Genomic DNA, 223049 nt, shown 5'->3' on the forward strand with positions numbered 1-223049 from the left:
GGAGTCGGTTTTTCTCGCTCTGACCAGTGGGGAGCGTACATGACGGCTGCCTGGCGCAGCCTGCGACCAGCGCTTTTTTTGCGCGACAATTTCTACGCGCTACTTGGAACCCTGATTCTCTTTATCCTGGTCTTAAGCCTGGGGCAGAGCAAGGTGCAGGTGGACCACTGGCATCCGAGTCACGCGTGGGCCGCCGAGTTTTCGCGCACCCTCTTGGGCTTTGGCTTGCTCATGCTGAGTGCCGGGCTTTTCGTACACTACTGGCGTATCGTGAGCGAGCCCCTCGTCTTCCCGGTGCCGCGCTTTCGCCGCGACCATCGCTGGCTTTTTTCAGCCCTGGTCGTCCTCTTGGCCGTTTTTGCCGCAGCCGTGCTTTTGCGGCGGGATGCGCCACTCCCGGGGGCCTTGTTGCTTCCGCTCCCCTTCATTCTCAATGGCGTGGGTATAGCGGCATTCCTGGGATCGCCAATGGCAAAGGCCCAAGGCGCGAACCGCTGGCTCGGGCCGTTGTTACTGTTACCTTCCTACCTCATCATTTTCATCGGTCCGCTCTACTGGAGCATCGGTACCCTGGCACCCGCCCTGGCCATTCCCCTGGCGCTGCTCGCGGCGGTCATCATCGCCCTGGCCCTGGTGCATACCCCCCAAGAGCTGCGAACGCGCATCGCCGCGCGCCGTACGGCACGCTGGACGCTACCGCGCCTACCCGTGGATGGTATCCGTCGGATCCTCGCTTGGACGCCAGGGCCAGCGCGCTTTGCGCCCTGGGTATACGGTCCAAGACGCTTTGGGATTCTGGGGACCATGCTGAGCCAAGGGATAAACTTCGGAGTCTTTGCGCTCATCTTCTTCGCATTCCTGCACTGGGGGGCCCATCCGCCGCCGGGTACGGACCCGCTGCGGTTGATTATCGTCCGCGCCTTGTCCTTCGCCAGCCTCTTCGGCTTAGCGTGGGGAAGTTGGATAGTGCGCCATTTCGAGTGGCAAAGCCTCTTGCTCACGGGCGCCTGGGGAGACCGGCGTGGGGAGATGGTGGATCGCTGGTTGGGCGACTATGCCCGGCATCTTTCCGTGCTCGTCGCCGCGAGTCTGCTCGTGCCCCTCATCCTGATGGCGCTTTTGCCGATTCCCATGTCAACGCTGTTGGCAACGCTCTGCATCTTTGCCGCCGCCCTGGTCGTCAATGCCTATCTGCCCTTGACGGCGGTGGCCCTGGGTGCCTTCCGCGGATTGGGCTATGGCCTCGTCGTCAGCCTCGGCGCCTTGGGCAACTTCCTCCTACTGAGCCTTTTGCTGGGCTTTTGTCTGCTCGCTCCAGCGGGCGTGCGGAGTTTCTCACCCGCGTGGGATTTCAGTTTGAGTCTCGTTGCGCTGGTCTTCATCCTGCTCGTTCACCAGCGGGCCAAGGCCCGATTGCAGGGCGCGGACTGGCTTTTGACGGGCTTGGCCAAGGGACCGGCGCCCACCTTGGCGTCGGCGCGGGGACGGGAACGACCCTGGACCGCCTTCGCTGGCCTGCTGCTCATGCTGGCTTTATTTTTGGGTCAGCTGGGCGTGACCATTCTCGCCCTTTTCGTGCGCGGCTTTTGGATTGGCGTGGAGCTCGGGATGCGCTATGCCGCGGAACATGTGCCCGTGCCCGTCAGACTCATCCACTCGACCATAGCGCAGGTGAGCCTCGACTTTCGGATTTGGACGGGGCTCCTCGCCTATATCGTCACGGCCTTGGCATTGCTGGGTTTCCTTTATTGGTACCTGAGCCGCGAACAATGGCGCAGCCCAGCGCAGGTGGCGTGGTGCCCACCGAGCACGACCCGCGCTTACCCAGTCGCTTTTGTATTGGGCGTGCTGCTCGCGGCCCTGAGCGCCCTGCTCTTCATCGCCTTTCCACCGCCCGAACACCTGAGCCCACAGAGCTTGGGGATATTCGATGCCTTTCACCTGCCGGGCTGGCCCAACTACGTGATGATCCTGCTCACCGTGATCCTGGCACCGGTGACCGAGGAGATCGTCTTTCGCGGGGCGGGGCTCGCGGGTCTGCGGCGGCGTCTGTCGCCCTGGGTAGCGGGAAGCATCGTGACCCTGCTCTTCGTCCTCGCCCACGTGCCCTCCAAGATCGACGACTTCCACTATCCCGAGGCTCTGCTCATCATCGCCGCTCTGGGCACCGCCCTACTCTGGCTGCGCCTCAAGTACCGGTCGCTCTGGCCGCCCATTTTTCTTCACGCCCTGTGGAACGCAGCCGCCGTGGCGGCGGTCCTTCTGCACTAAGGCGTTGGGGGCTCGGGCCGGGGGGCGTAACCTTCCCGCCGACATCAACCTGTGGGGCGCATGAGCGGCGTCGTGTTCCTTGGGTCCGCCAGGTGGGTCTGTACGTGGCGCTTCAGGTGCTCGGAGCCTCGCCTCCCGGCGGCGTGGCCTGATTGGCATCGGCACCGTAGGGGGCATAGCGATAGGGTTCTGCTGGCAGACTTTGGACTATCTGCTCTAGGCTCGGGGCCTGAACATCGATGGGTGTCGGGACCGTATTGGGCTGGTGCACCAGGTCGATGACTCGCTGCCAATTGATGATGGGCTTGGTCTGGGTGCCGGCAAGGTAGCGGGTGATGGCATCCACCGCCCGCTGCTGGGGAGAGTTGGGATCCTTGTACTCCGGAAGGGGCTGGAAGGACTGGAGGTAGAGATGACCATCGCCGTCACTGCCGACGAGATACGGTGCATCGATGCTGCGCACCGGGGTTCCCACTCGAACCATCTTGAAGAGCTGCACTTCGTTCTCGGGATAGACGTGGAAACAGCCGTGGCTGACGCGCATGCCCACACCCCAGGGCTTGTTGGTACCGTGGATGTAGATCTGCGACCAGCCCGTCTCGAGCGCGAGCTCTCCCATGGGGTTGTCCGGCCCGGGCGGAAAATAGGCGGGGATGGGTTCGCCGGCCTTGGCGTGCTCTTCCTGAATGTTCTTGGGCACCGTCCAGCTGGGGTTCTTGACCTTGGCGATGATCCGAGTGCTGCCCAAAGGATCGGGCCACTTGGGCCGGAAAATACCGACGGGGTAGGTATAGACGACCTTTTGTTCCGGCGGAAAGTAGTAGAGTCGGCGCGCCGGGATGTCGATGACGATACCGACCCAGGGTTTGGGGGGGAGGATATATTCGCTGGGGATCAGCACCCGCGTACCGGCACCGGGCAGCCACGGATCCACGCCGGGGTTGGCGGCTCGGATCTCGTTGTAGCCGATGTCGTAGTGACGGGCGATATCCAGCAAGGTGTCCTGCTGACGAGCGGTCACCACCCGCAGCTTGCCGACCATGTTGGAGCCCGGCGGCGGCAACGGGAATTCCGCTGCCGCCGCGGGCAGTGCGAGGACCGTCGCCAGAACCGCAAGACCAAGCCCCGAGTACCGCCATCTACGCATCGCCATCACCCAACCGACTCCATCCATGCCAGATCCACTACCTGTTCCTTGCCATCCTCCGAGCGCAGGCGCAGGTATTCGCGCCCCTTTTCCGTCCAGACATCGGCGATGATACCACGCAACTCGCGACCATCGCGCAACTGCAGCCGTACCCGCCGCCGCTGTATGGCGGCGAGTTCCAATTCGCTGTGTAGCGCGCAGCCGATGGGAATGTAGGGCGGCTCACTGGCCACGAATGACCTCCACGCCGCCGAGATAGGGACGCAAAGCCGCCGGCACACGCAGGCTGCCATCGGCCTGCTGGTGGTTCTCCAGCAGGGCGACCAGGGTGCGACCCACGGCCAGACCGGAGCCATTGAGGGTATGGGCGAGCTCCGGACGACCGTCGTCCTTGCGGTAGCGAAGCTGCAAGCGACGTGCTTGAAAACTGCCGAAGTTGCTGCAGGAGCTGATCTCCCGATACATCCCTTGACTGGGAAGCCAGACCTCCAGGTCGTAGGTCTTGGCGGCACTGAAACCGAGGTCGCCGGCGCAGAGGGCCACCACCCGATACGGGAGCTCCAGGCGCTGCAGGATCGACTCGGCATGGGCCGTCAGTTCCTCGTGAGCGGCGGCGGAAGCGTCCGGACGGACGATCTGGACGATCTCGACCTTGTCGAACTGGTGCTGGCGGATCATGCCGCGGGTATCCCGCCCGGCGGCGCCCGCCTCTCGCCGAAAGCAGGGGGTATAGGCGCAGAATCGCTGGGGCAGCGTCTCGACAATGCTTTCCCGCAGCAAGTTGGTGAGGGGAACCTCGGCCGTGGGGATGAGGTAATAGGGGTCGTCGCGTAGGGCGAAGAGGTCTTCCTCGAACTTGGGCAACTGGCCGGTGCCGAAGAGGGAGGCGGCATTGGCAAGATAGGGGGGGGCGATCTCCAGATATCCGTGCTCTTGGGTCTGGACGTCCAGCATGAACTGGATGAGTGCGCGCTCGAGACGTGCACCGAAACCCTTGAGCACGACGAAGCGGCTGCCAGCGAGTCTGGCGCCGGCAGCAAAATCCGCCATGCCCAGTTGCTCGGCAATGTCGACGTGGTCGCGGACCGCAAAATCGAAGGTCCTGGGCTCGCCCCAGCGGCGTAACTCGACGTTGTCGTTCTCGTCGCGACCATCGGGAACTTCGGCGTCCGGGAGGTTGGGAAGGGTCTGTACAAAGGTGTCCCAGGCGGCAAGGGCGGCGCGCTGATCCTCCTCGACGGTGGCGATGCGCGCGGAAACGGCCGTGGCCTCACCCTGCAGGGCAAGGGCATCCTCGCCGCTGCGCTTGGCCATCCCGACGGCCTTGGACAGGCGGTTGCGTTCGTTGCGCAGGTTTTCCAGTTCTACCTGCAAGGCCTTGCGCCGATCATCCAGATGGCGCAGCAAGGCCAGATCCAGAGTGAAGCCACGACGGGCGAGTCCCGCGGCCACGAGCTCGGGCTGGGTACGCAACAGGTTGGGGTCGAGCATGACGGTCAGTCTCCTGGGCCCTTGCGATGGGCGGCAATCCAGCGCAGACGCTCGCCCATGCGTTGCTCGAAGCCGCGCTCGGAGGCCTGGTACCAGGGCCCAGAGAGGCCGGCGAGGGCCTCGGGAAGATAGGTCTGCGCCGGCGCGATGGCGTCGGGAAAATCGTGATCGTATTGGTAATCGCGACCGTAATCCAGATCCTTGAGCAGCTTCGTCGGCGCATTGCGCAGATGAAGAGGCACCGGATGGCTGGGCTGGCGCCGAATCGCCTCCTGCACCTTTTTCCAGGCGCTGTAGGTGCGATTGCTCTTGGGGCAGCTGGCCAGGTAGACAGCGGCCTCGGCCAGCGCCAGCTCACCTTCCGGGCTGCCCAAAGCCTGAAAGGCAGCCCGAGCGGCCAGGGCTATCTCCAGGGCGCGCGGGTCGGCAAGCCCCACATCCTCCACCGCCACACGGATCAGGCGGCGGGCGAGGTAAAGGGGATCGGCGCCGCCATCGAGCATGCGCGCCAGCCAGTAGAGGCTCGCATCCACATCGGAGCCACGCAGAGATTTGTGCAAGGCCGATATCTCGTCGTAAAAATGCTCTCCACCCTTATCGAAGTGGCGCCAAGCCTGCCCCGCCGCTGCCGCCAGCACCGGCGTGTCCAGCCGGCGCCGACCATCGTGCAGAGGGGCCAACTGCACGGCAAGGTCCAGTATGTTCAGCAATCTGCGCGCATCGCCATCGGCCTGGGCAAGCAGCTGCGCACGGGCCGAATCGGGAAGCTCCACCGCCAGGTCGCCGAGACCGCGCTCGCGGTCGTGCAGGCTGCGTTCCAGAATCGCTGCGAGCGCTTCCTGCCCAAGGGGCTCGAGTACGTAAATGCGGATCCGGGACAGGAGAGCACCAACCAGGGCGAAGCTGGGATTCTCTGTCGTTGCCCCGATGAGGGTGAGCGTACCTTCCTCCAGGTGGGGAAGCAGGGCATCCTGCTGAGTTTTGTTGAAACGGTGGATCTCGTCGATGAAGAGCACCGTCGACTCACCCCGCCCACGTCGCTCCGTGGCCACGGCCGCCGCCGCGCGCAGCTCTCGAACACCACTGTCCACGGCGGAGAGGGTGAGCACCTCGGCACCCTGCTCAGCCGCCAGGAGGTGTGCAAGGGTCGTCTTGCCGACTCCAGGCGGTCCCCAGAAGACGAGGGAGTGCAGAGACTTTTGCCGCAGCATGGCGGCGATGGGCCCAGCAGGACCCAACAACCGTTCCTGGCCGATGAACTCGGCGAGGGAGCGCGGGCGCATGCGCGCCGCCAAAGGCCGCGAATCGCTACCGGTCAATGCAGATCGCTCGCCCCAACGGTGGCAAGGGCCTCAAAAGCTGCGGGAAATGGCAGCTCCAAAGGTAAAGGCGCTGGCCTTGTAGTCGCCGGGAGCCACGGTGATGCCACTGCCGGGTAGGGTATAGGCCCCAAGCCCGGTGCTGCCGGAGAAGGCATAGGCGGCACCGATGTCGTAGTGCCAGGGGCCAAGGCCAATCCCTAAGCCAAAGCCTGCCAGATTGCTGCTGGTGGCGGGGACAGCCACGCCGACGGCATCGCCACGGCTCGGATCGCCCTCATGGGCGATGCCGGCACGCACGGCAAGGTCCTGATTGAGGTGGTAGCTCATTCCAAGGCGATAGGCGAGACTCGATTTCCAGTGCAGACTACCGTAGTACGGCAACTGCGCGTTGCTCCAATCGGTCCAGTCGACGTCCAGCTCGGTGGCAAAGGCCTTGGTCCAGCGGTAACGCAGCCCCGCCTGGACACGACCGGGCAGATCCACGTGTCCACCGCCGGCAGCGATACTGGCGGGGGAGCGGTAGCTCAGGGCAGCGTTCAGGGTCTCGGTGGTGTAGAACAGTGCGACGTTACCGCCGACACCACCGCCGTTGGCGGAGATGGGGCCAAAGTGCCCACCCAGGGTCTGATAGTAGTCCAGACCAACGCCAACGCTCAGGTCCGGCAACACGAGGTAGGCCACGCTGGGATTGATATCCAGTACCCGAAGACTGTTCTTGAGATAGGGGCTGCTGCTGCCCAAAGCTCCCGGCGCCCAGGTATCGCGGATGCTGTAGGGGGAGGTAATGGCGATGCCCGCCGACAGCGGCAGGGCCGAAAAGCGATGGCTGAAAAAGAGATTGGGAAGGATATTGGTGTTGGTCTGCGCGCCGACGCTGCCGTCGGGGCCCGCGTAGGTGTAGCTTGGCCGCTGCGCCAGCAGCTCCAGGGCAGCGCGATTGCCCGGGAAAAAGACCATGGTCGCGGGATTGTCGGCAAGGCTGCTCACGGGTTCGCCATCGGCCAGGGTTGCCCCTCCCTCGGAGAGCGCAGCCACACTGGTGGGCACGGTATAGCCTGCGGCCCAGGCAGAACCACTACCGGTCAATGCCAGCAGGGCCAGAAACAGGGGAGCAGTAGAGCGTCGCATGGATCGATCCTCCGGGATCAGGGATTACTGAGCACGTCCACCCCCTTGGGCGGGACGAACTGAAAGACGTGAGCGGCAACGGGGGCATTGACGCGTACCTTGGTGAAACGCAGCAGCGTGGTCTGGGAAAAGGCATCTTCCATGCGCATCTCGCGCAGTTGCCCACGGCCATCGAAACCCAGGCGCAGGGAGGTGAAGCCTTGCGTCTGCCCCTCCTTGGGTTCCAGCAGCACCCACTGCAGACCAGCCTTGGCCGGCAGGGCCTTGACCTTGAAGTCTTGATCCAGGGTATCGCGACCGGCGATGAGGGCGGCGGGGGTCGAACCCAGACTTTTGCCCAAGGGCTGGACCGTCACCTGCTGCAACGCGGGCTCATACAGCCAGACGCGCTCGCCATTGGAGACGATCACCTGGCCATTGGCGCCGGCATAGTCCCAGCGGAACTTTCCCGGCCGGGAGACCCACAGGCGCCCACTGGCGCGCTTGATGATCTCACCCTGGGCGTTGGCGATCTCCTGACTGAAGTCGGCGGTGACGGTGTGGGTATCCTGAAAAAAGCGGTGCAGATCCTGCACGGCACCGGCTGCCTGGGCAACACCGACGAGCAGAAGGCCCAGGGTAAAGCCCATCAACCAACGCCACAGCAGCCCGATCCCGCCGCGCCTACGCTCAGTCTTCATCCCGACCTGGTGGGGGTCCGCCATAGATTTCTCTGCTCCCGTTACTCTGCAGTGGCCCGACTACACCCGCCCGTTCCATGGCTTCGACCATGCGAGCCGCGCGATTGTATCCTACTTTGAGCTGACGCTGCACGTAGGAGATGCTGGCCTTGCGGCTGCGGGTGACGATGGCCACGGCCTGATCGTAGAGCGGGTCCGTTTCGGCGTCGTCGTCGTCACTACCACCCTCCCCGTCCTCGCCCTGACCCGCCAGGATGTCGGCATCGTAATCGGGCGCGCCGAGACTGCGCAGGGTATCCACCACACGATGTACCTCTTCGTCACTGACGTAGGCACCGTGGACGCGCTGGGGATAGCCCGTCCCAGGCGGCAGGTAAAGCATATCGCCTTGCCCCAACAAGGTTTCCGCGCCCATCTGATCGAGGATGGTGCGCGAGTCGATCCGCGAGGATACCTGAAAGGCTATCCGCGTTGGAATGTTGGCCTTGATGAGGCCGGTGATGACGTCCACCGACGGCCGCTGGGTGGCCATGATCAGGTGCAGGCCAGCCGCTCGCGCCTTCTGTGCGAGACGCGTGATCAGGGTTTCCACCTGCTTGCCCACTACCATCATCAGATCGGCAAACTCATCGATGACGACGACGATGGCCGGCATCGGTTTGAGCGGCAAGGGTTGACCATCGGCGTCGCGATCGGGTCCGAGAACGTGCTCACCGCGACGCTCTGCCTCGTGCAGCTTCTGATTGTAACCGCCCAGATTGCGGACCCCGATGTGGGCCATGAGCTTGTAGCGGCGCTCCATCTCCGCCACGCACCAGCGCAGGGCGTTGGCCGCCTCCTTCATATCCGTCACCACCGGCGCCAGCAGGTGAGGGATTCCCTCGTAGACCGAGAGCTCCAGCATCTTGGGATCCACCAGGATCAGACGCACCTCGGCGGGCGTCGCCTTGAAGAGGAGACTCAGGATCATGGCATTGACGCCCACGGATTTGCCGGCACCCGTCGTACCCGCCACCAGAAGGTGGGGCATGCGCGCGAGATCCGCCGCCACGGGCTGGCCGCCGATATCCTGACCGAGAGCAAGGGTCAAAAGGCTCTTGCTCTGAGTGAAGGCGGGACTGGAGAGGATCTCCGTCAGCCGGACGATGCGCCGGCGGGGGTTCGGAACCTCGATCCCCATGGTGGCCTTGCCCGGAATGGCTTCCACCACCCGTACCCGCGCCGCCAACACCCGCGCCAGATCCTTGCTGAGGCCGGCTACCTGACTGACTTTGACGCCGGCAGCGGGCTCGATCTCGAAGCGGGTGATGACGGGCCCCGGGTGGGCAGCCACCACGCTCGCCTGCACACCAAAGTCGGCCATTTTTTCTTCCAGGAGACGGGAACGTGCCGCCAGTTCCTCTGGACTGCCCGTCAAGCCCGGATCCAGGGGATCAGCCGGGTCGAGCAGCGCCAGAACGGGCAGACCGCGCTCGTCCAGGGCCGCCATGCTCAAGGGAAGTTGCCGCTCCGCAGCGCTGGACGGGCAGGCAGCCGTCGCGCCGGGCGAGCGCCGTGGTCCCGCAGCGGGTGGGGGCGATCCCGCGGTGAGGACGGCAGGCGGCGGCGCCGCAGGGCCAGGCGGCTGGACAGCCGAAGGCTCGGGTCGCGAGACCGAAGGCACGGGGGCAGCAGAGCCATCTTGGCCTTTCTCGCGCCGTCGCCATGGACGGGGCAAAGCGGACAGGCGCAGGTGCAGGCGAGGTCGCGGCAGACCTGGTAGGGACCATCCGCTAAAGGCGGCGCGCGCCCGCCGTGGCGATACGGCGAAAATCAGGGCCAGGCTCAGGATGAGCAGCGACAACTCCACCAAGAGGAGACCACCCACGCCGATCCTGGGCAACAGCAGCGCCAGAATGGCCTCACCCAGAAGACCGCCCGCACTTTGGCTGGGAAAGGGCCAGGAGGCCGCCGGCCAGAATTGCGCCGCCATGGTCGAGATCGTCGCCAGCAGGGGTAGCATGGCGACGGGCCGCCACCATGGAAACGGCTGCCGCCAGAAGGTTTGCCGGGCGAGACCCCAGGCCCAGTAGAGCAGGAGAACGGGGAAGATCCAGGCCGATACGCCCACCAGCTGGATCAAGGCGTCGGCAAGGTTGGCTCCCGCCGTGCCGCCAAGATTGCGCACGCCTTCACCCCTTCCGCTGTTGAACCAGTTCGGATCGAGGGGATGGAAGCTGTACACGGCCATGGCCGTAAAGGCACCCAGCAGGGTGAGCATCAGGAGCCAAAGCTCGGTCTTGCGCAGGTGCGAAAAAAGCGCGAGACGCCGCCGCGGTGCCGGGGCACCCTTGCGCGATTTGGAACGGGCGGCGTCGGAGCTGACACTGGGCATCGCTCGGACGCTAAAGGAGCTTGTCCAACCTGTCAAGCCTCGCTCAGGAAGCCTTGGCCAACCATGCGCCGGACCGTGAACCACGGGCGTCCAAAGGGGAGGATGTCGGCAGCGCCCGCGCCGCCTTGGCTTGGACTCAACCCACGAGACTGCGCTCGCAAGTGGAGCGGCCTGACACCCCAACCATGCGATGCTATCCTGTGCGCTCCGTACGTTGCGAGGCGAGCAGAGACCAGATGAGCAAACAGCAGGCAATCATCGACGAAAAGTCGTCCCGACTCTTGATCCTCGGTTCGGGTCCGGCGGGCTACACGGCGGCCATCTACGCCGCACGCGCCAACCTGCGGCCCGTGCTGGTGCAGGGTATGGAACCTGGTGGCCAGCTGATGACCACGACGGACGTCGACAACTGGCCGGGTGCCGCCGACGGGATCCTCGGCCCGGAGCTCATGGCCGAACTGGAAAAGCAGGCGCGCCGCTTCGACACCGAGATCCTTTTCGATCACGTCCATGAGGTGGACCTGAGCCAGCGCCCGTTCCGGCTCAGCGGTGATCAGCACTGCTACCGCACCGATGCCCTCATCGTCGCCACCGGCGCTTCCGCCAAGTATCTGGGCTTGCCCAGCGAGGACCACTTCCGGGGCAAGGGCGTGTCCGCCTGCGCCACCTGTGACGGCTTCTTTTACCGTAATCAGGATGTGGCGGTGGTGGGCGGCGGCAACACCGCGGTGGAGGAAGCGCTTTATCTCAGCAACATCGCGCGCCATGTGACGGTGGTCCACCGCCGCGACAAGTTCCGCGCCGAAAAAATCCTGCAGGACAAATTGCTGGCCAAGGAAAACGTCACGGTCGTCTGGGATCATGTGGTGGAAGAGGTACTTGGCGATGACAGCGGCGTCACGGGCCTGCGCATACGCGAGCGCGATGGCGACGCGACCCGTGAACTGCAGGTCATGGGCGTGTTCATCGCCATTGGCCACAAGCCCAACACGGACATCTTCCGCGGCCAGCTGGACATGGACGACAGCGGCTACCTCATCACCCGCGGTGGTCGCGACGGTCTGGCCACCATGACCAGCGTGCCCGGCGTATTTGCCGCCGGAGACGTGCAGGACCACGTCTATCGTCAGGCGGTCACCAGCGCCGGCAGCGGCTGCATGGCCGCGCTGGATGCCGAGCGCTGGCTGGAAAACCCCAGCGAGTGATGGCGTCGTGGGGCGGATACCGAGGCCCAGGCCGCGATCCGCAAGACCGGTCGCCCCAGGCGCGGGACCGACTCCGGAGGAATCTGCGCTGTTTCGGGGAAGCGTTGGTCCAATTCGCCCCTTCCCTGCTCCGGAACCTCCACCTCGACCGGCGCCACCGCCGCCGGAAGCACGTCAGCGGGAGGCCGACGAACGGGCAGTCATCGCTGCCCTGGACGACCCGTCTCCCGAAGACATGGCGTGGCTCAATGGCGACGAATGGGTATTTCTGCGACCGGGGCTGCCCCAGACGCTCCTGCGCGACCTGCGCCGAGGGCGGATACGTACCCAAAGCGACCTCGATCTCCACGGTCTCGTAGTGGAGGAGGCCCGCTTGGCCGTGGCCCAATTCCTGCAGGATGCTCGTCGCCAGCGCCTGACCTGTGTCCGCATCATCCACGGCAAGGGCCTTGGGTCGCCGGGGCAGGTGCCCGTCCTGAAACGCCTGGTGGGCTTGTGGCTGATGCGCCGTCAGGAGGTCCTGGCCTTCACCCAGGCCCACCCGGCCGAAGGCGGTGGTGGCGCCGTGCGGGTGCTGCTGGGACGCGGCGCCAAGGGACGCTGAGCAGGGACAAGCTGGCGTAGCCGCAGGCCGGATTGCACACCAATACCGCCCGGGCTATGACGGACACCCGCCACCGCCAGAGCGCCGCACGTGCCCGGCGGGTTCAGCGTACTTGCAGGGAGTCTGCCGGTTCCCACTTGCTGCGACTGGGCAGGTCGCCATCGGCGTCGGCCAAGGCCGCGAGGATGGGACAATGCTCCACGGGCCCACGGCCGGGACAGCGCTCGGCCTGTTGGGCAAGGGCGTCGCGCATGCGCCTAAGGTCGGCGATCTTGCGATCGATATCGCCGATCTTGCGCTCCGCCAAGGCCTTCACCGCCGCCATGTCGCTCTCGGGCTGATGGCTGATGTCCAGCAGTTCCTTGATTTCGCTCAGCGAGAAGCCCAGATTCTGGGCGCGACGGATGAAGCGCAGGCGCGCCTCGGCCTCGCCATCGTAGAGCCGATAGTTGGATTGTGTGCGTTGCACCGGACGAATCAGGCCGATGCGCTCATAATAGCGCAGGGTTTCCGCCGCCAGTCCCGCCTCGCGCGCCAGACGCCCAATGGTCACGTGATTGTTCATGACTCCCTTCCTGTAATTAGCTGGACAACAGCCTGTAGTCTATCGTAAAGCGTTCCTATAAAGCAAAACCCGTGGGGATCATCGAGCCTGGGTCTGCACGCCTAGGGCCTCCAGAGCCACCGTAGCAAAGCTGCCGGAGGGCAGGGAGAAACGCAGGTCGAGGCCCTCGTCGTCGACCCACTCCCAGGAGCACTCCCGCACACGACAACGCAGCGCCCGCCGTGCTGCCCGCAAGCCCTGCGCGCCGAGGCGATCGGCCCAGGATAGTCCGTTCTCGGGGAACTCCGGCGGCCCCATCCAGGCCGCCAGCGCCGCTTGCTCCACCTGCGCCGCTTCGTCCTCGGGGCCGTCGGTACCCGACCCGGGCAAAGGACCGCTGGGGTGCAGATCCCAAGCGTGCAGACGCGCCTCGAGCGCGGACCAGTCCGCGTCGCTCCGTCGGGCAAGAAAATGACTGTGCGAACCCTCGAGCTGCACACGCTCTCCCGGGAGCAGAGTCTGCCAACTGCCCGTGCGTACACGCTCGGTCAAGACGGCATTGAACAGCGCCGATCGCGCCGCCGACCACAAAAGGCCCCGCTGCCCGCGCTGCAGACGCTGGCCGGTACCGGCAAGGAGCCGGGCAGCTGCAGCAAGATTATCGTGACCGAAGCGCTGGCCCCCAAAATAATTGGGGAATCCCAGACGCTCCAGACGGTGTAGCGCTACGTCCCAGTCCCGGCGACTGCCACGCAGTACCCGAAGGGACAGGCGAAAGCGATTGCCCAGGTGCGCCCCGCGGCGCAGCTTGCGATCGTGGCGATGGCGTTCCAAAATCTTCAGGTGTTCGTTTTCCAGCACCGTCCAGTCTGGCTCGGCCCTGCCCGGCACGGGGACGGTAAAAAACTGGCGAGTCCGGGCGTGGCGATCCTTGAGGCCGGCGTAGCCGATGTCGCGCACATGGACACCGGCATGACGGGCGAGACGACGCGCCACCTCCTCGGTGTTGAGGCCACATTTTTCTATGTGCAAGAAGACATGCTCACCCACGCCGCTGGGTTGAAAGGGGAGCAGTTCCTGGACGAAGAAGGTATCCGGCCCACGCCGGAGAACTCCGCCGATGTCCTCGTCCAGCCTGGGATACTGGCGCTCCAGGCCGCTAATCATGGGCGATCAGGCAAACGGCGTGGGTAGCGATACCCTCGCCCCTGCCGGTGTAACCCAGATGCTCCGTGGTGGTGGCCTTGATGTTCAGACGATCCTCGCCAAGCTGCAGATCATCGCAGAGGTTGCGGCGCATGCTGGGGATGTGTTCCGCCAGGCGGGGACGCTGACAGACCACCGTCGCATCGACGTTGATGGGTTGCCAGCCCCGTTCGGCCAGCAGCTCGCGGCAGTGGCGCAGCAGGATGCGCGAATCGACTCCGGCGAAACGTGCATCGGAATCGGGAAAATGGCGACCGATATCGCCCAGGGCCGCAGCCCCCAGCAGCGCATCGCAGATGGCGTGGATCAAGACATCGGCGTCGGAATGGCCAGCCAGACCCAAGGCAAAGGGAATGCGCACTCCACCAAGGATGAGTGGTCGCTCCGCCACCAGGGCGTGGACATCGAAACCGTGACCGATACGCAGTTCGCTCATGCTGCTCCTCCTCCGCTCCCGTGCGCCGCGAGAATGGCCGATGCCAGCTCGAGATCGTCGGGGTAAGTGATCTTGATATTGTCGCTACGCCCGCGTACCAGGCGTGGATGCCAGCCCTCCCGCTCCATGGCAGAGGCCTCATCGGTAATGGCCAGGCCCTGCTCCTTGGCACGGGTCAGGGCCGTCAACAGCGGACCCAAGGGAAAGGCTTGGGGTGTCAGGGCACCCCAGAGGTGGTGGCGATCGACGGTACCCAGACTGTGCCCCGCCTCCTCCCGTTTCAGGGTATCGGCTACCGGCACCGCCAGCAGCGCCCCCTGGGGGCTATCGGGCAAGACATCGAGGAGGGCATGCAGGTCTCTATCGCGCAGGCATGGCCGGGCGGCGTCGTGCACCAGCACCCAATCCTGACCGAGAGCCCCCTGGGACAGCAGCGCCTCGAGCCCCAGGCGCACCGAATCGGCGCGCTCGGCACCACCGACGACGGGCGGAAGGAGTCGTTCCGCCACGGCACCCAGCAAATGGCGCCAGACGCCCGTGGCCAGATCTTCGCCCGGCAGCGCGAGCTGCACACCCGCGATCCGTTCCTCACCCAGGAAGGGGGCGATGGCGTGTGCCAACACCGGGCGGTCCATGAGGGTGAGATACTGCTTCGCCTGGGCCGAGCCAAAGCGTTGCCCCCGCCCTCCGGCCGGGATGACCACCCAGATCTTGTCCATGCACTTTCCCTTGTTACTTGCCCTGGCTGCGGCACCACGGCAGATGATAACGCGACGCCCCGCATTTTGCAGTTTTCGCGGTCCCCTTATAGACTGAGCCCCTTCGTCGTAGGGAAGCATCGGCTTGGGAGCAGAGTTTTCTTTGGGGGCCGCCCCTGGTCCGGGGGTCATCCACAGCTTCAGTCAGTGGCACGGCGCGGCGGGACCCTGGCTCGCCGCCCAGGCCGTGGGCCGCTGGCAACGACCGATACTGGCCATCGTCAACAACGCCCGGGAGCTGGATGCCTGGGTTCGGGAGTGGCGCTTCTTCGCGCCGCAGCTGGGCGAGGCCCTGGTCTTCCCCGATCGCGACATCCTTCCCTACGATCGCTTGAGTCCGCCGGCGGAAGCCACGGCAACCCGTCTGGCGACCCTGGCAGCCCTGCCCCGTTGGCGCGGAATCTGCGTGACCTCCGTGGCCGCCGCCCTGCAAAAACTGCCACCGGCGAGCTTTCTGGATCAACACGCCCTCGTCCTGCGGCGCGGCGACCAACTCGAGCCCGAGCACTTTCGCCAACGCCTGGTGGACGCCGGCTATCGCGTCGTCGCCGAAGTGTCGGAGCCGGGCGAACTGGCCTGGCGTGGGGGCATCATCGATCTGTTCCCCAGCGGCAGCGCCATGCCCTACCGTATCGAGCTCTTCGACCGCGAAGTGGAGAGCATCCGCTCCTTCGACCCCGAAAGCCAGCGGAGCCTTGCGCCGGTGGCGGAGGTTTCGACCCTGCCAGCCCGTGAGCTGCCCGTGGACGAGGGCGCTCTGCAGGCCTTCCGCGCACGCTTTCGTGCCCGCTTCAGCGGCGATCCGCAACGTGCCGAAATCTACCGGCGCGCAAGTCAGGGAGCCGTTCCCGCCGGCGCCGAGCACTATCTGCCCTTGTTCTTTGAAACGCCGGGCAAGCTTTGGGATTTCCTCCCCCGCGATGCCATCCTGCTAACGCCCCCGGGCCTGGCCGAGGCATTGGCGCAGGTCCGCACGGACTGGCAGGAGCGTTACGAGGAGCACCGCCACGACCCAAGCCATCCCCTCTTGAGCCCCGAAGAGTTGCTATGGGATCCGGCCACCTGGCAAGCCGGCCTCGCGGCGCGCGGGCGTCTGGCGGCAGATACGGGGAGCGCGGCCCAGGCCCTGCCACTGGCGCCACCGCCAAGCTTGCAGGCCGATCTGGACCAGCCCCTGGCGGGCCTCGATACCTTTCTTGCGGGTCTGCCCGGTGGCGCCCGTGCCCTCATCGCCGCCGAATCGCCGGGACGCGCCGAGGCCCTGGCCGAGCACCTCCGCCAGCACGGCCATACGCCGGAACGCTGCGCCGACTGGCCCAGTTTCCTCAGGACCGAAAGCCCCATTGCCCTGGCCGTAGCCCCCCTGGAAAGGGGTCTTCTGGAGATGCGTGGCGGTAGAATCCAGCGCGCCCTCGTCTCCGAGGCGCAGATCTTCGGTGATCGGATCTTTGCCCAGCGACGCAGCCGCAGCGCCCGCCGTCGCAGTCAGGAGCACCTGATCCGCGACCTCGGCGAGCTGCAGGCCGGCGACGCGGTGACCCACGAAGACTATGGCATCGGTCGTTTCCGCGGCCTGGAAACGCCCTTCGTAGCCGCGGGCGACGTCAACGAGTACGTGGTCCTCGAATATGCCGGCGGCGATCTGGTCTACGTTCCCGCCGACCACCTGGATCGGATCGCCCGCTATATTGGCAACGGCGTGGACGAACCGGAGCTCACCCGCCTGGGCAGTCGTTCCTGGGACAAGGCCAAGGCGCGCGCCCGGGCCAAGGCAGTGGACGCGGCCAGTGAGCTGCTGGACATCTACGCCCGGCGTGCGGCCCGCCCGGGACGCGCCTTCCCACCCCCGGACGAGCGTTACTGGGACTTTGTCTCCCGCTTCCCCTTCGAGGAAACCCCGGACCAGCAGGCGGCCATCGATGCCGTCATCGCCGACATGACACGGACGCAGCCCATGGATCGGCTGATCTGCGGCGATGTCGGTTTTGGCAAGACCGAAGTGGCACTGCGCGCCGCTTTCCTGGCGGCGGCGAGCGGTGCGCAGGTAGCCGTGCTGGTTCCCACCACCTTGCTCGCGCAGCAGCATTTCGAAAACTTCCGCGACCGTTTCGCCGGACTGCCCATCCGGGTCACCGTCCTGTCGCGCTTTCAAAATGCCCGCGAGCGCCGTGAGATCCTGGCACAGCTGGCCAGTGGTGCGATCCGCATCGTCATCGGCACCCACCGCCTGCTGAGCCGCGACGTGCGGTTCTGCGATCTGGGTCTGCTCATCCTCGATGAGGAACACCGCTTTGGCGTGCGCCAGAAAGAACAGATCAAGGCTCTGCGCTCCGAGGTGGATGTGCTGACCCTCACCGCCACCCCCATCCCCCGGACCCTCAACCTGTCCCTGGCGGGACTGCGCGATCTGTCCATCATCGCCACCCCGCCGGAGCGACGCCAACCCGTTCGCACCTTTGTCCAGGTCTTCTCCGAGGACCTGGTACGCGAAGCCTGTCAGCGCGAACTGCACCGCGGCGGCCAGATCTATTATCTGCACAACGAGGTCCGGGACATCGAGCGCAGCGCGGCCACACTGCGGCGCCTGGTGCCGGAAGCGCGCCTGCGCGTCGCTCACGGACAGATGCCGGAGGCCGAACTGGAGAGCGTGATGCTGGACTTCTACCACCAGCGCTTCGATATCCTGCTGTGCACCACCATCATCGAATCGGGCATCGACAACCCCAGCGCCAACACCATGCTCATCGACCGCGCCGACCGCTTCGGCCTTGCCCAGTTGCACCAGCTGCGCGGTCGCGTTGGGCGGTCGCACCAGCGCGCGTACTGCTATCTGTTTACCCCCGATCCCCGCGCCATGACGGAAGATGCGCGCCGGCGACTGGACGCCATCCAGTCCCTGGAGGACCTGGGCGTGGGTTTCGCCCTCGCCAGCCACGACCTCGAGATCCGCGGTGCCGGAGAACTGCTGGGCGATGCCCAGAGCGGGCACATGGAAGAGGTCGGCTTCACCCTCTTCATGGAGTGGCTCAACGAGGCGGTGGATGCCATCCGTGCCGGCCGCGATCCCCAGAGTCTCGCCGAGAGTCGCGCGGAGGGACCGCGCATCCACCTCAACATTGCCGCCCTCATACCCGCCAGTTACATCGGCGACGTCCACCTGCGTCTGCAGTTTTACAAACGCCTGGCGCGGATTCGCAAGATTGACGAGATCGGCGAACTGATGGTGGAACTCATCGATCGTTTTGGTCCGATCCCGGCAGAGCTGCGGGCCTTGCTCTGTCAGACCCACCTGCGCCTGGTGGCTCAGGAAATGGGTGTGTTGGCCATCGATGCCGGGCCCGCCGGCGCCCGCCTGGAATTTGCCAAAACGCATCGCGTCGCACCGGAAAAGGTCATCGCCCGCCTGCAGCAAAATCCCTCGGAGTTCCGTCTGGAAGGTGAGCAGATACTGCGCTGGCGCCGTGATCTGCCCGAGGGTGAGGCGCGTTGCGAGGCCACCTTGACACTCATCCAATCCTTGAGGAGAACGCCATGAGCAGTACGCGCCTTGCGATTTTGAGCCCATCGGCGGTGGGGCCCATGCCCCTGCCGGCCATCGTCGGCAGCATCGTCCAGGGGCATCTGGAGCAGCGGGAGGTCTGGGGCTGCTGGCTGCAGGATTGGGAACTGCCGGTGTCCGTGAGCGAGCTCAGCCCGGTGCTGGATGAGTTGGGGCGCCAGTGTCTCGCCCAGGGGCGAGAACTTTTCTGGACAGCCCGGGACCAGAACGAGGTCCGCTTGCGCCTCGTCCTGCAAGGAGAAGGCGCCGCCACACCCCTGCGGCGTGCCTTGACCGCCCTGAAGCTGCAGGGCTTCACCCCGGCGCGGGTGTTGGAGGCGCAGGGCCGGGTGCTGGCGCTGGAGATCTTCGGGCCGGATCTGTCCCTGCCCCTGGGCAATCATCGGCTCGCCGAAGCCATGGAAGGTCTCGCGACGGACGCTGCCCTGGCACCGTTCTGGTCCCCGGATCATTTTCGGCTGCTGGTGAGCGACATGGACTCGACCCTACTCAGTATCGAATGCATCGATGAGCTGGGGGAACACCTGGGCCTCAAGCGCCAGATCGCCGCCATCACCGAACGCTCCATGGCCGGCGAGCTGGATTTTCGCAGTTCCCTCCTGGAGCGTACCCGGCTGCTGGCCGGGACTCCTGCCAGCGCCATCGATGCGGTCATCCGCGATCGTCTGCAGCTCAATCCCGGCGCGCGCGAACTCATCGCCGCCGCCAAGCGCCACGGCGTGCAGACGGCGGTGGTTTCTGGCGGTTTCACCCAGTTCACCCGGCACCTGCAGGAGTCTCTGGACCTGGACTACCAGTTTGCCAATACCCTGGAAATCCGCGACGGCAAGCTCACGGGTGTGGTACTTGGGGACATCGTCGATGCCGAGGCCAAGGCCAATATCCTGGAACTGCTGGCCATCACCGCCGGCACCGATGCCAAGCGCTGTGTGGCCATCGGTGATGGCGCCAATGACCTACCCATGCTGCGCAAGGCCGGAGTGGGCATTGCCTACCACGCCAAGGCCACCGTGCGCGCCCAGGCAGACTTCCAGATTCGCCACGGCGGGCTGGATGCCGCCATCGCCTACCTCGGCTGGTGAGCCAACTCCTCTTGCACTTTTTTAGACAATATATAAAATAAGATCAGTTTTAATCTAACAGCACAGGAGATGGTCATGAAACTCACCAACAAGGAAGGCCAGGCGGTTCCCCAGGTCGTTTTCCGCACCCGCGAAAACAACCAATGGCGCGACATCAGCAGCAAGGAACTCTTCAGCGGGCGCACGGTAGTGGTCTTCGCCCTCCCCGGGGCCTTCACCCCCACCTGCTCCTCCAGCCATCTGCCCCGCTACAACGAGCTTGGACCTACCTTCCGCGAGAACGGTGTCGATGAGATCCTCTGTATCTCCGTCAACGATGCCTTCGTGATGGAGGCCTGGGCGAAGGAACTGGCCGTAGAGAACGTCCGCCTCATCCCCGACGGTAACGCCGAGTTCACCGCCGGCATGGGCATGCTGGTGGACAAGAGTGACCTTGGCTTCGGTCGGCGCTCCTGGCGCTATTCCATGCTGGTGCGTGACGGCATCATCGAAAAGATGTTCATCGAACCCGACAAGCCCGGCGATCCCTTCGAGGTCTCCGATGCCGACACCATGCTGCGCTATCTCAATCCCGAGGCACGCGAGCCAGAGTTCATCGCCTTGTTCACGCGCGAAGGCTGTCCGCACTGCGCCCGCGCCAAGCAGATGCTCAAGGATCGTGGTCTTGCCTTTGAGGAGATCCGCACCGGTATGGGCACCGGTGTGAGCTCCCGCAGCATCCGTGCCGTCAGCGGCCGCTCCACGGTACCGCAGGTCTTCATCGGCGGCCGCCACATCGGCGGCGCCGACGATCTGGCCCGCTACCTCAGCGCCCAGTAAAGCTCGAGGGGGTGTGCGAACACCCCCTCCTCTCCACAATCGGGGGTTCCGGAATGTCCCATCACCACGAATTTGACTATGTCGTCATCGGCGGGGGCAGCGGCGGCATCGCCAGTGCGAACCGCGCCGCAAGCCATGGCGCGCGGGTCGCACTGATAGCTGCGGGGCCCCTCGGGGGTACCTGTGTCAATGTCGGCTGCGTCCCCAAAAAACTGTTCTGGAACGCTGCCCAATTGGCCGAGGGCGCGCAACTCGCCCGCAGTTATGCGCTGTATGGGGACGCACCCGAGTTTCGCTGGCCGGAGTTCACCCAACGTCGGCAGGAATACATCGGCAGGCTCAACGATCGCTATGCCGAGGGCCTCGCCAGTAATGGGGTCACGCTCTTTCGCGGTTTTGGGCAGCTTGCGGGCGAGCATCGGGTCCGTGTCGACGGCAAGACTGTCCTCGCGGCCCCACACATCCTCATTGCGACGGGCGGCGAGCCCATCCGCCCGGATCTTCCCGGTGCCGAACTGGGCCTGGACTCCGATGGCTTCTTTGCCCTGCAGGAGCAGCCGCGTCACGTCGCCGTCGTCGGTGCCGGGTACATTGCGGTGGAGCTGGCGGGACTGTTGCAGAGTCTCGGCAGCAGAGTCTCCCTGGTGATGCGGCGCAATCACTTTCTCCATGGTTTCGATGCCATGTTGCGCGAGGGCCTGATGGAGGCCATGGCAGCAGCAGGGGTCACCCTGTTACCGAAAAGACAGGTGTCGCGCCTGGTGCGTGGCGCCCGGGGTCTGGAGCTGCATTTTGCCGATGGCGAGCGTTTGCAGGGAATCGACACGGTCTTGTGGGCCGTGGGACGACGTCCGCGCAGCCGCGACCTGAATCTCGAAGCCGTGGGCGTCTATCCCGACGACGCGGGCTACCTGCCCGTCGACCGCTATCAGAACACCCGGGTCGAAGGCATCTATGCCGTGGGCGACGTGACGCGGGCACCGGCACTCACCCCCGTCGCCATCGCCGCTGGGCGACGCCTGGCCGATCGGCTTTTCGGGGGCCAGCCGGAGCGCCACCTAGACAGCAGCCTCACCCCGACGGTCATCTTCAGCCATCCGCCCATCGCCACCGTCGGGCTGACGGAGTGCGAGGCGCAGGAACGATACGGCGCCGACAACGTGCGTGTCTACCGCAGCCGCTTCACTCCCCTGCTGCGGGCGCTGGATCGGGACCACCCCCAGGTCACCCACATGAAACTCGTCACCACCGGTGCCGAGGAGCGCATCGTCGGCCTGCATGCCCTGGGAGATGGGGTGGAAGAGATGCTGCAAGGCTTTGCCGTGGCTATCCGCATGGGCGCGCGCAAACGCGATTTCGACGACACCATCGCCATCCACCCCACGAGTGCCGAAGAGTTCGTCACCATGCGCTAGGGACTACGTCAACGCTCTTGGACGGTGGCTTGCTTGAAGAGGGAATGGTGCAAGCGTTGCAGGGCCTCGGGTCCGACGGCCAGACCACAATCGCAGTCTGGGCAATCCGCCAACAGCGGCACCGTCGCCGCCAGTACCCGACGCACGCGCTCCATACCCTCGTGCATGACCTGATCGATGGCGGCCATGGTGATGGGCTCGGCGCTTTTACCGGCGGCAGGATTCACCACCAGGGCCAGAGGGGCGTAACATAGGCCGATTTCCCGGGCGAGAACGGCCTCGGGCATGCCCGTCATCCCGACGATGTCGCCCCCATCCCGCTCGATGCGCCGGATCTCCGCCGCTGTTTCCAGACGCGGACCCTGGGTGATGGCGTAGGTACCGCCAGCGACGATGGGCTGGGCAATGCGCTCACCCGCCGCCAGCAGGCGCTGGCGGATCTGGGCACAGTAGGGCATGGAAAAATCCACGTGGATGACCGAGCTGTCGCCACCCTCATAGAAGGTATTGGGACGCCCACTGGTATAGTCGATGAGTTGGTCCGGAGCACACAGAGCGCCGGGCACCATCGTCGCCGCAATGCCGCCCACGGCACCCACGGCAATCACGTGACGCACCCCCGCGTGATGAAGGGCCCAGATGTTGGCGCGATAATTGACGCGATGGGGCGGGATGGTATGCCCGTAACCGTGCCGCGCCAGGAAAATGACCTCCTGTCCCGCTAGGCGTCCGAAAGTCAGCGGTCCCGAGGCCTCACCGTACGGCGTGCGCACCACCCGGCGCCAGAGGATCTCCAGATTCTTCAGTTGGGTCAGACCACTGCCGCCAATGATGCCAACAATGCCCAAGGCTCAATCCTCCGTAAGCGCAAAGATGCCCGGAGCGTTGCGTCCCAGACCGCGCGCATCGAGCCCATAGCCAAAGACGAAGCGATCGGGCACTTCCAGACCCACATAATCCACCTCCACCTCACGTTCCCGTGGGCGACGCTTGCGCACCATCACCGCCGAGCACACCTTTGCCGCCCCGGCGTCGCGACAGAACTCCTGCAGGGCCAGCAGGGTGAGCCCCTCGTCCAGAATATCGTCTATCAGCAAGACGGTGGCATCGCGCAGGTCGGCACGCGGTTGCAGCCCCCAGACGAGATCGCCGCCCCGGGTCTCGGCACCGTAGCGACTGAGCTGCACACAGTCGAGATAGAGGGGGAAATGCAGGTGCGGCAGGATCTGCCCTACCACCACCACGGCGCCCGAGAGCACACAGAGCACCACCACGGGCCGATGCAGGGCACCGGCTTCCAGATCCCTGGTGATGGCAACGGCCATCCGCTGGATGGCCGCTTCGACCTCCGCCGCCCCATACAGGGGTTCGGCGGGGCCCAGGTGACTGGGGTGCATGGTCTTAGTAGGTAAAGGTCACGACATCGTCGTCCATGGCCTGCTCGATGACGTAAGCGCCACCGACCACGTCCGAGATCTCGGGAATCAGACCGTCCTTGTCCACATCCCAGAGCTCCAGCGTGGGCGTGCAGACGAAGAACTTCACACCGGCTTCGTGCGCGTCCTTGATGAAGTCGTACACGCTCTTGGGGCTACCGGGCATGACGTGCATCTTTTCCGCCACACCCTTCTTGGCCAGCTCGCCCGCGCGAGCGGTCAGCACTACCTCTACCTCGAAGTCCATGGCGGCAGCCACGGTGGCCTGGAAGAAAGGCGCGCCCAGCTCCTGGGGGTTGGCGGGATCGGTATTGACCATGACCATCAACAATTTATCTGCCATTTTCTACTCCTTGCCTAAGAATCCCGCACATAGTAACGGCGACGGCGCCCGGATGCACCATGAATTGATTGATTCGCGCATAAAATGCGCCATGGAGGGCGCGATCAATCGTCCCGACCGCCATCGAGCTCCGCCATCCGTCGCTGGCGGCTGGAGCGCAACAGAATTTCTCGCTCTTCGGCAAGGGCCCGTTTGGCCACGCGGATGGCCTCCTGCAGATCCTGGCGCTTGGCCTCGACCAGGTCACCGCCAGCATCCACAAGCTGCGCGGTTTTCTCCTGGATCTCCTCCAGCAGCACGTTGATGCGCTCTTCTGCTGCTTCCTGCAGGTCTTCCAGCTGCGCCCGCCCACGCTCCAGCGCGCGCCGCAGCTCTTCCCGCGTTTGCGCACCGCTGGCCGGTGCCAGCAGAAGGGCACCCACTGCACCCACGACCACCCCCAGGATAAAGCCTTCGGCATTTCGCATGGATCTCACTCCTTCGTTGACCAAACCCGACCGAGACAGCGCGGCTTTTCAGCGACGCCGGAAGAAATAACGCAAGCCAACCCGAACGGCACGATACCACAGACCGATCTCGCGCAGCGGCAGCACCAGCGTGTCCACGCTTTCGCGCAACTCACGATCGACATAGCGCAGACTGGCATCCACCCGTTCCACCTGACGGCCACCCAGCTTGATGAGGTGCTGGACTTGATGCACCGCCGTTTTCAGCTCAAAGAGCGCCGGCGACAGATCCTGCTCCACCCGCGCCAGCACCCGCTCCAGCCGCAGAAAGGTACGCACGACCACCCCCGCCGTGACCGCCAGAATCAGCAGGATCAATAACATGCAAACAGCGATGATCGTCAGCGCAGTACTGGTGCCCATGCCTCTTTGCCTTTTCCGTCCTTTACCGCTCAGTATAGCGGCCCGAGGCCGGCGGCGTAAAACGTCGATCCCCCAAACCCACGGGGATCACCCCAGCCGCGACCACACCAGAAAGATCGTCACCAGCACGGCGGCAACACCGAGGACCAGCACCGCCGCAGCCGCAAAATCCTTGACGCGACCGATGCGCGGGTCATATTCCGGACTCACCCGATCGGCCAGATTCTCGATGGCGGTATTGAGGAGTTCAGCGGCGAAGACCACCGCGATGAGGACGGTGACCAAGGCCCACCACAGCGGCGATGCGCGCAAGGCCAGCAACAGCACGACCGCAAAGAGCGCGGCCAGGAGCTCCGTGCGCAGGCTATGCTCCTCGGAAATGGCCCGGAAAAGGCCGCGCAGGGCATTGCGCGAACGCTGCCAGAGGGAACCGCGCTTGCTCACCAACCGCCCACCTCGCGCAGGGATACGGCTTGGGTCTCACCAACGACGAAATGGTCGAGAAGGCGGATGTCCAGAAGCTCCAGAGCCTGCTCCAGCCGCTGCGTCAGCTGGCGGTCGGCCAGACTGGGCTCCGCCACCCCCGACGGGTGGTTGTGGGCGACGATGAGGGCGGCGGCATTGAGCTCCCAAGGCCCGTTTCGCCACCTCACGAACGTAGACGCTGGCGGCGTCGATGGTGCCCTGGAAGAGTTCCTCGAAGCGCAAGACCCGGTGCCGATTGTCCAGAAACAGCACGAGGAAGACCTCCCGACTGCGATCCCGCAGGATCAGACGCAGATATTCCGCCACCCGCCGCGGCGAGTCCAGGGCTTCACCGCGGTGCCAGTTTTCCGCCATGTGGCGTCGCCCCATCTCCAGCACCGCCTGCAATTGCGCGTACTTGGCCATGCCCAGGCCACGCTCGGCGCAGAACTCGGCAGCACTGGCGGTGAGCAGACCGCGCAAACCCCCGAAGCGTTGCAACAAACCCCGCGCCATCTCCACCGCACTTTGCCCCTGCACCCCAACCCGCAGAAAGATGGCCAAGAGTTCAGCGTCCGACAGACTCGCCGCCCCTTTTTCCAACAAACGCTCCCGTGGCCGCTCGGCAACGGGCCAATCGCGGATGGTCATACGCTCCCTCCTTCACGTACACTGACGCCATGTTATTGGATAGCCCATTGAACGGTATGGACCCCCTCCATGGCAAGCGCATCCTGCTGCTCATCGGCGGCAGCATCGCCGCCTACAAGAGCCCGGAAATCCTGCGTCTGCTCCAGGCTCGGGGAGCTCGCGTCCGCTGTGTCCTGAGCACCGCCGGCGCGCGCTTCGTGACTCCGCTCACCCTCCAGGCCCTGAGCGGCGAGGCACCGCGCCAGGATCTCTTCGCTGCCGAAGAAGAGGCCGCCATGGACCATATCCGCTTGGCCCGCTGGGCCGACGCCCTGCTCTACGCGCCCATCTCCGCCAACGGTCTGGCCCGACTTGCCCTGGGATTGGCGGAGGATCTAGCCGGCACCATCGCCCTGGCCAGCCGCAACCCCCGTTTTTTGGTGCCCGCCATGAACTGGGCCATGTGGGAGCACCCTGCCACCCAGCGCCACGTCGCCCAGCTGCGCGACGACGGCGCCGTCTTCATCGGTCCCGAGGCCGGTGACCTGGCCTGTGGCGAAACGGGTAGCGGGCGCATGGTTTCCCCGGCGGACATCGTCGCGCGGCTGGCGTTGGAGCTCGGACCGGGAGACTGGCGGGGACGGCGGGTTCTGGTCAGCGCCGGACCTACCTGGGAAGCCCTGGATCCCGCTCGGGGTCTCGGCAACCGCGCCAGCGGCCGCCAGGGTTTCGCCCTGGCTCAGGCCGCCGCCGAGCGGGGCGCCGAGGTCCTCCTCGTGGCCGGTCCCTGCGCCCTCCCCACCCCCGTTGGCGTCCAGCGGCGCGATGTGGAATCCGCCCGGGACATGCTTGCCGCCATCCTCGAGGCACTCGGCGATCGACCCTACGATCTTTTCCTTGCCAACGCCGCCGTGGCCGATCATCGCCCGGCTTCGGCCTCCGCCATCAAGGGCCGCAAGGGTGAAATACCGGACTCCCTGCCCCTGGTCGCCAACCCGGATATCGTGGCGAGCGTCCATGCCTGCCCGCAGCGACCACACTGCATCGTCGCCTTCGCGGCGGAAACGCGCCCAGATGTCACCACCGCCGCGCGCAAGCTGTGGCGCAAGGGGGCCGACGTGGCCGTGATCAACGATCTCGAGGCCGGAGCCATGGGCGGTACGGAGAATGCCTGCACCCTGGCATGGGGAGAGCAAAGCCTGAACCTGCCCCGACAGAGTAAATTGTCCCTGGCCCGGGCCCTGCTGCGCGCCCTCGACCCCTGTCTCTCGTGAGGAAGCCTATGGAATCCATTGCCCTGCGCATACTCGATCCCCGCCTCGGGCGGGACTGGCCCCTTCCCCACTACGGCAGCGCCGATGCCGCCGCCATGGATCTGCGGGCCTGTCTGGAGGAGCCCCTGGAACTCCAGCCCGGCGAGACCGCCCTGGTCTCGGCGGGTTTTGCCATGCACATCGGCAACCAAGGTGTAGCGGCACTGCTCCTGCCGCGTTCCGGCCTCGGCCACCGGGGTCTCGTGCTGGGCAATCTCGTCGGGCTCATCGACGCCGATTACCAGGGGCCTGTCAAGATCTCCCTGTGGAACCGCAGCCAAAGCCAGCAGCGCATCGAGGTGGGGGAACGGGTCGCCCAGATGCTCCTGGTACCGGTACTGCGTCCCCAGTGGCAGGTGGTGGAGGAGTTTGCGCCCAGCCAACGTGGCGCGGGCGGTTTCGGCAGCACCGGCAGTCATTGAACGGGAGTCGGTAACAGACCATGCTGGAACGCGTTTTTGAATGGTTGCTCTGGAACTCCCGCTTCGTCGTGCTCTCGGCGGTGGTGGCGAGCCTTCTCGTCGCCTTCGGCATCTTCATCATGACCTCCGTGGACGCCTGGGCGCTCCTGGAGCACATCGCCCACTACAGCGTGGCTGTCCTGACCCAGGAGCAGCGTGCCGACCTCCACGCGGAAATCGTCGCCCACGCCGTCAGCATCGTCGACGGCTACCTCCTCGCCACCATCCTGCTCATCTTTGCCCTGGGGCTTTACGAACTCTTCATCAGCAAGATCGATATCGCAGGGGAGAGCAAGGGCTCACGCGTCCTCTTCATTCGCAGCCTGGACGAACTGAAGGATCGTCTGGCCAAAGTCATTCTGATGATTCTGGTGGTGAGTTTCTTCGAGCGGTCCTTGGCCATGCACGTCGGCACCTTCGTGGACCTCCTCTATCTCGCCATCGGCATTGCCCTGGTCGCCCTGGCCTTGTTCTTGAGCCACCGCGCCAGTGCTGGCCACGAGGACGGCAGGGAGGAACACTGAAGGCCGGAGCACTCCCCGAGGCCTTCAGGCCCGCGGCAAGGTGACTCCGGACTGGCCCTGGTATTTGCCGCGGCGATCGGAGTAGGAGACCTCACAGACTTCGTCGGACTCCAGGAAGAGCACCTGGGCGACTCCCTCATTGGCGTAGATCTTGGCCGGCAGGGGCGTGGTATTGGAAAACTCCAGGGTAACGTAGCCTTCCCATTCGGGCTCGAAGGGCGTGACATTGACGATGATGCCGCAGCGGGCGTAGGTGGACTTGCCCAGACAGATGGTGAGGACGTTGCGAGGGATGCGAAAGTACTCGACGGTCCGCGCCAGGGCAAAGGAATTGGGGGGGATGATACAGGTATCCCCTTCGAAGTCGACGAAGGAATCCTCGCTGAAATCCTTGGGATCGACGATGACGCTGCGCACATTGGTGAAGACCTTGAACTCGTTGGCGCAACGAATATCGTAGCCGTAGGAGGACAGGCCATAGGAAATGATGGGACGACCATCCACCTCGCGCACCTGTTGCGGCGCGAAGGGTTCGATCATGCCACGTTCCATGGCCATGGTGCGGATCCAGCGGTCGGATTTGATGCTCATGGCCAATCAGCGGTTCTGGATCACGATATTCGGGAACTTGTGGCTGTGATCCACCGCCTGCAAAGCAAGACGTCCAGCGGTATGCCGAGCCAGCTCCCGGTAGATCTTGGCCAGGGGCGAGTCCGGCGCGGCCACCACCGTCGGCGCGCCGTTGTCCGCCTCGTCGCGGATGCGCCGATCCAAAGGCACGGCGCCCAACAGTTCCACCCCGTACTGCTCGGCCATGAGGGCACCGCCGCCGTGCCCGAAAATATCGTCCTCGTTACCGCACTTGGGGCAGATGTAAAAACTCATGTTCTCGATGATGCCGAGGATGGGCACCCCGACCTTCTCGAACATCTTGAGCCCCTTGCGGGCATCCAGCAGCGCAATGTCCTGGGGGGTCGTGACGATCACGGCACCGGAGACCGGCACCTTCTGCGCCAGGGTCAGCTGGGTGTCACCGGTACCCGGGGGCAGATCGATGACCAGATAATCCAGTTCGCCCCAGCGGGTATCGGACAAGAGCTGCTCCAAGGCCTGCATGACCATGGGACCGCGCCACACCATGGGGGTCTCTTCGTCGATGAGAAAACCGATGGACATGGCCTTGATGCCGTGCCCTTCCAGCGGTTCCATCTTCTTGCCGTCCTTGCTGGTGGGCTTGCCGGAGATGCCGAGCATCCGCGGCTGGCTTGGGCCGTAGATATCGGCATCGAGCATCCCCACCGCCGCACCTTCCTGGGCCAGGGCCAGGGCGAGGTTGACGGAGGTGGTGGATTTACCCACACCGCCCTTGCCCGAGGCCACGGCGATGATGTTTTTGATGCCGTCGAGGAGCTTCACACCCCGCTGCACCTGATGCGAGTGAATCCGATGGCCGACCTGCACGGCGGCCTCAACACCCGTATCCCGCTCGATCTGCGCACGTATGCGTTCGCCAAGCTCCGCCGCCACACCGGCGCTGGGATAGGGAAGCTCGATCTCGACGCGGGCGTCGGTCACGCTCTTCAGCACCTTGGCGCTGGCCAGATCCCGGTTCAGATAGGGGTCCGTGATGGCTTTCAGGGACTGCTCTACCGTTTCCTTCTGCAATGCACTCATGACTCGACTCCCCGCCCCTTGCCCATGGTCTCACGGCTTGCCGGCGCTGATGATGACCTCGTGCTGTTCGATCCCGCCGCCCTCACCGAAGGCTTCCTTGGGCAGCGGGTTCTGGTGTGCCGCCTTGAAGTCGTCGCTGCGCATCCAGTTCTGGAAGGCCTCGCGATTTTCCCAATGGGTCAATACGATGTAGACCCCATTGTCGTCCACGGGGCGGAGTATTTCCATGCGCACGAAGCCCGGTTGCTTGTCCACTTCGCCGGCGCGTCGGCGGAAGCGCTCCTCGAAATCCTGGCGATACTCGGCCCGAACCGGAACCCGATTGGCAACGACGTAATGCATGAGTTCGATCTCCCGAAGGCGTTTCAGTGACCCCTTATCTTACGCGAGGCGCGGCCCGCAGACCAAGGACATCCTGCATGTCGTAGTGGCCGGGGCTGCGCTGCCGTACCCAGGATGCCGCCCGCAGCGCCCCCTCGGCAAAATTGCGGCGGCTGCCAGCGCGATGGGTCAGCTCCAGACGCTCACCCGCTCCGGCAAGCCACACGCTGTGCTCACCCACCACGTCGGCGGCGCGCAGACTCGCAAAACCGATGGAACCGGGCTGCCGAGGCCCAGGCGCCCCATTGCGATCCCAGCAGGCGACGGCATCCAGATCCACTCCCCGGCCCGCCGCCACGGCTCTGCCAAGCTGCAGGGCCGTGCCCGAGGGCGCGTCGCGCTTCTGTCCGTGGTGCGCCTCCAGGATCTCCACGTCGTAATCCTCGCCAAGGGCCGCCACTATCTGGGGCAGGAAGGCCGTGAGGACGTTGACCCCCACACTCATGTTGGGCGCCTGAACCAGGGGGATGGAGCGTGCCAGGGCATCGATCTCGGCCTGCTGCTCGGCGCCAAAACCCGTGCTCCCCAGGACCACCGCCCGGCCACTGGCGGCCGCGGCGTGAAGGTGTTTCAGGGCGATGTCCGCGGGCGCAAACTCGATGAGCACGTCAAAATCGTCGAGGACCGCGTCCAAGCGGTCGCAGACCACAACACCCAGATCCCCCACCCCTGCCAGCCGCCCGGCGTCCTCGCCGAGGTAGTCTGCGCCGGGACGACCGATGGCGGCACCGAGGCGCAGATCCGCGTGCTCGACAAGGGCCGCAACCAGGGCACGTCCCATCCTGCCCGCCACCGCATCCACCGCAACTCGAGTCGGCGCCATCAGAAGCCCATCCGATCCACGAAATCCTTCACCTTGTTCCACCAGCTCTCCTGCTGCGGATGCTGAACCTCCTCGCCGCGCTCATTGGCGAACTCCTGCAGGAGTTCGCGTTGGCGCGCCGACAGGTGCACCGGAATCTCCACCTGCAGACGGCAATGCAAGTCGCCCGTGAGCTTGCTACGCACCCCCTGTACCCCCTTGCCGCGCAGTCGAAACACGGCTCCGGACTGGGTGCCGGGATTGACCTGTATCCGGGCGCGACCGGTCAGGGTCGGAATCTCCAGCTCTCCACCAAGAGCCAACGTGGTGAAGCTCACGGGGACTACGCAGTGGAGATCGTCGCCATCGCGCTCGAAGAGGGGATGTGGACGCACCCGAATCTCGATGAACAGATCCCCCGAGGGCGCACCCCGCTCCCCCGCTTCACCCTCACCGGCAAGGCGGATGCGATCCCCCGTATCCACCCCCGCCGGAATCTTGACTTCGATGCTGCGCGTCTTACGCACCCGCCCATGCCCGTTGCATTGCGGACAGGGCTCCTTGATGATCCGGCCCGAACCGCCACAGTCGGGACAGGGGCGGGTGACGGAAAAGAAACCCTGCACCATGCGCACCTGCCCACGTCCGCCGCAGGTTCGGCATTCCACGGTGCTGCTGCCGGCCTTGGCACCGCTGCCGCCACAGCTTTCGCAGACGCTGGAGCTGGGGATGGAAATGGTGACGGTCTTGCCCTGGGCTGCTTCCTCCAGGCTGAGTTCCAGTTCGTAGCGCAGGTCGGCCCCACGCCCCGGGTCGCGTCCGCCAAAACCGCGCCCGAAGGCCTGCTCGAAGAGATCCCCGAAGATGTCGCCAAAACCACCGCCGGCAAAGCCGCCAGCACCGAAGCCCGGCCCGCCGCCACCCTGGACGCCGGCGTGGCCAAAGCGATCGTAGGCCTGCCGCTTCTGTGGATCGGAAAGCACCTCATAGGCCTCGCTGATCTCCTTGAAGCGTTCCTCCGCCTGGCTGTCTCCGGGATTGCGGTCCGGGTGGTAGCGCATGGCAAGGCGACGGTAGGATTTCTTGATCTCACCGTCGTCCGCCGTGCGGCTGACCTCGAGTACCTCGTAGTAATCTCTGCTCGCCATGTACCTGCTTCCAGAATGGGCAAAGGGAGGCCGTGCGCCTCCCCTTCCGCTTTACCGAAGATTTACTTCTTGTCGTGGACTTCCTCGAACTCCGCTTCCACCACATCGTCGTTCTTGGCTTGCTCACCGGCACCGGACCCCGCACCGGTACCATCCCCGGCGGCACCGGCTCCGGCGTGCTGCAGGAGGGTGGACACGGCTGCCATGAGGCTGGCCACCGCACCCTTGATGGCCTCCACATCCTCGCCCTTGACCGCCGCCTCCACCGCGGCAATGGCGTCATTGACCTTGGCCTTTTCCGCCTCGGGAGCGCTGGCGTGCTCGGAGAGTGCCTTGCGCGCACCGTGCATGCTGGCGTCCGCCTCGTTACGGGCCTCGATGAGGGCGCGCGCCTTCTTGTCTTCGGCGGCGTGCGCCTCGGCCTCCCGCACCATGCGCTGGATCTCTTCTTCACTGAGACCAGAGCTTGCGGTGATCTTGATGGACTGCTCTTTGTTGGTCTGCATGTCTTTGGCGGAAACGTGCAGGATACCGTTGGCATCGATGTCGAAGGTCACCTCGATCTGCGGCACACCGCGCGGCGCCGGCGGGATGTCCGTCAGGTCGAAACGGGCCAGGGACTTGTTGTCCCGCGCCAGTTCCCGTTCACCCTGCAGGACGTGTACCGTCACCGCCGACTGATTGTCCTCCGCCGTGCTGAAAATCTGCGACTTGCGGGTCGGGATGGTGGTGTTCTTCTCGATGAGCTTGGTCATTACCCCACCCAGGGTCTCGATACCCAGGGACAGTGGGGTCACGTCCATGAGCAGCACGTCCTTCTTGGCGCCCGAAAGAACCGCACCCTGCACCGCGGCACCGATGGCCACGGCTTCGTCGGGATTGACATCCTTGCGCGGGTCCTTGCCGAAGAAGTCCTTGACCTTTTCTTGCACCTTGGGCATGCGCGTCTGACCACCCACCAGGATCACGTCGGTGATCTGACCCGTGGACAGGCTCGCGTCCTTCATGGCCACCCGGCAGGGCGCCATGCTCCGGTCGATGAGGTCCTCCACCAGGGACTCCAGCTTGGCTCGCGTCAGCTTCATGTTGAGGTGCTTCGGACCCGTCTGGTCGGCGGTGATGAAGGGCAGATTGACGTCGGTCTGCTGCGCCGAGGACAACTCGATCTTGGCCTTTTCCGCCGCCTCCTTGAGCCGCTGCATGGCCAGACGGTCGTTGCGCAGATCGATACCCGACTCGGCCTTGAAGGAATCGGCCAGGTAATTGATGACGCGATTGTCAAAGTCACCGCCGCCCAGGAAGGTGTCACCGTTGGTGGACAGCACTTCGAACTGATGCTCCCCGTCGAGCTCGGCGATCTCGATGATGGAGATGTCGAAGGTGCCACCACCCAGGTCGTAGACAGCGATTTTGCTGTCGCCCGGATTCTTGTCCTCGCCAAAGGCCAGGGCCGCCGCCGTCGGCTCGTTGATGATGCGCTTGACCTCGAGGCCGGCGATGCGCCCCGCATCCTTGGTGGCCTGACGCTGGGCGTCGTTGAAATAGGCGGGCACCGTCACCACCGCCTCCGTCACCGTCTCGCCCAGATAATCCTCAGCCGTCTTCTTCATCTTCTGCAGGATGTAGGCCGATATCTGCTGGGGCGAGTAGCGCTTGCCGCGCACCTCCACCCAGGCGTCGCCGTTGTCCGCCTTGACGATCTTGTAGGGGACGTGCTTCATGTCCTTCTGCACTTCCGGATCGTCGAACTTGCGTCCAATCAGACGCTTGACCTCGTAGATGGTGTTCTCCGGGTTGGTGACCGCCTGGCGCTTGGCCGCCTCGCCCACCAGAACCTCGCCCTCCTCAGTAAAGGCGACGATGGAGGGCGTGGTGCGCTTACCCTCGCTGTTCTCGATGACCTTGACCTTGTCCCCTTCCATGATGGCCACGCAGGAATTGGTCGTGCCCAGATCGATGCCGATGACTTTTGCCATGTGTCTGTCTCCTGATTTCTGAATGGATTCGCTTGCGAATGCTTACTGACCCTGACTGTCGGAGCCCGGATCCCGGCCCGCTTCCCCGCTGGCGGCCTTGGCCACGGTAACCATGGCTGGACGCAAGAGGCGGTCGTGGATGACATAGCCCTTCTGATGCACGGCCAACACCCGGTTCGGCTCCCCTTCCGCCTCCACCATGGCAATGGCCTGGTGACGATGGGGATCGAAACGCGCCGCCTCGGCCTCCACCGGCGCCACGCCCGCCTTGGCCAGAGCCTGAAAGAATAGACTCAGGGTGTTCTCCAGCCCCTGGCGCAACTGGGCCACGCCCTCACCGCCCGCCACCGGCGTCGACAAGGCCAACTCGAGGCTGTCCACCACCGGCAGAAGCTCTCGGGCAAAACGCTCGACGGCATAATTGCGCGCGTCCTCCATCTGCCGCTCCAGCCGTTTGCGCAGATTCTCCATATCCGCCAGCGCGCGCAGATAATCGTTGCGATACTGCTCTGCCTGCTCTTGCCAGTTGGGCTCCGGCTGCGCGGCATCCGCGTCCTTGCCGACCCCCTCTGCCGCCGCCTTTTCCGTGCCCTGCTGATCCTGCTGTTCCGCTTCTGTCATGGCCAAACCGCTCCTTCATTGCCCCGCATCAGATATGGGGCGCGCCAATCGCCATTTCAAGGGTGACCGGGCAACTCCGAGGACAGGGCCTTGCCCAAGGCCCGCGCCGTGCCGTCCACCAGGGGAATGATCTCGTGATAGGGCATGCGCATGGGACCGATGACGCCGATGACGCCCACCACCTCGCCATCGACGCTGTAGGGCGCCGCCACCACGCTGCAGTCGGCCAGAGGGGCATAACCCGACTCCTCGCCGATGAACAGACGGACATCGCTCCCGCGCACACTCTGGTCCAGGAGGTGTACCAAATCGCGTTTACGCCGCACCGCCTGCAGGAGTTCGCGCAGGCGCTCGTTATCGGCAAAGTCCGGCAGATCCAGCAGTTGCAGCTCCCCTTCGATGAGGATGCGCTCGGCGTCGGCATCGAGCATCTCCTCACCCAGCTCCATGGCGTTGCGCAGGATGCGGTCCAGTTCGTCGCGATTGTCCTGCAGGTCACGCTGCAACTGCCACAGAATGTCCTGGAGGGGTCTACCGCCGTACGTGGCATTGAAATAGTTGGCAGCCTGGGCCAGCTGACCCTGATCCAGGGCTTGCTCGACGCGGATGAGCCGGTTCTCCACATCGCCCCGGTCGGTGACGAAGATGGCGAGCACCTCGCGCTCCCGCAGCGCGAGGAAATCCACGTGTCGAAGAATCCGCGTCGCACGCCGCGGCACACGGACGAAGCCGGCCATGCGGGTAAGCTGCGACAGCACCTCGGTGGCCGCGTGCAGGACCTCGTCGGTATCGGGTATGTGCTCGCCGATGTGCCGCAACACGAGACGCCGCGCCTCCGGGGCAACCGGCAGGGTCTGCAGGAGCGAATCCACGAAAAAACGATAACCGGCCCGGGTAGGCACGCGCCCGGCGGAGGTGTGGGGGGCCATGAGCAGACCTTCGTCCTCCAGGTCCGCCAGTACGTTGCGCACCGTCGCGGCACTGATCTGCAAACCGGAATCCCGGGCAAGCTGACGGCTGCCCACGGGCACGCCGCTGGCGATGTGTTGTTCGATGAGCTGTTTGAGGAGATGCTGGGCGCGAGCATCCAAAGCCATAGAAACCTCCCCGCCGAGTCAACGCCTGGTGCGGGCTACACCCCGTGCACAGCCCTTAGCACTCAACCCTCGCGAGTGCTAACACTGTATCAGAGCCGCGCAGATCACGCAAAGCGATGGCGGCAGGGCCCCAAGGCCCGGCGGCGCCGATTACTTGATCTTGTCTTCCCGATAGGCGACGTGCTTGCGCGCCTTGGGATCGTACTTCATGAACTCCAGCTTGTCCGGAGTGGTCTTCTTGTTCTTGTTGGTGGTGTAGAAATGTCCCGTTCCCGCGGTGGACACCAGTTTGATCTTGTCACGCATGATAAGCTCCCGAGTCCGGTTGTCTTAAATCTTTTCGCCCGCGGCACGCAGCTCCGCCAACACCACGTCGATACCCTTCTTGTCGATGGTGCGCATGCCTTTGGTGCTCACCCGCATCCGCACCCAGCGCTGCTCGCTCTCTACCCAGAAGCGATGGTACTGGAGGTTAGGCAGGAAACGTCGACGCGTCTTGTTGTTGGCGTGGGAAACGTTGTTTCCGGCCATGGGCTTCTTGCCCGTGATCTTGCATACTCTGGACATGGCAACATCCCTCTGAAAAAGGGGCACTTTATATCACAGCAATCGGGCACTTGCCAGCCCCGGGGCGGCATCGCCCAGCCGCCGCGAGCCCGCGACGCTCGGCCAGTGTTCGGCCCGGGATAGCGCCCTTCACCGGGCTACATCCTTGGCCCCGCCCACAGCGCTCAGACGCCCTTCGCCCAGGTTTCCCTCAGCTTATTGGCCGCTTGCTGGATCTCGGCGCGCGTTGCCGCATCCAGAGATTCCAGGTGCTTCCACTGCAGGGCCGTGCGCGGGTGGCGGGCAAAGGGGTCGGCATGGCGTATCAGGAAATCCCAGTACAAGGTGGTGAAAGGACAGGCCTTGGCGCCGACACGCTCCTGCGGTCGATAGGGACAGCGGGCACAATGGCCGGTCATGCGCGCGATATAATGGCCACTGGCCACATAGGGTTTGGAGGCGACCCGCCCGCCATCGGCGTATTGCGACATACCCAGAACATTGGGCAATTCCACCCACTCCACGGCGTCTACATAGATGGCCAGGTACCAGGCGTGAATCGCCTTGGGTGCTACCCCCAGGAGCAAGGCAAAGAGGCCCGTGATCATGAGGCGCTCGATGTGGTGGGCATAGCCGTAATCCAGGGTCCGTTGCAGCACATCCCGCAGACAGGCCATGTCTGTCTGCGCCGACCAATAGAACTGCGGCAGGGGCTGCTCCGCGCCCAGGGCATTCTCCTCTAGATAGTCGGGCATGTAGCGCCAGTAGATACCACGCACGAATTCCCGCCAGCCGAGGATCTGGCGCACGAAACCCTCGGTGGCCGCAAGGCTTGCCTCGGCCCTGGCGTGGGCACCCAAGGCCGCCTCGATGACCCGTTGCGGATGCAGCAGCCCAAGATTCATGGCGGCGGACAGGCGCGAGTGATAGAGCCACACTGCGCCGGGCCAGGATGCATCCTGAAAACTGCCGAAGCTCGGCAGCCGCTGGGCGATGAAATCCTCCAGTGCGGCCTCGGCCTCGATCATGGTCACTGGCCAGTCGAAGTGCGCGAGGCTGCCGGGATGATCCGGGAACTCTCGCTCCACCACGGTCAATACCTCCCGGGTAATGGCGTCTGGGGCAAAGGCCAGTGGTTCCGGTAACCAGCCCGGTCCAGCCTTGCCAAAACTGTGGCGGTTCTCGCTGTCGTAATTCCAACGGCCGCCGAGGGGCTGATCGCCCTCCATGAGTATCCCGGTGCGTCGACGCGCGTGGCGGTACCAGAATTCCATGCGATGCTGACGCTGCGCTCCGGCCCAGCTCTGGAACTCCTCCCGGGTAAAGAGAAACTGGCTTGCCGGCCAGAGCTCGAACTCCGTTCCAGCGGCGTTGGCCAGGTCCCGCAGCCCCTCGGCCAATGCCCAGGTCCCCGGCTCGTGCAGGGCCAATCGCTGTGGGGCAAACCGTCGTAGGGCAGCCGCTACCGCCGTCACCAGGTCGTCGTAAGGATGTTCCGCCAGCGCCCAGTATTCCACCCGCAGACCGCGCTGGCGCAGGGCCTCGGCACCATGGCGCATGGCGCTGAGAAAGAGGGCAATTCGCGCCTTGTGCGACCACACGCGCTGCGCTTCGGCGCGCGCTTCCACCAGCAGGCACAGATCTCGCTCGGGATCTACCGTGGCGAGATGCGGGCTGTGCAGGTCCAGATGATCCCCCAAGAGCAGCACCAGACGGCGCACCGGCTTCGACATAGTTCTACCTCCCGAACAGGACAGCCCACCCATCGTTTTGGTCGGCACCGCGGCTGCCGCCACGATGGAGAGGACAGCGGGCAAGGCGCAGATCGCCCTTGCACGACGCCATCGATTTGTACTATACATAAATTCAACAGACACAGAACAGGTTCACCAGGGGGAGCTGTGGCATCCGCGTCGGCAACGCTTGCGTAATGGCAAGGAGTGGAGCGGCACACGAGCTCTCGCAGCTAAAGGAAAGTGAAGGATGCGTGTAGCAGTCATTGGAAGCGGCATAGCGGGTCTCGGGAGCGCCTGGCTTTTGCGTCAACAGCATCACGTCACCCTCTTCGAGGCAGACTCCCGTCCAGGTGGCCACACCCACACCGTCGACATTCCCTGGAATGGGCGCAATATCGCCGTGGACACGGGGTTTCTCGTATGCAACGACTGGACCTACCCGCATCTGCTCGGCCTCTTTGCCGAAATCGGTATCGAGACGGCTCCCAGCAACATGTCGTTCAGCGTCCGCATCCGCGAGTGGGACTTGGAGTGGAGCGGAACCGACCTCGCCGCGCTCTTCGCGCAACGGCGTAATCTCGCACGGCCGAAGTTCTGGAACCTGCTGCGCGATATCCTGCGTTTCAATCGCGATGCCAAGGCCTGGCTACGCTCCGCGGCGGACGATTGCACGCTCGGCGAATTCCTCCAGCGCGGCGGCTACGGGCTGTGGTTTCGAGAGGGCTACCTGCTACCCATGGCGGCGGCCATCTGGAGCTGCCCCGTGGCCCGGATGGCGGACTATCCCGCCCGCTCGCTCCTGCATTTTTACGAGAACCACGGGCTGCTCAACGTATTTCGACGACCCCAGTGGCGCACCGTGCAGGGCGGCGGCCGCGAATACGTACAGCGCATCCTCGCGCAACTGCCTGATGTCCGCCTTGGCCAGGCGGTATCCGCCCTGCGCCCCGCCCACGGCGGCGGCATCCTCGTCCACACGGCGGCAGGCGCTGAACACTTCGACCTCGTGGTCTCGGCCGTACACAGCGATCAGGCCGAGACGCTGGTGCGGGATTCGTGGCCTGCTACGGCAGACGCCCTGAGTGCCATTCCCTACCAAGAAAACCAAGCCTGGCTGCACCACGACCGCAGTTTCCTGCCGAAGCGCGAAGCCGCCTGGTCGGCCTGGAATTTCCATCAGGAACAGCAGCGGGACGGGCAGCGCGTCGTCGCCGTGAGCTACCTCATCAATCGCCTGCAGCCCCTGGATGTGGACGAGCCCATCATCGTCACCCTGAATCCCGAGCGTGAACCCGATCCCACTTTGGTGTGGCGCCGGATCCAGTATGCCCACCCCGTTTTCGACCACGCCGCGTTGTCGGCGCAGGAAGCCCTGCGTGCACGCCAGGGGATGGATGGACTGTATTTTGCCGGTGCCTGGCTGGGTCACGGTTTTCACGAGGACGGCCTGCGCAGCGCCGTCGCCGTCGCCAACGCCCTGGGTATCCTCGCGCCATGGCAGGACGCCGCTGAAACCTGCGCAGCCCCGGAGGAGGTCTTGTGTCCCCAGCCAGCCCTGTAAAAGGCGCGCTACTGTCGAGCGAGGTGGTACACCGGCGCCTGCAGCCGCGTCGGCCGGGCTTTCGCTACGGGGGCTTCCACCTGTGCTTCGACCTGGGTGACGAGTCAGCGGTGCAGCGGGTCTTGTCCGGCTTCTGTCCAGTACGTTTTCGTGTGGCGGACCACGGCGCCCGCGACGGCAGTCCGCTCTTGCCCTGGATCCAGGATATTTTTTCCCGACATGGCATCGTCGCCGAGCGCATCGTGTTGGTCTGTTATCCGCGCCTGTGGGGATACACCTTCAAACCCGTGAGTTTCTGGCTGGGTTTGGATGCGGCGGGCCACCTGCGCGGGGTGCTGGCGGAGGTCAACAATACCTTTGGCGAGCACCACAGCTACGTCCTTGCCCACGACGATCGTCGCCCCATCGCCGCCCAAGACTGGCTCGAGGCCCACAAGGTCTTCCACGTCTCACCCTTCTTCAGCGTTGCGGGCCACTATCGCTTTCGCTTTGGTCTCGATGCGCGACACTTTCGGGCCGACATCCACTACCTGGACGACTCCGGCCAGGTGCTGCTCGTCACCCAGCTGGCGGGTGAGCGTCGGGGTCTCAGTCGCGCCGCCATCTGGCGCAGTGTGGCGCGCTATCCCCTGATGACCCTGGCCGTCACCGGACGCATCCACTGGCAGGCGCTGAAGCTCTGGCGTACCCACATTCCCTTCCATCCCAAACCCCATCCCCCTTCCGAGGAGATCAGCTCATGAATACCGTTACCGCGACCCCGGCGCGGCGCAATACCCGTCTGCCCACCTCGGCGCGCTTGCTCTTCAATCTGTTGGAAAGGCTGCCGGAGGGACGTCTGACGGTGCGCGGCCCCAGTGGCGAGATCTGGACCTTCGTCGGCGAGGTCGATGGGATCGAGGCCGAATGGCTCATCCACGACTGGGCGGCGGTCAACGCCACCCTGCGCGATGGCGACATTGGTTTCGGTCGCAGCTACCGTGAAGGGAGCTGGGACAGTCCCGATGTCACGAGCCTGATCCGCCTGGCCCTGCGCAATCGCCACCTATTGGAGCAGTACATCCAGGGACACTGGGCGCGGCGCGGGCTGTACTGGCTTGCCGATCGGCTGTTGCGGCGCAATAGCCGCACGGGCAGTCGCCGCAACATCGCCCAGCACTACGACCTGGGCAACGACTTTTATCGCCTTTGGCTCGATCCCAGCATGACCTACTCCAGCGCCTACTATGGCAACCAGCGCGAGCAGAGCCTGGAGTCGGCCCAGCAGGCCAAGTATCAGGCCGCCCTGGAGGCTCTGCAGCTGCAACCCGGCGCGACGATCCTGGAGATTGGCTGTGGCTGGGGAGGCTTTGCCGAGCATGCAGCCCGTCGCGGTTATCGCGTGCGCGGCCTGACCCTGTCCCGGGAACAGCGCCAATACGCCGAAGAGCGCATTGCCCAGCGCGGACTCGCCGAGCTCGCCAGTTTTCACTACCAGGATTACCGCGACGAGGTGGGCCACTACGATGGTATCGTCTCCATCGAGATGTTCGAGGCCGTGGGCCAAAAGTGGTGGTCCACCTATTTCGGCCAGATCCGCCAACTGCTGCGGCCCGGTGGCCGGGCGCTGATCCAGACCATCAGCATTCGCGATGACCGCTTCGAGCGTTACGCCGGTGGTTCGGACTTCATTCGCCGCTACGTCTTTCCCGGCGGCTTCTTGCCTTCACCGGCGCGCTTCTCCCAGAGCCTGGTGGCGGCGGGGCTGCAGGTGCTGGGCCGTCTCGATTTTGGTCTGGACTATGCCACCACCCTGCAGCATTGGCGCGAATCCTTCGATCGTGAGACCAAGGCCCTGGGCGAGCTTGGCTTCGACGCCGCCTTCCGCAGGCTGTGGCGGTTTTACCTCAGCTACTGTGAGGCGGGCTTCGCCGAGAGAGAGCTGGACGTTGGCCAATGGACGCTCTGCCATGCGTGATCGGCGCCCACAAGGTCTCGTGGCGGTGCTGCTGCTGGTCGCGGCCCTCGGCGCGCCCGCGTATGCCGCAGCGGGCGTCGACGTCCCCCTGCCCGAACGCGCGGCGGCACAGGTGGAAGGTTTGCATCTCCTCGGCGCCGGACATCTGAACTGGTTCGTCTTTAGCGTCTACGATGCCGCGCTGTACGTCACCGGCACCAGCTACTCGCCCGAGCGCCCCTTTGCCCTGGCCATCCGCTACGAGCGCAATTTCAGCGCCGCCGAACTTGCCCGTACCTCCCTCAAGGAAATGCTCAAGCTCAACCCCGATGGCCATGCGCACAAGGCACGCTGGGCGCAGGATCTGGAACGGGCCTTTCCCAGCGTCAAGAGCGGCGATGTGCTGGTGGGCCTCTGCGTTCCCGGCCAATACACCGAGTTCTTTTTCAACGGCAAGCCCTTCAGCCGCGTCGACGATCCGAGCTTCGGTCCTGCCTTCTTCAGCATCTGGCTGAGCCCGAAAACCCCCGTCCCCGAGTTGCGCAAGGCCCTGTTGGGGGACTCGTGACGGCGCGCCCAAGGCACACTCTGGGCTGGCTCGCCGGCCGTCCGGCAGCACGTCTGCTCGCGGCCTACGCGCCCCTGGGTCTGCCTCTGGCCTTTGGAGCCCTGCCCGTCTACCTCCTCATTCCGCACCTCTACGCTACCCGTTACGGCATGTCTTTGGCGCTCCTCGGCGGGCTCTTGCTAGTGCTGCGTCTTGCCGATGCCGTGCTGGATCCCCTCATCGGCCACTGGAGCGACCTGTGGGCCGAGGTCGCCGGGAGCCGGCTGCGCCTGATCCTGGCCGGGATACCCGGGATGATCCTGGGATTTTTTCTGCTCTTTCAGCCTTGGCAGCAGGTGGGTCTGGTGCCCAGTCTGGCCCTGGCCTTGGCCATCTTCTATGTGTCGTACAGCCTCACCAGCCTCAATTATCAGGCGCTGGGCGCAGAATTGACCCAGGATTACAACGGTCGCACCTGGTTCACCACCGCTCGCGAGGCAGGGGCGCTGGTGGGTGTGCTTCTCGCCGCGGCCTTGCCCCAGTTTCTGGAAAGGCGCTTTGGCGCTGGCCCCGGTCTCGACATTTTCGTGCTGGTCTTCGCGCTGACCTTGGTCACGGCCTTCGCGCCGCTGTGGCGACCAGCGATGCGGCGGCCGGTGACCGGCAACCGCAAACCCTGGTGGACCTTCTACGAGCCCTTGCGCCGACCGCCGTTGCGCCGACTGCTGGAGGTGTACACCCTGTCGCAGATGGGTAATGCCATTGCCGCGACCCTGTTCTTTTTCTTCGTCGACGAGATCCTCCACTCCAAGGTCCTGGCGCCACTCTTTCTTTTGGTGTACTTCCTGTCCGGGGCCTTGGGCATGCCCGTCTGGCTTGCCCTGTCGACGCGCCTCGGCAAGGCCCGCACTTGGTCCTCGGCCATGCTGCTCAGCATCCTGGCCTTTACCAGCGCCGTGTTCCTGGGACCTGGCGATGCCTGGGCCTACGGGGCCATCTGTGTCCTCACGGGGCTGACGCTAGGTGCCGATCAGGCCCTACCGCCGAGCATTCTTGCCGACCACACCGATTACGACAGCGATGCACGTGCCGGTAATTATTTTGGCCTGTTCAATTGGGTTGCCAAGGCCGCCACGGCCCTGGGCGCCGGCATCATTCTACCCCTGTTGCAGTGGTCGGGTTTTCGCCCGGGCGAGCACCTGTGGTTACTCAGCATCGCCTACGCCATCGTCCCTGCCCTCATCAAGGTGGCGGCCATACTGCTCATGGAGCTTCGGGCCGTCGAAGCGCAAAGCACCGTAGTACTCAAGAAGGGAGTTGCCTCATGAAGACCACAAGCAAAGTCGTCCTCGGTGTTGCGGTTCTGGCCGCCCTGTCGGGCTGCGCCACCGTGCCCAAGGACTATGCCCATACGACACCCAAATTCAGCCTCAAGGAATTCTTCAACGGCCCCATCGTTGCCACAGGCATGTTCCAGAACCGGTCGGGCAAAGCCGTCAACCGTTTCGTGGTGCGCATGATGGGTACCTGGGAGGGCAATCAGGGAACCCTGGTGGAGCATTTCACCTACATCGATCCCGATGGCAAGAAGACCTACGCCGACCGCACCTGGCACCTCACCCAGGTCAATGACCATGAGTTCACGGGCACGGCCGAGGGCTCGGCGGGAGACGTGAAAAGCGCCGCGGGCAAGGCCTATGGCTTTGCCCTGCACTGGAGTTACGACGTCAAACAACCCGTTGGCAAGAGCTTCTACAATCTCCACGCCGACGACTGGATGTACATGATCGAGCCGGACGTCGTCATCGATCGCACCGATGTCACCTGGTATGGCATACACGCAGGGGAAATCACCCTGGAGATGCACAAGCTCCCGGACACCGCCGCCAATCGGGCCATGGTGATGGCGGCGCACTGAGGGGAGACTTCCCGAAGCACGACTCCGGCCCGCCTTGGCGGGCGGGGTTGCGGGTGCCTTCAGTTCGCCGTCACCAAGGGACGGATGGCCGTGAACCCACCATCCACCGGGAGGATCTGTCCGGTGATGTTGCCGTTTTCCGGGTCGACCAGGGTCAAGAGCATACGCGCCACCTGCTCCGCTGGAATCAGGCCACCCAAGGGATATTGCCGGGCGGCCAGTTCCCGCGACTGCGGGTTCCGCAGCAGATGTGCCGCCGCCCGACTGTCCATGAGACCCGAGGCCACGGCATTGACGCGAATGCCGTCGCGGGCGTGGGTGGCAGCCGCCGCCCGAACCATGGCCTCGAGGCCCCCTTTGGCCGCCGCTACGGCCTCATGGAAGGCCACCCCGATCGCGGCGACCACCGACGACACGAAGACAGCGGCGCCGCCGCCACCGACGCGCCGCCGTGCCGCAACGAAGGCGCGCAGAGTAAAAAAAGCGGAGTCCAGGTTGGCGGACAGACATTGGCGGTACTGCTGCTCCGAGGTCTGGCCAAGACCCGCCAGCAGGAAGGAACCCGCCAGATGTACCAGGGCATCCGGCACTGCCTGCGCTTCTTGCAGGGTCCGAAAGAGCGTGTCCGCCTCTTCCATCCGCGCGACGTCGGCACGCAACCAGCGGACTCCATCGGGCGCCGCGGTCGGCGGGGCTCCTCGACTCACGGCCAGGACTTCCCAGCCCTGAGCGATGGCCATGGGTATACAGACTTCCGCCAGTGCGCCACTTGCGCCGGTGATCAACAGTTTGCCTTTACTCATGCTCGTCTCTCTCCCGGTGTGCTGCGTCCATGGGTGCCATTCCCACAGCGGGGCTGCGGGATCTGGCCTTGCTCAAACCGTCCGACCCGCACCGGCAGCACCGCGGACGATGCCGCTCCAGTGCGCGTAGAGTTCACCGCGCTGTACCTTGCCACTGGGGCCAAGGTAGGGATCCCAGAAAGCCTCGCCCGCGATGCGCAGGGGGTAGGGTTCGTGCCAGCGCCGCCGCAGCGATGCCTCCTGCTGCGGGCCAGGATCGCCGTGCAGTCGCGCCAGGGCGAGGGGATGGCGGGCACCGGGACCACCGAGCACGAGCGTCGCAATCTCCGGGTAACTCGTCAGCAGACGCAACTCCTCCAGCTCTGGCTCGACGTTGCGGCCATCGGCCAGAACGAAGCGTGCATCGCGGCGTCCCAGCCAGTACCAGCAGCCGTCATCGCCACAGCGCACGACATCGCCGCTATCCACCCAGGCATCGCGCCGGATGGGATGCCAGTGGCCCGCCCGCCACTCCCCCAGCGCCTGGCCGGGTGAGCGGTAGTGCAGGGTACCGGCACGCTGCTCCACCTCCACCAGGGCGCGTCCGAGAAAGGCCGGACGAAAATCGCCGGGATCTCCCAAACAGACGCCCGGCCCCGCCTCGGTCTGCCCATAACCCACCCGCAACGCACTGCCGCGCAGGCGCCGGGCGAGCTCAGCCGAGATGGGCGCACCACCAACGATGCCGCCAGCCAATGCGCCGATCTGGGTGTCCTGCAACAGCGCCGCCACCCGCGGTACGACAAAGACGTGGGTAAAGGACTCCTGGCGGAAAGTGCCGAGCGCAGCGACCCGTAGGCTCGAGCCACGGGCAAGGGTGGGTAAAAGCTCCAGCACTCCGGCAAAGACGTGGGTCCAGGGCAGACAATTACGGACAAGACTGTCGCGCTCCAGGGCAAGCCGGGGCAGATGGCTCTGTACCTGCCAGAGCAGGGCCGCGTGGGTGAGCCCGAAGACGCGCGGCGCGTGCATGCTGGCGGAAGTCCACAACATCAGCGCCAGGTCCTCGGGATCCAGCGGCGCCTCACCTCGCCGTTCTTGCCGTCGCGTATGTACGCGTCCAAGGCCGTGCCAGATCAAAAGGTCCGGCCTCAGGGAATCCACGGCACTGACCGTCTGCGCGCCGCGCCACGCCGGCAGAGGACAAAAAATGCCGTCCAGCATCCAGGTCGCGAGCAGGGTGGCGATATAGATGGGGCTATTGGGTAGCTGGACGGCCACCCGCGGGCGCTGGGGCAGAGACAGGCGGCGCCAGTGACTGGCCAGACGCCGCGCCCAGGCCCAGAGCGCCGGCCCTGGCCAGATCCGGGCTCCCCCAGCGGGGTCCGGCGTCTGCCACTCCAGGGCGAAGCCGCTGTGCAGACCCGCCTCGAGGATCTGCAGCAGCGCCTCCCTAGTCGACGTGCTCATGCTCGTCCACGAAACGCAGCAGGCGTCCGATACATGCCCGTACCTCGACACGGACGCCCTCGGGCAGCTGCGCCTCCAGGGCGGCAACATGGGCGTCGATTTCCTGCAGCGTCGCGCTCTGCTCCGCCGTCAGGAAGCCCCGACCGTCGCCTTGGTAGGCGTTGTTCAGCAGATGCCAGACACCACGCAGGATCAGGTAGGACAGGAATTGCTGCTCCCCTTCCAGCCCTTGGGTGTGGAAATTCTGGGCGCGCAGGATCTCCATCCACTCCAGAAAGTCGGTGAGGGTATAGCTGGATACTTCCAGGGCTGCGTTCATCCGAGATCCTCGAACAAGGGTATGACGCGGTCGACGAAGAGGAAAACCAGGGGACTCTGTGCCGGTCGGTACAGCATGTGGATGTGGGCGGAGACGGGCCGGATTCGGTAGGTAAAGGTATAGAAGAAATGCTCGTCGAGGCTGCCCCGCTCCAGACCTGCCCGAAAACGGCCGCGGAACAATCGGCTTGCGGTACAGGGCGCGACGTCGTCAAAAAAGGAATGGTTGAGCACCTCACTGGCCGGCAAGCCACTGAGTCGCTCCTCCGCCTTGTTGAAGATTCGTACGATCGCCTGGACATCGAGGCCGATGATGCCAAAGCTCTGCTGATCCGCGAGGGCCTGATTCAGGCTGTCCAGATGCTCGCTAATAGCCTGTGGGACAAAACCTTTCCTGGGCATCTGCGAGTCACCCACGGCGTCGATCGGTAACGGTCAAGCTGCCTTGTGCCATTTTTGTCCAAGCTTGGGTAAAATGAAAAGCCTGAGCGAAGGGTAACCCGCCCGTCCGCAATGTCAAGGTACCGTCTTGGACAAAACAAATACACAGCAACCCGAACACCCCGACGACACGCCCCAGTTCCCCATCAGTGTGGTGGAACAGGAAACCGGCATATCCAAGGAGCTGCTGCGCATGTGGGAACGGCGCTATGGATTTCCGGTGCCGACCCGGGATGCCGCCGGTAACCGGCTGTACAGCCGCCGTCAGATCCTGCGCCTGCACGACATCAACCGGCTTCTGGGAGCCGGCTACCGGCCCGGCTTCGTCGTTGGCGCCGATCCGCAGCGTCTGGAGCGCCTCCTGCGCGAGATCCCCAGCCCGGCCACCGCCAACCCGCGCGCCCATCCGGCCCTGGACAAGGCCTGGAGAGCCCTTGCGGAGATCGATCTGCGCGGACTGCGCCACCTGCTGCGGCAGGAGCTGGCCCGAGAGGGTGCACAGGACTGGGTCATGGAACTGGCTGCCCCCCTCCTCCACCGCATGGCGCGCAGCCGCTTGGATGAGAGCCTGCCCACTTTTGTCGAGCGGGCGGCCCAGGAACTGTTGCTGGAAACCCTGGAATTGGCCGCCGCCCAAATTCCACCCGCACCCGAGGACAGCCTGCGGATTCTGCTCATGAGTCTTCCCGGCGAGGGGCGTCCCCTGGAACTGCAGATGACGCGCATCCTGCTCCTGGGCAAGGGTGTGGACGTGCTTTTTCTGGGCCCGGAACCGCCCCTGGAAGACGTGCTCCCCTGCCTGCAGCACTGCCCGGTCCACGTCGTGCAGCTCGCCATTTCCGCTGCCTCCGTAAACGGTGACAGTCGTCAGTGGATTAGACAGATCCAGGACAGTATCCCGCCCAGCATCAGCCTCTGGCTGAGCGGCAGCGGTGCCGCCGAATTGAAGGAGACCCACAACGGTCCCTGTTTTGCCCGACTCCAAGAGCTGTTGAGCGCCGTCGAGCACTGGAATCCGGGCAATCTCGGCTGACCACATTTTGTATAGTACAGACAGTTGACACGGCAGCGTGGGGCTCCTACACTTTCATCGTGACGACAGCGGAGGATCTCTTCATGGCACGTCACGACACGGTTTTGGTAGTAGGGGCGGGCCCGGCGGGTCTGTCGGCGGCGGCCACGGTGGCGGCCATGGGCAAGAAGGCGGTCATCGTCGAGAAGGAAGACGTGCTTGGCGGCGCCCCCATCATCTCCGGCTATTCCAAGCTGGTGCCCTCGGGCGAGTGGGCCAAGGACGCCATCGGCCGCATGGTCAGCCGTGTGGACGGCAATGGCAACGTCAGCATCCACAAGTCCACCAAGGTGACTCAGCTGGATGGCGAGGCCGGTAATTTCACGGCGCACCTGAGCAATGGCCAGCAGGTGGAAGCGGGCAGCATCGTCCTGGCCACGGGCTTTACCCATTTCGATTCCATCAACAAGCCCGAGTGGGGCTTCGGTACCTACGAAGACGTCCTCACCACCACCCAGATGGAGCAGATGGTGGGTACCGGCCAGATTCGCTGTCCGTCCGACGGGCGCGTGCCCGAGCGGGTGGCCATTCTGCTGTGCGTCGGCTCCCGCGACCGGCAGATCGGCCGCGAGTGGTGCTCCAAGATCTGCTGCACCGTCTCCACCAACCTCGCCATGGAGATCAAGGAGCTGTCGCCTTCCACGGACGTGTTCATCTACTACATGGACATCCGCACCTTCGGGCTCTACGAGGACAAGTTCTACTGGAAGAGCCAGGAAGAGTACAAGACCAAGTTCGTCAAGGCGCATATCGCCGAGGTGACCAAGTCCCCGGACGGTCGGCTCCTGGTCAAGGGTGAGGACACCTTGGTCAAGCGCCCCATCGTGATCCCCATGGACATCGTGGTGCACGCCATCGGCATGGATCCCAACGCGCTGAATCCCGAGATTGCCAAGGTCTTTGGCGTTGGTCTTGAGAAGCACGGCTTCATCGACCGCGCCGAGCAGTACACCAACAGCCAGGGCACGACGCGCAAGGGCATCTACGTTTGTGGCGCCGCCACGGGTCCCGAGACCATCGACGACTCCATCGCCCAGGGTCAATCGGCGGGCTCCCGCGCGGTGGCGGATCTCTATCAGGCGGCTGCCCTCGCCGTCAACGCCTGAGGAGGAAACCGCCGTGGATATGCGCAGAAGCTATCTCACTCAAGCGTTGGTTTGGTTCGTGGCGGCCGTGGTGTTTCTGGCCATCGGCAGCTCCGCCGAGCCCCTATGGCTGGTGAACGGTCTGATTCTGTTCATTCTCTCCCTATCCCGCGCCGCGCAATGGACGCTTGCCGAGCGTCTCGAGCCGGTGCCGGTTGGAAAAGTTTTCAAACGTTGATTCTGGTGGCCTTTGGGGAGCGCTTGCTCCCCTTTTTTTCAGGAGGACTCTATGCGATCCAACGAAAAATGGTTTGATCAGGCAACGACTTGGTTATTGTGTCATCCCCGCTTCCTGGGGATTCGGGCAGCGATTTTTCTGGCCTATGCCCTGGCGGTTGTCTTGTTCGCCCATCAGTGGCTGGTGCTGACCCTGGGCTTTTTTGCTGCATACAATCTTGGCCACGGCATTTTCTGTCTGTGGCACAATTTGCGCAGTGGGGCTTCGATTTCCGTCCTACGCGGCCTCATCTGGCGCTCCTGCGCGGATGTCGCCGTGGGTACCAGCGTCTTGGTCGGATTGTTCTCCGGAGCGGCCATGTCCGCGCTGATGCTCGTCGCCGGTATTTGGTTCTTGGGCGCGGCCATCCTCGAATTCCGCTGGCTCATGCACAACCACCGAAATTGGGAACACTTTTTTGTGAGCGCCCTCGCGCTGTATTTGCCCTTTGCCTATCTGCTCCAGATACTTTTTGTACTGGGCCGGGGATCGAGCAGCGTCGATCTCTTCAGCGTGAATGCCATGGCCATCGCCCTGGCGGCGGCTGCCCTTGCTGCCCTCGCCGCGACCAATCTCCCGGCTCGTCGACATCGGCGTCCCACTGTGCGATATAGTCTGGTAACGCAAGCCTGAGGAGCGCGCGACTTGACCGGACCCCAGAACTACTCGAGTAAAATTCGTTCCTATGGCCAATCCGTACCGGAGTTCCGCCTCGATGGGTTCTTCCGCGGACCAAGTGTCGCCACCGGGATCTTTCAGGATCGCCGCGGGCGGGTCCGCAATCGCTTCGTCATGCATCTGCTGGGCGATTGGGAGGGCGAGCGGGGTAGCTTGAGCGAGCGCTTCCTTTTCCTGGACGATCGCGGCCAGGCCACGACAGCGGAGCGCCTCTGGCAGCTGAGGCTCGAGGATGACGATCACTTCATTGGCACCGCCAGGGGCAGTGCCGGTGATATCGTCGGTGAGGCCACGGGCGAACGTCTCGGTTATGCCATGCACTGGCGTTATCGGGTGCGTCAGCCCGTGGGTGACAAGTTCTATACCCTGAGCGCCGACGACTGGATGTATCTCATCGACACCGATCACGTCATCAACCGCACCCGGATGTTCTTTCTGGGCTTTTTCATTGGCGAGGTGAGTATCGAGATCCATCGTCTGGCCGATACACCGGACAACCGTGCCGCCATGGAGCGCTGCCCAGCCCCTGGCGAGCCCATCCGATGAACACCGACTTCTGGCGTGGCAAGCGCTGCTGGCTGGTGGGCGCGAGCTCCGGCATCGGCGCCGCCTGTGCCCGGGCGCTGGCCGATGCGGGGGCTCGCGTTGCCATCAGTGCGCGCGATCAGGCCGCCCTGGATGCCCTGTTGGCAGAACTCCCACAGGGCACGGCAGAGGCGTCCAGCGCGCATCTCGCCGTGGCCGTGGATGTCCGCTCCGACACGGCTGTGGCCAGTGCCTGGGAGCGCGTCCACGGGGTCTGGGGCGGCGTCGATCTGCTCCTGTACCTGGCGGGTAACTACCTGCCCGCCAGGTCGTGGGACCTGGACGTCGGGCGCGCCCAGGACATTCTCGATATCAATTATCTGGGGGCACTGCGCGCGGTGTCTTGTGTGCTGCCCGGTTTCCTTGCGGCAGGGGCTGGCCACATCGCCCTGACCTCCAGCGTCGCCGGCCTGCGCGGTCTGCCCAAATCCCTCTACTACGGCCCCAGCAAGGCGGCGCTCACCCACCTTGCCGAGATTCTGCGCCTGGATCTGGAATCGCGGGGCGTGCGGATACAGGTCATTCACCCCGGTTTCGTGGCCACCCCCCTCACGGCACAGAACGACTTTGCCATGCCTCACCTTCTCCAGCCGGAGGAGGCGGCGCAATTGCTGCTGCGCGGGCTGGAACGCAAGGCCTTCGAGGTCCATTTTCCGAAGGCCTTTACGCGCCGCTTTCACTGGCTGCGCTGCCTGCCCTACTCCTGGTACTTCCCCCTCATTCGCCGCGCCACCGGTCTCTAGACGTCCCGGCGGCGGCAGACCTCGCAGCACTCGTCTAGACTGTAGGGGTGTGTTCGTTGCAAAGGAGATCCGCCCATGGCCGTAGAGATGAAAGTATTCAGCACCGGAATCGATCCCCAGGACTGGATTCCCGAGCGCTTCACCAAGCCTGGCGGCGGCGTGACCCCGCCCATCTTCTGGCAACATCTGCCCGAGAAGACGCGCAGTCTCGTCCTGCTCATGGAACACCGTGAGGCCAAGCCCGAAGCACGCGTCTTTTGGCTCGTCTACGATATCCCGCCCAAAGCGGAGGGCATCCACGAGGGCGGGCCTCTGCCCGCTGGAGCCAAAGTCGGTCGCAACAGTTTTGGCGAGGTGGGCTACCGGCCGCCCGAGGCCAGCGCCGACCGCTCCCTGCAGCATTACGACTTCCTGTTGCTGGCAACGGATCTGGCCAGCCTCGGCTTGCCCGAAGGCGCCGATTGGGAGGCGGTGAAGCAGGCCCTGAAGGGTCATCACGCACCCGAGGATCTGGCACCGCCGCCAGCCATCGACGTCCGCGCCCGTGAGTTGCACCCCTTAAGCCACGTGCTCGACCATGCGGAATTCTCGGGGCACTTTGCGCTGGACATCGACGCACCGGCAAAGACCTGAGCCAGCCAAAACGCAGAGCGCGGCACGCCCAGGCTTCGGGCATGCCGCATCGCGGCAGGAAGGCCCGCAGCAAGATCCCTTGGATGGAAGCCCTTGCGCCGTGAAGATTCCTCGGGTCTGGGTACCCGCCTCAATCCCAGCTCAAGGCACCGCCCGTCTGATATTCCGTTACCCGGGTCTCAAAAAAGTTCTTTTCCTTTTTGAGGTCCATCATCTCGCTCATCCAGGGGAAGGGGTTCTGGATGCCGGCCCACTGGACCGGAAGCCCTAGCTGCTGGAGGCGACGATTGCCGATATATTTGACGTAGTCCTTGAAGATCGGTGCGTTCAGACCGAGAACTCCCCGGGGCATGGTGTCGTCGGCGTAGGCGCATTCCAGTTCAACACCCTTGCGGATGAGGGAGACGATCTCTTCCTGAAAGGGCTCCGTCCACAAGTCCGGATTTTCCACCTTGATCTGGTTGATGAGGTCGATGCCGAAATTGCAGTGCATGGACTCATCGCGCAGGATGTACTGATACTGCTCCGCCGCACCCACCATCTTGTTTTGCCGACCCATGGCCAGGATTTGGCTGAATCCCACATAAAAGAAGGTCCCTTCCATGATGGCGGCGAACACGATGAGGGAACGCAGCAGTTTCTGATCGTTCTCGGGCGTACCGGTGTGGAAGGAGGGATCGGTCAGGGTGCGGATGAAGGGCAGGAGAAACTCATCCTTGGCCCGGATCGAGGGCACCTCATGGTACATATTGAAGATCTCGCCCTCGTCGAGGCCAATGGACTCGACGATGTACTGGTAGGCGTGGGTGTGGATGGCCTCTTCGAAGGCCTGCCGCAAGAGATACTGGCGGCACTCGGGCGCCGTGATGTGGCGATAGGTGCCGAGGACGATGTTGTTGGCGGCCAGGCTGTCGGCCGTGGTGAAAAAACCGAGGTTGCGCTTGACGATGCGCCGCTCGTCCTCCGTCAGGCCCTTGGGGTCTTTCCACAGGGCGATGTCCCGGGCCATCTGCACTTCCTGGGGCATCCAGTGGTTGGCACAGGCGGCCAGGTATTTGTCCCAGGCCCAGTGGTACTTGAAAGGCACGAGTTGGTTGACATCGGCGCTACCGTTGATGATGCGCTTGTCCTCGGCCCGTACCCGCTCGAAGCTCTGCGCCTCGATGCTCCCGTCCCGGCCAAGATCCGGGTGTTCCTTGTACGCAGGCAGGACGCGCACGGGATCGGGGCGGCTGGTTTCTTCGAAATTCAACATGGTTCGTGCTCCTCGTCGGATGGGTTCACTGGCAGGCTTCGCAACCGGGATCTTCGATGGCACAGGCTTTCACCTGTCCGGGCACGGCGTTGAGCACGCCCTTGCTCACCGTCGACTTTTCCGCAGCGGTCGCCCCCAGAGAGCGCAGGTAGTAGGTGGTCTTCAGACCACGTCGCCAGGCCAGGCGATAGGTCTCATCGATCTTTTTGCCCGAGGGCTGACCGAAGTAGAGGTTGAGACTCTGGGACTGATCCAGCCACTTCTGACGCCGGGCCGCCGCTTCCACCAACCACTGCGGATCGATCTCGAAGGCGTTGGCGTACAGCGGCTTGAGGGCCTCCGGAATACGGTCGATGGGCACGACGGAGCCGTCAAAATATTTGAGATCGTTGACCATGACCTCGTCCCACAGATCGGCCGCCTTGAGATCGCGCACCAGATAGGCGTTGACCACGGTGAACTCACCGGACAGGTTCGATTTCACGTACAGGTTCTGGTAGATGGGCTCGATGCCCTGGCTGACGCCGACGATGTTGGATATGGTGGCGGTGGGGGCGATGGCCAGACAGTTGCTGTTGCGCATGCCACCTTTCACCTTGGTGCGCAGGCTCTCCCAGTCCAGACGCTGGCTACGGTCCACATCGACACCCGCCACCCGACTACGGGCCAGTAACTCGATACTGTCCAGGGGCAGGATTCCCTGACTCCACAGGGATCCGGGAAAACTGCGATAGCTCCCCCGCTCCCGGGCGAGATCCGCCGAGGCATCGATGGCATGGTAACTGATGAGTTCCTGGCTGATGTCGGCAAACTCTACCGCTGCCTGGGAAGCGTAGGGAATGCGCAGGGCGAGGAGCGCATCGGAGAAACCCATGAGGCCAAGGCCCACGGGCCGATGACGCAGGTTGGAATTGCGCGCCTTGGCGACGGCGTAGTAATTCATGTCGATGACGTTGTCCAGCATGCGCATGGCCACCCGCACCGTCCGCGCCAGCTTGTCCGTATCCACCAGGGCCAGGAGTTCATCGGCGCTGGCCTCCGTGCGCAGACCCTGGCCTGGCAGGCCGGCACGGAGATGGGCGACGAGGTTCACGGAGCCGAGGTTACAGACGGCAATTTCCTTGTCGCTGGTATTCAGGGTGATCTCGGTACAGAGATTGGAGCTGTGCACCACGCCCACGTGTTGTTGTGGACTGCGCAGGTTGCAGGGATCCTTGAAGGTGATCCAGGGGTGGCCCGTCTCGAAGAGCATGGTCAGCATCTTGCGCCAGAGCTGCAGAGCCGGCAGGCGCTTGAAGAGGGTAATCTCACCGGCATCGGCGAGGCGCTCGTAGTGCTCGTAACGCTCCTTGAAGGCCTGCCCCGTCAGATCGTGCAGATCGGCCACCTCATTGGGGCTGAACAAGGTCCACTGGCCATTGGCCTCTACCCGCTCCATGAAGAGATCGGGGATCCAGTTGGCGGTGTTCATGTCGTGGGTACGGCGCCGGTCATCGCCGGTGTTCTTGCGCAGCTCCAGAAACTCCTCGATGTCCAGATGCCAGGTTTCGAGATAGGCGCAGACCGCCCCCTTGCGCTTGCCACCCTGGTTGACGGCCACGGCGGTGTCGTTGACCACCTTCAAAAAGGGCACGACCCCCTGCGACTTGCCGTTGGTGCCCTTGATATAGGAGCCCAGCGCCCGCACCGGCGTCCAGTCGTTGCCGAGGCCACCGGAATATTTGGACAACAGGGCGTTGTCCTTGATGGCCTCGTAGATGCCGTCCAGATCGTCCGCCACCGTCGTCAGGAAACAGCTGGACAGCTGCGGGCGCAGGGTGCCGGCATTGAACAGGGTCGGGGTGGAACTGACGAACTCAAAGCGCGACAGCACCTCGTAGAAGGCAATGGCCTGCTCTTCGCGATCGATTTCTTCCAGCGCCAGACCCATGGCCACCCGCATCCAGAAGGCCTGGGGCAGCTCGATGCGCCGCTCACGCACGTGCAGGAAATAGCGGTCGTAGAGGATCTGCAGGCCGAGATACTGAAAATCCAGATCCCGCTCCGGCCGCAAGGCGGCGGCGATCCGATCCAGGTCGAACTGCGCCAGACGCGGATCGAGGAGCTCGTGCTGGATACCCGTGCGCAGATAGTCCTTGAAATATTCGGGATAGCGCTGCGCCATCTCGGCATGGGTGGCTGGCTCGCCCAGCACCTCGCGGCGCACACGGTCCAGCAGCAGGCGGGCGGTGGCATGGGCATAGGCGGGATCCTGTTCGATCAATACCCGACAGGCGAGGATGGGCGCCTGGAAGAGCTCCTCCTCACTGATTCCGTCGTAGAGGTTGCGCTGCGTGGCCTGGAGAATGGCGTCCACGGACACGGCCTCACCCAGACCGCTGCAGGCCTCACCGATCACCTGGCGCAGACGCTCCAGATCCAGGGGCTGTTCCGAGCCGTCGGCGTGGCGCACCCGCAGGATCGGGGCACTGGCTGGGCTGGCCTCGCGCTTCTGCGCCCGCTCGCGCGCGCGCTCCTCGCGGTAGAGCACGTAGGCCCGCGCCACCTCGTGTTCGCCAGCACGCATCAGGGCCAGCTCCACCTGATCCTGAATGTCCTCTATGTGCAGCGTACCGCCCCCTGGCTGGCGTCGCTCGAGGGTCTCCACCACCTGTGCCGTGAGGCGGCCGACCAGATCGCGTACCCGGGCGCTGGCCGCGCCGGTACCACCGTCCACGGCCAAGAAGGCCTTGGTCATGGCCACCTGAATCTTGCTGGCGTCGAAGGGTACCACACTGCCGTTACGGCGGATCACACGATACCGACCGAGGTCGGCGCGCACTTCCAGGGCTTCGGACTGGGCACTGCGGGCAGGCGAGGACATGCTGCGATTCTCCTTGGGTTCTGGACCGGACCTTGGCGTTTCTCAACTAAATATAGTCCTCTGATCTTTTCTGTCAACTAGATATTGTGTGGATAAGCCGGTTGACGACCCCTGGAAAAGCTGTGGACGAACCCTCCGCCGTGGTCTCGCGACTTAGCTTAGTTTTATACTTGTTCTAGATTATCCGGAGGTGCATACTGTCGTAGATGCCCGCTCAGGAGAATCCCCATGTCGCAATCCGCCCTCGAAATCGCCAAGGCCACCCTGCTCGCCCCCGGGAACATCGGCGAGCCGGCACTGGAGCGGGTCTTTGCCCAGCTGTCGCGACGGGCGCTGGATGATGCCGATCTGTATTTCCAGTACAGCCGCAGCGAGGGTTTCAGCCTGGAAGAGGGAGTGGTCAAATCGGGCTCGCACCACATCGAGCAGGGTGTCGGCGTACGCGCCATTCAGGGGGAGCGCCAGGGCCTGGCCTACTCCGATGAGATCGCTGTGGACGCCCTGTTGGGCGCAGCCGAGGCCGCGCGCGCCATCGTTCACCACAGCGGTGAGCAGCGCTCCCTGGTGTGGCAGCGGCGCCAGGGTCTGGAACTCTACCCGCCCGTCGACCCCCTTGCGGATCTGGCGAGCGAGGAAAAGGTGGCAGTGCTGGAGCGGGTCGAGGCGGCGGCACGGGCGGCGGATCCGCGCGTGGTTCAGGTCATGGCAAGCCTCAGTGCCCGCTTCGAGGCGATCCTGGTGGCGCGCCTGGATGGCAGCATGGCGGCGGACGTCCGGCCTCTGGTGCGTCTCAATGTGTTGGTCATCGTCGAATCCGGAGGGCGGCGAGAACAGGGCACGGCAGGCGGCGGTGGGCGCAGCGACTACCGTAGCTTCCTCGCTGGCGGCGCCGCGGAGCACTACGCCCGCGAGGCCGTGCGCCAGGCCCTGGTGAATCTGGAAGCGCGCGACGCTCCCGCCGGTACCATGGACGTGGTGCTTGGGCCGGGCTGGCCGGGCATCCTCCTGCACGAGGCCATCGGCCACGGTCTGGAAGGGGATTTCAATCGCAAGGGGACCAGTGCCTTCAGCGGTCGCGTGGGCGAGCGGGTGGCCGCCCCCGGAGTCACCGTGGTGGACGACGGCACCCTGAGCGGGCGCCGCGGCAGCCTCAATGTCGACGACGAGGGCACTCCGACCCAATGCACGGTGCTCATCGAGGACGGATTTCTCAAGGGTTACCTGCAAGATACCCTCAATGCCCGGCTGATGGGTACGCACTCCACTGGCAACGGACGCCGGGAGTCCTATGCCCACCTGCCCATGCCGCGCATGACCAATACTTACATGCGCGCCGGGGACCGCGATCCCCGTGAAATCATCGCCAGCGTCAAGAAAGGCCTGTATGCAGTGAACTTCGGCGGCGGCCAGGTGGACATCACCAACGGTAAGTTCGTCTTCTCGGCGTCGGAGGCCTATCTCATCGAGAATGGGCGCATCACCCATCCCGTGAAAGGGGCAACCCTCATCGGCAACGGCCCCGATGTACTCACCCGGGTCGAGATGGTCGGCAACGATCTGGCCCTGGATACGGGGGTAGGCACCTGCGGCAAGGATGGTCAGAGCGTGCCCGTGGGCGTCGGTCAGCCGACCCTGAAAATTCGCGATCTTACGGTGGGCGGGACGCAGGGATGAACGGCGTCTTGACTATCCTGGATTTGCGGTTGTCAGTATCGAGTTACCGGGATACACTCCTTATTGCTCTGGGTTTTTTACCCTGTCTAAGCTCCCTTCGGGGGAGGTGAATAGATGAACAACGTTTTCAAGAATGTACTGCTTTGGGTGGCCATAGGCGTCATCTTGATGCTGGTCTTTCAAAACCTCAACACGAGTACGAAAGCGCCGGCCCAGGCCATGAACTTCTCCACCTTCGTCAGCAGCATCAAGCAGGGGCAGGTGGCGGATGTCACCATCGACGGCAACCACTACACGGGTTCGCTGAGCTCCGGGCAGAAATTCAGTGTCTACGCGCCCAAGGACGACAGCAGCCTGGTCAAAGAGTTGCTGGCGGCTGGGGTCAAGATCGACGTGAAGCCGCCGGAAGGCCAGTCGTTGTTGCTTTCCATACTCATCTCCTGGTTCCCCATGTTGCTGCTCATTGGCGTCTGGATCTTCTTCATGCGCCAGATGGGAGGCGGCGGTGCCGGTGGGCGCGGAGCCATGAGCTTCGGCCGGAGCCGGGCGCGCATGCTCACGGAGGAGAACAACAAGATCACCTTCGCGGACGTGGCCGGTGTTGAAGAGGCAAAGGAAGAGCTCGCGGAAATCGTCGACTTCCTCCGCGATCCCCAGAAATTCCAGCGGCTGGGCGGACGCATCCCCAAGGGCGTTCTGTTGATGGGCTCGCCGGGTTCCGGCAAGACCCTGCTCGCCCGGGCCATTGCCGGCGAGGCGCGGGTACCCTTCTTCTCCATCTCCGGTTCCGATTTCGTCGAGATGTTCGTCGGCGTCGGTGCCTCGCGTGTACGCGACATGTTCGAGCAGGCCAAGAAACATGCACCCTGCATCATCTTCATCGATGAGATCGATGCCGTCGGCCGGCAGCGGGGTGCGGGACTGGGCGGTGGTAACGACGAGCGTGAGCAGACCCTCAACCAGTTACTGGTGGAGATGGACGGCTTTGAGGGCACCGAGGGCATCATCGTCATCGCCGCCACCAACCGGCCGGACGTGCTCGACCCTGCCCTGCTCCGTCCCGGTCGCTTCGACCGTCAGGTGACGGTGCCTCTGCCGGACATTCGCGGTCGGGAGCAGATTCTGCAGGTGCACATGCGCAAGGTACCCATCGGTCCCGATGTCGATCCCAAGGTCATCGCGCGCGGGACGCCGGGTTTCTCCGGTGCCGACCTTGCCAACCTCGTCAACGAGGCGGCCCTCATGGCGGCTCGCAAGAGCAAACGTCTGGTGGACATGCACGATTTCGAGGACGCCAAGGACAAGGTCATGATGGGCGCCGAGCGCAAGTCGGTGGTCATGAGCGACAAGCAGCGCGAGACCACGGCCTACCACGAATCGGGCCACGCGGTGGTGGCCAAGCTCCTGCCGGGTACCGATCCCGTGCACAAGGTCACCATCATCCCGCGCGGACGCGCCCTGGGGCTCACCATGCAGTTACCGACGGAGGATCGCTTCAACTACGAGCGCCAGGAGATCCTGAACAACATCTCCATCCTCATGGGCGGGCGCATTGCCGAAGAGGTCTTTCTCAACCAGATGACCACGGGCGCCGGCAACGACATCGAGCGGGCCACGGACCTGGCTCGCAAGATGGTGACCCAGTGGGGCATGTCCCAGATCGGCCCCATGGTCATCGGCGAGAAAGAGGAGGAAGTATTCCTTGGCCGAGAGGTCACCAAACACAGCAACGTCTCGGAGCAGACCGCCCAGACGGTGGATGCGGAGGTGCGCAACATCATCCAGGAACGGTATCAGGTGGCGCGCAACCTCATCGAAGAAAACCGGGACAAGGTGGAGATGATGGCCAAGGCTCTGCTGCGCTTCGAGACCCTGGATGCCAACCAGGTGAACGATATCATGGCCGGGCGTGATCCGCGTCCGCCAGCGGATAGCTCCGGCAGCAGTCCGGCCGTCAGCAACCAGCCCAACAGTGTGGGTAGTGCGGGCGCCAATGGCGTGCCGAACCTGAATCCGGGGGGACACCCCGTTTAGGCATGGCGGCGGCGAACCCCGCCCTAGGGCGCTCCCGGTGGCTGGAGCGCCCTTCTGTTATGGGCATACTGAACGCCACCCCCGATTCCTTCTCCGACGGCGGCAAACACGTGTCGGTGGACGCCGCTGTGGCACGTGCGCGCACCTTCCTCGCCCAGGGCGCCGACATCATCGATATCGGTGCCGAATCGACCCGCCCCGGCGCGCCGGACGTGGATGAAAAAACCGAGATGGCGCGCCTGCTGCCCGTCGTCGAGGCAGTGGCAGCCAGCATCCCCCTCCCCATCTCCATCGATACCCGCCGCGCGCGGGTGATGCGGGCCGCGCACGCTCTCGGTGCACGCATGATGAACGACGTCAGCGCCCTGCGCGACGATCCCGATTCCCTGCGCACTGTGGCCGAACTCGATCTCGATGTCTGTCTCATGCATCGACGCGGCACGCCCCAGACCATGCAGCAGCAGACGGATTATGCGGACGTGGTAACGGAGATACGCGATTTTCTGGCCGAGCGTGTGCGCGCCTGTCGGGCCGCGGGCATCGCCGCCGAGCGCATCGTCCTGGACCCTGGGATCGGCTTTGCCAAGGATCTGGACGGCAACCTGCGCCTTCTGCGTGGCCTCGATGCCCTGCAGCGCTTGGGTTTTCCCCTGCTCGTCGGTGTTTCGCGCAAGGGCTTCATCGGCACCCTCACGGGCGAGGCAGAACCAGCGGCACGAGACCCGGGCAGTGTTGCCGCTGCCCTTTGGATTTCGGCACGGATCGGTCCGGCCATCTTGCGCGTGCACGATGTGGGGGCTACGGTACAGGCGCTGCGAGTGTGGGCTGCCCTCGACGCAGACGGGGATCCGGATTCAAGGAAAGGATAAGACATGGCACGACAGTTTTTTGGTACCGACGGCGTCCGCGGACGGGTGGGCGACCTGCCCATGCACCCCGAGTGGGTGTTGCGTCTGGGCTGGGCGGCGGGGCATGTGCTCACCGCCGGGGCCCAGGGACGGCCGCGGGTCGTCATCGGCAAGGACACCCGCCTGTCCGGCTATCTCCTGGAGTCCGCCCTGGAGTCGGGCCTCGCCGCCGCCGGCGTGGACGTGCTCCTCGTCGGCCCCCTGCCCACTCCCGCCATCGCCTACCTCACGCGCACCCTGCGGGCCGATGCGGGAATCGTCATCAGCGCCTCCCACAATCCCTTCCCCGACAACGGCATCAAGTTCTTTTCCGGTGATGGCCTCAAACTTGCCGACGAGATCGAAGAGGCCATCGAAGCGCGCATGAACCTGCCTCTGACCTTGCCCGAGGCGGATCGCCTGGGCAAGGCGCGGCGCGTGGACGATGCCGCCGGACGTTATGTCGAGTTCTGCAAAACGACCTTCCCCAGCCATCTCGACCTACGCGGTTTGCGCCTCGTATTGGATTGTGCCCACGGCGCCACCTACAAGGTCGCGCCCATGGTGTTTGCCGAACTCGGCGCCCAGATCGAGGCCATCGGCGTGCAGCCCGATGGCCTCAACATCAACGCCGAGGTCGGCTCCACCGCACCCGAACTCCTGCGCAGCCAGGTAGTGGCCAGCGGCGCCGACATGGGGATCGCCTTCGATGGCGACGGCGATCGTCTGCTCCTGGTGGACGGCGAGGGCGAGCTCTGGGACGGCGACAGCATCCTCTGGCTGCTGGCAGGCGCCATGCGCGAGGCCGGCACCCTGAACGGGGTGGTGGGCACGCTGATGAGTAACCTTGCCTTGGAGCAGGCTTTCGCGGATTGGGGAGTGCCCTTCGTCCGGGCGGCGGTGGGCGACCGCTACGTGCTCGAGCAGATGCGCGCCCGCGGCTACCCCCTGGGAGGCGAATCGTCCGGGCATATCATCACCCCCGCCAATACCACCGGCGACGGTATTCTCGCCGCCTTGCAGGTGCTCGCCATCGTGCAGCAGCGGCGCCAGCCGCTGCACGCCCTGCGCGGCGACTTTCGTCTCGCGCCCCAGATCCTGCGCAGTCTGCCCATAACCGACGCGCGCGCTTTCGTGCAGCGTGCCGATGTGCAGGAGGCCATCCGCCGCACCGCCGCCGAGCTTGGCGGGCGCGGCCGGCTCCTGGTGCGCCCGTCGGGGACCGAGCCCCTGCTGCGGATCATGGTGGAGGCCTCGGATCACGCGACGGCCGAGGCTGCGGCAACCGGCCTTGGTGAGCGTCTTACCCTGCTCTACCACGAACAAACCAGGGCTTGCGCCTCAAATTGACCGCCCTGGGCAGAGTCTTTACACTCGTCGCCTTGTTTAGGAAACAGCGATAAGAGGAAACCGACGCGTGCGCCCCATCATGGTAGCGGGAAATTGGAAGATGCATGGCCTCAGTGCCGATGCCCAGCATCTGACCCAGTCCATATTGGACGCGGGTCTCGAGCCCACCGTGCCGGAGGTCGTCCTCTTTCCCCCTTTCACGCTCCTGCACACCGTAAGCCAGGTGGCCAAGGGTACCGCCCTGCGCTGGGGAGGACAGAACCTGTTCTGGGAAAACCAGGGCGCCTACACCGGTGAGATCTCCGGTTCCATGCTGCGCGACATGGGCTGCCGCTACGTCCTCGTGGGGCACTCGGAACGGCGCCAGCTCTTTGGCGAAACGGATGCCGTCGTCCTGCGCAAGGCGCAGGCAGCCCTGCACACCGGCCTGATACCGGTCATCTGTGTCGGCGAGACCGGAGACGAACGCCAAGAGGGAAAGACCAATGCCGTGTTGCGGCGTCAGATCGAGGCCTTGACGCCGGTGCTGGAACACCAGGGCGGGGGACATCAACCGCACCTGGTGCTGGCCTACGAACCGGTGTGGGCCATCGGTACCGGCCTGACCGCAACGCCCGAGCAGGCCGAAGAGGCACACGCTTTCATCCGCTCCCTGGTGGCAGAACACACTCCGGCACTGGCCAAAAAGCTGCTCATTCTCTACGGCGGCAGCGTCAAGGCGAACAACGCCGCAGCACTCTTCGCCGCCGAGGATATCGACGGTGGTCTCGTGGGTGGCGCCTCCCTGCAGGCCGGCGAGTTCATCCAGATCTGTCGAGCCGCGCACAGCGTCGGTCGAGGAGTCTAAGGCGACATGTACGATTTTCTCTTGATTCTGCAGGTCATCATCTGCGTGGTATTGGTGGGTCTCGTACTGATCCAGAAAGGTCAGGGCGCGGACATCGGCGCCGTGTTTGGCGGCGGTGGTTCCCAGACCGTATTTGGTGCGCGCGGTGCCGGTAATTTCCTTAGCCACACTACGGCGGTGGTAGGAGCGCTGTTCTTTCTCAACAGCTTGGGACTGGCTTACCTTTCCGACCACGCGAGCCGCTCCGTGAGCTCCGGCATCGCCCTTCCGGCGGCGTCGGCGCCGGCTGCCGCGGCTCCCGCAGCGGCGGCTACAGGCTCCAGCACTCAGGCCGGCGCCAGCGCCCAGGCTCCAGCCTCGGCAACGACGTCCGCGTCCCAAGCCCCGTCCAAAGAGGTCACCCACAAGCCTTGACCTTGGTCTTGGAGCATGAGACATTTGTGTCATAGCCGAAGTGGTGAAATCTGGTAGACACACCGTCTTGAGGGGGCGGCGGCGCAAGCCATGCCGGTTCGAGTCCGGCCTTCGGCACCAAACACAGCCCGCGTGGCTGTTTTTTTGTCTCTGGGCTTTTCCACGGCATTGATTATACAGATAAAAATTATTTTATGACTTCCTGGTGAAGTCCGGAATTCGGCGGAGGGGTGTAGCGGATGTTGGATCACTATCTACCCGTACTCATTTTCTTGCTGGTTGCCCTGGTGGTGGGTATCGTGCCGCTGTGGCTGGGATCCAACCTCGGCCCCAAACGGCCGGACAGCGAAAAACTCTCCCCCTACGAATGCGGTTTCGAGGCCTTCGAGGATGCGCGCGTCAAATTCGACGTGCGGTATTACCTGGTCGCCATCCTTTTCATTCTGTTCGATCTGGAAATTGCCTTTCTTTTTCCCTGGGCCGTGGTCTTTGACGCCATCGGTGTGACGGGTTTCCTTGCCATGATGATTTTTCTGGCCATTCTCGTGGTCGGTTTCATCTACGAGTGGAAGAAGGGAGCGCTGGAATGGGAATAGAGGGAGTCCTCGAGAAGGGGTTTGTCACCACCAGCATCGACACGGTAGTCAACTGGAGTCGTACCGGATCCCTGTGGCCCATGACCTTTGGGCTCGCCTGTTGCGCGGTGGAAATGATGCACGCCGGCGCCGCCCGCTACGATCTGGACCGCTTCGGCATCATCTTTCGTCCGAGCCCAAGACAGTCGGACGTCATGATCGTCGCCGGTACCCTGGTCAACAAGATGGCTCCCGCCCTGCGTAAGGTCTACGATCAGATGCCCGAGCCACGCTGGGTGGTGTCCATGGGCTCCTGCGCCAACGGTGGCGGCTATTACCACTATTCCTACAGCGTGGTGCGCGGTTGCGACCGCATCGTGCCGGTGGACGTCTATGTCCCGGGCTGCCCGCCAACGGCAGAGGCTCTGCTCTTTGGACTCATCCAGCTGCAGAAGAAAATCCGCCGCACCAACACCATAGCCAGGTAAACGATGAGCGAGAGCATGAACGATACCAGCCAGATCCTTCTGGCGGAGTTGGGTCAGCTGGTGCGCCACTGTCGGGTGGATCGCGCTGAGCTCACGCTGGAGCTGGAGCGGGACGGCCTGCTGGAGAGCCTGCGCTTCCTGCGCGACGACCCCCGCTGTGACTTTCAGCAACTCATCGACCTCTGTGGCGTGGACTACGCCGAGTACGGCGACGGAAGCTGGAGCGGGCCGCGCTTTGCCGTGGTCTACCACCTGCTTTCCCTGAACCACCACCAGCGCCTGCGGGTGCGCGTGTATCTGGATGAGGAGCTGCCGATAGTCCCCTCGGCGGTGGAGATCTGGCCAGCGGCCAATTGGTTCGAGCGGGAAGCCTTTGATCTGTTCGGGTTCCTGTTCGAAGGACACCCCGACCTGCGGCGCATACTGACGGACTACGGTTTCGTGGGTCACCCGTTCCGCAAGGATTTTCCCCTCGTGGGGACGGTGGAGATGCGCTACGACGCGGACCAGCGTCGCGTCGTCTACGAGCCCACCCGCACAGAAGAACGGGTCGTGGTACCGCGGATAGTGCGGATCGGTGAGGAGGGCCGTTACGATGCCGGAAATCAATAACTTCACCATGAACTTCGGGCCGCAACATCCGTCGGCCCACGGTGTCCTGCGCCTCGTCCTGGAGCTGGATGGGGAGGTCATCGAGCGGGCCGACCCACACATCGGCCTGCTCCACCGCGCCACCGAGAAATTGGCCGAACACAAGACCTACCTGCAGAATCTCCCCTACATGGACCGTCTCGACTACGTGTCCATGATGTGCAACGAGCATGCCTACTGTCGCGCGGTCGAAAAGCTGCTGGGGGTGGAAATACCCATCCGCGCCCAATACATCCGTACCCTCTTCGATGAGATCACCCGCATCCTCAACCACCTCCTGTGGCTGGGTGCCTACGCCCTGGACGTCGGTGCCATGAGCGTCTTTCTGTACTGCTTCCGCGAGCGGGAGGACCTCATGGACGTCTACGAGGCGGTCTCCGGAGCACGCATGCACGCTGCCTACTACCGTCCGGGCGGCGTCTACCGCGACCTGCCCGAGCGCATGCCCCAGTACGAGCCCTCGCCCTACCGCGATGCCCGGCGTCTGGCGGAACTCAATGCCAACCGGCAGGGCAGCGTCCTGGATTTCATCGAGGATTTCACCCGCCGCTTTCCGGGCTACGTGGACGAGTACGAGACCCTGCTCACGGACAACCGCATCTGGAAACAGCGCACCGTCGGCATCGGTGTGGTCAGCCCCGAGCGCGCCATTGCCCTGGGCTTTACCGGTCCCATGCTGCGCGCCAGCGGTGTCGCCTGGGATCTGCGGCGCAGCGAGCCCTACGCCGCCTACGCCGACCTCGACTTCGACATTCCCGTGGGCAAGGAGGGAGACTGCTACGACCGCTACCTCGTGCGCGTTGCCGAGATGCGCCAGAGCAATCGCATCATCGCCCAGTGTGTGGATTGGCTGCGCCGTAACCCGGGGCCCGTCATAGTCGACGACTACAAGATTGCCCCGCCACCGCGGGAGACCATGAAGACCAGCATGGAAGCCCTGATCCACCACTTCAAGCTCTTCACCGAGGGTATGGCGGTACCGCCCGGCGAGGTCTACGCCGCCGTCGAAGCGCCCAAGGGGGAATTTGGCATCTATCTGGTCTCCGACGGTGCCAACAAGCCCTACCGCATGAAGATCCGGGCACCGGGATTCGCGCACCTGGCTGCCATGGACGAGATGGCCCGCGGCCACATGATCGCCGACGTCGTGGCCATTCTCGCGACCATGGACATCGTTTTTGGCGAAATCGACAGGTAAAGCCATGCTTACGGAAAACGCCCTTGCCGCCATCGCCGCCGAGCGGCGCAAGTATCCTGTCGATCAGGCCCGCTCTGCCCTGCTCGCGGCCCTGCGCATTGCCCAGGAAGAGCACGGCTGGCTGCCCACGGAGCTCATCGAGGAGGTGGCCGAGGTGCTGGGGATACCGAGTATTCAGGCCTTCGAGGTCGCCACCTTTTACACCATGTACGACCTCAAACCCGTGGGCAAGCACAAGCTCTGTGTGTGCGGCAGCGTTTCCTGCTTTCTCAATGGCTCCGACGATATTCTGGCGCACCTGCAGAAGCGTCTGGGTATCGGCATCGGCGAGACCACGGCGGACGGGCTCTTCACCCTGCAGGAAGTGGAGTGTCTGGGCGCCTGCAAGGACGCCCCGGTCCTGCATCTGGGCGACCGCTACGTTGAGCATCTGACCCCGGAGGGTGTGGACGCCCTCATCGAGCAACTGCGCGGAGGATCGAGCGATGTACGTTAACGGCGTTACCCTCAAGAATCGCGGGATCCCGGATTCCCATCGCCTGTCGGTCTATGAGTCGACGGGCGGCTACCAAGCCCTGCGCAAGATCTTTGCCGAAGGCATCACGCCTGAGCAGGTGATTGCCGAGATGAAGACCTCTGCCCTGCGCGGGCGTGGTGGCGCGGGTTTTCCCACGGGCCTCAAATGGAGTTTCATGCCCAAGGGGGTGTCGGGCACCAAGTATCTGCTCTGCAACGCCGACGAGGGGGAACCCGGCACCTGCAAGGATCGCGATATCATGCGCTACGAGCCGCATCGGCTCATCGAGGGCATGATCATCGGCGCCTATGCCATGGGCGCGCGTGCCGGTTATATCTTCATCCGCGGTGAGTTCATCGAACCCATCCGTCGGGTCGAGGCGGCCCTGGAGGAGGCCTACGCCGCGGGCTTCTTGGGAGAACGTATCCTCGGACAGGAGTTCTCCTTCGACCTGTACGTCCACCGCGGTGCCGGCGCCTACATCTGTGGAGAGGAAACGGCGCTGATGGAGGCTCTGGAAGGCAAGAAAGGCCAGCCACGCTTCAAGCCGCCCTTCCCGGCCAGCTATGGTCTGTACGGTCGCCCCACCACCATCAACAACGTCGAGACCTTTGCCTCGGTGCCCGACATCATCGTCCGCGGCGGCCAGTGGTTTCTCGATCTCGGCAAGGCCAACAACGGCGGTACCAAGATATTTTCGGTGACCGGTCAGGTGCAGCGCCCAGGCAATTATGAAGTGCCCATGGGCACCCCTTTTCCGGAACTGCTGGACATGGCCGGCGGCCTCCATCCGGGTCGGAGCCTCAAGGCGGTGATCCCCGGTGGGACCAGCACCGCCATGCTCGCCGGTGCCACCATGATGGAATGCACCATGGACTACGACTCCATCGCCAAGGCTGGCTCGGCCCTGGGGGCCGGCTCGGTCATCGTCATCGACGACAGCGTCTGTATCGTTCGCGTAGTGGAGCGTATCGCCCGCTTCTACATGCACGAGTCCTGCGGTCAGTGCACCCCCTGTCGCGAGGGTATGGGCTGGCTGTGGCGGGTCATGCACCGCATCGAAAATGGTCAGGGCCGCGCCCAGGACATCGACCTCCTTCTCAATGTCGGCGCGCGTATCGAGGGCCGTACCATCTGCGCCCTGGCCGATGGGGGGGTGGCGCCGGTGGTCAGCTCCATCAAACTCTTCCGCGATGAGTACGAGCACCACATCCGCCATGGCCAGTGTCTGGTGGGACAGCGGAGGGCCGCCTGATGCCACACATCGAGATCGATGGCCGGGAACTGGACGTCGCCGCCGGTACCACCATCCTCGAGGCGGCGCGACAGCTGGGTATCTACATCCCGGTCTTCTGCTACCACCCCAAGTTGTCCATCGCCGCCAATTGCCGCATGTGTCTGGTGGACGTGGAGAAGCAGTGGAAACCTCTGCCCGCCTGCGCTACCCCCTGCGCCGACGGCATGAAGATCCAGACCCGCTCGGCCAAGGCGAAGGCGGCGCAGCAGGGGGTCCTGGAGTTCCTGCTCATCAATCATCCCCTGGATTGTCCGGTCTGTGACCAAGGGGGCGAGTGTCCACTGCAGGACATCACCATGGGCTACGCCAATCCCCACAGCTTCTATCAGGAGGAGAAGCGGGTCGTAGCGGACAAGGACATCGGCCCACTCATCGCCACGGAGATGACCCGCTGCATCCAGTGCACCCGCTGCGTGCGCTTCGGTCAGGAGATCGGCGGCATCATGGAACTGGGGGTGGTCGGCCGCGGCGAAAAGGAAGCCATCAGCACCTACGTGGCCAAGGCCGTGTCGTCGGAGCTGTCGGGCAACATGATCGACCTCTGTCCCGTCGGCGCCCTGACCAGCAAACCCTTTCGGTACAAGGCGCGCTCCTGGGAACTGAAGCACACCCCAAGCCTCTGTCCGCACTGCTCCACGGGCTGCAACACCGACGTGCAAAGCCTGGGCAAGGACGTGCTGCGGGTGTTGCCACGCGCCAACGAGAGCGTCAACGAGGAATGGATCTGCGACAAGGGCCGCTTCGCCTACGCCGGGCTTGCGGCCAGCGACCGTGGCCAGACTCCCCTGCTGCGCGTCAACGGTAGCCTGCAACCGGCCAGCTGGGCAGAAGCCCTCGAGGTGGCTGCGGCGGGTCTGGAGCACCTCATCCAGAAACACGGTCCGCAGGCCATCGCCGCACTCATATCCCCCAATAGCAGCAACGAAGAGCTTTTTCTTTTTCAGGCGCTCTTTCGCGCGCTGGGCGTGGCGCACATCGAGCATCGGCTGCGGCAGACGGATTTCCGCGCCGACGCCGCCATGCCCCTCTACCCCGCCCTCAACATGAGTCTCGAGGACCTGGAACGGGAGCGCACCGTTCTCCTCTGCCATGCCTTCCCGCGGGAGCAGCAACCCCTGACCAACCACCGCCTGCGCAAGGCAGCCCTGGCGGGTGCCGAGATCTACGCCATCAACACCGTACTGCGGGAATTCAACTTTCCGGTGCAGGGAATCTTCTCGGAGACCGGAAACGATCTCGGCCTCTACCAGCGCCTCGAGGAGCTATTGCGCGGTGCCACGGCGCAATCCCACGAGGGAGCGCTGGCGCGCTTGGCCACGGCCCTGCGCACGGCGGAGGACCCGCTGTTGCTCATCGGTAACGACGCCCTGCAGCATCCCCGGGCCGCCGAACTGCTGCTGGCCATCCAGCGCGTTGCCGCGCTTGCCGGGGCCCGGACCGGCTGGCTTGCCAACGCCGCCAATGCCGCCGGTGCCTGGCTTTTGGGCTGCGTTCCCCAGCGCCGGCCCGGGGGCGCGAGCGTGGCGGGGGATCGCAGCCCCACCTGGTCCAACGCCCACAAGGGCTTTGTGCTCTACGGTGTGGAGCCGACGTACGATAGCCTGGATGCAGAGGCAGCGCGGCACGCCTTGGGGCAGGCAGAATTCGTGCTGGCCCTTGGCCATTTCACCGGCCACCTGCCGGATTCGGTCCAGGTCTTCCTGCCCCTGGCCAGCTGGGCTGAGAGTGCCGGCAGCTTCATCAACAACGAGGGGCGTCTGCAACACTATCGGGCCGCGGTGGCACCCGTGGGCGAGGCCCGTCCGGGCTGGAAGGTGCTGCGTGTGCTGGCCGATCATCTGGGCATCGCCGGCCTCGCCTTCAACGATCTCGAGGAGGTTCAGGCCGCCTGGCACGGCACTCTGGGGGATTTCCCCTTGGATGTGCCCGCCTTTGGCACCTTCCCAGAGCTGGCAATGGCCGCCGCCGAGCCGCTGCCCGAGGGCGATCTACGCCTACTCGGGGACTGGACCATCTACACGGCCGATCCTCTGGTCCGCCGCGCGAACCCCCTGCGCCGGCGCGCAGCCTGCCGCATGCACCCCGACGACATCGAGGCGCGGGGCTTGGGCAGCGTGGTGGAATTGCAAAGGGCGGGAGGTGCCCTGGTTGCCCTGCCACTGCTGGCGGACGCGGGGATTCCCCGGGGCTCCGTGTGGTTGCCGCTGGGAACGGCCGAGAGCGTTGCCCTGGGTGGCGTGGCAGGATCCTGTGCAGTGGGCCGCGCGGCGCGGCGACAAGCGGTCTGAAGGAGCATTCATGGTCTTTGCGGAGCTCACCTCGACCCCCTGGTGGCCAGCCCTCTGGTCCTTGCTGAAGATCGTCGCGGTTCTCGTCCCCCTGCTGGCTGCCGTCGCCTATCTCACCCTGGCCGAGCGCAAGGTCATCGGTTACATGCAGATCCGTCTTGGCCCCAACCGGGTGGGCTTTCGCGGCCTGCTGCAACCCATTGCCGATGCCCTGAAGCTGCTCTTCAAGGAAGTGGTCATCCCCACCAATGCCAACCGCTTCCTTTTTCTGACGGCGCCGGTGCTGGCCTTCGTACCGGCCATGCTGGTCTGGGCTGCGGTACCTTTCGGTCCCGATGTGGCCATCGCCAACATGAATGCGGGCCTGCTCTACGTGCTCGCCGTCGCCGGGCTGGGTGTCTACGGGATCATCGTTGCCGGCTGGGCCTCCAACTCCAAGTACGCCTTTTTGGGAGCCATGCGCGCCGCGGCCCAGCTCGTCGCCTATGAAATCGCCATGGGCTTTGCCTTGGTGGGCGTGTTGATGGTGGCGCAGAGCCTGAACCTCAGCAAGATCGTCGCGGCGCAGGCGGGCGGCGGCTTCTGGTCCTGGTACTGGTTGCCCCTCTTTCCCTTCTTCCTGGTGTACTTCATCTCGGGAGTCGCCGAGACCAACCGGGCGCCCTTCGATGTCGCCGAGGGCGAATCGGAGATCGTCGCCGGTTTTCACGTGGAATATTCGGGCATGGGCTTTGCGCTCTTTTTCCTGGCGGAATACGCCAACATGATCTTCGTCTCCCTGCTCACTTCGGTGCTTTTCCTGGGCGGTTGGTACCCGCCCTTGGCCATTGCGCCCTTCACCTGGGTTCCGGGTATCGTCTGGCTGCTGTTGAAGACGGCTTTCCTGCTGTACGTCTTTCTCTGGATTCGCGCCACTTTTCCACGGTATCGTTACGATCAGATCATGCGGCTGGGGTGGAAGGTATTCATCCCGGTGACCATCGCCTGGATCGTGGTCATCGGCATCGCCCTGGAGACGCCCTTACGCAGCCTCTTGCGCTAGAGAGAAGCCACCATGCAGATACGTCCAAAACAGTGGTTCCACAGCTTTTTCCTGACCGAGCTCCTGCGTGGCATGCAGCTGACGGGACGCTATTTCTTTGGCCGGAAGTTCACGGTGCAGTACCCGGAAGAGCGCACTCCCCAGTCGCCCCGCTTCCGCGGACTGCACGCCCTGCGGCGCTACGAGAATGGCGAGGAACGCTGCATCTCCTGCAAGCTCTGCGAGGCCGTCTGCCCGGCACTGGCCATTACCATCCGTGGCGAGGAGCGGGCCGACGGTACCCGGCGCACCACGGCCTACGATATCGATCTCAGCAAATGCATCTTCTGCGGGCTCTGCGAGGAATCCTGTCCCGTGGATTCCATCGTCGAGAGCCGGGTCTTCGATTACCATGCCGAGACGCGGGCGGAGCTCCTGTACAACAAGGAGCGGCTGCTCGCCAACGGCGACCGCCTGGAACGGCAGCTGGCCGCGGATCGGGCGGCCGACCGCCCCTACCGCTGAGGGAGTGGGCGGATGCTGGTGACGACCCTGCTTTTTTACGTATTTTCGGCCATTCTCCTGCTGTCGGCGTTGCTCGTCATCACCGCCCGCAATCCGGTCTACGCGAGCCTCTATCTGGTGTTGGCCTTCTTCAATGCCGCGGCCTTGTTCCTGCTGTTGGGTGCGGAGTTTCTGGGCCTCATCCTGATCCTCGTCTACGTGGGCGCGGTGATGGTGCTGTTTTTGTTCGTGGTGATGATGCTGGATATCAATCTGGCTCGCCTGCAGGAGGGCTTTCTGCACTATCTGCCCCTGGGGCTGGCGGTGGCGATCCTGGGGGTTCTGGAACTCGCCGCCGTCTTTTGGACGGCGCCTCTGGGGCACGTGCCTGCCCCCGCCGCCCTGCCGGCCAATGCCGACAACACCCGGGCCTTGGGCGGACTGCTCTACACACAGTATCTGTATCCCTTTGAAATTGCGGCGGTCATTCTCCTCATTGCCATCATCGCCGCCATCGCCCTGACCCTGCGGCGTCGGCCCCAGAGCAAGACTCAGGATATCGGCCGGCAGCTAGCAGTGAAGGTCAGTGAGCGCCTCAGGCTCGTGGATCTGCGGAGGCCGCGTCCATGAGCGGCCAGCCTACCCTCGCGGCCTGGCTCATCCTGGGCGCTCTACTCTTTTCCATTGGCGTCGTCGGCATCTTTCTCAATCGCAAGAACGTCATCATCCTGCTCATGGCCATCGAGATCCTGCTCCTGGCCGTGAACATCAACTTTGTGGCCTTTTCCCGCTATCTCGGTAATCTGGAAGGACAGATCTTCGTGTTCTTCATACTGACGGTGGCCGCGGCCGAAGCGGCCATCGGGCTCGCCATCCTGGTGGTGTACTTCCGCAAGCGTCACAGCATCAACGTGGACGACATCGACGAATTACGGGGCTAGTATGTGGATTTTCCAATGGCTGCATGGGCAAAGCCCGCTTTTTGTCTATCTTCTGATCCCCCTCGCCCCGTTGGCGGGCGCCCTGATTGCCGGTCTCTTCGGCTGGAAGTTGCGGGAGCAGGCGCACTGGTTTCCCATCCTGGGCGTCGCCCTGTCCTTTGTGCTTTCCCTGCACGTTCTCTGGCAAAGCGTCCACGGGATCGGCTTCTACGGCAACGTGTATACCTGGGGTGTGTTGGGGAGTCTGCCCGTTTCCATCGGTTTTGACATCGACAGTCTCACGGCGCTGATGCTGGTGGTGGTCACCTTCGTATCCCTGTGCGTGCACATCTACACCATCGGCTACATGCACGACGATCCGGGCTACGCGCGCTTTTTCAGCTACATCGCCCTGTTCACCTTCAGCATGTTGATGCTGGTGATGAGCAACAATTTCTTGCAGCTCTTTTTTGGTTGGGAGGCCGTGGGGCTCGTTTCCTACCTGCTCATCGGTTTCTGGTTCACGCGCGAGAGCGCCAACCAGGCTGCCATCAAGGCCTTCCTCGTCAACCGCGTGGGCGACTTTGGCTTTCTTTTGGGCATTGCCGCCATTTACCATTACTGCGGAAGCCTCGACTACCGCACGGTTTTTGCGGCGGTTCCCGGTCTCGTCGGGCAAACGGTGGAGATCATTCCCGGCGCGCACTGGTCCGTGCTTACCTGGATCGCCATCCTGCTCTTCATCGGCGCCATGGGTAAATCGGCTCAGGTGCCGCTGCACGTCTGGCTGCCGGAGTCCATGGAGGGCCCCACGCCCATCTCGGCCCTGATCCACGCCGCCACTATGGTCACCGCCGGCATTTTCATGGTGGCACGCATGTCGCCCATCTACGAGGAGTCCACCACGGCGCTGTCCGTCATCCTCCTCATCGGCGCCATCACGGCCCTGTCCATGGGACTCATCGGTCTCGTGCAAAACGACATCAAACGGATCATTGCCTATTCCACCCTGTCCCAGTTGGGCTACATGACGGCAGCGCTCGGGGCATCGGCTTTCTCGGCGGCCATTTTCCACCTGATGACCCATGCCTTTTTCAAGGCCCTGCTCTTCCTGGCGGCGGGCTCCGTGATCCACGCCATGGCCAACGAACAGGACATCCGCAAGATGGGCGGCCTTCGGCGCCACATGCCGGTGACCTACGTCACCTTCCTCATCGGCAGTCTCGCCCTGGCGGGTATTCCGCCCTTCTCGGGTTTTTTCAGCAAGGACCTCATCATCGAGGCTGTTGGTCTGTCCCACATTCCCGGCGCGGGTTGGGCCCATGCCTTCCTCGTCCTCGGGGTGCTGGTGACCGCACTCTACACCTTTCGCATGTTTTTTCTCGTTTTTCACGGTGCGCCGCGGATGGATGAGCACACCCGGGCACATCTGCACGAGTCCCCCTGGGTGATTACCCTACCCCTCCTTGCCCTCAGTGTGCCCGCCGTGTACGCGGGCTGGGCCTACGTGCGTCCCGTGGGTCTCGGGAGCTTTCTCGATACTTCCTTGAGCATCCGCCCAGGGCTCGATACCGTGGCCGAGATTGCCGCGCACTGGCATGGCGCCTGGGCCTTCGTACTGGAGGGCCTCATGGCCTGGCCGTTCTGGTTGGCCCTGTCGGGGATCGCCTTGGCGGCCTATTTCTATGCCTGGCACGACGGTGTCCCCGCGCGCCTTGACCGCGCCCTCGCGCCTTTTTCCTGGATCCTGCGCAAAAAATATGGCTTCGACGCCTTCAACAACGGGGTCCTGGTACCTCTTGCCCTCTGGTTCGGACGGCGCTTCTGGCATCAGGGCGATGAGCAGGTCATCGACGGCTGGCTCGTCAATGGCTCGGCCCGGGAGGTGGGTCGCGCAGCCCTATCCTGGCGCCGCCTGCAAAGCGGTTATATCTACCACTATGCCTTTGCCATGATCATCGGCCTCGTCCTGTTCATGAGCTATTTCATGATCTGGAGGGGCTGAATCGTGTGGACTGAGGCTGTACTGAGTCAATCCATCTGGGTGCCCATCGCCTTTGGTATCCTGGTGCTGGCCCTGGGCGATAAACGCGCGACCCTGGTTCGCTGGGTGGCCCTGCTGGGTTCGGTCGTGACCTTTGCCATTACCCTGGAAATCCTGGCGGGCTTCGACACCCGCACCGCCGCCATGCAGTTTGTGGAGCGGATCCCCTGGATTCCGGCCTTGAACATCGATTACCACCTGGGAGTGGATGGTATCTCCCTGTGGTTCGTGCTCCTGACCAGCTTCCTTACGATCCTCGTGGTGATCAGCTCCTGGACCAATGTGGAAAGGCGCCTGGCGCAGTTCCTGGGGGCCTTCCTCATCATGGACGGGTTGATGATCGGTGTGTTCTGCGCCCTGGATGCCATCCTCTTTTACTTTTTCTGGGAAGCCACCCTCATCCCCATGTTCCTCATCATCGGGGTCTGGGGCGGACCGCGGCGAGTCTACGCCACCATCAAGTTCTTCCTGTACACCTTCCTGGGCTCGGTGCTGATGCTGGTTGCCCTGCTCTACCTGCATTTCCACAGCGGTGGTAGCTTCAACCTCCTCACCTTCCAGAACACTCCCCTGGGCATGGTGGCGCAGATCTGGATTTTCCTGGCCTTCTTCCTGGCGTTTGCGGTGAAGATCCCCATGTGGCCGGTGCACACCTGGCTGCCGGACGCCCACGTGGAGGCACCCACAGCGGGCTCCGTGATCCTCGCCGCCGTCATGCTGAAGATGGGCGCCTACGGTTTTCTGCGCCTGAGCCTGCCCATCACCCCGGACGCAAGCCACCACCTGGCCTGGTTGATGGTCCTCCTGTCCCTCATCGCCATCGTCTACATCGCCCTGGTGGCCATCGTCCAGCAGGACATGAAAAAGCTGGTGGCCTACTCCTCCATCGCCCACATGGGTTTCGTGACCCTGGGATTCTTTGTCTTTGATGCCACAGCCATGGAGGGGGGCATCATCCAGATGCTTTCCCACGGCTTCATCAGCGCGGCCATGTTCCTGTGCATCGGGGTGCTCTACGATCGCATGCACACGCGCGACATCCACGCCTACGGTGGGGTGGCCAACGTCATGCCCATCTTCGCGAGCTTCATGATGCTTTTCGCCATGGGCAACGTGGGTCTGCCCGGCACCTCGGGCTTCGTCGGTGAGTTCATGGTGGTACTGGGTACCTACCAGGTACAGCCCTGGGCGGCCATCGTCGCGGCAACGGGTCTCATCACCGGTGCCGGCTACACCCTCTGGCTCTTCAAGCGCGTCATTTTCGGACCCGTCATCCACCCGCAGGTGGCGGCCCTGCAGGATTTGAACCTGCAGGAATTTCTCGTGCTGGGGTCCCTGGCCGTCCTCACCCTGCTCATGGGGGTGTGGCCAGCGCCCTTTCTCGACATCGTCCACGCCTCTGTGCAGCATCTGCTGACGCAGGTGGCCGTCAGCAAGATTCCCGCATGAAGGAGCTTTTGATGCCCGCCCTCTTGCACCATTGGACCTTTGCCATCCCCGAGATCTGGGTGCTGGTGATGGCTTGCGCGGTATTGCTGGCCGATCTGTTCTGGGGGCAGCGCAGCCCACACCTGGCGGCGCTGCTCAGCGCGGTGACGATCCTGGGCGCCATGCTGCTGACACTGGCGCAGTGGGGTCTCAATGGCTCGGCCTTTGCCGGCCAGCTGCTCCTGGATCCCTTCACCCTGGTGGCCGAGCTGTCGGTGGAGTTGCTCAGTCTCCTCGTGCTCCTCTACTCGCCGCGATATCTGCGCGAACGCAGCCTGTACCGTGGCGAGGTCTTCGTTCTGCTGCTCTTTGCCCTGCTCGGCAGCATGATCATGATCTCCGGAGCGAATCTCCTGATCCTGTATCTTGGGCTGGAACTCCTGGCCCTGAGTCAGTACGCCCTGGTCGCCCTGCAGCGGGACAACCTACGGGCGGTGGAAGCAGCGCTGAAATACTTCATCCTGGGTGCCCTGGCGTCGGGCTTGTTACTGTACGGCATGTCTCTGCTCTATGGCCTCACGGGAAGCCTGGACATCGCCCACATTGCCGGGGGCTTGGTCAATGCCGGTGCCGATAATTTCGTGCTGACCATGGCTCTGGTCTTCGTGGTGGCGGGCATCGCCTTCAAACTCGGTGCGGCACCCTTTCACATGTGGATTCCCGACGCCTACCAGGGGGCGCCAACGGTCATGACCCTGTTCATGGCCACGGCCCCCAAGGTCGCCGCCTTTGCTCTGGTCCTCCGCATTCTGGCACAGGGCAATGCCGGTGCGGTGGAGATCTGGCAGCAACTGTTTGTCGCTCTGGCCGTGGCGTCCCTGCTCATCGGCAATGTCGTCGCCATCGCCCAGAGCAATCTCAAACGGATGTTGGCCTACTCCACCGTCAGCAACATCGGTTTTCTGTCCCTGGGTATCGTCGCCGGCAACGCCAACGGGCTGGCCAGTGCCTTCTACTATGTGCTCGTTTATGCGCTGATGGCGGCGGCCGGTTTCGGGATGATCCTGCTGCTCAGTCGGGAAGGCTTCGAGGCGGAGGATATTGCCGACTTTGCCGGTCTTGCCCAGCGTCGGCCCTGGTACGCACTGCTCATGCTCATCGTCATGTTTTCCATGGCGGGCGTGCCGCCCACCGTCGGCTTTACGGCCAAACTCGCTGTCTTTCAAGCTCTGGTTCAGGCGGGCTACGTGCCCCTCGCCGTTTTTGCCATCCTCATGGCGGTGGTCGGTGCCTTCTACTATCTGCGGGTGGTCAAGGTCATGTATTTTGATCCCGTGCCCCAGGATGCCCCGGAACTCGCCCCGGATGCCCTGACCCGTACCGTGCTCGGTCTCAACAGTGTGGCACTCTTGTTGCTAGGGATATTGCCGGGGGCCCTGCTCGGCCTCTGCTTCCAAGCCCTTCAGGGAGTCTTGTGATGTCCTTGCAGAACTGGTCATTGATCTACATCTTCATCGCCTTTCTTGCTGCCAATCTGCCGTGGCTGAGCTCGCGCCGCTTCATCGTCGGTCCACAGGGTGAAAAGTCTCTGGCCTGGTATCTCGGGGAATGGCTTGCCATGTATTTTCTGGCGGGGTGTATCGGCATGGGGATGGAATGGAAACTGGATGGCCACCTCAGTCCCGAGGGTTGGGAGTTCTATGTCATCGCCCTGTGCATGTTCGCGGTCTTCGCCATACCCGGCTTCATCTGGCGCTTCAATGTCCTGCCTCTGCTGAGAAAATCTTGACGGGGCCAGGGCGGCTTGCTATCTTCGCGCTCTCCAGGCGCGTAGCTCAGGGGGAGAGCGCTACCTTGACACGGTAGAGGTCGGCGGTTCGAAACCGCCCGTGCCTACCAATTCGGTATCAGAAGGGCCCGCACCAGGAGGCTTTCCTCACTGGTGCTTTTTCTTTGGAGGCAGCATGCCCGACATACGCTTACCCGACGGCACGGTACGGTCGTTCCCGGCTGCCGTCACGGGAGTGGAACTGGCTGAGAGTATTGGCAAGGGTCTGGCCAAGGCAGCCTTGGCCATGCGCGTAAACGGGCAGTTGCAGGATCTTTCCCGCACCATCGCCACGGATGCCGAGGTAACCATAGTCACCAAAGACACGCCGGAGGGTCTCGAGATTCTGCGCCACTCCACGGCGCACCTGCTGGCCCAGGCGGTACAGGATCTGTTCCCTGAGGCCCAGGTGACCATCGGGCCAGTCATCGACCAGGGTTTCTACTACGATTTTGCCTTTTCGCGGGGCTTCACCCCGGAAGACCTCGAGGCCATCGAAAAGCGCATGCACGAACTGGTTCAGGCGGACCTTCCGGTCCGACGCGAGACGGTCTCGCGGGAGGAGGCCATCGCCCGCTTTGCGGACCTCGGGGAAGACTACAAGGTCCAGATCATCCGCGACATCCCGGCCGACGAGCCCCTGACCCTCTACCACCAAGGGGACTTCGTGGACCTGTGCCGCGGACCACACGTTCCGCGCACCGGAGTGCTGGGGGCCTTCAAGCTGTTGCGGGTGGCCGGCGCCTATTGGCGGGGCGATGCCCGCAATCCCATGCTGCAACGTATCTACGGTACCGCCTGGGCGACCCAGAAGGAACTGGACGCTTACCTTGCGCAGATGGCCGAGGCCGAACGCCGCGATCATCGCCGTATCGGACGGGATCTGGACCTCTTTTCCATTCAGGAAGATGCCGGTGGCGGCCTGGTCTTCTGGCATCCCCAGGGAGCGCAAATACGCAAGGTCATCGAGGATTACTGGCGGCAGGCTCACCTCAGGGGCGGCTACGAGTTGCTCTACACGCCCCACATAGCCCACGAGAAACTCTGGTTTACCTCGGGCCACAAGGATTTTTACGCCGACTCCATGTTCCAACCCATGGAAGACGAGGGCGAGCCCTACCAGCTCAAGCCCATGAACTGCCCCTTCCACATCCTCATCTACAAGAACACGCTACGTTCCTACCGGGATCTGCCCATTCGTTGGGCGGAGCTTGGGACGGTGTACCGCCACGAGATGTCCGGAGCCTTGCACGGGCTCATGCGCGTGCGCGGCTTTACCCAGGACGACGCCCACATCTTCTGCCGCCCCGACCAGATCGAGGCGGAGATCGCTGGAGTCCTCGCCCTCACCCAGAATATTCTCGGCACCTTCGGCTTCCAACGCTATGAGGTCCACCTCTCCACCCGCCCCGAGCACTCCGTCGGCAGCGACGAGATCTGGGAGACCGCGACCCGCGCCCTGGAGGGCGCCCTGGCCCGGGCCGGCCTCGAATACCGGGTCGACGCCGGTGGCGGGGCCTTCTATGGCCCCAAGATCGACCTCAAGATCGAAGACGCCATCGGTCGAAAGTGGCAGTGCAGCACCATCCAGCTCGATTTCAATCTGCCCCAGCGTTTTGCCATGGAATACGTGGATGAGGACGGTAGCCGCCGGACCCCCATCATGGTCCACAGAGCCATCTTTGGCTCCATAGAGCGTTTCTTCGGCATTCTCATCGAACACTACGAGGGGAAATTTCCCCTTTGGCTTGCGCCCACCCAGGTGGTCGTCCTGCCCATCAGTGAGCATCAGGCCGACTATGCCCAAATGGTCCAGTCCACCCTCGGCGCGGCGGGTCTAAGGGTCGAATCGGACTTGAGAAACGAGAAGATCGGCTATAAAATACGCGCCCACACTTTGCGTCGGGTCCCCTTCCTTGCCGTCGTTGGGGAACGCGAAAAGGCGGCTGGTGAGGTGGCTCTGCGCAGTCGCGACGGCGTAGATCTGGGAAGCCTGAAGCTCGCGGATGTGGCGGCAAATCTGAAGGCAATGGACGAGAGCCGTCAAAACGCCCTCGATTGGCAGGGCTAGGGGGAGGGTAGGACTATCGCGACGGAGAAAGAGGTAAACGTCAATCGGGAGATCACGGCCGCAAAGGTCCGTCTCATTGGCGTTGAAGGGGACCAGTTGGGTATCGTGTCTCTGTTCGAGGCACTGGCAGCAGCGGAATCCGCGGATCTGGATCTCGTGGAAATCGCTCCACAAGCCAACCCGCCCGTCTGCCGAATCATGGATTACGGGAAATACCGCTTTCAGGAAAGCAAGCGGCAGCATGAGGCGCGACGTAAGCAAAAGCAGAGTCAGGTCAAGGAGATCAAGTTTCGACCCCGGACCGATGACGCCGACTATCAGATCAAGTTACGCAACATCGTGCGCTTTCTGGAGGATGGAGACCGTGTCAAGATTACCCTGCGTTTTCGCGGTCGCGAGATGACCCATCCAGAATTGGGCATGGAAGTCCTCAACCGGGTGGAAAAGGATTTGCTGGAAATGGGCGTGGTGGAACAACGACCACGGATGGAAGGTCGGCAGATGGTGATGGTGATCGCGCCACGGAAGAAATAGGAGAGTATCGTGCCAAAAATGAAGACCAATCGCGGGGCTGCCAAGCGTTTCAAGCGTACCGGCTCCGGCAAGTTCAAGCACCGTCAGGCCTTCTTGAATCATATTCTGACCAAGAAGAGCACCAAGCGCAAACGTCACCTGCGGCACACCCTGGTGACCTCGGGCAGCGACCAGGCCGCTCTGCGACGGATGCTACCGTACGCCTAAGGGTTCAGGTAGCCCAGAGGTATCCATGTTGAGAGGAGTTGAGTCATGCCAAGAGTAAAACGGGGCGTCACGGCCCACGCCCGGCACAAGAAGGTATTGGATCGTGCCAAGGGTTTCCGCGGTCAACGCAAGAGCAACTATCGCATCGCCCATCAGGCGGTGATGAAGGCGCTGACCTACGAATACCGGGATCGTCGTACCAAGAAGCGCGATTTCCGCAGTCTGTGGATCGTCCGTATCAACGCCGCGGCACGAGCCGAAGGCATGAGTTACAGCCGCTTCATGAACGGCCTCCTGCGCGCCGGCGTGCAGTTGGACCGCAAGGTTCTGGCCGACATCGCCGTACGCGACAAGGAAGCTTTTTCGCGCTTGGTGGAGTTGGCCAAGGAACAGCACAGCGCCGCAGCCTAAGCGAGGACGAGGCTATGGCCGACGCGGGAAGCTCCATGGCCTCCTCCGCGGAGATCGCAGACAGCATAGCCGGGGCGCAGGACCTTCGCGCCCTGGAAGCCCTGCGCGTACAGTATCTGGGTAAAAAAGGGATGCTCACCCAGGCCATGCAGGCTCTGGCGGGGCTCGATCCCCAGGCGCGCCGGGAGGCCGGGCAAAAACTGAATGTGCTCAAGGACGACATTCAGGAGTGGCTCGAGGCGCGCCGTAGGGTGCTCGAGGAAGAGGCCATGGTGGCGCGTCTGGCCGCCGAGAGCATCGATATCACCCTGCCCGGGCGAGCCGTGCAGCACGGCAGCCTGCACCCCATTCGCCAGACGCTCCAATGGATCGAGGAATTCTTCACCCAGCTCGGATTCGAGGTGGCGGATGGCCCGGAAATCGAGGACGACTTTCACAATTTCACGGCCCTCAACATTCCCGCCGACCATCCTGCCCGGGCCATGCACGACACCTTCTATCTGGACGACAGTCACGTCCTGCGCACCCACACCTCGCCCGTACAGATACGCTACTTGGAGTCGCATGAACCGCCCCTGCGCATGATTGCCACGGGTCGCGTCTATCGGCGCGACTCGGATCTTACGCATACGCCCATGTTTCACCAGGTGGAAGGGCTTTTCCTGGACGAATCCGTCAATTTTGCCGATCTGCGCGGACTGCTTGCCGATTTTCTGCAGGCCTTCTTCCAGCGCAAGGATCTGCCGGTGCGATTTCGACCCTCCTATTTCCCCTTTACCGAGCCATCGGCGGAAGTCGATGTGGGCTGTGTCATCTGCGAAGGCAAGGGCTGTCGCGTGTGCAAGCAGACGGGCTGGCTGGAGGTTCTGGGCTGCGGCATGGTCCACCCCTCGGTACTGGAGATGGCCGGCGTAGACAATGAGCGCTTTGCCGGCTTTGCTTTTGGCCTGGGTGTGGAGCGACTGACCATGCTGCGTTATGGGGTAAACGATCTGCGGCTCTTCTTTGAAAACGATATTCGTTTTCTGCGCCAGTTTGCCTGAGGATAGCCATGCAGATCAGCATCCAATGGTTACGCGAGGCTTGGCTGGACAGCAGCTGGAGTACGCAGCGCCTCGCCGAGAGCCTCACCATGGGTGGCATCGAGGTGGAAGCCATCGACCGTGCGGCTTCCCCGTTGCCGGGCGTCGTTGTCGCTGCGGTTCGCACCGTGCGGTCGCACCCGCAAGCGGAAAAACTGCGCATAGCGGAGGTGGACGCTGGCGACGGTCGTTTGCGCCAGGTGGTCTGTGGCGCTGCTAACCTCCGTCCCGGCCAGTGCGTGCCTCTGGCTCTGCCGGGGGCTTTGTTGCCGGGCGACGTCCATATCCAGGAAACGGAGCTGCGGGGGGTGCGCTCCGAGGGCATGCTCTGCTCTGCCGCGGAACTGAACCTTGCCGATGGCAGCAGCGGCCTGCTGGAGCTGGATGCGCAGGCACCCCTGGGGCATGCCCTGTACGATTATCTGCGCCTGGACGATGAGATTCTGACCTTGGGCATCACCCCCAATCGCGGCGATGCCTTCTCCTACCTGGGGATTGCGCGGGATCTCTCGGCCCTGGGTGCCGGAATGTTGCGCGCCTGGCAGCCGCAGGCCGTATCCTGGGCGCAGCAAGCGCAGAGGGCACCCCTGGGCGAGCGTCTGCAGATCGCCGTGGAGCCTGCCGCTGCACAAGCTTGTCCACGCTACCACGCGCTGCTTCTGGAGGATTTGCCCACGCGCCTGCCCGACCACCTGCGCGAACGCTTGCGGCGCAGTGGGCAGCGCCAGGTAGCACCCGTGGTGGACTGGCTCAACCTGCAGATGCTCGCCCTGGGTCAGCCCATGCACGCCTTCGACGCCGACCAAATCCGCGGCGGTTTGACGGTACGCTGGGCCCGATCCGGAGAAATCCTGGATGCACTGGATGGGCGCGATCGGATTCTGGAATCCGACATGCTCGTCATTGCCGATGACGAGGGTCCGGTGGCCCTGGCCGGCATCATCGGCGGACGTCGCACTGCGGTCCACGACGATACCCGCCGGATCGTTCTGGAATCCGCCTACTTTCAGGCAAAGGCCGTGCAGGGCCGGGCGCGGCGCCTGGGGCTGCAGACCGAGGCAGCAATGCGCTTCGAGCGCGGCGTGGACTTTCGTCTTGGCCTGCCGGCGGCGGTGGCAACGTGGCAGAGCATGGCCCACCACGCCCGCGTCACCGTATTGGCGAGCGCCATGGTCGCCAACGCCGAACCCGATCTACCCTGGATCCCACTACGAAGCCAGCGGGTGGCGCGGATCCTGGGCTTTGCGCCACCCGCCGAGCGCATTCGGGAGATACTGTCGGCGCTGGGCTGCAGTGTGGAGGCTCAGGGTGAGGGAAGCTGGCGGGTACAGCCGCCAAGCCATCGCTACGACCTGCGGATCGAGGCCGACCTCATCGAGGAAATTGCGCGGATCAGCGGCTACGATCAGTTGCCGCAGCGCCAGCCACTCGGCCTACTGGCGCCCCACCCGCTCGCGCCGGAGCCACGTGCCGAAGCGCTGCGCGCTTTTCTGGTTGCCCGGGATTATCACGAGGTCATTACCTACAGTTTCATCTCCGCTGAGGCTCAGGCGCGCTTTTGCCCGGACGACGAACCCGTTGCCCTGCGCAATCCCTTGAGCAACGACCTGGCCGTCCTGCGCGGCAGCCTTTGGCCTGGGCTGCTACAGGCCCTGCAGTTCAACGTCAACCGGCAGCAGGAGCGGGTGCGGCTCTTTGAGATGGGACGCATCTTTACCGGTGCGCAGCAAAGGCTGCAACTAGCTGGCGTGATACACGGCCCGGCCCTGCCGGAGCATTGGTCCGGGCCGTCTCCGTGGTGCGATTTCTACGATCTGCGGGGCGATGTCGAGGGTCTGCTCCGCCATTGGCAGACGCTGGATCTGGAGTATCGACGTAGCTGCAATCCCAATCTGCACCCTGGTCAGTCTGCCGATCTCTGGCTCGATGGGTCGCTCTTGGGCAGCATCGGCGCGCTGCGCCCAAACCTGCACGAGCGTTACGAACTGGACAAGGCGGCCTTTCTCTTCTATCTAGACTTGGAAGCCTTGGCCAAGCACGGAAAATCGGTCCACTTCCAGCCCATTCCGTCACAACCTGGCCTGCGGCGGGATCTGGCCCTGATCGTGCCCGAGGGCATCAGCGCCGGCCAGGTGCTGCGGACGGTGCGGGAGGCGGCCAGCCGCGCCGTGCGGGAGCACTGGATATTCGATCGCTACCAGGGAAGCCAGGTGGCGCCGGGACATTACGGACTTGGGGTCGGGCTGCTCCTGCAGGAAGACGACAGGACGCTCACGGAATCCGAGGTACAGGGCGAATTAGAGAGGATCCTCGCCGCGCTGCGGACACTGGGATCCATTCAGCTGCGCATCCAGGGGTGAAACATGGCGGTGACCAAAGCGGAGATCGTGGATATGTTGTACGATACCATGGGCCTGAACAAACGCGAGGCCAAGGGTATCGTCGAGTCTTTTTTTGACAGTATTCGGGAGACCTTGGCGCGTGGGGAAGAGGTGAAGCTATCGGGCTTTGGCAACTTTACCCTGCGCGAGAAAAATCCCCGCCCAGGCCGGAATCCCAAGACGGGAGTGGAAATTACCATAACCGCACGGCGGGTGGTGACCTTTCACCCCAGTCAAAAGCTCAAGGCCTATGTGAATGGCAGGTCCGAGCAGCAAAGTTAAAGCGGGCAAACTGGAACCACTGCCCGACATTCCGGACAAACGCTACTTCTCCATCAGTGAGGCAGCGCAACTCTGCGGTGTCAAGGCACACGTACTGCGTTACTGGGAACAAGAGTTTCCGCAATTACGCCCACTCAAAAGACGCGGTAATCGTCGCTACTATCAAAAACACGATCTCCTTCTGGCGCGCGCCATTCGCCAACTGCTCTACGGCGAGGGCTATACCATCCACGGCGCCCGCGACCGGCTGCAGGAACCACGCCCGCGGGAGACCGTCGCCACCCACCCCGACCAGCTCAGTCTGGGTATGGAGGATCTGGTGACAGCGGGAGAGGAGACGCCTTGGCCGCAACGTCTGCGCTTTCTGCGCAGCGAGATCGGCCAGCTGCTGCGCCTGTGCCGCGGAGCAATTGACGGCGACGGCGGTTCCAAGTAGAGTGCAGGGCTCACGGGGCGTAGCGCAGCCTGGTAGCGCACCTGAATGGGGTTCAGGTGGTCGGAGGTTCAAATCCTCTCGCCCCGACCAGATACCCTCCCCTATCGGATCGGCCCGCATTCAGCCGATTCGGCGGCCCTTGCGGATCTTTGCGGCCTCCTTCGGTCTGGCAACGTCGTCATCGTGCAGACCTTGTCCCCACATAAAACGCTCACCCGGTCGTTCTAAGTCGCGGGTATTCCGCTCACCGCGTCCGTAGCCCTGGGATCAGCTACACCAGGGGAGTGCCAGAAAAATCCCGAGTCCACCAGGCACGCCGCGGGAAAAGTTTCAGCCGGGATCGTCCAGGCTGAATTCGGCGTGGTTGTCGTCGTAGGCGAAGATCTCGGCGTAGCGTCCCCAGTAGATCACCGTTTCCAGTACCGAGCGCGCCGCGTCCTCGGGCAGGCGATCCTCGAGCTCCGACAAGAAACGCGCGGCCGGTGCACGGTGGTGCGTGCGGGCGTCCAGAACGCTACGGATATGCGCGGCCAAGGGTACCCGTTGGAGCAGATGCCGGGCAAAGAGAAGCTTGCGCTCTTGCACACCGCCCTGGACGAACTGGTGTCCGGCAGTAGTGAGACGAACCCGATCTTCCTCCGTTTCGGCAAAGCCCAGTAGTTCCAGACTCTCGAGCAGTGGAAAAAGATCGTCTATGGAAAAACCCTTGGCGTGAGACAGTGCGGCCAGACGCACCCAAGCCCCCTGACCTTTCCGACCCAGTTCGTCCAGAGCCTCCAGCAACCCGGCCATGCGGTTGATGGAGACCAGCGGCAGGCGCTGGCGAATGTCGGGAAGATTGGGCTCGCCGCCCCCCCGCCCGTCCCTGGTGGTCATGAGACCGTAGATTTCCTCCACCAGGACGCGAAAATTCTCGGCACTGCGGTCCCGAGGCTGGGCTAGGGGGATGGGGATTTCTCGCCGGATCGTTCCGGGATGGCTGCCAAAAACCAGCACCCGATCGGCCATCAGGACGGCCTCCTCGATATTGTGGGAGACTAGGAGGATTCCGCGGGTAGCGGTCTTGCCCTCCAGCCACAGGTCCAGGAGATCACCACGCAAGGTCTCGGCGGTGAGCACGTCCAGTGCAGAAAAAGCCTCATCCATGAGCAAGACCTGGGGCTCGATGACCAGGGCACGGGCGAAGCCCACCCGCTGGCGCATGCCTCCCGAAAGCTCGCGAGGATAGGCCGACTCAAAGCCGTCCAGGCCAATGGCGTCGATGGCGGCCAGCGCCCGCTGCCGCCGCTCTTTGCGCGGAACGCGGCGGGCCTCCAGGCCCAATTCCACATTCTGCAAGACATTGAGCCAGGGAAAAAGGGCAAAGCTTTGAAAGACCATGGCCGCCCCCGCCACGGGTCCGTCGACGAGTTCTTCACGAAAAAGTACCTTACCCTGGCTTGCGGGGAGCAGGCCGGCAAGGATTCGCAAAAGGGTGGACTTGCCCGATCCGGAACGGCCGACGATGACGAGGATCTCACCATCCCGCAGTTCCAGGTCCACGCCTTCCAGAACGCGGATTTCGCTGCCCTCGGGGTTGGTAAAACTGCGCCCCACCCCGGTCAGGCGATACAAGGCTTGGGCGACGCGATCGACCATGGGTTTTCCTCAGTCCAAGCGCAGGCGGCGCGCGGCGAGATCGTAAAGCCGGCGCCAGAAGAGGCGGTTGACCACCACCACATAGAAGGACATGACACCGATCCCGAGGGCGACCGCATTCAAATTCCCGGCAGCGGTGGCCAAGGTGATATAGGCACCAAGGCCTGTAGCCACTAGGGTGTGATTGCCCCAGGAAACGACCTCGGCAACGATGGAGGCATTCCAGGCACCGCCACTGGCGGTGATACCGCCAGTCACGGTGCCCGGAAAGGTGCCCGGGAGGAGGAGCCGTTTCCACAGCAACCATCCCCGCAGCCCCAGATTGCGCGCCGCCTCCTTGAGATCGGCGGGCAAGGCCGCTGCTGCACCGATGACGTTGAAAAGCACGTACCACTGACTACCCAGGATCATCAGTGGACTCACCCAGATATTGACGTTCAGGTGCCAGTGTAGAATGGCGAGCACGACCATAGGAAACAGGAGATTGGCGGGAAAGGCAGCAAGGAATTGGATGGCCGCCTGAATTCTCCCGGACAGTCCAGGGCGTAGACCGACGAGGATGCCAACGGGCACCCAGATGAGCAGGGACAGGGCCACCAGCACCATGACACGCAAACCGGTGACCAGCCCGAGGAAGAGCACGTGCACCAGTGTAGTGAGATCGAAGCTCCGCGCGAGGGTCGCATACAACTGCCAAAAGCCGTATACCAGCACTCCGCCAACCAGCAGCAGGAATAGGACATCTGCCCACGGACGGCGCTTTTCCTCCCCGACCCAATGGGGACGCCCTGGCGGCAAGATCCGCAGGGAGAATTCCCAAAGCTCCGCCGGAACCATGGCCACGGCCTGTGCCAGGCGACTACGGCGCAGAAAATCGAGCACCCAGGAACGCGGCCGCTGCAGGTCCGCACCCGTTTCCAACTTGAATTTGTCGGCCCAGGCAACCACCGGACGAAAGAGCAGAAAATCGTAGAGCCCAATGACCAAGAGCATAGCCAGGATGGCCCAGAAAACGGCCGCCAGATTTTTCTGAGCGATGGCCATGGCAATGTAGGAGCCGATACCCGGCACCATCACCTCGTGACCGGCCACGGTAATAGCCTCGGCGGCGACCACGAAAAACCAGCCCCCCGACATGGACATCATGGTATTCCACAGCAGCGGCGGCACGGCAAAGGGTAACTCCAGGCGAAAAAAGCGCTGCCAGGCATTGAGGCGATAGAGGCGAGCAGCCTCGTCCAGATCCTTGGGCAGGGTGATCAAGGCTTGGTAGAAGGCAAAGGTCATATTCCAGACCTGGGAGGTGAAAACGGCAAAGACCACGGCGAGTTGCACCCCGATCAGGCTGCCCGGGAAGAGGGCAATGAAGCCGGTCACGGTGATGGAAAGATAACCCAGGATGGGTACGGACTGCAGGATATCCAGCAGCGGAATGAGGATCTTGCCGGCATAGCGATTTTTAGCGGCCAGAAGCCCATAGAATATGGTGAAAATCAGGGAGGCGGCGACGGCGGCGAGCATCCGCAGCGTCGTGTAGAGGGCGTCATCGACAAGGGCGCTGGGACGCGTGGAAATGGGCAGGGCCTCGCCCAAGGTGAAGGGCACGGACATCTGCCGGGTTGCGTGGGCCAGGACAAAAAAGCCGAGCACGAGCAGCGGAAGAAAAACGATATCCTGGCGGTTGTTGTGCAAAGCCAGGCGGATACCGAAAACCTGGGCGCGGCTCATGGGCCTTCAGGACCAATGCAGAGCACGCATCAAGGCGAATTTCTTGCGCTGATGGCCTTCCATGCGCCGCAGGATATCGTCCAGGCTGTGCACCGCTTCCAGAATGTAGGGCCCTTTGTTGAGCATGACGCATTCGCTTCGTTCCGCCATGGCCGCGTCGGTGAGTTCGGGCCGCGAGATGATCCCCTTCTTGGCCAGGCTCTCCAGGACTTGGGTTGCCCAGATGACGGGCAAATGGGCAGCGTCGGCGAGCCAGAGCATTTCTTCCTGCACCTCCGCCAGGCGTTCTGGTCCAAGCTCCATGGCCAGGTCGCCGCGGGCGATCATGATCCCCAGGGGCTGGTGACCGATGCCGCTGAAGACGATGTCGGGCAGACGGCGGAAAGCCTCGGCCGTTTCGATCTTGGCAATGACACCGAGCCCTTCAGCCCCGTATTCCAACAGCGCCCTGCGCAGGGCGAGCAGGGATTCCGGGCTCTCGACGAAAGAGAGGCCGATGATATCCACCAAGGGCGCCATGACCCGGAGGCTTTCCCGATCCTCGGTGCTGAGGGGAGGAAAATCCAGGCGCAGTCCCGGAACGTTCAATCCACGTTCGGGCCGTAAGCGCGTTCCACCAGCCTTGGCCCGGGTTACCTGCAGCAACACCCTCTGCTCACCGACACGTACCACCTGCGCTGCCATCTTGCCATCGTCGATCCAGATTTGCTGCCCCAGCTGGAGCTTGGGCAAAATTGGCGGGGACGGAACAGGGGACCGCCGCCACAGCCCCATCGGCAAGGCTCGGGACAGGGTCGACGGCATCGCCATAAAGCCAAAAACGGTCTCCCTGGCGCAAGCGTATGTCAACGGGCTCGTCCGGTATTCCCCGGATTTCGCCGCGGCAGTGCGGTCGCCGTCGGCTGTGCCACGGACAACCATTGATGAGATAAACACTCGCCTGTGCGCTCAGTTCCAGTTCTTGTCCTCGTACTCCCTCGACGGTCAGGGCGCGCCACTTACCCCGGGCATCGCGCAGGAGCAAGACCTCGCCGGGCTCCGGGAGGGCACTTGGGCTTTGGGGAAGGAAGTGGGGGGCGCCACCAGCTTCTTGGGAAGCATCCCAGTACACCCGCAGATGTGCGGCCTCCTGGACCCGCCCCAGGCGATCCCGTTGCGGCCGCAAGTGCTGCACTCCGGGGACCATGGGCAAGGCCCCGATACGAAGTTTATGGCCGGGCAGATCCGCCACGATCCGGCAGGGCAGGCCAGTGGCCGCGCTGGCCCGACGCAGATTTTCCACCATCCGCTTCCAAATGTCCGGACCGTCGTGGGCACAGTTGATCCGCGCGAGCTGCATACCCCCCTGGAGCAAGTCACGGAAAAAAGCCTCATCCGCGGCCCGCTCCCCTGGGATGGTGACCATGATACGGGTGCTGCGGCCTTCGGGCGCTGGCCCCAGCAGGTTTTCACTGTGTACCTTCAGCTCACGATGAGCACAGACACGGTCCAAGGCATGGGCTTTGGCCGGATGCTCCGCATCCGGCGCACCGGTTGCCGCCGCGAGCACGCCAATGACACGCTCCAGGGCATCGCGGACGTGGCTTTCGGCGCGTCCAAGGGAGGACAGCCCAGCATCGGCCAGAGCCTCCTGCAAGGCGCGCAGATCCTCGCGGCGCAAGGCCAGGTAGTCCAAGAGGTTCAGAGCCCCCGGGGTCCATCGGATTTCGGGATCACGCTGCTCTCGCTCGACCCGTTGTCGACCGGCCTCCTCCTGAACCCGCCGACACAGCGTCTGTAAACTCTTCAGGAGTTCCCTCCAAGATTCGTTTGTCCGCATGGGATCCGCCTCGTGCCTCTGGCCTCGGGCACCAGTATAGCGTGGGATTGTGACAATATCGTGACACTGGGGTCTTTTTTATAGATAAGGAGAAAATCCCAGCGGGCGGGCAACGATTCCGCTGCGGTAGCGGGGTTTGCCCGAGTGTTCAGGCCGTCGCGGAATCGTGCAGGATTGCGCTGGATTCAGCGGTACAATGCCACCTGCCCGGGGCGACAGCGCGTCTGGCTGGGGCGTGGGCCCTTTTGCGCAGCCTGGCGGACGAGTTCGTCCTTGTCCTCCAGCAATTGCCGACGCTGCTCCGCACTCAGCAACGCATTGCGCGCGATGGCATAACGGACATTGGGATCCTTGTCCCGACACAGGGCCGCCACCTGTTCCGGCGACAGATCTGGTCGCTTGGCCATGCACAGACGCACCACATAATCGGGATCCTTACAGAAATGCTCCACCTCAGCGGGACGGAGATCGGTTCTGCGCGCAAAGTAGCAGCGGGTCTGCACCCACTGCTCCTGAAGCAGGGCCTGCCGATACGGAGCAGGAAGCTTCGGGCTGAGGGCCCAGTCGAGGCGAGCGGCAAGCTCGAGACTGGGCCAGGGTTCTAGGAGATCGTTCGCGTTTTCCTGCAAAATGCCAAGCTTTGCTCAGTAGTTGGGGGTACAGCTGTAGCCCGGAGGACAACTGGGTGGTGGTGTGGTGGGGGTGCAGTTGTAGCCCGGAGGACAGTTGGCCGTGGACTGTTGGCTCTGACGGGAGATGGCGTATCCGGCAAGGCCACCAAGCCCCGCACCGATGGCCGCGCCCGCGAGCGGACTACCCGTTTGATTGCCCACCACCGCGCCGGCCACGGCACCCAGGGCTGCCCCCGCTGCTGTGTCCGTGGTGGGATTGTTGCTCATGCCACCATTGCCATACCCGTAGCCATAGGGGCTACCGTAGGGGTTGTTGGCACAGCCGGCGAGGCCTGCCACACACAGCACCAAAAGGATTTTTCTGAACATTGTGCCTCTCCATGGACGATTGAGCCATCGACACCGCTGTCGCGCTCTGCGCGGTTCAAGCAAAAAACAGACCAAACCCAGAGGCCGGACCGGCGGGATTCACCGCCCCGCAGACCGTCGCTTTTTGACCGCAGTATCCGGTAGCCCCAAGGATGCACTGGAACCGTTCCGTCGCCAAACGGCGACGTCTCAACTCGGGGCCAACTGCCCGTCGCGCGCCTGCGTGCTCATTTCCTTGCGATAGCGACTGAGATCCTTGGCCGTGCGGATGGGGGTCTCCAAGAGGGTCGAAAGGTTGCGCAGGATGCCATTGACCACCTTGCCTTCCCAGATGCTGTCGAAGTGGATCTGGGTGTCGAGCCAACGCTCCAGCCAGCCCGGATCGGGTAGATGACTCTGCACGCTGTCCTGGGGATACATTTCCTTGTTGACGTGCAGATTGGTGGGATGCAGGGCTTTGGCGGTCTTGGTATTGGCCATGAGGACGCCGATCTTGGCGAAGGCCAGACGGGCCTGATCGCCGATGCGGTCGATAGCCCGGCGCATGTATTTGAGGTAGATTCCGGCGTGGCGGGCTTCGTCCTTGGACAGGGTCTCGTAGATGGCCTTGATGACGGGCTCGGTGTGCCACTGGGCCGCTGCCTTGTACCAGTGCGTCAGGCGGATCTCGCCGCAGAAATGGAGCATCAGGGTCTCCATGGCTGGGGCGGGGTCGAACTCGAAGCGCACCCGGTGCAGTTCCTCTTCGGTGGGCACGTATTCGGGCGCAAAACGGCGCAAATACTCCATGAGCACCAAGGCGTGCTTCTGTTCCTCGTAGAACCAGATGGACATGAACGCGGAAAAATCCGAATCGTTGCGGTTGTCCCGCAGAAACATCTCCGTTGCCGGCAGCGCCGACCACTCGGTGATGGCGTTCATCTTGATGGTCTGCAATTGTTCATCGGTGATGAGCGCAGGATCGAAGTCATCCCAGGGGATGTCCTTTTCCATGTTCCAGCGCGCAGCCTCAAGGGATTTGAACAATTCCGGATAAAGCATAACGCACAACCTCCCGGTCGATGATTCGCGGACAGGCCGACGCTCCCGAACCTGGTCGACTGCCCTACTTCGGGCCCCACCGGCCCTTTACCGGTATATTGTACGGCAACGCACGAAAAAAGTATGCCTTCAGGCTGCGTGGCGCGTGCTCCCTTCAGCAGGAATCGGGGCGACAGAGCCAGGCGTCTTTGACCTGTCCGGCCGCGTCGAGGCGCAGATGCACCTCGCCGCTCTGGCGCAGGCGCTGAGCAGCGGCGGCACCGTAACCGACGAGTTCCTCAAAACTGACCTCACAGCGCAGGTCGAGGTCGTCTCCCACGCGCCGCGGATCGCTGCAATGGCAGTGCGCGCCCTCACGCAGGGGGAGGCCGCCGAGGCTCGTGAAGCTCGCCAGGAACTGGTGCGTATCGAGGTAATCCAGGATGCGGTCCAGCACCACCGGATCTTCCCATATCTCCATCGTCGACCTCCTTGTCGTGGACGACAACATCGGCGAACCCGGACGGGCCCGGGATCCCGTGTCCTTGCACTGAGGGGTTCGCGGACTACACTTCTTACTGTAGCGCATTTTTATGGCGACAGGAGGTCGAGCCGATGGTATGGAGCGATGCGGCGCGTGTGGGACTTTTCGCACTCCTCGTGGTCCTCATTCTCGGCGCCCTGTTGCTGCTTGCCCGGCGTCTGGGTCCGCGCCGTGTTGGTCAGAATCAGGACATCCCCTTTGAGAGTGGGCTTGGTCGTGGCAGTCGCTCCCATCCGCCCCTGCAGGTGGCCTTCTACCTGTTGGCGGTGTCCTTTCTAGTCTTCGAGTTGGAGGGCGCTTTTCTCTTCGCGTGGGCGGTGGCTTTTCACACGCTGCCCGTGCGGGCGGTCGTGGGTGGCTTGATTTTCCTGCTCATCCTTGCCCTGGGCTGGGTCTATGAGTGGCGCATGGGAGCTCTGCGATGGCACTAGAGCGGGGTCCACTGTCGCTGTTGGCGGGCAAGCTGGACGAACTCATCGCCTGGAGTCGGGCGGGATCCCTGTGGCCGCTCAACTTTGGCACCTCCTGCTGTTTCATCGAGATGGTAGCGGCCGTTACGCCGCGCCACGACATCGCCCGCTTCGGCGCCGAAGTCCTGCGCTCGTCGCCGCGGCAAGCCGACGTGCTCATCTGCTCCGGCACGGTCTTCGCCAAGATGGCTCCCATGATCGTCGAGATCTACGCCCAGATGCTCGAACCCAAATGGGTCATTTCCATGGGATCCTGCGCCAACTCCGGCGGCATGTACGATGTCTACAGCGTCATTCAGGGCCTGGACCAAATCCTGCCCGTGGATGTCTATGTGCCCGGCTGCCCTCCCCGACCCGAAGCCCTGACGGACGGTCTGCTGCTCCTGCAGCGCAAGATCCGCCAGCGACCGGCGCGGGTCGTTGCCCGTGAGGAGGCCTGATGCTGCTGGCCGAAGCGCTGCAAAAGGAGTTCTCGGCCACCCCGTTTACCGCTGCCTGCGACGATTGTCTCGACTTCAGCCTCCCGACCGCCAACCTCAAGCCCTGCCTGCGCTATCTGCGCGATGACTGGCGCAGCCCCTATCGCTGCCTGTGGGATCTCACGGCCATGGACGAGCGGCCCTCTGGCGGTGGCTTTACCTTGATCTATCACCTGTTCAACTACGCGGTGGGAGAGCTCCTGCGCCTGCGCGTGCCGCTGCCTGCGGGGCAGGAGACGGCGCCATCGCTGACGGACTTATACGCCAATGCCAACTGGTACGAGCGTGAGGTCTATGATCTTTTCGGTCTGCGCTTTGCCGGACACCCCGATCTGCGCCGCATCCTCCTGCCGCCGCAGTGGCGGGGCCACCCGCTGCGCAAGGAGGAGGCAATCCGTGCCACGGAACGACCGCCCATCGTCATCGACCGTGAACACCTTCAGGAGCGCCTGGGTGAGTACCAGCGCAGCCCCGACGGCCAGGCCCTGGACGACGGGGAGACCATGGTGCTCAATGTCGGCCCGCACCACCCCGGCACCCACGGTATCCTGCGCTACATCCTGCGCCTGCGCGGTGAGGAGATCGTCGCCGTCGATCCGGACATCGGCTATCACCACCGTGGGGTAGAGAAGATTGCCGAGGGCCACAGCTATCACAATTTCATCCCCTACACGGATCGGGTGGACTATCTGGGTGGGGTCTTGGGGGAGTGGCCATATCTGCGGGCCATCGAGAAGCTGGCGGCCATCCACGTGCCGGAGCGCGCCGAGGGTATCCGCACGCTCCTCGCCGAGCTCTGTCGGATCAGCTCGCATCTGGTGTGGTTGGGTAGCTACGGCAACGATCTCGGCACCATGGGGCCGGCCTTTTATGCCTTCCGCGACCGGGCTTGGCTACTGGAGCTCATGGAGCGCTTCACCGGTGGGCGTCTGCATCCGCAGTTCTTTCGCATTGGCGGGGTGGCGGACGACCTTCCCGAGGGCTGGCGCAGCGATCTGCTGGCACTTTTGCGGCGCATCGAGAAGGGTCTGCCGGACAGTGAGCGACTCACGGTGGAAAACCCCATCTTTCGTGCCCGCACGGAAGGCGTCGGCGTGGTCACGGCGGAGCAAGCGGAGCGTTGGTGTGCAACGAGTATCCTTTTGCGCAGCACCGGGCGCGCCTTCGATTTGCGCAAGGCCGCGCCCTACGGGCTCTACGACCGGGTGGATTTCGAGGTGCCCGTAACCACGGCGGGCGATGCCTGGAGCCGCACCTGGCTGCACATCGCGGAAATCCGCGAGAGTATCCGCATCCTGCGGCAGCTGGCCGATATCCTTCCGGAGGGGCCGACCCTGGCGTGCGATGCGCCCCTCGCCCTCATGCCCAAATCGCGAACTTTGCTGGATATCGAGACCCTCATCCACCACTTTGAGCAGATGGCCGACGCATTCGGTCCGCCGCCGGGATCGGCTCTGGGTCTTGGGGAGTCTGCGCGCGGACTGCTAGGCTACTTTGTCGTCAGCGACGGCGGCCCCAAGCCCTACCGCCTGCGGGTACGCACGGGTTCCTTCGCCCACGTGCAGATGATCACCGAGCTTGGCCGTGGGCTCAGGCTGCCCGACTTCATCGCCACCATAGGATCCCTGGACTATGTCCTCGCCGACCTCGATCGCTGAACGCCTGCCGCCGTCCGTCCGGCGGGAGCTGGAAGCGCACCTGCGCCAGTCGCCACAACGCGCTGCGGCCATCAGCGACGTATTGCGTCTCCTGCAGGAGGCTCTGGGATACATCGACGACGAAGCTCTGCATTACGCGGCGGACTGCACCGGCCTGACCCCGGTACAGGTGGAGGAGCTTTGCAGTTTTTACCCCCTGGTCCTGCGTCGTCCAGCGGGTCGCCATCTGTTACGTATCTGCGACAGCGTCGCCTGCCACCTGGCGGGCGCCCCGGAGCTCGTGCGGCGGGCCGAAGCCATCAGCGGTGTCCGCCTGGGTCAGGTAGCCGGGGCTGGTCACTACAGCATCCTGCCCCACGTCTGTCTCGGCTTGTGCGACCGGGCGCCGGCCGTCCTCGTGGACGGACGTGCCGTGGGGGGATTCAGCCCTACGGCTCTGGAGCAGTTGCTGGCCGAGTGGGAGCAGGGCTGATGCAATTGCTCAGCCGCTACTTTGGCGCAGAAGACCCGGCGGATCTGGATCGCTATCGCGACGATGGTGGCTATACGGGTCTGCAACGGGCCCTGGACATGGCGCCCGCCGAACTCATCGCCGAGGTGGAGCGCTCGGGCCTGCGTGGTTGTGGTGGCGCCGGCTTTCCGACGGGCGTCAAATGGCGTCTGCGGGGTGTCGACGCGCCCACGCCGCGCTATCTCGTCTGTAATCTGGATGAGACGGAACCTGGGAGTTTCAAGGACCGCGCTCTGCTTTTGGGTGCCCCGCACCAAATACTCGAGGGTATGCTCATCGCCGCCCACGCCCTCGGTGTGCAGTATGCCGTCGTCTTCATCCGAGGCGAGTATGCCGAGGGAGCTGCAGTACTGGAGCGCGCTCTTGCGGCGGTGCGCGCGGCCGGTCTCCTGGAACTGCCGGGCGGGGCTCTGCGCCTGGATATCCACCTATCCTTGGGTCGCTACATCTGTGGCGAAGACTCCGCCATCCTCAACGCCATCGAGGGGCGTCGGCCCAATCCGCGGAAAAAACCGCCCCACATCGCGCAGCAAGGTCTTTGGCTGCAGCCCACCACCGTCAACAATGCCGAGACCTTTGCCCAGCTGCCCGGAATTCTCCGTCTGGGCGTCGATGCCTGGCGCGCCCTGGGCGTCCACGATGGGGTGGGTACCAAGCTCTACAATGTCAGCGGCCCCGTGCGCCGCCCGGGCGTCTTTGAGTTGCCCATGGGAACCACCCTCGCCGAGATTCTGGAAACCCACGCCGGCGGTGCCCTCCCGGGACGGCGCATCCGTGGCGTGCTGCCGGGAGGGTCGTCCACACCCTTCGTCCTGCCCGATAAATTCCACACCCCCATGCACTTCGACGCCATGGCCAAAATCGGCTCACGGCTGGGCACGGGTGGCGTCATCGTCCTCGACGATGGCCACTGCCCTGTGGATTTTCTCCTGGCCACGACCCGGTTCTTTGCGCGCGAGTCCTGCGGTTTCTGTACACCCTGCCGTGAAGGTCTACCCTATATACAGTGGTTGTTGGAGCGCATCGAACAGGGGCTTGGTACCATGGCCGATATCGACAAGATTCGCAGCCTCGGGGCAGAAATCGCCCCCAACAGCTTCTGTGCCTTGGCACCCGGTGCGCTCATGCCGGTGCTGTCGGGACTCGAAAGTTTCCACGAGGACTTCCTTGCCCACGTTCGGGAACACGCCTGTCCCTATGGGAGGCGGCCATGACAGCGCATTTTTATCTCGACGGCCGGGCGATTCCTTTCGTAGCGGGGCAAAACGTCCTCGAGGCCTTGCTGGCCATGGGGCGCGACCGCGATGTTCCCTACTTTTGCTATCATCCGGCCCTGGGCAGCCTGGGCGCCTGTCGCCAATGCGCGGTCAAGTTCTATCCCCACGACGACCGGCACCCGCCGAGAGTGATGATGGCCTGTCTGCTGCCCGCCAGTCCTGGCCTGCAGCTCGTCACGGCAGAGGCCGATGTCGAGCGGGAACACGCTGCCATCAGCGAGCTGTTGATGCGCAACCACCCCCACGATTGCCCGGTCTGCGACGAGGGTGGCCAATGCCACCTGCAGGATATGACGGTGCGGGCTGGCCATCGCCTGCGCACCTACGAAAACCGCAAGCGCACCTTCCGCAGTCAGCAACTGGGACCCCTCATTCGCCAGGAGATGAATCGTTGCATCACCTGCTATCGCTGCGTACGCTTCTACCAGGACATAGCCGGGGGCGAAGATTTTGGTGTGTTCGGATCCCGCGACCGGGTTTTCTTTGGTCGCCTGCAGGACGGCGCACTGGAAAGTCCCTTCGCCGGCAACCTGGCGGAAATCTGTCCGACGGGAGTATTCACGGACAAGGTCTATCACGCCAACTACCTTCGTCCCTGGGATCTGGAGACGGCGCCCTCCGTCTGTCCGCACTGCAATCTCGGCTGTAATACCGCACCGGGAGCTGCCCGCGGACGCTTGCGGCGCGTCCGCCAGCGACCCCATCCCGACATCAACCCCCATTTTCTCTGCGACCGCGGTCGCTACGGTTTCCGCCACACCGCCCATCGCCAGCGACCATGGACCAACCAGCTGCGCGGGCGCGATGTGGACAGCGATGCCACCTTGGACCATCTGGCGGACATCCTTGCCCAAGGGCAGACGGCCTTCCTTGGCTCACCCCGCGCCGACATTCTGGCCAACCTCGCCTGGCTCGCCCTGGCCGATGCCTATGGGGCGCCTTTCGCTGCCTTTTCCGACCCCTGGCAGGAAGCTCTGGCGCGGGAGATTCTTGCCCTGCCCCAGGCACCCTCACTGGCGGAACTTGCCAAGGCCGAACGCATCCTGATCCTGGGTCAGGCTCTGGAACTCTCCCCCAGTCTGCGTCTGCCCGTGCAGGCGGCAGTGCGGGCGGGCGCGCACCTGACCCTGGCTTCGGTTTTGCCTACCGCTCTGGACAAACATGGGCAAGTGCAACGCCTGCGTCCCGATGGCTTTGTCGATGCTGCCGGTGCGTGGTGCCGGGCCCTGCCCTCGGGCAAGCGTGCCGTCATCCTGGCCAGCGCCGACGCTCTGGGGCCTGCGGGCGTACACGTCGTCCGGCGCCTGCAGGAGGATCTGCCGCCCGGGACCGGGGTCATCGTCGCCCACACCGCGCCCAATCTCGGCGGTGCCGCCTTTTTTGCCACCGATGGCCAGAGCGCGCGTCTGCGCGAAGCCGTGGCTATTGGGCGCTGTCGCCATCTTCTGGCACTGGCGGCGGATCCTCTGGGCGAGGATGGGGACGCCCCCTTCTGGCGTCAGCGCCCTCCGGAGCTACAGATCAGCCTGCTGGATCATCTTCCCACGACCACCTACGGGGAAGCGGACCTGCGCCTGCCCATGGCGGCGACGGCGGAGCGGGACGGGGTGTTTCTCAACTACGAGGGACGTTTTCAGGCCTTTGCCAAGGTCTATCAACCGGCCCGGGAGCAGCGCCAGTGGGACCCCAGTCGCAGTGCTTTCCCCCTACCCGCAGGCGGCATGCGTGAGGCGATGGCCCTGTGGGAGCCCTATACCCTGGCCGAGGCTCTGGCGCAGCGCGGGGATCGTCTGGAGCGTTTTCGCCAGCGCTTTGCCTTCTATCGGCACTACCTCTGCCCCGAGCTTCCCGCCCCTGGTGATCCCGGCGCCTTCCTCCCCGACGGTCTGCGTGCCCGTTTTCGTATCGGTATCGTTCCCGTCCCCCACAGCGGCAGCGGGCGCTGGTGGCTGAGCGCCAATCACTGGTATGGCGACGAGGCGCAGGCCCGCTTTGCTCTGGAGCTGCAGAGTTTGGCGCCGGTTCCCGGGGTGCGTTTGGCACCGGGACAGACCGAGGCGCGCGCCCTGCTCCTCACCAGCCGCGACGGGCAGGTCCGGCGTTTTCCCGTCATCGAGGTGGAGGGTATGGCAACCGACGTGCTGGCTCTGGATCCTGCCCAGCTCTCGGATCTCGGCTACCATCCCGGTGAGCGCATCGACGCGCGCGAGGAGGTGGCACCGTGAGCGTGGTCTGGACTGCCCTGGGTATGGTACTGACCATCCTCCTGCTCCTGGGATTGGCAGGCTTTCTGGTCTTTGCCGAGCGGCGGGTGCTGGCCCTCCTGCAGAATCGCTGGGGTCCCAACCGGCTGGGCCCCCTTGGTGTTGGCCAAGCGCTGGCCGATGCCCTCAAACTCCTGAGCAAGGCCGATTTTCTGCCAAGCTTTGCCGATCCCTGGCTGTACCGCCTGGCCCCCCTGGTGGTAGCCTTCAGCGCCCTGGCCGCCTTTGCCGTCGTGCCCCTCGACCCCCACCTGTCCTGGGCTGGGGACTGGCAGATTGGCCTGCTTTTCCTCCTCGCTCTGAGCTCCCTGCACGTTTACGGGGTCTTCCTGGGTGGCTGGGCCTCGGGCAACAAGTTTGCCCTGTATGGCGCCATTCGCGCCGTTGCCCAGCTGGTGAGCTATGAGCTCCCCATGGGACTCAGCCTGCTGGCCATCGTGCTTCTGAGCGGTAGCCTCTCCCTCGTTGGCATCGTCACCGCCCAGTCGCTGCCCTACATCCTGCTCCAGCCCCTGGGCTTTCTCATCTTCCTCATTGCCGGCATGGCCGAGACGGAGCGTCTGCCCTTTGATCTGCCCGAGGCCGAGAGTGAACTCGTCGCCGGCTACCACACGGAGTACGGCGGCATGCCCTTCGGCTTTTTCTTCTTGGGGGAGTATGTGAGCCTGGTACTGACGGCGATCCTGACGAGCCTCCTGTACCTGGGCGGCTGGCATGGGCCTTGGGCACCCGGCTGGCTCTGGCTGCTCGGCAAGAGTGCGTTGCTCATCTTTTTCTTCTTCTGGCTGCGCGCGACCCTGCCACGGCCGCGTTACGATCAACTCCTGCACCTGGGCTGGCAGTGGCTCCTGCCGCTGGCCCTGGTAAATCTCATGGGCACGGCAGTGGTGGCCGCCGGACTGCGCTGGGGATGGCTATGAGGCCGGTGCTGCGCTCCTGGATCGTGGGTTTCTGGACCACCCTGCGCCAGCTGGGTCGCTGGCCGGTGACCCTGTCCTATCCCGAGGAACAGCCGCAACTGCCGCCGCGCTGGCGAGGCCGCCCGGTCCTGACCCGCGATCCCGACGGCGATGAGCGCTGTGTTGCCTGTGAGCTCTGTTCTGCGGTCTGCCCCACCCAGTGCATCGAGCTCGAGGGCGACGACCGCCCCGACGGACGCCGCTATGCCCGCACCTTTCGCATCAATTTCAGTCGCTGCATCTACTGCGGACTCTGTGAGGAGGCCTGTCCCACCTTGGCCATTCAGTTGTTGGAGGAGTTCGCCTTCGGCAAGGATCGACGGGCCGATTTCGTCTATCACAAGGCGGCCCTGCTCATCGATGGACCGGGCAAGCATCCGCACTATCGCTATTACGACCACGCCGGCGTGCGTATCGAGGCGGCAGCCGAGGTATCCGCCCGCGCCGCGCCGCTGGACCCCCTGGACAATCGCCCATGATGGCTGTGGCTCTCATCCTCGTGCTTGCGCTCCTGACGGTCCTCGCGGCACTCGTCTACGCGGCAGTGCCGATGCGCGGTGCAGTCCTCTTCGGCGCCGTGTTGCTCCTGCTGGCCGTACTCTTTCTGCTGCTGGGGGCGCCCTTCGTCGCCGCCCTGGAGGTGATCCTGTACCTGGGCGCCATCTTGGTACTGTTTCTTTTTGCCATCATGTTGCTACGTCCGGATCCGGAGGAAGAAACTGGGGCGCGGCGCTTTCGCCGCGGTGCCGGACCCGCTCTTCTCCTGCTTTGCGCCCTGGCGCTGGTGCTGGGGCTTTTGTTTCTGCCCCAGACGGGTCCGCACCTGAGTGCTCATCCCCTCGGCATCGCCGAGATCGGTGCAGCCTTGTTCGGCCCCTGGCTCTGGCTCGTGGAGGCTTTGGCCGTTTTGCTCTTTGCGGTAATCGGGGCGGTGCTGGCCATCCATCAAGGAGGTGACGATGGTGAATCTCGCTGACTTTGCCTTCGTCATCGCCTTCGCTCTGGTTCTGGCGGGCTTTGCCTTGGTACTCCTGCGCCGCAGTCTGATCTTTTTCCTCCTGGGGGTGGAGCTGCTCTTCAACGCAGCCATGGTCATCGCGTTGGTGGGGGGTGCGCTTTGGAACCGTGCCGACGGTCAGATTCTCGCCCTCTTCCTGATGGCCTTGAGCGGCGCCGCGCTGGCACCGACCCTGGCTCTGCTGCTGCGCGTGCGCAAGGCCTTTGGTGGCAGCAACGTGGATGTCCTGCGGCACCTACGGGGTGGGCGTGATGGCTGACTGGCTCTGGCTCATCCCCGGCTTTCCGCTCCTAGGGGCGCTCATCAACGCCGGTTTTGGCCAGCGCCTGGGTGTACCCGTCGTGAAAAGGCTGGCAGCCCTGATGCCCCTGCTCTCCAGTGGCGTGATCCTGATCCTCTGGCTGCAGCATGCCGCCCATCCGGATCTGACGGATCGGATCTGGACCTGGATGACCGTGGGTTCCTTCGTCGCCCGGATCGGTCTACACGTCGATGCCGTCAGTCTGGTGATGATCTCCATCGCGGCCTTCGTGGGCTTCCTCATCCATCTGTATTCTCAACAGTTTCTGGCTGGGGACTACGGCGAGCGTCGCTATTATTTTTACCTGAACCTCTTCGTCGGCGGCATGCTGATCCTGACCATGGCCGACAACCTCCTGTTGCTGTATCTGGGCTGGGAAACGGTGGGTCTGTGCTCCTATGCCCTCGTCGCCCATTGGTACCGCCTGCGGAAAAACGCCTGGGCGGGACGCAAGGCCTTCGTGGTCACGCGCATTGGCGACATGACCTTCGCCATTGGTATATTCCTGCTCTTTGCCCAATACCATACCCTGGACATCCAGCGCCTGTTGCCGATGATCCAGGCGCAGCCAGCGCCCTCGGTGCTCTTGGCGGCGAGCGCGCTGGTACTCATCGGGGCTCTCGCAAAGTCCGCGCAGTTTCCCCTGCATCTGTGGCTACCCGACTCCATGGCCGGCCCCAGCACGGTATCGGCACTGATCCACGCAGCGACCATGGTGACGGCAGGGGTCTATCTCAGTATCCGCCTGCTGCCGCTTTTTGCCGCCGTGCCGGGCATGCTCTCGGTCATCGCCCTCTTGGGCGCCTGGACGGCTTTTTACGCAGCCAGCTGTGGTCTGGCGCAGGTGGACATCAAACGCGTTCTGGCCTATTCCACCATCAGTCAGCTGGGTTATATGTTCCTGGCGGTGGGTATCGGCGCGCCAGCCTTGGGGCTCTTTCACCTCTTGGTACATGCCTGCTTCAAGGCCCTGCTATTCATGGCGGCGGGTGCAGTGATCAGCATCTACGCCGAGGATCACGACATTCGCCACATGGGTGGTCTCAAGAGGCAACAGCCCTTGCTGCGCTGGACCTTTCTCGCCGGCATCTCTGCCTTGGCGGCCGTGCCGGTGATCTCGGCAGGCTTCTACAGCAAGGACGCCATCATCGATGCCAGCTGGCTTGCACCCCACGGGATCCTGCTCTACACCCTCGCCCTGGCGGGAGCGCTGTTGACCGCCGCTTATGCTTTCCGTCTGTATTTCCTGGTCTTCGAGGGTGAGCCGAGGGGCGGCGAGCCCTATCGCCTGGGCTGGGGCATGAAGATACCCCTCCTGATCCTCGCCATCGCCAGTGTCGGGATTGGCTGGCTGCAGTTTCCGCCAGGCTGGCCGGGACCACACCTCTGGTTGCCGTGGCTGCAGCGGGAACTGGGACCGACTCCCGAGCCCACGGGCAGCCTCGCGGCGATACTGGAGGCCGTTGGGGCGATGGTAACGCTGGTGGGCATCGGCCTCGGTTACCTTGCAGCCCGTTGGGAACGTCAGGGTCGCGGGCTGAGCCGCATCACCTTCCTTGCCCAGGCCTGGCATCTGGATGCCCTGGCCCTGCGGTTCCTGCCGCCGGTGCTGTATGGCGCGGCCACTTTCTTGCGCCAGGGCGTGGAGGGGCTGCTTTTTCGCAGCGCCATCCTCGGTGGCCTACGGGAGGGCCTGCAGTGGAGCGGCGTGGCCCTTGCCTGGGGTGAAAATGGCCTGATCAGCCGATACGTCGCCTTCATGCTCCTGGGCCTCTTGCTTCTCGTGCTCCTGCTCTGGGGTGGTCCATGATCCTGAGCGCCCTCGTCCTTTGGCCCTGGATCGTCGCCCTGTGGCTTGGCGGGCGGCCGCAGGACAGCCATCACTTGGCCTTACCCGCAGCCCTCCTCGAGCTCGTCCTCGCTCTATCGGCGGCCTTTGCCGGAGGCACACTGGACAACCGAGCGCTGTATCTGCCTCTGATTGGGTATCTCTGGAGCCAGCAAAACTCGAACCTCGCGGCGACCCTGGCCGTCACGGCAGCCGCCCTGCTGCCCTTTGCTCTGCGCTTTGCCTGGCGTCTGGAGGAATTCCGCGCCCTGGTCATCGCTGCCTTCGTCCTGGTGGGCGCCCTCATGGGAACCTTCTTTTCCCAGAATTTTCTGGGCTTCTATCTCTTCTACGAGATCGTCGCCCTCAGTGGTGCCTGGATGATCCTCATCAGTGGCGATCGGGACCGGGCGGCGGCACTGCGTTTCCTGCTGTATACCGTCGGCGGTTCCCTCCTGCTCCTGCTGGCGGTGCTCTACATTTACCTCGACAACGGAAGTGCCAACGGCATCTACACCTTTTCCTGGACCGGCCTTGCGGCGGTGCCAAGGCCGGAGGGGGCGGTAGCACCCTGGCTTTTTCTGGCCATGCTCGCGGGCCTCGCGGTCAAGCTTCCCGTGTTCCCGCTGCACAGCTGGGCGGGACCAGCCTATGGGCGGGCGGCACCGGCGGCGAGCATGCTGCTGTCGGGTGCGGCGGTACTTGCCGGTGCCTATGGTCTCATCCACTGGGCCATTCCGCTGCTGCCCCAGGGCGCGTTGCAGTTTGCGCCCTACGGGATTCTCACGGGTGCCGTGGGTACCCTGTATGCGGCTTTCCTTGCCCTGGATGCTCCGAATCTTCGCCGTTTCGCCGCCTGGGCCAGTGTGAGCCACATGAATCTCGTCGCCCTCGGCCTCTTTGCGCTCCAGGAACAGGCTCTACACGGCGCCCTGTTCCTGCTGGTGGCGCATGCGCTGCTGGCGGTGGGTCTTTTCGGCGTCATCGCCATTCTCGAGGCACGCGGCCTGCCGGGCCACTGGGATGGCCTGGGCGGACTGTTCCGTCAGACCCCGAGGCTCGGTGCCTGGACGCTCTTTTTCTTCCTCACCGGCATGGGTCTGCCGGGCCTTGCCAACTTTCCGGGAGAGTTCCTTTCCTTAGCCGGTGCTTTCCGCGTCTCGCCGTGGCCGGCGGCCATTGCCGCTTTCGGCATCCTGCTCAGTGTGATTGTCTTTCTGCGCGCCTATGAGCGGGTCATGCTGGGTCCTCTGAACCCTGGGATCCCGCGGGGAATAGGCGACCTGTCCGGGGGTGAGCTGACCATGATGTGGGCACTGGGAATCCTCTGCCTGTGGCTTGGTCTCGATCCCCAGCCCGTGCTTGGGCAGTTCCAGGGACTGCTGCCCGTCCACAGCGCCGTGCACTTTGCGGGAGCTTTCCATGGCCATTGAAGCGAGTCTGGAGCCCCTCGCTCTGGTGGGTGTGGCGGCGCTGCTCGCCTTCTTTTTCGATCTGGCCCCCATCCTCGCACGCTGGGCATTGCGCTTCGGCGTTCTCGTGGCCATCTGTGCGGCCTGGGTGGTTTTCCACGCTCGCCTCGAGCTGGGCGGGGGGTTCTATTGGGATAGCAGCGCCAGCGTGCTCGGGGTCTACCTCAGCCTGGCAACGGCCGCCGTGCTGGCCTTCATCGCCGGACACCCTTTGGCCCAACGCCTGCCCGGAGCCCTGACCGGGCTTTCCCTGACGGTACTTCTGGGGGCTCTGTGTCTGGTCAGCAGTCAGACCCTGCTGGGGCTCTTTGTGGGCCTTGAACTCCAGGTGCTACCGTTCTTTGCGCTGCTCGCCTGGCCCGGAAGCCGCCGCATCGCCCTGGAGGCAGCCGCCAAGTACGCATTGCTGGCCGGTCTCGCCTCGGCCCTTTTTGGCCTCGGGGTGGCGATACTCTTTCTCGGCAACGGGAGCCTTGCCCTGATTCCGCCGCAGGGCACTCTGCTGACGGGCTTTGCCAGTCATCTCGGTCTATTGCTGCTCTATGCAGCCCTTGCCTTCGAACTGGCCGTGGCTCCCTTCCATGCTTGGGTAGCGGACATCTACGAAGGCGCACCTGCTCCCATCGTCCTCCTCCTGGGCGCCGTGGCCAAGGTAGGCATCCTCGGGGCCTGGATCGATCTGGCCAGTGTCAGCGAGGCCTGGGCTACGCCCCTCTGGGTGTTGGCCGCCATCAGCATGGTGATAGGCAATCTCCTCGCCTTGCGCAGTCAGCGTATCCGTCGTCTCATGGGCTACTCGGCGGTGGCCCACGCGGGCTATTTCCTCGCCGCGCTTGGCGCTGGACCCCTTGGGATCGTTGCGGCCACCGTCTATGCCCTGGCTTACGGCCTCATGCATATGGCCAGCTTCCTGCCACTGTCGGTTCTGCCGGAGGATAGCCATGGCATACCCTGGAGCGCTTTCCGCCGGCGCCAGCCGGTACTTGCGGGCCTGCTGGCTCTGGCCCTCCTGTCCCTGGCGGGCATGCCGCCCAGCCTCGGCTTTTTTGCCAAACTCGGGGTGCTCCTGGTAACCCTCCACGGGGGACTCTGGCCGCTCGCCGTCCTCCTCGCCCTCATGAGTGCCCTGTCCTTCGCCTATTATCTTCCGGCCATCTGGCGTGTAGACCGGAGCGAACGCAGTCCGGCTCTGAAGCAGGCCGCTTGGTGGTCCTACCTGGGCGCTGTGGGAATCGTCGTCCTCCTGCTGGGCTGGCTCGGCCTGCCCGCGCTCTTGACGGTCCTCTGACTCCACCGGTCCACCCTGCGCCCCCGCGGCGCGCTGTCGAGATCCGAGGCATGCTTGACGGCACCATCGCTATCGCGGAAAAATGCAACCTTGTTGCAATTACTACCCCATTGGAGAATCACCGTGCCGCAGAACCCTCCCCGCGCTGAGGATCGCCCCCTGCGTCCCAATGTCGTCGGTTTTTGGGGCCTCATCGGCCAGAGCATAGCCGGCATGGCGCCGAGCTGCGATGTGGTGGCCTTCATGACGGCTGGCGCCGCTTTTGCCCTGGTCGCGATGCCGCTCTCTTATCTCGCAGCTTTTCTGCTCATGTTCATCGAAGTCAACACCATCTATCGACAGTTCGGCGCGCGTACTCTTCGCCATCGGTCGCGACAGCCTCATCCATCAGCATTTTGCCCACGTCAACGGACAGAAGGCTCCGGCTGCGGCAACGGCTTTCATCGGTGGCACTGCGATCCTGCTGGCCCTGGCAGGCGGTGCGATCTGGGGACCAGCCAATGCCTTCAACGTCATGACCACAGCCGTCCTGTTCGGACTGGTCACCGCTCACACCTTCATGAATGTGGCACTCATGCGTTTGCCGTGCAGCGCAGGAGAGAGGCTACTGACCCGCCGCTTTTTTCATTTCCTGCTCCCGGCCATCGCCACCGTACTGTTCTGGTGGGTTTTGTATGAGTCCATCTTCCCGATGACCTCACCTTTGGCGTATGCGCCGCTGCTGTGGCTCCTCGTGCTTGCGCCCGGCGCTTTGTACGCGCTACGCAAAAATCGCGGCCTGGATCCCCAGCGCAGTCACCGTCTGGGAATCCCGCCGGGTTAGCGTGGAAGCGGGCGCCTTGCGTCGCACCCTTTCCCCTTTTCATGGTCTAGACTTTAGGTGTGTTGAAGCCACCAGACGACAGAGTTTGTTCTCAGACCAGGAGGCCCGAGGTGAAAGACCTACGTTCTCATTTTCTCGACCATGTCAAAAAAGGCTTGGATGGTGCGCACCTGCCGCTCAAAATCCGCTTTTGGGACGGCTACACGTATAGCTTTGCCGAGCCAGCGGCGGTGGTCATGGAACTACGTTCGTCCCAGCTCGTGTCGCGTCTGCTCATGGGTAGCGCGCTGGATGTGCTGGGTGAGGCGTACGTCGAGGGCGAGGTAGGCCTGGAGGGCCGTTACCAGGATATCCTCGCCGTGGCCGAGGGCCTCAATCGGGCATTCCCCAAGAAAAAGGAAGGTAATCGACCACGCTGGTTTGGGCGCAAGGCACACAGCAAGGAAAAGGATGCCGAGTCCATCCACTACCACTACGACGTCTCCAACGATTTCTATCGCCTCTGGCTGGACCGCAACATGGTCTACTCCTGCGCCTATTTCAAGACGGGCGAGGAGGACATCGATCTGGCCCAGGAGCAGAAATTTGCCCACATCTGCCGCAAGCTGCATCTCGAACCCGGCGACAAACTGCTGGACATCGGTTGCGGCTGGGGAGGGCTCCTGGCCTGGGCCGCCCAGCATTACGCCATCGAGGGCGTCGGTGTGACCCTGAGCGAGGCCCAGTATCACTACGCTAAAGAGCGTATGGAGCGTGAAGGTCTGGCGGATCGTGTGGAGATCCGTCTGCAGGACTACCGCGACATTCCGGAACGGGATCATTTCGACAAGGTCGTTTCCGTGGGCATGTTCGAACACGTGGGACGAGCGCATCTCAGTGCGTATTTCGGGGTCATCCGCCGGGTGCTCAAGGAGGGCGGCTGGGTGCTCAACCACGGCATCACGGCGAGCCAGCAGGACGATGAGAACGGCCACCACTCGGGCAGCGACTTCATCGACAAGTACGTCTTTCCCGACGGGGAGATACCGCACCTGTGGCGGGTGGTGCACGAGATGGCGGGGCAGGATCTGGAGGTACTGGATGTGGAGAATCTCCGCCCCCACTACGCCCAGACCCTGATTCACTGGGTTCGCCGTCTGGAGGCCCACAAAGACGAGGCCATCGCCATGGTAGGCGAGAAACGCTATCGCATCTGGGCCATCTACATGGCCGGCTGTGCCTACGGTTTCTGGCGCAACTGGTCGGCTCTGCACCAGGTTCTGGCGGTAAAGCAGACGGGCGATGAGCTCACAGCGCGGCCTTGGGAGCGTCGCTATCAATACGCGGACGACAGCTTCCGTCTGGCGGAACCCGATTGGGGCGAACTTTGACCGCAGGCCTACGCAGCATCACCCTGGTGCGTCACGGCACGACGGAGTGGGCTGCTTCGGGTCGCCACACCTCCGTCACCGACATCGGGCTGACCCCCGATGGTCGGGCCGAAGCCATGGCGCTATGGCCTTTTTTCCGCGACCGTGGGCGTAACTTCGATGGGATCTACACGAGCCCTCTGAAACGCGCCCGCCACACCGCCATTCTCGCCGGTTTCACCGATGCCGATCCCCACGATGGGCTACGCGAGTGGCACTACGGCCGTTACGAGGGTAAAACCAGCGCCGAGATCCATCGGGAATGGCCGCAGTGGACCATTTTTCGCTGTGGCGCGCCCGAGGGCGAGAGCCGGGAAGCGGTACAGCGGCGTTGCCGCAGCCTCATCGAAGACTGGCAGAAACGCGGCCATGAACATGTGCTCTGCTTTGCCCACGGTCATATCCTGCGGGCTTTGGCCTGCTGCTGGTTGGAGCGGGAGCTGGAATTCGGCGATCAACTGCACCTGGATGCCGGCAGCATTTCGTGCCTCGGCTTCGAGCACCAGTCACCGGCCGTGCTGTTCTGGAATCTGCATCCCCACTTCTGCGGCGGTGGGCGTGGAGCAGAGCCCATCTTGCGTGGCACGACGCACCCGTGAGCGCCCGGCGGGGCATGGCTGCGGGATCCCCCGTACACTATGGGACGTGCTCTTTACCCGCCGTCGCAGCATCGGCGGACAGGGAGCAGGAACGGGTGGCCACACGCCGCCAATGGGTAGATCCACCGAGCCAGGAGAATCCAAGGTAGCCATAGACCTTCAGCCGGTCTTCCGACTCCAAGGTCAGGCGACCCTGAAAATGCTGGCCATTGCGCGGGTCAAAGATGCGCCCGTAACGATACAGGCCAGGGTGATCGGGAGAGGCGGCGAAGCCAGACAAAATGACGGGTTGATGATGCGCCCGCGCTGCCGCCACGGAAGCCTCGGCACTGGGTAGACTGATTCCATCAAAGAGCCCGTCGACCCGGTAGATACGAATGTAGGCCTCACCATGGCTGGTCGCCCAGACACCGCAGATGCTCTCGTCCCTTGCCCAAACCGGCTGGCTCCGGAGAGCCGCGCCGAGGACGACCAAAATGGCGAGGGCGAGGCGGTAACACATATACCGCGACCGCCACGGGAGGCTTCTGCGGGATACATAGCCAATGGCTCGGAATCCGCGCGCCAAGGGCACGTTTTTCCAGATCATTTCCAGATCAGTGCCCAGCCTTGGTTGGGGTCACGGAGCGACTGCCAGCTGGGGTATTGTAGTACACCACGGAGCCCGCGGCACTCGCGGCCATGAGGGGAAGGCAGCCGCTGAGGCTGAGACTGAGGGCGCCAAGACCGGCGATCCGGCAGGCCAACGTTGCAAATTGTCGACATTTTATGGCAATCCTGCTACACTTACCCGAGTGAGTGGGGCGAAGGCTGAGTCGCCTCCAGAGCGTCCCTTGCCCTTTGCCCAGTCCCGAACGTTTGACCTTTTTTCGGAGGCAGGTTCCATGAACGCGAAAAGTTTCTCCCTGCGCAACGTTGCTTATGCTGGCATATTCAGCCTGGGTCTCGTGGGCCTTTCGGGTTGCGCCCACATGACTCCAACACAACAACGCGTGGTCAGTGGCGGCGCCATCGGCGCTGCTGGCGGTGCCGCCCTGGGTGCCATTACGGGGGGTAGTCCGGCAGTGGGTGCTGCGGTGGGCGGCGTAGCCGGTGGCGCTGCCGGTGCCGTGATGGGTAATCACTGACCGCTCTACGGCGCCGCCCCGGGTCTGCGGCGCCCTGAGGCGCTCAGGGTGTGCGCGACCCGTCACGATTTGACCGAGCCGCCGTGATCCTCTCCCTGGGAACGGGCGCCCGCTGCGCTGTCGTCGGGCAGGGAACAGACCCCCTCTTTCTGCATGCCGACACAGGTTCCGTAGAGATAGAGGCTGTGGTCCGAGAGATGAAAGCCGCGCTCGCTGGCAATGCTTTGCTGGCGTGCCTCCAGGATCTCGTCGTAAAACTCCAGCACCCTGCCGCAGGCGGTGCAGACCATGTGATCGTGGTGGCCGCTTTCGTTCAGCTCAAAAACGGCGCGGTCGCCCTCAAAGTGGTGCCGCCGCACCAGTCCGGCCATCTCGAACTGGGTCATGACCCGGTAGACCGTGGCGAGGCCCACCTCTTCGTCGGCCTCCAGGAGCTGGCGGTAGACCTCCTCGGCGGTGAGGTGGCGGCTCTCGCTGGTCTCCAGAATCTGCAGGATCCGTAGCCGAGGGAGCGTGGCCTTGAGGCCAGCCCTTTTCAATTCATCGCTGTGCATGAAACTCATGGCCAAAGTCTGATCTATTGGTTAGCATAGAGAACCCCACTCACCAAGACAAGGACCATGCGCAGCCTTTCTCGTCTCGTCATCCTCATCGCCCTGAGCGCCCTCCTACTGGATGCCTGCAGCATCTACCGGGTGGCGGTGCAGCAAGGTAACGTCATCACCCAGAAAGAGCTGGCCAAGGTACACCCGGGCATGGACAAGCTCGAGGTGCGCACCGCCCTGGGCTCACCCATGCTCCAGGATCCCTGGCACCCCGACCAATGGACCTACGTCTACAGTTACAAGCCGGCCTATGGCCGCACCGAGGTGCGCCAAATCCAGCTGCAGTTCAAGGACGATCGCCTGCAAAGCATCAGCGGCGACGTCAAGGCGGAAGACCCCCACACCCCCCAGGGTTGAAGGACGCGCATGGCTGGGGTGACGGTGCTGGACCAGTATCGGGGGGTCAGGACCGGGACGCTGAGGAACTGACCTTGGTCAAATCGGGCTGACCATACACGGTGCGCGCCCGCTGGGCGAATCGTTGCACCATGGTCTCCGCCGCTTGCTTGAAGATGGGTTCGAGGAAGGCGCCCACCAGACGCGAGGCAAACTCGAAGCGCATGTCCAAGGTCACCCGCGTGCCACCCTCCTGTGGCTCCAACTGCCACAGGCCTTCAAGAAATCGGAATGGACCCCGGACCAGACGTACCTCGGCGAGCTTCGGCCGCTGATAGCGGTTGCGGGTGGCGAAGGATTTGCCGAAGGCGCCGTGGGAGATGCCAATTTCCGCCACGACCTCATCGTCCTTACGCTCGAGGATACGGGCGCTACCGCACCAGGGCAGAAACTGGGGATAGGCCTGGACGTCTTCGATCAGGGCAAATATCTGATGGGTAGTGTACGGCAGCACGGCCGTCTTGCGTATATGATGCATGAGCGTCCTCTTCAATAGCGGCGCGCACCCATGGCACGCGCCTGCACCCAGCCATCGATCCTGGCGAGGATGCCCTCCAGGGGACGACGCCACCAGGGCCGTCGCGCCCAGCGGTCCGCGACGATTTCGTGGGCACGGGCGAATTCCCGCAGGAACAGGGTGCGCAGCAACAGGTTGGGCACGGCGCCGCGCAATTCCATGTTGAGTTCACGATTGAACCACAGACTCAAAAAGTCGAGATTGGCAGAACCCACACTGGCCCAGCGCCCATCGACCTGGACGTATTTGCCGTGCAGGAAGCTACCCTCGTATTCGTATACGCGAATACCGTGTCTCAGCAGTTTCTGATAATACGCCTGAATACCAAAGCGCAAAAGTGGATGATCCGTGATCCTGCCCGCCAGCAGCACGCGCACGTCCACGCCGCGGCGCACCGCTCCATACAGGAGGGAGAGGACCCTGGGATCGGGGTTGAAATACGGCGTGGCGATCCAGAGACTCTGCCGTGCCCCCTTGAAGGCCGCCATGTAGCGGCGCCGCACGTTCATCCGCCGCGGCGGATTGCCGGCCAACAGGCGCGCTTCGCCCCAGGAACCCGATTTGGCTGGGGACGAGTTTTCGGCTTGGCCGAGATCGGGATGCAGACCGGTGGCAAAAAGCGCGCGTCCGCGCTCGGCTATGGCACCCATCCCGGCCAGGAGTACGTCGCGATAGGGACGACCGCCGGGATGTCCGGACAACCAGGCGTCGCTTAGGGCAAAGCCGCCAACGGCGAGGCAGTATCCATCCACCAGAACGAGACGCCGATGGGTGCGCCGCAGGCGACCCTCCAGACCGCGCAGAGAGAGACGATGGTACCAGTGCAAAACGGCGCCCGCGGCCTCCAGTTCGCGCACCCAGCGTGTTGGGAACTCGCGGCTGCCCAGAGCGTCCAGAGTGAGATGCACACGCACACCGGCCCGGGCTTGGCGCACGAGGATGCGAAAGATCCGTTCTGGCCAGACTCCGGCTTGAAAGATATAGTTTTCCAGAAGTATCTCGTGGCGTGCCCGAGCCAGGGTCTGTTCCAGCCAATTGGCGATGTGCTCCATTTCCGTGAGCAGAACCAAGTCGCTCAGGGCTAGCCAGGGCGGCAGGGGCCAAAGCCTGTGGGGTCGGGGTAGGTGCTTGGACATGGGGTCTCCGGGCCTGTACCGTGCCATGCTAACCAAAGTACCGGAGCCTGGGCAGGCCTGGCTAGCGCCGTCGTCACCGGTCGATCCCGGCGGCGGTTACCAGCACTTCGCGGGCGGATATTTTTGGTTACAATGCGCCCTTGCACGGGAGACACCCATGAGCAGCACCATCGCCCTCAACCGTGAGGCGAAACACGAGTATTTCATCGAAGAGCGTTTCGAGGCCGGCATCGCCCTGGAAGGCTGGGAGGTGAAGTCCCTGCGGGCCGGGCGTCTGAACCTCAAAGACAGCTATGTGGTGGTGAAGCAGGGTGAGCTGTGGCTCTTAGGCGCGCACATCAGCCCCTTGACCACCGCCAGCACCCACATCCATCCGGATCCGACGCGCACGCGCAAACTCCTCATGCATCGGCTGGAAATCAATCGCCTCATCGGTGCCATCGAACGCAAGGGCTACACCGTGGTGCCTCTGGCAATGTACTGGAAGGCGGGACGCGCCAAGGTCGAGATTGCACTCGTCAAGGGTAAACAGGCCCACGACAAGCGCGCCAGCATCAAAGAGCGGGAATGGCAGCGGGACAAGGCGCGGATCCTGAAAGGGGGCGGCCGTGAGCTCTGAACGTCGGCAGGGCGGATTTACGGTTCAGGCTGCCCTCGTTTTTCTTTTTGCCTTCTGGCTGCTGGCCTTTCACACGGGCGACGCGAGTCTCTGGGATATCGACGAACCCAACAATGCCCAATCCCTGAAAGAAATGATCGTACACCACGATTTCGTGGTGCCCACCTTCAATGGCCAGCTGCGTCCCGACAAGCCCATCCTCAACTATTGGCTGATGGATGTGGGCGTGCGCCTCTTGGGTATGAACTCCTGGGGACTGCGCATCGGCTCGGTGGCCCTGGGCGCGCTCTTGGTGCTCTATCTGATGTTCGCCCTGCGGCCCTTTCTGGGCGATGAGGCGGCGCTGCTCACCGGCCTTTTTACCGCCACGGCCCTGCATAGCCAGATCATTTTCCGGGCAGCGGTACCCGACCCTCTGCTCATTTTTTTCGTGACCGTGAGCCTGCTGTCCTGGCTGCACGGTTATTTGCGGTCCAAGGGACGTCTTGGCCACTATCTCCTGGCCTACGCCGCCATGGGCTTGGGCACGCTGGCCAAGGGGCCCATCGCTTTTCTCCTGCCCGGCCTCATCATCACCGTTTTTCTCCTCTTGCGTCGCGATCTCCCCCACCTGTGGCGGGAAGGTCGGCTCACCCTTGGTGTGCCGCTCTTTCTCGTCATCGCTTTGCCCTGGTATCTGGCCGTGGGCATTGCCACCCACTGGGCCTGGGACCTGCGCTTCATCGATGCGCAGAATGTGGGCCGCTACACGGCGGCCATGCAGGGACATCGCGGTCCCATCTACTACTACCTGCTGACGACCTTCCTTGGCCTTTTGCCCTGGTCGGTCTTCCTCCCCCAGACCCTGGCCGAGGGCTGGCGGCAGCGGCGGGGAATGATCGTTGCGCAACCCGTCCAGGCCTTTTTCTGGCTTTGGGCGGGGTTGTGGATCGCTTTTTTCAGCCTCGGCGCCACCAAGTTGCCCAACTACGTCTGGGAAGCCTATCCACCCCTCCTGGCCCTGCTGGCCTGGCGCATTCGCCTTGCCCTGACCGGCGAACGCCCCCTTGGACCTTGGGGATTGCGCGCCTCCTTCGCGCTGCTGGCGACGGTGGGTCTCGTTCTGGTGGGGCTGGGCGCCTGGCTCGTGCCCAAGGACATCCCGCCCCTGGGTTCGGTGGCTTACCTCGGTTTGCCCTATCTTCTGGGAGCTTTACTTGCCTTGGTCTTCGTGCAGGGACGCCGGCTCTGGGGGGTTATCGCGAGTCTCGGTGCAGCCGCCGTTGGCCTCACTCTGTGTCTCGTGCTCCTGGCCATGCCCTCCCTGGACGCCCTGAAACCCTCGGTCACCATGGGGTATCTGGTCCGCCACCTGGAGGGTTCCAGGTCCTACAGCCTGGGCACCTGGCGCTGGTGGGAACCGAGCTTTCTCTTTTATGCCGGCCGCGGCGCGATGACGGCAACCGAGCTCGATGCCCCACAGACCCAGGTACCGGAGATCCTCCAGGGCCATCCCGGACCACTTTTCCTGGTGACACCACAGGAAGATGTGTCGGCCCTGCGGCGGGAGCTACCGAAGGGCATCCAGGTGAGGGAACTCTATACGGGCTACGAACTCTATAGCCGCCGACGCATCAGCCTGCTGCGCATCGATAAGGAGAAGATCCGACCATGAAGATCCGCATCCCGAGTATACCTGCCCTATGGGCGAGCGCCCTGTTGACTCTGTGCCTGATGTCCATCTTCGCTCCATGGGTTGCAGCACAGGCAGAGCCACAAAAGGGCGCGGACGAGAGTTTCTGGCAGGCCCTGGACCACACCCACTACATTGCCGAGGGGGAGCACGGGCCGGTGGTCTATCTCTTCATGGACCCCAATTGTCCCTACTGTCACGAGCTTTTTGCCTGGCTGCAGAACCCTGTCGCGGCCGGGCAACTGCGCTTGCGCGTGGTTTTGGTGGGCTACCTCACGGCCAGCAGTGCGGCCAAGGCGGCCTCCATCCTGGCGGCGAAGGACCCGCTCCAAGCACTGAAAGCCAACGAGGACGGCTTCGCCATCCGGGATGGTAAACCCGAGGGGGGGGCGCCTTTGGCCAATGCGGCGACCCTGGCCAAAATGCGCCCCATTCTCGACCGTAACTATAATTTCCTCCAGGGCAAGGAGTCCTTGTTGCCGGAGTTGGCCTCTGCCGGGGAGGAGTCGGCGACGGTGCCGTTTCTGGTCTATCGTCAGAAGGGAGTCATCCACTATGTCATCGGTCTACCCAGTCATCGGCAATGGAAGGCCTTGACCGGATCAAACTGAGGGGCCGCGGACCCTCCGTCCTGGCCGTCGCCATTGCGGCGATGGCGGCCTTTGCTCTGGGAATCATGCTCTGGCTGCAATTTCACCAGGGTGTCCAGCCCTGCAGCCTCTGCATCTATCAACGCCTGGCGGCCATCCTCCTGATTGTCCTGCTGCTGCTCGGTCTGCCGGGATCATGGACCTGGCGTCGTGCCAGCTGGATCGGCGCTATCGTGGTGAGCCTGGGGGGCGCGGGACTGGCCGGTTGGCAGTGGCACCTGGCAGCGGCCGCCGCAAGCCGGGTTCGTGCCTGCACGGCGGTGCAGCTGCTACCCGCGTCGAGCTTTGCACCGGGAACCCTGGCGGGCTCTCTGGCCGCCGCCTTGGCGGGCAGGGGCTCCTGTGCCGTAGCCGGGCAGGCACGCTGGTTGGGCTGGCCCGTCACCCATTGGAGCCTGCTCTTCTTTCTGCTTGCGGCGCTACTCGTGCTCTGGGCGGTGTGGAGCTGTTGGCAAAAGCCCTTGGTCGGCACATTCCGGGAGGAATCCGAGGGGCGGCAGATCCGGTAGGGCAAGACTGCGGCGCAAAGCCGCAACGGTCTTGGCGATGGCATGGGAATGCTCAGGGAGGATCGTCAGATGGCCCATCTTGCGCCGCGGGCGGGCTTCCCGTTTACCGTAGAGCCAGAGCTTGGTCTGCGGATGCTCGAGAACGCTGGACCAATCCGGCTCCTGCGGGGTCCAGAGATCGCCCAGCAGATTCATCATCGCTACGGGGCTCAACAGGCGGGTGTCGCCCAGAGGTAAGCCGCAGAGACAGCGAAGCTGCTGGTCGAACTGACTGTGGATGCTGGCATCGAGACTGAAATGGCCACTGTTGTGCGGTCTGGGGGCCAGTTCGTTGACCAGTATCTCCCCGTGACCATCGACAAAGAACTCCACGGCGAGAACACCGATGTAGTCGAGGGCTTCGGCAATCCGCAGGGCCATGTGGCGCGCCTCGGACTCCATGGCGGTGGGCTCTGTGTCGCAGACCAGGGTGAGATCCAGTATGCCGTCGCGGTGATAGTTGTACGCTGCCGGGTAGAACACCACCATGCCGTCCTCGCCACGCGCCAGCAGAATGGAAAACTCGGCCGCGAGATCGACACGCGCCTCGAGGACCGCATCCACGGTGCCCAGGGCCTGCCACGCAGCGGCCAGATCCTCGCCGCAGACCACCGTCTCCTGGCCTTTACCATCGTAGCCCCAGCGCGCTGTCTTGAGGAGGGCAGGGAAGGGGAAATCGTCCGTCACGGGTGGCAGTGGAGTGCCAGCATCCAGCGCGATGAAGGGTGCCACGGGAAGATCGAGATCTCGGAGGAAGGATTTTTCCAGGCGACGATCCTGGGCGATACGCACCGCTTCGGGACCCGGGCGCATCCACGCTGCGCAGTGGGCCAGGGCCGCCGCCGGGATGTTTTCCGATTCCACGGTGACGGCAGCAACGCCGCGAGTAAACTCCTCCAGGGCCACCGGATCGTCCAGCGGGGCACAGAGGTGACGGGCGGCGGTACGGGCGGCGGGACAGTGGGGGTCGGGGTCGAGCACCCAGACGGGATAGCCGTGCCGCTGCGCCGCCAGGACGAAGAACATGCCGAGCTGCCCGCCGCCCAGCACACCCAGGGTTTGGCCGCCCCGAATCATGGCAGCGTGGGCGGCGGCACGGTGGCGGCCAGAACGGCGCTTTCCTGCTGCCGACGGAACTCCGCCAAGGCAGCGGCGATGGCGGGATACGCCGGCGCCAGCATCGCCGCAGCAAAGAGAGCGGCATTGGCGGCTCCTGCCCGGCCGATGGCGAAGGTGGCCACCGGTACACCTTTGGGCATCTGGACAATGGAGAGCAGGGAATCCAGCCCCTGCAAATGCCGCGAAGGAACGGGCACACCCAGTACCGGAACCACGGTCTTGGCGGCGAGCATGCCCGGCAGGTGCGCAGCGCCCCCAGCACCGGCGATGATGGCGGTGAGCCCTCGCTGTGCCGCCGTCTCGGCGTACTGGAAGAGCAGATCGGGAGTGCGATGCGCCGAAACCACCCGCGCTTCAAAGGGGATCTTCAGGGCCTCCAGGTGCTCGGCCGCAGCCTGCAGGGTCTCCCAGTCGCTCTGGCTACCCATGACCAAACCCAGCAGGGGGGATTGCATGCCTGCCTCCTTTAGGCCTTTTTTCCAAACTCGCTATAATGCCTTGCATGTCCATTTCTCTCAAGCCAGATGTCCCGGGGCCCGGGCAGGGTCACCGTCCGCTGCGCAGCTTCGTACTGCGCCAGGGTCGATTTACCAAGGCACAGCGACGCGCTCTGGCCGAGCTGCTGCCGCGCTGGGCCATCGCGCCGGAGCGGGCCTGGACCTGCCCCTGGGGTGACAAAAGGCCTCTGGCTTTGGAGATCGGTTTCGGCAATGGCGAGCACCTTGCCCATTTTGCCGCCCAGCATCCCGACTGGGGTTGTATCGGTGCCGAGGTGCACGCCCCCGGCGTGGGCGCCCTGCTCCAGCGTCTGGAGGCGGGGAGCATCGACAATGTGCGGGTACTCCACGGGGATGCCATGGCCTGGATCGAGACGCTGCCGCCGGCGCTTTTCTCCCTCATCGTCATTCAGTTCCCCGATCCCTGGCCGAAGAAGCGCCACCACAAGCGCCGTCTGTTACAGGAAGCATCGGCGAAACGCCTGGCAGATCTCCTCGTCCCCGGCGGCGAGTTGCAGTTTGCGACGGACTGGGAACCCTATGCCCAGCACGCGCTGACCGTGCTCGACACCACCCCATCCCTCGAGAATCTCGCGCCGGGAGGGGGGTTCAGCCCGCCTCCGGAAAATCGCATTCCGACACGCTTCGAACGTCGGGGAGCGGCGCTGGGGCACCAGGTTTTCGATCTACGCTTTCGCAGGCGCCCAGGCTGAGCGTGGTGGCCGAGGAAGGGGCAAAAAAGTCCAACTGTCTGCGCTGTGCCATGCGTGCGCGCAGCATATTCGCCGGTTTGAGCGGTGAGGAACTCTGTGCCTTGGGCATGGACGTGATCGACCTGGAGTTTGTGGGCGGAACCACCATCTATCGGGAAGGCGACAGCGCCAGCCATGCCTATACCTTGCGCGAGGGAGCCATAAAGCTCGTCAAATCCTTGGCCGATGGTCGTGCCCAGATCGTTCGCCTGCTGCATCACGGTGATCTGTTCGGCTTTGAGGGACTGCACCGGGAGCAACACCAGCACACGGCCATCGCCCTGTCGACGGTCAAGCTGTGCCGTCTCGACCTGCGCGAGCTAGACCTCTTGTCCCAGCGCTTGCCGGCCGTGCGCGAGGCCATCTTTCGCCGCTGGCAGCGCGCACTGGAAGAGGCCGAGAATCGTATCGTCGATCTGGGCACACGCCGGGCCGAGGCGCGGCTGGCTACCTTCCTGCTGCAATGGGCGCAGGCTTATCCGCAGCGGCGCAGCCTGCCCTTCCCCCTCACCCGCCAGGATCTTGGCGAATTCCTGGGACTAAGCACCGAGCACGTCAGTCGGATCATGGCGGACTTCAAGCGTCGCAACTGGCTGCGGGAATCCCGGGGCGAACTGGAGATCCTCGACCCGAAGGCCTTGGGCGCAGTCGGCGCGTCCTGAAGGGGCCGGTTCGGCAATACCCGATAAAATCGATCTACTTTGACAAATATCAATGCATGGGACCGCCTCGCCGGTTAGTCTGGACGCAAAACGGGTGGATTCCGGATACCACTGCGACGAGAGGAGCCGTCATCATGTTTTTCAAGCAGCTTTTTGACACCGAGAGCAGCACCTACACCTACATCCTGGGCGATCTGACCTGGCGCGAAGCCGTGGTCATCGACGCCGTCAAGGGGCATAGCGACGCGATTCTGCGCATCCTGCAAGAACACGACCTGACCCTGCGCTACGCTTTGGAAACCCACGTCCATGCGGACCACGTCAGCGCTGCCGGGGATCTGCGCGCCCTGAGTCGCGCCGAGGTCGTCATCTCTGCCGCCGCGGGAGCCGATTGTGCCGACCGCAAGGTGGAAGACGGAGATTTCCTGGTCCTCGGAGACGATGTCATCCGCGTACTGGCAACACCCGGCCACACGCCGGGCTGCGTGAGCTATCGCTGGCACGATCGCGTATTCACGGGCGACGCTCTGCTCATTGGCGGCTGCGGGCGTACCGACTTTCAGGGCGGCGATGCGGGTACCCTTTTTGACAGCATCACTCAGAAACTGTTCACCTTGCCCGAAGAGACCTTGGTCTATCCCGGGCACGACTATCACGGGCGCTGGGTCAGTTGTATCGCCGAAGAGAAACGCAGTAATCCGCGTCTGGCGGGAAAGTCCAGGGAAGAGTTCATTGCACTCATGGGCTCCCTGGATCTGGCCCAACCCAAACACATCCACGTAGCGGTCCCCGCCAATGTGCGCTGCGGCCGCGACGACATCGGGAGCAATCCACATGAATGAATCCGACGATACCCCCCCATTTCCGGCAGATCGTCGCCGCGGCGGGCGCGGCCTCGCTCTGGCCACGGGCGGCGAAAAACAGGCGCGGCACCAGCACGATCAGGAGGTTTTCCATCGTCTCTTGGCCCTGCACGCGGAGATCCGGCGGGAGTTGCATCGCACCGAGTCGGGCATCCGCAGTCTGACCACTTCGGAAAACCCCGAGGTGGTGGGCTTGCTGCACGACCACGTGCCCAGCATGCATCGGCGTCTGCAGGAAAACTTTGGTCTGCGTTTTTGGGATCCCGCCTTCGCCGAACTCTTCGCGCAGCACGACAAGGTACAGATGGAGGTCACCCTCCTGCCCAATGGCGTTCTGGTGGAAGAGTGCAGCGACGACCCCAATGTCGTGCGCCTCATTCAGGCGCACGGCCAGATCGTCAGTCTGTTCTCGGCGCGGGGTTTTGCCCAGGCACAGGAGGCGAGCCCCCTTCCCGAGGACTATCGACGCGTGCTGGTGTGAGCATCCCTGGCCGCGCCCGCGGCGCATTGCGCGAGCGCGGTATATACTGAGGAAGCAAGCCTGCGTCATCCGCATTGGATGCTCGGAATCTGCGCATACCGGGCGGAATCCACAGGTCACCGGAGGATGAAAAATGACCAGAATCACCATATTGGGAGCCGGTTTCGGCGGCCTCACCGCCGTCCGTCACCTGCGCCGGCAGCTGCCGGACGCCGAAATCCATCTGCTCGCCCCGCGCGCGGAATTCGTTTACTACCCGAGCCTTATCTGGGTGCCCACGGGCCTGCGCCAGGGGCCTGAACTGCGCGTCGATCTGGACGCATTCTTCCGTCGCAACCGCATCCACTTCCACGCCGGGCGCGTGACGGCCATCGAGGCGCAGGGACGAAAGGTGCGCAGTGACCAAGGCGAGGAGATCGACAACGATGTTCTGCTCATTGCCACGGGCGGGCGCTCCCTGCGCAAGCTCCCCGGGATCGAGCATGGCCTCGCCATCTGCGATGGTATCGAGGCAGCGGAACAGATTCGCGACCGCCTGGCCCTTCTGGAGGAAGGCGATATCGCCTTCGGTTTCGCCGGCAACCCGGCGGAACCCGGCGCGGTTCGCGGTGGACCCATCTTCGAACTGCTCTTTGGTATCGATACCTGGCTGCGCCGACGCGGTCGGCGTGACGCCATCCGCCTGCATTTCTTCAATCCCATGCGCGAGCCCGGTAATCGGCTGGGTTCGGCAGCGGTATCTGGCCTTTTGGCGGAGATGGAAAGGCGTGGGATTCACACCCATCTGGGCCACAAAATCCTTTCCTTCGACGCCCAAAAGGTAGAGACGGAGGGCGGCACCATTCCCGCCAACCTCATCCTCTTCATGCCGGGAATGACGGGACCAGAATTTGCCCTGCCCAGTGGCCTGCCCCTGTCTCCCGGCGGTTTTATCCAGGCCGATGGCCACTGTGCGGTGGTGGGCTTTCCCGGAGTCTATGTCGTGGGCGATGCCGGTGCCTACGAGGGCAGCCCGGACTGGTTACCCAAGCAGGGCCATGCTGCCGACCTGCAGGCGGAAACGGCGGCGCACAACATCGTCCGGTACCTGCGCGGCGAGGCGCCGGACAAGCGCTTCAAAAATGAACTGGTGTGTATCGTCGATGGCATCGACAACGCCTTCATGGTCTACCGTAGCCCGGAGCAGGCGCGGGTCATCCCGAGCCCCCTGTGGCACCTCGCCAAACGCGCCTTCGAGTGGCGTTACCTTTTGCACTACCGCGGCTAGTCTGGGGCATCGGCCATTCTTCGTCGGAGGTGATCCGAGCTGGGCTCTTGGCGCACCGAGGTCGAGCTGTCAGGAGTAGTGCCGCCCCTTCCAGGCGCCGCCCCTTCCCAGGTAATGGCGGCGTCCGGAGTCGACGGTCATGAGGGTATACAGCCAGGCGGCGGGAAAGAGGCTGGCACCCCACCACCAGGGTAAGGAGTAGAAACGCAGCATCGGCACATACATGCGCCAGGCGAGCAGAAGGGCCACGGCGGCGGGTAGCCACAACCACCAGACCTGCGTGAGTACTCCGTAGAGCAGGGCCAGAAGCGGCCAGAGATAGAGGAGGGTCATCCCCGTCACTGCCAGCAGTAGGCGGCTGGGCTTCTGCTCCAACTGCACATAGGCCGAGCGGGCGACCATGGACCAGATCTCGTCGAGCCGTGGATAAGCGCGCAGGCTGCGGCTGTCGTGGGTGAGGCCAAGCCAGATGGCTCCCATGGGCTTCAGCAGGCCCGCCAGGGTGCAATCGTCGATGAGGGCAGCGCGCATGCGCGCGAGGCCTCCGGCACGCTCCAGGGCGTCGCGGCACAGCAGCATGCAACCACCGGCTGCACCGGCGAGGCGGTGTCGCGCGTCATTGACCCAGGCAAAGGGATAGAGTTTCTGGAAAAAGAAAACGAAGGCCGGGATCAGAAGGCGCTCCCAAAAGCTCTGGCAGGACAGCTCCACCATCAGCGAGACCAATACCCGCTGCTCCCCTTCGGCCTTGGCCACCAGACGGCGGAGCACCGTCTCTCCGTGCTGGATGTCGGCATCCGTAAACCAGAGCCAGGGCACATCACCCGCTGCCGCCACTCCTTGGGACTGAGCCCAGACCTTGCCCGCCCAGCCCGGTGGTAGATCCTGACCGCGCAGCACCTGCAGGCGGTGGCTGGCCCCTACGGCTGCCGCCGCCTGTCGCGCCAGTGCGGCGGTGTCGTCGCTACTCTGATCGTCCACCACGATCAGGTGCAGACTGCCGGGGTAGTCTTGGCTCAGGATGCTGCGGACGCAGGGACCGATACCCGCGGCCTCGTTGCGTGCGGGGACCACCGCCACCACCGCTGGCCACTGGGGGGGTGGCGCGATCACCGCCGCCAGACGCTCGCTGCAACGCCAGAAGTGCCCCCGGCCAAAATAGAGCACGAGCCAGGCGAGGAGCACCGCCCAGGTCAGGAGGCCAAGTAACCGGAGCACAATGGGATCGGCTATCAGCTCTGGATACGCCACTGCCGTTCGCCATCGCTCTGCGCGCCGGGATCCTCGAGGCCACGACGCAGGCATTCCATCTTGATGGCAAGGCGCAGGTCATTCTGCGAGTCCGCCCCGCGCAGAGCGTCCTCATAATGGATCAGACCGTCCATGTAGAGCTTCAGGAGGGACTGGTCAAAGGTCTGCATGCCGACATCGTTGGTGCGTGCCATGGCGTCCTTGAGCAGGCCTACCTCGCCCTTGTAGATCAGATCGGCGTTGGTAATTCTTATGCAGGAACTCGATGGGGTCCTCGATGGTGAGGATGTGCCCGGGGGAGTTCTGGTTACGATACTGGATCATGGACGCAAGGGAGGTACTCTTGCCCGAACCGGTTGCCCCCACGAAAAGCACCAGTCCCCGCGCCGACATAGCGAGACTCTTGAGCACGTCGGGCATCTTCAGCTGCTCAAGGGTGGGGATGTCGGTCTTGATGGCGCGCAGCACGAAACCCAGCTCGCCACGCTGGAAGAAGCCATTGACGCGAAAACGGCCGATACCACTGGCCGAGATCGCCATGTTGACCTCCTTTTCCTGCTGGAACTCCTGCAGACGCTCCAGACCCAGGATCTCCTTGGCCAGGGCCAAGGTTTGGCCGGGCCGCAGGGCCTCCTGACCGATGGGAACCGCGCGACCGTCGATCTTCAGGGTGGGTGGAGCACCGACGGTGAGATACAGGTCCGAGGCGTTCTTCTGCACCATCAATTGCAGCAACTGTTCGAGGGCGGCCATCCTGCACCTCAGGCGACGGCAGCGAAGCTGTCTTTGTTCTGCACCCGCCGAAGCGCCTCCTCGCGGGTGATACGGTGGGCGCGGACGAGGTCCGCAAGACACTGATCCAGGGTCTGCATGCCCTGATTCTGACCGGTTTGAATCACCGAGTACATCTGCGCAATCTTGTTTTCGCGGATGAGGTTGCGGATGGCCGGGTTGGCAATCATGATTTCGTGGGCGGCCACTCGGCCCTTGCCATCCGCCGTTTTGAGGAGGGTCTGGGAGATGACCGCGCGCAGGGACTCCGACAGCATGGCCCGCACCATGTCCTTCTCGCCGCCGGGGAAGGAGTCGACGATACGATCGATGGTTTTCGGCGCCGAGCTCGTGTGCAGGGTCGCGAAGACGACGTGGCCGGTTTCCGCAGCGGTAAGGGCCAGGCGCATGGTCTCCAGATCGCGCAACTCGCCCACGAGAATGACGTCCGGATCCTCACGCAGGGCCGAGCGCAGGGCATTGGCAAAGGAGTGGGTATGTGGCCCCACCTCGCGCTGGTTGATGAGGCATTTTTTGGGGGTGTGGAGGAATTCGATGGGATCCTCGATGGTGATGATGTGGTCGGCACGCTGCTGGTTGATGTGATCGACCATGGCGGCCAGGGTCGTGGATTTGCCCGATCCCGTGGGCCCCGTCACCAGGACCAGACCGCGTGGAACGTTGATGATATCCTTGAAGACCTTGGGCGCATTCAGATCCTCGAGGCTCAGCACCTTGGCGGGAATGGTGCGGAAGGCCGCCGCCGGCCCACGGTCCTGATTGAAGGCATTGACACGGAAGCGCGCCACCCCGGCCAGATCGATGGCGAAGTCGATCTCGAGATTTTCTTCAAACCATTTGCGCTGGGCATCGTTCATGATGTCGTAGATCATGGCGTGTACCGTCTTGGCGTCCAGGGGCTCGACATTGAGATGGCGGATGTCGCCATGGATGCGCAACATGGGCGGCAAGCCGGCGGACATGTGGGTGTCGGAGGCATTGTTCTTGACGGCAAAAGTCAGCAGTTCGGTGATATCCACGGCGATTCTCCAGAGGGTGTGGAGCGACTAGTTGGGTTACGACGCCATGGGGACTAATATAGTCGAGCTTATGAAATCCGCCCAAGCCGTCCCAGACATTATGCTGCCGCGCCTGCGTACCCTGCAGGCGACCTTGCAGGCATACCCCACGGTGCGCCTGCTGGCGGTCAGCAAGGGGGTGGCAGCATCCCGTCTGCGTCTGGCCTACGGTCTTGGTCTGCGCCACTTTGGCGAAAACTATCTGCAAGAGGCTCTGGACAAACAGAAAGCCCTCGCCGACCTCGACGGTATCGTCTGGCATTTCATCGGCCGCATCCAACGCAACAAGACCCTCGCCATCGCCCGTCATTTTCAGTGGGTGGAAAGCATCGATCGTGCCCTCGTCGCCGAGCGACTCAACCATGCCCGGGCGGGCATGCCACCCCTCGATGTGCTCATCGAGGTCAATGCCGGAGGCGAGAGCAGCAAGGGTGGGGTCGGCTTGGACGCCCTGGAATCCCTGGCGCGCGCCATCGTCACCCTGCCGCACCTGCGGCTGCGTGGCCTCATGGCCCTGGTTCGCCCCGAACCCGAGCAGGCCGATGCCGACTTCGCCACCATGGCAGCGGCCTTTCAACTTCTGCAAGATACTTTTCCGAAGCAGGCCATCGATACCCTTTCCATGGGCACCTCGACGGACTATGCTCGGGCTCTGCCTATGGGCGCCACCCAGATCCGCGTAGGCACGGCCATTTTCGGCCCCAGATCACAGGAGACCAGGTGAGCGAACCGCGAATAATTTTCATCGGCGCCGGCAACATGGCGCGCGCCATCATTGCCGGCCTGCGCCGCCGCGGGATCGCCGGTGGCGACATCGCCGTACACGCCCCACATCTGGAGCGCCGCGAGGCCCTGGCGCGTGAATTCGGTGTCATCAGCCGGGCTGCCGAGGCCGTGCCCGTCGCCGCCGACGCCACGGTCGTCTATGCCGCCAAACCCAAGCAGATCGGGACGATCCTGCCGAGCTGGCGCGCCGCGCTGGAGGCCGGTCCAGGTATCTTCCTATCCCTTGCCGCCGGGGTGACCAGTGCCAGCCTGAAGCGGCTTTTGGGACCCAAAGTGCCGGTCCTGCGCTGCATGCCCAATACCCCGGCCCAGATCGGCGCCGGGATGACGACCCTCTATGCCGATGCCTCCGTGACGGCGGAACAGCGGGCGGCGGCCGAGGCCATCCTCGCCGCTGTCGGCCGCTGCCTGTGGCTGGAGGATGAGGGACTCATGGACGCCGCAACCGCCCTGGCCGGCAGCGGCCCAGCCTACGTCCTCCTCTTCCTGGAGGCCCTGGAGGATGCCGGCGTCTTCCAGGGTCTGCCACGCGCCACGGCCCGCATCCTGGCCCAAGAGACGGTGCTGGGCGCTGCGCGCCTGGCCAAGGAAGCGCAGATGGCACCGTCCAACCTGCGGCATCAGGTGACTAGCCCAGCCGGGACCACGGCGGCCGCGCTGGCGGTCTGGGAGGAGGGATTGCGTGCCCTGGCCCAGCGCGCCGTCCAGGCCGCCGTCGACCGCGGTCGTGCACTGGCCCAGATGACCGAGGAGCATAACCAATGGATCAGCAATCTCAGCGTCAGCATTGCGCAATTGACGAGCCTCATCCTGACCCTGCTCTCTGGGCCATTATCATCCGCGCCATCCTCTCGTGGGAGAATCCCGATCCCTACAACGCCATGGTACGCTTATTGGACAGGGTCACGGCACCCATCCTATACCCCATTCAACGGGTAGTACCGCTCTTCGGCGGCATCGATATCAGCCCCTTCATCGCCATGTTGCTCATCGAGCTTATGAAGGGCTTGCTGGTGCGTGCCATTCTCAATTTGGGTGGCTGACACCATGTGCTGCCCGGCGATGCAAACGCCCTGGCGTCCCAGCGGCTCGGCGGCGGGTACGCTCACCGTGCAGGTGCAACCGGGCGCGCGGGACGACTGCGTGGTGGGCTACCACGGTGATGCCCTCAAGATCCGCCTCCGCGCCCGCGCCGTGGACGGAGCCGCCAATGCCGCGCTGCTGTCCTTTCTCGCGCGTCGTCTCGATCTTGGACCCGGGCAGGTCGTACTGCGTCACGGCACCCACTCCCGGCGCAAGGTCCTGGTCTTGAGCGAACTTTGTTCCCACCAGCGACAACTGCTGGATCTTCTTTTGTCTCAGTCTGCCCCCGTGGAGCCCCATGACCACCGCCACCGCCCCAAACCTTGATCAGATCCTCGAATACTTCGAACTGCCCTTCAACGACCTGATCTTTCAGGCTCAGCAGGTGCACCGGCAACATTTCGATGCCAACGCCCTGCAACATTCCACCCTGCTCTCCATCAAGACGGGTAACTGTCCGGAGGACTGCGGCTACTGCGCCCAGAGCGTTCACCATCAGAGCGATACCTTGGCCATTACGGATCTGTTGTCGGTGGAGGCGGTGCGGGAAGCCGCTGCCCAGGCCAAGGCCGGAGGCGCCCAGCGCTTTTGCATGGGGGCAGCCTGGCGCAGTCCCCACCACCGCGATCTGGAGCGGGTTGCGCTCATGGTTCGCGCGGTGAAGGAGCTCGGCCTGGAAACCTGCGTGACCTTGGGCATGCTCAACGCACAGCAAGCCCAACGCTTGGCCGAGGCCGGCCTCGATTACTACAACCACAATCTCGACACCTCACCGGAATTCTACGGTGAGGTCATCCACACCCGCAGTTATCAAGAGCGCTTGGACACCCTGGAGGCGGTCCGCAACGCTGGCATCAAGGTCTGTTCCGGCGGAATCCTCGGCCTTGGTGAAAGCCGCCGCGATCGTGCCCGCCTGCTGCAGGAACTGGCCAAGCTACCGACAGCGCCCGAGAGTATCCCCATCAACGCCCTGGTACCCATCCCCGGGACACCCCTGGAGCACGCGCCGGCGGTGGATGAGATCGAGTTCGTCCGTACCATCGCCGTCGCCCGACTGCTCTTTCCGGCAAGCTACCTGCGTCTTGCTGCCGGGCGCGAGCGGATGAGCGACAGTCTCCAAGCCCTGTGCTTCCTCGCCGGGGCCAACAGCATCTTCCTGGGGGAGCGTCTGCTCACCACCCACAACGCCGAGCCGAGCCGCGATCAGCAGCTTTTCACCCGTCTGGGACTGCATCCAGCAAGCTGAGCTGCGCGGGGGAGGAACGGATTTGCCTTCCCCGGCAACAGCGCTCAGGAATGGTCGCCGAAGGACAGGGGGATGGAGTAGGTCACCAGCGCCTCGTTCTCGCCCGGGTCCTGCTGCACGATCTTGGCATTGGAAATGTGGGCAATCTTCACGCCCAAGCGCGAACCGTTGGCAAACTGATAGGCAAGACCGAGCTCCAGACGAAACTGGAAGGTACTGCCGAGATCCTTGCCGCGGCCTTTGTCGTAACCACCAAAGCCCAGCACCGGCGTCAGGATCCAGTGGTCGTTATCCCAGGCAATGTCGGAATAGAAGCCGGTATAGCCCATGATGCCGCCATCGGTATTCACCATCAGGCCGTACAGAGCGCCGATTCCAAAGAGCTTGGACGCACTCTGGTACTCCACATCGAGCTCCGGTATGCGCGGATTGGGGCCGCTTACGGGACGCACACCCACGCCGTTGAATACACCCACCCCCGCACTGAAATAGGCAGGTCCTCCCTGAATGACGTGCAAGCCTTCGGCGTAGACCGAACCGGTTCCCGCGACAGCCAGGGCAGCGACTCCAAGCAGGGCAATTTTGACAGGGTTTTTCATCACTTCTCCTTCTTTGGTGCGGACGGAACTTGCCGGGAATCCGACTTTACGCTATGGTATCGACCGAACGGTCAGTATGCGATTCTGTCGCGGCAGCTGTCAAAGCCGAACGCTCTCGGTCGATGGTCGCAGGCAGTATAGCGTATCCCGTGACAAAACTTGCAGCGAGGGCAGCCATGCGTTGGTTGAAGCGTTTCATTGTCCTGGTCATCATCGTGGTAGTCGCCTTTGGCGCCTACGCCTATTTCCAGATCGCCAATTATTATCCAAGTACCGACGACGCCTATGTGCATGCACACATGGTCAACATCGCGCCGCGGGTGACCGGCCACATCGTTGCCCTCTACGTCCACGACAACCAGGTGGTGCACGAGGGTCAACCCCTCCTGAAGATCGATCCTCGCGCCTATCTCTATGCCCTGGAGCGTGCCGAGGCCGAGCTCGCCCAGGCAGAGCGCCAGACCACGGCCATCCACGCCAACATCGCCGAGGCACGCGCCCAGATCGAGGCGGACCAGGTCAATTACCAGAACGCTACCCGCAATGCTCAGCGGGCGGCAGCCCTGGCGCAGCAAAAGTACATGTCTGCGCAACAGGCAGACAATGAGGCCACCACGGCCAAGGCGGCGGCAGCCAAGCTCAGTGCCGACCGGGCTGCGCTGGCCGCGCAGGAAGCACAACTCGCCCTGAACCAGGCGCGTATCCAAGCGGCCAAGGCCGCCGTGCGCAGCGCCAAGCTGGATCTTTCCGAAACCACCATCTACGCCCCGCTGACGGGTGTGGTCAGCAAGGTGGACAAGATTCACGTCGGCGACGTGGTCAACGTCAACCAAGACCTGTTTCCCCTCATCGGCAACCGTGAATACTGGATCGAGGCCAACTACAAGGAAACGGATCTGAATCGCGTGCATCCCGGCCAAAAGGCGGACGTACACATCGACATGTATCCCAACCACCGCTTTCGCGGTGTCGTCACCAGTCTCAGCGGTGGCGCTGGTAATGCCTTTTCCCTGCTGCCCCCCGAGAACGCCACGGGCAACTGGGTCAAGGTCACCCAACGCGTGCCGGTACGCATCACCATCCTCGATCCGGACCCGAAGAAGCCCCTACACATCGGCACCAGCGCCTCGGTAACCATCGACACCGGTGGCGCGCCGGGCTGGGTCAAGGCCCTGCAGCCGCTGCTCTGAAGCGGCTATAGCGCGATCCCGGGACGGTGCGCTTCACGCAGAGGCCCGGCTTGGGCCCGGACGGTATTTACCCGCCTTGGTGGCGCCACTGTATCGGGGTGCGCACCCGATCGGCACCTTTGCCAGGGTGACGGCGACGGCTGATATGCACCGTGTGCATACCCAGCCAGCGCGCCGTGCGCAGATTGGCCCGGCTATCGTCAAAGAAGATACAGCGCCAGCTGGGCACCCGCAGCTCCCGCAGGATACGGCGATACACCTCGGCATCGGGTTTGCCACGGTAGCTGGCAAAGTGCATGTCGAAAATCCCGACAAACTGATCTTCCACTCCCAGCTGCGCGAGGACGCGGCGGGCGTGACTCGCCACACTATTGGTGAAGACGAAGGCGGGGCCGGGTAGATGGCGCAGCCACTGCCGCAGCCCGGCGTCTTCCGGGACCGTCGCCGCCAGTGCCGGCGGATGGATGGCCTCCAGAAACTCCACAGGATCCACGTCGTGGTGGCGCATGAGACCAGCCAGGGTCGTCCCATAGCGGCGCCAATAGTGCTGACGCAAGGCGCTTGCCCCGGCCTCGTCGAGATCCAGACGCCGCATCAGGTAATCGTGGATGAACGCATGCATGCGCGGAAAGCAGTGGCAATTGGCGTCGTAGAGGGTGTTGTCCAGATCGAAGAGAAAGATGGGTATTGGACGCCGCCGCCAACCGCAGCGCGCGGAAACGCTGCGTGCCGACGCCATGCGTCCGCGTAGTCCGGGAAACCACCTTGCCTGAGGCACGGTGAGCTTCCTCAATCCAGATCGGAGATGAGGGTACCGACGCCAGCCCGCGTAAAGACTTCCAGCAGTAGGGCGTGCGGCACGCGCCCGTCGATGATATGGGTTGCCTTGACGCCGGCAGCCACCGCGTCCAGACAGCACTGGACCTTGGGAACCATACCCCCATGGATGCTGCCATCGGCGAGGCGCTGGGCAATCTCTGCCGCCCGCAGGCGGGGACAGAGCTGCCCGGAGCTGTCCAGTACCCCAGGCACATTGGTCATGAGGATGAGTTTCTCCGCTTTGAGGGTGGCCGCCAGCGCGCCCGCCACGAGGTCGGCATTGATGTTGTAGGATTCGCCTGCCGGTCCAACGCCAATGGGAGCGATCACGGGGATAATGTCCCCCCCCTCGAGAAAACGCAGAATCTCGGCGTCGATGCGCGCCACCTCTCCAACCCAGCCCAGATCGCGGCCATCGGCGCGTTCCAGACGGCGTGCCCGGATGAGGTGACCGTCCTTGCCCGTCAGCCCCAGGGCACGACCGCCGGCGCGGTTGATGGCGTGGACGATTTCCTTGTTGACCATGCCGCCAAGCACCATCTCCACCACCGCCATGGTCGCGGAGTCCGTCACGCGCATGCCGTCCACAAACTGGGTCGCCACACCCAGGCGCTCCAGCATACGCCCGATCTGGGGACCGCCGCCGTGCACGACGACGGGATTCATACCCACCTGGCGCATCAGGGTGACGTCGCGGGCAAACTGCTCTTGCAGTGCCGGCTCCGTCATGGCATTGCCGCCGTATTTGATGACCAGGGTACCCCCCTGGAAACGTTGCATGTAGGGCAGGGCTTCTACCAGGATTTCCGCCTGCAGCGCAGGGTCTACGACACCATTCATGGGCACGAATCTACCATCAAGACGGGGGATTGGGGGCGGCTATCCCGAGCAGCAAAAGCTCGACCATGGCCCTGTCGTACGCTTCGGGATCACCGACAAAGGATACCTCGGGATAATGGCGCAGGGTATCCCGATGCTGAAAGAAAAAAACATTACCGGCAATGAGCAGGATGGCGGCGACGGCGGGATCGATTTCGGCCCGCAGTTCGCCGCGCTCCTGACCGCTGCGAATGAGCCCCACCAGATTACCGAAGAGTTCACCGAAGCCCTGCTCCGCCAACTCTTTGGCACGCGGTGCCCCTTTCTCCAGAATCTCGCGCCAGACCAGGCGCACCAGGCGCGGTCGTTTCAGGAGCGCCTGCAGATGGCTGTTGGCAAAGTGGTGTAGAATGTCGCGGACGGAGCCGTGAGAATTGATGGCTTCCTGCAGCAAGGCGCGCAGATTCTCGCTCGCTGAACGCAGGACCGCGAGGTAAAGGGCGTCCTTGTTTGGGAAATAGTGATAGATGTTGGCTTTGCTTATGCCCGCCGCTTGGGCGATGGCGTGCATGGATACCGCATCGAAGCCGCGATCCGCGAATAACTCCTCCGCGGCATCGAGAATCCTCCGACTCCCGTCACCCGCGGTGGGATCCATTTCCGCATCGTGCATCCCGCTTCCTCTCAGCTTCCAGCGTGAACCGACCAAACGGTCGAAGGACATAGTTTAGCACCACAGCGGGTCGGGACGCCAAAAGGCGAGACGTGGCTCAGCGATGGCCTGGGGCGAGCGCGCGGCGCGTCCGATTTTGCTATGCTCTCTTAGCCACCATTCCCTCGGAATTCACCATGTTTGAGCACACACCCAGCCAAGGCGATCTTTCCTTTACCCTATTGCTGCGCGCCCTGCGCGGAATCACCCTGTGGCAACCCATACTCGTGTATATCCTGGCGGCGACCGTGGGATTCACCATCTGGGAAGCGCTCAGTCAGTGGTCGAACGCGGAATTTCCCGTGCTCGTGGGTGCCTTGTTTTTCCTGGCCAGCATCGGGGTCGGCTACCTCGGGGCCGGCAAGGTGCTGATCTTTGAGGCGCGCGGCGAAAAACTACCCGGTATCTTCGCGAGCCTCGGTTTCGGGTTGCGGGTATTGCCCCGCCTCTTTGGCCTGCTACTGGTGGAAGCCCTGCTGCTGTTCGGAATTTTCCTGGTGGAGACCCTTGCCTTTGCCCTGTGTACCTTACCTGGGGTCGGGCCCTACCTTTTCATCGGCATTTTCCCCGCCGCGGTGGTCGTCGATGCCGTGGTCTTCGTGCTCGCCATCATCGTTTTCAACCTGTCTGGGCCAGCCCTCTGGCATGGCGAAACGGTCGCCAAGAGCCTGAGACACACCTTGGGCATCGCCCACAGCAAACCAGGCTCGGTACTGCTGATGATGCTCCTGCTGACCGTTCTCAGCCTGGGTCTTGGTCTGATCGTCTCCGTCGTCCTCTACACCGGCTACTCCATGGCCATGAGCAGCGCCTTCCCCCTGCTCGCCAGCGTATTGCGCGACCCCGGCGACTGGGCCATGCAGCTTTTCAACATACTGCTGGGCAATGGCGACCTGCTCGGGCATCTTGCCGCGGGCACCGACGCAGCCAGTAGCTCGCTTTTTGCCCTAGGCCAGGGGCTGGGACTCGTCGTCGCGACGGCGCTGATCTTCATCCTTCCCAATGTGGTCTTCCTGCTGGGTATGGCGCACATCTACATAGAGGCCCTCGAACTGACGGCGCCGGAAGATGTATAATGCCTTCATGAAAAAGTTACTGCATCAGTGGGAACTGGAGAAAAGACGCTGCCAGAGCTGCGGCATGCCTCTGCAATACGATCCAAAAGGCGGCGGCAGCGAGGCCGACGGCACTACCAGCGGCCTGTATTGCAGCTACTGCTACGACCATGGTGAGTTTCGCGATCCCCATCTCAGTCTCGACCAAATGCAGGCTCGGGTACGCCAACTACTGCGTAAGCGCAATGCCCCGTGGTACATCCGCGCCTATATGGCACACCGCATTCCTACCCTACGACGTTGGCGCAGTAGATAAGCAATATCCGAGCAACACGCAAAAGCCCTGGGCCAGGGGCCAAGGGCTTTGCGTGCGTTTTCCGATCTGCTTTTCAGCGGTGCGGTAGCGCCCGTCGGAGCGATCCGATGGACGAACCCTCTATACCGCTTGCCATTAACCGGGACCGCTATCGAGCGCGCTTATAATGCCGCGCGCGGCTTGCGCCCACGCTTCGGCTTGAGTTCCTGCATCAGCTGCTCGCCACGTTCTTTCAAGGCTTGTAGCTGGGCCTCATTGCCCCCGCTGTGATCGCGCACTTCTGCTACCGCCGCAAGAATCTGGGTCGGCTCCCACTCCGGTACCAGTCGCGTAATACGATCGAGAAGCGCGCGCCGCTGTGCCTCACGCTCCCGCCGCAGACGCGGATTTTCCTGCAGGCTGCGCTTTTGTGCCTCGATCTTGGCCAGCTGCTCACGCAGACGCATTTCCGTCTGTTGCCGCTTTGCCTCGAGATCCGCCAGACGCTCCTCTGCCGTACGCCGATGCCGCTTTTTGACCGTTGTTTCCATGTTTTTGCTCCCGCTGTGCTGTAAGTCAATGTTGCTCACTACAACATGGCGGGAATTATGTCAGTCCTATTTGCTTTTGGCAAATACGAAGGCATCGGCAAATATATGCTCAGCGTCCAGCCCGGCCGCGCGCAAACGATCGGCCAGGGAAAAGACCATGTCCGGGTGTCCGCAGATATAGGCGTCAAATTCACTGGGATCGGGGAAGTCCTGGAGTATATGCTCGGTAATGTAGCCCCGTGCTCCTGTCCACTGTGCGTCGGGACGCGAAACGATCTTGTGCACGGTGAAATCGGAGAAGGCCTGCGTCCACTCTTGTAACAACGCTTCATAGTAAAAATCCTGGGGATGCCGCACACCCCAGTAGAGCTGTATGGGACGCTGCTGACCGTGTTCAAGCAGCCACTGGAGCATGCCCTTGATGGGCGCAAAGCCCGTGCCCGTTGCCGCCATGAGCAGCGGCCGAGTCGATTCCTCACGGATGAAAAAGGTACCCAGCGGACCCTCGAAGCGTAGGATATCCTTTTCTTTCATCTGCTCGAAGACTTGGCTCGTGAAGCGCCCTCCCGGGACCCTCTTGATGTGCAACTCCAGAATGCCGTCGGCATTGGGCGTATTGGCCAATGAAAATCCGCGTCGCGCCCCATCCTTCAGAAGAATATCGATATACTGTCCGGGCAGAAACGGAAGTGTCTCCGTTGCCGGGATCTTCAGGAAAAGCGCCCGCACATCCGGTGCAAGGTCCTCGATACGGTGTACCCGAGAAGGCAGGGTTTTTATGGTGATACCCTTGGCTGCTCCGACTTCCTTGATTTCTACAGTAACATCGGAAACGGGCATGGCCTGACAAAAAAGCGCAAGCCCGCTCTCGCGATCCGCCGGCGTCAGCACCGTCTCATCCACATCGCCGTAGTCTACCTGACCGTCCAGCAGTCGGCCTTTGCAGGTACCACAGGTACCGCTACGGCAACTGTAGGGAACGTTGAATCCTTGGCGTAATGCCGCCTCCAAAATGGTTTCATCGGCCTCGATTTCGAGGTCGTGGCCACTGGGTTCAATACGCAAACGAAAAGGCATCGGAATCATCCTCCAGGCAGACTACGGCTCGGCCAGCACGGTGACCGCCGCAGTTGCGCGTAAAAAAGGGAAAACCAGCATCCTCCACAAAGGACCTCGATTCTAGCAGAATTAGCAGATGCTGGTGGACAGCGCCGCCCCAGCGTCATCCTCGAGACGATCGTAGCGGTTGACTATCCAGCAGAAGAGTTCGGCGGTGCGCTCGGCGTCGTACAGTGCGGAGTGCGCCTCACGTCCATCCCAGGCGAGGCCTGCTTTCTGCACGGCTTTTGCCAGTACCGTCTCGGCGAGGGCGAGGGCCGCCAACGAGACCGTATCGATGACGCTGAAGGGATGAAAAGGACTGTTCTTCAAGCGCAGACGTTTTTCTGCAGCGTGCAGGAAAGACAGATCGAAATGGGCGTTGTGCCCAACCAATACGGCGCGGCGACAATGGGCCTCCTTGACGGCTTTACGCAAGGCGCGATAGAGCGTCCCAAAAACCTCGGCCTCTGGCAGGGCGCCGCGCAATGGTTGATAGGGATCGATACCGTTGAAGGCCAGTGCCGCGGGATCGAGCTCGGCTCCCGCGAAGGGCTCTACGTGAAAATGGTGCCGTGGGCCGAGCTGCCACTGTCCATCGGCATGTGTGATGACGATGGCGGCTATTTCCAGCAGGGCGTGGCGATGGGCCTCGAAGCCTGCGCTCTCGACATCGACGACCACCGGCAGAAATCCGCGGAAACGCTGATTGAGCGGAAGATTCACCCGGGCTCCCGATTGCTTTCGCCAAAACGCAGGGCCAGCGGAGCGGCCAGCAGAACGGCACTGGCCACGCTGAGGCTCACGGCAGCCGTGAGCATGATCATGACCACGAGCTGCATGGAGACGGCCGCCACAGGCGCCATGCCCGCCAGAATCATACCTGCGGTGATACCGGGAATATGGATCATGCCAACGCTTTTAAGACTGTCGATGGTGGGGATCAGCGAACTGCGCACCACCGTGGCGTAGAGGTGGCGCATGGCTTGACGCTCCGTCGCTCCCAGGGCAAGCATGGCCAGAAGCATGTCTTCGCGTTGATCCACCTCACTGCGCAGACGATTCAAGGCCAGGGACACGGCGTTCATCGCATTGCCGATGATCATCCCGCCGATGGGTACCAGCGACTGGCCTTTCCAGAAAACCAGGCCAGAAATCAGCATCCAGGCCAGCGTGAGTGTGCTGGCGATGGCGATGCTGGCGACGCCGATCCAGTAGGCGTGGGGGATGCCCGCACCGCGACGCCGATTGAAACGTCCCGCGAGAAGCATCATCAACACCAGAAAGGAGACCAGCAGGGCCGGCTGATCCTGACGAAAGAGCCAAGCCAGGATGAAGCCCATGAGACCAAGCTGCACCGTCGCCCGCAGGGCTGACCAGAGCAGATCCTTACCTACGCCAAGGCCTTGCCAGACAGACAGCGCCCAAGCCGTTCCCAGCAGACCGGCGAGGCCAGCCAGGGCCAGGGGTGAATAGAAGTTGGGAGTAGCGGACATCATGAGAGGTCGTTGGCCGGCAACACCTGCCAGGTGCCCTGCGTATAGGCTTCGAGGGGCTGAAATTGCCTTTTGTAGGCCATCTTTTTGCTGTCCGCTATCCAATAACCCAGGTAAAGATAGGGCAGTCCCAGACGCGCGGTCCAGTGCAGTTGCGCCAGTATGGACCAGGTGCCGAGACCTCGGCGCGGCAGATCCGGCTCGTAGAAGGTATAGACGGCGGAGCAGCCCGCCGCCAGAACGTCCGTCAGAGCCACCGCCACCAAGCGATCGCCCAGGAAACTCTGGAGGAGCACAGTCTCCACGCCGCCCCGCTCTTCCATCATTTCGCGATAGAGGCGTTCTCCCTGATTATCCATCCCACCCCCAGGGTGCCGATGCCGGAGGTAGCGCAGAAACAGGGCCTCAGCCTCGGCCTCCCGCTGGGCCGGTCGCAACTCCAGGCGGAGGTCGGCATTGCGGCGCAGGTTACGCTTTTGACTGCGATTGGGCCTGAAATCGCCAACGGGAACACGCACCGACAGGCAAGCCTGGCAATGACGGCAGTCGGGCCGGTAGGCGACCGCACCGTTACGACGGAAACCCTCTTGCAAGAGGAAGCTGTAGCGCTCTGCACCGATGGCTTCGGCGGGGTCGCTAAGGACAAGGGTTTCCTCGCGGCCTGGTAGATAGGGACAGGCCTGCGGCAGACTGCGATAGAAATTCATACCTCGAGTCGGCCCTCGAGCAACTCCAGGGACGGTGACCAGTGTGCGGCGGGTTCCACGGAGAGGGCCAGTCGAAGGAGGCGAAGAAATTCGAAGCGGGAAAGCTCCACGGCCCCCATCCGCTGCAGATGGGCCGTCAGGAACTGCGTGTCGATGAGGCAGAAGCCCCAAGCCTCGAGGTGCCGCGCAAGGGCATAGAGTGCCCACTTGGAGGCGTCCCGCGCCCGACTGAACATGGATTCACCAAAGAACACCCCGCCCAGGGCGACACCGTAGAGTCCACCCACCAGATCCCTTCCGGCGTAAACCTCGAAGGAATGTGCATAACCGGCCCGAAACAGCGTCTGATAGGCTAGAGCCATATCCGCGGTAATCCAGGTACCGTCCTGATCCGCGCGCGGCATGGCGCAGCCGGCCACGACTCCGGCAAAATCGCGGTCGATGGCCAACTCCCAGCCGCCACGACGGGCGCTCTTGCGCAGGCTGCGACTACCATGCACCGCCGCGGGAAAGAGTACTCCGCGCGGGTCCGGCGACCACCAGAGAATGGGATCGCCGGCGCTGAACCACGGGAAAATACCCTGGGAGTACGCCTGCAGCAGACGCTCCGCACGGAGGTCTCCACCCACGGCGACGATGTCCCCGGCCATGTGCTCGGGATCGGGAAAGGCCCGTACCTTGCGCTGCAGCAGGGCGGGCCCGAAACCGCCGGGGCGTAAGGTGGACACGGCTCAGACCCACCATCGGCGGGCAGCGCCGAATGGCAACGATGGCGAGGCCTGGGTGGTGCTGCTGGTCACACAGCCAGACCCTGGGGAGTAGCGCCCAAGGCGCGTAGGGCAGCGATGCGGTCGGCCGTGCTGGGGTGGGTAGCAAACCAGCCGTGCCAGTTTCCAAAGATGTACGACGTCGCCATGGAGTCGTGCAGGGCATCGTGCTCCAGCTGCATCCTCGCGCTGTAGTCTTCCAAACGTTGCAGGGCAGAGATCATGGCCGCCGCCCCGACCTGCTCGGCAGCAAAGCGATCGGCCGCAAACTCGCGCCGCCGCGAAAACCAGGTGATGGGAAGCAGCGCCAATATGGACAGGAAGATCTGCAGGCCCAGGGATACGGCAAAGGCCACCATGGGGCGATCGTCCAGCAGACTGCGGGCCATGCCCGCGAGCCAGAAGACGAAGGTGTTCATCAAACCCTGCAACAAGGTGGTGCTGACCATGTCGCCATTGTAGACGTGCCCCATCTCGTGCGCCAGCACCGCCCGCCACTCCTCCGGTCGCAGTACCTGGAGCAGTCCCGTGCTCACGGCAATCATGCTGTTGTTGCGACTGGGTCCTGTGGCAAAGGCATTGGGCTCCGGGTTTTCGTAGATCCACAGTTCGGGCATGGCGATGCCCAGGCGTGCGGCGAGCTGTTCCACCGTCTGGAAAAGCAGTTGCTCGCCGGAATTCTGCGGCCTCTCGATGCGGCGCATGGGGAAGGTCTGCCGCGCCATGAACTTGGACATGGCCAAGGAAAGAAAGGCGCCGCCAAAGCCGATCACGAGGGCCCAGAGGAGGATGCGCGCGTCCACACTTCCGCGCAGATCGATGCCGAAAGCCGGCAGGATCAGATTGATGAGGAGGCTGAAGGAAATGGATAGGGTAAGGAAGATGAGCAGGTTGCTCACCAGCAACAAGGCAATGCCTCTGAATGACTTCATGGGTACGCTCCGTCCGTTGACGACCGAGGCGCGCGCGGCCCACACCCCGATCAACATGCCATTTTCTTCTCGGACTGAGTCTAGCAGTTGTCTTCGTTCAGGGGAAGATGCAAATGCAGCGCAAGGGTCTGCGGATCGGGCTGTTCGACATGGGGTAGGAGGCCGAGAAGCGGGCCACGCAGACCGGCACGCAGGCCTTCCAGCGTGCCCGCCGCCGGCGCCCCCGGGACGGGCTGTGTGCCGATCCAGCCAGCGTAGGGCAAGGCATTGGCGAGGATAGCCTCCTCCGTCAAGCGGGCGTGATTGATGGCCCCAAGACGCAAGGCCACCACCAGGATCAGCGGCAGACCCAGCTCCGCCGCCCAGTCACGGTAGTCCCAATCGGACCCCAGAGGCACCAGCAAGCCTCCGGCGCCCTCCACCAGGACCCGGTCGACGCGCGCGGCTGCCTGCCGGACGAAGTCCGTCAAGCGCTGGCGGTGGATGACCTGGCCGTGCAATCGTGCCGCCCAATGGGGGGCGATGGGCTCCGGAAAGGCGTAACAATTGCACTCCGCTACCGTCAGCGGCGGATGACTGTAGCGGCGCAGCCACTCGACATCGGTAAAGTGGCCATCGTCCTCGCGCCCGGATACCACGGGCTTGAGGGCTGCGACCGTCCGACCGCGCCGGGCCAAGGCCGCCGCCAGGGTGGCCGTGGCCACGGTCTTTCCGACGCCCGTGTCGGTGCCGGTAATGAAGTAGCCCTGCATGGAGTGCCTCAGCCTGCGGCCTTGCCGCGCGGATGAAAGCGCAGCGGCGCGCGGGCAGGAGTTTCACCACGGACATCCCGCGGCTCCGGCGCCCAGGCATGGGCGTAGATCACTTCGTAGTGGGCGGGCAGGCGACCGTGGGTGCGCCAGCGCTCGTAGGCGGCGCTCAAGGCCCGCCAGCGCCGCGGCGTCCACAGGCCACGCGCTCGCCCGCTCAGGGCGTTTCCGGCCCCGATGCCGCGCAACTCGCGCAGGAGATGGGCAAGCTCGCCATATTCCAGGGAAAAATGATCCACGTCCAGGATCGGGTCCACGAAACCCCGCTGCTGCAGGCTATCGCCCACGTCGTGCATGTCCAGGAAGGGGTGGACGTGGGGCTGGGCATCGACCGCCGCGAAACTTTGGCGCAGTTCCGTGAGGGTATCGGGGCCCAGGGTGGTGAAAAGGAGCAGACCGCCGGGCCGCAGCACCCGGGCGATTTCCGCGAGGGTCTGATCCAGGGCGCTCCACTGCAGACAGAGATTGGCGTAGACGAGGTCGATACTGGCGGAACGCAGGGGCAAGGCTTCGGCGTCTCCCTGACAGAAGCTCTGGCGTTGGCGCCAACCCTTGCGCCTGCGCGCCTCCAGCAGCATGGGGTGAGCGATGTCCACGGCGACTACCCGCGCCTTGGGAAAGCGTCGATTGAGACGCCGGCTCTGCAGACCGGTACCGGCCCCGAGATCCAGTATCCACTCCGGGGTACAACGCAAAAAATCGAGACGTTCCAGGAGATTCTGGCCGACGCGATCCTGGAGTACGGCCGTACTCTCATAGGCTGCAGCAGCGCGGCCAAAGTGACGACGCAGGGCGGCCTTGTCCACCAGGGGAGCTTGCCGGTCCGATTCGCTCACGTCAGAGCCTCCAGCAGACAGCGACCACAGGTCGCCGGGTCCGAAAGAAAAGGGGCGTGGCCGGCTTCGGCCAACAGGCGGTACTCTGCCCCCAGCGCCGCGGACAGGTGCGCGCCTGCCGCCGGGGGCACGATACGATCCCGTCCACCTTGCAGGATCGTCACGGGATAATCCAGTGGTCGCAAGCTTGGACGTAGGTCCTGGGTCGCCAACAGATTCAGTCCATCCTCCAGGCAGCCGTGGTCGGGGGCTGGCCACTGCCGGGTATCCGGCAGCCGTACCCGCGCCCCAGGGTCGCCCAAGACCTGCAGCGCCACGAAGCGTTGCCGCGTGGCGTGGGCGTCGCTACGCAGGCGCGTGGCAAACTCCGCCAGGATAGCCTCGGGTAGGGCGCAGGACCAGTCCGGCCGCTGCACGAAGCAGGGTGAGGTAGCCACCAGGTGCAGGCTGGCCAGCGCGAGCGGCTGTCGCAGGGCGAGGCCCAGCGCCAGTAGGCCGCCCAGGGACCACCCCAGCAGGTGGGGACGGGGCCAGGCGGCAAGGATCTCAGCCAGATCGTCCAGACTACGATCCCAGTGGAGCCCAGCGGCGCAAGGCGAAGCGCCGTGACCCGGAAGATCCAGGCAGATGCAGGTGAAATGTTCGACCAAGTGCGCAAGCCAAGGCCGGAAGATCCGACCCTCCATGCCCCAGCCGTGCATCAGGATCAGGGGCGGCCCATCACCGACGCTGCTGCGCGCCCAGGTCACGACACTGCCAGAGCGGACTGTAGCGCCAGCGCCAGGGCGTCGACTTCCGCCGTGCCATGCCCCGCCGAGAGGGTGATTCGCAGGCGCGCACTGTGCGCCGGCACCGTCGGCGGACGCACCGCCGGGCAGTAGAATCCGGCCTCCCGCAACCTCGCGGACATGGCCAGAGCCCGCCCATTGTCGCGGAGCAACAGGGCTTGGATGGGACTTTCGCTGGGCAGCCACGGACCCTGGGGCAGGGCCTCGCGCAGACGTCGCCGCAGCGCGTGCAGATGGCGGCGCTCGGCCTCGGCCCCACGCAAAAGCGTCAGGGCTGCCAGACTCGCCGCCGCCAGGGCCGGCGGCAACGCCGTATGGTAGATGAAGCTGCGCGCCCGCTGGCGCAGCACGTCCACCAGCCACTGTGGTCCGGCGACAAAGGCGCCATAGACACCGAAGGCCTTACCCAGGGTACCCATGCGCAGCAGCGGCCCCGGCTGTTCGATGGCGAAATGCGCCAGGCTTCCCCGCCCCCCCTCGCCCAGGACCCCAAAGGCATGAGCCTCGTCCAGGATCAGTACCGCGTCGTATTGGCGCGCAAGGTCCAGGAGCTCTGGCAGGGGCGCAATATCGCCATCCATGCTGAAAACACCGTCGCTGAGGATCCAGGCACGTCCGCCGCCCCCCTGACGCAGGCGTCTGGCCAGATCTTCGGGGTCGCCGTGGCGATAGCGCTGCAGGCTCGCCCCCGATAGCCGCGCCGCATCCACCAGGGAAGCGTGATTGAGACGATCGGCGTAAAGACGATCCTTCCGCCCCACGAGGGCCTGTACGAGGCCTAGATTGGCCAGGTAACCGCTGCCGAAGAGCAGCACGGCCTCTTCCCCGAGCCAGGCCGCCAAGGCTTTGGCCAAGGCGGCGTGGACGGGGCGCTCGCCTCCCAACAGCGGTGCGGCACCCGCCCCTACACCGCTGTGGCCGAGTTCAGCCACAGCGGCGCGGCGCAGCTCCGGATGTCCCGACAGGGCCAGATAGTCGTTGCTGGCGAAGGAAAGCAGCTCGCGTCCTTCGGCATCGCGAAAGCGCAAACCCTCGCCGCCGACCCGATCGAGGCTCTCGAGGCTGCGGCTGAGGCCCTGGACGCGCCACTGCTGCTGCTCCGCCCGCCACTTGTGCGCCAAACTGTCCATCCCCGTCCTTATAGGGAGGGGAACGCTACCTTGTCAACGTGCGCCGCCATCGCCACAATCCAAACATCCTTCAGCCGAGGCTCGGTATGGATATGGCAAGAGTCGGTGCAGCATCTCGGGAGCAGGTTCGCCGCCTGTGGCACGGTAGCGCTGCGCGCCTGCTGAACTGGCTGCTGCCAGAGCGCTGCCGTTCCTGCGATGCCCCCGGGGTCCCTTTGTGCCCAGCCTGCCTCGGTGACTGGCCGCGTCTGCCCGACGAGCGTTGCGCCTATTGTGCCTTGCCCACCGCGGCCAATGGCGATTGCCCGGTCTGTGCGCTGGAGGCACCGCCTTACGACTACTGTTTTACTCCCTTTGTCTACGCGGCACCCCTGGATGCCGCCATCAGCGCGTGGAAATTTGGCGATCGGTTGGACTGGACGCGCCCCTTGGCCAGGGCCTGGATGACGGCCATGGGCTCCCAGCCACCAGCACGGCCCGATTGTCTGATCCCGGTGCCGCTGCACGCGGCACGCCTGCGTGAGCGTGGGTTCAACCAGAGCGAACTGCTGGCCAGGCACTGGGGTCGAGCCTACGGGATCCCCGTGCGTGGACTGGTGCGGCGCGTGCGCAATACGCCGCACCAGGTGGGCATGAGCAGGGCGGCCCGCCGCGAAAATCTGCGCTCTGCCTTCCGTCTGCGCGGCATTCCGCCCGCCCACGTCGCCATCGTCGACGATGTCCTGACCACGGGCAGTACCCTACGAGAGATCGCCCACGTGCTGCGTTCGGCGGGGGTAGAACGTATCGATGCCTGGATCCTCGCCCGTGCCATCTGAAGCCTATGTTGCCGAGGGCAGCACATCCTGGCTGGATGTGGTGCTCTTCGAGCCGGAGATCCCGCCGAACACCGGCAATGTCATCCGCCTATGTGCCAACACCGGGGTCGTTCTGCACCTCATCGAGCCCCTGGGCTTTGCCTGGGACGATGCACGTCTGCGTCGCGCCGGTCTGGACTACTGGGAGTTCGCCCGCGTGCGCCGCCACGAGCAGTGGCAGGACTGCCGCAAGGCCCTGGGCGAGCGACGCGTCCTGGCCTTCACCACCAAGGCAGAACCCGGCAGTTTTGCCCGGGCTCGCTTTGCACCGGGTGATGTGCTCCTCTTTGGGCCAGAGACGCGGGGCTTGCCGGCGGACCTCCTGAACCAGTTCCCCGCGGAGCAAAAACTGCGGCTGCCCATGCGTCCGGGCAGCCGCAGCATGAACCTCAGCAACAGCGTCGCCGTGGCCGTTTTCGAGGCCTGGAGGCAACAGGACTTCGTCGGCGGGTGCTGAATTTTGTCATAAAATTGTCATAAAAAGTTCATAAAAGTGTCACATTGCTCTGCTAGCATGTGGATGCAGCAATCCAAACCACCGCAAAGCAAGGAGTTACTTCATGGCATCCGCATCCAGCAGTGTGCGTGAGAGCACCGTTGCCGACGCCCTCAATACGGCAGCCTTCAGTCCGTTTCATTTGAAGGCCATGTGGGCGGCCTCCATGGGCTTTTTCACCTCGGCCTACGATCTCTTCATCATCGGTACCGCCCTCGTCCTCATCAAGGCCGAATGGCATCTGAACGCCTCCGAGGTGGGCCTCATCGGCTCCATTTCCCTCATCGCCACCTTCGTCGGCGCCTACTTCTTCGGCATCCTCGCCGACAAACTCGGGCGCAAGAAAGTGTACGGCCTCGAGGCCATCCTCATGACCATCGGCGCCCTGCTCTCCGCCGTCGCCCCCAACGTCACCGTCCTCCTCATCGCCCGCGTCATCTTGGGCCTCGGCATCGGCGGCGACTACCCCATGTCCGCCGTCCTCATGTCCGAGTACGCCAACGCCAAATCCCGCGGGCGCATGGTCTCCCTGGTCTTCTCGGCACAAGCCATCGGCCTCGTCATGGGCCCCGTCGTCGCCCTCACCCTCCTCGCCGCCGGCATGAACCACGATACCGCCTGGCGCCTGATGCTCGGCCTCGGCGCTCTGCCCGCCATGGCCGTCATCTACATCCGCCGTACCCTCCCCGAGTCCCCGCGCTGGCTCGCCCGCGTCAAGGGCGATAGCGCCACCGCCGAGCGCCAGCTGGCTTCCTTCAGCCTCGGCACCGCCGTCGCCAACAAAAACGACAAGATCGTCAAGCAGCCCCTGTCCAAGTACTGGCTGACCCTCCTCGGCACCGCCGGCTCCTGGTTCATGTTCGACTACGCCTACTACGGCAATACCATCTCCACCCCCATGGTCATGCACCACCTGGCGCCCCACGCCGACGTGATCCAGAGTACGGCCTTGAGCCTCATCGTCTTTGCCGTGGCCGCCGTGCCCGGCTACTTCCTGGCCGCCTTCACCATCGACCGCGTCGGCCACAAGACCCTGCAGATGCTGGGCTTCTTCATGATGGGCCTGATGTTCCTGCTCATCGGCGCCTTCCCCATCCTCACCCAGTCCATCGCCGTCTTCCTGGTCCTCTACGGTTTGTCCTACTTCTTCGCCGAGTATGGCCCCAACACCACCACCTTCGTGCTGGCCGGTGAGGTCTTCCCCGTCAACCTGCGTACCACCGGCCACGGTCTGTCCGCCGGTACCGCCAAGGTCGGCGCCTTCCTCGGTGCCCTGGTCTTCCCCATCCTTCTGGCCAAGTTCGGCCTCCACGGCACCCTCATGATCACCTTCTTCTTCGCCCTCGCTGGCCTCCTCCTCACCGCCTTCTGCCTCAAGGAGCCCTCCGGCCGTACCCTCGAGGATATCAGCGGCGAGGACAACGTGGTGCCCGGACCCGGCAATCGACCCGTCCACGCCTGAATCGCTCGCTCCTGAGCAGCGTGTCACCCCGCCTCGCGCGGGGTTTTTGTCGTCCACCGGGCTGTCCGACCGGACGGTATCCTGTGATATACTGTGGCGGAACCGAGAGGAGGATATTTTCATGTCTGAGTCTGTGGCCGCGCTGCGCCTGGATGGCAACGATGCCGAGCAGAAACGTGAGGAGATCCGGCGGCTTTTTCACAGCAGTTTTTCCCGTTACGAACGCCTTTTTCAACACCTCGCCGACGATCGTGCCTGGTTCGAAAAAGCCATTAGTCTGCGCCACCCACTGATCTTCTATTTCGGCCACACGGCGACCTTCTTTACCAACAAGTTTCTGGTGGCCGGCCTCATCGACGAGCACCTCGACCCAGACCTGGAGTCCATCTTCGCCGTGGGTGTCGATGAGATGTCTTGGGACGATCTGGACGAGTCCCACTACGATTGGCCCTCGGTGGAGGCCGTGAAAGCCTACCGCGCTCGGGTACGGGACATGGTGGATGGGGTCATCGACCGCCTGCCCCTGTCCTTGCCCATCACCTGGGACTCCCCCTGGTGGGCCGTGCTCATGGGGATCGAACACGAACATATCCATCTGGAGACCAGCTCCGTTCTCATGCGCCAACTGCCCCTGGAGCGGGTACGGGCCGTGGCCGAATTTGCCCCAGAGCCGGTCTCGGCACCACGGGCGGCCCCGCGCAATGGCCTCATCCCGGTCGCCGGGGGTGTGGTGGAACTGGGCAAGGACCGCGCCAGTCCCCTCTACGGCTGGGACAACGAATACGGCAGTCATCGGCAGGAACTCGTCGATTTTGCCGCCGCTCGCTACCTGGTCAGCAATGGCGAGTTTCTGGAATTCGTGGAGGCTGGCGGTTATGGTGAAGCCCGCTGGTGGAGCAGTGAAGGCGACGCCTGGCGCCGCTTTGCCGCCGCCCGTCATCCCACCTTCTGGCGGCGCGACGGCAATACCTGGCAGCTGCGCCTCATCGCTGAAGTGCGCGAGATGCCTTGGGACTGGCCCGTGGAGGTGAATTACCACGAGGCTGCCGCCTTCTGTGCCTGGAAATCGGCGCAGACCGGAGAAAAGCTGCGCTTGCCGTCGGAAGACGAGTGGCGTCGCCTGCGCGACCTGAGCGGACTACCCGATGCCGACGCCTGGCACGAGGCGCCGGGACAGATCGCCCTGGCCCGCGGCTGCTCACCATGCCCCGTGGATCGTTACCGGCACGGCGAGTTTTACGACGTCGTGGGCAATGTCTGGCAATGGACGGAAACCCCCATCTATCCCTTCCCGGGCTTCGAGGTCCACCCCTACTACGATGACTTTACGGTGCCCACCTTCGATCAGCGCCACAATCTCATCAAAGGGGGCTCCTTCATCAGTTGCGGCAACGAGACTCAGCGCGAAGCACGCTACGCCTTTCGTCGCCACTTCTTCCAGCATGCGGGCTTCCGCTACGTGCGTTCCGCCAATCCTCTGCCGGAAGTGCCCGTCTATGAAAGCGATACTCTGGTGGCGCAGTACTGCGACTTCCATTATGGTCCGACGCACTTTGGCGTCGCCAATTATCCGGCGGCCATGGCTGAGCTCGCTCTGGAGGCCTTGGGCGATGGTCCCCACCGCCGAGCTCTCGATATCGGTTGCGCCGTCGGGCGCAGCAGTCTGGAACTGGCGCGGGTCTTCTCCGAGGTGGTGGGGATCGACTTCTCGGCCCGTTTCATCCAGGTGGGAGTCCAACTGCAAAACCGCGGACGCTATCCCTACGCCGTCACCGAGGAGGGCGAACTCCAGAGTTACCACTGGGCGGATCTGGCGGAGCTGGGCCTGCAGGAATGCAGCGAACGTGTCCAATTCTTTCAAGGCGATGCCAGTAATCTGAAACCCCGCTTCCGGGATTTCGATCTCGTCCTGGCGGCCAACCTCATCGACCGTCTGCGCGAACCCCGACGCTTCCTGGAGGACATGGCTGGCCGCATCCGTCCCGGGGGCCTACTGGTGATCAGCTCACCGTACACTTGGCTTGAGGAGTTCACGCCCAAGGAACACTGGCTGGGCGGCTTCAAAAAGGATGGCGAGAGTTTCAGCACGCTGCAGGGTCTACACGCCATCCTGGATGCGCATTTTCGGCTGCGGCCCGGCTTTCCCCGCGATCTTCCCTTCGTCATCCGTGAGACCGCGCGCAAGTTCCAGCATAGCATTGCCGAAGTCACGGTCTGGGAGCGTCTGCCGGGATGAGCGTGGACGCGCTGGACGATTTCGATCGCATCTGGGATCGCCACGGGACGGGCTCGCTGAAGTGGGATGGGGCCAAAGCGCGCTTTGGAGCCGAGGTCTTGCCCATGTGGGTTGCGGACATGGACCTGCCCACGGCACCGGTGGTGCTCGAGGCCCTGCGCCGCCGTTTGCAGCACCCCATCCTCGGTTATCCTTGGCTGGATCACGAGTATCGCATGGCAGCCTGCCAGTGGATGGCGCAACGGCATGGTTGGGGGCCGGAAGTCGGACACACTCAGGTGGCCAGCGGCGTGGTGCCGGCGCTGTTCGCCGCCGTGCGCGCCCTGACTGCGCCCGGCGACACCGTCCTGACCCTGACCCCCGTCTATCCGCCCTTCTTGCAGGCCGTGCGCAGCAATGGTCGGGCGCTGCGGACCCTCACACTGGAGTGTGACGCCGAAGGCGTCTATCGCATCCCTTGGGAGCAACTCGACGATGCCCTGGCGGGAACGCGGCTGCTCCTGCTCTGTTCGCCCCACAATCCCGTCGGACGGGTATGGACCAGCGAGGAGTTGTCGCGTTTGGTGGCGCTCTGCCGCGGTCACGGCGTACGCGTAGTCAGCGACGAGATTCACGCCGACCTCAGCGAGCTGCCGCATACCCCCCTGTCCGCGCTCATGCCCGAAGCCGTGCTCCTCAGCGCCCCGGGCAAGGCCTTCAACATGGCGGGACTTGGCGGTGCCGTCATCGCTTGCGGTGACGCCGAAGCATACCGTCTCCTGCGCGAGGAGCTAGAGCGTTCCCAGTGCCAACACGCCACCACACCCGGGCTGGTAGCGGGCATTGCCGCGTGGCGCGACGGGGCCCAGTGGCTGGACCGGGTACGCGCCTACCTGCGGGGCAATGCCCTCGCCCTTGCCCAGCGCATCGCTCGGGACATGCCGGCCTTGGCCTTCCGGCCACCGGAATTTGGTTACCTAGCCTGGCTCGACCTGCGGCGCTGTGGCCAGGACGATCAACGCATCGACGCGGTGCTGCGTGAGGTGGGCCTTGGGCTCAATGCCGGCGCCGATTTTGGTCCCGGTGGTGCAGGCTTCCGACGTCTCAATTTTGGCTGTCCGCGCCCGCTTCTGGAGGCCGGTCTCGACCGTCTGCAGCGGGCATTGGCCCACCTGTCGCCGCCGGCCTGATGGCGGCCGGCACCGGCAAGACCTGCTCCCGCGCCAGCCATTCCAGGGTTGTAGCCAGCGCCCCACGCTGGCTGCGCAGCCAGCTCGCGGCTCGCTCCCCAGCCTCTGCCCGCAATTGCGGCTCGCGCAGCAAAGCAGCGATCTGGGTGCGTAGGTCCTGCGCCCCCGCAACCGGAAAGGCCGCCCGTGCCGCCACCAGAGCCTCGGCCACGGCGGCAAAATTGTCCATGTGCGGACCAAAGATCGGCGCTCGACCCAGGATCGCTGCCTCGATGGGATTGTGTCCACCTACCGCCACGAAACTGCCGCCGATGGTGACGACATCGGCTGCGGCGTAAAAATCCAGAACCTCACCCAGGGTGTCGATGAGAAAAATGGCCCGCTCCCCGACCTGTGGTGTCTCGGCGCGGGAACGGCGCCGACAGGGGCAGCCGGCAGCACGGATCTCGGCACATACGGCGTCGCCGCGTTCGGGGTGGCGGGGTATGAGGACGAGCAGCAGGTCCGGAAAGTCCGCCCATAGCTCCTTGAGTACGCCGAGGGCAAGGGCCTCCTCGCCAACGTGGGTGGAGGCGAATACCCACAGGGGACGACCGCCCAGTTGGAGGTGCCACGCCTGCCCTGCGGCCCGAGCCGCCTGTGGGTCCGGAAGGTCGGTTTTGATCTGCCCCAGGACCGCTACCCGCTCCGCCCCGAGCCTGGCGAAGGCGGCGGCGTCCCGGTCGGTCTGGGCCGCGATCGGCAGGTCGCGCAACAACGGCGCAAAAAGGCCGCGGAAGCGCCCATAACCCCGTTGCGAGGATGCCGACAGACGGGCGTTCAGCAGGGCCATGGGAATCTGCCGACGGCGGGCGACACGGTAGAGGTTGGGCCAGATTTCCGTCTCCAGGAAAATTCCGGCACAGGGGTCCTGGCGCCTGAGGAATCGTCCCACGGCTCCGGGAAGATCGTAGGGGAGGTAGAAATTGGTGACTTCCCTTCCCAGGTGGCGACGGATGGTGGCAGCACCCGTGGGCGTGGTGCTGGTGACCACCAGAGGCTGCTCCGGATATCGCTCCCGCAGGGCGCGCAGGAGGGGTAGCGCGGCCATGCTCTCGCCCACACTCACGGCGTGTACCCAGATGGGTCGCCGCCCAGATCTGCGGGGGATCCAACCGAAACGCTCGCGCCAGCGATCCCGATAGGCAGGCCGGCGCCAGAGCTTCCAGAGGGTATACAGCCACACCAGGGGCGTCAGCAAAATGGTGAGCAGCCAGTAGAGCCGGGCCATCATTCGCGCCGCAGCAGGCGATCCGTGAGCCAGTCCAGGCGATACCAGGGGCGAAAACTCGCCAGGATGGCCTCTCGGTCGTAATCCTCGGCAATCCAGCGGCGCAGATCAAAGTGCGCATCCTGCAGCGCCTGCCGCCGGGCGACCGTAAAGAACCAGTCGAGGATACCGGTATTGGCGTGGCGGATGTGTCCATAGGGCCATATACGCAGCTGAGCGCTGGCCTCTTCCAGACTTTGGCCCAGTTGCAGATGGGAGTAGAGCACACTCATGAAACCGGCTCGGTCGGCACCGGACTTGCAGTGCATGAGGAAGGGACGGGGCAGTCGCTCCAGGGTCTCGATGGCCTCCAGGAACTGCTCCCGCCGCGGTAGATCCCGGGAACCGATGCCGTGGAGGAGTACGTGCTCCATCCCCAGGGCATCGCAAACCTCCTGCTCCAACTGGAATTGCGGTTCGTGGGCGGCCGGCGCACGCAGGTTGAGAACGGCACGCAGACCGTAACGCCGATGCCAGCGGCGCAACTGGTACGGCGCGGGCTGAGCGGAACGGTAGGCGCCCATGCCCACCTCGTGGAAGTTGACATAGAGGAGTTCACGGAAGACGCCGTGATCGTTCCAGAACTGGTGCCTGCGATATTGCTGCCGTTCCTTGGCTGAAAGCAGGATGGGCGGCGGAGGCGGCATGGGATCAGTCCTCGAGAAGCGGCGTCAGCGCCGCCAACACGCTTTCCGGTGCGATGGCGCTCATGCAGGCTGCGTAGGGAGCGGGCAACGCGCATCGCAGGCGACTGCAGGACGGAGCACAGGATCGCGGGCTGTGCAAAACCAACTGCCGTGGCGCATACGGACTCTGCTCGTCGGCCGTTGGCCCGTAGAGGGTAACGCCGCGCAGGTCCACCGCCGAGGCCAGGTAGGAAAAGCCCGTATCCACCCCCACAAAGGCCCGTCCCAGGGGGAGCAGTGCCAGGATGTCCGCCACCGCCAGAGCGGGCAGCAGCCGGACATTGGCACACCGATGGGACAAGGCCGTAACGCGATCCCGCTCGGCGACATTGCCCGCCGGCATCAAAAGATTGAGGCCCCGCGATGCCAAGGACCCGGCCAAGGCTGCCCAGTGTTCCTGGGGCCAGAGCTTATTGGCCCGTGCCGAACCGTGGAAGCCCCAGACGAAGGGTCGGCAGGCCTCCACCAAGGCGCGTTCGCGGCTTGCTGGCGGCACCCGCAAGCGGGCCTCGGGTCGCCCTTGCGGCTTGGCATACCCAAGCAGATCCGCAAAGAGATACCGGTTGCGCTCCGTGGCCGGGAGATCCCAGGATACCGTGGCGGTGCGATGGTACGCTCGGCAAGCCAGAGGCTCACGGGCACTGTGGCGGTCGAGGCCAAAAACGGGTACGCCAGGCAGGCGGGCGAGCAATGCGCTTTTCACGAGACCTTGGCTGTCCAGCACGCCCGCGTACCCTTGCCTGCGCAGTTCCCTGCGTAATGCCTGGATGGCCTGCGGTGCTCGCCACCAGTGTCTTTTCAGGTCGCGCAGGGAAAAGGGCCAGACCCGGCGCACAAAAGGATGCAGAGCGGCAATGGGGGCATAGGCAGGTTCCAGCAGCCAGTGCAGTTCCCAGTCCGGATGCGCAAGGGAGAGATCCGTCACCGCCGGCAGGGTGTGCAGGACATCCCCCAAAGAACTGGTCTTCACGAGCAGCAGCTTCATGGCTGCTCCCGCTGCATCTCGTAGGCGATGGCATATTTCATGAAGGATCCCAGAGCCGTGGTCCAGGCGATGGCGGCGCCATCGACACCGTCCAGAAAGCCCAGGCGCAGCACATAGCTGCGCAGAAAGGCGGCGACGGCGTGGTTCATGGCCATCCGGGAGCCGATGGGGCGACCGCGCCGATACAATTGCTCGGCATTGAGGCGCCCATACCGCGCCAATTTGGTCAGCATGTCGGCATAGGAAGCAAAGGTGTAGTGATCCAAGTGCAGACCCGGCAAGCGTTGCCCAGGCGCGGCACACCGCCAGGACTCGTGAACGAGGTCGCCGGCGTCGTAGTGACCACGACGCCGATCCAGCAGGCGCAGCACCCAGTCCTCACCCCAGTCACCGTGGCGGATGGCCCGTCTGCCGATGTAACTGCGTCGGCGCAGGGCATAGGCAGCAGCGTCCAAAGGACGCTCGAGGAGCGCGCGAATGCGTGCGCCGCCCTCAGGACGTAGCACCTCGTCGCCATCGATGACGAGGACCCAATCGGTTTTTGCCTGCTCGACGGCGTATTGCCGCTGTGCCCCAAAGCCAGGCCAGGGGCGCTGGTAGATCCGCGCACCGGCTGCCTCGGCCAGGGTCAGGGTGTCGTCACGGGAGCCCGAGTCGACGACGACGATGTCCTCCACCAGATCGACGACACTGGCCAGGGAAGCGCGAAAATACGCGCCGGCATCCTTGGTGATATATACCGCCGAGAGTTTTACCTTGTTCATGCAGCCAACCTCGGGCACTTGTCCGGAAGACCGAGATGCGTCGGCCGACCGCGCAGGTGCCAGGCCAGGAGCCGCCCGTACACGCGAAACCGCTGTCGCGCCGAGTGCAGGGTACCGAGACTCGCCAACATGAGGATACCTTGAGCCAGCCAGTCTACGGCGGTGCGCAGGGGCAACCAGAGTCCCAGGAAGACCCAGGCCCCAAAACCCTCCACCTTGCGCGCGTAGGTGAGGCGAGAACGATGGAACTCGATCCGCGCTGCCGCCTCGAAGCGCTTGGCCGTCGCGCCCAGGTGATGACGCACCGACGCCCCGGGGCAGAACCATACCTGCCAGCCGCGTCGCCAGGCACGTTCACACCATTCGGTCTCTTCCAAATAGAAAAAAAAGTCCTCATCCAGGGGCCCGATAGCCTCCAGAGCACTGCGGCGCAGGGCCATGGCGGCACCGATGACGCTGGCAACGCTGCGATCCTCCCGCACCTGTGCCAAGCGCCCACCAAAATGCCCTGGTGCCAGACGCTTCAGCAGGGATCTCGGCAGAATCTCCCGCCACCACCGCGGCCAGGGAGCAGCGACGTTCTGGGGCTTGCCCGCGGCATCGACGAGGCGCGGCGCGATCACCGCCGCCTGGGGATGGGCGGTAAAACAGGCAGAGAGAGCCGACAGGGCTCCGGGAAGGAGTTCGGCATCGTTGTTCAGGATCAGGACGTGGCGCTCCCGAACCCGACGCAGGCCCTGATTCACGGCACGCGCAAAACCGGCATTGCACGGGTTACCCAGCCAGACCACACCCGGGAACTCCTCACGCACCAGTGCACGCGAGGCATCCCGACTACCATTGTCCACTACGACGCACGATGCCGCCGCAACACCCTGCGCCAGGCAGGATCGCAGAGCGGCCCCGAGCACGCCGGCACCGTTGTAATTGACCACGATGACGCCAAAATCGCCGCCTGCCGCCGTCATCTCGGTGCCGCCGACCAGGATCGATGCAGGGGTAATCCGGCAAATATGGCAATGCCAAGGGCATCGGCATAACCCCAAATCAGCGTGTTATAGAGTCCGCCGATCCAAAAAATACCGAGATAGGTCAGTACAAACCAGCCCTGTGGATTGGACCGCCCTCGCCAGGCCTCCCCACTCAGGCGCAGCAGGAACCACAGCAGCAGCAGAAGACCAGGCAGTCCCAGAACCGCAGCCTCGCTCAGGTAACTGTTGGCCGCAGAGTCGTTGCGCGTTCCCGGGGTAGCCGTGACTTCCCGCGCGCGCTGCAGCGCTTCCATGGCCGGCGCAAAATCGCCCGTTCCCACACCGAACAGCGGATGCTGCCAGAACATCTCGGCCCCGGCCCACATCGTGGCGAGGTGAATGCCCCAGCTGGTATCGGTGCTGGCTGGGTGCGCGGCGAACTGCTGCAGATTCTGATAACCAAGTTCCAGACGCGCCTGAATGAAGGGCGACAGCGTCATGAGCGCCAGCACCGCGGCAATACCACCCATGGCCCAGTAGCGCCAGGCACCGCGGTAAAGCAAAAAGACGGCCACGGGGGTGAGGAGGATGAAGAGCAACTGACCACTGCGCCCCGGCGACAGCGCCAGCTCTCCGGCAAAGATGAGCAACAGCGGCAGATTGACGATGCGAGGAAGATTCCAGACCGCCTTGATATCCCACAAAAGCCAGAGAATGGCGTGGGTGAGCGCCATGGACCACCAGATGTGGTCGGACAAACCCACAAAAGGCATGCTCGGATCGTAGTGCCAGTGCAGAATGTGCTCGGTGATGAGGATGGCCAATAGGGCATTGACCGTCATACCGGCCAAAAAGAGGCGCAGGAATATCCGAAGATCGCGTTCTTCCCAGGCCAGGCTTGCGCCCATGAAGGCATAGATACCGTAAGCCGCCGTCGTTGCCACCTTGAAGCCGTCGTGCAGGTCCGAGGTCCACAGCAGCCCGGCGAAAGTCCACAGCATCATCAGCAGCAATGGCAGCCACCAGGGACGCTCACGCACTCGCCGCCAGTGACGCCAGCCGCCACTGAAAAGGTAGAACAGCAGGAAAAGCCCCGCCGCTATCCCGGCGCCCGCCGTGCTGAGCGGAAAAAAGAATACCGGAAGCCCGTAGAGCCAGATCAGCGAACGCTCAAGAGTGGTTTTTGGTGGCACGATGGTTCTGCTCCCATAGCTGACAGAGCTCTGTAAACACCTCGGAAGACGACGCCCCGACCAGGATGCGCACGTGCTTATGGTGATGGTAATGCTCGGGATTGGCAAAATTGAAATAGACGAGCGTCGGCCGTCCCAGGGCGACGGCCATATGGTAAGGACCGGAGTCGCTGGAGAGCACCAGATCGGCGCGCTGCAAGACTCCCGTGAGTTCCGTCAGCGTCGTTTTACCGGCAAGGTCTTGGATGTGCTCCGTGCTCCCGGACTGCGCCGCAAAAAGGCGGACGAAATCGGCATTGATGGGCGCTTCCTCGGCGGCGCCCAACAAGAGTAGCAGGTGCGGCTGCCGTTGGTGGAATTCCCCGAGTGCCGTCGCCAAGATCTCCAGCGCCGGTCTTTTCTGTGCCGCCCCGGCAGTGCCACAACCGATATTGAGGGCGATCACGCTGCCCGCCCGCGGGTTGTCGCGGTTCCATTGGATCCTCCAGGCGCGGCCCGCCGGCGTTTCCTGCAGGACGATACCCTGCCCGCGGCGCGCCAGGCCAATGGCCGCCAGAGCCGCGAAATCCCGTTCCGTATAGTCCATGGGCCAGGCAAGGGAACGCTCGCGAGCGTAGCGGCGTAGAGACGGGCCAGCGTAGTCGTAGAGCCAGCCGCGGCCCGGTACTTCCGCAACTCCTACCGCCGGTGCACCACAGTGCCTTCGCCACCAGCGGGCAACGATGCTGGTCTCAATACCGTGGGGCTCATGATCGATGATGAGATCCGGCCGTATCTTCAACGATAACGCATGCAGTTGGCGGAAGATCTGCCGCCAGGCACGGGGACCCACGCCACGCAAGGATCCCCAGCGCCCCTCCCGCAGGGGTATGAAGTGTGCGCTACTGAGCAGGTGGTGCGCGGCGATGAGTTCCTCGCTGGGGTAGCCAGGCCAGCGGTTGAGAAAAAGTAGGTGCAGCTCGGCCTCTGGCCAGCGCTCCTTGAGCACGGCCCAGGCAGCGGAACTGCGCAGGATATCACCGATTCCGGCACTGTGCGCCTTTATGAGCAGGATGTGCTGCGGCCGTTGCGGAAGGGGGCGTGCCACCTCAGTACCACCGCAGCTGTTCCAAGAAACCCGCTGCTACCCGCTCGGCCGCAAACTGCGCAGCAAAGTCGGGCCCCAGCATGCCCGTCCGGTGTCGCGCATCGGCGTCTCGGGCCCACTCGGCAATTGCCCTGCGCCAGGCCTGAAAATCGCCGGGAGGCAATATCCGCCCACTCCTGCCGACACCCACGGCTTCGGGGATGCCCCCCATGGCGGCGCCGAGGACCGGCAGCCCAGCTGCCTGGGCCTCCACCAGCACACGCCCAAAGGTGTCAGGCTCGATGGAAGGCAAGGCCAGGATATCCATGGCTGAGTACCAGGGAGCCACGGCATCCTGCCAACCCAGCGGATGCTGCCAATCCTTGCCAACCAGCCGCGCCCGGAGTTCGGCTTCATGGCTGCCACCGCCCAGCCAAAGACCATGCACGCGCTCATCCTCGGCGTGGACCGCATCCACGGCATCGGCCAGGAGAAACACCCCTTTGCCCCGGTGCCAGGCACCCACGAAACCCACGAGGACATCGCCATCGTTCACCCCAAGGCGCGCGCGCAAGCTGGCGCGTGCCACTGGATCGTGGCGGAATTGGGATAGGGGCAGAGGGTTGGGACAATATTCAACCCGTGCTGCGGGCAAGCCCTGCGCACGCAAGCGCTCCTGCAGATAGTGGGAAACGGCAAAGAGGCGTAGGGGCCAGCGGGCGAGCAGCCAGCGCGTCGAGGCACGCAGACGCAAGTCCATGTGTCGAAAAAGGGCGAGGGGTACGCCTCGGGCGCGGGCAGCGAGGGCCAACGGCCAATACTCCTTGCTGAAACTCCCCACGAGCTGGCGCGGGCGCAGATGACGCAAGGCACGCAACAAAGGCAACACGCCTTTGGGGTCGGCGCTGTTGTGAAAATATCCAAAGTGCAATACCACAGCACTATCCCGCAGAGCGGCGGCAACCTGGCCGCGGGGATGGACCAGGGCGTGCACTTCCACGCCAAGCCCTGCCAGGGCCTCCAGAAAGGTGATCATGTGCGTTTCCGTGCCGCCACCTCCGGGATTCGTACCTACCCACAGCAGCGGCCCATTCCCCCTGCCCGACGGGCTCACTGGTGGCGATCCTCATGGGCGGTGAGGATCTGCAGTGGAAAAACCTGCGGGCCGTGGTGTCCACCCACCGCCACCCGCGGCAGATTCCAAAGATCGTCGCCGGGGCGCGCCCGTGCACGGCGAACGCTGACGGCGGAGGCGAAACCGAGTTCCCGTACCAACGCGCGCTCCCGCTCTCCGGCAGCCCCGTAGGGATAGCAGAAGGAGGTCACGGCACGCCCCAGAAGGTCTTCCAGAGCGGCCCGGGAGCCCTGCACCTCGGCATACAGGGCATCCTCATCCAGTTCGGGAAGGCGGGCGTGGCTACGGCTGTGCGCTCCCACCTCCATCCCCGCTGCCACCCACTGACGCAGTTCAGCGGCACTCATCACCGCCTTGCGCGCGCCCAGCTGCTCGGCATCCCAGCGATTGTAAGCACCGATGGCGTCGGAAACGACGTGGCAGGTTGCGCGGAAGCCGCAGTCGCACAGGACGGGCAGGGCATGTTCCAAATTGTCCCGATAGCCGTCGTCAAAGGTGATGACCACCACTTTACCGCTGGCCTCACCACGCAGATAGGGCACGGCCTCGGCCTGGGAAATGCCGCGATAACCCAGCCACTTGAGCAGCTGCATCTGGCGGCGAAAGCGGCCCGGGGTGACGTAGAGGCCACGCAGCCCCACCCCCTTGGGCGCGCGCTCGACATTGTGGTACATCAGGATGGGGACGGTGTTCATATCTCCGACACGTCGATGTGGACGCTGCTGCGCACCACGTAGGTCGTCTTGTGCTGGGCCTCGTAGTAGACCCGGCTGAGCATCTCTCCCAGGATGCCGGTGTTGAGGAACTGCAGCCCTGCCAGAAAGAAGAGCACACCGGCAATGAGCATGGGTCGACCGGAGATGGAGGCACCGTCGACGAACTTGTCGACGAAGAGATACAGGAGCATCGCCGACCCCACCGCCAGCGAGGCAAGACCAATGGTGCCGAAAAAGTGCATGGGCCGCTGGCTATAACCCAGAAAGTATTTGACAAAAAAGAGGTCCACCAGCACCCGAAAGGTGCGGGAGATACCGTATTTACTTTTCCCGGCGCGGCGCGGGTGATGGCGCACCGGCACTTCGAGGATGCGATCGGTGTAGGTCAAGGTGGACAGCCAGGCCGGTATGAAGCGGTGCATCTCGCCGTAGAGGCGTACGCCCTTGAGCACCGAGGCACGATAGGCCTTGAGGGTGCAGCCATAATCGTGCAGATAGACGCCGGTGAGGCGACGAATCAAGCGATTGGCAATACGCGAGGGGATCTTCCGCAGCAAAAGCCCGTCCTTACGATCCTTGCGCCAGCCTGCCACCACATCGAGATGCTCGCGCAGCAGGCGCTGGGCCAGGGGCAGGATATCCTGGGGATCGTTCTGCAGGTCGGCATCCAGAGTGACGATGACCTCACCGCGGGCCGCATCGATGCCCGCCTGCATGGCCGCCGTCTGACCAAAGTTGCGCTGCAGATGCAGGATCTTCAGCGCCGCGCCCCAGGATTGCGCCGCGTCGTCCAAGGCCCGGGCACTGCCATCCCGGCTGCCGTCGTCGACGATGATCACCTCGGCATCGGCCCCCGCCAGGGCAGCACGCAAGGCCTCGATGAGGGCGGGAATGCTCTCGATCTCATTGTACAGGGGTATGACGACGGACAGTTGCGGCATCTAGGCGGCGTTCCAGGCATGGATCAGGGTTTGGGTGGCGGCGTGCGGATCGCTGGCCGAGAGAATTTCCGAAAGCACGGCCGCGCCCCGGGCGCCGGCCCGGCGCGCCTCGGGGATGCGGCGGGCGTCGATGCCCCCCAGGGCGATGACCGGTACGGCGACGGCGGCGGCGAGTTCGGCAAAGCGTGCCAGCCCCAGGGCGGGGGTGTGGGGGTGGGTCGCCGTGGGAAAGAGGGGCGAGAGCAAGGCATAGCTGGCGCCCAGGGCCTCGGCCCGAGCGAGCCCCGCGGCGCTGTGGCAAGACACCCCGAAGGGCGACGACGGGCTCGCGTCACAGTCCGCCAACTGTGCCTCGGTGAAGTGGCGCCCGACCACCGGCCACGACGGCAGTGGATCCGGATGGTTGAGGTATACCTGCACGCCACGCCCTTTCGCCCTTGCAAGCCAGTCCGCGAGCGTCTCGGCATCCAGACCCGCGGGCAAGGGTCCCTTGATGCGCAGAATGAGGGCCCGCAGGCCCGCCGCGGTGGACTGTTCCAGAATCTTCAGAAAGGCCCCCGCCGCTGCGCGCTGGGGATCGGCGATCAAAAAGAGCGGGGGGCACGGCAGGGCTTCGGCCGAAAGGTCGGCAAGGATACCGCGATTGGCGGGGAGCAGGTGCAAGGCCGCTGCCGCCGCCGGCGACAGCCAGCGCAATTCCTGACCCTCCCGACCGTGCACACGGCCCTCCCAGGCCGTCACCTTGTACAGATGCAGGCGCACCCGTCGCTCGGGGTAGGCGTATTCGCGCACCTGCCAGGGTGTGGCGGCGCGCACGGTGATACCCAGTTCCTCCGCCAGTTCGCGGTGCAGGGCGGCTTCCGGACTCTCGCCGGCTTCCATCTTGCCACCGGGGAATTCCCAATAGCCTGGCCAGGGCTTGTCCGCCGGCCGAAGATCCAGCAGCACGCGGCCATGGGCGTCCTGCAGGATCCCCGTGGCGACGTCCAGAACTGCCGCGCTGGCGTCAGCTACGGTAGTCGGCGTTGATACGGACATAATCGTAGGAGAGGTCACAGGTCCAGATGGTTTGCGCCGCTTCGCCCCGGCCGAGATCCACCTCGATGGGGATCTCGGCCCGCGCCATCACGGCCTTGCCCTGCTCTTCCCGGTAATCGGGATGACGCGCACCATCCCGGACGATGGCCAGATCGCCGAGCCAGACCTGCACGCGCGCCACATCCAGGTCGTCCACGCCGGCAGCACCGATGGCTGCGAGGAGCCGCCCCCAGTTGGGATCCGAGGCAAAGAAAGCGGTCTTGACCAGGGGACTGTGGGCCAGGCGGTAAGCCACCCGCAGGCATTCCTCGGGGTCGCGCCCGCCCCTGACCGTGATGGGGATGAACTTGCTGGCTCCCTCACCATCGCGCACGATGGCCTGGGCAAGGATCTGCATGACCGCCACCAAGGCCTCCAAGAAGGGACCATAGCGCGGGTCGTCGGCCGACTCCAGGGGCGGTATCGCCAGCGTGCCCGTTGCCATGAGCACACAGGCGTCGTTGGTGGAGGTGTCGCCGTCCACGGTAATCCGATTGAAACTGCGGGCAAGGGCCGCATCCAGGGCTGTGCGCAGGAGTGCGTGGGCAACGGGCGCGTCGGTGGCGATGAAAGCGAGCATGGTCGCCAAGTCCGGACGGATCATGCCCGAGCCTTTGGCCATACCGGTGATGGTCACCCTGGTGCCGCCCAGGTCCACCTGCCGCGAGACGGCTTTGGGCACGGTGTCGGTGGTCATGATGGCGGCGGCGGCGGAAAGCCAACGATCCTCGGCAAGATCCGCAAGACAGGCCGGCAAGGCCGCAGCGATCTTGCCGGCAAGATCCACCGGCTCGCCGATGACGCCCGTGGAAAAAGGCAGAACCGCCTCCGCCGCGATCCCCAGCGCCTCGGCCACAGCGGCACAACTGGCCCGCGCCGTCGCCAGACCCGCCTCTCCGGTGCCGGCATTGGCATTGCCCGTGTTGACGATGAGCGCCCGCGGCGCGCTGCGCTGCAGATGCTCCTCCGCCACCAGGACGGGGGCTGCCCGAAAACGGTTGCGGGTGAAGGCCGCCACCGTGGTCGTCCCCGGCTCCAGAACGAGCAGGGTGAGATCCCGCCGCCCGGCATAGCGAACCCCCGCCGCCGTCACCCCGAGGCGCAGGCCCGTTACGGGCAAGACATGACTGGGTGCATCGAGTCCGACTGCCATCTGCTCTCCCCGCCGCCGTCAGTCCAGTCGGCCACAACAATGCTTGTATTTCTTGCCCGAACCGCAGGGACAGGGCTGGTTGCGACCGATTTTCTCGACGTGCACGGGTAGCTGCGCTGCCCCAGTCGCCGCCGCCAATGCCATGAGGTCCTGGGCCTCGTCCGCGCCATCGGTGCTGCCGGGCACGAGATCCGGGTGCTGGAACTGCAGCCCACCCATGGTCCGCGGCGCGAAGAGCTGGGCCCAGTCCACCACCTCGGCATCGGCTGGAGCCTCGCTCACGTGTACGCGTGCCAGGGTGGCGACGATTTCCTCGCGTATGCGGGCGAGCATGGCATTGAACAGCATGAGGGATTCGCGCTTGTACTCCTGCTTCGGATTCTTTTGGGCGTAGCCGCGCAGGTGGATGCCTTCGCGCAGGTGGTCCATGCTGGCCAGGTGGTCCTTCCACTGGCTGTCGAGGACCTGCAGGACGATGCTCTTCTCGAGATGCCGGGCCATCTCGCTACCCATACGCGCTTCCTTTTCCCGCGCCGCCTCGCGCACGGCACCCAGGATACGCTCGCGCAGCTGCTGGTGGTTGAGGGCACGATCCTCGGCCAACCACTGCGCCACCGGGAAATGCTGGGCAAAGACCCGCTCCAGGGCCTGCTCGAGCCCGGGCAGGTCCCACTGTTCTTCCATGACCCCTTCGGGAGCGTAGTCCGCCAGCAGGGCATCCAGCACATCCTCGCGCAGTGTCTCGATTTCGGCACTGAGGTCGTCGCTGTCCATGAAGGCGTTGCGCTGGGCGTAGATGATCTTGCGCTGCTCGTTGGCGACGTCGTCGTACTCCAGCAGCTGTTTGCGGATGTCGAAGTTACGCGCCTCCACCTTGCGTTGGGCATTCTCGATGGATTTCGTGACCCAGGGGTGCTCGATGGCCTCACCCGGCTTCATGCCCAGTTTCTGCATGAGGCCACCGAGACGGTCGCTGCCAAAGATGCGCATCAGCGGATCTTCGAGGGAGAGGTAAAAACGTGAGCTGCCGGGATCCCCCTGACGCCCGGCGCGACCACGCAGCTGGTTGTCCACCCGCCGCGATTCGTGGCGCTCGGTGCCGATGATGTGCAAGCCGCCGGCGGCGATGACGGCATCGTGCATGGCGCGCCACTCTTGCTTTATCGCTGCGATCCGGCGTTCGCGCTCGTCCTCCGGAAGGTCCTCGGCGGCGCGCAGGCTTTCCACTTGCTGCTCCACGTTACCGCCGAGAACGATATCCGTACCGCGGCCAGCCATGTTGGTGGCCACCGTCACCGCCCCGGGTTTACCGGCCTGGGCGATGATCTCCGCCTCGCGCTCGTGCTGTTTGGCATTGAGCACCTGATGCGCGATCCCGGCCTTTTTCAGAAGGCCTGAGAGAAATTCGTTGTGCTCGATGGAGGTGGTCCCCACCAGCACCGGCTGGCCGCGTTCTCGGCAGGCGCGGATGTCGGCGATGATGGCCTCCCACTTCTCTGCCGCCGTGCGGTAGATGAGGTCGGCGTAATCCTTGCGCTGTACCGGCCGGTGTGTGGGGATGACCACGACTTCGAGACCGTAGATCTGGTTGAGCTCAAAGGCCTCGGTGTCGGCGGTGCCCGTCATGCCGGCGAGTTTGTCGTACATGCGGAAATAGTTCTGGAATGTGATGGAAGCCAGGGTCTGATTTTCGTTCTGGACCTGCACGCCTTCCTTGGCCTCCACGGCCTGGTGCAGGCCATCGGACCAGCGCCGACCCGTCATCATGCGGCCGGTGAACTCGTCGATGATGCACACCTGCCCGTCGCGCACGATGTAGTCCGTCTCGCGCTTGTAGATCACGTGTGCGCGCAAGGCCTGGTTGAGGTGGTGCACCAGAGTGACGTTCTGGATGTCGTAGAGATTCCCTTCCTTGAGCAGGCCGCTTTCCAACATCAGGCGTTCGGCCTTCTCGATGCCTTCTTCCGTGAGCAGGACCTGGCGCGCCTTTTCGTCGACGGTATAGTCCTCCTCCGCCACGAACTGCTGCGCAAGGACGTTGACCCGCTGATAGAGATCCGTGTTCTCTTCGGTGGGACCGCTGATGATCAGGGGGGTGCGGGCCTCATCGATGAGGATGGAGTCCACCTCGTCGATGATGGCGTAGTGCAATCCGCGCTGCACCCGATCGGCGGGGGAGAAGGCCATGTTGTCGCGCAGATAATCGAAGCCGAACTCGTTGTTGGTGCCGTAGGTGATGTCGGCAGCGTAGGCGGCGCGGCGCTCCTCCGTCGCCAGATCGGAGACGATCACGCCCACCGTGAGACCGAGAAAGCGGTGCACCCGACCCATCCACTCGGCGTCGCGTCGGGCCAGGTAGTCGTTGACCGTGACCACGTGCACCCCTTTGCCTTCCAGGGCATTGAGGTAGGCGGGCAGGGTGGCCACCAGGGTCTTGCCCTCACCCGTGCGCATCTCGGCAATCTTGCCCTGGTGCAGCATGTAGCCGCCGATGAGCTGGACATCGAAGTGGCGCATACCCATGACCCGTCGGCTCGCCTCCCGGACCACGGCAAAGGCCTCGGGGAGGAGTGCATCCAGGCTCTCGCCACGGCCAAGGCGCTCGCGAAAACGCTCCGTCTGCGCTGCCAGTTCCGCGTCGCTCAGGGCTCCAAAGCGCTCCTCCAGGGCATTGATCTGCAGGACGACGGCCCGCGCCTTCTTGATGAGTCGGTCGTTGCGACTGCCGACCACTTGTCGGATGATACTTCCCAGCATGCCTGTCCATCCACGGAAAAAATATGGCCGAGAGTAGCACGAAAGGGGAAGATGGATAAACGAGGACAGCCGCGTCGCCTGGGCGAGTCCTGGGCAGGTACCTCCGCACTCAGCGTGCTCCAGCGTGCTCAGGCGCTGCGGGCGAGGCAGCTGGACTGGAATGCCCTACTCCCGGTGGAACTGCAGGAGCGGGCCTGGCTGGTGGACTGGCAGTCCGGGTGCCTACGGGTGATGTGCCCCGGGGCCGCCTGGCTACGTCTGCTGAAACGCCAGCAGAAAACGATCCTGCGCCGCTGGAACCAACGCTACCCTGACTCTGCGGTCACGGACCTGCAGGCCTGGATCCACCCCTGGCCCCTCGCCGCCCAGAGACCCCCGCCACCACGCCCAGCCCCCATCCGGCTGACCCAGCCGCCCGCGGCCATCGCCACCCTCGCCCGCGACCTCGATGGCGAACTGGGTGCCGCGCTTGGCCGTCTCTATCGTACCCTGGCTTCTCAGGCCGAAACCGGTACCGCAGACTCCACAAAGGAAAAAGGCGCCTTGGCTTCCGAGGAGTAATCCACGAACTCCCAGGCATCCTCGCGCTGCAGCAGGGCACGCAGAAGCTGGTTGTTGAGGGCGTGACCCGCCTTGTAGCCGGAAAAATGGCCCAGCAGAGGGTGCCCCAGAAGGTACAGATCGCCAATGGAATCGAGCACCTTGTGGCGCACGAATTCGTTGGTGTAGCGCAAACCTTCCTCGTTGAGGACCCGGTACTCGTCCACCACGATGGCGTTGTCGAGATTGCCGCCCAAGGCAAGCCCCATGCTGCGCAGGGTTTCCACCTCGCGCATGAAACCGAAGGTGCGGGCCCGCGCCACTTCCTTGAGGTAGGAGGTGCGCGCAAAATCCACACTCACCTGCTGTCCGCCGTTGCGCACCACCGGGTGATCAAAATCGATGGTAAAGCTGATCTTGAAGCCCTCGTAAGGCTCCAGCTGCACCCAGCGGTCGCCGTCCTCGGCGCGGAGGGTCTTTTTGATGCGGATGAAGCGCTTGGCCGCATTCTGTTCCTCGATGCCGGCACACTGGATGAGGAAGACGAAGGGTGCGGCGCTGCCATCCATGATGGGCACTTCGGGACCGTCCAGATCGACATAGGCATTGTCGATACCGAGCCCGGCGAGGGCCGACATGAGGTGCTCGATGGTACCCACGCGGATCCGCCCATCGCCGATGTTGGTGGACAGACGCGTGTCCACGACGTGGAGCGGATCCGCCTGAATCCAGGCACCTCCGTCCACATCGCTGCGGTGGAAGACGATGCCGGTATTGGCGGGCGCGGGGCGCAGACCCAGGTACACCTTGCGTCCGCTGTGCAGTCCGATGCCGGTGCCCCAGATCATGTTCTTCAGAGTTCTTTGGCGAATCATCTTGGTCCTTTCGCGATCATCCAGACCGCCCTCCCGACGCAGCTTGTACACTTTACTCTACAACAACTGTTGTCTCCATACAACTTAGACGCAGTGTACGCCCCAGAACCGCTCTTGACAACGCCAATTCACATCTCCTAACACACGCTGTTCCACCCGACGCCCGCCCCCATTGCGCCGCCACGGTGTATAATGGGAGGCTGAAGTCTATGGAAATGTACCCCTGGCCAACCTCAAGGAATCGCCGATGGCAACACCCAGCAACAAAAAGACCCTCATGACCCTGTACTCGGCCCCCGACTGCGTCTTCGCCCACCGAGTGCGCTTCGTCCTGGAAGAAAAAGCGATGGAATATCAGACCATCGACGTCGACCTGACGCAAAAACCGGAGGATCTCACGGAACTGAACCCCTACGGCGAAGTGCCCACGCTGGTGGATCGAGAACTGGCCATCTACGATTCCATGCTGATCATGGAATACCTGGACGAGCGCTTCCCCCACCCACCGCTGATACCCGTAGACCCCATCTCCCGCGCCAAGGTGCGCGTGGGCATGCTGCGCTTCGAGCGCGACTGGTTCGAGGTACTCTACCGCCCGGGCCACAGCAGCAAGGAAATCCAGCAGACCAAGGAAAACCTGCGCACGGGGCTTGCCACCCTGAGCAGCCTGTTCAGCCAGCAGCGCTTTCTCTTTGGGGACGAACTGTCCATTGCCGATGCCGCCCTGGCGCCCCTACTGTGGCGCCTGCCTGCCCTGGGCGTGGAGCTGCCCAAGGGTGCCAGAGCCACCCAGGACTACATGGAGCGGATCTTCAATATGGAGAGCTTCAAGCGCAGTCTGACCGCCACCGAGAAGGCCCTGCGCTGAAGTGGCGCGCCCTCTCCACCACATCCCGAGCCTCGGCGCCGGTCTCCTGGCTCGCTGTGCGCAGGATCCCACCGGTATCATCGCCCTGGAGCGCAGTGGTGACCGGTACGTGGCCACCAAGGCCGCCGATTTCGCGGCACGGGTGCGGCGGCGTGCCAGCGGCCTGCTGCAACTGGGTCTGGGCACCGGCGATCGGGTCCTACTCATGGCGCGCAACGCCATGGACTGGGCAATCATGGACTTCGCCATCCTCAGTATTGGTGCAGTGACGGTACCGGTCTACCCAAATTTCGGCCAGCGCGAACTACACTACATCCTCGGGGACTGCGCGCCCTCCTGTCTTCTGTTGCAAGACGATTCCGTGTACGCGCGGATGGCGCCACAAGCCTGGGGGATCGCGGCCGAGCGCATCTTCCTGCGGGGGTCGGGATCCGGGGAGCATTCGGAACTGCGCAGCTGGACGGATCTGGAACACCTGGGCGAAATGCTCAACCCAGCCCGCTTTCAGGAGCGTCTTGCCGGCGTCGAACGCGCGAACCTCGCCACCATCGTTTACACCTCAGGCACGACGGGCTGGCCCAAGGGCGTCATGCTCAACCACGGCAATATTCTGAGCAACATCGAGGGGTTCCTATCCTACGTACCCCTGCGCGCGGGGCAGCGGGTGCTGTCGGTGCTGCCTCTGTCCCACGTGTTCGAGCGTGGCACGAGCCACTTTGGCGCCTATCTGCTCGGTCTGGAGGTGGCCTATGCCGAGCGGCCGGAGACCCTGCTGCGGGACATGGCCGCCGCGCATCCCGAGATCGTCATCGCCGTACCGCGCGTATTTCAACTGCTCCATCAGCGCCTGCGGCGCAATCTGATGGAACGTCGCGGCTGGACCGGACACCTGCTGCGCCGCGGTCTGGGCCTGGAAAAGGGGCGCGTACTACCCGGACAGCGCGCCCTAGCACGCCGCCTGGTCGTGGACAAGCTGCGCCGTCAGCTGGGCGGCAAGCTACGCTATTTCGTCTCCGGCGGCGCGCCACTGGAGCCAGCCATCGCCGCCTTTTTCCTGGACCTTGGTCTCCCCATCGTCGAGGGCTATGGCATGACCGAGGCGAGCCCAGTCATCGCCGCCAACCCTCTGGACGCCATCCACCCGGGCTCCGTGGGTCGCTTCTTGCCCAATCTGGAAGGCCGTGTGGCGGAGGACGGCGAAATTCTGGTCCGCGGCCCCTCCATCATGATGGGCTACTGGAACAACCCCAGCGCCACCGCCGAAGCCCTCGACGCGGGTTGGCTGCACACCGGCGATATCGGCGAACTGGATGCCGAGGGTTATCTGCACATCACCGACCGCAAGAAGGACCTCATCGTCAACGCCGGCGGCGAGAACATCCCACCGCAGAAGATCGAGATGCGGCTCATGGCCGATCCCTATATCGAACAGGCCGTGGTCTTCGGTGACCGCCTTCCCTACCTGGTGGCCCTCGTCTACCCCCAGTGGGATCTGGTACACGAAAAACTGGGGTCGGAGCCGGGGGAAAGGGATGTGCAGCGCCTGCTGCGCCAGCACATCGACGCTGCCCTGGCCGATTTGCCTGCCTTCGAGCAGGTCCGTCGCTTCGCCCTCCTGCCCGAGGCCTGCAATGAAGTCGATGGCACCCTGACACCGACGCTGAAGATTCGCCGTCGGCAGGTGGCTGAACGCTACGCCGAACTGCTGACGAGCCTCGAGCGGGACTCGGTCAGTCGCCCAGGCGACCGCGCTTATTGATGGCGCCGCGACTGCCCCATTGGTCCAGATCGTTGACCTGTACCCCTACCCACCAGTAGGGCCCGATGCTGTCCCGCGCGTGCCCGCCCACCAGTTGCTGACCCGCCGCCAGGTGCACGTGCTCCAGCAGATCCCGGGCCGCCTCCCGTGAACGAAAGACAGACCAGGCCACCACCCGCTCCATGGGCTCCACCGAAGGCAGGCTGCGCTCGTCATCCAAAAATCTGTCCGTAATCATGGCTTGCGTCTCCTCTGCTCGGGAATGGGGCGCGCCGGCAACGCGCGACCTTAAGCTCAAGTATAGTCGAAGCTGTGTGGCCATTCGGACAGTTCCGCGAAAAGGGAGTATGATCCGCCCCGGAGTGGGCCAGGCGACCGCTGCGGAGCAATCCGGGGAGGAAAGTCCGGGCTCCATAGGGCAAGACGCCGGCTAACGGCCGGGAGGCGCGAGCCTACGGAAAGTGCCACAGAAAAGATACCGCCCAAGCGCGCAAGCGCCGGTAAGGGTGAAAAGGTGCGGTAAGAGCGCACCGCGCTTCCGGCAACGGAAGTGGCAGGGTAAACCCCGTCTGGAGCAAGGCCAAATAGGCGTGCCATAGCACGGCCCGTGCTGCACGCGGGTAGGCTGCTGGAGCCAGTGCGCAAGTGCTGGCCTAGAGGAATGGTCGCCCACGACAGAACCCGGCTTATCGGCCCACTCCCCTCTCGACCCATACCCCTCTCCAAACTTCAATATCGGAATGAGTAGCTTGCAGGAATTCCCTCAAGCGACTTGATAACATCTTTATCAGGTCTCTCTAAGATGCCGTAAAACTTCGGATTTTCCCCTTGACAGGACAAGCTGCAACCACTAATCTCCGTTTTGTGGGGCAAAGTGGGTCAAAGTGGGATAATCTGGAGAGCTCAAGGCCATGTTTCGCGGAACACACCGGCACAGCCTGGATGGCAAAGGACGCCTGAGCGTCCCGGCCCGCTTCCGCGACTGGCTCGCCAGCCACTGCGACGGCCAGCTGGTGGTCACCATCGACCCCTTCAGCCAGACGCAGGAAGAGCGCTGTCTGGTGGCCTACCCCTTGCCGCACTGGGAAGCGCTGGAACAGCGCGTGGCCAGCCTGCCCGGCAATAACCCCACCGCACGGCGTTTTCAGCGGCTTTTCATTGGCCACTCGGAGGAGCTGCGCCTGGATGCCCAGGCCCGGATCCTCCTTTCCCCCGGTCTACGGCAGTTTGCCAACCTGGAAAAGGACGTCGTGCTGGTGGGGCAAATCGAAAAGTTCGAGATCTGGGATGCCGTGCGCTGGGATGCGAGCCAGGAGAACTGGCTGGCAGCCCGGGAGGATTTCTCCAGTCTGGGCGATTTGGTGCTGTGACCGATGCCCAGGACACAGATACCAGCCACCAGCCCGTCCTCCTTGCCGAGGTGCTGGCGGCCTGCACACCGCTTCTGGGCCAGCCCGGTCCGCGCCTCTGGGTGGATGCCACGGGTGGGCGGGGCGGCCACAGTGCGGCTCTGGCCCACCTCCTTGGGGCGCAGGATCGCCTGCTCGTCCTCGATCGCGACCCCGGGGCCATTGCCTTCTTGCGAACACGCTTTGCCGAGGACGAGCGCGTCAGCGTACGCCAGGCGGAGTTTTCCCGGGTGGCACAGGTGCTGGCAGAGATGGGCACGGGGCAGGCCCAGTTCATTCTGGCCGATCTCGGCGTCTCGTCGCCGCAGCTGGACCGCCCCGAAAGGGGTTTCAGCTTTTTGCGGGATGGCCCGCTGGACATGCGCATGAACCCCGAGCAAGGAATGAGTGCCGCACAATGGCTGGCAACCGCCGAAGCGGCGGAAATTGCGCAGGTCCTGCGCGACTACGGCGAGGAACGGGAGGCCCGGCGTATTGCCCGCGCCATCGTCCGGGAACGGGCGGTGAGACCCCTGACCCGCACCACCCAACTTGCGGAACTCGTTGCCGGCCTTCTGCCGCGCGCCCGCGCCCAGGCCATCCACCCGGCAACCCGTACCTTTCAGGCCATCCGCATGCACATCAACGACGAGTTGGCCGAAATCCGCGCCTTCCTGCCGGCGGCCATGGACAGCCTCGGCCCAGACGGGCGGCTGGCGGTCATCAGCTTCCACTCGCTGGAGGATCGTCTGGTCAAGCGCTTTTTTCGTGCCGATACCCGCCAGCCCGATCCCGATCTGCCCCTGCGCAACTGGGAGATCCCGGAGGCTCCCTGGTTTCCCCTGGGCCGGGCCAGCCGCGCCAGCACCGAAGAAGTCGCCCACAATCCCCGCGCCCGTTCGGCCACGCTTCGGGTCGCGCAGAAGCGAGGAGATCCACATCGTGCGTCGTAGCACCATCGCGCTCGTCCTGTTGATTACCCTGACCCTGCTCGGCATCGTTGCCGCGCGCGAGAGCTCTCGCAGCGTTTTCATCCAGCTGCAGGCGGCCCAGGCGCGGGCCTTCGCCCTGGATAACCGTTGGGGGCAGTTGCAACTGGAACAGGCAACCCTGGCCTCCAACGCCCGCGTCGGCGATATTGCCCGGCAGAAGCTCGGGCTGGTCGCCCCCAAGAACCAGCAGATCGTGATGGTCAAAGCTCCATGAGCCAAAGCCGCCAACGCACCCCGATCCGTCCCCGTTCCTTGCCCGTCTGGCGGGCGAGGGCCGTGTGGACCTTGCTCGGGCTTGGTCTTGGCGGCACCATGCTGGCTTCTTACGACGCGCAGGTCGTGCGCCATCAACAACTGCGCGATGAGGGCGCCCAGCGCTATCTGCGCCAACTGCCCATGGCGGTGCCGGCGCGCGCACCCATAGTGGACCGTCACGGCCAGGTGCTGGCGGTGTCCGTACCGACCACCACGCTCTGGGCCGACCCCCGGTTTTTCCCCGACTCCGGGGCCGATTTCCGTGCCGTGGCGGCAACCTTGCACATCTCCCCGGCGGAGCTGCAGCAACGTCTGCATCGGGGTGGCAGCCGCTTTGCCTACATTGCGCGTCAGCTGCCGCCGGATGCCGCGGCGCCAGTGCTGGCACTGAAGGTGCCGGGACTGCATCACCTGCTGGAATACCGTCGTTACTATCCCGACGCCGATGTGACCGGCCCCCTGCTGGGTTTCACCGATCTGGACGGGCACGGCATTGCCGGCCTCGAGATGAGCTACGATGGTTGGCTGCGCAGTGAGCACGGCAAAGCGACGGGGTTGCAGGACAACCGCGGTCGCACCCTGGCCTGGGCCAGCCTGCCGGCACGCGCCAAAACCGGCCAGACCCTCGTGCTCAGCATCGACCGCAACCTGCAGTACACGGCCTACACGGCGCTGGCGGCGGCCGTACAGACCGCCGATGCCAGCTCCGGCTCGGCGGTGCTCATGGATCTGCGCAGCGGTGAGATCCTGGCGCTGGCAAGCTATCCCTCCTACAACCCCAACAATCGCGCCGATTATGTGGCGAGTCTTTACGATAACCGCGCCCTCAATCACACCTTCGAGCCCGGTTCGGTGATGAAGCCCTTTGCCATTGCGGCGGCCCTGGACTCCGGGAGTATCGCGCCAACGAGCCGCTTCGACGTCGCCACTTCCTGCTACCGGGTCGGGCGCTATTGCATTCGCGACGATGTCCGTCACGGCACCCTCGACCTACGCCAGGTCTTGCAGTATTCCAGCAACATCGGTGCGGCGCAGATCGCCCTGCGCACCCCTCCCGCCGCCCTCTACGGGACCCTGCAACGGGCCGGCTTCGGGCGGATCAGCGATATCGGCTTCCCGGGAGAGGCCGCCGGCAATCTCCCCAGGTGGCAAGGTTGGGATCGGAGTCGGCAGGCTGCCATGGCCTACGGTTATGGCATCTCCGTCACCACCCTGCAGCTGGCAACGGCGTATGCGGCCATTGCCCGGAATGGCCGCTATCTTCGGCCGACGCTCATCCACGGCGCCCACGCGGTGGACGAATCCGGCCCCGAGGTCATGCGTCCCCAGACCGCGGCACTCCTGCGCCAGTGGCTGCAGGCGGTGGTGGCACCGGGCGGTACCGGCTTTCTGGCGGCGGTTCCCGGCTATTCCGTGGCGGGCAAGACGGGCACCTCGGCGCTGGCCAATGGCAAAGGTGGCTTTCACCACAGCCGTGTCAACACGAGCTTCGTTGGCTTTGCCCCGGCAGAGAACCCTCGCCTGGTGATGGCGGTGACCATCCGCGACCCCAAGCGCGGTCTGCGCTATGGCGGGGTCGTGGCGGCGCCGGTATTTCGGGTGACCATGACGGCGGCCTTGCGCGCCCTTGGTGTGGCGCCCGACCGTCCCTTTGCCGCTACGCCCGCGGGCGTCAGTGCCGTACAACAGAAACTCTGGGCCGAGGGGGCAGGCGATGTACGCCACTGAAGGGCTGGATAGCCTGCTACCGGAACTGGAAGGCGCCGGCGCTGTGCGCGTCTGCGGAATCGAGAGCGATAGCCGACGGGTGCGTCCGGGACAGCTTTTCGTCGGTCTCCACAGCCGCCACGGCGATGGCGCGCGTTTCCTGGCCCAGGCCTTGGCCGCCGGTGCCGCCGCGGCCTTGCTCCAGGGGCCGGAATTGCGGCGCGACACCGTGGACGGTCAGCCCGTCTGGGTCCATCCCGAGGCACCACGGCTCCTGGGCGAAGCCCTGCGCCGCTGGTACCACTGGCAAGGGCGGGCGCCCGGCCTGATTGGCGTCACCGGCACCAACGGTAAAAGCAGCGTCACCTGGCTCATCGCTCAGCTCGCTGGCGCCGAGGTCATCGGCACCTTGGGCGCCGGCCCCTTGACGGCGCTGCAGCCATTGGCCAATACCACGCCGGCGGCCGTTGAGCTCTGGTCCCTGCTGGGGGCAGCGCGCCAACGCCGAGCGCAGTGGCTCGCCATGGAGGTGTCCTCCCACGCCCTGGCCTTGGAACGGGTGGCTGGCGTACCTTTCACGGCCGCCGTCTTTACCAACCTGAGTCGCGATCATCTGGATTTCCACGGCAGCATGGCCGCCTACGGCGCCGCCAAGGCCAAACTCTTCACCAATCCGGCGCTGCAGCTGGCGGTGCTCAATGCCGACGATCCCTTCAGCGCCGAATTGCGCACGCACCTGCACCCGGATGTGCGGATCGTGGGCTATGGCTTCGGCGCCGGCGATTACCGGGTGCGCGAATACCATCCGGGAGCACGGGCCACCCTCCTCGTCATCGATACTCCCGCGGGGACCCGACCACTGCGGATCCCGCTCATGGGAATGGCCAACGCCCGCAATTTCCTGGCTGCCCTGGCCGCCGTCGAGGGTCTGGGCATGGACGTGGATCCGCAGGTGCTGGCGGCCCTGCGTCTACCGCCGGGGCGCTATCAACGGCTGTCGCCGCGGACGCCGCAGCAGCCCGATGTCCTCGTCGATTACGCCCACACCCCAGATGCCCTGCGCCAGGTGCTGGAGGATCTGCGGACCGTGGCCAAGGGGCGGATCACGGTGGTTTTCGGCTGCGGCGGCGACCGCGACCGGGGCAAACGGCCGGAGATGGGGGCAGTGGCCGCAGCCCTGGCCGATCGGGTCCTGCTGACGGACGACAATCCGCGCTCCGAGGATCCCGCCGCCATCGTCGCCGAGATCTTGGCGGGGATGCCGGCGGGCCGCGCCGAGGTCTGCCACGATCGCGCCGCCGCCATCGCCAGAGCCATCGGCGAAGCGGAGCACGGTGACTGGGTGCTCATCGCTGGCAAAGGCCACGAGCAGACCCAGGAAAGCGCCGGTGCAAAGCGGCCCTGCGACGACGTCGAACTGGCTACTAGGGCATTGCAGCCATGATCCGCTACACGCTCAGGGAAATTGCCCAGCGCACCGGCGGTAGCCTGCTTCAGGGAACCGACCCGGAAAAGGAAATCCACGGTGTCGGCACCGATACCCGCACGCATCTGTCGGGACGGCTCTTCGTGGCCCTGCGCGGCCCGCGTTTCGACGGCCACGACTTCGTCGAGGCGGCACGCAAGGCCGGCGCGGCCGCCGTTTTGGTACAAAGGCCGAGTCCCGGGCCCGGTGTGCTGGTGGCCGATCCGCTGGCCGCACTGCAAGTCCTCGCCGCCGCCTGGCGACGGGAACTGGGTACATCCCTGGCCGCCGTCACCGGCTCCTGCGGTAAGACCACCGTCAAAGAGATCCTCGCCGCCATGCTGCGCCAGAGCGGCCCGTGCCTCGCCACCCGCGGCAATCTCAACAACCACATCGGGGTTCCGCTGACCCTGGCGGAGCTTGGCCCTGAACATCGCCACGCCGTGGTGGAGATGGGCATGAACCACGCCGGGGAAATCGCCGTGCTGACCCGCATGGCTAGGCCCGACCTTGCCCTGATCAATAACGCCGGGCCTGCCCACATCGAAAATCTCGGCAGCATCGCCGCCATTGCCGCGGCCAAGGGTGAGATCCTGGAAGGGCTATCGGCGCACGGGATCGCGGTGATCAATGGCGACGACGAGTATGCCGATTACTGGGCCGAGCGGGCCCCGGGCGAGGTCTGGCGCTTCAGCCTCGACGACCGTCCCGCGCGGGTACGCGGTCAGTGGCGCCCACAGGGCAAAGGCGGCGTTCTGGACCTGCGCGCCCCCCAGGGCAACGTGAGCCTGCGCATCCCGCTGTCCGGTCGCCACAATGGTGCCAACGTCCTCGCCGCCACCACCGCCGCCCTTGCCCTGAACCTCGGTCTGGACCAGATCGCCCGCGCGGTGGAGGCGCTCACGCCCGCCCCCGGCCGCTTGCAGTGGCGCGAGGGCAAAGGCGGCAGCCGCATTCTGGACGACACCTACAATGCTAATCCCGCCTCGGTAGAGGCGGCACTGCGGGTCCTGGCCGAACAGCCGGGCCGGCGCTATCTGGTCCTGGGGGATATGGCAGAGCTGGGTGCCGATGCCGAACTCCATCACCAGCAGATGGGCGGCCACGCCCGCGCTCTCGGCATCGATGGCGTCTTTACCCTGGGCAGCCTGAGCCGGACCACCAGCCGCGCCTTCGGACCCGCCGGCACCCACTTCGTGGAACGCGAGGCCCTCGTCGACGCGGTGCTAAGCATGCTCGCTCCGGACGCCGTCGTGCTCGTCAAGGGCTCTCGCGCTGCCCATATGGAACGGGTAGTAGCCGCGCTCACGGAGGCATCCTGATGCTCTACTACCTTTTCATGCAATTGGGCAGCCTGTACCACGGCTTTTACGTCTTCCAGTACCTCACCCTGCGCGGCGTGATGGCTATTCTCACGGCCTTGGTCCTGTCCCTGGCGCTGGGTCCCTGGGTGATCGCGCGCCTGCGTCGCTATCGCATCGGCCAGATGGTGCGCAGCGATGGACCGGAAACCCACCTCGTCAAACAGGGTACGCCCACCATGGGCGGTGCGCTGATCCTGTTGGTGGTGCTCCTCACCACCCTGCTCTGGTCGGACCTCGGCAATCCCCTGGTCTGGGTGGCCATCGTCACGACTTCCGCCTTCGGGGCCATCGGCTTCATCGACGACTGGCGCAAGTTGCGGCGGCGTAACAGCAAGGGGCTTTCGGCGCGGGCCAAGTACGGACTGCAGTCCCTGGTCGCCCTGGCTGCCGCCGGTACCCTGTATGCCCTGGCCAGCAAGCCGGTGGAGACGAGCCTCATCATTCCTTTCGTGCCCCATGTCCTGATCCCTCTGGGGCTGGGCTTCATCGTTTTCAGCTACTTTGTCATCGTCGGCACGTCCAACGCCGTCAACCTCACCGATGGCCTGGATGGCCTCGCCATCGTCCCCACGGTGATGGTGGCGGGCGCCCTGGGCATCTTCGCCTACGTCTCGGGCAATGCCGTCTTTGCCAAATATCTGGGGGTACCCTGGGTACCGGGTGCCGGGCAGATGCTGATCTTTTGCGGCGCCCTGGTGGGGGCAGGACTGGGTTTTCTCTGGTTCAACACCTATCCCGCCGAGGTATTCATGGGCGACACCGGCGCGCTGGCCCTGGGTGCGGCTCTGGCCATCGTCGCCATCGTCGCCCGCCAGGAACTGGTGCTCTTCATCATGGGCGGTGTCTTCGTGGTGGAAACCCTTTCGGTGATGATCCAGGTGACCTCCTTCCGCCTGACGGGAAAACGCGTCTTTCGCATGGCGCCGCTGCACCACCACTACGAGAAGAAGGGCTGGCCGGAACCGCGCGTGGCGGTGCGATTCTGGATCATCACCGTCATCCTCGTCCTCATTGGCCTTTCGAGTTTGAAGATCCGCTGACATGCACGCCTTTGCACACGATCTCGACCTGCGCATCCTCGGCCTTGGCCAGACGGGTCTGTCCTGTCTGCGTTGGGCCGTGGCGGCGGGCCTGCGACCGAAGGCCTTCGACACCCGCGCCGGGCTTGCCTCGGCCCGCCCCTGGGCCGCGGAATTCCCAGGCTGTACGCTGCATTTTGGCGATCTGCGCGCCGACGCCCTCCTTGGCGCCGACCTGGTCCTGGTGAGTCCCGGCCTGGCACCCACCCTGCCTGCCCTGCGCGCAGCACGTGAGGCCGGGATTGCCTTGTGGAGCGACGTCGAGCTTTTCGGACGCCTGGCCCGGGCGCCCATCGCTGCCATCACCGGCAGCAACGGCAAAAGCACGGTCACGACCCTGCTCGGCGAGATGGCCAAGGCCGCAGGACGCCGGGTGGCGGTGGGGGGTAACCTGGGCACGCCAGCCCTGGATCTTCTGCCTGAGGCGGGCGCACCCGAGCCCGAGCTTTACGTGCTGGAGCTGTCCAGTTTCCAGCTCCACTACTGCCACGCGCTCCGTCCCCGGGTGGCGGCGATCCTCAATCTCAGCCCCGATCACCTGGATTGGCACGGCGATATGGAGGCTTACCTTGCCGCCAAGGCACGCATATTCCGGACCATGGGCGAGGGCGATACGCTGGTGCTCAATGGCGAGGATCCGGCCCTGCAAAGCCTGCCTGCCAAGGCACCAGCGGGTGTGGAGATCCGCCGTTTCGGGCACACGCCCCAGCTGGACGCTTGGGCGGACGATCTCGCCCTGCATTGGCCGTCCGCCGCACCCATGCCCTTGGCGGATATCCATCTGCCAGGCAAGCACAACGGGGAAAACGTCCTGGCGGCCGCACTCATGGCCAATGCCCTGAATCTACCGGAGACGGCCATACGTCAGGCGGCTGCCGACTTCCGCGGCCTGCCGCACCGTCTGCAGTGGGTGGCCCGGGTGGGCGGCGTGGACTATTACGACGACTCCAAGGGCACCAATCTGGGGGCCAGTCTGCGCGCCATACAAGCGCTGCCCGGACCTTTGGTCCTGATTCTGGGCGGTGATGCCAAGGGTGCGGACCTCAGTCCCCTGCGCGAAGCCCTGCGGGGACAGCGAGGTGCCGTGCTCCTGGGCAAGGATGCCGCTATCCTGGAGGCCATTCTCGCCGGTTCCCTGCCAACCCTGCGCATCGGCGAGGGCGGCATGAGCAGAGCGGTGCGTGCCGCCGCCGCCATGGCCCAGCCAGGCGATCAGGTGCTGCTGTCGCCGGCCTGTGCGAGCCTCGACATGTTCCGCGACTATCGCGACCGCGGACGTCAGTTTGCCGCTGCCGTGCAGACACTGGCAGAGGAGGTGGCGCCATGAAAAAGCCAAGCTGGTGGCTGGTGGAAGACGGACCCGCCGATCTCACATTGTGGTGGATCATCGTCGTTCTGCTCTGCTTCGGCCTGGTCATGGTGTACTCCGCCAGCGCACCCGTTGCAGAGCACGAAACCGGCAACGCTTTCTACTTTGCCGAACGGCAGGCCCTCTACGCCGTCCTGGCGGCCGCCGTTCTCTACTTTTTCAGTCGCATCGATCTGGATTTCTGGGAGCGCATGACCTTTCCCCTCATGGGGCTATCCCTGCTCACCCTGGCCATGGTCTTCCTGCCGGTGATCGGGGTGTCCGTCAACGGCTCCCACCGCTGGCTGAACCTCATCGTGGTCCGCCTGCAACCATCGGAGCTTCTGAAGTTCGCGCTGCTGCTCTTCATTTCCCGCTATGTGGTGCGCAAGGGCGAACTCCTCGGGCGGCTCAAGGAGGGCCTGTGGCCCATCTTCCTGGTGCTCGGCCTGCTCGGTGTCCTGCTGCTGCTGCAACCGGATTTTGGCTCCTATGCCATGGTCGTCCTCATCACTGGGGTGCTGCTCTTTCTCGGTGGGCTGCCCCTGCGCTATGTACTCCTGGCCGGTCTGGTGGCCGGCGGCGCCCTGGGTTTCCTGGCCATCTCCGCACCCTACCGGCTGGCGCGTATCACCGCCTTCCAAAATCCTTGGGCCGATCCTTACGGAGCTGGCTTCCAGCTGGTGCAGTCCCTCATTGCCTTTGGCCGCGGCGGGATCTTCGGGGTGGGTCTGGGTGACGGTATCATGAAGTATTTCTACCTGCCCGAGTCTTACACCGATTTCATTCTGGCGGTGATCGGCGAGGAACTGGGCCTCGTGGGCGTCTGGGCCCTGGCCATCCTTTACGCCATTGCCAGCTGGCGTATCTACCGCATCGGTCGGCGCGCGGCGGCGGCGGGCGACGCCTTCTATGCGCTTTTCTGTTATGGCGCCCTGACCTGGTTCGGGGGCGAGGCGGTGCTGTCCATGGGCGTGAATCTCGGCGCTCTGCCCACCAAAGGCTTTGCCCTGCCCCTCATCAGCTACGGCGGTAGCGCGCTGGTCTTTCTGTGCGCCACCCTGGGCGTGGTCTTGGCCGTGAGTCGTCGCTACCCGCCAAGCAAAGCCGCGAAGTCCACGCAATCGGCGGAGGTGGCCCATGGCTGAACAAGCAAGGGCCGTACACGACCACCGCGGCCGGGTGCTCATCGCCGCTGGCGGGACCGGTGGTCACATCTTCCCCGCCCTGGCGGTGGCGGACTGCCTGCGCCAGGACGGTCTGTACGTGGATTTTGCCGGCACCCCCAATGGCATGGAAAAGGAACTCGTGCCGGCGCGCAGCTATCCCCTGCATTGCCTGAACATGCGCGGTCTGCGGGGCAAGGGACTGGTGGGCTGGTTGCTCCTGCCCTGGCGTCTGGGCAGGGCCACGGTGGAGGCGCGGCGGATCCTGCGCGCCTGCCGCAGCCAGGTGGTCCTGGGCATGGGGGGTTACGTCTCGGCACCCGTGGGGCTGGCGGCCTGGTCCCTGGGTCGCCCCCTGTGCCTGCACGAGCAGAATGCCATCCCGGGTCTCAGTAACCGTCTGCTGGCACCTCTGGCGCGACGGGTCTTCCTGGGCTTTCCCCATCCCTCCTGGTCGCGGGCAGAGTGGGTGGGTAATCCGGTACGCGCGGAGATCGCCGCACTGCCAGCACCAAAGGAGCGGCTGGCGACGCACACCGGACCACGGCGTCTGCTGATTCTGGGAGGCAGCCGTGGTGCCAAGGTCCTCAACGAGATCGCCGTCGCCGCCCTGGCCGGCTTGGAGACCGATGAACGTCCGGAGATCTGGCATCAGACCGGTGCCGAACATCTCGAAAGCACGCGCAGAGCCTATGCCGAGGCCGGTGTGGTCGCGCGGGTGGAGGCCTTCATCGACGACATGGCGGCAGCCCTGGGCTGGGCCGATCTGGCCATCTGCCGGGCGGGGGCAGCCACGGTGGCGGAACTGGCGGCGGCGGGGCTCGGTGCCCTGCTGATCCCCTACCCCTATGCCGTGGACGATCACCAGGCCGCCAACGCCCAGTTCCTGGAGCGGGCTGGGGCGGGGCGTATGCTCCGCCAGGAGGGTCTGGACGGCGCCAGTCTCCGGGCCATCCTCACCCCATTGCTGGCCGATGCCGATCTCCTGCGCCGCTGGGCGGAGGCGGCCCGCGGCCAGGCGCGCACCGATGCCGCACAGCGGGTGGCCGCAGCCTGTGAGGAGCTTTGCCATGCGTAACTGGGTGCGGCAGATTCACATGGTGGGTATCGGCGGCAGCGGCATGCGCGGTATTGCCGAGGTCCTCCTCAATCTGGGTTATGCTGTGTCGGGCTCCGACCTGCGTGCCAGCGCCGCAACTCTGCGCCTGGAGGATCTCGGGGCGCGCATCTTCAGCGGGCATGAGGCCGCCAATGTGCGCGGCGCCGATGTGGTGGTCATTTCCTCCGCGGTTCCCGAAAGCAACCCCGAGGTGCAGGCGGCGCGGGAACAACGGATTCCGGTCATTCGTCGGGCCGAGATGCTGGCGGAGCTCATGCGCTTTCGCCAGGGCATTGCCGTGGCGGGCACCCACGGCAAGACGACCACCACGAGTCTCGTCGCCAGTATCCTGGCCGCAGCCGACCTCGACCCGACCTTCGTCATCGGCGGGCTGTTGAAGAGCGCCGGTACCAACGCCCGTCTTGGCGACGGCGAATATCTGGTGGCGGAGGCGGACGAGTCCGACGCCTCGTTCCTGTACCTTGCGCCGGTCATGGCCGTGGTCACCAATATCGACGCCGATCACATGGACACCTATGGCGGCAGCCTCGAGGAGTTGCGCCGCGCCTTTCTTCAGTTTCTGCAGCGCCTGCCCTTCTATGGTCTTGCGGTCCTATGCACCGACGATCCCCTGGTGCGCGGCCTCATCCCCGAACTGCGCTCACCGGTGCTGGGTTACGGCTTCTCTGCCTCTGCCGACCTGCAGGCCCGCCACTGGCACCAGGTGGGTGGGCGCTCCCGTTTCGAGGTGTGGCGCCGGGTGGATGGCGAGGCGGTCCACTGGCTGGACGCGGAACTGGCCATTCCTGGCCGTCACAACGTGCTCAACGCCCTCGCCGCCATTGGCATCGCCAGCAAGGTCGGGGTCCGCGCCGAAACCATCCAGGCGGCCCTGGCGGATTTTCGCGGGGTCGGACGCCGCTTCGAGATCCTCGGCGATTTCGCCGGGATCACCATTGTCGACGACTATGGCCATCATCCCCGGGAATTGGAGGCAACCCTGGCGGCGGCGCGGGACATGTGGCCAGATCGCCCCATCGTGCTCGCCTTCCAGCCGCACCGCTTCAGTCGCACCCGCGATCTCTTCGCCGACTTCGTCGAGGTCCTGGGGAAGGCCGATCGCAGTGTCCTCCTGGATATCTATGGCGCCGGCGAAGCAGCCATTGCTGGGGTGGACAGCGCCCGTCTCGCCGCCGCCGTGGCGGCGACGGGCAGGCCGGCAGACTACCTGCCGGCGGCCCTCGACCATCCCGAGCTCGTCCTGCCACTGCTTCCTCGTGGGGCGGTCCTCATCTGCGCTGGTGCCGGTAGCATCGCCCGTTGGGCTGGGCTCTGGCCTGCCGTCTTTGCCCGTGGAGGTGAAGCGTGAGCGGTGGGCGTCTGCGCTTGGGCGAGCCCTTGGACCGGCACACCAGCTGGCGGGTGGGTGGACCGGCCGACCGCTTCTACCTGCCCCACGATCTGGCCGATCTTCAGTATTTCCTACGCCACTTTGCCGTGCCGCCCATCCATTGGCTGGGTTTGGGCAGCAATCTGCTGGTGCGCGACGGCGGCCTGCGCGGTACCGTGGTCTGTCTTGCCCATGGTCTGCAGGGCATGGCGCTCACGGAGCCCGATCTCATCGTCGCCGAGACCGGGGTGGGTGCGGTCAAGCTGGCCCACTTCGCCGCCCGCGCCGGTTTGGCCGGTGCGGAATTCCTCGCCGGCATCCCGGGAACCCTGGGCGGTTGCCTGGCCATGAATGCCGGCGCTCACGGTGGCGAAACCTGGTCCCTGGTGGAGTGGGTGGAGCTTCTGAGTCCAGGTGGCGAGTTGCGTCGTCTACCCGCCTCGGCCTTTCGCATCGGCTATCGCGAGGTGCAGGGTCAGGGGTCGGACTGCTTTGTGCGCGCCGCCCTGCGGCTCACCGCCGATGCAGCCGATGCCGTGCAGAGGCGCCTGCGCGCCGGTCAGGAGCGCCGGGCCGCGACCCAGCCGCTGCAGTGGCCAAGCTGCGGCTCGGTCTTCCGCAATCCGCCCGGCGATTACGCGGCGCGACTCATCGAAGCGGCGGGACTCAAGGGACGGCGTATCGGCGATGCCGAAGTCAGCCCTCAGCACGCCAACTTCATCGTCAATCGCGGCGCAGCTCGGGCAGCACAGATCGAGGCCCTGGTGCAGCTGGTTCAGAACGAGGTACGGCGACGCTTTGAAGTTTTGCTGATACCGGAAATGCGGGTTGTCGGGGAGGATGACGATGTCTGAATGGCCACGGATCGCCCTGCTCTGCGGTGGCCCCTCGGGGGAGCGGGAGGTGTCCCTGGCCAGCGCCGCGGCGGTACGTCGCGCCCTGGAGGCGGCCGGCGTGCGCGTGGTCGCCATCGATATCGAGCCGCAGCGGATTCAGGAGCAGCTCGCGCAAAGTGGCGCAGAATTCGTCTTCAATGTCTGCCACGGGCAGTTTGGTGAGGATGGGGTATTACAGGCCTGTCTCGAGGCCAGCGGCCTGCCCTACACCGGTAGTGGAGTGCTGGCCAGTGCGCTCGCCATGGACAAGTGGCGGAGCAAGCGCCTGTGGCAGGCTGCTGGCCTACCCACGACCCGTGGCCAATGGCTGCAGCGCGAGCATGTCACAGGCGGTTCGCCCTGCGGCCAATCGTCCGCGGACGAGTTGCACATCGCCCGCTGGCCGGTCTTTGTCAAACCCAACCGTGCGGGCTCCAGTCTTGGCATCAGTCGGGTGGAGAACGCCGCGGGTCTGGCCGAGGCCATGGCAAAAGCCTTTGCCGTGGATTCGGAGATCCTCGTGGAGGAGGCCGTGGATGGCCTGGAAGCGACGGTGGGTATCGTCGCCGGTCGCACCCTGCCCCCCATCGTCATCCGTCCCCACCGGGCCTTCTACGATTACGAGGCAAAATATCTGGCCGACGATACCGAGTATCTTCTGCCCTCGGGTCTGCCCACCGCCACGGAACGGCGACTGCAGGAGCTTGCCTTGCAGGCTTTTCGAGAACTTGGTGGACGCGATTGGGGAAGGGTGGATTTTCTGGTGGACGCCGAAGGGGGCATCCATTTGCTGGAGTTGAATGCCGTACCGGGCATGACCGATCACAGTCTCGTACCCATGGCTGCCCGAGCCCTGGGCTGGACCATGACCAAGCTGTGTCTGGAGATCGTGAGCACCGCTCAAAGGAGACAAGATCATGGTTAGCGTGATGCGCGACATGCGCCATTGGCGCGCCGAGAACGGCGCCGTCGTGACGGAACCGGCAGCGCTGCCGCGTCGGCGTGCGCCCGGGGCCAAGGCGCCGGTGGCGTCAGCGGCGGAAGCGACGGTGCACCGCCGACCCATTCCCTGGCGTCTCTATGCTCGGGGACTGGCGCTGGGGCTTGGCCTTGGGGTCATGGTCTGGGGCGGATGGCTCGGCTGGCAGAGCCTGCGCAGCCCATCTTTCATGCCCATCGAAACCATCCACATCGAGGGGCTGTCGTCCCAAGTCCCCTTGCCCGAGGTCAACGCCGTGCTGCGGCCTTACCTACAGCAGGGTTTTCTGTGGATGGATCCGCGCGCGCTGCGGAATGCCCTGATGCAGCTGCCCTGGGTAGCCAATGCCGATGTCCGGCGGGTGTGGCCGGATCGCCTGGACGTGCAACTGACCCGTTATCGGGCGGCTGCGCGCTGGCTGGGTGGCAGTGGTCAACTGCTCTCGGACCGTGGTGCGGTCTTCACGGTTCCGGAAAAGGAGATTCCGGCCGACCTGCCAAGCCTGTTCGGGCCGGTCGACTCTGGGACGGAACTGCTCGCCACCCTGAAGGAATTCGACGGCATCGTAAGCCCCCTGGGGATACGCGTGACGGCATTGGAGCAGGTACCCAGCGGCGGCTGGCGCTGCATCCTCAGCGATGGCGTGCGCCTCGTGCTGGGCGCGAAGGATCCCCAGGGGACCCTCCGCCGCTGGGTGGCGGTGGTGCCCCAGCTCAAATCCTATCTGGTCGCCGGGGCGACCATGGATCTACGTTACGACAATGGTTTTGCGGTCGCTCTGCCGGGGGCGGCCAGGTCTGGTTCGGCACAAGGGGATGGAACATCCCAAGGAGAGAAATGACATGAAGCGCAGCAATCAGGAACTCATCGTCGGCCTCGATATCGGCACCTCCAAGGTCGCCTGCATCGTCGCCCAGGCGCGCGGCGGTCGCGAGGCAGAAATCATCGGTGTCGGCCAACACCCCTCCCGCGGACTCAAGAAGGGCGTGGTGGTGGACATAGAATCCACCGTCCAGGCCATCACCCGGGCCGTTCAGGAGGCCGAGCTCATGGCCGGGGTGCAGATCCGCGGCGCCGTCGTGGGCATCGCCGGTGGCCACATCCGCGGTTACAACAGCCACGGTATCGTCGCCATCAAGAACAAGGAGGTCAGCAACGAGGACATCGGTCGGGTCATGGATGCCGCCCGCGCCATCGTCATTCCCCAGGATCAGAACGTCATCCACATCCTGCCCCAGGAATTCATGATCGATAGCCAGGAGGGTGTGCGCGACCCCATCGGGATGTCCGGTGTCCGCCTGGAGGCACGGGTACACATCGTCACCGGGGCCGTCAGTGCCGCCCAGAATATCAGCAAATGCGTGGAGCGCTGCGGACTGCAGGTCCAGGATCTGGTCCTGGAGCAGCTGGCATCGGCCGATGCCGTGCTCACCAGCGACGAGAAGGAACTGGGTGTCTGCCTCGTGGACATCGGCGGTGGCACCACGGACATCGCCATCTTCCGCGACGGTGCCGTGCGCCATACCGCCGTCATCCCCATCGCTGGCGACCAGATCACCAACGACATCGCCCTGGGGCTGCGCACCCCGCCCGCGGAGGCGGAGCAGATCAAGAAGCTCTACGGCTGCGCCCTCGGCGATCTCATCGAGATGGACGATGAGATCCCGGTCCCCAGCGTGGGTACCCGGCCGCCCCGCACCATCTCCCGGCGTATTCTGGGGGATATCATCGAACCCCGGGTCAAGGAACTCTTCGAACTGATCCAGGCGGAACTGCGCCGCACCGGTTACGAGGATCTGGTGGCAGCGGGTGTGGTCATCACCGGTGGCTCCAGCCGCTTGGAGGGCATGGCCGAACTGGCCGAGGAAATTCTGCACCTGCCGGTGCGCGTGGGCGAGCCCATGCACCTGCCAGGCATGGAAAGCGTGGTCCGCCTCCCCAACCACGCCACCGGCGTGGGCCTGGTCATGTACGGACTGCACAACCAGCTGAGCGGCCAGGCCGAGCCCGTTCAGGCTCCCGCAGCCGCCCAGGTCACCCGCGAAAAATCTATGGACACGAGCTTTGCCGGTGTCTTCCGGAAGATGCGCTCGTGGGTAGAGACCAGCTTCGGTTAAGACCAAACATCCCCACAAACCCAGGATCAGCCAAGAGGATACCGACATGTACGAACTCAGCGAATGTGAACAGGAAGGCGCCGTCATCAAGGTCATCGGTGTCGGCGGCGGCGGCGGCAATGCCGTCAACAACATGGCCAGTGCCGGGCTCGAAGGGGTGGAGTTCATTTCTGCCAACACCGACGCCCAGGCCCTGCGCCACTCCCAGGCCAACCGTACCATCCAGCTGGGCGCCGAGTTGACGCGTGGTCTCGGGGCTGGAGCCGACCCGGAAGTCGGACGCAAGGCAGCCGAGGAGTGCCGTGAAGAAATCCGCGCCGCCCTGGAAAAGGCCGACATGGTCTTCATCACCACCGGCATGGGCGGCGGCACCGGTACGGGAGCCGCCCCAGTGGTCGCCTCCATCGCCCGCGATATGGGCATCCTCACCGTGGGTGTGGTGACCAAGCCCTTCAACTTCGAAGGAAGAAAAAGGCAGCAGCACGCCCTGGCCGGCATCGATGAGCTGTCCCAGCACGTCGACTCTCTGGTGATCATTCCCAACGAGAAACTCCTGGCGGTGTTGGGCAAGAACGTCAGCCTCAAGGATGCCTATCAGGCCGCGGACAACATCCTGTTGGGCGCAGTGCAGGGTATTTCCGAGCTGGTCACCCGTCCGGGTCTCATGAATCTGGATTTTGCCGACGTGCGCACCGTCATGTCCGGCATGGGTCTGGCCATGATGGGCGCGGCCAGTGGCCGTGGCGAAAACCGGGCCCGGGACGCCGCCAGCCGTGCCGCCAGTAGCCCCCTGCTGGACGACATCAACCTGGCGGGAGCACGCGGCATCCTGGTCAACATCACCGCCGGTACCGACCTGACCTTGGGCGAGTTCGAGGAAGTGGGTGAGCTCATCCGCAGCTATGCCGCCGACGATGCCAACGTCAAGGTGGGAACGGTTCTGGATCCCGATCTGGACGGTGAACTGCGGGTGACGGTGGTAGCGACGGGGCTGCAACGCGAGCCCGTCCGTCTGGCCACGGACAACCTACGCGCCCGCGGCGCCCTGGTCTCGCCCAGCACCCCCCAGGAGTGGCGCAATCTGGACAAACCCACGGGGCAGAGACGGGCGGCAGAGCAGCAAGCCGTTGCGGCGGGCGGTCGGCAGCACGTTCCGGACTACTCGGACCTGGATATCCCTGCCTTCCTCCGCCGTCAGGCGGACTGAGGACAAACCGCCCACTCCTGCTGGTAGCAGCGGGTGCGGGGGTGTCTTCCCCTATCCCGCAGCAGCAACGGGGGGGCTGCGAGCAGCCCTTCCCAACCCGGGTGCGGCACCCTATCATGGGCCCGACGCAGACCCCAGGAGCTTCGCATGTCCAGTCAGCCCACCCCATCGGAACGTCCCTGTCGCCTGGAACCCCTCGGGACCGACGCCGACACCCTGTGCCGCGACCTGCTGCGTTACCTGGAGCTGGGGCTCGGTCAGGATGCCGGCCAGGCCAGCCCGCTTGCGGTCTACACGGCCCTTGGCCTCACCCTGCGCGATCGTCTGGCACAAAACTGGAAACACACCAGTGAGCTGCGCCGCCAGCAAGGCGGCAAGCGCGCGTTCTATCTGTCCCTCGAATTCCTCCTCGGACGCGCCCTGGGCAACACCCTGCTGAATCTCGGTCTGGAAGAGGAAACACGCGAAGCCTTACACCGACAACGTCGGGATCTGCCGGAGCTTTTGGATGTGGAGCCGGACGCTGGTCTGGGCAATGGCGGTCTGGGGCGTCTGGCTGCCTGTTTCCTCGATAGCTGCGCCACCCTGGCGCTGCCCGTGACGGGTTACGGTATCCGCTATGCCTACGGCATGTTTCGCCAGGAGATCCATGCCGGCGAGCAGCGCGAGGAACCGGATCATTGGCTGAAGCACGGCTACCCCTGGGAGCTCAAGCGGCCTGAGCGGGTCCGACGGGTGCAGTTTGGTGGACGCAGCGAAAGCTATCGCGACGGCCAGGGCCGGGAGCACCGGCGCTGGGTGGACACCCGCGATGTCTTGGCCGTTCCCTACGATATTCCCATACCCGGCTACCGCAACGGCATCGTCAATACCTTGCGTCTGTGGCGGGCAGCGGCCACCGACATCTTCGATCTCGGTGAGTTCAACGCCGGCGCCTATCCCGAGGCCGTCGCCGCCAAGAACGAGGCCGAGCACATCAGCATGGTGCTCTACCCCAACGACAGCAGCGAAAACGGCAAGGAGCTGCGGCTGCGGCAGCAGTACTTCCTGGCCTCCGCCAGCCTCCAGGATGTGCTTGCGGACTGGACCGCCGAGCGGGGCGAAGACTTTCGGGATTTTGCCGAGCGCCACAGCTTTCAACTCAACGACACCCACCCCAGTGTCGCCGTGGCGGAGTTGATGCGCCTCTTGCTGGACGAGCACGGCCTCGGTTGGGACGAGGCCTGGTCCATCACCAGTCGGACCATGGCCTACACCAACCACACCCTGCTCCCGGAAGCCCTGGAAAAATGGCCGGTGCGCCTCTTCGGCCATCTCCTGCCCCGCGTTCTGGAAATCATCTACGAGATCAATGCCCGTTTCCTGCGCCAGGTGGCGCAGCGTGCGCCGGGCGATACCGCGCTTCTGCAACGCCTGTCCCTGATCGAGGAGGGACCGGAGCCCATGATCCGCATGGCGCACCTCGCCGTGGTCGGGAGTTTTTCCGTCAACGGCGTGGCCGCCCTGCACACGCAGCTCCTGAAAGAGGAATTGTTCCGCGACTTCTACCGTCTCTGGCCCGAGCGTTTCAACAACAAAACCAATGGGGTGACGCCCAGGCGCTGGCTCCTATGGGCCAACCCGGAACTGTCGCAGCTGATCTCCCAGCGTATCGGCGAGGGCTGGCGGGAAGATCTCGCCCAATTGTCTGCTTTGGCCCCCGCAGCGGACGACCCGCAGTTCCGGGCCCATTGGGCCGAAGTGCGGCGCAACAACAAGGCGCGCCTGGCGGCGCTCGTGCGGGCCCAGACGGGAGTGGAGCTGATTCCCGAGGCTATTTTCGATGTCCAGGTCAAGCGTATTCACGAATACAAGCGCCAACTGCTCAACGCCCTGCACGTCATCCACCTCTACGACCGCATCAAGCGCGGCGAGGCCAGCCAGATCACACCGCGCAACGTGCTCTTTGCCGGCAAGGCCGCGCCCGGCTACTTCATGGCCAAGCGGATCATCAAGTTCATCAACAATGTCGCCGCCGCCATCAACGACGATCCCGATACCGAGGGCCTCTTGCGGGTCTGCTTCCTGCCGGATTATCGCGTCTCCGTCATGGAGCGCATCTGTGCGGCCACGGATCTCTCGGAGCAAATATCGACGGCGGGCAAGGAAGCTTCCGGCACCGGCAACATGAAGTTCATGATGAATGGCGCCCTGACCATCGGTACCCTGGATGGCGCCAACATCGAGATCCGCGAGGCCGTAGGACCCGAGAACTTCTTCCTCTTTGGCCTGCGTGCCGAGGAGGTGGCCCGTCTGCGACCGCAGTACGATCCGCGCCAGGCGGTGGCGGCGGACGAGGATCTTGAACGGGTGATGGACCTCATCCAGAGCGGCTACTTCAATCCCTTCGAGCCGGGTATTTTCGACCCCATCCTGCACGCCCTGCTGGCACCTCAGGATCCCTGGATGGTGCTCGCGGACTTCAGCAGCTACAAGCACCGCCAAAGCGACGTGGCCGCACTCTGGCACGACCAGACGGAATGGCAGCGGCAGAGCGTGCTCAACACCGCCGCCAGCGGCCGCTTTTCCAGCGACCGCAGCATTGCCGAGTACAATCGCGATATCTGGAACCTGCAACCCCTGGTAGCCTCGGTCCCAGGACTTGTCTAGAATCCCGCAAGCGCAACCGAGGCCGGCCACCGCCCGAGGAGTTACGTGAACCCGCAACCCATCCGCCCCATCGCCCTGCTCATTCTGGACGGCTGGGGCTACCGTGAAGCACCCGAAGACAATGCCATCGCCCAGGCGCACACTCCCAACTGGGACGCCTGGTGGAAGAGCCAGCCCCACACCCTGCTGCAGGCTTCGGAGGCCGCGGTGGGCCTGCCGCGCGGACAGATGGGCAACAGCGAGGTCGGGCACATCAATCTGGGTGCGGGACGCGTGGTCTACCAAGAGTTCGAGCGCATCAACCAGGCCATTCGCGACGGCAGCTTCGCCCGTAATGGCGAGCTTTGTCGCGCTGTGGATGCGGCCGTGGCTGGGGGCGGCGCCGTCCACGTCGTCGGTCTGCTCTCGCCCGGCGGCGTGCACTCCCACGAAGAGCACCTCTTTGCGGCCTTGCATCTGGCCCACGCGCGCGGCGCTACCCGCATCTACCTGCACGCCTTCCTCGACGGTCGCGATACGGCCCCGCGCTCGGCGGCGGCCTCCCTTGCCCGCCTGCAGCCTGAACTGGACGCCACGGGCGCGCGGCTCGCCACCCTCATCGGCCGCTATTACGCCATGGATCGGGATCACCGCTGGGAACGCATTCGCGCCGCCTACGACCTCCTCACCCTTGGCGAGGGTCAGGTCTACGCCACGGCAGAGGAGGCACTGGCGGCAGCCTATGCCCGTGGCGAGAGCGACGAGTTCGTGACCGCCTCACGTATCGGCGAGCCAGCGCTGGTCGCAGACGGCGACAGCGTCCTGTTCATGAACTTCCGCTCGGATCGCGCCCGTCAGATTGCCCGCCCCTTCATCGAGGAGCACTTCGACGGCTTCGAGCGGCGCCGGCAGGTTCGCCTTGCCGCCTTCGTCACCCTTACGGAATACAGTGAAAACTTTGCCGTACCCGTCGCCTTCCCGCCCATGCGCCTGCACAACACCTTCGGCGAGTGGGTTGCGCGGCACGGCCGCCGGCAACTGCGCATTGCCGAGACGGAAAAATACGCCCACGTGACCTTCTTCTTCAATGGCGGTCAGGAGAAAGTCTTCGCCGGCGAAGAGCGCGTGCTCATACCCTCCCCATCCGTCGCAACCTACGACCTGCAACCGCAGATGAGCGTGGAGCTGCTGGCGGATACCCTGGTGGAACGGGTCGCGCAGCGCCGGGACGATGTCATCATCGCCAACATAGCCAATCCCGACATGGTCGGCCACACCGGCGATCTGAACGCCGCCATCGCCGCCGTGGAGGCGGTGGATGCCGCGCTGGGACGTATCGTCGCAGCGATTCGTCAGCAAGGCGGTGAGGTCCTGATCACGGCCGATCACGGCAACGTGGAGCAGATGCGCGATGACCACTCCGGTCAGGCGCACACCTCCCACACCTGCAATCCCGTGCCGCTGCTCTATCTGGGGCGGCCCGCGCGGCTGCGCTCCGGAGGCGCCCTGGAAGACATCGCCCCCACACTGCTCACCCTCATGGGGCTACCGAAGGCGCCGGAAATGGGCGGCCATAGCCTGATCGAACTGCTCTGATGGCGACTCACCTCAGGCTCCGCTGGCTCCTCGGCGTGGGTCTCGTCTGCGTCATTCCGTGGGCCGGAGCAGCCAATCTGCAGCAAAAGATCGAAAGCAGCCGCGAACGCCTGCAGTCCATTCACAGCAGCCTCGGCGCCCTGCGGGCCCACGTCGCCGCGACCCAGAAAAGCCAGGCCGAGATTCGTGCGGAAATCGCCGCCCTGGACCAGAAAATTCAGGCGAGCACGCAGAAACTGGCGCAGATCCGCAGCGAACAGCAGACCACTCGCGGCAAGATCGACGCGCTGGAAAAACGCATCTCCGAGTTGAAAAACGAGTTGGCACAGCAAAAGGACATCCTTGCCAAACAGCTGCGCGCCGCCTATACCCTCGGTAGCGTCACACCGCTTGCCGTCTGGCTACAGACCGAGAAGCCCGCACAGATCGGCCGCCTGAGTGTGTATTATCAAGCTCTGGCGCGGGCGCGTAGCGAACTCATCACCCGCACCGAGGCCACCACCGCCGCCATTGCCAAGCAGCGCAATGCTCTGAAGGGGCAAGAGCAACATCTGGCGGAACTGGCCCAGGCGGTGCGCACGCAAGAACAGACCCTGGAAAAGCAGCGGCAGCAGCACGCCAAGTTGGAGCAGCAGCTGGCCGATCGCATCGCCGCCGACAAGGCCAAGATCCAGGAACTCCAGGCCAACGCCCAGGTACTGGACGGTCTGGTAACCCGTCTGGTGAAGGAATATCGACAGCAGCAGGTCCTCGCCGAGGCGCGACGGAAAGCCGCCGCTGCGGCAGCTGCCCGGGCCGCCGCCCAGCGCAAGGCGGCGGAGGAGGCCGCAGCACGGCGCCGAGCCGAGGAAGCGGAGCGGGCACGCCAAGTGGAGCGCGAGGCGCGCAAGGCGCAGGTGCCGTCGCCCACCACCCACGTCGCCCCGCCGCAGATCGCCACGGTGCCATCGGTGCCATCGGTGCCGACACCGCCGCCATCCGCCGCTCCGGCCGTGGGTCACGGACCTTTCCCGCCTCCCGTACGGGCCCCCATCGGTGCGCGCTTCGGCACGCCGCGCATGCAGGGTGGCCCCAACTGGCAAGGCATCACTTTCAGCGCAGCACCGGGGACAGGCGTCAGCGCCATCGCTCCAGGCATGGTCCTCTACTCCGGACCGTTACGCGGGTACGGTCAGATCGTCATCGTCCAGCAGGCAGAGAAGGTGCTGGCCATATACGGCCATCTCGGCCAGACCGATGTGCACGTCGGTCAGGAGGTGCAGACCGGGACGGCCATCGGCACCGTTGGCAGCGGTGGCGAGCTGGGCCAGGATGGCCTGTACTTCGAGATCCGCAGTGGCGGACATCCGGTCGATCCGCTGCGATATATCCACAACTGAATGTATCCCCGAGGGGATACGATACGCAGGAGTTTCTCCATGGTTCTGTCCCGTTTGCTCCAGGCCTTCCCGCGCTGGCCACTCCTCCTCTCCATGCTCTTGGGGGCAGGCTGGGGCCATACCGCTATGGCTGCGGACAAAGTCGACAACAGCATCCCCCTGCGCCAGATCCAGACCTTCAGCGAAGTCTTCTCGCTGATCAAGTCGGACTATGTCGATCACGCCTCGGACAAGAAGCTGATGGAGGGCGCCATCAGCGGCATGGTGAGCGCCCTCGATCCCCACTCGGCCTACCTCTCACCCAAAGAACTGAAGGAGATGCAGAGCTTCACCGACGGTAAATTCGGTGGCGTGGGCCTGGAGGTGGCCGCTGACCACGGGGTACTGCGGGTCATTGCCCCCATCGACGGCACCCCCGCCGCCAAGGCCGGTATCCGAAGCGGTGACCTCATCGTCAAGATCGATGGCAAAGCGGTGCAGGGGCTTGGCCTCAGCGCTGCCGTGGACCGCATGCGCGGCAAAGTGGGAACGACCGTGGAGCTGACCCTGCTGCGTCCGCACGCCGCCAAACCCATGACGGTCAAACTCACCCGCGCCATCATCAAGGTCCAGAGTGTGCGGGCCAGCCTCCTTGCGCCGGGCTATGGGTATCTGCGCATCAGCCAGTTTCAGGACAACACCGGGGTCGAGACCCGGCGTGCCGTGGAGCGTCTCGAGAAGGAATCGGGCGGACGCCTGAAGGGCCTCATCCTGGATCTGCGCAACAATCCCGGTGGGGTGCTGGGGGCCGGTGTCGAGACGGCGGACACCTTCCTGGACCGCGGGCTCATCGTCTACACCAAAGGCAGGGCGGCCAACAGCGACATGCGCTTCACTGCCCACGGTCCCGACGCGCTGCACGGAGCGCCCCTCATCGTGCTCATCAATGGCGGTTCGGCCTCCGCCGCCGAGATCGTCACCGGCGCCCTCAAGGACGATGGCCGCGCGCTGGTCATGGGCAGTCGCAGCTTTGGCAAGGGCTCCGTCCAGACGATCATTCCTTTGGACGATGGCGGCGCGCTGAAACTCACCACCGCCCTCTACTACACGCCGCTGGGCTGCTCCATTCAAGGTGAGGGCATCGTGCCCAACGTCGCCATCCGTCCCGCCAATGCCGAGCAGGAAGCCCTGGATCAGGACCTGCTGCGGGAGTCGGAACTCCAGGGAGTGCTGAAGGCGCCGGCGCAGTGTCGCGCCCAGAAGCCGCAGTACACCATCCTCGAACCGACTCCGCCGGCGGCGCCCAAGAAGGACCAGACCCCGAATTTCAGCGACAAACCCGACCTACGGACGGATTTCACCCTGCGCGAGGCACTGGATGTGCTCCAGGGCAAGCCCGTGCCCGTGGACGTGGACGGCAAGACGGTGCCCATGGTCATCCCCCTGCCGGCCGTAACGGCGCGTAAGGCCGGATAAAAAACCCCGGGCACCTTGTCCAACGGCTGTGTGATTCAAGAGGTGACTGCATGAATCTACGGGTCGTGATCCCCATCGCTGAGGGTTTCGAGGAGATGGAAGCGGTGACCTGCGTGGACATCCTACGCCGGGCAGGTTTCACCGTCGTCGTGGCGGGCATCGGCCCGGCACCGGTGCGGGCCTCCCGGGGACTGCGCGTGGTACCGGATGCCGACTGGGAAGCGGTGCGCTCCGAGTCCTGGGACCTCATCGTCCTGCCTGGCGGAGCAGCGGGGGTGCAGGCGCTGTCGGCCAGTGCCTCGCTGCGGGCCTTTCTGCTGGACCGACACCAGCAGTGCCAGAGGATTGCAGCCATCTGTGCAGCGCCCGGGCTGCTCGCCGAACTGGGGATACTCGAGGGTCGGCGGGTAACGGCCTTCCCGGGCGTCCTCGACCCGCAGTGCCCGAGTTATCGGCTGGTGGATGCACCGGTAGTGGTGGACGGACCGGTGATCACCTCCCGTGGGCCGGGCACCGCCCTGGATTTCGCCCTGACCCTGGTGGAGCTCCTTGCGGGAACATCGAGGCGGCGGGATACCGAAGCGCCCTTGCAGCGACCACTGGAGTCCCCCAGATAACCTTTGCCCAAAGCCCCGCGCCTATGGATAATAGGCCGAGCTATCGCTAACCCAAGGAATGCTCATGAAACTTCGCTCCATCGTCCTCGCCGCCCTGGTCGGCACCTTTGCCGCCCCCGTTTTCGCGGCACCCGTGGCCACGGTCAACGGCCAAGCCATCGATAACAGTCAGGTACAGGCCATCCTGTCCATGAGCCCGGAACTGGCCAAGGAACCCAACGCCCGGGAGCAGGTGGTCCAGAATCTCGTCAACATGGAAGTGCTGTCCCAGTACGCCATGAAACACAATCTGGACCAGTCTGCCGACGTCAAGGAGCGGCTGGCTCTGGCCAAGCGCCAGATCCTGGCCGACGCGGCCGTGGATCAGTACATCAAGGAACATCCGGTACCTGAGTCGGAAATCCAGGCAGCCTACAACAAATTCGTCGCGGCCATGGGCAAGAAGGAATATGAGGTCCGCCACATCCTGGTAAAGACCAAGGCGGAAGCCGACAAGATCCTGGCGGAGCTGAAGGCCGGCAAGAAATTCTCGACGCTGGCGGAAAAATACTCCATCGACAAGGCCAGCGCCGCCCACGGTGGAGAGCTGGGCTGGATCGTCCCGGGCATGGTAGTACCGCCCTTTGCCGAGGCCATCGAGAAGGCTCCCATCGACAAGCCCGTAGGCCCGGTGCAGACCCAGTTCGGCTACCACATCATCGAGGTGCAGGCGACCAAGCCCTTGACCCCACCTCCTTTGAGCGCCATGAAGGATCGCATCAAGGCGCAGTTGCAGCAGGAAGAGGCGGCCAAGTTTGTCTCCGACCTGCGTAGCCAGGCAAAGATCGACATCACCAAGTAAGGCGGCGGCCCCTGCGGGCGCGCCCATCCCGAAGTACCAGCCGGGGGGTTCCCTCCCCGGTTTTTTTGCGCCCCGGGCAAGGTCCCGGATGCGGCCTGCGACCTTGCCTCACCTGGGGTCTGGGGTCACAATGGCGTCGTAGGAGATTCGATGGAGTGGGTATGCCGAGTCGCAAGGAACATCGCCAGCCCCTGCTGGAACGTGAGCCCCGGCTCAAGGAGCCGAGCCGCTACCGGGTGCTTTTGCTGAACGACGACTTCACTCCCATGGACTATGTGGTCCAGGTGCTGCAGCAGTACTTTCACAAAACCCATGAGGAGGCGGTGCAGATCATGCTGGAGGTCCACCACAGTGGACGCGGCATCTGTGGGGTCTATCCTTACGATATGGCCGAGACCAAGGTCGCCCTGGTCACCGCTGACGCGCGGCAGCACCAGCATCCGCTGCGCTGCACCATGGAAAAGGAGTAAGCCATGATCGACAAAGCGCTGGAACAATCCATCAATCAGGCTTTCCAGATGGCCCGTCAGTACGGTCATGAGTACGCCTCCGTCGAACACCTTCTCCTGGCGCTGCTGGACAATCCCAGCGGACGTGAGGTTCTGGAGGCCTGCGGCGCCAATCGCAGCCAGCTCGAGCGGGACCTGCGCAAGTTCCTGGAGGAGAAGATTCCCTCGCTGGGAACCGCCGGCACCGTCAACACCCAGCCTTCCATCGGCTTTCAGCGGGTGATTCAGCGCGCCCTCTATCATGTGCAGTCGGCGGGCAAGGACACGGTCACGGGCGCCAACGTGCTCGTGGCCATCTTCGCGGAACGGGAATCCCACGCCGTCTATTTCCTCCAGAAAGAGCATGTCTCTCGCCTGGACGTGGTCAATTTTCTCGCGCATGGGATGCGCAAGGATGAGCTCGTGGAAGAGGAAGAGGAAGTCAGCAGTGAGGAGGGACAGAAGCCGGGCAAGGACCCGCTCAGTGCCTATGCCCGCAATCTCAATGCCATGGCCCGTGCCGGGCGTCTCGACCCCCTCATCGGCCGCCAGACGGAGATGCAGCGCGCGCTGCAGATTCTCGCCCGACGGCGCAAGAACAACCCACTCTTCGTAGGCGAGCCTGGAGTGGGCAAGACCGCCATCGTCGAGGGCCTGGCCCGTGCCATCGTCCAGGGCAAGGTGCCGGAGCTTCTGGAAGATGCCACCATCTACGCCCTCGACATGGGCGCCCTCATCGCCGGGTCTCGCTACCGCGGCGATTTCGAGGAGCGTCTCAAGGGCGTGCTCAAGGCCCTGCGCAAAAAGCCCAACAGTATCCTCTTCATAGACGAGATCCACACCATCATCGGTGCCGGTGCAGCCTCGGGTGGCGCCATGGACGCCTCCAATCTCTTGAAACCCGCGCTGGCCTCGGGTGAGCTCAAGTGCATCGGTGCGACGACCTATCAGGAATATCGCCAATACTTCGAGAAGGACCGGGCACTCACCCGCCGCTTCCAGAAAATCGACGTACCGGAGCCCAGCGCCGAGGAGGCGGTGCAGATCCTGCGCGGACTCAAGGGCCAGTTCGAGCGCCATCATCGTCTGCGCTACACCGATTCGGCCCTACGCGCCGCCGTGGAGCTATCCGTCAAACACATCCACGACCGGCATCTGCCGGACAAGGCCATCGACCTCATCGACGAGGTGGGGGCGGCGCAGTCCCTGTTGCCGCCGTCGCGCCGCAAAAAATCCATCGGCGTCCACGATATCGAGGAGATGGTGGCGCGGGTGGCCCGGATCCCCGGCAAGAACGTCTCCCTGGACGACCGCACCGCTCTCAAAAACCTGGAGCGGGATCTCAGTCTCGTGATCTTCGGCCAGGATCGCGCCATCCGCGAACTCAGCGCCGCCATCAAAATGGCGCGCGCCGGCCTGCGCCACCACGAAAAGCCCGTGGGCAGCTTCCTCTTTGCCGGTCCCACCGGGGTGGGCAAGACCGAACTCAGCCGCCAGCTGGCCACGCTCCTCGGTATCCCGCTCCTACGCTTTGACATGAGCGAGTACATGGAGCGCCATACCGTATCCCGCCTCATCGGTGCACCGCCCGGATATGTGGGCTACGACCAGTCGGGCCAGCTCACCGAGGCCGTCAATCAGCATCCCCACGCGGTCCTGCTCCTGGACGAAATCGAGAAGGCCCATCCGGACATTTTCAATGTCCTGCTCCAGGTCATGGATCACGGCAAGCTGACGGATGCCAGCGGTCGCTCGGTGGATTTTCGCAACGTCATCCTCATCATGACCACCAACGCCGGCGCCGATCAGCGGGGCAAGGCCAGCGTCGGCTTCGTCGCGCCTGCAGGTGTCGAGGAAGGTCGCGAGATGGAGAGCATCCAGCGCATCTTCGCCCCGGAATTCCGCAATCGTCTGGATGCCGTCGTTCCCTTCGCCCCCTTGAGTCGAGAGCACGTTCTGCATGTGGTGGACAAGTTCCTCATGGAATTGGACGAACAGCTCCTGCAAAAGGACTACAGTCTGGAGGTCCAGCCGGAGCTGCGCCAGTGGCTCGCCGACCGCGGCTACGACCCGCAGATGGGCGCCCGGCCCATGGCACGGGTCATCCAGGAGCACCTCAAGAAGCCCCTGGCCGAGCATATCCTCTTCGGCGACCTACCCAAGGGCACGCGGATCCTGGCCGAGTTGCGCGATGGACGGGTCGAGATCCGTATCCCCGAAGCTCTGCCGTCCTCCTAAGCCGTGCTGCAGTAGCGGCCCCCGTGGGCCGCTGCCCTTGCCCGAGTTTTTCCCCACCTTTACACTGCGACGGTTCCGTTGACCAGGATGGCCATGCCCGCTGTCATTCCCACCGATTCCGTCGGTCTGGTACACCCCCAGACGGTAGATTTCCCCGAACCGCTTACCCTAGAGTGCGGCCGTAGCCTGCCCGGCTACACCCTTGCCTATGAGACCTACGGCACCCTCAATGCCGCGCGCAGCAATGCCATCCTCGTCTGCCACGCCTTGTCGGGGGATCACCACGCTGCCGGCTACCATAGCGTCGACGACCGCAAACCGGGCTGGTGGGAGACCATGATCGGACCCGGCAAGCCCATCGACAGCAATCGCTTCTTCATCGTCTGCAGCAACTTCATCGGCTCCTGCCGCGGCTCCACGGGCCCCGCCAGCATCGATCCGGCCACCGGTGAGCCTTGGGGACTCAATTTCCCCATGGTCACCGTGCGCGATTGGGTTCGCACCCAGGCGGCACTGGCCGATCGTCTCGGCATCGCCCAATGGGCAGCCGTCGTCGGCGGCAGCCTCGGCGGCATGCAGGTCCTGGAATGGGCGATGCTTTATCCCGAACGCCTGCGTCACGCCGTCGTCATCGCCGCCGCGCCACGGCTCACCGCACAGAATATCGCCTTCAACGAGGTCTGCCGCCAGGCCATCATGACCGATCCCGATTTCCACGAGGGACGCTATTACGCCCACGGCACCAAACCACGACGCGGCCTGGCGCTGGCGCGCATGATCGGCCACATCACCTACCTATCCGATGATGCCATGCGTGCCAAGTTCGGACGCGATACCCGCAACGGCAAGGCCTTTTCCTTTGGTTTCGACGTCGACTTCGAGGTGGAGAGCTACCTGCGCTACCAGGGTTCCCGTTTCGTCGAGCAGTTCGACGCCAACAGCTATCTCTACATCACCAAGGCCCTGGATTATTTCGACCCCGCCGCCGCCTATGGCGGTGACCTGGCCGCTGCCTTCGCCCCCATCCGCGCCTCGGTACTGGTGATCTCCTTCAGCACCGACTGGCGTTTTTCGCCGGAACGCTCGCGCGAGATCGTTCAGGCGCTCTACCGCGCGGGGCGGGAGGTAGCCTACGCCGAGATCGAGGCCGCCCACGGTCACGACTCCTTCCTGTTGCCCGTACCCCAGTACCTTGCCGTCATGTCTGCCTACCTCGAGCGCATTGCCCAGGAGTCCGGGCGGTGAGCGCCCTACGCCCCGATCTCGCCATTATCGCCCAATGGATCGAGCCCGGTAGCCGGGTGCTGGACCTAGGCTGCGGCGAGGGCGAACTGCTGGACTACCTGCGCCGCGAAAAAGGCGTCACCGGCTACGGTGTGGAAATCGAGGACAGCCGCGTGGTGGCGGCCCTGCGCCGTGGACTGCCCGTCATCCAGCAGGACCTCGATGCGGGTCTGCGCCAATTTGCCGACGGCAGCGTGGATACTGTGGTATTATCCTTGACCTTGCAGGCGGTCCGCTATCCCCGGGATCTCCTGCTGGAGATGTTGCGCGTAGGTCGCGAGGGCATCGTCACCTTTCCAAACATGGGTCACTGGCAGGCTCGGTGGCAGCTTGGGGTGGCTGGACACATGCCCGTTACCCATGCCCTGCCGCACCATTGGTACGACACCCCCAATATCCATCTGTGCACCATTCGCGATTTCGACGCCCTGTGCCAGGCCAACGGCATCGAGGTCCGCCAACGGGTGGTGCTGGACGATCGGCGGCGCAGCAACTGGGCGATTCGCCTCCTGCCCAACCTTTTCGGCGAGGTGGCGCTCTACCGCTGTGCCCGGGGGACCGGCTGAAACTTATGAGGAAATCCTATGACACTGGAATTGATCAGCTTCCCTCTGTGTCCTTACGTTCAGCGCTCGGTCATCACGCTCTTGCACAAGGAAGTGCTCTTCACCCTCACCCACATCGATCTCGCCCACAAGCCCGACTGGTTCTTGCAGATCTCCCCCATGGGCAAGGTACCCTGCCTGCGCGTCGACGACGATGTCGTGCTTTTTGAGTCCCAGGTCATCAACGAATACCTGGACGAGACCACCCCCCCGCCCCTGCACCCCGCCGACCCTCTGGAGCGCGCCCGCCATCGCTCCTGGATTGCCTTTGGCGGCGACGCCCTGGCCGATCAGTTCCAGATGATGGTGGCGCAGGGTGAGGAACGCTTCACGGCAGCCCACCGTCAGCTCTTCGAAAAACTCGAACGTCTGGAGGCCGCCGCCAGCGACGGGCCTTTCTTTGCCGGCGATTCCTTCAGCCTGGTGGATGCCGCCTACGCGCCCTTGTTCATGCGCATGGAAATTCTGCACAACCTGCGCCCATTGCCACGCTGGGAATCCTTGGGCAAACTGCGGCGGTGGGCAGCACACCTTCTGGAGCTACCGGAAGTGGCCGCGTCGGTGCAGCCGGGTTTTCCCGAGCAGATTCGTAACTATCTGAGCGAAAAAGGCAGCCTGCTGCTGCGCTCAGCCTGACCGGAGACGAGAGATGACCGAAGACGATGCGAGCGAATCCCAGACGGGCAGCGAGCAGGCCCTCGTACCCCTGACGCACTTTGGTTATCAGGAGGTACCGGAGCCCGAAAAAGAAACGCGCGTCCGCCGCGTATTCAGCAGTGTGGCGGGCAGCTACGATCTCATGAACGACCTCATGTCTCTGGGCATCCATCGTCTGTGGAAGCGCTTCACCGTCGATCTGGCCCGTCCGCGACCGGGACAGGCGGTGCTGGACCTCGCTGGCGGTACCGGCGATCTGGCGGCACTGATGTATCGACGGGTACAGCCCCATGGACGCATCGTCGTCTCGGACATCAATCCCGACATGCTGGCCGTGGGCGAAAAACGGCTGGCGGACAAGGGGATGCTGGCTGGCGTCGAGTTCGTGGAGGCCAATGCCGAGGAACTCCCCTTCCCCGATCGCTCCTTCGACCTCGTCACCCTGGCCTTCGGTATCCGCAACATGACCCACCCGGAGCGCGCCCTGCGCGAGATTCACCGGGTACTGAAAACGGGCGGCCGGGTACTGGTCCTGGAGTTCTCCCACCCGCGCTGGCCGGGTCTGCAGAGCCTCTACGATCTGTATTCCTTCAACATCCTGCCGCGTCTTGGCGAGCTGATCGCCAAGGATCGGGAGAGCTATCAGTATCTCGTGGAATCCATCCGCCGCTTTCCGGATCAGGAGACCTTCCGCGCGATGATGGAGGAGGCGGGCCTTGCGCGCGTGGACGTGCACAACCTCTCCGGTGGGATCGTCGCCATCCACCGCGGCTTCCGCTTCGACTGAGTCCCTGCCCATGAATTTCCTTCATGGGCCCTCCGAATAAATTCCCCTTGAGATTGCCCTATCCTCGGGGCATCATGGCCGCAACTTTGGCATAGGAGAAGCGCATGACTCGGGTCCACAATCTGGGGTTTCCACGTATCGGGCACAAACGCGAACTCAAGAAGGCCCTGGAGTCCTTCTGGTCCGGAGAGATCGACGGCATGGAACTCGAGGCCCGCGCCGCCCAGCTGCGCGAGCGCCACTGGCGTATCCAACAGACCTGCGGCGTTGAACTCATCCCCGTCGGCGATTTCAGTCTGTACGACCAGATGCTCGACATGAGCTGCACCCTGGGCGCCGTGCCGCCGCGCTATGGCTTCGACGGCAAGGAAGTGGACCTCGCCACCTTTTTTGCCATGGCCCGCGGCTCCAGCAGTCAGCCGGCCATGGAGATGACCAAGTGGTTCGATACCAACTACCACTACATCGTCCCGGAATTTCACGAGGGCATGGACTTTGCCCTGCGCAGCGAGCGGCTCTTCCGGCAGGTTCGCGAAGCCCAGGGCCTCGGCCTTGCGCCCAAGCCCGTCATCGTCGGTCCCATCACCTATCTGTGGCTGGGCAAGGAGAAGGATCTGGCCGCTGAGGCGGTCCACGCGCCACAGCATCACCACGACGACAGCGCCTGCTGTGGTCACGGCGGCAGCAGCGCCCCCGCCGGCTTCGATCGCCTCTCGCTGCTGCCAAAGCTTCTGCCCGTCTACGGCGAAATCCTGGCCCGCCTGCGCGAGCTCGGTGTGGAGTGGGTACAGATGGACGAGCCAGCCTTGACCCAGGATCTGCCCGGGGAATGGCTGGAGGCACTGGATCGTGCCTATGCCGAACTCGGCAAGAGCGCCGCTCCCAAGATCCTCCTGGCTACCTACTTTGAATCCGTGGCCGATCACGCCCAGCGGCTGATGGCACTGCCCGTGGCAGGCCTGCATCTGGATCTGCGCCGCGCGGCACAGCAGCGGGATGCCTTCCTCCAGCATTATCCCAGCGACAAGATCCTCTCACTGGGCGTGGTGGACGGCCGCAATGTCTGGCGAACCGATCTCGATGCTGCCCTCGCCTTGGTCGAACCCGCCGCCAAGAGCCTGGGCGATCGCCTCTGGCTCGCCCCATCCTGCAGCCTGATGCACAGCCCGGTGGATCTCGAGCAGGAAACCGAGCTCGATGACGAACTGAAATCTTGGCTCGCCTTTGCGGTGCAGAAACTGGACGAACTGGCGATGCTCGCCCGTGCTCTGGATCACGGTATGGAGGCGGTGCAGGGCCCGTGGGAGAGCGCCCGGGCGGCGGTGGCCTCACGCCGCTCCTCCCAGCGGATCCACAACGCCGCCGTGGCGGCGCGCCTCGATGCCTTGGGCAGCGACGAAGGCCACCGGAAAAACCCCTACCCCGTCCGTGCCAAGGCGCAGCGGGAGCGTTTTCACCTGCCGCTTTTCCCCACCACCACCATCGGCAGCTTTCCGCAGACCCCGGAGATCCGCAAGGCGCGCCTGCAGCACCGCAAGGGTGAACTCTCGGACGCCGATTACCGCAAAGCCATGGAGGCGGAGATCGCCCACGTGGTGCGGGAGCAGGAGCGCCTGGACATCGACGTGCTGGTGCACGGTGAACCGGAGCGCAACGACATGGTGGAATACTTCGGTGAGCAGCTCGCCGGCTTTGCCTTCACCCGCCACGGCTGGGTCCAGAGCTACGGCTCCCGCTACGTGAAGCCGCCCCTCATCTTTGGCGACGTCTCCCGCCCGCGGGCCATGACCGTCGATTGGGCACGCTACGCCCAGTCCCTCAGCAGCCGTCCCATGAAGGGCATGCTCACGGGTCCCGTGACCATCCTGCAATGGTCCTTCGTACGCGACGACCAGCCGCGGGAGCGCACGGCCCTACAGATTGCCCTCGCCATCCGCGACGAGGTGAAAGACCTCATCGACGCCGGCATCGGCATCATCCAGATCGACGAGCCGGCCTATCGGGAAGGACTGCCCTTGAAGCGCAAGGACTGGGATCACTACCTGGGTTGGGCCTCGCGAGCCTTCCGCATCTCGGCGCAGGTCGCGCCCGACGACGTCCAGATCCACACCCACATGTGCTACTCGGAGTTCAACGACATCCTGCCGGCCATCGCCGCCATGGACGCCGACGTCATCACCATCGAGACCTCGCGCTCGCAGATGGAGCTCCTGGACGCCTTCGCCCACTTCCAGTATCCCAACGAGATTGGGCCGGGCGTTTACGATATCCACTCCCCGCGCGTACCGACGGAAGCCGAGATGGTTCATCTGCTGGAGAAGGCCGAGCGCGTCGTCCCCGCAGAGCGGCTCTGGGTCAATCCCGATTGCGGCCTGAAGACGCGCAAATGGCCCGAGGTCACCCCGGCCCTGGAACACATGGTCGCTGCGGCAAAGGCCATGCGCCGGCGCCACTGAAAACGGTGTGAGGGCGACACCAGGTCGTCCTCACACGCCGGGTAGCCCGCATTGAGTGCGGTTCGGCCCCCAAGGACGATGTCCTCGGGGGCCTTTGCTGTCCAGGACCACTCAGTGCGGAAGCTTGGGTGAGATGTGCAGCTTGCGCGATGCCGCCAATTCCCGCAGCTTGGCGCGATCGCCGTCCCACTCCTCCAAAGTCTGCCACAGGGGGTGTGGACCAAGATTCAGGCCAGCCTTCAGCATCCGCTCGCGGAGGGTACGCATGGTGTCTCCCAAGGCCAAAAACAGGAGGATGAGCCCATCGATGAAACCCTCCAGGTCGTGCTGGCGGTGGGTTATTCGCAAGAGTTCAGCGTACAGGGGTAAGCGCAGGGGTTCTTCGAGAATCGCTGCGTGGAGTACGGAAATGGCGTACTTCGGGTCCGGGTTGCGCGATACCAGGGCCAGGGCCTTGGCCGCCGTCATGGGCTCTTCCACCCCCTCCCCGGGTGTGGGGATGGGGATACCCAGTTTTTCCGCCAGAACCAGAAGCTCGAGATTGCCGGGATCGCGCTTGAGGCCCTCGTGGATCTTGCCACGCCACCAGGTCGGGCTCTGCACGCCGAGCTTCTCGCCAAGGCTTGCCAAAAGCTCGGTGTAGGCGTCCAGATCCTCCAGAGCAAGATACGCATCCAGGAGCTGATTGATGGCCCGGGTATCGTCCGGTCGCAGGTCCACATACCAGCGCAGCACCGTGGCCGCCTGGGAGTAGTGTCCGTACTGCATGTAGATGGCCGATTCCTTGAGCAGATCGTCAGCACTGAGACTGGCTTCCTCCATCCCCTCCGCCGTCCCTTGGCTACTGGACACAGCGGCCACGGAATCCGCCCGCGGCGGCACTGGGGCCGACGGGGGTGCCGATTGTGGGGCGGAGCTCTTGGACGGTGAAGCGGGCTCGTCCTCCTTGGCACGTTTACGACGCGCCCGCAGGCGGATGTACACCTCCGCCGCCAACAGGAGCACGACCACGATTTCCAAAACCAGCATCAATCCATCCATGCTTCCCGGTCCGTTTGGCTTGGGCCCAGTTAGATTAGTCGAAGACGGGCTTTCTCGCCGGATTGGCACCGGCCGGTCCGAAAAAAACTGACCTCTGACTCAGACAAAAGCAGCCACTGCAACGGTCTTGGGTGGACCCATCAGGCCAACTGCTGCCCCGTCTCCGCGCTCTGGACGATCTCGGTCAGGAGCAGCTTCAGGAGGTCCAGCACCTGGGTACGATCCCGCACATCCGTCGGTGCGAGCCTCAGACGCAGTTCACCATGACGCAGGTAGGGCGGCATCTGCAGAAGGTCGCGCTCTGCCGGCTCGAGCTTGTTGAGGCCGACCACCACCGCTGGCCGCTTGAGGTGGGGCAGGATCTTGTCCAGGTAGAGGTGCAGCGCGGTAATGGGCTCGGGCTGACGCACGTCCAGGAGAACGACGAGTCCATCGGTATTGCGCCCGAGGATATCCCACATGAACTGAAAGCGCTCTTGCCCCGGAATGGCATAGACGTGCACCCGCTCCGGTCGATCCGGGCAGGATAGGACACCGTAATCCATGGCCACGGTGGTCGTCTTTTTCTCCACCGAGCCGTCCGCTTCGGAGTGGCGGGCATCCGTGGTCAGCGCCTGACCCCAGAAAAGGCTCTGCAGAGCCGTCGTCTTGCCAGAGCCCACCGGACCGGCAATGATGACCTTGCGAACGGATGCCGCTTCCTGCATCAACCACCTCAGAGCATGCGGAACATAGGTTTTGGCCACACCACGGCGGCGAGCCCTCCAGTCTACCGCCGGTATTAGATTAATTAGTTCGGTCTGGCAATCGCTTCGCCCACATACTTACCCATCCAGTGCTCGATCTCCTGAACTTCCCGCAGGTGCCCGTAGAGGCCGATCTTGGCGCTGAACTTGGTCACCGCCGCACCCTCGCTGTGCAGGGTGATGAGAATGGCGTCACCGCTGCTGGTGTATCCCCGCACTTCCGTGGTACGTGCATCCACGGTCTTGACGCCCGAGAATTGCATGCCGGCAGCGGGCAGGGCCCGCTCCGCCGCCTGCGTCACCACCGCCAGGGAAGCTGGATAATACGTGTAATAGGGTATGGGGTTGATTTGCGGAGCGATAGCGGAACTGCAACCGGTGAGGGCGGCAGACAGGCACAGTGCGCCAAACATTCCCACCAAGGTTTTTTTCATGGGCTTTCCTTTCCAAAAATAAAGTCCTCGTGCATTTACCCAGCGTAATCCGGGACTCGCCGAGCGCCAACGTAAACGAGTATACTAGGTGACGGGAATTCTCTGAACCTTGGCAGATCCAACCACCGATGGTCATCTTGAAGGGAGCACTACATGAAGACTGCACGCTGGACCCTGGTCACACTCCTGCCCCTGATTCTGGCAGGGTGCGCCAATAATCCCTACGCCTCCGATCGTACCACCGCCAATACGGCTGGCGGCGCCCTGTTGGGCAGTATCGCCGGTGCCGTGATCGGTAATCAGACCGGTTCCCCGCTGGCCGGTGCGGCCATTGGCGCCGGTATCGGCGGTCTCGCCGGCTACGGCATCTCCAAGTCACAGGAACAGAGCGCGCCGCCAGCGCCGCAACCGGGGTATTACGCGCCGCCTCCAGGCAATGTACCGTGCCCGGCCGGATACGTTTGCACCCCGACGGCTCCGCAGTACCAGAGCCCGACCCCGCCACCTCCCTCCTGCCCGCCGGGCTACACCTGCACGACGCGCTGATGTCCAAAGTGCCTGGCCAGGCACCGGAGCGGGCCGCCAACTCTGTCCCGAAGGCCCACTGGGTCGATGGAAAACTGGACCACGCGCACCCCGTGGCCTGGTGGCAGGCGCCCGGCATCGTCCTGGCACCTGCCGCAGGTCGGTCCGGCGGCCATCTCTGGCAGGTACGGGCACACCGCGGCGAGGATAGCGCCGAGGCAGAGCTCTACCTTGCGCTGCAGCAGGCGCCCCGAGAAAAGGCCAGCTTCCTGGTACAAGGCGGCGACGTACTCCTCGTTGCCCAGGACAACACCACCCTCAAACCCAAACTGCTGCGTCCGGCCGCCATCCTCACGGTGTTGCGCCGGGAGTGGCTCCTGAGTCTCTTCCTGTTCGGACCCATTCTGGGCGTCTTTCTCGTCAACCTCATCTTCGGCATGCCCAGCTTTCTGTGGTGGTCCGCCCTCGCAGTGCTCGTCCTGTCCCTGGCCGTCATGGGTAGCCTCATCCGTAACGACCTCAAGGCATTGCAGAGCTGGGTGGAGCGCCAGCAAAAACTTGCCGAGACCGCCCTGCAGACGGCCGGTCGTTTACCACCCCATCACTGACCGCCACCTTCGGACCAGATCTCGGCCTGCGCCAAGGTAATGCGCGGTGCCTTGAGGGAGCAGACACGTTTGCCACACCACAGGGGCGGCACGTCCATCTCTTCCAGGGCATGTTCCATGGTCACGCGGAATACCGGAGCCGCCTCCACTCCACCAAAATTCCAGAACTTGTCGCTGTCTCTCAAGGTCACCGCCATGACGAGACGCGGATCGCGCCCTGGGGCAAAACCCACGAAGGTCGCATTGGTACGGTGGTGAAAAAAGCCGTCCTTGCCATTGGCGATATCCGCCGTGCCCGTCTTGCCCGCTACCTGATACCCCGGAATGGCCGCCAGAATACCGGTGCCGTTGGGTTCCGCCACGCTGCGCAGCCAGCGGCGCAGATCGCCGGCAACCCAGGCGGGCATGACGCGCTTGCGCTTCAGCGGTTCACCGAGAATCAGTTCCGGGCGCACGTGATAACCGCCATTGGCAATGGCAGCGTAAGCATCCGCCAGCTGCAGGGTGGTCACCGACACACCGTAACCAATGGCGATGGTGGCGTGTCGCGCCTTGCCCCAGTCCTGCCAGGGCGGCAACACGCCGCGGGTAGCGCCCGACAGCCCGAGGCCAAGATGGCGACCGAAGCCGACCGCACGATACATGCGATAGATGTCCCGCCTTGGGGTCCGCAGGGCGATCTTGGCCGTGCCAATGCAACTGGAGTACTTCAGAATATGTTCGATATTGAGGACGTGGTGCAGGACGTCGTCGGTGATGGGGTAGCCGCCGATCCACAGCGGATGCGATACATTGAACCGCGCCGTTGGCGGAACACTGCGGCTGGCAAGGGCGGCGGCGATGGCAAAGGGTTTCATGACCGAACCCGGCTCGAAGGCCTGGTGCACGGCATTGTCGGTGAAATCGGCAGAACTGCGGCAGCTGGCCAGGTTGTTGGGATTGCAGCTCGGGACACTCACCATGGCGAGAATCTGTCCGTTACGCACATTCATGACCACCGCCGAGCCGTTGGCGGCACCAAAATGTTTCTGGGCGGCGCGCAGGGCAACGTAGGCCCAGTACTGGATCTGTGGACTGATGCTGAGACGGATGGGTGAGCCCGGACGGGCCAGGCGTTCGACGCGCGCCACCTGGAGCACCTGACCTCTGGGATCCAGCAAGGCCTGTTCACGCCCGCTCTGTCCAGCCAGCCAGCCGTTGAACGCCATTTCCACACCACCGGCGCCGCGATGATCCTCATCGACGAACCCCACGAGGGGAGCCGTTATCGCCCCCATGGGAAAATAACTTCGGCTGCTGACACTGACCCCCACACCGGCCAGATGCAAAGCCCGCACCGCCCGGCCCAGGCGTGGCGCCACCTGACGCCGCAGGTACGCAAAATCAGCACCGCCCGAACGCAATCGTTGGGCGAGCTCCGCGAGGGTCAAGTGCAGGGTTCTGGCCAGGCTCTGCCAATGCCTGCGCTCCGTCCCCAAGATGCGGGGATCAGCCCAGATCGTCACCGCTGGAACGTTGACGGCAAGGGGTTCTCCGTTGCGCCCGAGAATGAGCCCGCGCTGGCTGCTGAGGGGAAGGGTCCGCAGGTAGCGCATCCGTCCCTCGGTACGCAGCCGATGATCGTCTTGAATCTGGAGAGCGAAATCGCGCCCGAGGATGGCGGCAAAGCCCAAAAGGACGATGGCGATGAACCAGCGCGCCCGCCCGGCAGGAAGGGGCCTCATCACAGCCCCCAGTGCCCGGATGGCAAGAGACGAGACGGCATATGCGGCATGAACATTTATAGTCTCCAGGGATCGCGTGTGGGACCTGGCCCGGAAACGTGCCAGCCCAGCTCGCCATCCTGGCAAAGCAATGGAAAAGTTGCGGATAAGCCTTTATCCGACTTGAATTTTATATCATGCTCACCCTACAATCCAGAAATTCCGGTGCGGGAGAGGAGAACCATGCCGACACCATCGCCCATTGCCCTATGGCGCTTCGGAGCCTTTGGTATCGTGCTCACTGGGCTTGCCGGCTGCGCCAGCCTGCCGGCGCACCACGCTACCTCCAGTACCTTCGGCTACCACGCCGCACGGGTGGGCGCGGCATATTCCAACGGCCAGGTGTGCTACGCACCGTCTCCCGACTTGCAGGCAGCCTACAATCAGCCCTATGAAATCAACGGTCACTGGTATCACCCTCTGACCACAGCCCGCAACTACGATGTGCGCGGCATTGCCTCCTGGTACGACCGTGCCTCATCCAGCAGTGTCACGGCCATGGGCACGGCCTTTCATCAGAACGCGCTCACCGCTGCCAGCCGGGTGCTCCCCCTCCCTTCCTGCGTACGGGTCACCAACCTCGTCAATGGTCGTAGCGTGCTGGTTCTGGTGGACGACCGCGGCCCTTTCGTATCCGGTCGGGTAATGGACCTGTCCCTGGGTACTGCCCACGCCCTGGGGATGGTCACACAGGGCACCACCCCCGTGCAGATTCAGGCCGTCGCCAACAGTCCAGGCATGCCGGCGGTCGACAGCCCACAACTGACCCCCGTGCGCAGCACTATGCCACCCCCCGAGCCCACAGCCGTCACGTCCACGGGAGCGCCCCCCAGTACCTATGCTTCGCCAGCCGCCCAGGCGCGCCTGCAGGCTGTGGTGGAAGACGCCTTTGCCAGCAATCCCGCGCGGCCCGTGGTGATCGCACATGAGGAGGCGCCCGAGACGGCCCGGGCGCCCGAGGTCGCGCCGACCAACACGGCCACCAGAACGCAGCGGCAGCGGCGCCAGCGCAACCCGCAGCCGAGGCAGTGGCCGAGCGCTGGCCTGCAACCGGCTTTGTACCTGATCTCCGCCGATCCCATGGATCTCGACAGAGCGCGGGAAGAGCAACGCCGCCTGCAGGAATTCGGTATCAGCACCGCCCAGCTGGTAGACGTCCACGGCCGTGGCTACGCCGTCAGGATCGGCCCCATGGCCCCCACCAGCAGTCCAACCACCTATCTGCGCAGCCTCCGTCGCCTGCGTCTTGGCGACTTTACCGTCAGCCGCGAGAACGGCTGAACGAACCACGCCCCAGGGTGCGGCTGGCGGTACTCCAAGCATTTGCCGAAAGCACTTCAGGAGAAGGGCTTGCCGTCGGCGCGAAGCTTACGCAGCCCCGAGTGCGACTCGCCGAGAATCGCCCAGATCAGCAGTACCACCCAGGCGATACCGGACCAGCCGAGGACGATGTCGAGAACGAGGATCCACAGGGTATGCTCGTGGTGGCGGGCGCCCGCAACGATCGCCGGAATGAAGTATAGGAAGAGCGCGAGCACACCGCCCAGTATCCACAGCAGCACGTGCAGAAAGATGCTGCCCACGGCAAGCCCCAGCAGGGCGAGGAAAACGATGAACAGAGCCAGAGCGGCGCTCACGCCCGAGCCTCTTCGCCGAACATGCCCGAGAGGATCTCCTCCCCGGCAAAGCTCTGGCCGCTGAGACTCTGGATCAGCACCCGTCCACCCAGCACCTGCGGTGCGATGACCAGATCGACGCCGGTCTTGCGCAAACGGGCAAGGTTGCGCACTTCATCCACTGATGCCACCGTCTTGCCGTCGATACCGAGGTCCTTGGCGGCCAGCACGATGAAGGCATTTTCGCTGTCGTCGCTGCGCAGGGCCAGCACGCCCAAGGCTTGCAGCGCGCCGGCCTGGCGCAGTACCTCGGGATCGGCGGGATCACCGATCATGAGATCGGCCTCCTCCATCCACAGGTTCTCCGGGCGATGGGGGAGCAGTACCAGCACCGGCAGGTGGCGCTCACGCAAGGCGCGATAGGTGTTCTGAGCCAAGGCATTGTCGCCCACCAGCAGGTAATGGTTGCGCCGTCTGGATTTCTTCTCTCCCAGGAGCAAACGCTGCATCCGGCCACTGACCAGAGGCACGATCACCGCCGAGATGGAGGTGGCAAAAACCGTGATACCGAGCAGGATGATGGACACCACAAAAAGCCGCGCATCCTCACTCTTGGGCACGATGTCGCCGTAGCCAACCGTGGACATGGTCACTACGGAAAAATAGAGGGCAGTCACCAGATTATTGATCTTGGGAGAGAAGCCGGCCCCTAGCACATAGGCGCCGAACACGGCATAACTCATCAAGAGCAGTACCGAAACCACGGCAAAAAGGCTGCCAGCAGCAACGCTGGAACGCGCAAAGTGGTTTCGGAAGATGAGCAAGGCCAGCAGAATGGCGACATTGAAGACCATCATCCCGTTCCAGGTCCAACCGAACTGATGCACGAGCAGGGCCAGGGTGACCGCGGCAAGCAGCAGGGTGATGACCCAGGAAAAACGGGAGCGGAACAAAAGGCCGAAGGCCATGATGAGGAGTACGATCCCGGCAACCAGTTCCGGAACGGTACCCAGAGCCGACAGCAGGGGCACCTGGGTCAGACTGGTGGTGGGGGTGATGACCTGCAATTCCGGAAACACCTTGGCGAGGCTGGGCAGGGTTTCCAGCACCGACAAGGCGCCCAGTAGGCCGACGGCCAGGGCCATGGGCACATGCGGAAACCAGTGTTCCAGACGCAATGCCGCCTGCACACGCGCACCGGTACGAGACCAGCGCTGCCACCAGGAAAACTGGATCAGTTCGGGTACTTTCAATGGAGATCCTCCCGGGTCGGGGGCGGACCGGGCTCAGTGGGGATGCTGATCTTCAGTGTCTTTACCAAAGGTGCTACGCATGGCGAAGAACACGGCACCCACCCACAGGCCGCCCAAAACGATAAAGGTCGCGTAGAACATGATGACAGGATCCTCGATAAATTTTGATGATGATGAAGCTTGCGGCTATTGGCAAGGTTTTATGACCAGATTTTCCCCTCGAGGTTCCCCTCAGCCAAAGGCCTGTGCTGGATTCACGACGATGTTGGTGAAGGTTCGGATTTTCAGATTGGGCTTGAGATAGGCGAGGAAAGCGGCGCGCGCCACGGGCAGGGCCTGCCAGGCATTGGCGCCGCCATCCTCTACCACCGCCGCCACAGCGATACGAGGATGCCGATACGGAGCCCAACCGATGAACAGCGAATCGTCGTTATAGACCGTGCGGCCATCCTTGAAGGCCACGGGAACCTCTGCGGTACCGGTCTTACCCGCCATGGAAATACCGGGGTAAGACACCGCCTTGCACGTTCCCCGGGTGACACAGGCACGCATACCACGGCGTACGGCGCGCAAGGCAAAGGCCGGTAGGTGTAATCGGGTAGGTGCGGGCACGGGCAAGCGGATGCGCCGCCCGCTCTGCGGTTCGATCAACGCCCGGGCCACGTGCAGGTAGGGCAGTTTGCCGCCATTGGCAATGGCCGCCACCGCCCGCACCAGCTGTAATGGGGTCACCAAGAGATAGCCCTGGCCGATGCCCAGAATGATGCTGTCGCCGGTATACCAGGGCGCGTGAAAGCGGCGCTCCTTCCAGGCAGGCGTCGGCACGAAGCCCGGGCTACTGCCGGGGGTGTCGATGGGGGCCTGGCGACCGAAGCCAAAGCGCCACAGCGCCTGATCCTGACGCCGGATCCCCATTTTCATGGCCAGTTTGTAAAAAAAGACGTCTACGGACCAGGCCAAGGCCTTGGTCAGGCCGGTCTCGCCAAAACCCGCCCGGTACCAGTCCCAGTAGACGTGCCCACCCACCCGCAGGAAACCCGGGCAGAAGGTGTGAAAATCGGGACCGATGACACGATCCTGCAAGGCCTGCAAGGCGTAGAAGGGTTTGATGGTGGAACCCGGCGGATACAGTCCCTGGGCCACCCGATCCACCAGGGGCCGTCCCGGTCGCTGCAACAACTCCTGCCAATGGCGGCGGCCGATGCCGTTCACAAACCAATTGGCGTTGAAGCTCGGATGGCTGACGCTGGCCAGAACCGCGCCGGTGTTGGGGTTGATGGCGACCAAGGCACCGCGATAGTGAAATCGGCGCATGACCCGGGCCACGGCCCGCTCCACGCGCAGGCGCAAGGTGGTCTGCAGGGTATCGCCCGGGGTAGGCGGAACCTCCCGCAACTGCGCTACGGGCTCACCCAGGGCATTGACCTCCAGGATACGGTAACCAAAGCGCCCACGCAGCGCTCGTTCAAAGGCGTATTCCAGACCCGTCACGCCGACGTGTCGCCGGTACAGGTACTTTTGACGGTCGAAACCCTGCAGATCCGCCGCCGTCACCGGTCCCACGTAACCCACGACACTGCTGAACAAGGGCGAGTAGGGATAGAAGCGATGCCAGCGCACGGCCAGACTGACGCCAGGGAAATCCTGCTCGCGTACGGCAAAGCGCGCCATCTCGGCCCGGCTCATGTGCGCCATCAGCAAGCGCGGCAGATAGGCGGGCTTGTCGTCCAGGGTTGCCAGGAGGTGCGCTATGCGCTGCCGCGAAATGGGGAAGCGTTTCGCGAGATCGGTCAGGGTCGCGTGCAGATGGCGCACCTCGTCGGGAATGATCTCCAAGACATAGCGGGCTCGATTCCCGGCCAATATCTGACCGTGGTAGGCCAGAATGGGCCCCCGCGCTGGCGCCAGGGGCACGATGGCGCTATGGTTGGCCTGGGCCATCTGGCGAAAGCGCCGGTAGTGCAGGATCTCCATCTCCACGATCCGACCGAGGAGCAGCACGAAAAGCACCACCAAAAAGAGCACTGCCCAAAAAAGCCGGCGACGAAAGGGATGCTGGGACAGGGGCAAGGGCGACATGCTCGCTCTGAGCGGAAAAGTCGCGACGGAGTTCCCCAGCGCACAGCACCGCCCTCGGGAACTTACGCTTGGACACCACCGTCGAAGAGTCCGTTGCCATGCACATGCCGCCGGGACCCAGGCCGTGTGCACACGAGAATACCGGATTCGGATGAGCCGCAAAAACCCATGAGTCGCATACCGAGTAACACTGTAGACATTAGACTAATACGTTGTGCATTACCGGCGGTCCTGGTGCTCGCCGCATCCGCCTGTGCCAGCGGCCCGCATCCGCATCACCACCATGCAGAGTCGGCACAGGCCATGTTCCGACCCGGAAAAGCGGCCTTGGATAGCGGGGACTACGATCGTGCGATCCGCGACTTTCAAAACCTGCAGGCGGAGTACCCCTACGGTCCCTATGCAGAGCAGGCGCAGCTGGATACGGCTTATGCCTACTACAAGCAGGGCGACTCAAAGGCGGCGGTAGCCGCCGCCGACGCCTTCATCAAGGCGCACCCGGTCAATCCCCACGTCGACTATGCCTGGTACCTCAAAGGTCTGGCTCAGTATCAAGCCATCGAAGGAGCAGAGTTCGATCCGCGTCCGGATTACCAGGCCCTGCAGACCTTCCGCTACGTGGCCAAGACCTATCCCAAGTCGGCTTATGCCCTCAGTGCACGTCTGCACATTGCCAAGATCATCGACATTCTGGGAGAGCGAAACCTGCGCATCTGCAAGTTCTATTACGTCCGCCATGCCTTTGTCGCTGCAGCCAATCGCTGCGTACGGGTCATCCGCGACTATCAGTTGAGTCCGGCACGCAACATGGCGCTCTATTACCTGGCTCGATCCTACCGCCGCCTGGATCTTCTGGGTCTGGCGCGGACCACCGCCATCATCCTGCACCACAACGCGCCCACCGCACCCGAGACGAAAAAGCTGCGCGCGCTCTGGCAGCAGACGGCAAGGGGTTGATGCCGTGCTGGTGCAGATAGCGGAGATCGTGCTCATCACCCTGGCGGTCCTTGCCTTCGTGCTGCCCGCCGCCTTTGCCCTGGATCGCCTCTGGCAGCGTTGGAACCAACGCTGATCGTCCCTTCACCTTACCCGTCAGGAGCTAGCAACCATGTCCCAGAAAACTTCGCTTCCCCGTCCGCGGTCCCTGCTGATCGCCGTCAGTGCGGCGGTGATGGGTTTTGCCCTCGGTGCTGCCGGCTGGGCGCTGGCTGAGGACCACTCTGCCTCGGCACCCGTCACGGTCCCCAGTGTCGCCCAGGCCGCGCAAGCCAAGAAACTGGTGGATCTGCCGAGTTTCACTCCGATCGTCGACCAGTACGGCAATGCCATCGTCAAGATCGACGATTCGGACACCAAGATCGTCGGCGGCCAGAATACGCAGAATCCCTTTCCGAAGAATTCTCCCTTCTACCAGTTCTTCCAGGGTTTCCCAGGGGCCCAGTCGCCTCAGAAGGAAAAGATGGAAGCTCTGGGTTCTGGGTTCATCATTTCGTCCAACGGCTACATCGTCACTGCCGGGCACGTGGTGCGCGGCATGCACCACATCATCGTCACCCTCACCAACCATCGCGCCTACCCGGCCAAGGTCGTGGGCCTGTCGGTGCGCTACGACACCGCCCTCCTGAAAATACCGGCCCACAACCTGCCCACGGTGCAACTCGGTAACTCCAACGACCTCAAGGTCGGCCAGTGGCTGCTCGCCATCGGCATGCCCTTCGGTTTCTACAACACCGTGACGCAGGGGGTCGTCAGCGCCCTGGACCGATCGCTGCCCCACGACGACGAGTATATTCCCTTCATCCAGAGCGATGTGCCCATCAATCCGGGCAACTCAGGCGGCCCCATCTTCAACATGGAGGGTCAGGTGGTAGGCATCAACGATCAGATCTACACCAACGACGGCGGTTATATGGGCCTGTCCTTCAGCATTCCCATCAACACCGCCATGCGTGCCGTGCACGCCTTCCTCGAGCACAAGAAACTCACCTTCGGCTGGCTGGGCGTGGATGTACAGGAGGTCAGCCCGCAGATGGCCAAGGCCCTGCACCTCAAGGAGCCCGTGGGGGCCCTCATCGCCTCGGTCCAGCCACACGAGGCGGCGGCCAAGGCCGGCCTGCGCAGTGGCGATGTGATCGTTACCTACAACCACATTCCCATCTACAGCGTCGGCCAACTCCCGCCGCTGGTGGGCGATACCCGCCCGGGCAAGACCGTACCGGTGGGTATCCTGCGCAATGGCAAGCCCGAAACCATCGAGGTCAAGGTCGGCGTCATGCCCCAAAAGATGCGCCACGCCGAGGCGGTGAAGACCGCGGACATCCACCGCCTGGGGATCCGCGTCACGACCCTCGGACCCCAAGAGAGCAAAACCCTGGGTATACACCATGGGGTGGTCATCGAGAGCGTCTACCCAGGTCCAGCAGCCGAGATCGGCCTGACGGCGGGAATGGCCATTCAGCAGATCGACCAACAGGAGGTGACGAGCCCCCAACAACTGGCAGAGATCGTCAAACACCTGCCCAGCAACGAGCCCATTCCCATGCTGGTGCGCCAGGGACAGGAAAGTCTCTATGTCGTCGTCCATCTGCCCCGGCACTGAGGGAGATGCGTATGCCTGGGCGTCATCCTTCTCCCCGCCGGCGCCGCGTGCTGGCAGGTCTCATCTTGGCAACGGGTCTGGCGGCAAAGGCGCTGGCCGGGACGCCGACGTCGGCGACCCCGGCGCTCGTCCCCCCACCGCCTGCCCTTCCGGGGGTAAAAAGCTACGTTCTCATGGATTTCCGCACGGGAGCGATTCTGGCGGCCAAGAACCCGCAGTTGCAATTACCGCCCGCGAGTCTCACCAAGCTCATGACGGCCTACCTCAGCTACGAGGCCCTTGCCGATGGGCGCCTGCGCTGGCACGAGCGTATCCCCGTGAGCACGGTGGCCTGGCACACCGGTGGGTCGAGCATGTTCATCCAGCCCAACCTGCCCGTCACCGTGGATCAGCTCATGCACGGCCTGATCATCGACTCCGGCAACGATGCCGCCGTCGCCCTGGCACAGGCGGTGGCCGGTAGTCGCGCCGCCTTTGTGGACGAGATGAATGCCACGGCCGCCCAACTGGGCCTCACGGGCGCCCACTACACCGACGTGGATGGTCTTCCCCATCCAGGTCTGCATCTGTCGGCCATGAACATCGCCGAGCTTTCTCGCGATCTCATCGCCCGCTACCCGCAGGTGCTGCAGATCTCCCGTATCCAGTACTACCGCTATAACCACATCACCCAACGCAGCTGGAATCCAGCCCTCTTTGGGCATCCCCACGTGGACGGCCTGAAAACCGGCCACACCCAGGCAGCGGGTCACTGTATGGATACCACCATCGACCGCCACGGCCGCCGCCTCATTGCCGTCGTCATGGGTGCCCAAAGCTGGCCTGCGGGTGTCCACGATGTCATGAGCCTCTTCGATTACGCCTATCGTTTCAGCCACGATCACGAATTGCTCAAGGCCGGCCAGATCGTTGGCACCTATAAAGACGCTGCCCTGGATCCGGATCACTTCCCGGTCGAGGCCGCCCATACCGTGTGGGTGAGCGCCTTCGAGGGCCAGGCGCACGAGATCCGGCGCGTACTGCACTACGACCAGTTGGGGGGACGGGCGGTGGCACAGGGCACGCCCGTGGGCAGCATGCGCTTCGAACTGAATGGCAAGGTGTTGGGAGAGACCGCGCTGCTGGCGGCGGCCCCGGCCAAGCCCGCCGGAACCCTGGGCACCCTCTGGAATCGTTTACGCGCGGAGCTTTGAATCGTGTCGGCCAACTCCTCTCTTCCTCGCCTCACGCCGCCACGGCGTCCCTTCCTGGCGCGCGCCGTCTTGCTGTGCGGCACGCTGGCACTGGCACCGCTGGCTCAGGCCACCTTGCTGGTGCACGTGGCCAAGGCCGTGCGCAGCAGCGATCCCGTAGCGGTCCCGGATTTTGGCGCGGGTCCGGCAGGTCAGCCATCCATTGCCCAGATCGTGCGCCAGGATCTGCGTTACAGCGGCTATTTTCACGTCATCGCGCCGGACCTCTATCCGGCGGACCCGCACGCGGTCAGGGGTCTTTCCTCCACCGCCTGGACGAAGACCGGCGCCTTGACGCTGGTCCTCGGTTCAGTGCAGAGCGCGGGGCAGGATTACCGAGTGCAGGCGTATGTCGTGAATCTCCTGGACGACAAGGTCATTGCTGCCCGCCGCTTCAGCGGCGCTGCTGCGAGCTATCACCAGATGGGCCAGGACGTCGCCAATCTCGTGTATCGTGCCGTCACCGGCCATCCCGGTCCTTTTCGCGGCCACATCGCCTTCGTCGATGCGCGGGGCGGGCAGTTTCGCTTGCAGGTGGCTGCCAGTGATGGCTGGCATCCGCGTACGGTCCTGCGTGGTCGTATCCCCGTCATCTCCCCGGCCTGGTCGCCGGGGCATGGGCATCTCGCCTATGTCAGCTACCGCCACCAACACTCCGTCATCTATATCCAGAATTTGCGCAACGGCCAGCGACGCGAGGTACCGGGGCATGGGGCGGCGCAGAGCGCGCCAGCCTATTCCCCCGGGGGCCACTACTTGGCCTTTGCCCGCGTCTGGGGCCATGGTCGTACGGAAATCGTCCGACTGAATCTCGCCGACGGCCAGGAACGGGTCCTGACTCGGGAGGGGACCGTCAACACCAGCCCCGTTTGGACCCCCAGCGGGCGGCACATCCTCTTTGTTTCCAACCGCGACGGTAGTGCCCAGATTTTCCAGATGAACCGAAATGGAGGCGGGGTGCGTCGATTGAGCTTCAACGGCGGCTACAACGTATCACCGGCGATCTCCCCCAATGGCCGCTGGATCGGCTTCATTCACGCCGACGCTGGCATTTTGAGTCTGGCCGTCATGGATCGTCAGGGCGGCGATCTGCGGGTGCTCTATGCCGGCGCCAATTGCGAACGCCCCAGCTTTGCCCCGGATGGGCGTATGCTGCTCTTCAACACGCACCAGGGCGGGCGCAAGGTTCTGGCGGAAGTCGCCATCAACGGCAAGGGCCTGCATTTCCTGCAACTACCTGGGCAGGCCAACGAGGGCAGCTGGGATTTCGTCTAAGGGTGACGGCCCACCGCCGGCGCGTCGGGAGCGGCAACCCCATGAATCTTTACCGGCGCAGGCTGGCCATGAGGTCTGGCCGCTGCCCGGGAGGCACAGTGCCCTCGGAACAGGCTGGCGCCGGCAGACCCGTCTCCTCGGAGAGGCAGGGGGCTCGGAACAGCGCGCCGGTCCACATCCCCACAAAGCTACGCTGCGTGACGACGATCCAGAACCCCGCCAGCAGCACCGTGAAAACGGCACCGAGCACGGTCAGCGGGCCAAAATCCGTCACCTCGCCAAGGCCGTAGGTGGCAGCGTCGAACACCCCCAAGGGAAAGGTGAAGCCCCACCAGCCCATGTTGAAGGGCAGACCCTCGCGCAGATAACGCAGGGTGAAGGCGACGGCCATGACCATCCACCACAGGCCAAAGCCCCAGAGCACGAGGGCAACCAGAATACCCGCCAGCTGGCCGAAGTTCGCCATGGAGGCCAGCGGAGTCCCTGCAAAAGCCAGGACATCGGCCTTGCCCAGGGTAAGCATGGCGAAGGCGCCAGTCCCCAAGGGACCCAGGGGTAGCCAGGTGGACACGGCCATGTCGCGGTGGGGAAGCTTGTGCAGGGTCAGGCGAAGCAGGAGGATGGCCAGCACCGCCAGGGCCAGGAGCACGGAGATGCTCCACAGCACGTAACTCACATAGACCACGGGTCGCGCAAGGGCGGGAGACAGGTGCTGGGCCAAAAGGCCGCCGCTGGCCGCACTCACCTCCGGCGGAACGATGGGAAGCAGCCACGCGGCGGTCATCCGCTCGATACTGTGCTCGTGGGCCGTAAACATGAAAAAGGGAATGAGCAAGGCGGAGATCAAGGCCATCAGGACATCGACCCACCACAGGCCCTGGGCAATGGCGAGGGTCTGCGGAGTGATCGGCCAAAAATCCAGCAACCCGTTGATGATGGTTGCAAATCCCATGGGAATGGCGCCGATGAAAAGCGACTGCACCGGATGCTCGAAAAGCTTCGCAAAACTGCGGGGGTAAAACAGCGCCCGCCCCGTGAACAGGGCAGCGAACAGGACGAAGAAGAAGACGTTGACGGCCCAGAGCCCGCGGGCGATCTCCAGCTGTCCCCAGTGGCCATAGGGAAAGGCCGCCAGCATCAACGCGAGGATACCCGTGCCCATGTTGGCGGCAAACCAGTTGGGGGTGAAGTGACGAACGATTTCCCGAGGATCCCGACCGGGGGCGGCGGACAGCAATCGCATGGATGCAGCACTCCCTTAGCGAAGGACTGGATGGAGCATAGACACTTGCAATACAACAGACCAATGACGAATATGGATTCATGAAATTCGTTTATTTTATTACTTGGACTGCCCCATGACGCGTCACCGTATCGATCCCGCTCTCCTGCTCCTTTGGGCCCGGGTGACGCGGGCCGGTAACCTCCACGTGGCTGCGGAGGGACTCTTTCTGACCCAACCGGCCATCTCACACCGCCTCAAACAGCTCCAGGAACAAGCTGGGGAGCCGCTCTACCGGCGCGCTCGCCACGGTATCGTTCCGACACCCTTGGGTCTCCGCCTGGCAAAACTCGGAGAAGAGATCGAACTGGCCCTGGAAGAGGCAGAGCATCTCTGCCAGTCCACGGAAGGACTGCTGCATGGCTCCGTACGCATACTGGCCAGCAACAGCAATGCGGAACTGCTGCTCCCGGGCGCGCTGGCGCGCTTTCGCAGCAACCACCCGGGTATCCACCTGCGCCTGACCACCAGCAACAGCCGTCAGGCACGTTTGCATCGGGACGAGGCGGATCTGGTCTTCGTCGAAGACGATCTGCCCGAGCCGCGGGAGGCCCGCTGGGTACAGGAATGTCTGCTCCGTACCCGTATCGTCCTGCTGCTACCGGCTCAGCACCCCCTTGCCGCCAGCGCGGCCCCGGTCCACCTCCACAGCCTCCAGGAAAGCACGCTGATCTGGCGGGAGTCCGGCTCTGGCATCCGCGAGGCGGCTCTACAGGCCTTTCGTGACCTCGGTCTGCATCCCGAAATTCGTTTCGAGCTCAGTGGCCTCGCCGCCATCCGCGATGGCGTGCGCGCCGGACTCGGACTGGCCTTCGTCAGCGCCACCCAAAACAGTGAACCTTCGCCGGGTCTCGTTACCCGCGAGCTGGTTCCCGAGATTCCGCACCGCCTGGCCGTGCTCTATCGCGATCCGCTGGATCGTGCCAGCGATACCCTGCTGCAACATATTCGCGCCGCGATCCCTAAACTCATGCCAACGGAATAGCTCCAGAACGTGTCTCCAAAACTATCTCCGTTATTCAGATATCAATAGGTATTTCATGGTTTTTTCCAATTCAGATGACGCTTGCGGATGGCCGTGGTAGCATCTTGTGGACAATAACGGAAGCCTCAGGAAAACCCATGCCCAACTCCGCTTACACACCTTCGACGGAATTGCGTCGCGCTTTTGGCACGGTGCGCATTCTGTTCGGCATCGCCTGGCTCGTGAATACCTATCTTCAGATGAATCCTGCCTACAGCGCCCATTTTCTGGATAGCCTGTCGGCGGATTGGGCAGCTGGCCAGCCCAGCTGGCTCGCGGCTTATGGTCATTGGACGGTTCACTGGGTCACGGCCATGGGCGCCGAGCGCGTGGCCGGGATTACCATTGCCCTGGACGCCTTTCTGGCGGCATCCTTGATCAGCGGTCTGGGACTGCCTTTCCTCGCCTGGGTGGGGGTCCTCTACAATCTCTGGCTGTGGAGCACCGTGGGTGGTCTGGGCGGGCCATACACCGCCGGTGCCACGGACCCCGGAACCGCCATCGTCTATGCCTTGGCCTTTCTGCTGGTCATCTGGACACGCAGCTGGGAGGGTCTCAGTCTTGCCCGGTCACGCCCCCAGGCCATTTCCCTCGGCCACATGCGCGCTGCACGGCTGCTCTTTGGCCTGCTCTGGGCCTTTGACGCCTTCTGGAAGTGGCAGCCCTACTTCCTGACGCACGCTGTCAGCTACCTGCAGCAGGCAGAGCCGGGAGAACCCGCCTGGATCGTTGCCTATATCGCCTTTTTCATCGCCCTCATCCAGCTGGTGGGGCCAATGATCTTTGGCGTTTTTGCCGCACTTGCCGAAAGCCTCATCGCTCTGGCCCTGCTCTTCGGCCGGGGCCTGCGCTGGATGATTCCTCTGGGGCTTGCCTACAGCATCGGTCTATGGACCACAGCCGAGGGCTGGGGCGGTCCCTACCTCCCTGGAGCAACGGCCAACAAGGGCGATGTGCTGGGAACCACCAACATCTACGCCATCGTTTTCCTTTTCTTCGCCGCCTGGGTCTATCTGGGTCCGAGCCGGTCCCGCGTCGCTGCCGAGGAGCGAAGCGCTACCGCCGCAGACCTCGGCGTGCCCGGCTGAAAGCCACGGCACGCGGCCGGGAACGGAAGACTGCCCGGCTGCCCGGCGGTCACGGTCCGGCTGAACCGTGGCAAGTCGGCGGCCAGAGATACCCACGAGTCTGCGTCGAAAGGGCTCTGACAACGGGAACGCCGGCCGGGCATCGCCCAAGCTCCCTCACCCAAGCTCCTTGACCTTTCGGACTTTTCCCCTTATGCTACGCGCCTTTTCCGGAATACCCGAGTTCCCTTTGCTGGAGGTTCTGATGTACGCGGTCATTGAAAACGGTGGCAAGCAGTACCGTGTCGCGGTGGGCGACAAACTGCGGCTCGAAAAAATCGAGGCGGAACCCGGCAGCGAACTCACCTTGGATCGGGTATTGATGCTGGGCGAGGGTAGCGATGCCCGGGTCGGGACGCCCACGCTCAGCGGCGCACTGGTCAAGGCCACGGTCCTCGCCCAGGGGCGCGCCGCCAAGGTCCACATTTTCAAGATGCGTCGGCGTAAGCACTACCGGAAGCAGCAGGGGCATCGTCAGTATTTCACCGAAGTACGCATCACCGGTATCGAAGGCTAAGGAGAGACACCATGGCACA

Annotated in this window: 226 protein-coding genes, 3 tRNA genes, 1 other RNA gene and 1 pseudogene (2 of these 231 cut by a window edge); 140 read left to right on the forward strand and 91 right to left on the reverse strand. The window is 64.1% G+C overall.

The window, feature by feature from the left end:
* On the forward strand, positions 1 to 43 hold the final stretch of the coding sequence (locus tag ACAty_RS11565; RefSeq protein ID WP_226822953.1) for an ABC transporter ATP-binding protein. 875 nt of this gene lie to the left of the window's left edge; the window shows 43 of its 918 coding nt (coding positions 876-918); its start codon lies off the left edge, out of view; its stop codon occupies positions 41 to 43.
* Positions 40 to 2271, forward strand: a complete 2232-nt coding sequence (locus ACAty_RS11570; protein ID WP_004868775.1) for a CPBP family intramembrane glutamic endopeptidase — start codon at positions 40 to 42, stop codon at positions 2269 to 2271. The genes ACAty_RS11565 and ACAty_RS11570 overlap by 4 nt, the downstream gene beginning before the upstream one ends.
* A 112-nt stretch (positions 2272 to 2383) precedes the next feature.
* On the opposite strand, the gene ACAty_RS11575 is transcribed toward ACAty_RS11570, so the two are convergent.
* Genes ACAty_RS11575 through ACAty_RS11605 form a run of 7 tightly spaced genes read right to left on the reverse strand, consistent with a single transcriptional unit; the run spans position 2384 to position 10413 of the window.
* The gene (locus tag ACAty_RS11575; RefSeq protein WP_014003445.1) at positions 2384 to 3424 is read right to left on the reverse strand and encodes a L,D-transpeptidase family protein; all 1041 of its coding nucleotides are present in this window, start codon (positions 3422 to 3424) and stop codon (positions 2384 to 2386) included.
* On the reverse strand, positions 3424 to 3651 hold the full coding sequence (locus ACAty_RS11580) for a Rho-binding antiterminator (protein ID WP_004868781.1): 228 nt from the start codon (positions 3649 to 3651) through the stop codon (positions 3424 to 3426). Before ACAty_RS11580 ends, ACAty_RS11575 begins: the two co-directional genes overlap by 1 nt.
* Entirely contained in the window at positions 3641 to 4909 is a 1269-nt protein-coding gene (gene serS / locus ACAty_RS11585) for a serine--tRNA ligase (RefSeq protein WP_004868784.1), read from the reverse strand. Before serS ends, ACAty_RS11580 begins: the two co-directional genes overlap by 11 nt.
* Before the next feature lie 5 nt (positions 4910 to 4914).
* A complete protein-coding gene (locus tag ACAty_RS11590) occupies positions 4915 to 6228 on the reverse strand; it encodes a replication-associated recombination protein A (RefSeq protein WP_004868785.1) in 1314 nt (437 codons plus the stop codon).
* A 33-nt stretch (positions 6229 to 6261) separates the two neighbouring features.
* Positions 6262 to 7359 (reverse strand): OmpP1/FadL family transporter, encoded by a 1098-nt coding sequence (locus ACAty_RS11595; RefSeq protein WP_004868787.1) that lies wholly within the window; start codon positions 7357 to 7359, stop codon positions 6262 to 6264.
* 17 nt (positions 7360 to 7376) lie between these two features.
* Complete coding sequence (gene lolA, locus ACAty_RS11600; RefSeq protein ID WP_226824333.1) at positions 7377 to 8039, reverse strand: outer membrane lipoprotein chaperone LolA; 663 nt, start codon at positions 8037 to 8039, stop codon at positions 7377 to 7379.
* Entirely contained in the window at positions 8029 to 10413 is a 2385-nt protein-coding gene (locus tag ACAty_RS11605) for a DNA translocase FtsK (protein WP_004868791.1), read from the reverse strand. The genes lolA and ACAty_RS11605 overlap by 11 nt, the downstream gene beginning before the upstream one ends.
* A 236-nt stretch (positions 10414 to 10649) precedes the next feature.
* Here ACAty_RS11605 and trxB point away from each other — a divergent pair, with 236 nt between their 5' ends.
* A complete protein-coding gene (trxB, locus tag ACAty_RS11610; RefSeq protein WP_004868794.1) occupies positions 10650 to 11618 on the forward strand; it encodes a thioredoxin-disulfide reductase in 969 nt (322 codons plus the stop codon).
* Positions 11619 to 11853: 235 nt separating this feature from the next.
* Positions 11854 to 12222 carry a Smr/MutS family protein gene (locus ACAty_RS11615; RefSeq protein ID WP_004868796.1) on the forward strand — a complete coding sequence of 123 codons (369 nt, stop codon included), beginning with the start codon at positions 11854 to 11856 and terminating at the stop codon, positions 12220 to 12222.
* A gap of 103 nt (positions 12223 to 12325) precedes the next feature.
* Here ACAty_RS11615 and ACAty_RS11620 read toward each other — a convergent pair whose 3' ends face one another.
* The 4 genes from ACAty_RS11620 to ispD all read right to left on the reverse strand — a co-directional run bounded on the left by ACAty_RS11620 (position 12326) and on the right by ispD (position 15127).
* On the reverse strand, positions 12326 to 12787 hold the full coding sequence (locus ACAty_RS11620) for a heavy metal-responsive transcriptional regulator (RefSeq protein ID WP_004868798.1): 462 nt from the start codon (positions 12785 to 12787) through the stop codon (positions 12326 to 12328).
* Between the two features lie 78 nt (positions 12788 to 12865).
* Positions 12866 to 13933, reverse strand: coding sequence for a tRNA pseudouridine(13) synthase TruD (gene truD / locus ACAty_RS11625; protein WP_004868799.1), 1068 nt, complete (start codon positions 13931 to 13933; stop codon positions 12866 to 12868).
* A complete protein-coding gene (gene ispF, locus ACAty_RS11630) occupies positions 13926 to 14408 on the reverse strand; it encodes a 2-C-methyl-D-erythritol 2,4-cyclodiphosphate synthase (protein ID WP_004868800.1) in 483 nt (160 codons plus the stop codon). Before ispF ends, truD begins: the two co-directional genes overlap by 8 nt.
* On the reverse strand, positions 14405 to 15127 hold the full coding sequence (ispD, locus tag ACAty_RS11635; protein ID WP_004868801.1) for a 2-C-methyl-D-erythritol 4-phosphate cytidylyltransferase: 723 nt from the start codon (positions 15125 to 15127) through the stop codon (positions 14405 to 14407). Before ispD ends, ispF begins: the two co-directional genes overlap by 4 nt.
* Positions 15128 to 15251: 124 nt before the next feature.
* Between ispD and mfd the strand changes: the two genes are divergently transcribed.
* The 4 genes from mfd (at position 15252) to gorA (ending at position 22041) form a co-directional block, all read left to right on the forward strand.
* On the forward strand, positions 15252 to 18701 hold the full coding sequence (mfd, locus tag ACAty_RS11640; protein WP_004868802.1) for a transcription-repair coupling factor: 3450 nt from the start codon (positions 15252 to 15254) through the stop codon (positions 18699 to 18701).
* Complete coding sequence (serB, locus tag ACAty_RS11645) at positions 18698 to 19807, forward strand: phosphoserine phosphatase SerB (RefSeq protein WP_004868804.1); 1110 nt, start codon at positions 18698 to 18700, stop codon at positions 19805 to 19807. The genes mfd and serB overlap by 4 nt, the downstream gene beginning before the upstream one ends.
* Before the next feature lie 75 nt (positions 19808 to 19882).
* Positions 19883 to 20626 (forward strand): glutathione peroxidase, encoded by a 744-nt coding sequence (locus ACAty_RS11650; protein ID WP_004868805.1) that lies wholly within the window; start codon positions 19883 to 19885, stop codon positions 20624 to 20626.
* A gap of 53 nt (positions 20627 to 20679) precedes the next feature.
* Positions 20680 to 22041: a glutathione-disulfide reductase gene (gorA, locus tag ACAty_RS11655; RefSeq protein WP_038472274.1), complete on the forward strand. Its 1362-nt coding sequence runs from the start codon at positions 20680 to 20682 to the stop codon at positions 22039 to 22041.
* 8 nt (positions 22042 to 22049) lie between these two features.
* Here gorA and ACAty_RS11660 read toward each other — a convergent pair whose 3' ends face one another.
* The 7 genes and pseudogenes from ACAty_RS11660 to radC form a co-directional block, all read right to left on the reverse strand.
* A complete protein-coding gene (locus tag ACAty_RS11660) occupies positions 22050 to 22889 on the reverse strand; it encodes an S-methyl-5'-thioinosine phosphorylase (protein WP_014003452.1) in 840 nt (279 codons plus the stop codon).
* Positions 22890 to 22892: 3 nt separating this feature from the next.
* Positions 22893 to 23438 carry a hypoxanthine-guanine phosphoribosyltransferase gene (locus tag ACAty_RS11665; protein WP_004868825.1) on the reverse strand — a complete coding sequence of 182 codons (546 nt, stop codon included), beginning with the start codon at positions 23436 to 23438 and terminating at the stop codon, positions 22893 to 22895.
* A 4-nt stretch (positions 23439 to 23442) separates the two neighbouring features.
* Positions 23443 to 23820 (reverse strand): DsrE/DsrF/DrsH-like family protein, encoded by a 378-nt coding sequence (locus tag ACAty_RS11670; RefSeq protein WP_004868827.1) that lies wholly within the window; start codon positions 23818 to 23820, stop codon positions 23443 to 23445.
* Between the two features lie 104 nt (positions 23821 to 23924).
* Entirely contained in the window at positions 23925 to 24287 is a 363-nt protein-coding gene (locus ACAty_RS11675) for a YtxH domain-containing protein (protein WP_004868829.1), read from the reverse strand.
* A 48-nt stretch (positions 24288 to 24335) separates the two neighbouring features.
* A complete protein-coding gene (locus ACAty_RS11680; RefSeq protein WP_014003453.1) occupies positions 24336 to 24689 on the reverse strand; it encodes a hypothetical protein in 354 nt (117 codons plus the stop codon).
* Positions 24690 to 24776: 87 nt separating this feature from the next.
* Positions 24777 to 25133 carry a diacylglycerol kinase gene (locus ACAty_RS11685; protein ID WP_004868833.1) on the reverse strand — a complete coding sequence of 119 codons (357 nt, stop codon included), beginning with the start codon at positions 25131 to 25133 and terminating at the stop codon, positions 24777 to 24779.
* Positions 25130 to 25805: pseudogene (gene radC / locus ACAty_RS11690) on the reverse strand (RadC family protein). The gene ACAty_RS11685 and the pseudogene radC overlap by 4 nt, the downstream one beginning before the upstream one ends.
* Positions 25806 to 25861: 56 nt before the next feature.
* Here radC and coaBC point away from each other — a divergent pair.
* The 3 genes from coaBC to ACAty_RS11705 are packed head-to-tail and all read left to right on the forward strand — an operon-like array spanning position 25862 to position 28082.
* Positions 25862 to 27058 carry a bifunctional phosphopantothenoylcysteine decarboxylase/phosphopantothenate--cysteine ligase CoaBC gene (gene coaBC, locus ACAty_RS11695; protein WP_004868837.1) on the forward strand — a complete coding sequence of 399 codons (1197 nt, stop codon included), beginning with the start codon at positions 25862 to 25864 and terminating at the stop codon, positions 27056 to 27058.
* An 8-nt stretch (positions 27059 to 27066) separates the two neighbouring features.
* Complete coding sequence (gene dut, locus ACAty_RS11700; RefSeq protein WP_004868840.1) at positions 27067 to 27519, forward strand: dUTP diphosphatase; 453 nt, start codon at positions 27067 to 27069, stop codon at positions 27517 to 27519.
* Between the two features lie 20 nt (positions 27520 to 27539).
* Positions 27540 to 28082, forward strand: coding sequence for a YqhA family protein (locus ACAty_RS11705; RefSeq protein WP_004868841.1), 543 nt, complete (start codon positions 27540 to 27542; stop codon positions 28080 to 28082).
* A 24-nt stretch (positions 28083 to 28106) separates the two neighbouring features.
* On the opposite strand, the gene dcd is transcribed toward ACAty_RS11705, so the two are convergent.
* From dcd to ACAty_RS11760, 11 genes are all read right to left on the reverse strand, one after another.
* Positions 28107 to 28673: a dCTP deaminase gene (gene dcd, locus ACAty_RS11710; RefSeq protein WP_004868845.1), complete on the reverse strand. Its 567-nt coding sequence runs from the start codon at positions 28671 to 28673 to the stop codon at positions 28107 to 28109.
* 6 nt (positions 28674 to 28679) lie between these two features.
* Positions 28680 to 29756 carry an iron-sulfur cluster carrier protein ApbC gene (apbC, locus tag ACAty_RS11715; protein WP_004868846.1) on the reverse strand — a complete coding sequence of 359 codons (1077 nt, stop codon included), beginning with the start codon at positions 29754 to 29756 and terminating at the stop codon, positions 28680 to 28682.
* Positions 29757 to 29786: 30 nt separating this feature from the next.
* Positions 29787 to 30098, reverse strand: a complete 312-nt coding sequence (locus ACAty_RS11720) for an antibiotic biosynthesis monooxygenase family protein (protein ID WP_004868848.1) — start codon at positions 30096 to 30098, stop codon at positions 29787 to 29789.
* A 34-nt stretch (positions 30099 to 30132) separates the two neighbouring features.
* Positions 30133 to 31002, reverse strand: coding sequence for a 4-hydroxy-tetrahydrodipicolinate reductase (gene dapB, locus ACAty_RS11725; RefSeq protein WP_004868850.1), 870 nt, complete (start codon positions 31000 to 31002; stop codon positions 30133 to 30135).
* On the reverse strand, positions 30960 to 32087 hold the full coding sequence (gene dnaJ / locus ACAty_RS11730) for a molecular chaperone DnaJ (protein ID WP_004868852.1): 1128 nt from the start codon (positions 32085 to 32087) through the stop codon (positions 30960 to 30962). The genes dapB and dnaJ overlap by 43 nt, the downstream gene beginning before the upstream one ends.
* A gap of 62 nt (positions 32088 to 32149) precedes the next feature.
* Positions 32150 to 34063, reverse strand: a complete 1914-nt coding sequence (gene dnaK / locus ACAty_RS11735; RefSeq protein WP_004868853.1) for a molecular chaperone DnaK — start codon at positions 34061 to 34063, stop codon at positions 32150 to 32152.
* A 42-nt stretch (positions 34064 to 34105) separates the two neighbouring features.
* The gene (locus ACAty_RS11740) at positions 34106 to 34684 is read right to left on the reverse strand and encodes a nucleotide exchange factor GrpE (protein ID WP_004868855.1); all 579 of its coding nucleotides are present in this window, start codon (positions 34682 to 34684) and stop codon (positions 34106 to 34108) included.
* 56 nt (positions 34685 to 34740) lie between these two features.
* Entirely contained in the window at positions 34741 to 35781 is a 1041-nt protein-coding gene (gene hrcA / locus ACAty_RS11745; protein WP_004868857.1) for a heat-inducible transcriptional repressor HrcA, read from the reverse strand.
* A 150-nt stretch (positions 35782 to 35931) separates the two neighbouring features.
* Positions 35932 to 36087, reverse strand: coding sequence for a 50S ribosomal protein L33 (gene rpmG / locus ACAty_RS11750; RefSeq protein ID WP_004868858.1), 156 nt, complete (start codon positions 36085 to 36087; stop codon positions 35932 to 35934).
* Between the two features lie 24 nt (positions 36088 to 36111).
* Positions 36112 to 36348: a 50S ribosomal protein L28 gene (rpmB, locus tag ACAty_RS11755; RefSeq protein ID WP_004868860.1), complete on the reverse strand. Its 237-nt coding sequence runs from the start codon at positions 36346 to 36348 to the stop codon at positions 36112 to 36114.
* 164 nt (positions 36349 to 36512) lie between these two features.
* The gene (locus ACAty_RS11760) at positions 36513 to 38060 is read right to left on the reverse strand and encodes a cryptochrome/photolyase family protein (RefSeq protein WP_004868863.1); all 1548 of its coding nucleotides are present in this window, start codon (positions 38058 to 38060) and stop codon (positions 36513 to 36515) included.
* A gap of 250 nt (positions 38061 to 38310) precedes the next feature.
* Here ACAty_RS11760 and ACAty_RS11765 point away from each other — a divergent pair, with 250 nt between their 5' ends.
* The 6 genes from ACAty_RS11765 to ACAty_RS11790 are packed head-to-tail and all read left to right on the forward strand — an operon-like array spanning position 38311 to position 44025.
* The gene (locus ACAty_RS11765; protein ID WP_004868867.1) at positions 38311 to 39624 is read left to right on the forward strand and encodes an NAD(P)/FAD-dependent oxidoreductase; all 1314 of its coding nucleotides are present in this window, start codon (positions 38311 to 38313) and stop codon (positions 39622 to 39624) included.
* The gene (locus tag ACAty_RS11770) at positions 39603 to 40367 is read left to right on the forward strand and encodes a DUF1365 domain-containing protein (RefSeq protein WP_004868868.1); all 765 of its coding nucleotides are present in this window, start codon (positions 39603 to 39605) and stop codon (positions 40365 to 40367) included. Before ACAty_RS11765 ends, ACAty_RS11770 begins: the two co-directional genes overlap by 22 nt.
* Positions 40364 to 41581: an SAM-dependent methyltransferase gene (locus ACAty_RS11775; RefSeq protein WP_004868870.1), complete on the forward strand. Its 1218-nt coding sequence runs from the start codon at positions 40364 to 40366 to the stop codon at positions 41579 to 41581. Before ACAty_RS11770 ends, ACAty_RS11775 begins: the two co-directional genes overlap by 4 nt.
* Complete coding sequence (locus tag ACAty_RS11780) at positions 41574 to 42128, forward strand: chalcone isomerase family protein (RefSeq protein ID WP_004868871.1); 555 nt, start codon at positions 41574 to 41576, stop codon at positions 42126 to 42128. The genes ACAty_RS11775 and ACAty_RS11780 overlap by 8 nt, the downstream gene beginning before the upstream one ends.
* Positions 42125 to 43435: an MFS transporter gene (locus ACAty_RS11785; RefSeq protein ID WP_004868873.1), complete on the forward strand. Its 1311-nt coding sequence runs from the start codon at positions 42125 to 42127 to the stop codon at positions 43433 to 43435. Before ACAty_RS11780 ends, ACAty_RS11785 begins: the two co-directional genes overlap by 4 nt.
* Positions 43432 to 44025: a DUF3833 domain-containing protein gene (locus ACAty_RS11790; RefSeq protein WP_004868875.1), complete on the forward strand. Its 594-nt coding sequence runs from the start codon at positions 43432 to 43434 to the stop codon at positions 44023 to 44025. Before ACAty_RS11785 ends, ACAty_RS11790 begins: the two co-directional genes overlap by 4 nt.
* Before the next feature lie 59 nt (positions 44026 to 44084).
* Here ACAty_RS11790 and ACAty_RS11795 read toward each other — a convergent pair whose 3' ends face one another.
* From ACAty_RS11795 to ACAty_RS11810, 4 genes are all read right to left on the reverse strand, one after another.
* Positions 44085 to 44828, reverse strand: coding sequence for an SDR family NAD(P)-dependent oxidoreductase (locus tag ACAty_RS11795; protein ID WP_004868876.1), 744 nt, complete (start codon positions 44826 to 44828; stop codon positions 44085 to 44087).
* 72 nt (positions 44829 to 44900) lie between these two features.
* Positions 44901 to 46277: an AMP-binding protein gene (locus tag ACAty_RS11800; protein ID WP_004868878.1), complete on the reverse strand. Its 1377-nt coding sequence runs from the start codon at positions 46275 to 46277 to the stop codon at positions 44901 to 44903.
* The gene (locus tag ACAty_RS11805; RefSeq protein WP_004868879.1) at positions 46261 to 46596 is read right to left on the reverse strand and encodes a hypothetical protein; all 336 of its coding nucleotides are present in this window, start codon (positions 46594 to 46596) and stop codon (positions 46261 to 46263) included. Before ACAty_RS11805 ends, ACAty_RS11800 begins: the two co-directional genes overlap by 17 nt.
* Complete coding sequence (locus ACAty_RS11810) at positions 46593 to 46997, reverse strand: PAS domain-containing protein (RefSeq protein WP_004868881.1); 405 nt, start codon at positions 46995 to 46997, stop codon at positions 46593 to 46595. Before ACAty_RS11810 ends, ACAty_RS11805 begins: the two co-directional genes overlap by 4 nt.
* Positions 46998 to 47124: 127 nt before the next feature.
* Between ACAty_RS11810 and ACAty_RS11815 the strand changes: the two genes are divergently transcribed.
* The 7 genes from ACAty_RS11815 (at position 47125) to ACAty_RS11845 (ending at position 52109) form a co-directional block, all read left to right on the forward strand.
* Positions 47125 to 48069, forward strand: a complete 945-nt coding sequence (locus ACAty_RS11815; RefSeq protein WP_004868886.1) for a MerR family transcriptional regulator — start codon at positions 47125 to 47127, stop codon at positions 48067 to 48069.
* An 83-nt stretch (positions 48070 to 48152) separates the two neighbouring features.
* On the forward strand, positions 48153 to 49214 hold the full coding sequence (locus ACAty_RS11820) for a CoB--CoM heterodisulfide reductase iron-sulfur subunit A family protein (RefSeq protein ID WP_004868887.1): 1062 nt from the start codon (positions 48153 to 48155) through the stop codon (positions 49212 to 49214).
* 19 nt (positions 49215 to 49233) lie between these two features.
* Positions 49234 to 49431, forward strand: a complete 198-nt coding sequence (locus ACAty_RS11825; protein WP_226824493.1) for a hypothetical protein — start codon at positions 49234 to 49236, stop codon at positions 49429 to 49431.
* 51 nt (positions 49432 to 49482) lie between these two features.
* Positions 49483 to 50103 (forward strand): hypothetical protein, encoded by a 621-nt coding sequence (locus ACAty_RS11830; protein WP_004868891.1) that lies wholly within the window; start codon positions 49483 to 49485, stop codon positions 50101 to 50103.
* A gap of 12 nt (positions 50104 to 50115) precedes the next feature.
* Entirely contained in the window at positions 50116 to 50694 is a 579-nt protein-coding gene (locus ACAty_RS11835; protein WP_004868893.1) for a DUF3833 family protein, read from the forward strand.
* On the forward strand, positions 50691 to 51476 hold the full coding sequence (locus ACAty_RS11840) for an SDR family NAD(P)-dependent oxidoreductase (RefSeq protein WP_004868895.1): 786 nt from the start codon (positions 50691 to 50693) through the stop codon (positions 51474 to 51476). Before ACAty_RS11835 ends, ACAty_RS11840 begins: the two co-directional genes overlap by 4 nt.
* A gap of 75 nt (positions 51477 to 51551) precedes the next feature.
* A complete protein-coding gene (locus tag ACAty_RS11845) occupies positions 51552 to 52109 on the forward strand; it encodes a YbhB/YbcL family Raf kinase inhibitor-like protein (protein WP_004868897.1) in 558 nt (185 codons plus the stop codon).
* Positions 52110 to 52239: 130 nt separating this feature from the next.
* Here the strand turns inward: ACAty_RS11845 and ACAty_RS11850 are convergent, their stop codons facing one another.
* Complete coding sequence (locus tag ACAty_RS11850) at positions 52240 to 53364, reverse strand: ribonucleotide-diphosphate reductase subunit beta (protein ID WP_004868898.1); 1125 nt, start codon at positions 53362 to 53364, stop codon at positions 52240 to 52242.
* Positions 53365 to 53389: 25 nt separating this feature from the next.
* The gene (locus tag ACAty_RS11855) at positions 53390 to 56227 is read right to left on the reverse strand and encodes a ribonucleoside-diphosphate reductase subunit alpha (protein ID WP_004868900.1); all 2838 of its coding nucleotides are present in this window, start codon (positions 56225 to 56227) and stop codon (positions 53390 to 53392) included.
* Positions 56228 to 56455: 228 nt separating this feature from the next.
* On the opposite strand from ACAty_RS11855, the gene tldD reads away from it, so the two are divergent.
* The 32 genes from tldD (at position 56456) to ACAty_RS12015 (ending at position 85686) form a co-directional block, all read left to right on the forward strand.
* A complete protein-coding gene (tldD, locus tag ACAty_RS11860; RefSeq protein WP_004868902.1) occupies positions 56456 to 57901 on the forward strand; it encodes a metalloprotease TldD in 1446 nt (481 codons plus the stop codon).
* Positions 57902 to 58015: 114 nt separating this feature from the next.
* Entirely contained in the window at positions 58016 to 59935 is a 1920-nt protein-coding gene (ftsH, locus tag ACAty_RS11865) for an ATP-dependent zinc metalloprotease FtsH (protein ID WP_004868905.1), read from the forward strand.
* A gap of 59 nt (positions 59936 to 59994) precedes the next feature.
* Positions 59995 to 60804: a dihydropteroate synthase gene (folP, locus tag ACAty_RS11870; protein WP_004868907.1), complete on the forward strand. Its 810-nt coding sequence runs from the start codon at positions 59995 to 59997 to the stop codon at positions 60802 to 60804.
* Between the two features lie 3 nt (positions 60805 to 60807).
* Complete coding sequence (gene glmM, locus ACAty_RS11875; RefSeq protein WP_004868908.1) at positions 60808 to 62172, forward strand: phosphoglucosamine mutase; 1365 nt, start codon at positions 60808 to 60810, stop codon at positions 62170 to 62172.
* A 67-nt stretch (positions 62173 to 62239) separates the two neighbouring features.
* Positions 62240 to 63019, forward strand: coding sequence for a triose-phosphate isomerase (tpiA, locus tag ACAty_RS11880; protein WP_004868913.1), 780 nt, complete (start codon positions 62240 to 62242; stop codon positions 63017 to 63019).
* A gap of 6 nt (positions 63020 to 63025) precedes the next feature.
* Positions 63026 to 63433, forward strand: a complete 408-nt coding sequence (secG, locus tag ACAty_RS11885) for a preprotein translocase subunit SecG (RefSeq protein WP_004868915.1) — start codon at positions 63026 to 63028, stop codon at positions 63431 to 63433.
* 34 nt (positions 63434 to 63467) lie between these two features.
* Positions 63468 to 63553 (forward strand) — tRNA-Leu (locus ACAty_RS11890).
* A gap of 119 nt (positions 63554 to 63672) precedes the next feature.
* On the forward strand, positions 63673 to 64029 hold the full coding sequence (locus ACAty_RS11895; RefSeq protein WP_004868918.1) for an NADH-quinone oxidoreductase subunit A: 357 nt from the start codon (positions 63673 to 63675) through the stop codon (positions 64027 to 64029).
* Complete coding sequence (locus ACAty_RS11900) at positions 64020 to 64496, forward strand: NuoB/complex I 20 kDa subunit family protein (protein ID WP_004868919.1); 477 nt, start codon at positions 64020 to 64022, stop codon at positions 64494 to 64496. Before ACAty_RS11895 ends, ACAty_RS11900 begins: the two co-directional genes overlap by 10 nt.
* Before the next feature lie 3 nt (positions 64497 to 64499).
* Positions 64500 to 65108 (forward strand): NADH-quinone oxidoreductase subunit C, encoded by a 609-nt coding sequence (locus ACAty_RS11905; RefSeq protein WP_038472284.1) that lies wholly within the window; start codon positions 64500 to 64502, stop codon positions 65106 to 65108.
* On the forward strand, positions 65092 to 66345 hold the full coding sequence (locus ACAty_RS11910) for an NADH-quinone oxidoreductase subunit D (protein ID WP_004868924.1): 1254 nt from the start codon (positions 65092 to 65094) through the stop codon (positions 66343 to 66345). Before ACAty_RS11905 ends, ACAty_RS11910 begins: the two co-directional genes overlap by 17 nt.
* A gap of 4 nt (positions 66346 to 66349) precedes the next feature.
* Positions 66350 to 66841 carry an NADH-quinone oxidoreductase subunit NuoE gene (nuoE, locus tag ACAty_RS11915; protein WP_004868926.1) on the forward strand — a complete coding sequence of 164 codons (492 nt, stop codon included), beginning with the start codon at positions 66350 to 66352 and terminating at the stop codon, positions 66839 to 66841.
* Positions 66831 to 68117 carry an NADH-quinone oxidoreductase subunit NuoF gene (gene nuoF, locus ACAty_RS11920; RefSeq protein WP_004868928.1) on the forward strand — a complete coding sequence of 429 codons (1287 nt, stop codon included), beginning with the start codon at positions 66831 to 66833 and terminating at the stop codon, positions 68115 to 68117. Before nuoE ends, nuoF begins: the two co-directional genes overlap by 11 nt.
* Complete coding sequence (gene nuoG / locus ACAty_RS11925) at positions 68117 to 70447, forward strand: NADH-quinone oxidoreductase subunit NuoG (RefSeq protein ID WP_004868929.1); 2331 nt, start codon at positions 68117 to 68119, stop codon at positions 70445 to 70447. Before nuoF ends, nuoG begins: the two co-directional genes overlap by 1 nt.
* A gap of 10 nt (positions 70448 to 70457) precedes the next feature.
* Complete coding sequence (gene nuoH, locus ACAty_RS11930) at positions 70458 to 71489, forward strand: NADH-quinone oxidoreductase subunit NuoH (RefSeq protein ID WP_004868931.1); 1032 nt, start codon at positions 70458 to 70460, stop codon at positions 71487 to 71489.
* A gap of 12 nt (positions 71490 to 71501) precedes the next feature.
* Positions 71502 to 71993, forward strand: a complete 492-nt coding sequence (gene nuoI, locus ACAty_RS11935) for an NADH-quinone oxidoreductase subunit NuoI (RefSeq protein ID WP_004868933.1) — start codon at positions 71502 to 71504, stop codon at positions 71991 to 71993.
* 12 nt (positions 71994 to 72005) lie between these two features.
* A complete protein-coding gene (locus tag ACAty_RS11940; RefSeq protein ID WP_004868937.1) occupies positions 72006 to 72602 on the forward strand; it encodes an NADH-quinone oxidoreductase subunit J in 597 nt (198 codons plus the stop codon).
* On the forward strand, positions 72599 to 72913 hold the full coding sequence (gene nuoK, locus ACAty_RS11945) for an NADH-quinone oxidoreductase subunit NuoK (protein ID WP_004868938.1): 315 nt from the start codon (positions 72599 to 72601) through the stop codon (positions 72911 to 72913). Before ACAty_RS11940 ends, nuoK begins: the two co-directional genes overlap by 4 nt.
* Position 72914: 1 nt before the next feature.
* Complete coding sequence (gene nuoL / locus ACAty_RS11950) at positions 72915 to 74897, forward strand: NADH-quinone oxidoreductase subunit L (protein ID WP_004868940.1); 1983 nt, start codon at positions 72915 to 72917, stop codon at positions 74895 to 74897.
* A gap of 3 nt (positions 74898 to 74900) precedes the next feature.
* Positions 74901 to 76385, forward strand: a complete 1485-nt coding sequence (locus tag ACAty_RS11955; protein WP_004868942.1) for an NADH-quinone oxidoreductase subunit M — start codon at positions 74901 to 74903, stop codon at positions 76383 to 76385.
* Between the two features lie 11 nt (positions 76386 to 76396).
* A complete protein-coding gene (gene nuoN / locus ACAty_RS11960) occupies positions 76397 to 77842 on the forward strand; it encodes an NADH-quinone oxidoreductase subunit NuoN (RefSeq protein ID WP_004868943.1) in 1446 nt (481 codons plus the stop codon).
* Entirely contained in the window at positions 77842 to 78153 is a 312-nt protein-coding gene (locus ACAty_RS11965; protein WP_004868945.1) for a DUF2818 family protein, read from the forward strand. Before nuoN ends, ACAty_RS11965 begins: the two co-directional genes overlap by 1 nt.
* Positions 78154 to 78188: 35 nt before the next feature.
* A tRNA-Val gene (locus ACAty_RS11970) sits at positions 78189 to 78263 on the forward strand.
* Between the two features lie 65 nt (positions 78264 to 78328).
* Positions 78329 to 80263 (forward strand): threonine--tRNA ligase, encoded by a 1935-nt coding sequence (gene thrS / locus ACAty_RS11975; RefSeq protein WP_038472288.1) that lies wholly within the window; start codon positions 78329 to 78331, stop codon positions 80261 to 80263.
* Positions 80264 to 80278: 15 nt separating this feature from the next.
* Positions 80279 to 80797, forward strand: a complete 519-nt coding sequence (gene infC, locus ACAty_RS11980) for a translation initiation factor IF-3 (protein ID WP_077272672.1) — start codon at positions 80279 to 80281, stop codon at positions 80795 to 80797.
* Positions 80798 to 80806: 9 nt separating this feature from the next.
* Positions 80807 to 81004, forward strand: a complete 198-nt coding sequence (rpmI, locus tag ACAty_RS11985) for a 50S ribosomal protein L35 (protein ID WP_004868958.1) — start codon at positions 80807 to 80809, stop codon at positions 81002 to 81004.
* Between the two features lie 45 nt (positions 81005 to 81049).
* Positions 81050 to 81415 carry a 50S ribosomal protein L20 gene (gene rplT / locus ACAty_RS11990; protein WP_004868960.1) on the forward strand — a complete coding sequence of 122 codons (366 nt, stop codon included), beginning with the start codon at positions 81050 to 81052 and terminating at the stop codon, positions 81413 to 81415.
* A 14-nt stretch (positions 81416 to 81429) separates the two neighbouring features.
* The gene (gene pheS / locus ACAty_RS11995) at positions 81430 to 82458 is read left to right on the forward strand and encodes a phenylalanine--tRNA ligase subunit alpha (protein WP_004868962.1); all 1029 of its coding nucleotides are present in this window, start codon (positions 81430 to 81432) and stop codon (positions 82456 to 82458) included.
* 8 nt (positions 82459 to 82466) lie between these two features.
* Positions 82467 to 84857, forward strand: coding sequence for a phenylalanine--tRNA ligase subunit beta (pheT, locus tag ACAty_RS12000; RefSeq protein WP_004868964.1), 2391 nt, complete (start codon positions 82467 to 82469; stop codon positions 84855 to 84857).
* Between the two features lie 3 nt (positions 84858 to 84860).
* Positions 84861 to 85160: an integration host factor subunit alpha gene (locus tag ACAty_RS12005; protein WP_004868965.1), complete on the forward strand. Its 300-nt coding sequence runs from the start codon at positions 84861 to 84863 to the stop codon at positions 85158 to 85160.
* The gene (locus ACAty_RS12010) at positions 85135 to 85596 is read left to right on the forward strand and encodes a MerR family transcriptional regulator (RefSeq protein ID WP_004868968.1); all 462 of its coding nucleotides are present in this window, start codon (positions 85135 to 85137) and stop codon (positions 85594 to 85596) included. Before ACAty_RS12005 ends, ACAty_RS12010 begins: the two co-directional genes overlap by 26 nt.
* A 13-nt stretch (positions 85597 to 85609) precedes the next feature.
* Positions 85610 to 85686, forward strand: a tRNA-Pro gene (locus ACAty_RS12015).
* 240 nt (positions 85687 to 85926) lie between these two features.
* Here the strand turns inward: ACAty_RS12015 and ACAty_RS12020 are convergent.
* The 8 genes from ACAty_RS12020 to ACAty_RS12055 all read right to left on the reverse strand — a co-directional run bounded on the left by ACAty_RS12020 (position 85927) and on the right by ACAty_RS12055 (position 93283).
* On the reverse strand, positions 85927 to 87234 hold the full coding sequence (locus ACAty_RS12020) for an ABC transporter ATP-binding protein (RefSeq protein WP_004868969.1): 1308 nt from the start codon (positions 87232 to 87234) through the stop codon (positions 85927 to 85929).
* A 9-nt stretch (positions 87235 to 87243) separates the two neighbouring features.
* Positions 87244 to 88962 carry an ABC transporter permease gene (locus ACAty_RS12025; protein ID WP_004868971.1) on the reverse strand — a complete coding sequence of 573 codons (1719 nt, stop codon included), beginning with the start codon at positions 88960 to 88962 and terminating at the stop codon, positions 87244 to 87246.
* 6 nt (positions 88963 to 88968) lie between these two features.
* A complete protein-coding gene (locus ACAty_RS16520) occupies positions 88969 to 89646 on the reverse strand; it encodes a pyruvate kinase (RefSeq protein WP_004868973.1) in 678 nt (225 codons plus the stop codon).
* A complete protein-coding gene (locus ACAty_RS16525; RefSeq protein ID WP_038472294.1) occupies positions 89618 to 90781 on the reverse strand; it encodes a pyruvate kinase in 1164 nt (387 codons plus the stop codon). The genes ACAty_RS16520 and ACAty_RS16525 overlap by 29 nt, the downstream gene beginning before the upstream one ends.
* Positions 90782 to 90966: 185 nt before the next feature.
* A complete protein-coding gene (locus ACAty_RS12040) occupies positions 90967 to 91410 on the reverse strand; it encodes a hypothetical protein (RefSeq protein ID WP_014003489.1) in 444 nt (147 codons plus the stop codon).
* Positions 91411 to 91425: 15 nt separating this feature from the next.
* Positions 91426 to 91782: a YMGG-like glycine zipper-containing protein gene (locus ACAty_RS12045; RefSeq protein ID WP_004868979.1), complete on the reverse strand. Its 357-nt coding sequence runs from the start codon at positions 91780 to 91782 to the stop codon at positions 91426 to 91428.
* A 189-nt stretch (positions 91783 to 91971) separates the two neighbouring features.
* Positions 91972 to 92823: a ferritin family protein gene (locus ACAty_RS12050; RefSeq protein WP_004868980.1), complete on the reverse strand. Its 852-nt coding sequence runs from the start codon at positions 92821 to 92823 to the stop codon at positions 91972 to 91974.
* A gap of 154 nt (positions 92824 to 92977) precedes the next feature.
* Positions 92978 to 93283, reverse strand: a complete 306-nt coding sequence (locus ACAty_RS12055; RefSeq protein WP_004868982.1) for a hypothetical protein — start codon at positions 93281 to 93283, stop codon at positions 92978 to 92980.
* 134 nt (positions 93284 to 93417) lie between these two features.
* On the opposite strand from ACAty_RS12055, the gene ACAty_RS12060 reads away from it, so the two are divergent.
* The 16 genes from ACAty_RS12060 to ACAty_RS12135 all read left to right on the forward strand — a co-directional run bounded on the left by ACAty_RS12060 (position 93418) and on the right by ACAty_RS12135 (position 109702).
* A complete protein-coding gene (locus tag ACAty_RS12060) occupies positions 93418 to 93777 on the forward strand; it encodes an NADH-quinone oxidoreductase subunit A (protein WP_004868984.1) in 360 nt (119 codons plus the stop codon).
* Positions 93768 to 94256 (forward strand): NADH-quinone oxidoreductase subunit B, encoded by a 489-nt coding sequence (locus tag ACAty_RS12065; RefSeq protein ID WP_004868987.1) that lies wholly within the window; start codon positions 93768 to 93770, stop codon positions 94254 to 94256. Before ACAty_RS12060 ends, ACAty_RS12065 begins: the two co-directional genes overlap by 10 nt.
* A complete protein-coding gene (locus tag ACAty_RS12070) occupies positions 94256 to 95953 on the forward strand; it encodes an NADH-quinone oxidoreductase subunit D (RefSeq protein ID WP_004868988.1) in 1698 nt (565 codons plus the stop codon). The genes ACAty_RS12065 and ACAty_RS12070 overlap by 1 nt, the downstream gene beginning before the upstream one ends.
* Positions 95928 to 96425 (forward strand): NADH-quinone oxidoreductase subunit E, encoded by a 498-nt coding sequence (locus tag ACAty_RS12075; RefSeq protein ID WP_014003490.1) that lies wholly within the window; start codon positions 95928 to 95930, stop codon positions 96423 to 96425. The genes ACAty_RS12070 and ACAty_RS12075 overlap by 26 nt, the downstream gene beginning before the upstream one ends.
* Positions 96425 to 97678, forward strand: coding sequence for a complex I 51 kDa subunit family protein (locus tag ACAty_RS12080; RefSeq protein WP_004868992.1), 1254 nt, complete (start codon positions 96425 to 96427; stop codon positions 97676 to 97678). The genes ACAty_RS12075 and ACAty_RS12080 overlap by 1 nt, the downstream gene beginning before the upstream one ends.
* Complete coding sequence (locus tag ACAty_RS12085; RefSeq protein ID WP_004868994.1) at positions 97675 to 99966, forward strand: 2Fe-2S iron-sulfur cluster-binding protein; 2292 nt, start codon at positions 97675 to 97677, stop codon at positions 99964 to 99966. The genes ACAty_RS12080 and ACAty_RS12085 overlap by 4 nt, the downstream gene beginning before the upstream one ends.
* Positions 99963 to 100925: an NADH-quinone oxidoreductase subunit NuoH gene (gene nuoH, locus ACAty_RS12090; protein ID WP_004868995.1), complete on the forward strand. Its 963-nt coding sequence runs from the start codon at positions 99963 to 99965 to the stop codon at positions 100923 to 100925. The genes ACAty_RS12085 and nuoH (ACAty_RS12090) overlap by 4 nt, the downstream gene beginning before the upstream one ends.
* Positions 100922 to 101443 carry an NADH-quinone oxidoreductase subunit NuoI gene (nuoI, locus tag ACAty_RS12095; protein WP_004868996.1) on the forward strand — a complete coding sequence of 174 codons (522 nt, stop codon included), beginning with the start codon at positions 100922 to 100924 and terminating at the stop codon, positions 101441 to 101443. The genes nuoH (ACAty_RS12090) and nuoI (ACAty_RS12095) overlap by 4 nt, the downstream gene beginning before the upstream one ends.
* Positions 101440 to 101940, forward strand: coding sequence for an NADH-quinone oxidoreductase subunit J (locus ACAty_RS12100; protein WP_004868998.1), 501 nt, complete (start codon positions 101440 to 101442; stop codon positions 101938 to 101940). The genes nuoI (ACAty_RS12095) and ACAty_RS12100 overlap by 4 nt, the downstream gene beginning before the upstream one ends.
* A complete protein-coding gene (locus tag ACAty_RS12105; protein ID WP_004869000.1) occupies positions 101924 to 102241 on the forward strand; it encodes an NADH-quinone oxidoreductase subunit NuoK in 318 nt (105 codons plus the stop codon). The genes ACAty_RS12100 and ACAty_RS12105 overlap by 17 nt, the downstream gene beginning before the upstream one ends.
* Positions 102234 to 104093, forward strand: a complete 1860-nt coding sequence (gene nuoL, locus ACAty_RS12110; RefSeq protein WP_038472297.1) for an NADH-quinone oxidoreductase subunit L — start codon at positions 102234 to 102236, stop codon at positions 104091 to 104093. Before ACAty_RS12105 ends, nuoL (ACAty_RS12110) begins: the two co-directional genes overlap by 8 nt.
* Entirely contained in the window at positions 104090 to 105544 is a 1455-nt protein-coding gene (locus ACAty_RS12115) for a complex I subunit 4 family protein (RefSeq protein WP_004869003.1), read from the forward strand. Before nuoL (ACAty_RS12110) ends, ACAty_RS12115 begins: the two co-directional genes overlap by 4 nt.
* Complete coding sequence (locus ACAty_RS12120) at positions 105534 to 106871, forward strand: NADH-quinone oxidoreductase subunit N (RefSeq protein WP_004869006.1); 1338 nt, start codon at positions 105534 to 105536, stop codon at positions 106869 to 106871. The genes ACAty_RS12115 and ACAty_RS12120 overlap by 11 nt, the downstream gene beginning before the upstream one ends.
* Before the next feature lie 262 nt (positions 106872 to 107133).
* Positions 107134 to 107694, forward strand: coding sequence for an APC family permease (locus tag ACAty_RS12125; protein ID WP_004869007.1), 561 nt, complete (start codon positions 107134 to 107136; stop codon positions 107692 to 107694).
* Positions 107695 to 107804: 110 nt separating this feature from the next.
* Entirely contained in the window at positions 107805 to 109064 is a 1260-nt protein-coding gene (locus ACAty_RS12130) for an SAM-dependent methyltransferase (protein WP_004869010.1), read from the forward strand.
* Entirely contained in the window at positions 109061 to 109702 is a 642-nt protein-coding gene (locus ACAty_RS12135; protein WP_004869011.1) for a histidine phosphatase family protein, read from the forward strand. The genes ACAty_RS12130 and ACAty_RS12135 overlap by 4 nt, the downstream gene beginning before the upstream one ends.
* Before the next feature lie 37 nt (positions 109703 to 109739).
* Here the strand turns inward: ACAty_RS12135 and ACAty_RS12140 are convergent, their stop codons facing one another.
* The gene (locus ACAty_RS12140; protein WP_004869014.1) at positions 109740 to 110204 is read right to left on the reverse strand and encodes a DUF2147 domain-containing protein; all 465 of its coding nucleotides are present in this window, start codon (positions 110202 to 110204) and stop codon (positions 109740 to 109742) included.
* 382 nt (positions 110205 to 110586) lie between these two features.
* On the opposite strand from ACAty_RS12140, the gene ACAty_RS12145 reads away from it, so the two are divergent.
* On the forward strand, positions 110587 to 110829 hold the full coding sequence (locus ACAty_RS12145; RefSeq protein WP_004869017.1) for a YMGG-like glycine zipper-containing protein: 243 nt from the start codon (positions 110587 to 110589) through the stop codon (positions 110827 to 110829).
* 62 nt (positions 110830 to 110891) lie between these two features.
* Here the strand turns inward: ACAty_RS12145 and fur are convergent, their stop codons facing one another.
* On the reverse strand, positions 110892 to 111383 hold the full coding sequence (gene fur, locus ACAty_RS12150; protein ID WP_004869019.1) for a ferric iron uptake transcriptional regulator: 492 nt from the start codon (positions 111381 to 111383) through the stop codon (positions 110892 to 110894).
* Between the two features lie 66 nt (positions 111384 to 111449).
* Here fur and ACAty_RS12155 point away from each other — a divergent pair, with 66 nt between their 5' ends.
* Positions 111450 to 111791, forward strand: coding sequence for an outer membrane protein assembly factor BamE (locus ACAty_RS12155; RefSeq protein ID WP_004869021.1), 342 nt, complete (start codon positions 111450 to 111452; stop codon positions 111789 to 111791).
* A gap of 46 nt (positions 111792 to 111837) precedes the next feature.
* On the opposite strand, the gene ACAty_RS12160 is transcribed toward ACAty_RS12155, so the two are convergent.
* Positions 111838 to 112308 (reverse strand): type II toxin-antitoxin system RatA family toxin, encoded by a 471-nt coding sequence (locus ACAty_RS12160; protein ID WP_004869024.1) that lies wholly within the window; start codon positions 112306 to 112308, stop codon positions 111838 to 111840.
* 11 nt (positions 112309 to 112319) lie between these two features.
* The gene (locus ACAty_RS12165; RefSeq protein WP_014003499.1) at positions 112320 to 113483 is read right to left on the reverse strand and encodes a phospholipase D-like domain-containing protein; all 1164 of its coding nucleotides are present in this window, start codon (positions 113481 to 113483) and stop codon (positions 112320 to 112322) included.
* A gap of 157 nt (positions 113484 to 113640) precedes the next feature.
* Here ACAty_RS12165 and smpB point away from each other — a divergent pair, with 157 nt between their 5' ends.
* The 4 genes from smpB to ACAty_RS12185 are packed head-to-tail and all read left to right on the forward strand — an operon-like array spanning position 113641 to position 116933.
* Positions 113641 to 114102, forward strand: coding sequence for an SsrA-binding protein SmpB (smpB, locus tag ACAty_RS12170; RefSeq protein WP_004869028.1), 462 nt, complete (start codon positions 113641 to 113643; stop codon positions 114100 to 114102).
* A complete protein-coding gene (locus ACAty_RS12175) occupies positions 114092 to 115756 on the forward strand; it encodes an ArnT family glycosyltransferase (RefSeq protein WP_004869030.1) in 1665 nt (554 codons plus the stop codon). The genes smpB and ACAty_RS12175 overlap by 11 nt, the downstream gene beginning before the upstream one ends.
* The gene (locus tag ACAty_RS12180) at positions 115753 to 116385 is read left to right on the forward strand and encodes a thioredoxin fold domain-containing protein (protein ID WP_004869031.1); all 633 of its coding nucleotides are present in this window, start codon (positions 115753 to 115755) and stop codon (positions 116383 to 116385) included. Before ACAty_RS12175 ends, ACAty_RS12180 begins: the two co-directional genes overlap by 4 nt.
* Complete coding sequence (locus ACAty_RS12185) at positions 116358 to 116933, forward strand: disulfide bond formation protein B (protein ID WP_082179299.1); 576 nt, start codon at positions 116358 to 116360, stop codon at positions 116931 to 116933. Before ACAty_RS12180 ends, ACAty_RS12185 begins: the two co-directional genes overlap by 28 nt.
* Here the strand turns inward: ACAty_RS12185 and ACAty_RS12190 are convergent.
* Together ACAty_RS12190 and purE are read right to left on the reverse strand one after the other, a co-directional pair.
* Complete coding sequence (locus tag ACAty_RS12190; protein WP_004869034.1) at positions 116844 to 118049, reverse strand: 5-(carboxyamino)imidazole ribonucleotide synthase; 1206 nt, start codon at positions 118047 to 118049, stop codon at positions 116844 to 116846. The two genes, ACAty_RS12185 and ACAty_RS12190, sit on opposite strands and share 90 nt — an antisense overlap.
* Entirely contained in the window at positions 118046 to 118546 is a 501-nt protein-coding gene (purE, locus tag ACAty_RS12195) for a 5-(carboxyamino)imidazole ribonucleotide mutase (protein ID WP_004869037.1), read from the reverse strand. The genes ACAty_RS12190 and purE overlap by 4 nt, the downstream gene beginning before the upstream one ends.
* A 47-nt stretch (positions 118547 to 118593) precedes the next feature.
* Here purE and trmB point away from each other — a divergent pair, with 47 nt between their 5' ends.
* The 5 genes from trmB to ACAty_RS12220 all read left to right on the forward strand — a co-directional run bounded on the left by trmB (position 118594) and on the right by ACAty_RS12220 (position 122613).
* Positions 118594 to 119301 (forward strand): tRNA (guanosine(46)-N7)-methyltransferase TrmB, encoded by a 708-nt coding sequence (trmB, locus tag ACAty_RS12200; RefSeq protein WP_077272783.1) that lies wholly within the window; start codon positions 118594 to 118596, stop codon positions 119299 to 119301.
* A 2-nt stretch (positions 119302 to 119303) separates the two neighbouring features.
* Positions 119304 to 120002 carry a Crp/Fnr family transcriptional regulator gene (locus ACAty_RS12205; protein WP_004869041.1) on the forward strand — a complete coding sequence of 233 codons (699 nt, stop codon included), beginning with the start codon at positions 119304 to 119306 and terminating at the stop codon, positions 120000 to 120002.
* 134 nt (positions 120003 to 120136) lie between these two features.
* Positions 120137 to 120844 carry an MBL fold metallo-hydrolase gene (locus tag ACAty_RS12210; protein WP_004869042.1) on the forward strand — a complete coding sequence of 236 codons (708 nt, stop codon included), beginning with the start codon at positions 120137 to 120139 and terminating at the stop codon, positions 120842 to 120844.
* Entirely contained in the window at positions 120837 to 121346 is a 510-nt protein-coding gene (locus tag ACAty_RS12215) for a hypothetical protein (RefSeq protein ID WP_004869044.1), read from the forward strand. Before ACAty_RS12210 ends, ACAty_RS12215 begins: the two co-directional genes overlap by 8 nt.
* Positions 121347 to 121479: 133 nt before the next feature.
* A complete protein-coding gene (locus ACAty_RS12220; RefSeq protein WP_004869047.1) occupies positions 121480 to 122613 on the forward strand; it encodes an NAD(P)/FAD-dependent oxidoreductase in 1134 nt (377 codons plus the stop codon).
* A gap of 69 nt (positions 122614 to 122682) precedes the next feature.
* On the opposite strand, the gene ACAty_RS12225 is transcribed toward ACAty_RS12220, so the two are convergent.
* The 4 genes from ACAty_RS12225 to ACAty_RS12235 are packed head-to-tail and all read right to left on the reverse strand — an operon-like array spanning position 122683 to position 125675.
* Positions 122683 to 123864 (reverse strand): glycosyltransferase, encoded by a 1182-nt coding sequence (locus ACAty_RS12225; RefSeq protein ID WP_004869048.1) that lies wholly within the window; start codon positions 123862 to 123864, stop codon positions 122683 to 122685.
* Entirely contained in the window at positions 123846 to 124058 is a 213-nt protein-coding gene (locus ACAty_RS16530) for a hypothetical protein (protein WP_226830230.1), read from the reverse strand. The genes ACAty_RS12225 and ACAty_RS16530 overlap by 19 nt, the downstream gene beginning before the upstream one ends.
* Positions 124021 to 124617, reverse strand: coding sequence for an ATPase, T2SS/T4P/T4SS family (locus ACAty_RS12230; RefSeq protein ID WP_004869052.1), 597 nt, complete (start codon positions 124615 to 124617; stop codon positions 124021 to 124023). Before ACAty_RS12230 ends, ACAty_RS16530 begins: the two co-directional genes overlap by 38 nt.
* 8 nt (positions 124618 to 124625) lie before the next feature.
* Positions 124626 to 125675 (reverse strand): type IV pilus twitching motility protein PilT, encoded by a 1050-nt coding sequence (locus ACAty_RS12235; protein WP_004869054.1) that lies wholly within the window; start codon positions 125673 to 125675, stop codon positions 124626 to 124628.
* 70 nt (positions 125676 to 125745) lie between these two features.
* On the opposite strand from ACAty_RS12235, the gene ACAty_RS12240 reads away from it, so the two are divergent.
* Genes ACAty_RS12240 through bioB form a run of 5 tightly spaced genes read left to right on the forward strand, consistent with a single transcriptional unit; the run spans position 125746 to position 128829 of the window.
* Positions 125746 to 126438: a YggS family pyridoxal phosphate-dependent enzyme gene (locus ACAty_RS12240; RefSeq protein ID WP_226047714.1), complete on the forward strand. Its 693-nt coding sequence runs from the start codon at positions 125746 to 125748 to the stop codon at positions 126436 to 126438.
* Entirely contained in the window at positions 126435 to 127439 is a 1005-nt protein-coding gene (proC, locus tag ACAty_RS12245) for a pyrroline-5-carboxylate reductase (RefSeq protein ID WP_238323801.1), read from the forward strand. Before ACAty_RS12240 ends, proC begins: the two co-directional genes overlap by 4 nt.
* Positions 127382 to 127543: a YggT family protein gene (locus ACAty_RS16535; protein ID WP_238323802.1), complete on the forward strand. Its 162-nt coding sequence runs from the start codon at positions 127382 to 127384 to the stop codon at positions 127541 to 127543. The genes proC and ACAty_RS16535 overlap by 58 nt, the downstream gene beginning before the upstream one ends.
* A gap of 19 nt (positions 127544 to 127562) precedes the next feature.
* Positions 127563 to 127910, forward strand: a complete 348-nt coding sequence (locus ACAty_RS12250; protein ID WP_004873263.1) for a DUF167 domain-containing protein — start codon at positions 127563 to 127565, stop codon at positions 127908 to 127910.
* Complete coding sequence (bioB, locus tag ACAty_RS12255; RefSeq protein ID WP_004873262.1) at positions 127882 to 128829, forward strand: biotin synthase BioB; 948 nt, start codon at positions 127882 to 127884, stop codon at positions 128827 to 128829. Before ACAty_RS12250 ends, bioB begins: the two co-directional genes overlap by 29 nt.
* Positions 128830 to 128873: 44 nt before the next feature.
* Here the strand turns inward: bioB and ACAty_RS12260 are convergent, their stop codons facing one another.
* Positions 128874 to 129428: an acyloxyacyl hydrolase gene (locus ACAty_RS12260; protein WP_004873261.1), complete on the reverse strand. Its 555-nt coding sequence runs from the start codon at positions 129426 to 129428 to the stop codon at positions 128874 to 128876.
* Positions 129429 to 129604: 176 nt separating this feature from the next.
* Here ACAty_RS12260 and ACAty_RS12265 point away from each other — a divergent pair, with 176 nt between their 5' ends.
* Positions 129605 to 130618, forward strand: coding sequence for an HlyD family secretion protein (locus ACAty_RS12265; protein ID WP_004873260.1), 1014 nt, complete (start codon positions 129605 to 129607; stop codon positions 130616 to 130618).
* Positions 130619 to 130685: 67 nt separating this feature from the next.
* Here the strand turns inward: ACAty_RS12265 and ACAty_RS12270 are convergent, their stop codons facing one another.
* Genes ACAty_RS12270 through ACAty_RS12280 form a run of 3 tightly spaced genes read right to left on the reverse strand, consistent with a single transcriptional unit; the run spans position 130686 to position 132929 of the window.
* Positions 130686 to 131396, reverse strand: coding sequence for a pyrimidine 5'-nucleotidase (locus ACAty_RS12270; protein ID WP_014003514.1), 711 nt, complete (start codon positions 131394 to 131396; stop codon positions 130686 to 130688).
* 11 nt (positions 131397 to 131407) lie between these two features.
* The gene (argB, locus tag ACAty_RS12275) at positions 131408 to 132277 is read right to left on the reverse strand and encodes an acetylglutamate kinase (protein ID WP_004873258.1); all 870 of its coding nucleotides are present in this window, start codon (positions 132275 to 132277) and stop codon (positions 131408 to 131410) included.
* A 16-nt stretch (positions 132278 to 132293) separates the two neighbouring features.
* Positions 132294 to 132929: a TetR/AcrR family transcriptional regulator gene (locus ACAty_RS12280; protein WP_004873257.1), complete on the reverse strand. Its 636-nt coding sequence runs from the start codon at positions 132927 to 132929 to the stop codon at positions 132294 to 132296.
* A 176-nt stretch (positions 132930 to 133105) separates the two neighbouring features.
* Here ACAty_RS12280 and ACAty_RS12285 point away from each other — a divergent pair, with 176 nt between their 5' ends.
* Together ACAty_RS12285 and ACAty_RS12290 are read left to right on the forward strand one after the other, a co-directional pair.
* The gene (locus ACAty_RS12285) at positions 133106 to 134044 is read left to right on the forward strand and encodes a hypothetical protein (RefSeq protein ID WP_004873256.1); all 939 of its coding nucleotides are present in this window, start codon (positions 133106 to 133108) and stop codon (positions 134042 to 134044) included.
* 7 nt (positions 134045 to 134051) lie between these two features.
* Positions 134052 to 134339, forward strand: coding sequence for a zinc ribbon domain-containing protein (locus ACAty_RS12290; protein WP_226047715.1), 288 nt, complete (start codon positions 134052 to 134054; stop codon positions 134337 to 134339).
* A 161-nt stretch (positions 134340 to 134500) separates the two neighbouring features.
* Here ACAty_RS12290 and ACAty_RS12295 read toward each other — a convergent pair whose 3' ends face one another.
* From ACAty_RS12295 to ACAty_RS12345, 11 genes are all read right to left on the reverse strand, one after another.
* Complete coding sequence (locus ACAty_RS12295) at positions 134501 to 134869, reverse strand: hypothetical protein (protein WP_004873254.1); 369 nt, start codon at positions 134867 to 134869, stop codon at positions 134501 to 134503.
* Between the two features lie 66 nt (positions 134870 to 134935).
* Positions 134936 to 135946, reverse strand: coding sequence for a CDP-6-deoxy-delta-3,4-glucoseen reductase (locus ACAty_RS12300; protein ID WP_004873253.1), 1011 nt, complete (start codon positions 135944 to 135946; stop codon positions 134936 to 134938).
* A gap of 111 nt (positions 135947 to 136057) precedes the next feature.
* Positions 136058 to 136693, reverse strand: coding sequence for a ribonuclease T (gene rnt, locus ACAty_RS12305; protein ID WP_004873252.1), 636 nt, complete (start codon positions 136691 to 136693; stop codon positions 136058 to 136060).
* Positions 136690 to 137466, reverse strand: a complete 777-nt coding sequence (locus ACAty_RS12310) for an ABC transporter permease (protein ID WP_004873251.1) — start codon at positions 137464 to 137466, stop codon at positions 136690 to 136692. Before ACAty_RS12310 ends, rnt begins: the two co-directional genes overlap by 4 nt.
* Positions 137463 to 138170, reverse strand: coding sequence for an arginyltransferase (locus ACAty_RS12315; RefSeq protein ID WP_004873250.1), 708 nt, complete (start codon positions 138168 to 138170; stop codon positions 137463 to 137465). The genes ACAty_RS12310 and ACAty_RS12315 overlap by 4 nt, the downstream gene beginning before the upstream one ends.
* Positions 138167 to 138898, reverse strand: a complete 732-nt coding sequence (aat, locus tag ACAty_RS12320; RefSeq protein ID WP_004873249.1) for a leucyl/phenylalanyl-tRNA--protein transferase — start codon at positions 138896 to 138898, stop codon at positions 138167 to 138169. Before aat ends, ACAty_RS12315 begins: the two co-directional genes overlap by 4 nt.
* 68 nt (positions 138899 to 138966) lie before the next feature.
* A complete protein-coding gene (gene htpX, locus ACAty_RS12325) occupies positions 138967 to 139869 on the reverse strand; it encodes a protease HtpX (RefSeq protein ID WP_014003515.1) in 903 nt (300 codons plus the stop codon).
* Between the two features lie 80 nt (positions 139870 to 139949).
* Positions 139950 to 140621, reverse strand: a complete 672-nt coding sequence (bioD, locus tag ACAty_RS12330; protein ID WP_004873247.1) for a dethiobiotin synthase — start codon at positions 140619 to 140621, stop codon at positions 139950 to 139952.
* An 8-nt stretch (positions 140622 to 140629) separates the two neighbouring features.
* Positions 140630 to 141514, reverse strand: coding sequence for a malonyl-ACP O-methyltransferase BioC (gene bioC / locus ACAty_RS12335; protein WP_004873246.1), 885 nt, complete (start codon positions 141512 to 141514; stop codon positions 140630 to 140632).
* The gene (locus tag ACAty_RS12340; protein ID WP_014003517.1) at positions 141511 to 142263 is read right to left on the reverse strand and encodes an alpha/beta fold hydrolase; all 753 of its coding nucleotides are present in this window, start codon (positions 142261 to 142263) and stop codon (positions 141511 to 141513) included. Before ACAty_RS12340 ends, bioC begins: the two co-directional genes overlap by 4 nt.
* Complete coding sequence (locus ACAty_RS12345) at positions 142260 to 143432, reverse strand: aminotransferase class I/II-fold pyridoxal phosphate-dependent enzyme (RefSeq protein ID WP_004869073.1); 1173 nt, start codon at positions 143430 to 143432, stop codon at positions 142260 to 142262. Before ACAty_RS12345 ends, ACAty_RS12340 begins: the two co-directional genes overlap by 4 nt.
* 86 nt (positions 143433 to 143518) lie before the next feature.
* Here ACAty_RS12345 and ACAty_RS12350 point away from each other — a divergent pair, with 86 nt between their 5' ends.
* The 5 genes from ACAty_RS12350 to ACAty_RS12370 all read left to right on the forward strand — a co-directional run bounded on the left by ACAty_RS12350 (position 143519) and on the right by ACAty_RS12370 (position 149652).
* A complete protein-coding gene (locus tag ACAty_RS12350) occupies positions 143519 to 144250 on the forward strand; it encodes a ComF family protein (RefSeq protein WP_004869074.1) in 732 nt (243 codons plus the stop codon).
* Positions 144240 to 144746, forward strand: coding sequence for a tRNA (uridine(34)/cytosine(34)/5-carboxymethylaminomethyluridine(34)-2'-O)-methyltransferase TrmL (trmL, locus tag ACAty_RS12355; RefSeq protein ID WP_004869075.1), 507 nt, complete (start codon positions 144240 to 144242; stop codon positions 144744 to 144746). Before ACAty_RS12350 ends, trmL begins: the two co-directional genes overlap by 11 nt.
* Before the next feature lie 103 nt (positions 144747 to 144849).
* Complete coding sequence (locus tag ACAty_RS12360) at positions 144850 to 146247, forward strand: MFS transporter (RefSeq protein WP_004869076.1); 1398 nt, start codon at positions 144850 to 144852, stop codon at positions 146245 to 146247.
* Positions 146248 to 146368: 121 nt separating this feature from the next.
* Entirely contained in the window at positions 146369 to 148483 is a 2115-nt protein-coding gene (gene ovoA, locus ACAty_RS12365) for a 5-histidylcysteine sulfoxide synthase (protein ID WP_004869078.1), read from the forward strand.
* Complete coding sequence (locus tag ACAty_RS12370) at positions 148480 to 149652, forward strand: pyridoxal phosphate-dependent aminotransferase (protein ID WP_004869079.1); 1173 nt, start codon at positions 148480 to 148482, stop codon at positions 149650 to 149652. The genes ovoA and ACAty_RS12370 overlap by 4 nt, the downstream gene beginning before the upstream one ends.
* Here the strand turns inward: ACAty_RS12370 and ACAty_RS12375 are convergent.
* From ACAty_RS12375 to secA, 13 genes are read right to left on the reverse strand one after another with little or no spacing between them, the layout of a single operon-like run.
* Positions 149567 to 150925, reverse strand: coding sequence for a 3-deoxy-D-manno-octulosonic acid transferase (locus tag ACAty_RS12375; protein ID WP_082179283.1), 1359 nt, complete (start codon positions 150923 to 150925; stop codon positions 149567 to 149569). The two genes, ACAty_RS12370 and ACAty_RS12375, sit on opposite strands and share 86 nt — an antisense overlap.
* Positions 150922 to 151608, reverse strand: a complete 687-nt coding sequence (locus tag ACAty_RS12380) for a tyrosine-protein phosphatase (protein WP_004869083.1) — start codon at positions 151606 to 151608, stop codon at positions 150922 to 150924. The genes ACAty_RS12375 and ACAty_RS12380 overlap by 4 nt, the downstream gene beginning before the upstream one ends.
* 4 nt (positions 151609 to 151612) lie before the next feature.
* Positions 151613 to 152632 (reverse strand): lipopolysaccharide heptosyltransferase I, encoded by a 1020-nt coding sequence (gene waaC, locus ACAty_RS12385; RefSeq protein WP_004869085.1) that lies wholly within the window; start codon positions 152630 to 152632, stop codon positions 151613 to 151615.
* A complete protein-coding gene (locus tag ACAty_RS12390) occupies positions 152629 to 153396 on the reverse strand; it encodes a glycosyltransferase family 2 protein (protein WP_004869086.1) in 768 nt (255 codons plus the stop codon). The genes waaC and ACAty_RS12390 overlap by 4 nt, the downstream gene beginning before the upstream one ends.
* Positions 153393 to 154364, reverse strand: a complete 972-nt coding sequence (locus tag ACAty_RS12395) for a glycosyltransferase family 2 protein (protein WP_004869088.1) — start codon at positions 154362 to 154364, stop codon at positions 153393 to 153395. The genes ACAty_RS12390 and ACAty_RS12395 overlap by 4 nt, the downstream gene beginning before the upstream one ends.
* Positions 154361 to 155560 carry an O-antigen ligase family protein gene (locus tag ACAty_RS12400; protein ID WP_004869090.1) on the reverse strand — a complete coding sequence of 400 codons (1200 nt, stop codon included), beginning with the start codon at positions 155558 to 155560 and terminating at the stop codon, positions 154361 to 154363. The genes ACAty_RS12395 and ACAty_RS12400 overlap by 4 nt, the downstream gene beginning before the upstream one ends.
* A complete protein-coding gene (locus ACAty_RS12405; RefSeq protein WP_004869091.1) occupies positions 155538 to 156647 on the reverse strand; it encodes a glycosyltransferase family 9 protein in 1110 nt (369 codons plus the stop codon). The genes ACAty_RS12400 and ACAty_RS12405 overlap by 23 nt, the downstream gene beginning before the upstream one ends.
* Position 156648: 1 nt before the next feature.
* Positions 156649 to 157740 (reverse strand): glycosyltransferase family 4 protein, encoded by a 1092-nt coding sequence (locus tag ACAty_RS12410; protein WP_267900773.1) that lies wholly within the window; start codon positions 157738 to 157740, stop codon positions 156649 to 156651.
* Positions 157737 to 158456: a polysaccharide deacetylase family protein gene (locus ACAty_RS12415; RefSeq protein WP_004869095.1), complete on the reverse strand. Its 720-nt coding sequence runs from the start codon at positions 158454 to 158456 to the stop codon at positions 157737 to 157739. The genes ACAty_RS12410 and ACAty_RS12415 overlap by 4 nt, the downstream gene beginning before the upstream one ends.
* Positions 158453 to 159418: a glycosyltransferase family 2 protein gene (locus ACAty_RS12420; RefSeq protein ID WP_004869096.1), complete on the reverse strand. Its 966-nt coding sequence runs from the start codon at positions 159416 to 159418 to the stop codon at positions 158453 to 158455. Before ACAty_RS12420 ends, ACAty_RS12415 begins: the two co-directional genes overlap by 4 nt.
* Positions 159419 to 160456 carry a Nudix family hydrolase gene (locus ACAty_RS12425; protein WP_226047698.1) on the reverse strand — a complete coding sequence of 346 codons (1038 nt, stop codon included), beginning with the start codon at positions 160454 to 160456 and terminating at the stop codon, positions 159419 to 159421.
* A complete protein-coding gene (gene argJ / locus ACAty_RS12430; RefSeq protein WP_004869101.1) occupies positions 160425 to 161648 on the reverse strand; it encodes a bifunctional glutamate N-acetyltransferase/amino-acid acetyltransferase ArgJ in 1224 nt (407 codons plus the stop codon). Before argJ ends, ACAty_RS12425 begins: the two co-directional genes overlap by 32 nt.
* Positions 161649 to 161666: 18 nt before the next feature.
* Positions 161667 to 164405, reverse strand: coding sequence for a preprotein translocase subunit SecA (secA, locus tag ACAty_RS12435; protein WP_004869103.1), 2739 nt, complete (start codon positions 164403 to 164405; stop codon positions 161667 to 161669).
* Positions 164406 to 164456: 51 nt separating this feature from the next.
* Between secA and ACAty_RS12440 the strand changes: the two genes are divergently transcribed.
* On the forward strand, positions 164457 to 164966 hold the full coding sequence (locus tag ACAty_RS12440; RefSeq protein ID WP_038472308.1) for a DciA family protein: 510 nt from the start codon (positions 164457 to 164459) through the stop codon (positions 164964 to 164966).
* Here the strand turns inward: ACAty_RS12440 and lpxC are convergent.
* On the reverse strand, positions 164903 to 165820 hold the full coding sequence (lpxC, locus tag ACAty_RS12445) for a UDP-3-O-acyl-N-acetylglucosamine deacetylase (protein ID WP_004869106.1): 918 nt from the start codon (positions 165818 to 165820) through the stop codon (positions 164903 to 164905). The genes ACAty_RS12440 and lpxC overlap by 64 nt on opposite strands.
* Positions 165821 to 166067: 247 nt before the next feature.
* Here lpxC and ACAty_RS12450 point away from each other — a divergent pair, with 247 nt between their 5' ends.
* Positions 166068 to 166688: a glutathione S-transferase N-terminal domain-containing protein gene (locus tag ACAty_RS12450; protein WP_004869109.1), complete on the forward strand. Its 621-nt coding sequence runs from the start codon at positions 166068 to 166070 to the stop codon at positions 166686 to 166688.
* Position 166689: 1 nt separating this feature from the next.
* A complete protein-coding gene (locus ACAty_RS12455) occupies positions 166690 to 168447 on the forward strand; it encodes an AMP-dependent synthetase/ligase (RefSeq protein WP_004869112.1) in 1758 nt (585 codons plus the stop codon).
* Here the strand turns inward: ACAty_RS12455 and ACAty_RS12460 are convergent.
* A complete protein-coding gene (locus ACAty_RS12460) occupies positions 168419 to 168685 on the reverse strand; it encodes a hypothetical protein (protein WP_004869114.1) in 267 nt (88 codons plus the stop codon). The genes ACAty_RS12455 and ACAty_RS12460 overlap by 29 nt on opposite strands.
* A 121-nt stretch (positions 168686 to 168806) precedes the next feature.
* On the opposite strand from ACAty_RS12460, the gene rnpB reads away from it, so the two are divergent.
* The 30 genes from rnpB to metE all read left to right on the forward strand — a co-directional run bounded on the left by rnpB (position 168807) and on the right by metE (position 203909).
* Positions 168807 to 169152: RNase P RNA component class A (gene rnpB, locus ACAty_RS14980), an RNA gene on the forward strand.
* 206 nt (positions 169153 to 169358) lie between these two features.
* Positions 169359 to 169817: a division/cell wall cluster transcriptional repressor MraZ gene (gene mraZ, locus ACAty_RS12465; RefSeq protein ID WP_004869115.1), complete on the forward strand. Its 459-nt coding sequence runs from the start codon at positions 169359 to 169361 to the stop codon at positions 169815 to 169817.
* Positions 169814 to 170788, forward strand: a complete 975-nt coding sequence (rsmH, locus tag ACAty_RS12470) for a 16S rRNA (cytosine(1402)-N(4))-methyltransferase RsmH (RefSeq protein WP_004869117.1) — start codon at positions 169814 to 169816, stop codon at positions 170786 to 170788. Before mraZ ends, rsmH begins: the two co-directional genes overlap by 4 nt.
* Positions 170778 to 171041 (forward strand): cell division protein FtsL, encoded by a 264-nt coding sequence (ftsL, locus tag ACAty_RS12475; RefSeq protein WP_004869118.1) that lies wholly within the window; start codon positions 170778 to 170780, stop codon positions 171039 to 171041. The genes rsmH and ftsL overlap by 11 nt, the downstream gene beginning before the upstream one ends.
* Positions 171038 to 172810 carry a peptidoglycan D,D-transpeptidase FtsI family protein gene (locus ACAty_RS12480; protein WP_038472310.1) on the forward strand — a complete coding sequence of 591 codons (1773 nt, stop codon included), beginning with the start codon at positions 171038 to 171040 and terminating at the stop codon, positions 172808 to 172810. The genes ftsL and ACAty_RS12480 overlap by 4 nt, the downstream gene beginning before the upstream one ends.
* Positions 172797 to 174233, forward strand: coding sequence for a UDP-N-acetylmuramoyl-L-alanyl-D-glutamate--2,6-diaminopimelate ligase (locus ACAty_RS12485; RefSeq protein ID WP_004869125.1), 1437 nt, complete (start codon positions 172797 to 172799; stop codon positions 174231 to 174233). Before ACAty_RS12480 ends, ACAty_RS12485 begins: the two co-directional genes overlap by 14 nt.
* Positions 174230 to 175576, forward strand: coding sequence for a UDP-N-acetylmuramoyl-tripeptide--D-alanyl-D-alanine ligase (locus ACAty_RS12490; RefSeq protein WP_004869128.1), 1347 nt, complete (start codon positions 174230 to 174232; stop codon positions 175574 to 175576). The genes ACAty_RS12485 and ACAty_RS12490 overlap by 4 nt, the downstream gene beginning before the upstream one ends.
* Positions 175576 to 176658: a phospho-N-acetylmuramoyl-pentapeptide-transferase gene (gene mraY, locus ACAty_RS12495; RefSeq protein ID WP_004869130.1), complete on the forward strand. Its 1083-nt coding sequence runs from the start codon at positions 175576 to 175578 to the stop codon at positions 176656 to 176658. The genes ACAty_RS12490 and mraY overlap by 1 nt, the downstream gene beginning before the upstream one ends.
* Before the next feature lies 1 nt (position 176659).
* On the forward strand, positions 176660 to 178024 hold the full coding sequence (gene murD, locus ACAty_RS12500) for a UDP-N-acetylmuramoyl-L-alanine--D-glutamate ligase (RefSeq protein WP_004869133.1): 1365 nt from the start codon (positions 176660 to 176662) through the stop codon (positions 178022 to 178024).
* Positions 178021 to 179193 (forward strand): putative lipid II flippase FtsW, encoded by a 1173-nt coding sequence (gene ftsW, locus ACAty_RS12505; protein ID WP_004869138.1) that lies wholly within the window; start codon positions 178021 to 178023, stop codon positions 179191 to 179193. The genes murD and ftsW overlap by 4 nt, the downstream gene beginning before the upstream one ends.
* Entirely contained in the window at positions 179186 to 180289 is a 1104-nt protein-coding gene (murG, locus tag ACAty_RS12510) for an undecaprenyldiphospho-muramoylpentapeptide beta-N-acetylglucosaminyltransferase (protein ID WP_004869140.1), read from the forward strand. Before ftsW ends, murG begins: the two co-directional genes overlap by 8 nt.
* Positions 180282 to 181679, forward strand: a complete 1398-nt coding sequence (gene murC / locus ACAty_RS12515; RefSeq protein WP_004869141.1) for a UDP-N-acetylmuramate--L-alanine ligase — start codon at positions 180282 to 180284, stop codon at positions 181677 to 181679. Before murG ends, murC begins: the two co-directional genes overlap by 8 nt.
* Entirely contained in the window at positions 181676 to 182554 is an 879-nt protein-coding gene (gene murB / locus ACAty_RS12520) for a UDP-N-acetylmuramate dehydrogenase (RefSeq protein WP_004869144.1), read from the forward strand. Before murC ends, murB begins: the two co-directional genes overlap by 4 nt.
* Positions 182547 to 183500: a D-alanine--D-alanine ligase family protein gene (locus tag ACAty_RS12525; RefSeq protein WP_014003533.1), complete on the forward strand. Its 954-nt coding sequence runs from the start codon at positions 182547 to 182549 to the stop codon at positions 183498 to 183500. The genes murB and ACAty_RS12525 overlap by 8 nt, the downstream gene beginning before the upstream one ends.
* The gene (locus ACAty_RS12530; protein ID WP_014003534.1) at positions 183493 to 184395 is read left to right on the forward strand and encodes a cell division protein FtsQ/DivIB; all 903 of its coding nucleotides are present in this window, start codon (positions 183493 to 183495) and stop codon (positions 184393 to 184395) included. The genes ACAty_RS12525 and ACAty_RS12530 overlap by 8 nt, the downstream gene beginning before the upstream one ends.
* A 1-nt stretch (position 184396) precedes the next feature.
* On the forward strand, positions 184397 to 185671 hold the full coding sequence (gene ftsA / locus ACAty_RS12535) for a cell division protein FtsA (protein WP_004869151.1): 1275 nt from the start codon (positions 184397 to 184399) through the stop codon (positions 185669 to 185671).
* A 46-nt stretch (positions 185672 to 185717) separates the two neighbouring features.
* Complete coding sequence (ftsZ, locus tag ACAty_RS12540; RefSeq protein ID WP_004869153.1) at positions 185718 to 186878, forward strand: cell division protein FtsZ; 1161 nt, start codon at positions 185718 to 185720, stop codon at positions 186876 to 186878.
* Between the two features lie 147 nt (positions 186879 to 187025).
* Positions 187026 to 189527 carry a glycogen/starch/alpha-glucan phosphorylase gene (locus ACAty_RS12545; protein ID WP_004869155.1) on the forward strand — a complete coding sequence of 834 codons (2502 nt, stop codon included), beginning with the start codon at positions 187026 to 187028 and terminating at the stop codon, positions 189525 to 189527.
* Positions 189528 to 189572: 45 nt separating this feature from the next.
* The gene (gpmI, locus tag ACAty_RS12550; protein ID WP_004869157.1) at positions 189573 to 191102 is read left to right on the forward strand and encodes a 2,3-bisphosphoglycerate-independent phosphoglycerate mutase; all 1530 of its coding nucleotides are present in this window, start codon (positions 189573 to 189575) and stop codon (positions 191100 to 191102) included.
* Positions 191102 to 192481: a murein hydrolase activator EnvC family protein gene (locus tag ACAty_RS12555; protein ID WP_014003535.1), complete on the forward strand. Its 1380-nt coding sequence runs from the start codon at positions 191102 to 191104 to the stop codon at positions 192479 to 192481. Before gpmI ends, ACAty_RS12555 begins: the two co-directional genes overlap by 1 nt.
* 39 nt (positions 192482 to 192520) lie before the next feature.
* Complete coding sequence (locus ACAty_RS12560; protein WP_004869162.1) at positions 192521 to 193936, forward strand: S41 family peptidase; 1416 nt, start codon at positions 192521 to 192523, stop codon at positions 193934 to 193936.
* 50 nt (positions 193937 to 193986) lie between these two features.
* Positions 193987 to 194553, forward strand: a complete 567-nt coding sequence (locus ACAty_RS12565; RefSeq protein WP_004869164.1) for a DJ-1 family glyoxalase III — start codon at positions 193987 to 193989, stop codon at positions 194551 to 194553.
* Positions 194554 to 194617: 64 nt separating this feature from the next.
* Positions 194618 to 195394, forward strand: a complete 777-nt coding sequence (locus ACAty_RS12570; protein ID WP_004869166.1) for a peptidylprolyl isomerase — start codon at positions 194618 to 194620, stop codon at positions 195392 to 195394.
* A 161-nt stretch (positions 195395 to 195555) separates the two neighbouring features.
* Complete coding sequence (gene clpS, locus ACAty_RS12575) at positions 195556 to 195864, forward strand: ATP-dependent Clp protease adapter ClpS (RefSeq protein WP_004869168.1); 309 nt, start codon at positions 195556 to 195558, stop codon at positions 195862 to 195864.
* 3 nt (positions 195865 to 195867) lie between these two features.
* Positions 195868 to 198120 (forward strand): ATP-dependent Clp protease ATP-binding subunit ClpA, encoded by a 2253-nt coding sequence (gene clpA, locus ACAty_RS12580; RefSeq protein WP_004869169.1) that lies wholly within the window; start codon positions 195868 to 195870, stop codon positions 198118 to 198120.
* A gap of 93 nt (positions 198121 to 198213) precedes the next feature.
* The gene (metX, locus tag ACAty_RS12585) at positions 198214 to 199365 is read left to right on the forward strand and encodes a homoserine O-succinyltransferase MetX (protein WP_004869172.1); all 1152 of its coding nucleotides are present in this window, start codon (positions 198214 to 198216) and stop codon (positions 199363 to 199365) included.
* Positions 199362 to 199970 carry a methionine biosynthesis protein MetW gene (metW, locus tag ACAty_RS12590; protein ID WP_004869174.1) on the forward strand — a complete coding sequence of 203 codons (609 nt, stop codon included), beginning with the start codon at positions 199362 to 199364 and terminating at the stop codon, positions 199968 to 199970. Before metX ends, metW begins: the two co-directional genes overlap by 4 nt.
* Before the next feature lie 18 nt (positions 199971 to 199988).
* The gene (locus tag ACAty_RS12595) at positions 199989 to 200645 is read left to right on the forward strand and encodes a glutathione S-transferase family protein (protein WP_004869175.1); all 657 of its coding nucleotides are present in this window, start codon (positions 199989 to 199991) and stop codon (positions 200643 to 200645) included.
* Between the two features lie 13 nt (positions 200646 to 200658).
* Positions 200659 to 201453, forward strand: coding sequence for a bifunctional demethylmenaquinone methyltransferase/2-methoxy-6-polyprenyl-1,4-benzoquinol methylase UbiE (gene ubiE / locus ACAty_RS12600; RefSeq protein ID WP_004869177.1), 795 nt, complete (start codon positions 200659 to 200661; stop codon positions 201451 to 201453).
* A 104-nt stretch (positions 201454 to 201557) separates the two neighbouring features.
* Positions 201558 to 203909, forward strand: coding sequence for a 5-methyltetrahydropteroyltriglutamate--homocysteine S-methyltransferase (gene metE, locus ACAty_RS12605; protein ID WP_004869179.1), 2352 nt, complete (start codon positions 201558 to 201560; stop codon positions 203907 to 203909).
* Positions 203910 to 204020: 111 nt separating this feature from the next.
* Here the strand turns inward: metE and ACAty_RS12610 are convergent, their stop codons facing one another.
* The 3 genes from ACAty_RS12610 to ACAty_RS12620 all read right to left on the reverse strand — a co-directional run bounded on the left by ACAty_RS12610 (position 204021) and on the right by ACAty_RS12620 (position 206130).
* Positions 204021 to 204938: a hypothetical protein gene (locus tag ACAty_RS12610; RefSeq protein WP_226047697.1), complete on the reverse strand. Its 918-nt coding sequence runs from the start codon at positions 204936 to 204938 to the stop codon at positions 204021 to 204023.
* Between the two features lie 152 nt (positions 204939 to 205090).
* Positions 205091 to 205657, reverse strand: coding sequence for a GTP-binding protein (locus ACAty_RS12615; protein ID WP_004869183.1), 567 nt, complete (start codon positions 205655 to 205657; stop codon positions 205091 to 205093).
* Between the two features lie 83 nt (positions 205658 to 205740).
* Positions 205741 to 206130 (reverse strand): hypothetical protein, encoded by a 390-nt coding sequence (locus ACAty_RS12620; protein ID WP_004869185.1) that lies wholly within the window; start codon positions 206128 to 206130, stop codon positions 205741 to 205743.
* A 153-nt stretch (positions 206131 to 206283) separates the two neighbouring features.
* Here ACAty_RS12620 and ACAty_RS12625 point away from each other — a divergent pair, with 153 nt between their 5' ends.
* Both ACAty_RS12625 and ACAty_RS12630 read left to right on the forward strand, forming a co-directional pair.
* On the forward strand, positions 206284 to 206676 hold the full coding sequence (locus ACAty_RS12625) for a glycine zipper domain-containing protein (protein ID WP_004869187.1): 393 nt from the start codon (positions 206284 to 206286) through the stop codon (positions 206674 to 206676).
* A complete protein-coding gene (locus tag ACAty_RS12630; RefSeq protein ID WP_226047696.1) occupies positions 206676 to 207263 on the forward strand; it encodes a hypothetical protein in 588 nt (195 codons plus the stop codon). Before ACAty_RS12625 ends, ACAty_RS12630 begins: the two co-directional genes overlap by 1 nt.
* Here the strand turns inward: ACAty_RS12630 and ACAty_RS12635 are convergent.
* Entirely contained in the window at positions 207257 to 208987 is a 1731-nt protein-coding gene (locus tag ACAty_RS12635) for a peptidoglycan D,D-transpeptidase FtsI family protein (protein WP_038472315.1), read from the reverse strand. The two genes, ACAty_RS12630 and ACAty_RS12635, sit on opposite strands and share 7 nt — an antisense overlap.
* A gap of 222 nt (positions 208988 to 209209) precedes the next feature.
* On the opposite strand from ACAty_RS12635, the gene ACAty_RS12640 reads away from it, so the two are divergent.
* Positions 209210 to 210307 (forward strand): septal ring lytic transglycosylase RlpA family protein, encoded by a 1098-nt coding sequence (locus ACAty_RS12640; protein ID WP_004869192.1) that lies wholly within the window; start codon positions 209210 to 209212, stop codon positions 210305 to 210307.
* Positions 210308 to 210363: 56 nt separating this feature from the next.
* On the opposite strand, the gene ACAty_RS12645 is transcribed toward ACAty_RS12640, so the two are convergent.
* From ACAty_RS12645 to mrdA, 3 genes are all read right to left on the reverse strand, one after another.
* Positions 210364 to 210663 carry a superinfection immunity protein gene (locus ACAty_RS12645; protein WP_004869194.1) on the reverse strand — a complete coding sequence of 100 codons (300 nt, stop codon included), beginning with the start codon at positions 210661 to 210663 and terminating at the stop codon, positions 210364 to 210366.
* Positions 210660 to 211895, reverse strand: a complete 1236-nt coding sequence (kch, locus tag ACAty_RS12650; RefSeq protein WP_004869196.1) for a voltage-gated potassium channel protein — start codon at positions 211893 to 211895, stop codon at positions 210660 to 210662. Before kch ends, ACAty_RS12645 begins: the two co-directional genes overlap by 4 nt.
* A 231-nt stretch (positions 211896 to 212126) precedes the next feature.
* A complete protein-coding gene (mrdA, locus tag ACAty_RS12655) occupies positions 212127 to 213974 on the reverse strand; it encodes a penicillin-binding protein 2 (RefSeq protein WP_004869198.1) in 1848 nt (615 codons plus the stop codon).
* Between the two features lie 168 nt (positions 213975 to 214142).
* Between mrdA and ACAty_RS12660 the strand changes: the two genes are divergently transcribed.
* The 4 genes from ACAty_RS12660 to tolB all read left to right on the forward strand — a co-directional run bounded on the left by ACAty_RS12660 (position 214143) and on the right by tolB (position 219080).
* Positions 214143 to 214931 (forward strand): outer membrane protein assembly factor BamD, encoded by a 789-nt coding sequence (locus ACAty_RS12660; RefSeq protein ID WP_064306300.1) that lies wholly within the window; start codon positions 214143 to 214145, stop codon positions 214929 to 214931.
* A 151-nt stretch (positions 214932 to 215082) separates the two neighbouring features.
* The gene (locus ACAty_RS12665; protein WP_004869203.1) at positions 215083 to 216573 is read left to right on the forward strand and encodes a Do family serine endopeptidase; all 1491 of its coding nucleotides are present in this window, start codon (positions 215083 to 215085) and stop codon (positions 216571 to 216573) included.
* Between the two features lie 11 nt (positions 216574 to 216584).
* Positions 216585 to 217766 carry a D-alanyl-D-alanine carboxypeptidase family protein gene (locus ACAty_RS12670; protein WP_014003539.1) on the forward strand — a complete coding sequence of 394 codons (1182 nt, stop codon included), beginning with the start codon at positions 216585 to 216587 and terminating at the stop codon, positions 217764 to 217766.
* Positions 217767 to 217769: 3 nt separating this feature from the next.
* Positions 217770 to 219080, forward strand: a complete 1311-nt coding sequence (gene tolB / locus ACAty_RS12675) for a Tol-Pal system beta propeller repeat protein TolB (RefSeq protein WP_004869207.1) — start codon at positions 217770 to 217772, stop codon at positions 219078 to 219080.
* A 49-nt stretch (positions 219081 to 219129) separates the two neighbouring features.
* Here tolB and ACAty_RS12680 read toward each other — a convergent pair whose 3' ends face one another.
* Positions 219130 to 220323, reverse strand: a complete 1194-nt coding sequence (locus tag ACAty_RS12680) for a TDT family transporter (RefSeq protein WP_004869208.1) — start codon at positions 220321 to 220323, stop codon at positions 219130 to 219132.
* Between the two features lie 115 nt (positions 220324 to 220438).
* Here ACAty_RS12680 and ACAty_RS12685 point away from each other — a divergent pair, with 115 nt between their 5' ends.
* The 4 genes from ACAty_RS12685 to rpmA all read left to right on the forward strand — a co-directional run.
* Positions 220439 to 221347 carry a LysR family transcriptional regulator gene (locus tag ACAty_RS12685; protein WP_004869209.1) on the forward strand — a complete coding sequence of 303 codons (909 nt, stop codon included), beginning with the start codon at positions 220439 to 220441 and terminating at the stop codon, positions 221345 to 221347.
* 137 nt (positions 221348 to 221484) lie between these two features.
* A complete protein-coding gene (locus ACAty_RS12690; RefSeq protein WP_038472318.1) occupies positions 221485 to 222474 on the forward strand; it encodes a hypothetical protein in 990 nt (329 codons plus the stop codon).
* Positions 222475 to 222718: 244 nt separating this feature from the next.
* Entirely contained in the window at positions 222719 to 223030 is a 312-nt protein-coding gene (gene rplU, locus ACAty_RS12695) for a 50S ribosomal protein L21 (RefSeq protein ID WP_038472321.1), read from the forward strand.
* Positions 223031 to 223041: 11 nt separating this feature from the next.
* On the forward strand, positions 223042 to 223049 hold the 5' end (the start) of the coding sequence (gene rpmA / locus ACAty_RS12700) for a 50S ribosomal protein L27 (RefSeq protein WP_004867503.1). 253 nt of this gene lie beyond the right edge of the window; only the first 8 of its 261 coding nucleotides appear in the window; it begins with the start codon at positions 223042 to 223044; its stop codon lies beyond the right edge, outside the window.

It is taken from the genome of Acidithiobacillus caldus ATCC 51756, assembly GCF_000175575.2.
Classification (GTDB): domain Bacteria; phylum Pseudomonadota; class Gammaproteobacteria; order Acidithiobacillales; family Acidithiobacillaceae; genus Acidithiobacillus_A; species Acidithiobacillus_A caldus.

What these genes read in the sequence shown, in the direction of transcription:
- ACAty_RS11570 (WP_004868775.1), top strand. Translation starts at nt 40, where the DNA reads ATGACGGCTGCCTGGCGCAGCCTGCGACCAGCGCTTTTTTTGCGCGAC.
- ACAty_RS11575 (WP_014003445.1), bottom strand. Translation starts at nt 3,424, where the DNA reads ATGGCGATGCGTAGATGGCGGTACTCGGGGCTTGGTCTTGCGGTTCTG.
- serS (WP_004868784.1), bottom strand. Translation starts at nt 4,909, where the DNA reads ATGCTCGACCCCAACCTGTTGCGTACCCAGCCCGAGCTCGTGGCCGCG.
- ACAty_RS11595 (WP_004868787.1), bottom strand. Translation starts at nt 7,359, where the DNA reads ATGCGACGCTCTACTGCTCCCCTGTTTCTGGCCCTGCTGGCATTGACC.
- lolA (WP_226824333.1), bottom strand. Translation starts at nt 8,039, where the DNA reads ATGAAGACTGAGCGTAGGCGCGGCGGGATCGGGCTGCTGTGGCGTTGG.
- ACAty_RS11605 (WP_004868791.1), bottom strand. Translation starts at nt 10,413, where the DNA reads ATGCCCAGTGTCAGCTCCGACGCCGCCCGTTCCAAATCGCGCAAGGGT.
- trxB (WP_004868794.1), top strand. Translation starts at nt 10,650, where the DNA reads ATGAGCAAACAGCAGGCAATCATCGACGAAAAGTCGTCCCGACTCTTG.
- ACAty_RS11615 (WP_004868796.1), top strand. Translation starts at nt 11,854, where the DNA reads ATGGCGTGGCTCAATGGCGACGAATGGGTATTTCTGCGACCGGGGCTG.
- ACAty_RS11620 (WP_004868798.1), bottom strand. Translation starts at nt 12,787, where the DNA reads ATGAACAATCACGTGACCATTGGGCGTCTGGCGCGCGAGGCGGGACTG.
- truD (WP_004868799.1), bottom strand. Translation starts at nt 13,933, where the DNA reads ATGATTAGCGGCCTGGAGCGCCAGTATCCCAGGCTGGACGAGGACATC.
- ispF (WP_004868800.1), bottom strand. Translation starts at nt 14,408, where the DNA reads ATGAGCGAACTGCGTATCGGTCACGGTTTCGATGTCCACGCCCTGGTG.
- ispD (WP_004868801.1), bottom strand. Translation starts at nt 15,127, where the DNA reads ATGGACAAGATCTGGGTGGTCATCCCGGCCGGAGGGCGGGGGCAACGC.
- serB (WP_004868804.1), top strand. Translation starts at nt 18,698, where the DNA reads ATGAGCAGTACGCGCCTTGCGATTTTGAGCCCATCGGCGGTGGGGCCC.
- ACAty_RS11650 (WP_004868805.1), top strand. Translation starts at nt 19,883, where the DNA reads ATGAAACTCACCAACAAGGAAGGCCAGGCGGTTCCCCAGGTCGTTTTC.
- gorA (WP_038472274.1), top strand. Translation starts at nt 20,680, where the DNA reads ATGTCCCATCACCACGAATTTGACTATGTCGTCATCGGCGGGGGCAGC.
- ACAty_RS11665 (WP_004868825.1), bottom strand. Translation starts at nt 23,438, where the DNA reads ATGCACCCCAGTCACCTGGGCCCCGCCGAACCCCTGTATGGGGCGGCG.
- ACAty_RS11670 (WP_004868827.1), bottom strand. Translation starts at nt 23,820, where the DNA reads ATGGCAGATAAATTGTTGATGGTCATGGTCAATACCGATCCCGCCAAC.
- ACAty_RS11675 (WP_004868829.1), bottom strand. Translation starts at nt 24,287, where the DNA reads ATGCGAAATGCCGAAGGCTTTATCCTGGGGGTGGTCGTGGGTGCAGTG.
- ACAty_RS11680 (WP_014003453.1), bottom strand. Translation starts at nt 24,689, where the DNA reads ATGGGCACCAGTACTGCGCTGACGATCATCGCTGTTTGCATGTTATTG.
- coaBC (WP_004868837.1), top strand. Translation starts at nt 25,862, where the DNA reads ATGGACCCCCTCCATGGCAAGCGCATCCTGCTGCTCATCGGCGGCAGC.
- dut (WP_004868840.1), top strand. Translation starts at nt 27,067, where the DNA reads ATGGAATCCATTGCCCTGCGCATACTCGATCCCCGCCTCGGGCGGGAC.
- ACAty_RS11705 (WP_004868841.1), top strand. Translation starts at nt 27,540, where the DNA reads ATGCTGGAACGCGTTTTTGAATGGTTGCTCTGGAACTCCCGCTTCGTC.
- dcd (WP_004868845.1), bottom strand. Translation starts at nt 28,673, where the DNA reads ATGAGCATCAAATCCGACCGCTGGATCCGCACCATGGCCATGGAACGT.
- apbC (WP_004868846.1), bottom strand. Translation starts at nt 29,756, where the DNA reads ATGAGTGCATTGCAGAAGGAAACGGTAGAGCAGTCCCTGAAAGCCATC.
- ACAty_RS11720 (WP_004868848.1), bottom strand. Translation starts at nt 30,098, where the DNA reads ATGCATTACGTCGTTGCCAATCGGGTTCCGGTTCGGGCCGAGTATCGC.
- dnaJ (WP_004868852.1), bottom strand. Translation starts at nt 32,087, where the DNA reads ATGGCGAGCAGAGATTACTACGAGGTACTCGAGGTCAGCCGCACGGCG.
- dnaK (WP_004868853.1), bottom strand. Translation starts at nt 34,063, where the DNA reads ATGGCAAAAGTCATCGGCATCGATCTGGGCACGACCAATTCCTGCGTG.
- ACAty_RS11740 (WP_004868855.1), bottom strand. Translation starts at nt 34,684, where the DNA reads ATGACAGAAGCGGAACAGCAGGATCAGCAGGGCACGGAAAAGGCGGCG.
- hrcA (WP_004868857.1), bottom strand. Translation starts at nt 35,781, where the DNA reads ATGGCTTTGGATGCTCGCGCCCAGCATCTCCTCAAACAGCTCATCGAA.
- rpmG (WP_004868858.1), bottom strand. Translation starts at nt 36,087, where the DNA reads ATGCGTGACAAGATCAAACTGGTGTCCACCGCGGGAACGGGACATTTC.
- rpmB (WP_004868860.1), bottom strand. Translation starts at nt 36,348, where the DNA reads ATGTCCAGAGTATGCAAGATCACGGGCAAGAAGCCCATGGCCGGAAAC.
- ACAty_RS11760 (WP_004868863.1), bottom strand. Translation starts at nt 38,060, where the DNA reads ATGTCGAAGCCGGTGCGCCGTCTGGTGCTGCTCTTGGGGGATCATCTG.
- ACAty_RS11765 (WP_004868867.1), top strand. Translation starts at nt 38,311, where the DNA reads ATGCGTGTAGCAGTCATTGGAAGCGGCATAGCGGGTCTCGGGAGCGCC.
- ACAty_RS11775 (WP_004868870.1), top strand. Translation starts at nt 40,364, where the DNA reads ATGAATACCGTTACCGCGACCCCGGCGCGGCGCAATACCCGTCTGCCC.
- ACAty_RS11780 (WP_004868871.1), top strand. Translation starts at nt 41,574, where the DNA reads ATGCGTGATCGGCGCCCACAAGGTCTCGTGGCGGTGCTGCTGCTGGTC.
- ACAty_RS11790 (WP_004868875.1), top strand. Translation starts at nt 43,432, where the DNA reads ATGAAGACCACAAGCAAAGTCGTCCTCGGTGTTGCGGTTCTGGCCGCC.
- ACAty_RS11795 (WP_004868876.1), bottom strand. Translation starts at nt 44,828, where the DNA reads ATGAGTAAAGGCAAACTGTTGATCACCGGCGCAAGTGGCGCACTGGCG.
- ACAty_RS11800 (WP_004868878.1), bottom strand. Translation starts at nt 46,277, where the DNA reads ATGAGCACGTCGACTAGGGAGGCGCTGCTGCAGATCCTCGAGGCGGGT.
- ACAty_RS11805 (WP_004868879.1), bottom strand. Translation starts at nt 46,596, where the DNA reads ATGAACGCAGCCCTGGAAGTATCCAGCTATACCCTCACCGACTTTCTG.
- ACAty_RS11810 (WP_004868881.1), bottom strand. Translation starts at nt 46,997, where the DNA reads ATGCCCAGGAAAGGTTTTGTCCCACAGGCTATTAGCGAGCATCTGGAC.
- ACAty_RS11820 (WP_004868887.1), top strand. Translation starts at nt 48,153, where the DNA reads ATGGCACGTCACGACACGGTTTTGGTAGTAGGGGCGGGCCCGGCGGGT.
- ACAty_RS11825 (WP_226824493.1), top strand. Translation starts at nt 49,234, where the DNA reads ATGCGCAGAAGCTATCTCACTCAAGCGTTGGTTTGGTTCGTGGCGGCC.
- ACAty_RS11830 (WP_004868891.1), top strand. Translation starts at nt 49,483, where the DNA reads ATGCGATCCAACGAAAAATGGTTTGATCAGGCAACGACTTGGTTATTG.
- ACAty_RS11840 (WP_004868895.1), top strand. Translation starts at nt 50,691, where the DNA reads ATGAACACCGACTTCTGGCGTGGCAAGCGCTGCTGGCTGGTGGGCGCG.
- ACAty_RS11845 (WP_004868897.1), top strand. Translation starts at nt 51,552, where the DNA reads ATGGCCGTAGAGATGAAAGTATTCAGCACCGGAATCGATCCCCAGGAC.
- ACAty_RS11850 (WP_004868898.1), bottom strand. Translation starts at nt 53,364, where the DNA reads ATGTTGAATTTCGAAGAAACCAGCCGCCCCGATCCCGTGCGCGTCCTG.
- ACAty_RS11855 (WP_004868900.1), bottom strand. Translation starts at nt 56,227, where the DNA reads ATGTCCTCGCCTGCCCGCAGTGCCCAGTCCGAAGCCCTGGAAGTGCGC.
- tldD (WP_004868902.1), top strand. Translation starts at nt 56,456, where the DNA reads ATGTCGCAATCCGCCCTCGAAATCGCCAAGGCCACCCTGCTCGCCCCC.
- ftsH (WP_004868905.1), top strand. Translation starts at nt 58,016, where the DNA reads ATGAACAACGTTTTCAAGAATGTACTGCTTTGGGTGGCCATAGGCGTC.
- folP (WP_004868907.1), top strand. Translation starts at nt 59,995, where the DNA reads ATGGGCATACTGAACGCCACCCCCGATTCCTTCTCCGACGGCGGCAAA.
- glmM (WP_004868908.1), top strand. Translation starts at nt 60,808, where the DNA reads ATGGCACGACAGTTTTTTGGTACCGACGGCGTCCGCGGACGGGTGGGC.
- secG (WP_004868915.1), top strand. Translation starts at nt 63,026, where the DNA reads ATGTACGATTTTCTCTTGATTCTGCAGGTCATCATCTGCGTGGTATTG.
- ACAty_RS11895 (WP_004868918.1), top strand. Translation starts at nt 63,673, where the DNA reads ATGTTGGATCACTATCTACCCGTACTCATTTTCTTGCTGGTTGCCCTG.
- ACAty_RS11900 (WP_004868919.1), top strand. Translation starts at nt 64,020, where the DNA reads ATGGGAATAGAGGGAGTCCTCGAGAAGGGGTTTGTCACCACCAGCATC.
- ACAty_RS11905 (WP_038472284.1), top strand. Translation starts at nt 64,500, where the DNA reads ATGAGCGAGAGCATGAACGATACCAGCCAGATCCTTCTGGCGGAGTTG.
- ACAty_RS11910 (WP_004868924.1), top strand. Translation starts at nt 65,092, where the DNA reads ATGCCGGAAATCAATAACTTCACCATGAACTTCGGGCCGCAACATCCG.
- nuoE (WP_004868926.1), top strand. Translation starts at nt 66,350, where the DNA reads ATGCTTACGGAAAACGCCCTTGCCGCCATCGCCGCCGAGCGGCGCAAG.
- nuoF (WP_004868928.1), top strand. Translation starts at nt 66,831, where the DNA reads ATGTACGTTAACGGCGTTACCCTCAAGAATCGCGGGATCCCGGATTCC.
- nuoG (WP_004868929.1), top strand. Translation starts at nt 68,117, where the DNA reads ATGCCACACATCGAGATCGATGGCCGGGAACTGGACGTCGCCGCCGGT.
- nuoH (WP_004868931.1), top strand. Translation starts at nt 70,458, where the DNA reads ATGGTCTTTGCGGAGCTCACCTCGACCCCCTGGTGGCCAGCCCTCTGG.
- nuoI (WP_004868933.1), top strand. Translation starts at nt 71,502, where the DNA reads ATGCAGATACGTCCAAAACAGTGGTTCCACAGCTTTTTCCTGACCGAG.
- ACAty_RS11940 (WP_004868937.1), top strand. Translation starts at nt 72,006, where the DNA reads ATGCTGGTGACGACCCTGCTTTTTTACGTATTTTCGGCCATTCTCCTG.
- nuoK (WP_004868938.1), top strand. Translation starts at nt 72,599, where the DNA reads ATGAGCGGCCAGCCTACCCTCGCGGCCTGGCTCATCCTGGGCGCTCTA.
- nuoL (WP_004868940.1), top strand. Translation starts at nt 72,915, where the DNA reads ATGTGGATTTTCCAATGGCTGCATGGGCAAAGCCCGCTTTTTGTCTAT.
- nuoN (WP_004868943.1), top strand. Translation starts at nt 76,397, where the DNA reads ATGCCCGCCCTCTTGCACCATTGGACCTTTGCCATCCCCGAGATCTGG.
- ACAty_RS11965 (WP_004868945.1), top strand. Translation starts at nt 77,842, where the DNA reads ATGTCCTTGCAGAACTGGTCATTGATCTACATCTTCATCGCCTTTCTT.
- thrS (WP_038472288.1), top strand. Translation starts at nt 78,329, where the DNA reads ATGCCCGACATACGCTTACCCGACGGCACGGTACGGTCGTTCCCGGCT.
- rplT (WP_004868960.1), top strand. Translation starts at nt 81,050, where the DNA reads ATGCCAAGAGTAAAACGGGGCGTCACGGCCCACGCCCGGCACAAGAAG.
- pheS (WP_004868962.1), top strand. Translation starts at nt 81,430, where the DNA reads ATGGCCGACGCGGGAAGCTCCATGGCCTCCTCCGCGGAGATCGCAGAC.
- pheT (WP_004868964.1), top strand. Translation starts at nt 82,467, where the DNA reads ATGCAGATCAGCATCCAATGGTTACGCGAGGCTTGGCTGGACAGCAGC.
- ACAty_RS12005 (WP_004868965.1), top strand. Translation starts at nt 84,861, where the DNA reads ATGGCGGTGACCAAAGCGGAGATCGTGGATATGTTGTACGATACCATG.
- ACAty_RS12010 (WP_004868968.1), top strand. Translation starts at nt 85,135, where the DNA reads ATGGCAGGTCCGAGCAGCAAAGTTAAAGCGGGCAAACTGGAACCACTG.
- ACAty_RS12020 (WP_004868969.1), bottom strand. Translation starts at nt 87,234, where the DNA reads ATGGTCGATCGCGTCGCCCAAGCCTTGTATCGCCTGACCGGGGTGGGG.
- ACAty_RS12025 (WP_004868971.1), bottom strand. Translation starts at nt 88,962, where the DNA reads ATGAGCCGCGCCCAGGTTTTCGGTATCCGCCTGGCTTTGCACAACAAC.
- ACAty_RS16520 (WP_004868973.1), bottom strand. Translation starts at nt 89,646, where the DNA reads ATGGCAGCGCAGGTGGTACGTGTCGGTGAGCAGAGGGTGTTGCTGCAG.
- ACAty_RS16525 (WP_038472294.1), bottom strand. Translation starts at nt 90,781, where the DNA reads ATGCGGACAAACGAATCTTGGAGGGAACTCCTGAAGAGTTTACAGACG.
- ACAty_RS12045 (WP_004868979.1), bottom strand. Translation starts at nt 91,782, where the DNA reads ATGTTCAGAAAAATCCTTTTGGTGCTGTGTGTGGCAGGCCTCGCCGGC.
- ACAty_RS12050 (WP_004868980.1), bottom strand. Translation starts at nt 92,823, where the DNA reads ATGCTTTATCCGGAATTGTTCAAATCCCTTGAGGCTGCGCGCTGGAAC.
- ACAty_RS12055 (WP_004868982.1), bottom strand. Translation starts at nt 93,283, where the DNA reads ATGGAGATATGGGAAGATCCGGTGGTGCTGGACCGCATCCTGGATTAC.
- ACAty_RS12060 (WP_004868984.1), top strand. Translation starts at nt 93,418, where the DNA reads ATGGTATGGAGCGATGCGGCGCGTGTGGGACTTTTCGCACTCCTCGTG.
- ACAty_RS12065 (WP_004868987.1), top strand. Translation starts at nt 93,768, where the DNA reads ATGGCACTAGAGCGGGGTCCACTGTCGCTGTTGGCGGGCAAGCTGGAC.
- ACAty_RS12070 (WP_004868988.1), top strand. Translation starts at nt 94,256, where the DNA reads ATGCTGCTGGCCGAAGCGCTGCAAAAGGAGTTCTCGGCCACCCCGTTT.
- ACAty_RS12075 (WP_014003490.1), top strand. Translation starts at nt 95,928, where the DNA reads ATGTCCTCGCCGACCTCGATCGCTGAACGCCTGCCGCCGTCCGTCCGG.
- ACAty_RS12080 (WP_004868992.1), top strand. Translation starts at nt 96,425, where the DNA reads ATGCAATTGCTCAGCCGCTACTTTGGCGCAGAAGACCCGGCGGATCTG.
- ACAty_RS12085 (WP_004868994.1), top strand. Translation starts at nt 97,675, where the DNA reads ATGACAGCGCATTTTTATCTCGACGGCCGGGCGATTCCTTTCGTAGCG.
- nuoI (WP_004868996.1), top strand. Translation starts at nt 100,922, where the DNA reads ATGAGGCCGGTGCTGCGCTCCTGGATCGTGGGTTTCTGGACCACCCTG.
- ACAty_RS12100 (WP_004868998.1), top strand. Translation starts at nt 101,440, where the DNA reads ATGATGGCTGTGGCTCTCATCCTCGTGCTTGCGCTCCTGACGGTCCTC.
- ACAty_RS12105 (WP_004869000.1), top strand. Translation starts at nt 101,924, where the DNA reads ATGGTGAATCTCGCTGACTTTGCCTTCGTCATCGCCTTCGCTCTGGTT.
- nuoL (WP_038472297.1), top strand. Translation starts at nt 102,234, where the DNA reads ATGGCTGACTGGCTCTGGCTCATCCCCGGCTTTCCGCTCCTAGGGGCG.
- ACAty_RS12115 (WP_004869003.1), top strand. Translation starts at nt 104,090, where the DNA reads ATGATCCTGAGCGCCCTCGTCCTTTGGCCCTGGATCGTCGCCCTGTGG.
- ACAty_RS12120 (WP_004869006.1), top strand. Translation starts at nt 105,534, where the DNA reads ATGGCCATTGAAGCGAGTCTGGAGCCCCTCGCTCTGGTGGGTGTGGCG.
- ACAty_RS12140 (WP_004869014.1), bottom strand. Translation starts at nt 110,204, where the DNA reads ATGTGTTACCGCCTCGCCCTCGCCATTTTGGTCGTCCTCGGCGCGGCT.
- ACAty_RS12145 (WP_004869017.1), top strand. Translation starts at nt 110,587, where the DNA reads ATGAACGCGAAAAGTTTCTCCCTGCGCAACGTTGCTTATGCTGGCATA.
- fur (WP_004869019.1), bottom strand. Translation starts at nt 111,383, where the DNA reads ATGCACAGCGATGAATTGAAAAGGGCTGGCCTCAAGGCCACGCTCCCT.
- ACAty_RS12155 (WP_004869021.1), top strand. Translation starts at nt 111,450, where the DNA reads ATGCGCAGCCTTTCTCGTCTCGTCATCCTCATCGCCCTGAGCGCCCTC.
- ACAty_RS12160 (WP_004869024.1), bottom strand. Translation starts at nt 112,308, where the DNA reads ATGCATCATATACGCAAGACGGCCGTGCTGCCGTACACTACCCATCAG.
- ACAty_RS12165 (WP_014003499.1), bottom strand. Translation starts at nt 113,483, where the DNA reads ATGTCCAAGCACCTACCCCGACCCCACAGGCTTTGGCCCCTGCCGCCC.
- smpB (WP_004869028.1), top strand. Translation starts at nt 113,641, where the DNA reads ATGAGCAGCACCATCGCCCTCAACCGTGAGGCGAAACACGAGTATTTC.
- ACAty_RS12180 (WP_004869031.1), top strand. Translation starts at nt 115,753, where the DNA reads ATGAAGATCCGCATCCCGAGTATACCTGCCCTATGGGCGAGCGCCCTG.
- ACAty_RS12185 (WP_082179299.1), top strand. Translation starts at nt 116,358, where the DNA reads ATGGAAGGCCTTGACCGGATCAAACTGAGGGGCCGCGGACCCTCCGTC.
- ACAty_RS12190 (WP_004869034.1), bottom strand. Translation starts at nt 118,049, where the DNA reads ATGATTCGGGGCGGCCAAACCCTGGGTGTGCTGGGCGGCGGGCAGCTC.
- purE (WP_004869037.1), bottom strand. Translation starts at nt 118,546, where the DNA reads ATGCAATCCCCCCTGCTGGGTTTGGTCATGGGTAGCCAGAGCGACTGG.
- trmB (WP_077272783.1), top strand. Translation starts at nt 118,594, where the DNA reads ATGTCCATTTCTCTCAAGCCAGATGTCCCGGGGCCCGGGCAGGGTCAC.
- ACAty_RS12210 (WP_004869042.1), top strand. Translation starts at nt 120,137, where the DNA reads ATGTTTTTCAAGCAGCTTTTTGACACCGAGAGCAGCACCTACACCTAC.
- ACAty_RS12215 (WP_004869044.1), top strand. Translation starts at nt 120,837, where the DNA reads ATGAATGAATCCGACGATACCCCCCCATTTCCGGCAGATCGTCGCCGC.
- ACAty_RS12220 (WP_004869047.1), top strand. Translation starts at nt 121,480, where the DNA reads ATGACCAGAATCACCATATTGGGAGCCGGTTTCGGCGGCCTCACCGCC.
- ACAty_RS16530 (WP_226830230.1), bottom strand. Translation starts at nt 124,058, where the DNA reads ATGGCACGCACCAACGATGTCGGCATGCAGACCTTTGACCAGTCCCTC.
- ACAty_RS12230 (WP_004869052.1), bottom strand. Translation starts at nt 124,617, where the DNA reads ATGGCCGCCCTCGAACAGTTGCTGCAATTGATGGTGCAGAAGAACGCC.
- ACAty_RS12240 (WP_226047714.1), top strand. Translation starts at nt 125,746, where the DNA reads ATGAAATCCGCCCAAGCCGTCCCAGACATTATGCTGCCGCGCCTGCGT.
- ACAty_RS16535 (WP_238323802.1), top strand. Translation starts at nt 127,382, where the DNA reads ATGGTACGCTTATTGGACAGGGTCACGGCACCCATCCTATACCCCATT.
- ACAty_RS12250 (WP_004873263.1), top strand. Translation starts at nt 127,563, where the DNA reads ATGCAAACGCCCTGGCGTCCCAGCGGCTCGGCGGCGGGTACGCTCACC.
- bioB (WP_004873262.1), top strand. Translation starts at nt 127,882, where the DNA reads ATGACCACCGCCACCGCCCCAAACCTTGATCAGATCCTCGAATACTTC.
- ACAty_RS12260 (WP_004873261.1), bottom strand. Translation starts at nt 129,428, where the DNA reads ATGAAAAACCCTGTCAAAATTGCCCTGCTTGGAGTCGCTGCCCTGGCT.
- ACAty_RS12265 (WP_004873260.1), top strand. Translation starts at nt 129,605, where the DNA reads ATGCGTTGGTTGAAGCGTTTCATTGTCCTGGTCATCATCGTGGTAGTC.
- argB (WP_004873258.1), bottom strand. Translation starts at nt 132,277, where the DNA reads ATGAATGGTGTCGTAGACCCTGCGCTGCAGGCGGAAATCCTGGTAGAA.
- ACAty_RS12280 (WP_004873257.1), bottom strand. Translation starts at nt 132,929, where the DNA reads ATGCACGATGCGGAAATGGATCCCACCGCGGGTGACGGGAGTCGGAGG.
- ACAty_RS12285 (WP_004873256.1), top strand. Translation starts at nt 133,106, where the DNA reads ATGTTTGAGCACACACCCAGCCAAGGCGATCTTTCCTTTACCCTATTG.
- ACAty_RS12290 (WP_226047715.1), top strand. Translation starts at nt 134,052, where the DNA reads ATGAAAAAGTTACTGCATCAGTGGGAACTGGAGAAAAGACGCTGCCAG.
- ACAty_RS12295 (WP_004873254.1), bottom strand. Translation starts at nt 134,869, where the DNA reads ATGGAAACAACGGTCAAAAAGCGGCATCGGCGTACGGCAGAGGAGCGT.
- ACAty_RS12300 (WP_004873253.1), bottom strand. Translation starts at nt 135,946, where the DNA reads ATGCCTTTTCGTTTGCGTATTGAACCCAGTGGCCACGACCTCGAAATC.
- ACAty_RS12310 (WP_004873251.1), bottom strand. Translation starts at nt 137,466, where the DNA reads ATGATGTCCGCTACTCCCAACTTCTATTCACCCCTGGCCCTGGCTGGC.
- ACAty_RS12315 (WP_004873250.1), bottom strand. Translation starts at nt 138,170, where the DNA reads ATGAATTTCTATCGCAGTCTGCCGCAGGCCTGTCCCTATCTACCAGGC.
- htpX (WP_014003515.1), bottom strand. Translation starts at nt 139,869, where the DNA reads ATGAAGTCATTCAGAGGCATTGCCTTGTTGCTGGTGAGCAACCTGCTC.
- bioD (WP_004873247.1), bottom strand. Translation starts at nt 140,621, where the DNA reads ATGCAGGGCTACTTCATTACCGGCACCGACACGGGCGTCGGAAAGACC.
- ACAty_RS12345 (WP_004869073.1), bottom strand. Translation starts at nt 143,432, where the DNA reads ATGGACAGTTTGGCGCACAAGTGGCGGGCGGAGCAGCAGCAGTGGCGC.
- ACAty_RS12350 (WP_004869074.1), top strand. Translation starts at nt 143,519, where the DNA reads ATGGATATGGCAAGAGTCGGTGCAGCATCTCGGGAGCAGGTTCGCCGC.
- ACAty_RS12360 (WP_004869076.1), top strand. Translation starts at nt 144,850, where the DNA reads ATGGCATCCGCATCCAGCAGTGTGCGTGAGAGCACCGTTGCCGACGCC.
- ovoA (WP_004869078.1), top strand. Translation starts at nt 146,369, where the DNA reads ATGTCTGAGTCTGTGGCCGCGCTGCGCCTGGATGGCAACGATGCCGAG.
- ACAty_RS12370 (WP_004869079.1), top strand. Translation starts at nt 148,480, where the DNA reads ATGAGCGTGGACGCGCTGGACGATTTCGATCGCATCTGGGATCGCCAC.
- ACAty_RS12375 (WP_082179283.1), bottom strand. Translation starts at nt 150,925, where the DNA reads ATGATGGCCCGGCTCTACTGGCTGCTCACCATTTTGCTGACGCCCCTG.
- ACAty_RS12380 (WP_004869083.1), bottom strand. Translation starts at nt 151,608, where the DNA reads ATGCCGCCTCCGCCGCCCATCCTGCTTTCAGCCAAGGAACGGCAGCAA.
- waaC (WP_004869085.1), bottom strand. Translation starts at nt 152,632, where the DNA reads ATGAAGCTGCTGCTCGTGAAGACCAGTTCTTTGGGGGATGTCCTGCAC.
- ACAty_RS12390 (WP_004869086.1), bottom strand. Translation starts at nt 153,396, where the DNA reads ATGAACAAGGTAAAACTCTCGGCGGTATATATCACCAAGGATGCCGGC.
- ACAty_RS12395 (WP_004869088.1), bottom strand. Translation starts at nt 154,364, where the DNA reads ATGACGGCGGCAGGCGGCGATTTTGGCGTCATCGTGGTCAATTACAAC.
- ACAty_RS12415 (WP_004869095.1), bottom strand. Translation starts at nt 158,456, where the DNA reads ATGAACACCGTCCCCATCCTGATGTACCACAATGTCGAGCGCGCGCCC.
- ACAty_RS12420 (WP_004869096.1), bottom strand. Translation starts at nt 159,418, where the DNA reads ATGCCGCAACTGTCCGTCGTCATACCCCTGTACAATGAGATCGAGAGC.
- ACAty_RS12425 (WP_226047698.1), bottom strand. Translation starts at nt 160,456, where the DNA reads ATGTCCGTATCAACGCCGACTACCGTAGCTGACGCCAGCGCGGCAGTT.
- argJ (WP_004869101.1), bottom strand. Translation starts at nt 161,648, where the DNA reads ATGGCAGTCGGACTCGATGCACCCAGTCATGTCTTGCCCGTAACGGGC.
- secA (WP_004869103.1), bottom strand. Translation starts at nt 164,405, where the DNA reads ATGCTGGGAAGTATCATCCGACAAGTGGTCGGCAGTCGCAACGACCGA.
- ACAty_RS12440 (WP_038472308.1), top strand. Translation starts at nt 164,457, where the DNA reads ATGGATAAACGAGGACAGCCGCGTCGCCTGGGCGAGTCCTGGGCAGGT.
- lpxC (WP_004869106.1), bottom strand. Translation starts at nt 165,820, where the DNA reads ATGATTCGCCAAAGAACTCTGAAGAACATGATCTGGGGCACCGGCATC.
- ACAty_RS12450 (WP_004869109.1), top strand. Translation starts at nt 166,068, where the DNA reads ATGGCAACACCCAGCAACAAAAAGACCCTCATGACCCTGTACTCGGCC.
- ACAty_RS12460 (WP_004869114.1), bottom strand. Translation starts at nt 168,685, where the DNA reads ATGATTACGGACAGATTTTTGGATGACGAGCGCAGCCTGCCTTCGGTG.
- mraZ (WP_004869115.1), top strand. Translation starts at nt 169,359, where the DNA reads ATGTTTCGCGGAACACACCGGCACAGCCTGGATGGCAAAGGACGCCTG.
- ACAty_RS12480 (WP_038472310.1), top strand. Translation starts at nt 171,038, where the DNA reads ATGAGCCAAAGCCGCCAACGCACCCCGATCCGTCCCCGTTCCTTGCCC.
- ACAty_RS12485 (WP_004869125.1), top strand. Translation starts at nt 172,797, where the DNA reads ATGTACGCCACTGAAGGGCTGGATAGCCTGCTACCGGAACTGGAAGGC.
- ACAty_RS12490 (WP_004869128.1), top strand. Translation starts at nt 174,230, where the DNA reads ATGATCCGCTACACGCTCAGGGAAATTGCCCAGCGCACCGGCGGTAGC.
- mraY (WP_004869130.1), top strand. Translation starts at nt 175,576, where the DNA reads ATGCTCTACTACCTTTTCATGCAATTGGGCAGCCTGTACCACGGCTTT.
- murD (WP_004869133.1), top strand. Translation starts at nt 176,660, where the DNA reads ATGCACGCCTTTGCACACGATCTCGACCTGCGCATCCTCGGCCTTGGC.
- ftsW (WP_004869138.1), top strand. Translation starts at nt 178,021, where the DNA reads ATGAAAAAGCCAAGCTGGTGGCTGGTGGAAGACGGACCCGCCGATCTC.
- murG (WP_004869140.1), top strand. Translation starts at nt 179,186, where the DNA reads ATGGCTGAACAAGCAAGGGCCGTACACGACCACCGCGGCCGGGTGCTC.
- murC (WP_004869141.1), top strand. Translation starts at nt 180,282, where the DNA reads ATGCGTAACTGGGTGCGGCAGATTCACATGGTGGGTATCGGCGGCAGC.
- ACAty_RS12525 (WP_014003533.1), top strand. Translation starts at nt 182,547, where the DNA reads ATGTCTGAATGGCCACGGATCGCCCTGCTCTGCGGTGGCCCCTCGGGG.
- ACAty_RS12530 (WP_014003534.1), top strand. Translation starts at nt 183,493, where the DNA reads ATGGTTAGCGTGATGCGCGACATGCGCCATTGGCGCGCCGAGAACGGC.
- ftsA (WP_004869151.1), top strand. Translation starts at nt 184,397, where the DNA reads ATGAAGCGCAGCAATCAGGAACTCATCGTCGGCCTCGATATCGGCACC.
- ftsZ (WP_004869153.1), top strand. Translation starts at nt 185,718, where the DNA reads ATGTACGAACTCAGCGAATGTGAACAGGAAGGCGCCGTCATCAAGGTC.
- ACAty_RS12545 (WP_004869155.1), top strand. Translation starts at nt 187,026, where the DNA reads ATGTCCAGTCAGCCCACCCCATCGGAACGTCCCTGTCGCCTGGAACCC.
- ACAty_RS12555 (WP_014003535.1), top strand. Translation starts at nt 191,102, where the DNA reads ATGGCGACTCACCTCAGGCTCCGCTGGCTCCTCGGCGTGGGTCTCGTC.
- ACAty_RS12560 (WP_004869162.1), top strand. Translation starts at nt 192,521, where the DNA reads ATGGTTCTGTCCCGTTTGCTCCAGGCCTTCCCGCGCTGGCCACTCCTC.
- ACAty_RS12565 (WP_004869164.1), top strand. Translation starts at nt 193,987, where the DNA reads ATGAATCTACGGGTCGTGATCCCCATCGCTGAGGGTTTCGAGGAGATG.
- ACAty_RS12570 (WP_004869166.1), top strand. Translation starts at nt 194,618, where the DNA reads ATGAAACTTCGCTCCATCGTCCTCGCCGCCCTGGTCGGCACCTTTGCC.
- clpS (WP_004869168.1), top strand. Translation starts at nt 195,556, where the DNA reads ATGCCGAGTCGCAAGGAACATCGCCAGCCCCTGCTGGAACGTGAGCCC.
- clpA (WP_004869169.1), top strand. Translation starts at nt 195,868, where the DNA reads ATGATCGACAAAGCGCTGGAACAATCCATCAATCAGGCTTTCCAGATG.
- metX (WP_004869172.1), top strand. Translation starts at nt 198,214, where the DNA reads ATGCCCGCTGTCATTCCCACCGATTCCGTCGGTCTGGTACACCCCCAG.
- ACAty_RS12595 (WP_004869175.1), top strand. Translation starts at nt 199,989, where the DNA reads ATGACACTGGAATTGATCAGCTTCCCTCTGTGTCCTTACGTTCAGCGC.
- ubiE (WP_004869177.1), top strand. Translation starts at nt 200,659, where the DNA reads ATGACCGAAGACGATGCGAGCGAATCCCAGACGGGCAGCGAGCAGGCC.
- metE (WP_004869179.1), top strand. Translation starts at nt 201,558, where the DNA reads ATGACTCGGGTCCACAATCTGGGGTTTCCACGTATCGGGCACAAACGC.
- ACAty_RS12610 (WP_226047697.1), bottom strand. Translation starts at nt 204,938, where the DNA reads ATGCTGGTTTTGGAAATCGTGGTCGTGCTCCTGTTGGCGGCGGAGGTG.
- ACAty_RS12615 (WP_004869183.1), bottom strand. Translation starts at nt 205,657, where the DNA reads ATGCAGGAAGCGGCATCCGTTCGCAAGGTCATCATTGCCGGTCCGGTG.
- ACAty_RS12620 (WP_004869185.1), bottom strand. Translation starts at nt 206,130, where the DNA reads ATGAAAAAAACCTTGGTGGGAATGTTTGGCGCACTGTGCCTGTCTGCC.
- ACAty_RS12625 (WP_004869187.1), top strand. Translation starts at nt 206,284, where the DNA reads ATGAAGACTGCACGCTGGACCCTGGTCACACTCCTGCCCCTGATTCTG.
- ACAty_RS12630 (WP_226047696.1), top strand. Translation starts at nt 206,676, where the DNA reads ATGTCCAAAGTGCCTGGCCAGGCACCGGAGCGGGCCGCCAACTCTGTC.
- ACAty_RS12635 (WP_038472315.1), bottom strand. Translation starts at nt 208,987, where the DNA reads ATGAGGCCCCTTCCTGCCGGGCGGGCGCGCTGGTTCATCGCCATCGTC.
- ACAty_RS12640 (WP_004869192.1), top strand. Translation starts at nt 209,210, where the DNA reads ATGCCGACACCATCGCCCATTGCCCTATGGCGCTTCGGAGCCTTTGGT.
- mrdA (WP_004869198.1), bottom strand. Translation starts at nt 213,974, where the DNA reads ATGTCGCCCTTGCCCCTGTCCCAGCATCCCTTTCGTCGCCGGCTTTTT.
- ACAty_RS12660 (WP_064306300.1), top strand. Translation starts at nt 214,143, where the DNA reads ATGAGTCGCATACCGAGTAACACTGTAGACATTAGACTAATACGTTGT.
- ACAty_RS12665 (WP_004869203.1), top strand. Translation starts at nt 215,083, where the DNA reads ATGTCCCAGAAAACTTCGCTTCCCCGTCCGCGGTCCCTGCTGATCGCC.
- ACAty_RS12670 (WP_014003539.1), top strand. Translation starts at nt 216,585, where the DNA reads ATGCCTGGGCGTCATCCTTCTCCCCGCCGGCGCCGCGTGCTGGCAGGT.
- ACAty_RS12680 (WP_004869208.1), bottom strand. Translation starts at nt 220,323, where the DNA reads ATGCGATTGCTGTCCGCCGCCCCCGGTCGGGATCCTCGGGAAATCGTT.
- ACAty_RS12685 (WP_004869209.1), top strand. Translation starts at nt 220,439, where the DNA reads ATGACGCGTCACCGTATCGATCCCGCTCTCCTGCTCCTTTGGGCCCGG.
- ACAty_RS12690 (WP_038472318.1), top strand. Translation starts at nt 221,485, where the DNA reads ATGCCCAACTCCGCTTACACACCTTCGACGGAATTGCGTCGCGCTTTT.
- rplU (WP_038472321.1), top strand. Translation starts at nt 222,719, where the DNA reads ATGTACGCGGTCATTGAAAACGGTGGCAAGCAGTACCGTGTCGCGGTG.